Below are 224,105 nucleotides of genomic sequence, written 5' to 3'. Positions count from 1 at the left end.
GCCCCGTGCGCCCGCCTCTGACGGATCTTTCCCAGGATGAGCTCGCGCTGCTGGAAAAGATCGTCCAGGCCAACGGCGTCACACGGATCGCGGCGGAATAATATATCGCGGCAGTAGGCCGCCGGGGTGGCCCGGCGGCTGTCCGGTTCGCACCAGCAACGGACATCGGCTCGGTTTGGATAGACGACCGCTACGGGGCCGGAAGCGACGTGTCTGTTATCAGGGCGAGTTCATGCATTGCGCCGGATCTACACCATCATCGATCCTGAATAGTTGTCGATTTGGCATTCATGGGCGCAAAACCAAACTGTGCCTTGAAGGCTCGGCTGAAGGCTGCTTCGGAATCATAGCCGACTTGCCTGGCGACCGACCCAACCTTGGCATCAGGCTGGCGCATCAAGCCCAAGGCGAGCGTCAGCCGCCAGCGACTGTGGTAGGAAAGTGGCGCTTCTTTCACCAATGCTGTAAATCGCGCCGCGAAGCCGGACCGAGACAGGCCCGCCACCCGAGCCAGATCGAGCACGGTCCAGCGCCGATAAGGTTCGTCGTGGATGGCCTTGAGCGCGCGGCTGATGCGCGCATCCCCGAGCGCTCCAAGCCAGCCGACATTGCCGCCCCGCTCGATCCGCACCCAGCTCCGCAGGATACTGATCACCAGCACGTCGATCAGCCGTGAAATCATGATGGACGCGCCGGGATACACCTCCTGGGCTTCCTTCATCATGAAGTAGCCAAGGCCCTCGGCCCATCCGGCGGTCTCGCCGCTAGCTTTTGGAATGTGTATGACCGACGGCAGTGCCGATACGAGCCAGGGCACGGAAGCGCTTTCGAACCGAAAGGCTCCGGCGATAAGCTTGGTCTGCTGGCCGCCTCCGCCGTGGGAGACATTGAGTTTTTCGGCGGTAACCTGCGCCGCCATCAGGGCTGCCAAGTCAGCCTCAGTTGCACACTCGCCATCGCTCAAGCCGTGTCCAAGGCCTCTCGGCAGCATGATCAGATCGCCAGTTGCCACCTGCAAGGCATGGCCCTGATCGTTCACAACGCTCAGGCCCCCTTCGAGCACGATGAAGAAATAAGCCGCTCCTGGATGAAAGCGTAACGCCCATGGTTGGCTGAGCTCAACTGTAAAGACGATTTCGCCATGCAGGCTGACCATGGCCAAAATCTGGGAGAGCAGATCCACCCGAGAGGCGAGCATAATCGCATTTTTGGACGACGGAGCATGCATTGCGGGGCTCTGGTCATGGTGATCCATCTCGGTGAGCCCTAGTTTGGTTTTGTCTTCAACGAGGAATTATCTGGCAGTTCAAGTGTTTGCGCGAAGGCAAGGCCATCCTGGTCTTCCTGCCGTCGCGTAGGCGATAGCATTGCAGATTATCCGAATTAAGCAATTGCGCTGATGCGCCCTGTAGGAGCTCCAAATGAAATCTCTTCTTATGTCCGCCCTGATGCTGACGACCGGCATGCTTGGTGCTGCACCCGCGTGGGCCCAGCCGGCTCTCCCGGATCAAACAATCAAGAATATCGTTCTTGTCCACGGCGCCTTCGTCGACGAAACCAGTTGGGACGGCGTCGCTGCAATCCTGACCGTCAAGGGCTACAAGGTGACTGCGGTAAAGAACCCATTGACCTCGCTTGCTGACGACGTCGCTGCCACCAATGCGGTGCTGGATGCGCAAAATGGCCCGGTTGTCCTGGTGGGGCATTCCTGGGGTGGCGTGGTGATCGGCGAGGCGGGCGACAACGCCAAGGTGGCGTCACTCGTCTATGTCTCGGCCTTTGCGCCCGAGAAAGGTGAAACCATCACAGCATTGGCAGCCAGCGGTCCGGCAACTCCCGGAGCGGCGGCCATTCGGCCCGACGCAAAGGGTTACTTGACCATCGATCCTGCAGTATTCCCCAGTGCAGTGGCGGGCGACCTGCCCAAGAAGATCGGTGAACATCTGGCAGCGCACCAGATGCCGATCAACCACACTGCCTTCGATGCACCTGCTGAGGTCGCGGCATGGCACGACAAGCCAAGCTGGTACGTCCTGAGCTCCAAGGACCTCGTCCTTGATCCCCACGCACAGGCTTTCTTTGCCGAACGGATGAAGGCCAAGGTGACGACGGTCGAGGGTGGCCACGCCTCGCTGGCCTCGCACGCCAAGGAAGTGGCTGCGGTCATAGAAGCGGCCGCAGGAGCACAGTAGCCCTCGTCAACCGATGCTATCGCCCGCCTAGCGGTGGTCGGTAGCATCGATGTGCAACGATCCCGGTCGCAGAGCAAAGCCCCCGCCACTGCCCACACGCCATGGCCTCGGACAGCGCAGCACCGGATAGGACTCAGCCATCACGCCCCCTCACCGCCCATGAGGCGGTATCGTGATCGGGGTGCTGGTTGTTGCTCTCCTTGATCGCCGCCGCCCAGTCGGCGCCGTTGTCTTCGGTCGCACCGGTATTTTCTATGCCCGTGATCGTATCGAACCATGCCACCATGTTCTCGGTGCAGGTATTGGCAAGCGGCGAGAAGGCGTGCGGATCGTCAAGCGAACCGATCATCAGGTTGGTGCGACCGTTTTCGAGGTGGTGGAAGAACAATGGCGTGCCGCAATTGGCGCAGAAGCCGCGCTCGACAAGCTCCGAACTCTTCCAGACGCTCGGCTTGCCGCGTGTCCAGCTGAGCGCATCATCGGGCGCGGCGACGAGCGCGGCAAAGACGTTGCCCGAGGCTTTTTGGCACATGCGGCAATGGCAGAGATGCGAATTGTCAAACATAGCGGTTGCGTGGTAGCGCACGGCACCGCACTGGCAGCCGCCGCTCACCTCCATCTCGATGCGTTTCATTTTTCTCCTCCTTCAAGAGGCGGGTTTGGGCTTGATCTCTTTTGGGTTTTCGCCACTTTCCCGCTGCCCGAAGCTGGCATGCTGCCTTAGTGGTAGGTCACGACGGGATTGAACACCCTTTGCAGGAAGGGCCTGAGAGCTCCCTGCATGTGGTTCCTTGGAATTTGATGTCCACACTCAAAGACGTGAAGCGTCGCCAGGACTCCGGCATTGGACAGAGCTTTTGAGAAGAGTTCGGCTTGGGCAACAGGAGCACGGTCGTCATGCTTTCCATGCAGCACAGCGTCTCAGACCGAACTTCGGGCGCATAATGAATTGCAGAGCGAGCCAGAAAGGCCTCTCTCGATAGGCCCGCCTCTTTCTCGATAGCCCACCGCAAACCGTCTGAACTCTCGTGATAAGCGACTTCAAGGTCATAGACGCCGCTGGATAGGATGACTGCTCGCAGATCAGAAACCTGGGTGGCGACCATTGCCGATGCAACGGCACCACGACTGTTTCCGTAGAGAACAATTCGGTTAGGATCGACGGAAGGCTGGCCCCGCAGGAAAGCGAGAGCAGCTATGATCGCTTGCTGGGTTTTGGGACCGCAAAAATCTGGAGGGCCGTCTGACGCCCCGAAACAGGGCTGCGAGACTGCCGCAGCAGTGATATTCAAACCAGAACAGAACCGATGCAACGCGCCGCTATCGACCGCCTCTATCCCTCCAAGCAGACGGCCACCCTGATTGCCGTGGACAAATAGGATTGCTCCTGTGGGCGTTTCGCTTGCGGCTTGAGCTTGAAAAAGCTCGACCGTGGCTCCGTCACCCCGGTCAATGAGATGTCGAGTTACTACCGGCATAACCACCATCAGGTTTTTGCGTGCCGGACAGACAATAGTGCAACTTGTGGCATTGGCAACGTCCGGTGGCGGCGGATATGGTTGAGAAACCAAGTGGCTTAGCCGCTCATCCGTCCGTTTCGGTCTTTTGATCGAAATTCCGGAAGCGACAGCACAATAAAGGCCGCAGATGAATAGTGATCATTTTGATGAACGATCAACTTCCGCACTTATGAATATCATCCAAGACAAGGATGTCGGTAACGAAAACAGGTATGCCGCAACACAATCCGTTTTAAGAAGATGGCGACAAGGAGTTGATCTAGAATTCCTCATCGATCTCCTTCTTTCGGAGAGTTCGCGGGACCGCCTCCGTGGTGCACACTATCTTGCGGAGTTGGGGCAGGAGGTAGAAGGTTTGAATGTCGCTGCGACACAACTCGCCGATGACGCCCTGTCAGATTGTCGTAGGGCGTTTGTCGAATACACAGTGAATTCCGGACGCTATGATCAAACGATTTCCAACGCCTTGGCTAAATGCCTATTGGACTTGAACCTACATGTGAGGGTGGAAGTAATTAATTGGGCGGTCCCTATATCCGATGAGAGATTTGAAAACTTTTCCCAATTGGTTGAAGCTGGAGCTGGTTGGCCTGAGTTTCGGTTCCCTAACCCTCTGAGTAATGATTTCTGGAATGCCTCCATTCTCAAACGCGCAGTTCGAGGGCTAGATATCATTCGTTGCATCCGCGACGGCAAGGAAATCGAACAGATCAAGAAAGACTTTCCGGAAGAAGACAGTTTTATATTCGATGTTATTCAATTTTCGAGAACGCGCCGAGAACGGCTCGCGAAATGGCAAGACAAATCACAGTATTGATTAGCTGGAGCCATGTGTCTCGCCCCTCCTCCTTCTAACTCGGCTTGCGCGCAAAGGGGCATCGCGCGATCTCTCGACTCCCTCTTCTCTCCTCGGGGAGAAGAGGGTATGCCGCACCCCTCCCGGTCCCCGCTCGTCGCCGCAAATCGGACAGCCGTGGGACAAACTGCCCCGCCTACAGCGCCACACCAGTACCGCGGTCGAAGACGTGGACCTGATCGCTGGTGATGCTTGCCTCGAAGACGGCGCCGTAACGGGCGGGGTATTCGCCGTCGACGATGGCGGTCACCTGCTGGCCGGCAAGATCGAAGACCACATGGGTCTGGGCGCCGGTGGGTTCCACCAGCATCGTCCGACCGGCGAGCGGCGTGCCGGCGGCGACACCGGGAACGAGATGTTCGGGACGCAGGCCGATGGTGATGGCCTGGCCGGCCTTGACCTTGCGGTCCGGCGCGATGCGGATCGCCGTGCCGTCGCTGAGACGAGCAGCAGGCCCACCATTTTCTCCGTCGACCGTGCCTTCGAGCATGTTCATTGCCGGCGATCCTATGAAGGCGGCGACGAAGAGATTGGCGGGCGTCCTGTAGAGTTCGAGCGGCGTGCCCTGCTGTTCCACCCTGCCCTGATTGAGAACGACGATGCGGTCGGCAAGCGTCATCGCTTCGATCTGGTCATGGGTGACATAGATCGAGGTCGTCCTGACCTTCTGGTGCAGCGTCTTGATTTCCGAGCGCATCTGCACGCGCAACTTGGCATCGAGGTTGGACAGCGGTTCGTCGAACAGGAAGACGGCCGGATTGCGCACGACGGCGCGTCCCATGGCGACGCGCTGGCGCTGGCCGCCGGAAAGCTGGGCCGGCTTGCGGTCGAGGAGTTCGGCGAGATCCAGCATGCGGGCGGCCTCGGCCACCCGGGCCTCGATCTGGGGTTTAGCAACGCCGGCGAGCTTCAGATTGAAGCCCATGTTTTCGGCAACGGTCATGTGCGGGTAAAGCGCGTAGGATTGGAAGACCATGGCGATGTTGCGCTCGCGCGGCGTCATGGCGTTGACGACTTTGCCGCCGATGGCGATCTCGCCATCGGTGATCTCCTCGAGACCGGCGATCATCCGCAGCAGCGTTGATTTTCCGCAACCGGACGGCCCGACGAGGGCGACGAATTCCCCATCCTCAATATGAAGTGAAATGCCGTGGATGACGTCGACGGCGCCATAGGTCTTGCTGATATCGGTGAGTTCAACAGATGCCATGATTGCACCTCCAATGGTTCGGCTCAGGACTTCACGGCACCGGCGGTCAGACCGGCGATGATGTGTCTCTGGGCGACGAAAAAGACGATGATGGTGGGAAGGATGGTGAGCGTAATGAAGGCCAGCACCAGCTGCCACTCCGTGCCGTATTCGCCGCGATAGACCATGATGCCGAGCGGCCAGGGATATTTCGATTCCGAGTTCAGCATGATCAGCGGCAGGATGTAGCTGTTCCAGCTGCCGACGAAGGAGATGATGCTGACGGTGGCGACGATCGGCCGGGAAAGCGGCAGCGAGATATGCCAGAAAAAGCGGAGATAACCGCAGCCGTCGACAAAGGCCGCCTGAAACAATTCCTCCGGAAGGTTGCGGAAATAGTTTCGAAACAGCAGGATGCTCATGCCAAGGCCGAAGGCCACCTGCGGCAGCACCACGCCCCAATAGGTATCGAGCAGGCCGAGATCGCGGATGCGGATGAAGAGCGGCAGGATCGCCGTCGCCGCCGGAAACATCAGGCCGAGCAGGAAATAATTGAGCAGGAACGACGATCCGAAAAAGCGGACATGGGCAAAGGCGAAAGCCGCCATCGACGATACGATCAGCGTCAGGAGGACGGTGAGCGACGCGATCACCAGCGAATTTCCGATCTGCAGCCAGTAGCGCTCGCCGAAGAGAATATCGGTATAGTTCGCCCATTGCCACTCCGTCGGCAGGCCGAAGGGATTGGTGCGCAGGTCGCCCAGCGTCTTGAAGCCGCCGAGCGCCGTCGTCAGCAGCGGCACGAGCACGATCGCGGCAATCAGGCTCAGCGACACATAGAGATAGACGCGTGTGGACGTGCTCATGCGGATGGAAGAGCTCATATCAGTCATGGCGCATGAATATCCTTTTGTAACCGAAGGCGAGCGTCACGCAGATGACGAAGAGCACGACGCCGACGGCGCTGCCGAGGCCGACCTGCATGCGCATGACGCCATAGGTGTAGAGGAAGGTGACCATCGTCTGGGTGGAGTTGGACGGCCCGCCGCCGGTCAGCGGCATGATCATGTCGAAGAGCTGCAGCGAGCCGACGACGGCAAAGAAGATGGAAAGACGCAAGGTCGAGCCGAGCAGCGGCAGCGTGACATAACGGAACTTCTGCCAACCTGTAGCGCCGTCGATTTCGGCTGCCTCCAGCACGCTCTTGTCGACGGATTGCAGGCCGGCGATGAACAGCATCATGTGGAAGCCGAAATATTTCCAGACGATGACCCCAAGCACGGCGTAGATCGCCACGTCCTTGTCGGCGAGCACGTAAGGGTTGGCGAAGCCGAAGAAGTTGGAAACGGCGGCAAACAGGCCATAATCGCCATCATAGACGAAGCGCCAGATAAGGCCCGCGGCAACGTCCGCCAGCACATAGGGCAGGAAGAAGATGAGGCGGTAGCCGACGACACCCGGAATGCGGTGCGCCAGCATGGTCGCCAGCCAGATGGCAAGCGGCACCTGGATGCAGATCGAGATCACGATGATCAGGCCGTTATTGACCAGCGCCTGGGTGAAGGCCGCATTTCGAAACAGGACCTGGAAATTGCGCAGCGCGATGAACTCGGTCGGCGTGCCGTAGCCGTTCCACTTGTAGAGGCTGTACCAGGCCGCCTCGCCCATCGGCATGATGACGAAGAGGGTGAAAAGCAGCAGCGCCGGCGGCAGGAAGATCAACAGCACCGCCAGCCGGTCATGGGCGACCGAGCTCTTGCTGTTTGCGGCTCTTTTTGCCGGCCTTGCGGCCGTGGTTATCGATGGGACTGAAATGTTGGCCATGGGTCCTGCTTTCGCTTCTCGTCGGCAGCAATGCTGGCGCTCCGGATTAGCGGAGCGCCAGGAAGGGTCTGCAGGCGCTGGTTATTGTTCCAGTTCGAAAGCGTCCTGGATCATCTGGGCGCCGTCCTTGGAATTCATCTGCCCGGAGACGATTTCCACCGACACGTCGTTGACGACACGGCCGACCGCAGCGCCAAGATCCTGGTCGAAATAGTTCTGATGCCAGGTCGAACCGGCCAGCTGTTTTGCCGATTCGGCAAGCAGCGGATTGGTGACGCCATCGCCGGCGCCGACGGCAACGGGCAGAAGCATGCCGGCCTTGGCCATCGCCCGCTCATTGTCCGCATTGGTCAGGAAGGCGAGGAAATCGAGCGCTTCCTTGGATGCCTTCTTGGTGACAGCCCAGCCGTTCAGACCGCCAAGCGTATCGGTCGGCTTGCCGGCGCCGCCATCGACGGCCGGGAAGGCGAAGCGGCCGATATTTTCGGGCGCGAGACCCTTGCCGTCGCCGGCATTCTTGCGCTGGTTGGCCTCGGTATTTTCAAAGCCGAGGATGATCGCCGCCTTGCCGTCGCCGAAAACGCCGAGCGCCTGCGGCCAGGTGGAGCCGAGATAGCCGGGCTGGAACGGTTCGAGCTTTCCGAGTTCAGCGAGATCGTCGCCGGCCTTGATGATCGAAGGATCGAGGAAACCTTCGCCCTGGCCAGTCTTTGCCGCTTCGAAGACCTTCTGTCCGCCTTCGCGCATGACGAGATAGCTCCAGTAGAAGTGGATCGGCCATTTCTCACCGCCGCCGCCGGCGATCGGCACGATGCCTGCCTCTTTGATCTTCTTCACGGTACCCAGAAAATCAGCCCAGTTCTTGATGTCCTCGGCCTTGACGCCGGCCTTGGCAAACAGGTCCTTGTTGTAGAAAAAGCTGACCAGACCGACCTTATAGGGAATAGCCCAGGTCTTGCCTTCAAATGTCAGGCCGCTGACCGAAGCCGGGCTATAGGCGCCGCGCAGTTTGCCGCCATCGGCATCCAGCGCCGGCGTCACATCCTGGAGCGCGCCGGTCTCGGACTGCTGCTTCAAGACGCCGCCGCCCCAGCTGAAAAAGAAATCCGGCACGTCGTCAGATTGCAGCAATGTCGGAAGCTTGGCCTTGAAGGCCTCGTTTTCAAGAAACTGCATCTGGATATCGACGTCTGGATGCTGGGCTTCGTATTTCTTGACGATATCTTCCCAGGCCGCGACGTATTTCGGGTCGAGCTCGAGATGCAGCCACTTGACCACCGTCGTTGCCGAGGCAGCTCCTGCTCCGGCCAGCAACATGCCGGCAGCTGCGGCCATCGATGCGATACGCCTGCCGCCAAAAGCGGTGCTCTTGAACCTAAAAGTCATGATTTTTCCTCCCAGGGGCTATCCTCACAATTTTTCCCCTATGCGGATTAATTCAACGGAGCTTTGGCATATTGTCAACCCAATGCCTCTATTTTTATCAAATGCGCTTGACAGGACCACTGAATTCCCTGCTATTTATTTCGTAACCCGTTAAAAATATTTGGGTTCCGCCCCAACGAAACGCTCGCCTGGCTAGTTCCCATGAAGACCGCAGATCCCGAATTAATGCGCGCGATCAATCGCTTGAACGTGCTCGATACCATCAGGCGCCATGGTCCGATCTCGCGGATAGAGATCAGCGAGCGTACCGAACTCTCCACCACCACCGTTTCGGCCATCACCGCCTCATTGCTCGACGACGGACTGATCCTGCCGCGTCACGAAGGCGATATCCGCAATGAGGCGGTGCGCGGACGGCCGCGGGTGATGCTGGAGCTCAATCCCGATGCGGCCCGCGTGGTCGGCGCCAAGATCGCCGCCAACAGGATGGTTTTCGTCGTCACCAATTTCCGCGGCGACGTGCTGTCGAAGCTCGCCTTGCCGATCCGCATCGACCGGCAGCCGATCGGCGTCATCGCCGATCTGGTCGAGGACGGGGTCAGGCGTTGCGTCGTCGATGCCGGGCTGTCGCTGGAGGATGTCGACAGCGTCTGCCTCGGCTTTCCCGGCGTCATCGAGCACCGCACTGGCTACATCAGAAGCAGCCCGATCTTTCGCGACACCAATGTCGATTTCGCCGCCGAGATGTCGACGCGGCTGGCGACGCCGACCATTGTCGAAAGCGACGCCCACGCCATCACGCTTGGCCATCACTGGTTTGGAAAGGCCCGCGATCTCGAAGATATGGTGCTGATTTCGCTGGAGCAAACGCTGGGGCTCGGCGTCCTGCACGGCAACAGCCTGTTTCGCGGCGCCGGCGGCCTCAGTCACAATCTCGGCGACCTCGTGCTCGGCATGGGACCGAATGGGGTCGTCCGGCTCTTCAGCCAGGCCGGCGAAAGCGCGATCCTCGGAGAACAACAGGCTGATGGGCGTTTTGCCGAGGCAATCCGCCTCGGGCGCGGCATGAACCATGCCCAGGCGCTGATCAAGGCCGATGACGACCGGCTGATCAGCGCCGCCATCCGCGCCGGCGAAGCGGTGGGATTGACCATTGCCAATATCGTCACGTTGTTTGCGCCGCCGCGGGTCATTCTTGTGGGGTCGAGCCTGGCGCTCGGCGAACCCTTTCTCAACAGCCTGCGCGATGCTTATGCGCTCGCCATTCCGCCATCGCTGCGCGGGGTGAGCGAACTCGTCTTCGACGATTCGACCGATGATTTCTGGGCGCAGGGTGCCGCGGCGGTGGCGCTCTACGAGCTTTATGAATCGCCCTGGAGCACGACGGGGCCGGCGCTCTGACGAGCGACACAATCAAGATCAATGGCAAGACCAATGGAGGAATTCATGGACAAGGTCGGTATCGGCATCATCGGATGCGGCAATATTTCGGGCGCCTATCTCACGGCGATGGCATCCTTTCCCATCCTCGACATCCGCGGCGTCGCCGATCTCAACCGGGAGCTGGCGGAAGCAAAGGCTGCGGAATTCAGCGTTCCCGTCAAGACCGTCGAAGAGCTTTTCGCCGACCCCAAGGTTGAGATCATCGTCAATCTGACGATCCCGAAGGCCCATGTTGCCGTGGCGCTGCAGGCGCTCGATGCCGGCAAGCACACCTATTCGGAAAAGCCGCTCGGGATTAATTTCGCGGAAGGGAAAAAATTGGCGGAAGCCGCCAAGGCGAGGAATCTGCGCATCGGCGCTGCCCCCGACACTTTCCTCGGCGGCGGCCACCAGACGGCGCGTGGCTTGATCGACCAAGGCGTCATCGGCCAGCCGGTCGGCGGCTCGGCAACCTTCATGTGCCCGGGCCATGAGCGCTGGCATCCGAACCCGGCCTTCTATTACGAGGTCGGCGGCGGGCCGATGCTCGATATGGGTCCTTACTACATCACCGATCTCGTCAATCTTCTCGGGCCGGTTTCTCAAGTTGCGGGTTTTGCGACGACGCCGCGATCGGAACGGCTGATCACCAGCGAACCGCGAAACGGCGAGCGCATTCCCGTGCATGTGCCGACCCATGTCACCGGCATGATGGCCTTTGCCAACGGCGCCGTCGTGCAGATCGCTATGAGCTTCGATGTCGCCGGCCACAAACATGTGCCGCTGGAAGTCTACGGGACCGAGGGCACGCTGATCGTTCCCGATCCGAACAAGTTCGGCGGCCCTGTGGAATATCTGAAGAAGGGCGGTCCGTTCGAGGACCAGCCGGTCACATCGCCTTATGCCGACGGCAATTATCGCTCGCTCGGCGTTGCCGACATGGCGCATGCGATCCGCTCCAACCGGCCGCACCGCGCCAATGGCGATCTGGCGCTGCATGTGCTCGAAGTCATGGAAGCATTCCACACCGCCGCCTCGACCGGCCGCACGGTCGCGATCACCACGGCAACGGAGCGCCCTGCGCCGCTGTCCGATTCCATCGTCGACGGACGACTGGCGAAATAAGTTTCAGGAGGAAAGACTATGCGTGAAGCACTGATCGTCTGGGGCGGCTGGAGCGGGCATGAGCCGCAGGAGTGCGCCGAAATCATCAAGACCATGCTCGAGGAAGACGGCTTCAAGGTCTATCTCGAACACGGCACCGAGGCGCTTGCCGACCCCTCCGTCCATGATCTCAGCCTCGTCGTGCCGATCATGACGATGTCGAAGATCGAGAAGGAGGAGGTGAAGAACCTCGCCACGGCGATCGAGAGCGGCGTCGGTATCGCCGGCTATCACGGCGGCGCGGGCGATGCCTTCCGGGACTCCGTCGACTACCAGTTCATCATCGGCGGCCAGTGGGTGGCTCACCCCGGCAACATCATCGACTATACCGTCAACATTACCCGGCCCGACGATCCGCTCATGGAGGGCATTGCCGATTTTCCCTATACGTCAGAGCAATATTACATGCATGTCGACCCCTCGAACGAGGTTCTGGCGACGACCAAGTTCACCGGCGAACACGCCTACTGGATCGACGGCGTCGTCATGCCCGTCGTCTGGAAGCGGAAATACGGCAAGGGCCGGGTCTTCTATTCCTCGCTCGGCCATCAGGCCAAGGAATTCGACGTTCCCCAGATGAAGACCATCTTCCGCCGCGGCGCCAACTGGGCTGCGCGGTAAGGTGAGGCTCGATTGAGGCTGCCGCTATGAGGGGCACATGGAGCCCTCTGGCAAGGGTTGCCCCTCATCCGCCTGCCGGCACCTTCTCCCCGCTTGCGGGGCGAAGGGGGATTGCCGCTCACCTCTCCGTTCCTCGACAACCTCTCGCAGGGCACGTCCCCTCGCCCCGTTTACGCGGAGAGGGTTAGTGTGAGGGGCAGGCGGCGATCCTCATTGGGCGAGGCGAGCAGACCCCGAGCTCACCCAATGATCAATGCCGTGCCATAAAGCCCCAGCGCAAAAACCGTATGGGCGAGAAGGTTGAAGCACCGAACCTTGTTTGGGGTCGGATGTTTGGAAGCGGCCCAGCCGATGCCGAGGCCCGGCTGCAGCAGGAACCACCCTGCCCCGACGGTGACGATGCCGAAGATCCAGGCGGGAAGAAATGTCGGGGCCGCCAACCAGCCTGAGCCCATGATGATGGCGAGGATCACCCCATAGAGAATGCCGACGGCGTAATGGCTGATCCAGCCGAGCGCCAGCTCATTGGCATAGGGCTCGGCGTCGGCAATGCTCTCGTGAAAGACCTTGCCGCGGCGGAGGTGCCAGAACCAGCGTCCAACCGGTGCCCAATTGGGGGCCGCCTGGCCGAACTGGGTGAGCAGGATCGCCCAGAGGTCCATGAGGATGGTTGCGCCGGCGCCGATCACCAGGCCGCGCCACAGAATATCGAACATTGGGAATCACCGGAAAACGTTGCGATTGCAGGTCGCTACAAGATCATCGCAGACGCGCCGGCGCAATGGCTCCGGTGAATTCACCCGACATATCAAGGAGGAATTTAGAGGCTAATCCGCTTGCCGTCCGCCCTCGCCCGCAGCTTCTCCCGCGCCATTGCCGATATCGCCGCTGATATCCTCGGCAAACTTCCGCATGAGCCGCACCAGTTCATTGAAGTCATGTTCGTCCCAGCTCTCGAAAATGGCGCGGCCCATCCGCTCGCGGGCGATATCGATGCGATCGGTCATTGCCTTGCCCTTCGGGCTGATGACCGCCTCGCGCACGCGGCGGTCGGTAGCATTGCCGCGGCGCTCCACCAGATCGAGACTTTCGAGCTTGGCGACCTGACGGCTGACGGTGGTGTAGTCGCGCCCGGCGCGGTCGGCGAGTTCGACCACCCCGATGGGACCGAGCCGTTCGATCGTGACCAGCAGCGGAAACAGGGCGCGATCGAGCGAAATGCCTGCCTCGCGGACCATCTGCTCGTCGCGCTGCGGGCGGTTCATGACGCTGACGATCTCGATCAAAGCCCCATGCAGCTCGCGCAGCTTTCCGCTTATATGTGTATTTTGCACATTCTTTGTTGACGCCATGCCGATTCTCCTATTATGTGCATAATACACACATGGAGAGATCAATGACAGAGAATTCCACAGTCGACGTGCTGATATCAGGCGCCGGGGCTGCCGGCCTGACGCTGGCGATCGAGCTGGCGCGGCGGGGCGTCTCCTTCCGCCTGATCGAAAAATTGAACGACCCGTTCCGCGGTTCCCGCGGCAAGGGCATTCAGCCGCGGAGCCAGGAAGTGTTCGAGGATCTCGGCATTCTCGACCGGATCGTCGCCCAAGGCGGCACCTATCCCAGGCAGCGGGAATATCGTGACGATGGCAGCGTCTGCGAATCCGACGCTGTGGTGGGTGGCGAGCCGACGCCGGCCGAGCCCTATCATCTTCCGCTGATGGTGCCGCAGTTCCTGACCGAAGGCGTGATGCGCGAGCGCCTGCTCGAACTTGGGCATCGCCCCGAATTCGGATGCGAACTCATCGGCTTCGAACAGGATGAGGCGGGCGTGACTGCTCGACTTAAGGGCACATCCGGTGAAGAGACCATCCGCGTGCGTTGGCTCGTCGGCGCCGATGGCGGCCGCAGCTTTGTGCGCCATGCGCTGGATATCGGTTTTCCCGGCAAGACGCTCGGCGTGCGCGCCATGGTCGCCGATGTCATTCTGACAGGGTTGGACCGAGAGGTATGGCATCGCTTCGGCGATGGCGACATGCAGCGGCAGATCGCCATTTGCCCGCTGGCGGGGACGGACCTGTTCCAGATCCAGGGACCCATCCCGCTCGAAGGCGAGGTCGACCTCTCCGCGGCGGGCTTGACCGCCCTGGTGAAGGAACGCACCGGCCGCGACGACATCGAGGTCCGATCGGTCTCCTGGGCGTCAGCCTTCCATATGAACGCCCGGCTTGCCGATCACTACCGGCTCGGCCGCGTGTTCCTGGTCGGCGATGCCGCCCATACGCATCCGCCGACCGGCGGACAGGGGCTGAATACCAGCGTTCAGGACGCCTATAATCTCGGATGGAAACTGGCTGCGCTCACTGCCGGCGCGCCCGACGCGCTGCTCGACAGCTATGAGGAAGAGCGCCGTCCGGTCGCCGCCGCCGTGCTCGGTCTGGCGACCAATCTTCTCGACGCCATGAAGCGAGGCGATATGCGGCGTGGCCGCGATGTGCATCAACTCGATATCGGCTATCCCTCCTCCTCCTTCGCGCTGGAAAAGCCGGAGCGGAACGCCGGCCTGCTTGCGGGCGACCGTGCGCCCGATGCGCCGCTCAAAGGTGTCGCCGGCCAGCCAACGCGCCTGTTCGAACTGTTCAGGGGGCCGCACTGGACGCTGCTCGGCTACGAGGTCGAGCAAGCCGCCGTGCCGCCGCGCCCGGGCCTGCATATCCACAGGATCGGCGAGCGCGGAGATGTCATCGATGAAGGCGGGCATTTCCATGATGCCTACGGTCTGACATCGGGCGACTGGGTGCTCGTGCGTCCGGATGGCTATGTCGGCGCTATCATTGCGTCCGCTCACGCCTGGGCTCTGGAAGCCTATCTCGCAAATGTCGGCCTTGCTGCGTAAGCGGCAACTCAAAGCGTCACGGCCTCGGCGCGTCTGAAGACAGGCGCGCTGCTGGGAACCCGGCTGCGGGAATACCCGCCGCGGCCGCGTAACGCCGGAGAAGCGAGTTTCTCAGGGCGGCCGGCCGCGTGCACCGTCCTAGCCTCAGTCAGAGAGAGAAATGTGATGAGCGACGAACTGCGTCCGATCGATGCTGCCGCAAGCGCCGTGTCGCAGAAACTTGACTGGCGGCTGATGCTGCCGGTTTTCATCATCGTCAGCCTCGATGCCGCCAGCAGCGGCGCCATCCTGCCGTTCCTGCCATTCTACCTCCGGAATCTCGGGGCGTCGCCGCTCGTTCTCGGGCTTGTTCTCGGTGCGGAAGCGCTCAGCCAGTTCGTTGCCGCGCCCTGGCTAGGTCAACTTTCCGACCGTTGCGGACGCAAGAGGGTTTTGCTCGCCAGCCAGGCCGGAGCGTTGATCAGCCTTTTGCTGCTGGCGCTTGCCAACAGCGTCGTCTTCGTGCTGCTGGCGCGGATCCTGCTCGGCCTGACCGCAGCCAATTTCTCGGCCGCGGCAGCCTATGCTGCCGACAACAGCAGCGCCACCACCCGGCGCCAGGCCATCGGCATTCTGAGTGCGGGCCTCGGCCTTGGCGGAATGATCGGACCGAGCCTCTCCGGATACCTTGCCGACACGTCTCTGACGGCGCCGATCTGGGTCGCGCTTGCCCTGTCGGCGACCAGCATGCTGGTGACCGGGCTTTGGCTGAAAGGCGCCGATGCGCCCGGCCGGTTCGGCAACGACAGCGAAGCGGACGAGACGGTCGGCGAGAAGGTTTCCTTCCGAACCCTGCTCGCCTCGCCGGTCATCCGCGTCCTCGTCGCCGTTCTTCTCTGCCACTATTTCTCATACGGGATGTTCAGTTCGCAGCTCGCCGTTTTTCTGGCGGATACATTCACCTGGAATGAACATGCGTTCGGTCCGAAGGAGCTGGGTTACCTCCTGAGCGCCGACGGTGCGATCAACGTCCTGGTCCAGCTTTTCCTGCTGAGATGGCTCGGCGGCACCTTCTCTGAGCGAGGCCTGATCGTCCTGGTCTTCACCATTCTCTCAATTGGTTATGTCACGGCTGGCCTCGCCACCGACATCGTTACCCTCGCCTTCGCCGTCCTTTGCATCAGCACGGGCGTGGCATTGGCGCGGCCGACATTCGTTGCAGCACTCTCCGTGCATGTGCCGCAGCAACGCCAGGGCATCGTCATGGGAGCAACGCAGTCGCTCGTCGCCGTCACCGACATCGTCACGCCGGTCCTTGCCGGCGTCATTCTCGGGCAGAGCTTGTATGGCGCATGGATCGGCGCCGTGGTGGCGATCGCACTGGTCGGAGCCGTCATCGCCCGCAGCCGGCTGCCCGCAATCGATCCGGAGACGAGTGCTACCGGCGGCTGAAGCCTCTTGCCGGTTCGGATCGCCTCAATTTCAGAGAGCGTCGCGCTCGTATCGCGGCGCCCATCCGCGGGCCATCCCGCGGCTCATCACGCTTTCCGCCAGCGCTAGTTGCTGGCGGAGATGTTTGCAGTCGTCGAGCAGGGAACGTATCGCCGCTTTGGCATTGTCGTCATGCCAGGCAAGCACGGCTTCGATTTCCCAGGCCTGATCGGGCCAAGCCTGATCGGACCCAACTTGTTCGGAGCGCACCTGACCGGGTTCCAAGATCCTTGCCGGCCGCATCAGTTCAGCGCCAACGGCAATTGAACCGGACGCGGCAATGGCGGCAGCGGCCGACTGAGTTCGACCTTTCTCTGCCAGGCGGCGCGCCGCTGTTGATCCCGCTCCCGGGCTGCGCGGGACGCTTCGACAAGCGCGAGGGCGTTGGCGATCACCTGTTCCGTATGCGTCATGATCATCTCCAATGTTCCTGTTTTGTTCTAAGTTAGAACTTCAGCAGGAAAAGTCAAGCGTCGGGACGATCTGGCGTTGAGGATAGGTGGGGAAGCGCGGAGAGTATTCAGTCCGCCGCTTCTATGACGGCAATGCCGGCCTCCTGCGCAGCCCTGATGAAGGCTGCCCGAACGTGTTCCGGTGGGAGGTCGCCGATAATCGCATCCAGGCACGACTTGACGGCCTCGAAATACTCTTCGCCGTCGTCTACCGGCCAGTCGCGCAGGAGCGTGCGCGCGGCGTCCCACACAGAGTTAATAACGGCATAATGGCCGAGCCCCATTGAGGCCAAGCCAACCGGTCGAAAATGTGCCGTCTGTCTCACTTTGCTACAGCTTTTCCCAATTTCGGTGGAGCTATGGAATACGATGCAATTTGCGTGCCGTTGGCAGGTCGCCTACCGGGACGAAAGCTTGGCTTTTGATCCTAGAACAGGATGATTTAGGCCCGGGTCGGCCTGAAATCTGAATCCTGTTCCACACTATAGAGTTAGAGCATGATGTCTTCCGAAAACCGCTCACACTTTTCGGCATTATGCTCAGGTCAATCATGGCCGTAACAGACGTGTTTCTCCATCCCTCCCGGGTCCGGCAGCCGCCGCGTTTGAGAACATGGAACGCCTGAAGACCCCGACAGCTCCCCCGACCAGTCATTAAGCGACTGATTATGGTAAATATCGGGCTTTCCATCCCACTCCCGCTGATTAAAACTCAGTCTTTCCTTTTATACTCTATAAGGATTACAGCAACTCATATGCATTGCTGGAAGCAAGAACCTCTCTAATCATTCATTGATTGTGCCAGAGGTGGACGGAGTTTCGTCCCGGTCGTACAATGCCATCTCCTGCACGCGGCGGATCTGGGAGGAGCGCGCGATGCCTATTTTCATGGACCGGCACTTTCTTGAAGGAACGTCAGCGGCTGACGTTGCCCGGGCGCATCGCATGGATCTCGATATCCAGGACAAGTACGGCGTCAAGTTCCTGACCTACTGGTTCGATCAGCGGCGCGGGACCGCCTTTTGCCTCGTGGATGCGCCGGATGCGGAGACTGCGCAATGCGTGCATCGCGAGGCCCATGGCTTCGTCGCCGGCGAGATCGTCGAGGTCGCCCTGTCGGCGGTCGAGGCTTTTCTCGGCCGAATTCACGATCCTGAGCCGACGCCTGGCCAGTCGTCCAGCGACGTCGATCCCGGCCACCGGGCAATCCTGTTTACCGACATCGTCGGATCGACGGCGATGACATCGCGCCTCGGCGACCGCATTGCGACCGAAATGGTCAGGGCCCATGACTCTATCGTGCGCCGATGCCTGAGCCAGAATTCAGGTCGCGAAGTGAAACACACCGGCGACGGCATCATGGCGGCCTTCGCCGCGACAACGGCAGCCGTCGCATGCGCCATGGCGATCCAGCAGGAATTCGAGCGTTACAACGGCGGAAACACCGAGCCTATCCATATCCGCATCGGAGTGGATTGCGGCGAACCGGTCGAGGACAGCAACGATCTGTTCGGCTCGACCGTGCAACTTGCCGCGCGACTCTGCGCGGCAGCCTCCAGCGACCAGATCCTGGTCTCGGAGAATATTTTTCGGGAATATGGCGCCGCCGATCTCTTCACTCACGCAACGCGCCGACGGTTCAAAGGATTTTCGAAGCCCATGCTGGTCTTCCGATGCGACTGGGCGAGTGCGGGCGTAAACTAAGATCTACTGGATCCGACACCCGAATAGCCGGCTGCCTCTTGGCAAGGCTTGCCGCGTCGCTCTGCGGCCAAGAAATAGGCGATCATCCGATCTGTTGATATCGAAACCAGAACGCGCCGCAACTGATGTGACGGCGCGCCATCCGTGCCATGCAAACGGCCCCCAACAGGCCTATAATCTGACTAAGCATTACCAATTTGGTGGTTCATCGGTCCGTCGAATTTGGGGCCACCCTCGACCTTCGCAAGGACGCCAGCCATGTTCAGGAACCGCCGGAAATTCTCGCGCGCAGCGCTCAGCGGGAAACGCCCATTGGCCGCATCTCTGCACGCCTTCAACAGCGTGTCATATGCCAAGCCCCGTTTGTCCTCCGGCCACCCGTCCAGAACATCGAAGATTTCATCGAGGCACGTGACCTCATCGATGATATGTTGACGATGAAGCAGAATCGGATCAAACCGAGTTGACGACATAGTATCCTCCCATTTATATTACTTTTTATGGTGTAATTTTACTCAAAAACCGCAATCTATTCAAGTCGAAATCGCGTCCACTTGACTATTAACGTCGCGAAACTACTTCCATAACGACAGAATAGCCCGACCAGGTTAGACTTACGTGAATTTAATCATCAACTGAGGCGCGACGCATCACGATTATAGATTGATTGATCAATCGTGCGAATGTTTCGGCTCAGGTGAGCGTGATCTAGCGGGCCACAAGTTTTCGTATAGGCTCGCGTTGGCATGGTAGATTGCGACCATGACAAGCTTATGAGGAGACGTTCAGATGAACCGATTTTTTCCATTGGTAGTGGGAGTGCTGATCAGTGTGTCCGCGTTCACGTCTTCCTGCACATCGCCTGCAAGGCAGGATCACCAGGACTTTCAATATCAGCGGAATACATCGGTAAACCCGGCATGTGCGGATGGGTTCAGACCCAGCAATGCTCGCTCGTGCAGCTATTGAAAGGCATAGAGCCGGAAATTGGTCCTGCGCCGAAGGTGGCACGCTACAGCAATTGGACCGGTTGGGAACTCCAAGCCCTGCCTCACCGTTAAGTGATCGGGTCACAATGGCCCGACACTAAACAGGAGAACGCTTTCCCATGAACAATTTGATCTGGCTTGTCGGCGCTGTCGTTATCGTGCTCGCGATTTTGAGTTTCTTCGGCTTCCGCTGATTGCAGACACGTGCTGATGGAAATGTCGTGGCTCAACCGCGTCTTCCCTTCCGGCGATCGGACGGACGATGAATCCTCCGCGCCGATGGATCGCTGAACAGCGACTTAACAGTACCTTTCCGGTCATAAGACAGTAGGCAAAGGGTTGGGTTGGATGGTACGATGCGACATGGCAAAAGAAACGAAATTAGGTCGATCTGCTGAATCCGGCCGGTTTGTCACACGTCCGATCGGTGAAAAGAAGGCGGAGAAATTCGCCGCGGTCGAAGGTTTGAAGATGAGTGCCGGTTCCAAGGCGCTGTCGCAGAAACTAACGTCCGGCGACCTCAAGGGGGACGCTTACCGCCGAGAGATACTTAAAGCCTTCAAGAAAGTCTGACGGGTGGTCCGTTACAATGCCGTCGAGGATCCGCTCTGTTATCCAGGCACTCACCTCCTACGCAACAAGGCAGATATCGAAGATCAAGACCAGCTTGATCAATTCGAACAGCTGATGTTCGATTCCCGCGGCAACGGAAGCTCTGCCAGAGGGCAATTGGGATTTCGCGCACTATCGGGCGCTGCACCATCATTTTTTCCAGGATGTATACGAGTGGGCCGGGAATATCCGAACGATCCGCACCGGCAAGGGTGACAGTTGGTTCGGTTATCCTGAATATCGAGCCGGAGGCCAAGCGGCTGTTTGCTCAATTGGCAAGCCGCGAATATCTCGCCCAAGCCGGAAAAAAGGACGCCTTCGCTGAAGACTCCGCATGGTTTCTGGCGGAAATCAACGCGATCCATCCATTCCGCGAAGGTAATGGACGGATTCAGCTGGTCTTTCTGACGATTCTGGCGCGCAATGCAGGATATGAGATCGATGAAGACCAACTGCGCCCTGGGCCGTTTCTACAAGCGATCATCAAAAGCTTCCACCGCGAGTTGGCGGCTCTCGTCAACGAAATCCGGCGAATGATTTAGGCCGCAACAGGCAATCTCCCCCACCGCCGCTTCTTCGCAGAATGACGTGTGATCAGCGCAAAAAGTGGATGATCACCCCCTCGGCCTTCCTTTACAATCAGTCGTTTCGGCCTCCCAAGGCAGACGGCAAAGGAAAATCGATGGCTCGTCTTATGGGTCCGGATGAAGCGGCTCAATCGGAAAAGCGAACTGCAAAAGCCGATCGGCCGGATGGCCTGTCGCGGAACGTTACGGCCATCAAGGTCGGCGACTGTCTGCTGGGTTACAAGGCCGTCCAGCGCCGTACGCGGGCCAGCCGTTGGAACCATTTCCGCGGCCGGATGCGCGAGATCGAAAAATTGATCAGGCATCGCCACGGAGACATCGTGCCGGAGGCCGATGACGCATTGATTTACGTCGAGGTGATCGCCGGCCTCGCCTTGGTCGAATTCAAGGAAGAGTTTGTCGAGGTGGTCCTCGGCTGGGCGGCGCGATGGCTTCCCTGGGCTGGCAAAGCCGAGATAGAGGACGTCATCTACGAGCGGACAAAGGTGCGCTTTTCCGACTTGTCCGCCGACGCCCTCGGCCATGCTTTGCACTTAAGCTACGCAGAACGGAGCGCCCTCGATATCCGCACCATCGGTGCCTTCGATGTGCCGAAACGGAAGAGAGCAAAACTTCAAAAGGAAAAGCGGCGGCAGCGGGACCGAAGCCGAAAAGAGGAGCAGCGCCGTGCCGCCGGCGCGCTTTCCAGAGCCGATTACCTCGCCAATTCTTTCAGCCAAGTGCGCCCCTGGGAGGCTTTCGGCATCAGCCGCCGGACATGGGAACGCCGGGGTAAGCCGATGCCGGATGCCACAACGATATCGGATTGCGATCCGATCTCGCTCGCCGCTTAGGTCAGCGCTTTTTCGGCGTTTAGCCGTGTGATCCGAACCAGCTATTCATCGCCTCTTGCAGACCATCCTGCGTCCTGTCGCCTACCCACGCCACATATCCATCCGGCCGGATCAACACTGCCATTGGCGCGGAGACCAAGCCCAGCGCAGGCAGCTCCCATGCGCCGTCATATCCGGCGTCAACCAATTTGATGCGGTCCGAGCACGGCGCGATGTCGAAGCTGCCGGCCGCGCCGAGGTTCAAGAACACCGGCCGCGCATCCTGGAGCAGCTTATAGACGCGCGTGGGACCATCAGGCGTGGTGAGGTCGAGGTCAGGCATGCGGCGGCCGAGCAGCGGATGCCCCTCGCCGAACTCGTAGTGGATCGCCAATCCGGACATTTCGGCAGCGATCCGTTTGCGCGGCTCCTCCATGCCGAGCAGCTCCGTTACCACGTCACGCAAGGCTTCGGTGCGATCGTCGGTGCGCTGCAATGCCACCTGCGCCATCGTCATGCGCAACACGCGGGCAGCAACCGGATGCCGCTCGGCGTGATAGGTGTCGAGCAAGGCGTCAGGCGACGTGCCTTTCACCACCTGGGCCAACTTCCAACCGAGATTGACGGCATCCTGCACACCGGTATTCAGGCCCTGCCCGCCGACCGGAGAATGCACATGGGCGGCATCGCCAGCGAGGAGTACCCGGCCCTTGCGGTAGGCCGTTGCCTGCCTGGACATGTCGGTGAACCTGGAAATCCAGTTGACGCGATGGAGTCCGTAATCCGTTCCGAATGCAGCAATGAGCGCTTCTTTGAGATCACTGAGCGTCGGTTCAGTCGTCGCGCCGGCATTCGTCTCCGGCACCATCACGCCGATCGGACCCTCTTTGGCAAAGACGATCTTGCCGTCGTGAATTTCATACTCCTCCCTGCCGAAGGCATAGATGCCAAGGGCCGTGCGATGGATGCCCAATGGCGGCTCCTCGTCCATCTCTACTTCGGCGAGAATGTTGCCGGTCGTCGGATCCCATCCTTCAAACGCGATGCCGGCAGCCTTGCGAACCAGACTGCGGCCTCCATCGCAGCCGACGAGATAGCCTGCCCTGAGCAACGCGGCATCGGAGAGATCAAGGGTGACGCCGGTATCGTCCTGCGCGAAACCCGTTACCTCAAGGCCGCGATAGATCGGCACCGCCAACTCGCCGACCCAGCCGGCCAGAATGCGCTCGATATGCTTCTGTCGCAGCGCCAGCCCGTAATTGTGCCGGGTCGGAAAATCGCTGATATCAAGCCGCGTGACCGCAAACCCCGTGACCTGGGCTATCTGCCCTTCCGCGAGGAACCGGTCGACGATGCCGCGCTGATCGAGAACCTCGAGCGTGCGCGCACTCAGACCGCCGGCCCGCGTACCTGCAAGCTCCTGATTGGGTCGGCGCTCGACGATGGCGACGTCGACGCCCGCCAAGGCCAGTTCGCCTGCCAGCATCAGGCCCGTCGGCCCTGCCCCTGATATCACGACTGCATGTTCCCTCATCCGTAAACTCCTCTGTTCCGGCGCACTCTCTCAGGGTTCCAGACAGAGCTGGCCCCCACTGCTTCTCCCCAATCTCATCGCTTCTGCGCAGATGCCGATTTTCTCTGTCGCAGGTTGTTCTCCCTATAATAAGAGTTCCATACTGGTTGGAAGGACTTGCGACAGGATGTCGGGCTTGCTTTCCGAAGCCATATTCTTTGCCACTTGCTGATCTGGTGCCATGGAGCACAGGCGTTTCAGTACGACCTGACTGGGTGGGCGCCGGATTTTGACAGGCATCTTCCCCGGTCATCGTCTGTTCTCGAACGGCGATCAATCAATGACTTGGAAAGAGGTATCTTACTGCGGAGCCGGAGCTTTTTGCGGAATCGTCTCGGCCGCCGGTCGCTCGGACGGATCGGCGGGATGGCCATAGATCGTGTACGCAGCCCCCGCCAGCACCCCCAGGACGAGAAGAGCGAGTACGTACAGCATCATGCCGCGGATGGCCGTCTTCGGTGTCTTGTCCATCAGGGATCTCCAGGATTGCTCAGCGGTCAAATTCAATGCGAGCGCTTTTGGTTCTGACGCGGCGGTTGTTCAAGTGAGTAGCCGCTCACGGAACGATCAGGTTCGGATTTGGTTAATCCACATCCTCATCGCTAGCGGAGGCCACCATGTGGGCAATCCTCACCGGAGCCGCTCTCATCATCGGCGGAGTTCTTTTTCTCTTTACGTCGGCGCTTGGTCGAAGACCGAGTGATCCGCATCGAATGCCGCAAGGCGGCACCACGCTGGAACCCCGGCGCCAAGGCCTCAGGTTCCTCGGCCTATCGCAAAACTGGCCGGCGCTCGCCGTGATCGCGCTCGGCGTCCTTCTCCTGGCTTTTGGCGGATATTCATGACGTCCGACGGACATCAGCCGCCTTAACTCCACTCCTTCGGCAGCAAAAACCCGGCTTTCACCGGGTTTTTGTTCTGTGACTACCAAGTTTGGCGACCAGACCAGTCATCGATGTCGCGTTTAATACGATCCTTTTCGATGCCATACCGCTCCTGGATCTTGCCCTCCAGCTGGTCGCGCTTGCCGGCGATCTGGTCGAGATCGTCGTCAGTGAGTTTGCCCCACTGCTCCTTGACCTTGCCCTTCGCCTGCTTCCAGTTTCCTTCGATACGATTCCAATCCATGGTGGATTTCTCCTGTTGTTGATGAGGAGAAAACGGACCGCAGCGGAATTTGGTTCCTGTGTCTGAGCCAATTTCTTAAACCGTCGCGTGACCTGTATCGACGCACATAAACGACAGGTTAGGCCATTCGCGCAGGCGCTCGCCAGCAGCGGATCGCCATCGGCTCATTTCAGTGTTTGAGCAAATGCGCACCTATTGTACCGACCATAGTGCGGAGATCATCTTTTGATCGTACCCCATGCTCGAACATGGAGATCAACTCTTGAGCTGCTTTGATTGCACTTGGGCTATCCTTGGCGCAGCAGCGCGCGGCGCACCATTCGTCATAGATGTCTTTGATCATTGTGAGGTCTTCTGGACCCAGTGCCGACTTGGAGCCGTGCATACCTTGAAACATCGCAATCCTCCCAGATGCTGACGTGACACGTAACCACAACGAACTGATTTTATAACAACTTCCAGAAATTTCAATGGGTGGCATGGCACCGAGTGAAGCTCAATTCCTGCGGGAAAGACGCAAGGCGCTACCCATCTCAAATCAAACCCACACTCCAAACAAGGAAATCTGAATAAATTTTTGGAGCTATACTAGATGTTGAAAATATTTATCTAGGACTAAGCAAATATTTCTTTGCGTGTTATACTGTACCAGCGGGAGAGGAACAATGTCACTCAATGTATTCGTTAGCCTCTACAATTTAGGCGGCCTGGACGCACTTAACGTTTCCCTGCGAAGCCTTTCAGATGACGAAAGGCTTGGCGCTTTACTCTCGCTTGAGAAGATAGGGTACGAAGTGATCTGGAATGCCCAGCGAAAGCCGGCTTCTGCATATGTGTGGAGCGGGCCGAACGAGAATTAGTTGCCAGATGGGACAAAGACCTATCACGACAATGAGGGTGAGACCTCACGACCTTGTGTCTCCCTTCACCCGCTTAAAAAGCAGATGTTCCACCCTCCTATCGATCCGAAGGAAGCGAGGGCGATCATGATCCGATCCCAGATAGCCGACGCACAAACCGTGTTGAGCGACGAAGAAGTTGCCCTCTGCCAGAGAGTATTCGACCACATCAGCTCGATGCGACAAATCACAACAGACACCGAGCGCGAAGATCTTGCTCGGCGGGTTATCCATTCGTACCAGCATGGGGTGAAGGATGAGGGCGCGTTACTGCGTCTGCTGATCTAAGATTGCGGCGGCGGCCTGCGGGCAATGGAGAAATCACTCACTCGGAAGTAATTAGGACGCCAGAATGCTTAGTGATGCAATAATCGCCAAAGCAATTGACCCAGATTGATTATTGGCTAACTCCAGAACGGCGCGGCGTGTCTCCTGCCGCCAATTCATGCAGCCACCCCTTGCATAGGTTGCTCAGCACTATCTATGCTCTCGGGAAACTTGAGGGAGTTGCGATGAAGTTCTGGTACGAGCGCTATGGAGTATGGGTTGCGCTCACAGTTTTTATTCTGGTCAGCATCCTATCATTGGTTGGATTCAGCCCAACACACCAGCTTCTGCAAATGATGTGCTCGCCAGCCGATAAAGGAGATTGCTTTCGCCAATGGGCGTCCGCTACCAGCGGCTGGTTCGGAGGCGCAGTTACGCTCGCCACGCTGATTGTTCTTTCGCGACAGATCAGTGACATACGAAATCATCATCGGGAGACGATGCTGCACGCGACGCGCCCCACCTATTTGAGAGCGATGCGATTGAACGATGCTGTTAGGTTCGCTCGCATAACCCTGAAACTGCTCGCGGACGCGATTACGAAAGTTGATCAAAACGGCGAGACCATGGAGGGATTTTTCTCGATAATGGCCTGCATTAGGTCATTGAATGAGGAACTTTCTCGTCCAGAATTCGATAACTTTGAAAATGACATAGGCTATGTCGGTATCGGCTCCGCATTCGCGATCAGATCCGGCCTGCGGACTATCCTTGAGTTTGGGGAGTTTACTGTGGAAGCGGCAAAGCGTGATCTGAATCGAAAGATCGACAGTGCCGCGTTCGAAGACTTCAAAGCGAAAGCTTCCTACCAAAAGTATACGGAACTCTATTTTGAAGGCATCTCGGCAGAAGCGGATAAGTACATCCGACATTGGGAAGCAACATCTGGCGGCGCGGTCATGCGATGACTTCCTGACTCCTCGAAAAGTCGTTCCTGCAGCGCCGTCACGCCTCGCGGACGGCTGCTGTGGTGATGAGATCGCCGGTCGATCCATCGAAAATTTGATCAACTTGATGCCGGCCTACAGATGAATCCTGACCAGGCGGGGCCAATTTTCTGCAACACTGCTGACGGCCGCAAGCAGCCCGCTTATGCGAGATGGGGAGTGCCTTCGCCGCCTCACATACCTGCCGCGCGAGCGCTCTCATCTAAATCGATCGACGACGCGTATGCACGGTCCTGCTTGAGCTTTCGGATGCGCTTCAACCTCTGTTGAGCATGCATAACGACTTATAGATCAATAACCGGGCACCGTAACAGCGCCGGAGTGCCGCGACACCATCGGGCGGGGGAGCAAGCTTGGTTCGGCGTTCTGCGGGCTCCACTTCGATGGCAACTGTCATCGGGGTACCCTCTTAGCTTAATCGGAGCTACCGTGCGCAGCTGTATCCTCGACTAGCGACGAAATTGCAATGAAAATGGCCCATAAGGCGAATTGAAACAGGTCCTCCCTAACCGTCATTGTGGTATTCAACCAGCCCATTGAGTCAACAAAATCGTCAATTCGATCGTTCAAACCGGTGGGCGGAACTACATTGTGCGCGATATCATTCCGGATTTTGTTCAGCTTCTTGGCTGATTGCCAAAGGTCATGGTCCTCGGGACAAAATGCCTCAGCTAGGCAGATAGCCTGATACGTCGCAATCCGACCATCTTTCAGAGCACTGGGCTTTCGGAGCCGTGAAGATATAACTTTCCACACTTGCTCTTCTACTAGGAGGTGGCCCTTCAATATGATCAATGTAAGGTCTTGGCTGCGAGGGAGCAATTTTAAGAATCTTCTAAAATCTGCCACCTGCTCGTCCGTGATCGGCTGGCTTGACATTTAGACCTCTTCTAAACCAGGCGTGCGCGGCTATGGCTCCTATGAATGAGCCGTCGAATCGTTGGCGACGGGGTTAGCCGACGGCCAACACAGCTTTAATATGTCATTCAGAATATTGATTTCAAAGGAATTTTGGTGAGAGCGTCGGGGTTCGAACCCGAGACCTACTGATTAAAAGTCAGTTGCTCTACCAGCTGAGCTACGCTCTCCCTCTCCGCGGGTGTGACCACCCCGGCTGGAAGTGGGCGGAACATAGGCAGGCGACCCATTGCGGTCAACCGAAAAATTTGCCTTTTTCCGGTGGTCGGCACATTTCTTGCTGGCGCGAAGGCATCTCGCGCGCGCAAAGCAAATGTCTGGCGTGCAAAGACAGATTTCCTGCGCGCGCAAAAAGGTGATTGGCAATCGCTTGCCTGCAAAGCTAGGAACATCACGCAGATTGCAGCCGGAGAGAATGCGTGTCGATTGCCGATATTTCCCTGTGGAGCGCGTTGATTGCCGGGGCGCTTTCCTTTCTGTCGCCCTGCGTGCTTCCCCTCGTCCCGCCCTATCTCTGCTATATGGCCGGCATCTCCGTCGAGCAGTTTCGCGGCGGCGGTGCAGTGGCGGTGGCGCCCGACGTCAGGCGCGGCGTATTCTTTTCCGCACTGCTCTTCACGCTCGGCTTTGCCACCGTCTTCGTAGCGCTCGGCGCCGGTGCTTCCAGCATCGGCATGGTGCTTCGCCAGCATCTCGACCTCCTGTCGAAGATCGGCGGGCTGATCATCATCGTCATGGGGTTGAACTTCCTTGGCCTCTTTCGAATCGGGGTGCTGGCGCGTGAGGCGCGCTTCCAGGGCAGCGGCAAGCCGGCGACGCTGACGGGCGCCTATATCATGGGCCTTGCCTTCGCCTTCGGCTGGACGCCCTGCATCGGCCCCGTGCTTGGCGCAATCCTCGGCGTTGCCGCCTCGCGCGAGACGGTCGGCTCCGGCGCCGGGCTGCTCGCCATCTATTCGCTCGGCCTTGCCATCCCCTTCTGGATCGCCGCCGGCTTTTCCGGCTCCTTCATGCGCTTCCTGTCGCGCTTCCGCCGCCATCTCGGCACGGTGGAAAAGGTGATGGGTCTGTTCCTCGTGCTTACCGGCCTCGCCTTCCTGTTCGGATGGGTCAGCAATGTGGCGATCTGGTTCCAGCAGACCTTTCCGATCCTGATGCAGATCGGCTAGGCCACCGGCTGCCGATTTTCCAGGCCATGGTGCAGGTGCGCGGGCTCCTCCGCTTCCTTCCGCGCCGTCTGTCGTCGTGTGCAGGTATCGGAAAAAGCGTCCCACGTTGCCGGATCGCCCATTGGTCAAAGAGACACTCCTCAGCATGCTGAGAATATCTGGCATCCGCACGCCGACACTGCCATAAATGGAGCTTCATCGAGGGAGGCATCGTGATGCAGAAGAATGCGCCGGACTTCAGCCTTGAGGGCAAGGTGACTTTGGTGACAGGAGCGAGCCGCGGCATCGGTCGAGCTTGCGCACTTGCCTGCGCCGCAGCAGGTTCCAATATTGTTTTAGGGGTCCGCGATGTCGCGGCGTCGGCGGACCTGGTTGCCGAACTCGAGGGCGCGGGCCGAAAAGTTCTCCCTGTTGAACTGGACATCCCCAACAAGGCCCATATCGCACAAGCCGTCGACGCGGCGCTTGCGACATTCGGCCGGATCGACGTCCTCGTCAACAACGTCGGCGTGGCTCCAGGCAATCTCGCGGAACTCGTCGAAGAGAAGGATCTTGACGAGATACTCGACGTCAACATCAAGGGTACCTTTCTGATGACGCAGGCTGTGGGCCGGCACATGATCAAGCGCAACGGCGGCCGGATCATCAACATCAGCTCACAGGCCGGCACCGTGGCACTGCGCGGCGAGGCAATCTATTGCATGAGCAAGGCGGCCATCAATCACCTCACGCGCTGCCTTGCAGCCGAATGGGCACGCTATGACGTCACCGTAAATACCGTATCGCCGACATTCATTCACACCGATGGCACAGCGCCTTTTCTATCCGACGCCGACAATCGGGAAGCGACGCTCGGTCACATTCCGCTCGGCCGGATCGGTGAGACCGATGATGTGGTGGGTGCCGTCGTCTTCCTTGCATCACCGGCTGCGAGCCTGATTACCGGCGCTAATCTGCTGGTAGACGGTGGATGGTCCGTCGCCTGAGATCGAGGCGGCCCCTGCAGGGCAAGTCCTGTCCAGACGAGAACAACGATTTGCCGGACAAGGATCTCTTCGGCGACTTGCGGACGCCGATGAGGGATCTACATTCCCTGGATGAAAACTTTCGAATCCGACGACGGCTCTCTGCAGAATTCGCTTCGTCAGGTGCTGCGAGGGCTCGATAGGGCCGACGGCAGGCAGGCGATTGCCTTTCGGCTGGTATTTGCTGCCATTGACGTCGCCATTCTCGCCTTCTTCCTGCTCGGTCCGTACCTGCGATCCGGTCCGTCCTATCTGATCATCGACTATGCGATAGCAGTGTGGATCGCCGCCGAGATGGTCGGCCGGGCGGTCGCCGCATTCTCTTTGCGCGAGTGGATTCGGCGACCGATGACCTGGATCGACTTCGTGGTGCTGGCCACGCTGTTGCTGCCGGACCTGCTCTTCAATTTCGCTTTCCTGCGGATCATGCGGTTCTGGGCGATCGGCACCAGTCCGCTGCTCAAGGACTTGCTGCGCAAGGCCGGCTATTTGTACCTTCTCGACGTCGTCCGGGCGGTGATCAATCTCCTTGTGTTCCTCTTCATGGCAACCGGGTTCGTCTATACGTCCTTCTTCTACAACAGGGAGGGAAGCGAAGGATTCGTCGATGCGCTATACTTCACGGTCGCGACGGTGACGACGACGGGATTCGGAGACATCACGCTTCCGGGAACGCTGGGCAAGCTCACTTCCGTTGTGACGATGATCGTCGGCATCTCCCTATTCGTCAGGCTTGCTCAGGCAGTGGTCCGCCCTCACAAAGTGACCTATTCCTGTCACCGATGCGGCCTCCAGCGCCATGACGCCGACGCCGTTCATTGCAAGGCGTGCGGAGAGGTCTTGAACATACCGGACGAGGGATCGTGACCGTCGACCCTGGCTAGCCGATACGCCAGGAATTCGCACGCAGTCGTTGTCTGAGAGAGCGCCTCAAGATCGTATTGAACGTGGAATCTTGCGAGCGAGTTAATCGTCGCGGCAAAACGCCGACGGCCGCCTTGGCGTGCCTGGCCCTGAAGGGCCCGCATTCTCGTCGATTGAATGCCGAATGATTGATGTGCTTGCCTTTCAAAAGAAAATGCCTAGGATATCTTCAGTTTTATAAGAAATATCTTCAGATTTTTTCTATTTATGAAAGCCATGACCATTGCGAGAACATCTCGATCAGACCGACCGGCGACTGGTTAAACTGCTGTCGGAGGATGCGCAGCTTGGCGTCAATCGCCTCGCCGAGAAGATGGCGATCTCTGTTCCGACAGTGCGTATGCGCTTGCGAAACCTCCTGGGCCGCAACCTGCTCAAGATCGTCGGATTGCTGAACCTGACCGAGCGTCCGGAATTGATCTCGGCCATTGTCGGCATCAATGCCCAGGGGCGCGGGCAGGCCCGGAAACTGGCGGAACGCATCTCCGAGCTGCCTTTCGTGAACTCCGCCTGCGTGGTCACCGGGCGCTTCGACATTATCGTCGACGTGACAGTGGTCGGCGATGTCGCCGATCTCTACCGCGTCACCAGCGAGTTGATCCCGGGCGCGGGCGAGCCGGGCGAAGTCGTGCGCAGCGAGACCTTCGTCGTCATGGCATCATGCAACAAGTGGGTCAGCCTGCCGGAAGGTTGCTGGTCGGACGAGAATCCTCGAAAGGAAAGCGCGTGAAGATCGCGGTACTTGGCGGCCTCGGGTTGCAAGGGCGCGCCGCGATCACCGATCTCGTCGCCAGCGACGGTGTCGAGCGAGTGGTCTGTTTCGATACCGCGCCGGATGGCGCGGCCCTGCTTGCCGGACTGACAGACATTGGCCGCATTCGTTTCGTGGTGCCGGAAGGCCCGATCGGTCCAACGCTGGCGGATGTGATGGAGGACGCCGACGCGGTCATCGACCTCTTGCCGCAGCCGCTGATGCGCGAGGCGGTTCTCGCGGCGATCGCCACAGGCACGCCGCTCGTCACCACCAATTACGGCAAGGCCATCGCCGATCTCGATCCCGCGGCCACGACGGCGGGCGTTTCGATCATGACCGAATGCGGGCTCGACCCCGGCATCGATCTGGTGCTTTACGCGCGTGCCGCCAGTCAGTTCGACACCATCACCTCCATCGACTCCTATTGCGGCGGCATCCCCGAGCCGAAAGCGACGACCGAGCCGCTACGCTATAAGGTGAGCTGGAACTTCGACATGGTCTTGACGAGCCAGAATCGCGACAGCGTGCTGGTCGAAAACGGCGAACGGGTCGACGTGCCCGCCGCCCGGCAACACGACAACCGTTTCATCCATCAGATCGAGTTCGCGGGCCTCGGCAGGCTGGAGGCCTTTCCGAACGGCGATGCGCCGCACTATTCCGACATGCTCGGCCATGCCAAAGGGCTGCGGCGCGGTGGCCGCTATTCACTGCGTTGGCCGGGCTGGTCGGCTTTTTGGGCTCCGCTGAAGGAACTCGGCTTCCTCTCCGAAGACAAGGTGCCGGGCATTGGCACCAGCCCGCGCGAATTTCTCGGCCGGATGCTCGGTCCGAAATTACAGTATGGTGTCGATGAGAAGGATCTTTGCGTGATGCGCAACGTGTTCTCCGGCAGCGAAGGCGGCCGCCGCAAGACAGTGACATCGGACCTGATCATAGAGCGCGACCTGACGTCCGGGCTGTTCGGCATGAGCCGCGGCGTCGGCTATCCCGCCAGCATCGTGGCGCAGATGTTGGCCCGCGGCGAGATCGCTAAGCCTGGCCTGCTCAACCCGCTGATGCATGTGCCGGACGGTCGCTTCCTCGACGAGTTGGCCAGGCGCGGCATCCGGGTTTCCGAGACGGTCAGCTGGGATTGAGAGTTTCGAACGCGGTCGCCGCCGGGAACGGCGCCGAGGTTCAAAAGGCACCCACGGGTGGGTAGGACAACGACAACCGGGAGAAATATGAAATGAACATTACCAAGTTTTTCGCCGCAGCGGTCGCGCTTGCCAGTATCGCCGCCGCCGCCAATGCCGGAACGCTCGACGACATCGCCAAGCGCGGCGAGCTGCGCGTCGCGGTGCAGACACAAGGCCCTCCCTTCTCGTTGGTCGACGCGGCCGGCGAACGGACCGGCAGCTCGGTCGAGCTCGCCGAATTGATGGCCAAGGAAATGGGCGTGAAGATCACCTTCCTTGATTTCGACTGGGATGGCCTGATCCCGGCGCTGTTGTCCGGAAAGGCCGATCTCCTGGTCGCCGACATGACGCCGACGCTGGCGCGGGGAATGAAGGTCGCCTTCACCAAGCCCTACATGTATACCGGCAGCACCGTCTTCACCAAGGCCGGCGGCAAGTTCAACACGACCGGAGACTGCAAGGCCAAGGGCACCAAGATCGCGGTACTGCTCGGTGCCACCGGCGAGAAAGAGGCCAAGGCCGCCTTTCCCGATGCCGAGATCAAGAGCTACAAGGGTGGCGGCCCGCTGCTGCTCGATGCCGTCAATAACGGCCAGGCCGATTGCGGCGTCAACGACGTCTCGGCGGTCAAGGGTCAGTCAACGGCTTATCCGGCCGGCAGCTTCACCATTATGCCCGACATGCTGTCGAAGGAGCCGTTGGCATTCGCCACGCGCTATGACGAACCGGACCTGTTGATCTGGATGAACCAGTTTCTCGACCAGGTCACCCTCGACGGCCGTCTGCAGAAAAACCTCGATTATTGGGTCAACTCCGACAACTGGAAGAAGGATCACTAAGCCCGACCCATGGTTCAAGCATCCATCTGATCCGGCCGGTTTCGCGCGCGCTTCGGCGTCGCGAGACCGTCCGGGACATTTCGTCTTCCGCCGTCTGGGATAGGCCATTCGCCATGCTCGAGAACTTCAGCTTCCGCGCCATCGTTGAATATCTGCCCTTGTTCGGGCAGGGTCTCTTCACGACGGTGTGGCTGTCGCTCCTCTCCTTCGCCGGTGCGCTCGCCGTTGGCATCGTGCTCGTCGCCATGAACCTGCAGCCCGCCCGGCTGTTTCGCCTTCCCGCCAGGGCCTTCATCGACGCGGTGCGGGCCACACCCTTGCTGGCGCAGCTCTATTTCCTCTATTTCGGTCTGCCTCGCCTCGGCTTCATCCTGCCGGAACTCGTTGTCGGCATTCTCGCCTTGTCGCTGAACAGCGGTGCCTATATTGCCGAGATCATCCGTGCCGGCATCCTGTCGATCCACCGCGGCCAGGTGGAGGCAGGCATCGCTTCGGGCATGACCTTCATCCAACGCATGCGCTTCGTCATCCTGCCGCAAGCCTTCAAGGTGACGATTCCACCATTGCTCGGCCAAGCGATCGTGCTGGTCAAGGATTCGGCCTTGCTATCGTTGATTTCGGTCGCCGAACTGACCCGTGCCGGGCAACTGCTCGCCTCCGACCGCTTCATGCCCGCCGAAGGGTTCATGACCATCGCGGCCTTCTACCTCCTGCTCTATTACGGCCTGAAGGGGCTAGCGGCGCTATCCGCGTACTGGCTCGGATTGGCGCCGACAGGAGCGCGGACATGATCTGGCAGCAGTTGCAGAGCCTCGCCGGCAGCTATCCCCTCGCCTTGCGTGGCCTCGGCATGACCGTCGCGTTGTCGCTGATTAGCCTGGTGCTCGGTACGCTGATCGGCTTTTGCCTCGGCATCCTTCGGACTGGTGGAAGCCGGCTTTTAAGCGCAGCGATCGGCTCCTGGGTCGACCTGATCCGCGGCACGCCGTTCCTGGTGCAGATCTTTCTGATATTCTTCATTCTGCCGGAATTCGGCATCGAGCTCGACGCCTTCAGTGCCGGCATCATTGCTCTGACAAACCTCGCGGCTTGTTTTATCTGCGAGATCGTCGCCGCCGGCATCCGCGCCGTTCCAACCGGCCAGATCGAGGCGGCGCTGGCGTCCGGGCTGTCACGGTGGCAGAGGATGCGCCAGGTCGTGCTGCCGCAGGCGATGCGGATCGTGTTGCCGCCACTGGTTGGCCAGTACGTGCTGCTGATCAAGGATTCCTCCGTCGTCTCGGCCATCGGGCTCACCGACCTCACGCGGGTCGGCTGGCTGGTGGTGCAGCGGGTGCCGAATGGGCTCCTGGTCTTCTTCCTGGTCGGCGTGGGTTATTTCATTGTCTGCTATCCGCTCATCATGCTCGCCCGCCGTCTGGAGCTTCGAATGGGCGCGGCCCATGGCGAGGTGCGATTGTGACGCCGCCGCAGAATCCGAAAGGTTGAACCAGCATGATCGAGTTTCGCGCCGTCAATAAATGGTTTGGCCCACTTCATGTGCTCAAGGATATCACGCTCGACGTCGCGCCGCGCGAGGTCGTCGTCGTCTGCGGTCCATCCGGCTCGGGCAAGAGCACCTTGATCCGTTGCGTGAACGGTTTGGAGACGATCCGTGACGGTGACTTGGTTGTCGACGGTCAGCGTCTCGGCGATCGCACCACCAACATGACACTATTGCGCGCGGAGATCGGCTTTGTCTTCCAGTCGTTCAATCTCTATCCGCACAAGACAGCGCTGGAGAACGTCACGCTGGCGCCAATGCACGTGCGCAAGATCCCGCGCGCCGAAGCCGAGAAGGCCGGCCGCGAGCTGCTGGCCAAGGTCGGGCTCGCGGACAAGGTCGATGCTTACCCCGCGCAACTGTCGGGCGGCCAGCAGCAGCGCGTGGCCATCGCGCGCTGCCTCGGCATGCGCCCCAAGATCATGCTGTTCGACGAACCAACCTCGGCGCTCGATCCCGAGATGATATCGGAAGTGCTCGATGTCATGGTCGCCGTCGCGGAGGAAGGCATGACGATGATGGTGGTGACCCACGAAATGGGCTTCGCCCGCAAGGTCGCGCAACGCGTGGTGTTCATGGACGCCGGCGCCATCGTCGAAAGCGGCACGCCGGATGAATTCTTCGCCCACCCGAAGACCGACCGCAGCCGCGCCTTCCTCGGCAAGATTCTGCGCCACTAGAGCCCGTTGATCGGTTCCTTCCCCTACGCGAAAGGATTATCCGCATCGTTGGCTGTTGCTAGACCGGCCGCCAGTTCATACGTTCTGTCATCCAACCTCAAAGGAGCAGAAGATGCAGATCGACCTTACAGGCAAGACCGCTCTGGTTACCGGATCCACCGAAGGCATTGGATACGCAATCGTCCGCCAGCTCGCGAGGGCGGGGGCGAACGTGGTGGTCAACGGCCGGTCCGAGGAAAAGACCGCGAAGGCCGCCGACCGCCTGAAAGGCGACGGCGCCAAGGGAAGCGTGACCGCGGCGGCAGCGGATCTCGCAACCGCTGGCGGATGTAACGCTCTTGTCGCCCAGGTTCCTCACGTGGACATCCTCATCAACAACGCGGGCATCTTCCAGCCGCTGGACTTCTTCGATGCGGACGACGAGGTATGGGACCGCCACTGGCAGGTGAACGTCATGTCCGCCGTCAGGCTTTCGCGCGCATATCTTCCGGGCATGCAAAAGCTCGATTGGGGCCGCGTCATCTTCATCGCGTCCGAATCCGGCTTTAACATACCGGTCGAGATGATCCACTACGGTGTCAGCAAGACCGCGGACATCGCGGTTGCCCGCGGCCTTGCCAAACGCATGGCCGGCACCGGCGTCACCGTGAACTCCGTCCTTCCCGGCCCCACGCTGTCGGAAGGCGTCGAGGCGATGCTCGCCGAGGAACGTGCGAGGACAGGGAAACCGATCGAGGAGGTGGCGGCGGACTTCGTCAAGAAGCACCGCGCCGGTTCGATCATCCAACGCGCCGCGAGCGTCGAGGAAATCGCCAATCTCGTCACCTATCTGGCCTCCCCTTTGGCGTCCGCAACGACTGGAGCTTCGATGCGCGTGGACGGAGGCCTGATCGACACGCTCTGACGGACTCCACCGACCGGCCACTGCACCGTCTTCGTCGGAAGTTGTCTCCGCGATGCGCTGCCGTGGCGGGCTATTTGCAGCTTTTCGAAGCGGCTTTCGCGCGCCCGCCATGGTCCGCTGGCCCGGCAAGATGCCTCCCGGCAGCGTAGAAAACGGCATCATGTCCGGCCTCGACTGTCAAAAATGACATTTGTGGCGAGCCCAGTCACAGGCATGCCGCGTTCGCTGATCTGATCGAGTCCGCCCATCAGCACGCCGCCGACAGCAAAAAGCGAGGCCTGGACCTATGCCGTGGTATGGCTTGCCCTGTCCCTCGGCCCCACCCGCCCTTATCCCTCGACCCAATCGATCGAAAACACGGCTCCATGTAGCGTCGTCGATGCCGTGTTTAAGGCGGCGGTCAGAAGGAGACGAACATGAACCTTGAGACAAAGATGAGCCTGGAAAACACCGCACACACCGGCAGACCTCGGCTCGACGAATTGGTTCCGTCGCGCTACGCGGTGCAGGTCGGCGAGATTGAGGTGCTGGTGGTCAGCGACGGGGTGCTACCGCTCCCAACCGCGATGCTGGGACACAACATCGATCCCGCCGTCCGAGCGGCCTGGCTGAAAGACATGTTCCTGCCAGCGGACGCTTTCGACTGGGCGCTGAACGTGGTCGTGGTACGCAGCGGCGACCAGACCATACTTCTCGACGCCGGGTTGGGGCTCGACCCGGACCTGCACCTGCCGCGGGCCGGGCAGCTGATCAAGCGACTGGAGGCCGCCGGCATCGATCTTGCGTCGGTGACCGACGTGGTCCTGACCCACATGCACATGGACCACATTGGCGGGCTGCTCGTCGACGGAGTGAAGGACCAGCTGCGTCCGGACCTGCGGATCCACGTGGCGGCGGCAGAGGTCAAATTCTGGGAGGCGCCCGATTTCTCTCGGGTCTCCATGCCGCCGGGCTTCCCGGACGCGCTTCGGGCGACCGCCAAGCGATTCGCCAAAGAGTATCGCAGCCATCTCAGGCTGTTCGATGATGAGTACGAGGTGGCGCCGGGCGTGGTCGTCCATCGCACCGGCGGCCACACCCCCGGCCACAGCGTGATCCGCGTGGCCTCCGGCGGCGACAGGCTAATGTTTGCCGGCGACGCCGTGTTCGCGGTCGGGTTTGAACATCCGGACTGGTACAACGGCTTCGAACACGACCCCGAGGAGGCGGCGCGCGTTCGGGTCCGTCTGTTGCGGGAACTGGCGGAGACCGGCGAGCAGCTGGTGGCCACTCACCTGCCGTTTCCCTCCGTCGGCCGGGTGGCGGTGGACGGCGACGCCTTTCGTTGGGTGGCGGCCTTCTGGGACTATTGATCGCTTGTTGGCGGTCGCAGAGCGTGTACTCATCGCGTGAATGAGTCCACGCTCTACTGGTTTGTTTTTTTGAGCAATTCCTGACGAAAAACCGCTACACACTTTTGCTGGAATTGCTCTTGTTTCTGCGCAATTCCTGACGAAAAACCGCTACACACTTTTGCTGGAATTGCTTAAGTCAGATCCTGACCCGCCGATCATCCCCGCGCCCTGGAAGACCTCTTGGCCGATATTGTCAGCCTGCTATTGCCGTTCTTCGGCCTGATCCTGATCGGTTACATCGCCGCCAAGGCGACCAAGCAGCCGGCCGAAGCGCTCGGCTGGCTGAACACTTTCATCATCTATGCCGCCCTGCCCGCGCTGTTCTTCAAGCTCGTCTCGCGCACGCCGATCGAAGAGCTGACGCGCGTCGATTTCATTGTCACCGATATCGCGGCGACCTATGCGGTCTTCATCCTGCTTTTCGTCATCGGCCGCGTCGTGCGCGGCAATTCGCTGGCCGATTGCACCATCCAGTCCTTTGCCGGCGCCTATGGCAATATCGGCTATATGGGACCGGGCCTGGCACTCTTGGCGCTCGGCGAAGGCGCAGCCGTGCCGGTGGCGCTGATCATCTGCTTCGAAAACGCGCTGCATTTCATCGTGGCGCCGGCGCTGATGGCGGCGGCCGGCGACGACAAGGGTTCAACAGGCCAACTCGCCGCCGATATCGTCCAGAAGGTGGCGCTGCATCCCTTCATCCTGTCGACCGCGCTGGGCTTTGCGGTGGCCGCCTTGCACATCGACCAGCCGCCGGCGTTTCAGCGCCTCGTCGACTATCTCGCCCAGGCGGCGGCGCCCTGCGCGCTCTTTGCCATGGGCGTGACGCTGGCGCTCCGACCGTTGAAGCGGATCCCGGCAGAAATCTCCTATATCGTGCCGGCGAAGCTGATCCTTCATCCGATCGCGGTCTTCGTTGCGCTGACGGCGGTTGGCGGTTTCGAACCGGTCTGGATCCAGGCGGCCGTGCTGCTCGCCTCACTGCCGACGGCGACCAACGTCTTCGTCATCGGTCAGCAGTATGGCGTCTGGCAGGAGCGCGCCTCGGCGACGATCCTGATCACGACGGTGTTTTCGGTGGTGACTGTTTCGCTCTGGCTAATCGTGATCCGCTCAGGCCTTCTTCCGCTTCAGCTTTTCCCGTAGCGCCTCCGGAATATCGCGGAAGCCGCGGCCCGGCTCGATGCCCTCACGCATGACGATATTGCGCAGCGGCGGTATGGCCGAGAGGATGTGCAGGCCGGCAGCGCGCAGCATCTGGACGGGCAGGAAATCCGAAAGCAGCGAGCGGTTGAGAATATCGACACTTGCCGTGCGCGTCATGATGTCGGCGCGGCGTTTGCGGTCGAAGCTTTCGCCGGCGTCGGCCGGCACCGGCAATTCCGCCCTGTCGCAGAGGATATCGGCAAGCGCCATGATATCGCGCAGGCTGAGGTTCAGCCCCTGAGCCCCGATCGGCGGGAAGACATGGGCGGCCTCCCCGATCAGCGCGATGCGTCCCTTGCCGAAACGATGCGCCATCATGCCGGAGAGCGGCCAGACCTGGACGCCCTCTTCGACATCGACCTTGCCGAGCATGGACTGCATGCGCGCTTCGACAAGGGCGCCGAGCTCGGCAAGCGGCAACTCCGCGCGGCTCGCCGCCTCAGCGGGATCCTGCACCCAGACGAGGCTGGAGCGGCTTCCCGGCAGCGGCACCTGGGTGAAGGGGCCGTGTTTGGTGTGGAATTCGGTCGAGATGTTCTGGTGCGGCAGCGAATGGGCGAAATTCAGCACCATGGCCGATTGCGGATAGGACCAGTTGCGCACGGCAATGCCGGAGGTCTCGCGCAGCTTCGAGCCGCGGCCATCGGCGCCGACGGCAAAATCGGCCGACAGTGTCTCGCCGCCAGTAATGCGGATCGAGACAGCCTCGGCTGATATGTCGATCGATTCGGCCATATCGGTGAAACGGGTGATATTGCCCTCGCCGGCGGCAGCCTCTTCGAGAATGCCGTTCAGCGCCTTGTTGGGGAAATTGTAGCCGAAGGCATCGAGGCCGACCTCGGCCGCGCGGAAAGTGGTGGTCGGCGCGCGCAGCAGTCGATCGGTACCGTCGACGATGCGCATGCTGGTCAGAGGAGCGGCTGCGGGACGGAGCTTTTCCCAGAGCGCCAGCCGGTCGAGGAAGCGGATCGATTGATCCATCAGCGCCGTGGTGCGCCGATCCTCCTTCGGAGCGAGGGGTGCCACCAGCGCGACATTGCGACCGCCACGCGCCAGCGCGATTGCGGCGATCATGCCGGCGAGACCGCCACCGATCACCGCTACTTCGAATCTCTTCATGCTACCGTTCCGTCAAGGTAAAACGGCTGACCAGCCGCTTATGCGGCCGGCTTCGCCTGACGGCGCCAACTATAGCCCTTGCCGGCTTCGGCGTCACGCACCGCCGGCTGATAATGATGGGGAATGGCGGGAAGACGGTTTTCGGAAAGCCGCTTCAGCGCCGTGGCGTTGGTGACGGAAAAGCTGTCGATGCCGACGCGCAGCATCAGCGGCACCTGATCGATCAGCACGTCGCCGACGGCACGCAGCTCATTGGTGTAGCCGAGGCGCTGGCGCAGCAGCGAGGCATGGCTGAAGGCGCGGCCGTCGTTGAAAGCCGGAAAGGCGACGGCGACGATTTCGAGGCGATCGAGATAGGGCTCCAGCCGGCGCACGTCGTCGGCCGGCTTGATCAGCACGCCGAGGCCCACATCGTTGCTTTCGTCGGCCTTGGCAATCAGTTCGTCGAGACCGAGCAGCGGCTTCTGCTCCTCGGTCGCCTTCACCTCGTCGGTTTCGATCACCCAGGGATCGTTTTCGACAAAACCGGTTTCTCTCCAGATCTTCGTCATCATCCCCTCCTTATGCCGCTTCGGCGGCCGAGCCGTAGAGCGCAGTCTTGAAAGGCTGCGGTCCGACGCGGCGATAAGCGGCGAGGAAGTTCTCGGATTGATCGAGGCGCAGGCCGAGATAGGTGTCGACGATCGTCTCGATCGCGTCCGTCACCCGGTCCGGCTCGAAGCCGCGGCCGATGATTTCACCGATCGAGGTATGTTCGTCGCCGGAGCCGCCGAGCGTGATCTGGTAGAGTTCAGCGCCCTTCTTCTCGACACCGAGCAGGCCGATATGGCCGACATGGTGATGGCCGCAGGCATTGATGCAGCCGGAGATCTTGATCTTCAGCTCGCCGATCTCGGCCTGGCGTTCCGCATCGCCGAAGCGGCGGGAGATTTCCTGCGCCAGCGGAATGGAGCGCGCATTGGCGAGCGCGCAGTAGTCCAGCCCGGGACAGGCAATGATATCAGTGATCAAGCCGGCATTGGCTTCGGCGAGATTGATGGCGACGAGGCCGCGATAGACGGCTTCGAGATCGGCAAGCGCCACATGCGGCAGAATCAGGTTCTGCTCATGGCTGACGCGGATTTCGTCGAAGGCATATTCCTCGGCGAGGTCGGCGATCGCATCCATCTGCGCATCCGAGGCGTCGCCCGGAATGCCGCCGATCGGCTTCAGCGAGATCGTCACCATGCCGTAATCGGGGTTCTTGTGCGGCTGCACGTTCTGCTGGACCCAGCGGGCGAAGCCGGAATCGGCCTTCTTCCAGCGGGCAAGGTTTTCCCAGCCTTCGGCGCGTTCGGGCAGGGCCGGCGGCGCGAAATAGGCAGATATCGACTGGACGTCCTTTTCCGGCAGCTTGAGCTCGGTATCCTTCAGCGCGGCGAATTCAGCCTCCACCTGGCGCGTCAGTTCCTCGGTGCCGGTTTCGTGCACGAGGATCTTGATGCGGGCCTTGTATTTGTTGTCGCGGCGGCCGTGCAGATTGTACACGCGCACGATGGCCGTGGTGTAGGAAAGCAGGTCTTCCTCGGGCAGGAAGTCGCGGATCAGCTTGGCGATCATCGGTGTACGGCCCTGGCCGCCGCCGACATAGACGGCAAAGCCGATCTCGCCCTTGTCGTTCGTCTTCACGTGCAGGCCGATATCATGGACCTGGATTGCGGCGCGGTCGCGCTCGGCACCGGTGACGGCGATCTTGAACTTGCGCGGCAGGAAGGAGAATTCCGGGTGGACCGACGACCACTGGCGCAGGATTTCGGCGTAAGGACGCGGATCGGCGATCTCATCGGCGGCGGCACCGGCGAAGTGATCGGCCGTGACGTTTCTGATGCAATTGCCCGAGGTCTGCAGCGCATGCATCTCTACGCTGGCAAGGTCGGCAAGCGCATCGGGAATGTCGGACAGTTTCGGCCAGTTGAACTGCAGGTTCTGGCGCGTGGTGAAGTGGCCATAGCCGCGGTCATAGGTGCGGGCGATATGGGCGAGCATGCGCAGCTGGCGGGAGCTCAGCGTGCCATAGGGAATGGCAATGCGCAGCATGTAGGCGTGAAGCTGCAGGTAGACGCCGTTCATCAGGCGCAGCGGCTTGAACGCGTCCTCGGCGAGCTCGCCGGAAAGGCGGCGCTCGACCTGATCGCGAAACTGCTCGACGCGCTCGGTAACAAAGGCATGGTCAAATTCGTCGTAACGGTACATCGTCTTCCTCAGACTGCAATGAATTCGGGATCGGCAGGAGCGTAGCCCGGGGCATATTCCATGGTCGGGCCCTGCGCGCGGATGCGCTCGCGAAGGCGAAGAGGCCAGAGAATGCCGTTGGTTTCCTGAACGTCGACAACGGCGACGTCAACCACCTCGTTGTCGGCATAGGATTTCTTGCCGATCGCCTCCAGCGCCTCAACGGCCTCGGCATGACGGGCAACAAGCGCCTCCTGCAGCGAGGTGGACCACTTCCCGTTCGCATCCAGCCAGACGGCAATGCCGTCCGTCAGCCGGTTGGCGGTCAGAACCTTGTCACCCATATTCAGCTCCTTGCAAGTTCCTCGAGCCGGGCGTTTGCGCGCACCAAGGGCTCGGACAGTTCGAAATTGGCACCGGCGACCGCATCGCCGATGATGACCATGACGGGCCCTGTTAATTCGTCGCGGTGCTGCAGATCGGGCAGATCGGCGAGCGTGCCATGCAGCAGGCGGCGATCGGCGCGGCTGGCATTTTCGATGACGGCAACGGTAGTCTCAGACGGAATGCCCGCCTGCATCAGCCGCTCGGCGACGGAGGCGGCAACCGTGCGACCCATATAGACGGCGATCGTCGCGCCGGAAACGGCAAGGCTTGCCCAATCGGGCAGCACGTCGCCGGTGAGATCATGGCCGGTCGTGAAGACCAGCGAGGAGGCGACGCCGCGCAGCGTCAGCGGCAGCTCGAAATCGGCAGCGGCGGCGAAAGCCGAGGTGATGCCGGGCACGATCTCATAGGTGACGCCGGCGGCGCGCAGTGCCGCCATCTCTTCGCCAGCCCGGCCATAGACCAGGGGATCGCCGGATTTCAGACGGACGACACGCTTGCCCTGGCGGCCGAGATCGACCAGCAGGTCGTTGATCTCTTCCTGGGACTTCGAATGGCAGCCCTTGCGCTTGCCGACGGAAAGCCGCTCGGCATCGCGGCGGCCCATATCGACGATCGCCTGCGGCACCAGCGCGTCATAGACGATGACGTCGGCTTCCATCATCACGCGCTGGGCGCGCAGCGTCAGCAGATCCTCGGCACCCGGACCGGCGCCGACCAGCCAGACGTGGCCGGCGACCTTGTCCATCGCGTGCAGCAGCCGGTCGGCGGCATGGCGGGCCTGCGGCAGGTTGCCGTTGGCGACCGCATCGGCAACGGCGCCGGAGAAGAAACGGCGCCAGAAGACCCGGCGGGAGACGCCTCTGGGAATCAGTTGTTCGACGGACTTGCGGTAGCTCGTCGCCAGCCCGGCAAGACGGCCGAGCGAGGGCGAAAGAAGCTGGTCGATCTGCGCGCGGATCATCTGCGCCAAAACCGGCCCTGCCCCTTCCGTGCCGATCGCCACGGCGACGGGGGCGCGGTTGACCAGCGCCGGCGTGAAGAAATCGCAGTAATCGGGTTGATCGACGGCATTGGCCGGAATTCTGGCGGCACGTGCAGCTTCGACGATGCTGCGGTCGTCAGCTTCATCGCCGGTTGCGGCGAAGACGAGCGCCGAACCCTCGACCTGTTCGGCTGCGAAGGCAGCGCGTACGGTCTCGATCCGGTTGGCGATCAGGAAAGCGTGGTAATCGGCTTCCGGCCGGTCGGCATAGGCGATAATCCGCGCCCGCGTGTTGAGCAGCAGCCGCACCTTGGCGAACGCTTCGTCGCCATTGCCGAAGACAGCCGTCTTCTGGCCTTCCACGCGAAAGAAGGCGGGAAATACCGAAAGCTGTTCAGTCTTGGAAGGCATCATCAATCCACTTCGAGGTTGCCGGAATATGCCCTTGATCGACAAGGGATTGAAGGAACAGAAATTCGAAAGCCCAAGCAAGCAGGTATTCTTTTGCTCGTGCCGTCAGTGATTTGAGAAAAGTCACCCGTGCGTCCCAAAAGCCGCATGTTCCCAACCCGCTTGCTGCGGTGCAGTATAAAGCCTGTGACAAAAGACGTCCACCGGTGCTTGACGCATTTCACTCGCGCCGCCAAGGCGATAGACTGAGGAAAACTGGAGTGTCCTCATGCCTGATAAGACCATTGCCTCCCGCCTGCTTTCGGTCATGGAAGACGATATCCTGCCACTGACGGAGCGTGGGGTTTCGCTTGGCAACAAGGTATTCGGTGCGGCGATCCTGCGGAAATCCGATCTTTCGCTCGTCGTCGCCGAGACCAATAACGAGCTGGAAAATCCGCTCTGGCACGGCGAAGTCCATACGCTGAAGCGCTTCTACGAGCTTGGCGACAAGCCGCCGACCAAGGATCTGATCTTCCTGTCGACGCACGAACCCTGCACCATGTGCATGTCGGCGATCACCTGGGCCGGCTTCGACAATTTCTACTATTTCTTCAGCCATGAGGATTCGCGCGACGCCTTCGCCATTCCGCACGATTTGAAGATCCTGAAGGACGTCTTCGGGCTTGAACCCGGCGGCTACCGCAGGCAAAACGCCTTCTGGAACAGCTTTGCCATCGCCGATCTCGTCGAGACCGAAGAGGCTCAGCTGAAAAACGCGCTGAAGACGCAGACCGCCCGCATCAAGGCGCGCTACGACGCGCTGTCGACCAGCTATCAGTCGTCGAAGAGCGCCAACGACATCCCCTTGAACTGAAGGCCCCTGAACTGAGGGCCACCCAACTGAAGCCTGCTGAACCGAGGCAACATGGAACCTTCCAAAGACATTTCGCGGCTGATCGAGATCATGGCGGCGCTGCGCCATCCCGAAACCGGCTGCCCCTGGGACATCGTGCAGAACTTCGAGACGATCAAGCCCTATACGATCGAGGAGGCCTATGAGGTCTCCGACGCGATCGAGCGCGGCGATATGGACGATCTCTGCGACGAGTTGGGCGATCTGCTGCTGCAGGTGGTCTTTCACGCCCGCATGGCCGAGGAGGCCGGCGAATTTTCCTTCGGCGACGTGGTCAACGCCATCACTGCCAAGATGATCCGCCGCCACCCGCACGTCTTTGCACGCTCGGCGGCGGATACGCCAGACGCGGTGAAGAGACAATGGGACGAGATCAAGCAGGCGGAGAAACGCGAGCGCGCCGAGCGACGGTCACGGCGCGGCATCACCGAGGACTTCAACAGCGGCTTCCTCGGCTCCGTACAGCGCAGCTTCCCGGCCTTGACGGAAGCACTGAAACTGCAGGAACGCGCCGCCAAGGTCGGCTTCGATTGGTCAGCGCCCGAGCCGATCCTCGACAAGATCGAGGAGGAGATCGGCGAATTGCGGGTGGCCCTTCGCGAAGGCGATCAGGCAAAGGTCAACGACGAGCTCGGCGATCTGATCTTCGCGGTCGTCAATATCGGCCGGCATGTGAAGGCCGATCCGGAACAGGCAGTGCGCGGAACTAATACGAAATTCCGTCGTCGGTTCAGCCATATAGAACAGGTTCTTGAAGCAGAAGGTGAGACTCTGCAAGACGCGACGCTGGAGCGGATGGAGGAAATCTGGCAGGCGGCGAAGGCGATTGAAAGGGCGATCGTGGTTGGAGCGGAGTGAGGTATCGGCTGTCCGGTTTGTGCAGATGGCTGCCCCTCACCCTAACCCTCTCCCCGTGAACGGGTAGAGGGGACGTGCCATACCAGAGGTGCGCGAGAGCCGAGACATTGCGGCTTGTCCCTTCGCCCCGTTTACGGGGAGAAGGTGGCGGCAGCCGGATGAGGGGCTGGTCTCGCCGACCTTACCGCTCCCAATCTTCCTTTGAAGACTTCTGGCCGTTGCCGATGCGGCGCTCGAGTTCGGTGGCTTCGGTTTCGGACAAGCGCAGGTCGAGGGTGATCGTTCCGTCTTCATTATCCTCGCGGCCGTCGACGATCGCGTGATCGTAAAGCCAGGGCAGCAGCGCCAGCTTGTCGACCGGAAGGCGGATCGTTGCCACGGTCATCACGCCGGATAGTCTGCGGCTGATCTCTTCCATCAGCGTATCGACGCCCTCGCCGCTGACGGCCGAAACGGCGACCACGTTGCTGGCGCCGGCCGATTTCTGCACCATGGTGTCGTGCACCTCGGGCTCCAGCCGGTCGATCTTGTTCCAGACCTCAATCAGCCGCTTCTCGGCTTCGGCCTCGTCGATGCCAAGATCGTTCAGGATGCGCATCACGTCGGAGCTCTGCGCCTGGTTGTCGGCATCGGACATGTCGCGGACATGCAGGATGAGATCGGCTTCCAGCACTTCTTCCAGCGTCGCCCGGAAGGCGGCGACCAGATGGGTCGGCAGGTCGGAGATGAAGCCGACGGTGTCGGACAGGATGACGGTGCGGCCGTGCGGCAGTTTCATGCGCCGAAGCGTCGGGTCGAGCGTGGCAAAGAGCATGTCTTCAGCCAGCACGCCGGCGCCGGTGATACGGTTGAACAGCGTCGACTTGCCGGCATTGGTATAGCCGACCAGCGCCACGATCGGGTGCGGCACCTTGCGGCGCTTGGCGCGGTGGAGCTGGCGGGTGCGCACGACCTGCTCCAGCTCGCGTTCGAGCTTGATGATGCGGTCCTGCAGCATCCGTCGGTCGGCTTCGATCTGGGTTTCGCCGGGACCGCCCATGAAGCCGCCGCCGCCGCGCTGGCGTTCAAGGTGGGTCCAGCTTCGGACGAGGCGGCCCTTCTGATAATTCAGATGGGCGAGGTCGACCTGCAGCGTGCCTTCCTTGGTGGAGGCGCGGCGGCCGAAGATTTCGAGGATGAGGCCCGTCCGGTCGATGACCTTGGCGTTCCATACCTTTTCGAGGTTGCGCTGCTGTACCGGAGTCAACGGATGATCGACGATGACGAGACCGGAATCGCGCTCATCGAGCAGTGCCTTGATCTCCTCGATCTTGCCGGTGCCGAGCAGTGTGGCCGGTCGCGGATCGTTGACCGGGACAATGGAGCCGTTGACGACATCGAGGTCGATCGCCTGGGCAAGGCCCGTCGCCTCTTCGAGCCGGCTTTCCGGTGTGCGGGTCGAGGCCGATTCGCCCTGGCCGCCGCGACTGCGCGATTTCAGAACCGGCACGACGACAGTCGCGCGCATGTCGTCCCTGTGCTTGGCGGCCTCAGGGATGATCGAATCGTTCTTGGTATCGCGTGTCGAAATGACGGCTGATCCTGTTAGGACGCTGCTTCTTCGCTCTCGAACATCTGCATGGGCTGGCCCGGCATGATCGTCGAGATCGCATGCTTATACACGAGCTGCGAATGGCCGTCACGGCGAAGAAGAACACAGAAATTGTCAAAAGACGTAACAACGCCCGTGAGTTTCACGCCGTTGATCAGAAAGATTGTCAGGGAAATCTTTTGCTTGCGAACAGTATTGAGAAATAAGTCCTGAAGATTCTGAGAACGTTCCGCCATCGCGCCGCTTCTTTCTTTATTGCCGACCTGATCCGGCCAGTAGAATATCAATCAACCTCACCATGCGAAGACCGGTGGCATCCTCATTCCACCTGTCCAGCAAATCTTGGTATCAAATCGCAATCTTTTCCGCAACGTCGAAAAAGGCCTCGCGGACTTTCTGCGAAACGCTGCCCGGATGACCGTTGGCAATGGGCTGGCCGTCGACGGAAACGACCGGAAAACAAATGCTTGTGGCTGCAGTGAGGAAGACCTCGCGGGCTGCGAGCATCTCCGAAACGGAGAAGTTCCGCTCAGTGATCGTCAACCCCAGCTTGGCTCCGACATCCATCAGAGTGGTGCGGGTAATGCCGCGCAGAATGCCGTGTTCGGCCGGGCGCGTCACCAGCGTTCCATCAGGATCGACGATCCAGACATTGGTCGCCGCCCCTTCCTTCACCATGCCGTCGCCGTCGGTATAGATCGCTTCCTGGGCGCCGGCTTCCTTGGCCTGCTGGCGGGCCATGGCATTCGGCAGCAAGCCGACGGACTTGATGTCGACGCGGTCCCAGCGATTATCGACAAGGGTGATCGCCTTGATGCCATTGGCGTTCTTGGCGGCGATGATCCTGGCATCGGTGCTCTTGGCGGTGATCACGAGTGAGGGCGGCGTTCCCTCGGCCGGAAAGACGTGATCGCGGCGGGCGACGCCGCGTGTCACCTGCATGTAGAAAAGCCCGTTGCGGACATGGTTGCGGCGCAGCGTCTCGCGAATGACCTGCGTCAGCGCCGCCCGGCCCATCGGCCAGGCGATGCGCAACTCTCCAAGCGATCGGTCGAGACGGTTCAGGTGGCGCGTGAGATCGACGATATAGCCGTGGCGCACCTCGCAGACCTCATAGACGCCATCGGCGAACTGGTAGCCGCGATCCTCGATATGCACGCTGGCATTGGAATGCTTGACGTAACGGCCATTCACATAGGCAATTCTCGGCATGGGAAACCTGGTCTTCCGGGAAGCAATATGGGACGCGGCGCGGGGTCGGCCGCGCCGGATACACTTAGACGCCGAGCGACTTCAGCTTGCGGTGGAGCGCCGAACGCTCCATGCCGACAAATTCCGCGGTGCGCGAGATGTTGCCGCCGAAGCGGTTGATCTGGGCGATCAGGTAATCCTTCTCGAACATCTCGCGGGCTTCGCGCAGCGGCAGCGTCATGATGTGATAGTCGTTCTTGGCGGACACCTTCGGCAGCATGTCGCCGAGATCGGTCGGCAGCATGTCGGCGGTGATCGGCGCATCCGGGCCGTCGGTGCGGGCAAGGATCATCAGCCGCTCGATATTGTTGCGCAGCTGGCGGATGTTGCCGGGCCAGTCATGCGCCTGCAGCACCGCCATGGCGTCGTCGCCGATACGGCGCGGACGGATGCCGGCCTGCTCCGATATCTGGCGCATCAGTTGATCGACGAGGAAGGGAATGTCCTCGCGCCGTTCGGCAAGCGCGGGCACACGCACCGGCACGACGGCAAGGCGATGATAGAGATCCTCGCGGAACCATCCCTCGGCGATGCGGCTCTCGAGATTGTATGCGGTCGAGGAGATGATGCGGACATCGACCTTGACGCGCTTGGAGCCGCCGACCCGCTCGAACTGCTGATCGACCAGGACGCGGAGAATCTTGTTCTGCGTCTCGCGCGGCATCTCGCCGACCTCGTCGAGATAGAGGATGCCGCGATGGGCTTCTTCGAGCGCGCCGATCTTGCGCGCCTGGCCGGGCGTGCCCTCGGTGCCGAACAGCGCCACTTCCATGCGCTCGGGCGTGATGTTGGCGGCGTTGATCGCAACGAAGGGGCCGTTGGCGCGGGCCGACTTCTTGTGGATCATCCGCGCCACCAGCTCCTTGCCGGAGCCCGACGCGCCGAGGATCATGATGCGGCTGTTGGTCGGCGCAACCTTCTCGATCGTCTGGCGCAACTGCGAGACGGCAACCGAGGTGCCGATCAGCTCCAGCGCATCGCCGGTGCGGCGCTTCAGATCCGACACCTCGCGCTTCAGCTTGGAATTCTCCAGCGCGCGTTCGGCGATCAGGATCAGCCGGTCGGCCTTGAAGGGCTTTTCGATGAAATCGAAGGCGCCGCGCTTGATCGCCGAGACGGCGGTCTCGATGTTGCCATGGCCTGATATCATCACGACGGGCAGTTCCGGATGGCGAGTCCTGATCTCGTCGAGCAGTGAGAGACCATCGAGCTTGCTGCCCTGCATCCAGATATCGAGGAAGATCAGCCGCGGCACGCGATCGGAAATCGCCGCCAGTGCGCTGTCGCTGTCATGGGCCGTGCGCGTCTCGTGCCCTTCGTCGGAGAGAATGCCGGAAACGATCTCGCGAATATCGTGCTCATCGTCGACGACGAGAATATCAGAGGCCATAAACGCTTTCCTTGTCATTGGCTGCGGGGGCAGCAGGCGTCGGATCCAGGCGTGGCAGATGCACGCGGATCATGGCCCCTCTTCCCCGGTCAAAATCGGCGGGCGCATCATGCAGCTCGAGCTGCCCGCCATGTTCCTCGATGATCTTCTTGACGATGGCGAGGCCGAGGCCGGTGCCCTTCTCGCGCATCGTCATATAGGGTTCCAGAATGCTGTGGCGGTTCTCCACCGGCAGGCCGCGGCCATTGTCGATCACGTCGACGGTGAAGCGGTCGCGGCCGGTATCGAGGGCGGCGCGGACGAGAACCTTGCGTTCGTCCCGTTCGTCGCCAGGAACGGCCTCGATCGATTCAACGGCATTCTTGATGAGATTTCCGAAGGCCTGGCCGAGCATGCGGCTGTCGAACAGGCCTTCCAGCGGCTGGTCGCCGAAATCCTGCCCGAAGGTGACGTGATGGTTGCCCATCTCGCGCAGGAAGATCGCGTCGCGCAGGATATTGCGCAGATCGCTCGGCTCCTTGGTGGGTTTCGGCATGCGAGCAAAGGCGGAGAATTCGTCGACCATGCGGCCGATGTCGCCGACCTGGCGGATGATCGTATCCGTGCACTGGTCGAAGACGGTCCGGTCATCCGGGTCGATCTGCTTGCCGTAACGGCGCTGGATGCGCTCGGCGGACAGCTGGATCGGCGTCAGCGGGTTCTTGATCTCATGAGCGATGCGCCTGGCCACGTCGCCCCAGGCGGTCGAGCGCTGGGCGATGACGAGATCGGTGATGTCGTCGAGCGTGATCACGTAGGATTCGCTCATGTCGCGCACTTCCTCGCGGGTGACCTGCACGCTCAGCGTCCTCACCGTGCCGCCGCGCACCAGCGCGATCTGCTTGCGGAAATCGCCGCGATAACGCACCGCAGCCTCCGTCAGCACGTGATCGACCTCCGGCGCGATGTCGACCAGCTGCTTTCCGAGCATTTCGTCGGCCGACAACGACATCAGCGTCTCGGCCGAACTGTTGACGATGGCGATGCGGCGATCCTGCTCGACGCCGATGACGGCGGCGGTGACGCCCGACAGCACCGCTTCGATGAAGCGGCGGCGGTCGTCGACCTCGTCCTTGGCCTCAAGGATCTCGTCGCGCTGGGTGCGAATTTCGGAGATCATCTTGTTGAAGGTGCGAGAGAGATTGGCGACGTCGCCGTCGACGGCATGCACCGGCACGACGATATCCATATTGCCCGATGCAACGCTGTCGGCCGCCGTGATCAGCAGGCGGATCGGCCGGACGATGCGGTCGGCGACGGCGATCGCGGTCCAGATCGCCGCCAGCAGCACGATGAGCGCGAAGCCGATATAGAGCACGGCGAAGGCGACCTGCAGCGAGAAGCGGTTGGCCTCCATCGAGCGGTATTCGGTGGCGTTCTCCTCCATCATGCGCATGGCGCCCATGACCTTGGGATCGACGGCGCGCACCGTATAGAGGAAGGTGCCCTGGATGGCGTCGAGCTTGATGATGGCGCCGACGAGATTGGTAACGCCGGGCGGGATCAGCGTCGGCTGGCCGGCAGCCGCCTTTTCCAATGCGTCCTGCGGAATGGCCGGCAGCGGCTTTTCGGTGGCGATATCGGCTTGGACGATCACCGAGCCGTCGCGCTCGACGAGGAAGGCGCCGAGCAGGCCGCGGCCCCTCGCCTGGCGGGTCATCAGGTCGGCAAAGCCGGTCCTGTCGAGGGTGTAGAGCGCGCGGTTGCGCTCCAAATCGTTGGCCATGGAGACCGTCTGCCCCTGCAGGTAGCTGGCATTCTCCATCATGTAGGCTTGGCCGATGTTGCGCGACGAGCTGACGATCGACTGGGTGCGCAGGGCAAACCAGCGGTCGAGGCCGGCATTCAGCGTGATACTGGCGAAGATGGCGACGAGGATCGCCGGCGTAATCGCGACGATCGAAAAGAGCACGACGATGCGGATGTGCAGGCGGGCTGCCGCACGGCCGCGGGTGCGGGCTTTCAGCAGCCTTGCCACCTCGCGGCCGATCAAGGCGAGCAGCGTCAGGACAAAGAAGGAATTGACGATCACCGAGGTGATGACGACATGCGACGTCGGGGCGATCGGCGTCAGGCCGAGCAGCACGAAAAGCGTCGCTGTGGCGCAGAGAAGCGCGCCGCCGGCGAGCACCAGGCCGGGCACGGCAAAAAGGGCGCGGCGGTCGGTCACTGTCGTCACCGTCTCGCCCGCCGCCGCCGGCGATACCCCATCCTGCGTCATTCGGCCTCTCTTCAGACGACACCTGCCGCCCTCGCCATCCGATCGAAAACCAAGCAACGCCGGCTTTAGAAAGCCAGCGCTGCAACGACTCGATCGGGAGCGAATGTCCAAAACCCTTGCGTGACCTTTAAGCAACGCATTGTGGCGAAAATGCAACGCGTCTCGTCACATTGTCAAGCCGTGTTAACCTTGTCTCGTCGGCCATGCTTTCGCAGTCGCGGCGTCGCGGTTGCCGGATGATACACTGACGAGCAGACGCTGTAGGCTGGGCAAATCGCCTGCCGTTTGCCATGCTGTGTGCCGTCAGCCTTTCCGTCGTGTTGAAAACTAGACTGCAGGCTCATTTACTATGATCCCTGTATTGGATCAGAAAATCTAAGACCCGTTTGAGCGTCTTCTCGTCGTCATCGCGTATTACACCCATACCGACCAGGTCAGAGAACTCGTTGATGAGTCGTAGAGACCTTCTGCAACTGGCATCACCGATCGCACTTGCAAGGTCCATGGCGATCCGGCAGCGAGTGAAGGATTCATCGAAAGCGTTTATTCTCAGATACATACTGGCAAAGCTATCAGGTCTTGCGAAAAGACTGATCCCTGTCAAATTCGCCTCGATTTTCCCCTGACTGATGGCGCAGAAAAATAACAGCCACGCAAGGATACGAAACTTAGAGCGTTTCATTTTGCCTTACTGATCAAGTAAACCGCCACAGGCATCATAAACACGACCATGAAAACGATCCAACACTGCCTGTAAAGCACGAATTGACTCTTCAATTCCCGTGGAATCACTTGGCTGTTCTGATCAATTTCGGGGAGCGCCCTTCCCCTTTTCGTTACCAAGTTCGGCCCATATTTGTTGATCTTACTGGTCAGGTGCTCGAAGGCGAAGAGCATGCAGACGTGAAAAATTCCAGCGGCTATAAGACTTCCGATCGCGAAAACTTCAAGAAAATGCATCCCGCCTCCCTAGCATGTCACTGTTGCAAAAAGCTCGTTACAGCCGATCCAACCTAGTCACGGATACGCAGGCCCTCTCACGCGCCATCGTGCTGGAACGATTGGCCAGCGACGTCTCTCGACGGGCGTTGATCTGGCCCGTCGAGAGGTTTGTTTTCTCTAGAAGCGACGTGGTCCTTCGGGCTTGTTTCCGACGATCGTGTCGATCCGCTCCAGCACGTCAGACGTCATCTTGTGTCTGTGTGAGAGGGCCGCGAGATTGTCCTGCAGCTGGCCGGCGCGCGAGGCTCCAAGAATGACGGTCGAGACGTTGCGGTTGGCGAGGCACCACAAAAGGGCGAGATGGGTGATCGATATGCCGATCTCGTCCGCGAGCTTTGCGAGCTCGCCAACTTGTTTGAGCTGGGCAAGGCCGGCATCACTGGACCACTTTTCCTTCAGCCATTCGTAGCCCGGCAGGTTCATACGGCTGTCGGCAGGGACACCGTTGTTGTACTTGCCGGTCAGGACGCCTGAGGCGAGCGGCGACCAGATCGTGGTGCCAAGGCCGATCAGATCGTAGAGCGGCAGGTAGTCGGATTCGACCTTCTGGCGTTCGAAGATGTTGTACTGCGGCTGTTCCATGGTCGGCGGCGTGATGCGCAAGTCCCGGGCGACGGCATAGGCTTCCGTCAATTGCTGCGCGGACCATTCCGACGTGCCCCAATAGAGCACCTTGCCCTGGGCGACGAGGTCGTGCATCGCCCGGACCGTTTCCTCGATCGGCGTGTCGATATCCGGGCGGTGGCAGAAGTAGAGGTCGAGGTAATCGACCTGAAGCCGCTTAAGCGCTGCGTGGCAGGCGTCGGTCACATGCTTGCGCGACAGGCCGCGCTGCGTCGGCTTCTGGCCTCCCCAGAAGACCTTGCTGGAGACGACGAAGCTGTCGCGGCTCCAGCCGAGCCTGCTGAGCGCCTCGCCCATCACGATCTCGGACTTGCCGCTCTCGTATCCTTCGGCATTGTCGAAGAAGTTCACCCCGTTGTCATAGGCAAGCTTCATGAGGTCGACGGCGTCGCCTCCATTGACCTGCTTACCGAACGTCACCCATGAGCCGAAGGCGAACTCGCTCACCTGCAGGCCCGACTTTCCCAAACGTCGATATTCCATCATGCAACTCCCGCAAATTATGAATACGTGCCGGCCTGTCACCGGGGTCGGCGTCGCCCGATTGATCGACGACCGATTGGCGTAATCTATGGCATCCGCAACGATATGCGAGGCTCAGTGCGCCAAGTTGACCAAACACGATGTCGCAGTTCCCGTCAGCCCCTGACCGTAAAGAAAAAGGGCGCTCAACGACATCAGTCGGAGCGCCCCGTGGCATGCGATCGACGACGTTTGCGGCGGAGGTCGACGGCAGCAACGGCAGAATGACGAGATTCGGAACGGATAGGCAACATGCGATTGGCATCTGCGACATTATCGACCGCTGATTGCTCATGTCGTCCACCGGATATCCACAGCTTATCCACAGGCACGGCGACGATGATCGCAGCAACTTCAATGACATTTGCCTGTCGGCAAAACAATCTTCACTAATGCTTATGTGACTGTCGAATGACACCGCATCTTTGTTTGTCGGCTTGGATATAAACCGTGGCCTCGCTCAGATAGGCTCACCTCTCCTCCCGACCGTGGCGGCGGACGCCGGGAGGGGTGGGCGGTGGGCAACATGAGGGCCCGCCGCCTTCTTTTCATCGCCCCGAGCGAGCTCAGGCGGTGCGGGAACTCCTGTAGACCGAGACGCCAAGTTCCCTGATCTTCTTGCGCAAGGTGTTGCGGTTGAGACCGAGAAGATCGGCCGCCTTGATCTGGTTGCCGCGCGTCGCCGTCAGGGCGGCGAGGATCAGCGGGTATTCCATTTCGGTCAGCACACGGTCATAGAGGCCGGGCGGCGGCAGATTGTCCCCGAAGCCTGCGAAATAGCTGCGCATGTTCTCTTCCACGGCTTGCGCGATCGTCATCGAGCCGCTGCGCATCGGCCCCTTGTCGATCGGGCTGTCGGGCACGTCGGAGCGAAGTTCCGCGTCGATGATCTCGCGGGTGATCACATCCTGCGGGTAAAGCGCCATCAGACGGCGGATGAGGTTTTCCAGCTCGCGAACGTTGCCCGGCCAGGCATAAGCCTTCATCAGTTCGAGCGCTTCCTGATCGAAGCGCTTTGAGCCGAGACCTTCCTTTTCCGCCTGCTGGATGAAATGGCGCACCAGATCGGGAATGTCCTCGGCGCGGTCGCGCAGCGGCGGCAGGCGCAGCGGCACGACATTGAGGCGGTAGTACAGATCCTCGCGGAAGAGGCCCTGGTTGATCGCCTGCTTCAGGTCCTTGTTGGTGGCGGCAACGATGCGCACATCGGTGCGGATCGGCGTGCGGCCGCCGACGGTGGTGTATTCACCCTGCTGCAGGACGCGTAAGAGCCGCGTCTGGGCGTCCATCGGCATATCGCCGATCTCGTCGAGGAAGAGCGTGCCGCCTTCGGCCTGCTCGAAGCGGCCGGTCGAGCGCGTCTGGGCGCCGGTGAAGGCGCCCTTCTCATGGCCGAAGAGTTCGGATTCGATCAGGTCACGCGGGATCGCCGCCATGTTGATTGCGACGAACGGGCCGTTGCGGCGCTTGCCGTAATCATGCAGCGCGCGGGCGACGAGCTCCTTGCCGGTGCCGGATTCGCCGGTGATCATCAGCGTCAGGTCCGTCTGCATCAGTCGGGCGAGCACGCGATAGATTTCCTGCATCGCCGCCGAGCGGCCGACGAGCGGCATGCCGTCCTGCATGTCGTCCTCGAGTTTGGCGGGCTTGCGCTTCGGCTCGGAGAGCGCCCGGCCGATGATGCCGATCAGCTCGGTGAGATCGAAGGGCTTCGGCAGATAGTCGTAGGCGCCCTTCTCCGAGGCCTTGATGGCAGTCATGAAGGTGTTCTGGGCGCTCATGACGAGGACCGGCAGGTCGGGCCGCGCCTTCTTGATGCGCGGCAGCAGATCGAAGGCGTTTTCGTCGGGCATCACCACATCGGTGACGACCAGATCGCCCTCGCCTGCCGAAATCCAGCGCCAGAGGGTAGCGGCGTTGGAGGTGATGCGAACGTCATAACCGGCGCGGCTCAAAGCCTGGTTGAGCACGGTCCGGATGGCCGCATCATCATCTGCAACGAGGATCGTGGCTGTCATCGAGAAGGTCCTGTCGAGCTTGCTATAGAGGCGTCTTCAAGCGAGGCGTCCTTCGACGCCGGCATGAGAACGCGGAATGTCGTGCGGCTGTTCTGGCTGTCGCATTCGATGATGCCGCCGTGATCGCCGATGATCTTGGCGACCAGCGCCAGGCCGAGGCCGCTGCCGTTCGGCTTGGTGGTGATGAAGGGATCGAAGAGATGCGGCAACAGATCGAGGGGAACGCCCGGGCCGTTATCGTGGACGCAGAATTCCAGCGGCAGCGAGATCTTTTCGCGCGTGCCGGCGACCGAAAGACGGATGCCGGGGCGATAGGCCGTCGTCAGCATGATTTCGCCGTCCGGCCGATCGCCGACCGCTTCGGCGGCGTTTTTCACCAGATTGAGGAAGACCTGGACGAGCTGGTCGCGATTGGCATAGACGGCCGGCAGCGACGGATCGTAACTCTCGGTGACCCGAATGTTGCGGGCAAAACCCGCCTTGGCGACCGCCTTCACATGATCGAGCACCGAATGGATATTGACCGGCATGCGGTCGACAGGGCGTTCGTCGGAAAAGACTTCCATCCGGTCGACCAGCGAAACGATGCGATCGGTCTCGTCGCAGATCAGCCGGGTCAGCGCCCGATCGTCGTCGTCCGCAGATTGTTCGAGCAGCTGGGCGGCGCCGCGGATGCCGGAGAGCGGGTTTTTGATCTCGTGCGCCAGCATCGAGGCAAGACCGGTCACCGAGCGGGCGGCGGCGCGATGCGTCAGCTGCCGGTCGATCTTGTCGGCCATCGAGCGTTCCTGAAAGACGATGACGACGGCGCCGGGCTCGCTGAGCACCGGGGCGACGTAGAGATCGACGAGCTTGTCCTGGCCGAGGCGGGGCGAACTCAGGTCGACGCGATATTCGTTGACCGGCGCCTTGCGCTCGCGCACCTGGTCGATCAGGGCAAGCAGCGGGCTGCCGAAAGGAATGAAAGTCGAAATCCGGTAACGCGCCAGATGCGAGGCGCTGGCGCCGAAGAAGGCCTCCGCCTCCCAATTGGCGAAAACGACGAAGCCGGATTCGTCGACCATGATGACGGGGTTCTGGATGGCGTTCAGCACGGCCATGGCGACGGTCCCGCCGGCGTGATCGGACGGAGATGTCATATCCTTCGTCATGCCGCCTCCCGGCTGTCGACAACACTGGCCGCCAATGCATCGTAAAGGCGCGCGGCCACCTCGCGCGGGTCGCGCGAGGTCATGATCTCAGCCTTTTCAGGGCCTGACAGATCAGGCGCGAAACGCTGGAGATACCAGCCAAGGTGCTTGCGGGCATGGCGGATCGCCACCGCCTCGCCGTAGAAATCCAGCATCATCCGGTAATGCTCGACGGCGATATCGGCGATCTTCAGGGATTGCGGTGCGGGCGCCCCCGATATGACGCCGGCATGCCATGGCCTGCCCTGGCAGCCCCTGCCGATCATCACGGCATCGGCGCCGGAGCGGCGCAATATTTCCTGCGCATCGCTTGCCGTTTCGACATCACCGTTGGCGATCAGCGGAATGGAGATCACCTCGCGGACGGCGCGGATCGCATCCCAATCGGCGCGGCCTTCATAGAATTGCATGCGGGTGCGCCCATGAATGGTCACAAGCTGGATGCCGGCCGCCTCGGCGCGGCGGGCGATATCAGGCGCGTTGATCGAATTCTCATCCCAGCCAAGGCGCATCTTCAGCGTCACCGGAATGTCGACGGCCTTGACCGTCGCCTCGATGAGGCCGAGCGCGTGATCGGGATCGCGCATCAGCGCCGAGCCGGAATAACCGCCGATCACTTTCTTTGCCGGGCAACCCATGTTGATGTCGATGATATCGGCGCCGTGATCGGCGGCGATCTTGGCCGCCTCCGCCATCCAGTGCGCCTCGCGCCCGGCAAGCTGCACCATATGCGGCCGGAAGCCCGCAGCGCTAAGCCGCGACCAGGATTCGGCCGTGTCGTTGACCAGTTCACGGCTCGCCACCATCTCGGTGACGACGAGGCCAGCGCCGAAGCGCCAGGCAAGCTCGCGGAAGGGCATATCCGTGACGCCGGACATCGGCGCCAGTACAACGCGGTTCCGCACGGACACGGGTCCGATTTGGAAAGGCGCTGCGAGGTCCTTGGAAATCAAATGATTATCTTTCGGGCACACAATAGAACTGCATTATTTTTAGCCACTATTCCCTGGCTTGCCAAGGGGGCTGGGACGGGAATTGATATTTTTCGGGCAGATGCTGGAAAAGGCCAAAGCAAGACGTTAGAGCACTCGGGTCAATTCCGCATAATTTAGGGGATTTATGCTGCAAATGCCTTCTAAGCAACCGATATCGGCTGGAATTGTCATCGTGGCCGCCGGCCGCGGCGAGCGCGCAGGATCATCCAAGGAAGGCCCCAAGCAGTATCGCATGATCGGCGGCAAGCCGGTTATCGTGCATACGCTTGAAAACTTCATGACATGGGAAGCGGCAACTGAGATCGTCGTCGTCATCCATCCCGATGACGAGGCGCTGTTTGCGAGAGCCTTCCGCCACATCATCTCGGCAACACCGATCGAAACGGTGCATGGGGGTGCGACTAGGCAGCAATCCGTGCTTGCCGGCCTCAGATACCTCAAGGACAAGCAAATCAGCCATGTGCTGATCCACGATGCCGTTCGGCCGTTCTTCGACCATGATCTCCTGGACCGCATTGCCGAGAGCCTTAATGCCGGCGCGCAGGCGGTCCTGCCGGCGATCCCGGTCACCGATACGCTGAAACGCGCCGACAACACAGGCACGGTGCTGACGACGGTTTCACGCGAGCATCTTTACGCTGCGCAGACGCCGCAATCCTTCGCCTTCGAAACGATCCTCGAGGCTCATGAGAAGGCGGCTTCAAGCGGGCGAAGCGATTTCACCGACGATGCCTCGATCGCCGAATGGCTGGGCATTCCGGTGACGATCGTCGAGGGCACGGCCGACAACGTCAAGCTGACGGTCAAGAACGATATCGCCATGGCCGACGACAAGCTGTCGGCTCCGCTGCTTCCGGACGTGCGCACCGGCAACGGCTACGACGTGCACCAGCTCGTAGTCGGCGATGGCGTGACACTCTGCGGCGTGTTCATTCCGCATGACCAGAAGCTCAAAGGACACTCCGATGCCGACGTCGCGCTGCATGCGCTGACGGACGCGCTGCTTGCCACGTGCGGCGCCGGCGATATCGGCGATCATTTCCCACCGTCCGATCCGCAATGGAAGGGGGCAGCTTCGCGGATCTTCATCGAGCATGCTGCCCGGATCGTGCGCGAGCGCGGCGGCACGATCATGAATGCCGACGTCTCGCTGATCGCCGAGGCGCCGAAGGTCGGCCCGCATCGCGACGCCATGCGGGCGAAACTATCGGACTATCTCGGCATTGACATCGAGCGTTGCTCGGTCAAGGCGACGACCAACGAGACGATCGGCTTCGTCGGCCGGCGCGAAGGCATCGCGGCGATTGCGACGGCGACCGTCGTCTATCGCGGGAGGAAATGATGAGTGTTTTTCCCGACGATATCCTTTCAGCGGCGGAGACGATCATCCATGACTTTACGGCCGCAGGATTGATGGTCTCGACCGCCGAATCATGCACCGGCGGGCTGATCGCCGGAGCGCTGACGGAGATTTCGGGTTCGTCAGCCGTCGTCGACCGCGGCTTCGTCACCTATACGAATACCGCGAAGATCGAGATGCTCGGCGTGCAGGCGGAAACCCTGCTGCGCTTCGGGGCGGTCTCCGAGGAAACGGCGCGGCAGATGGTGCATGGCGCCCTCTTCCGCTCACGCGCCGAGATCGCCGTTGCCGTCACAGGCATTGCCGGCCCCGGCGGCGGATCGGCGGAAAAGCCGGTCGGCCTCGTGCATCTCGCCGCCAAATCGCGCGACGGCACGCTCATCCATCGCAAAATGCTCTATGGCGATATCGGCCGCAGCGAGGTTCGGCTGGCGACGATCAGGACGGCGCTGGAAATGGTGCGCTCGCTCCTTGCTGCCTGACGCGGGTTCGCTCATCAAACCGGCGTGTAGATCCTGTTTGCGCGCGTCTCGAAGGCTTCGGTGAACATGCGGAAGGCGCGGTCGAACATCGAGCCCATCAGCGCGCCCAGGATGCGGCTCTTGAACTCGTAATCGATGAAGAAATCGACGGTGCAGCCGCCATATGGCGTCTCGGCAAAGTGCCAGCGATTGTCGAGATATTTGAACGGGCCATCGATATATTTGACCTCGATGACGTGTTCGGCCCGGTTGAGCAGCACCTGTGTCGTGAAGGTCTCGCGGATCGCCTTGTAGCCGACCGTCATGTCGGCGACGAGCAGGATCTTGCCGTCGCGCTCCTTGCGGCTCCTGATGGCGAGCGCTTCGCAGAGCGGCAGGAATTCCGGATAGCGCTCGACATCGGCGACGAGATCGAACATCTGCTCGGGCGTGTGCGGGACGGGACGGTGCGTTTCGAATTGCGGCATAAGCGGCAATTAATCGGGCCGGCCGAGAAGATCAAGAAGCTCGCGCATCTGGCGGCGGGATTTTAGCTGAAGAACCGGCACTTCGGGGCCGTGCTCGGCGATGCCCGCGACGAGACGCGGCGCGAATTTTTCCTCGAAAGTCCAGATGAAGCGGAGGAATTCCAAATCGATCTTCTCGATACAGCCCGGCGCCATTTCGGGGCGAGTGCGGCCGATCCATTTCGCCCACCGGCTGATTGCACCCCAGATACAGAGAAGCCGCGGCATGCGGACCCAGACGACGAGATCGGTGCGCGGCAACCGAATGTCCAAGGAAGACGGATTCGTGCCGTCCATGATCCAACGTTCTTCGAGGATCCGACTGGTGATGATATTTCTCTGCTCGACCCTGTCGCGCACCACCCAGCCGGGAAGCCAAAATACGTCGCGATCGAGCGAAATGTAGGAAAGCCCGAAGCGCTTGGCAATCTTCAGCGATAGCGTGGATTTGCCGCCGCCCGAGCAACCCATGACGAGGATGCGGCGGGCTGTGCGAATATGCTCCGAAGCCTGTTCGAGATCGGTGATCTGCTGACGCGGCGGCAAGTCTACTCTCTGATCCATCATGCAACTCCCTCGAGCCAGACGTGCGTTTCGCCGGCGCGACTCAAGCGCTAAGAGCGGCGAACCGGTTAGCTGCTTTGCGCGATTTTATGATGACGGTGGAATTTGCAAGCCCGTGATCCTGAAGTGCTACCTCGATCAGAGGTGCGGCATCGCGCTCGAAATTCCAGATATAGGCGAGCGCGTCCAACGAGAGGCGTTGCAGTTCGGGACGGTTGCGCCCAAAATAACGGTATGTTCTCGAGACCGCGCCGTACAGGCATGCATATCTGGGCAGCCGAAGCCAAATGACGGCGTCTGCGCGCGGCAGGCGAAGATGGAAGGAGCTGAGGCCGGTTCCATCCATGATCCAGCGTTCTTCCGCCACCGCCTTGGCGATCAGGCTGTCGATCTCGTTGCGCGGCCTCTTTCTCCAGCCTGGTAGCCAGTAGAAGTCGCGGTCCATGGAGATGTAGTCAAGGTCGAGCGCGCGCGACAGCCGCTTTGCCAGCGTGCTTTTGCCGCTGCCGGGGCAACCGATCACCAGGATACGGTCGGCTTCGGCCAACGCCGATTTCAATCCGAAGGTGATGTTCATCGTCGGCCGCCCAAAGAAAAACCGCGGCGAAAATCGCCGCGGTTCAATCAAAAAGCAAGTGCCGGCGCTTACTCGGCGGCGATCAGCAGCTTCTTTTCGCGCGCCGCTCTCAGCCGGGCAAAATCGTCGCCGGCATGGTGGGAAGAGCGGGTCAGCGGGCTGGAGGCGACCATCAGGAAGCCCTTGCTGTAGGCGACGGTCTCATAAGACTTGAACTCGTCGGGCGTGACGAAGCTTTCGACCTTGTGGTGCTTGCGTGTCGGCTGCAGGTACTGGCCGATCGTCAGGAAGTCGACATCGGCTGTGCGCAGATCGTCCATCAGCTGGAGGACTTCGTTTCGCTCTTCGCCAAGACCGACCATGATGCCCGATTTGGTGAACATGGTGGGGTCGAGTTCCTTCACCCGCTGCAGCAGGCGGACGGAATGGAAGTAGCGGGCGCCAGGGCGAACCGTCAGATAGTTGCCAGGCACCGTTTCCATATTGTGGTTGAAGACGTCGGGCTTGGCGGCGACGACGCGTTCCAGCGCACCCGGCTTCTTCAGGAAGTCGGGCGTCAGGATCTCGATCGTCGTCATCGGCGAGGCCGCACGGATTGCCCAGATCACCTTTTCGAAGTGTTCGGCGCCGCCGTCCTCCAGGTCGTCACGGTCGACCGAGGTGATAACGACGTGGGATAGGCCCATCTCCTTGACCGCCTTGGCGACATTCTCCGGCTCGGCCATGTCGAGCGCATTCGGCTTGCCGGTGGCGACGTTGCAGAAGGCGCAGGCGCGGGTACAGATCTCGCCCATGATCATGAACGTCGCGTGCTTCTTGTCCCAGCACTCGCCGATATTCGGGCAGCCGGCCTCCTCGCAGACGGTGACGAGCTTGTGCTCCTTCACGATCGCGCGCGTCTCGGCATAACCCTTGGAGGTCGGCGCCTTGACGCGAATCCAGTCCGGCTTGCGCATGACTTCCGTATCAGGCCGATGCGCCTTCTCCGGATGCCGCACGCGCTTGGCGTCGGGATTGATCGTATCGAGGATCGTCACCATTGCAGTTTCAGCTTTCTATCGCCCCTATGCGGCAAATCTCATTCGGATCTAGCGCCGCACCAGCCGCGCAAGGAATATCAACAGGCAGGCGCCAAGGAAACCCGTCACGAAGTAACCGAGCCGTCCGCCGACCACCTCGACATGGAACTGCGCAAGGACGGCGCTTGCGACGACCGAACCGACGATGCCGAGCACAATGTTCAGAAAAATCCCGTATCGCGCTTCCATCAGCTTGCCGGCGAGCCAGCCCGCAAGTCCACCGATGATGATTGCCGAAATCCAACCGACGCTTTCCATGCCTGCCCCTACCCTCAAGTTGGCCCTCAGTTACGCCTCAAGCCACCGCCCTGGCGATCAGAACCACGATGATGGCGCCGACGGTGGCGTGGATGATCTGCACCACCAGCGCGTTTTCAATGCCCAGCGAAATGCCGAGCGCGCTGAACAGATAACCGCCGACGAAGGCGCCGATAATGCCGCTCAGCAGGCATCTTATCAACCCGCCGCCACCGACGACCAGGCTTGCGAGGAAGCCTGCGACCAGGCCGATCAGCAAAAATACCAGCAACGCCTGCGTCTCCATAGACATGATGATTTCCTTTCGTTTTTTCCACCCCGGTGGGATGGCTTTGCCACCCCTTGGGGATGGCGTTGCCACCCCGACATAAAGGGCAGCCTTGGAAATTATCAAGCGTTCAGGACACGGCCGTAGGCATCGAGCACCGCTTCCTTCATCGATTCCGACACGGTCGGATGCGGGAAGATCGTGTGCATCAGCTCTTCCTCGGTCGTTTCGAGGTTCATCGCGACGACGAAGCCCTGAATGAGCTCGGTGACTTCGGCGCCGACCATGTGGGCGCCGAGCAGCTCACCGGTCTTCTTGTCGAAGATCACCTTCACCATGCCCTGGTCTTCGCCAAGCGCGATCGCCTTGCCGTTCGCTGCGAACGAGAAGCGGCCGACGCGGATGTCGCGGCCCTGTTCTTTGGCTTTGGGCTCGGTGATGCCAACGGAGGCGACCTGCGGATTGCAATAGGTGCAGCCCGGGACCTTGCCCTTGTCGGTCGGATGAACGTTCGGCAGGCCGGCGATCTTTTCGACGCAGACGACGCCTTCATGCTCTGCCTTGTGCGCCAGCATCGGCGGGCCGGCGACATCGCCGATCGCATAGATGCCGGCGATATTGGTCTTGCCGTAACCGTCGATGACGACGCAGCCGCGGTCGGTCTTGACGCCGAGCGCCTCGAGACCGAGGTTTTCGATATTGCCCTGAACACCGACGGCCGAAATCAGTCGGTCGGCGGTGATCTGCTGCACCTTGCCATCGGCCGTCTCGACATGGGCGGTAACGCTGTTGGCGGCCTTGTCGACCTTCGAGACCTTGGCGCTGGTGAAGATCTTGAGGCCGCGCTTTTCAAGCTGCTTGCGGGCGATCGCCGTGATCTCGGCATCCTCGACAGGCATGATGGTCGGCATGACTTCGACGACGGTGACGTCGACGCCCATCGAGCGGTAGAAGCTGGCGAATTCGATGCCGATAGCTCCCGAGCCCATGACGATCAGCGACTTCGGCAGAACATCCGGCTTCAGCGCCTCAAAATAGGTCCAGATCAGCTTGCCATCCGGCTCGATGCCGGGCAGCGCGCGCGGACGGGCACCGGTGGCGATGATGATGTGCTTGGCGGTATAGGTGCCCTCGCCGCTCTTGACGTTCTTCGGCAGCGGATGCTGCGGCTCGACGACGGCCTTCGACGACTTGCCGACGACGACCTCTCCCGGCTTCGTGATCTTTGCCTCGCCCCAGATGATGTCGATCTTGTTCTTCTTCATCAGGAAGCCGACGCCAGCATTCAGGCGGGCGGAGACGGCCCGCGAGCGGCCGACGACGGCCTTGGCATCCGGCTTGACCGTGCCTTCGAGAACGAGGCCGAAATCCTTGAAGTGATTGGCGTGATCGAGCACCTCGGCCGAGCGCAACAGCGCCTTGGTCGGAATGCAGCCCCAGTTCAGGCAGATGCCGCCCATATGCTCGCGCTCGACGATCGCGGTCTTCAGGCCGAGCTGGCTGGCGCGGATGGCGGCGACATAGCCGCCGGGACCCGAGCCGATGATGATGACGTCGTAGGATTCAGCCATGTGTTTCCTGCCTTTGTTACGCTGCGCTGCGGGTCATGAGCACCCACGCATGTCTTTTGCTGTTTTCGAAGAGCGGCACGGCATCGGCGCGCGCAGCCTCCAGGAATCCGTTTCTTCCATAAAGCGACAAAGCCGCTTCGTTATCACTTGCGGTAATGAGACTGACGGGCCGCCGATCGGCCCTTTCGATCTGATCGTCCAGCAGCCTGCGTCCGATGCCGATGCCGCGCAGGTGGCGATAGACGCCGAGACTGCCGATGAACCAGCTTCCGACCACCGTTTTCTGCAAGGCGAGCATCGGTGCGGTCGCCGGAATCGTCGCCTCGATATCGCCTATCCCCTCACCCAGCGCATGGCCGATCGCCACACCAGCGACCTCGCCATAGGCCTCTGCAATGACGGCATCCCGCCAGCTGCCGACAGCTTCCTCCTCGCTCATCTTCAGCCGGCCCCGCTCCAGCGGCGTGTCGCTCACGCCGTTTTCCACACCGGCAACCCAGAGCCAGGAGGCAAAACCGCGCGATGCGATATCCGCCAGAATCGCCAGCTCCGAGGCATCCCGCCGTGAGGCCTGCCGGAGGGCGATGAAGGAGGTCATGGTCAGATCCCCAGCATCATCCGCACGATCGATTCCAGCCCGCGACCGAGCGCACGCGTATTCTCCGCATCGAGGTGAATGCCATCGATCGGTGTGGTCTTGGCGACAGAATTGCCGTCGAAGAAGCCACAACCGAGTTCGTCGGCAAGATCACGATAAAGCGTTGCAAGTTTTGCCGATTCCTCGATGCCGCCGGGAAACGACGCGGCGAAGGGCACATTGCCCGTCGCGCGGATCGCCGGTGGCGCCACGATCAGGATCTCCGGCCCATCGAATTCGAAGGGCCAGGCATGATTGCGGATCAGCCGCACGAGCCGGCTGATGCCCTGGCATGCGGCAAAGGCCGAGCCTGCCACGACCGGCTTCATGTCATTGGTGCCGAGCAGAAGGACGACGAGGTCGAGCGGCGCATGCGTCTGCAGGATCGTCGGCAAGATGCGCGCACCGTTGCGGTCACAATCGGCGAGGTGGTCGTCGAAAGCGGTGGTGCGACCGTTCAGGCCTTCGGCAATGACGCGGGCCTCACTGCCGAGCGCTGCCTGAAGCACGCTCGGCCAGCGATTCTTGTAATCATGACGGCCGATCGTCTCGGCGTCATAACCCCAGGTCAGCGAGTCACCATAGCAAAGAACGGTCTTGGTCATTTCCGCCTCCGCGACGCTATCAGACAAGCATGCCCATCGGGTTTTCGATGTAGCCCTTGAAGGCCTGGAGCAGCTCGGCGCCGAGCGCGCCATCGACGCAGCGATGGTCCGTCGAGAGCGTGACGGACATCACGGTCGCAATCGCCATCTCGCCCTTCTTGACGACGACCCGCTGTTCGCCGGCGCCGACCGCGAGGATCGTCGCATGCGGCGGGTTGACCACGGCTGCGAAGTTCTTCACGCCCATCATGCCCATGTTCGAGACCGAACTGGTGCCGCCCTGATATTCCTCAGGCTTCAGCTTGCGGTCCTTGGCCCGCTTGCCGAGATCGCGCATCTCGTTGGAGATCGTCGACAGGGTCTTTTCCTCGGCCTTGCGGATGATCGGCGTGATCAGGCCGCCGGGGATCGAGACAGCAACGCCGACATCGGCATGCTTGTGCTTGATCATGTTGTTGTCGGTCCAGGAGACGTTCGCATCCGGAACGTCGCGCAGCGACAGCGCCATGGCCTTGATGACCATGTCGTTGACCGAGAGCTTGTAGGCCGGAGCGTTATCCTTGCGCGGAGCCGCATCGTTCAGCTGGGCACGCAGCGCCAGAAGCGCATCGAGTTCGCAATCGACGCTGACGTAGAAATGCGGGATCGTCTGCTTGGATTCGACCAGGCGCCTGGCGATCGTCTTGCGCATGCCGTCATGCGGCACGAGCTCGTAGGAGCCCGGTTCGAAGAGCTTGAGCACGGCTTCTTCGGAAGCGCCCTTCGGGGCAGCGGCGGCCGGAGCCGGAGCTGCGGAGGCTTGCGGAGCGGAAGCAGCAGCGGCGGGGGCTGCGGCCTTGGCGCCGCCGCCGGCAAGGGCGGCTTCGATGTCGCTCTTGACGACGCGGCCGTGCGGGCCGGAGCCTGCGACTGCCGAAAGGTCGATACCGGCTTCCTTGGCCAGCCTGCGGGCAAGCGGCGAAGAGAAGGCGCGGCTGCCATCAGATGACACCGATGCGGGTGCAGCGGCGGCTACAGGTGCCGCAGCCGGAGTAGACTGGGCCGGAGCCGGTGCAGCTTCGGCCTTCGGCGCGGCTGCACCGTCAGCTTTCGGTGCCGGAGCAGCGGAACCCGCACTGCTTGCGGCAGCGGAGACATCCTCGCCATCGGCGGCGAGAACCGCAATCAGCGCATTGACCTTGACGCCTTCGGTGCCGGCGGCAACGACGAGCTTGGCGACCGTGCCTTCATCGACGGCTTCGACTTCCATCGTCGCCTTGTCGGTCTCGATCTCGGCGATCACATCGCCAGACTTGACCTTGTCGCCTTCCTTGACCAGCCATTTGGAAAGGTTGCCTTCCTCCATGGTCGGAGAGAGGGCGGGCATCGTGATATTGATCGGCATCGAAACACCCTCCCCTTATTTGTAGCAAACAGCCTTCACCGCATCGACCACTTCGCCGACGTTCGGAAGGGCGAGCTTTTCGAGATTGGCGGCGTAAGGCATCGGAACGTCCTTGCCTGCGATCGTCAGGATCGGCGCATCGAGATAGTCGAAGGCCTGCTGCATGACGCGGGTGGCGATTTCGGTGCCGACGGAGGACTGCGGATAGCCTTCCTCGACGGTGACGAGACGTCCGGTTTTCTTCACCGATTCGATAACAGCCGGCAGGTCCATCGGGCGGATAGTGCGAAGGTCGATCAGTTCGACATCGATGCCGAGCTTTTCGAGTTCGGCGACAGCCTTGATCGCATAGGTCATGCCGATGCCGAAGGAGACCACGGTGACGTCCTTGCCGGGACGATGGATGCGGGCCTTGCCGATCGGCAGAACGAAATTATCGAGCTTCGGCACATCGAAGTGCTGGCCGTAGAGAATTTCGTTTTCGAGGAAGATGACCGGGTTCGGATCGCGGATCGCAGCCTTCAGCAGGCCCTTGGCATCAGATGCCGTGTAGGGCATGACGACCTTCAGGCCGGGAATGGCGCTGTACCAGGCTGCATAATCCTGGCTGTGCTGGGCGCCGACACGGGCCGCTGCACCATTCGGGCCGCGGAAGACGATCGGAGCGCCCATCTGGCCGCCGGACATATAAAGCGTCTTGGCAGCGGAGTTGATGATCTGGTCGATCGCCTGCATGGCGAAGTTGAAGGTCATGAACTCGACGATCGGGCGAAGGCCGGCCATGGCTGCACCGACGCCGACGCCGGCAAAGCCATGCTCGGTGATCGGCGTATCGACGACGCGGCGGGGGCCGAATTCCTGCAGCAGGCCCTGCGTGACCTTGTAGGCGCCCTGATATTCGGCGACTTCCTCGCCCATGACGAAGACGTTTTCGTCGGTGCGCATTTCCTCGGCCATGGCGTCACGAAGCGCTTCGCGCACGGTCGTCGACACCATTTCGGTGCCGGCCGGGATTTCCGGATCGTTCTGCACCTGGGCTTTCGGCTCGGCGGGAACGGGTGCGGATGCCGGAGTTGCGGCAGCCGGCTTTTCCTCCTGCGCGGCCTGCGGTGCAGCAGCCGGCGCTGCTGCCGGAGCGGACGCAGACATGTCGGATGCGGATTCACCGTCCTGCAGGAGAACGGCGATCTTGGCGTTCACCTTGACGCCTTCGGTTCCGGCAGGAACCAGAAGCTTGCCGATGACGCCTTCGTCAACGGCTTCGACTTCCATCGTCGCCTTGTCGGTTTCGATTTCGGCAATCACGTCGCCGGAGGTGACCTTGTCACCTTCCTGCTTCAGCCATTTGGACAGTGTGCCTTCTTCCATGGTCGGAGAGAGGGCGGGCATGAGGATATCGATAGGCATGGGTTCCCTCCCCGATTAGAGCAGAATGTCGGTATAGAGCTCGGATGCATCCGGCTCCGGATCGGCCTGGGCGAAATCGGCGCTATCGGCGACGATGTCGCGAACATCCTTGTCGATCGCCTTCAGATCGTCTTCGGAAGCCCAGCCCTTTTCGACGAGGCGTGCCTTGACCTGTTCGATCGGGTCATGCTCGGAGCGCATCTTCTGCACTTCGTCCTTGGAGCGATACTTCGCCGGGTCGGACATCGAGTGACCGCGATAACGATAGGTCAGCATTTCGAGAATGATCGGACCCTTGCCGGAACGGCAATGCTCGAGCGCCTCGTCGGCGGCCGCCTTGACGGCGCGGACGTCCATGCCATCGACCTGAATGCCGGGGATGCCGAAACCGGATCCGCGAAGCGAGTAATTCGACTGCGCGGTGGCGCGGGCAGTCGAGGTGCCCATGGCGTAACGGTTGTTCTCGACGATGTAGACGATCGGCAGCTTCCAGAGAGCAGCCATGTTGAAGCTCTCGTAGACCTGGCCCTGGTTGGCAGCGCCGTCGCCGAAATAGGCGATGGAGACATTGTCATTGCCGCGGTAGCGGTTTGCGAAGGCAAGACCCGTTCCGAGCGAGACCTGGGCACCGACGATGCCGTGACCGCCGTAGAAATGCTTCTCTTTCGAGAACATGTGCATCGAGCCGCCCTTGCCGTGGGAATAGCCGCTGCGGCGCCCGGTCAGTTCCGCCATGACGCCACGCGCTTCCATGCCGGTTGCCAGCATATGACCGTGGTCGCGATAGGCGGTGATGACCTGGTCGCCATCCTTCTGCGCCATCTGCATGCCGACGACGACAGCTTCCTGACCGATGTAGAGGTGACAAAAGCCGCCGATGAACCCCATGCCGTAAAGCTGGCCGGCCTTCTCCTCGAAGCGGCGGATCAGCAGCATCTCGCGATAGGCCTTCAGCTCTTCATTGCGATCGAAGTCGGCTACCGGGCCTCCATTCGATGCTTTGGCTGCCGGTTTTGCTGCAGTTTTGCGGCTGGAAACGGTCGCGGTCTTTCGCGGCGCCATTCAACCCTCCCTATGGGTTTGTCGTTTCTTGGTGGCGCGTACCATAGGGAAGAAATATGAGCACAGCAATGCCATAATTGCATGGCTCGTATTCGGTGCTAAATTATTGGAAAAACATTGAAAATTCCAATTAACCTGTTTCCGGTTAATTGGAATAATGATTGAATACGACGATCTCGTCGGCGCGCGACATGTTGAGCTGATAACGCGCTTTTTCGTCCAACATATCCTTATCGAGCGACCCGTCACTCAAGAGCGCGACCTGATTTTCCAGATGTTCGCGCTTCGCCTTCAAGATCGCAAGCTCTTTTTCACGCGCGACACGCTGATGCTCGAACGTCTCCGTTGCGCGCAGGCCGTAATCGCCATGGATGCAATGATAACCGAAATAGGAGAGGAAGGCGACCGTCATGGCCGGAATGACGAAGCGACCGATCTTTCTCTTCTTATGATGCTTTGTCCACATACACGCATGCTCTTGAACGCATTACCAATTCGTTCAATCTAACGTGCAGAGATTAACCGTTCGTTGACTCTAAAAAACGGGCAACAAAAAACCCGCGCCGGGAAGGCGCGGGTCAAGCCGTTGAAAATCAGATCCGATCAGCCGCGAACGATCGAGCGGCCGGCATACTGGGCCTGCGGGCCGAGGCCCTCTTCGATACGGATCAGCTGATTGTACTTGGCAAGACGGTCGGAGCGCGACAGCGAGCCGGTCTTGATCTGACCGCAGTTGGTGGCGACCGCGAGATCGGCGATGGTCGAATCTTCGGTCTCGCCGGAGCGGTGGGACATGACGGCGGTATAGGCCGCCTTGTGCGCCGTGTTGACGGCATCAAGCGTCTCCGTCAGCGTGCCGATCTGGTTGACCTTGACGAGGATCGAGTTGGCGACGCCCATGCGGATACCGTCGCGAAGACGGGCGGAGTTGGTGACGAAGAGATCATCGCCGACGAGCTGGGTCTTCTTGCCGGCTAGGTCGGTCAGCGTCTTCCAGCCATCCCAGTCGTCTTCGGCCATGCCGTCCTCGATCGAGATGATCGGATACTTGGCGGCGAGTTCGGCCAGATATTCGGCCATGGCGCCCGATTCCAGCGTGCGGCCTTCCCCTTCGAGAACGTATTTGCCGTCCTTGAAGAATTCCGTCGAGGCGCAGTCGAGGCCGAGGCACATGTCGTCGCCCGGCTTGTAGCCGGCTTTCTCGATCGACTTCATGATGAAGTCGAGAGCTTCCGGCGCGCTCTTCAGGCCCGGTGCGAAACCGCCTTCATCGCCGACATTGGTGTTATGGCCCTGTGCGGCAAGTTCCTTGCGCAGCGTATGGAAGACTTCCGAACCCATGCGCACGGCTTCGGCGATCGAATCGGCGCCGACCGGCAGGATCATGAATTCCTGGAAATCGATCGGGTTGTCGGCATGGGCACCACCATTGATGATGTTCATCATCGGCACTGGCAGCAGGCTGGCGGAAGCACCGCCGACATAGCGGTAGAGCGGCAGGCCGGACGCCTGGGCGGCAGCCTTGGCGACGGCGAGCGACACGCCAAGGATGGCGTTGGCGCCGAGACGCGACTTGTTCGGCGTGCCGTCCAGCTCGATCATGATGTTGTCGATCTGGATCTGGTTTTCGGCGTCGATGCCGCCGATCGCGTCGAAGATCTCGGTGTTGGCGGCTTCGACCGCCTTTTCGACGCCCTTGCCCAGGTAGCGCTTGCCGCCGTCACGCAGTTCGACCGCCTCATGCGCGCCCGTCGAGGCGCCCGAGGGAACGGCCGCGCGGCCCATGCTGCCATCTTCGAGATAGACATCGACTTCGACGGTGGGGTTGCCACGGCTATCGAGAATCTCGCGGGCGATGATATCGGTGATTGCAGTCATGGGTTCTTCCTGCTCGGTGGGTGATAAATGGTTCGAAACCTGTCTTAGTCGAAGGCGTGCAAATTACAATGCTGCAATAGCCTTCGGACCAGCGTTCGGATGTGGCCTATAGCACGATCATGTCAGACTGTTGAACGTCAAGCCTTGGCGACCGCATCGAAGGCGAGCAGCTTTTCGAGAAGCCGCGGCATGTCCTTGAGATAGACCATGTTCGGGCCGTCGGAAGGGGCATTGTCGGGGTCCTGATGGGTTTCGACGAAGACGCCGGCAATACCGGCAGCCACTGCTGCCCGCGCCAGGGTTTCTACGAATTCCCGCTGACCGCCGGAGGAATCGCCCTGCCCGCCCGGCTGCGCTACGGAATGGGTCGCATCGAAGACAACGGGCGCACCCATCGCCGCCATGATCGGCAGCGAGCGCATGTCGGAAACCAGCGTATTGTAACCAAAGGAGGCGCCGCGCTCGCAAAGCAGCACGTTCGGATTGCCGCTGGCGTTGAGCTTCTTCAGAACATTCTTCATATCCCAGGGAGCGAGGAACTGGCCCTTCTTGACATTGACGACGCGGCCGGTCTTGGCGGCGGCGATGAGAAGGTCGGTCTGGCGGCAGAGGAAGGCCGGGATCTGCAGGACGTCGACGACCTTTGCCACCTCCGCGCATTGCTCGGCGGTATGAACGTCGGTCAGGACGGGAAAGCCGAACTCCTTTTTGAGGTCGGCAAAGACCTCCATGCCTTTTTCAATCCCGATACCGCGTTCGGCCGACAGCGAGGTGCGGTTCGCCTTGTCGAAGGAGCTCTTGTAAACGAGGCCGATGCCGAGCTTGCCGCAAAGCTCCTTCAGCGTGCCGGCGACCATGAAGGCGTGGTCGCGGCTCTCCATCTGGCAGGGACCGGCAATCAGCGACAGGCGGCCGGTATTGGAAAAGCTGACCTGGCCTTGGCCTTCGCCGATCCTGACTTCGGAATTCGTATCAGTGCTCATCGTGTTTCCTCGAAGGCGAAGAGCGTGCCCTGCCCGGGCGCGGGCTTCACCAGAATGCGATTGTTCTTGCGCGCGTATGTCACCCCGTTAGCAGCCAAATGCGCTTCTGTCACGGCAAGATCGGCGACAGCGAAGAGGATTGCCCGGCCGCGCAGGCCACGATCTGCGGATGAGCCGACGATGTCGAAATAGGCCTCCAACCCTTCCGCCGTCATCAGGCTGATTTTGGCATTCGACGCCGGGATATTGACGCCGAAACCGGTTTTCTCGACTGCCGATTGCACCACGGCGAGGCTGACGAAGGCAGCGAAGGCGGCAGCATCAGGCGCGCAAAGCGCTATCTCGACTATGCCGGTGACGCCATTGGCATGCGTCTCCAGCACGGCGCGGTCGGCCGGCAGCGGATTGACGCGCTCGACGGTAAATAGCAGGAGATCAGGCGCGCGCAGATCGCCGGCAAAAGCCAGCTTGAAGCCGGCAATCGTCTCAGAACCGTCCGGCATCGTCATCGGCCGGGTGAACTGCAGCATCTCGCCGGCGCTCGATCCGTTACCGACGAAATTCTGATGATCGATGCCGGCATCCTTGCTGCCAAAAGCCAGCCCCGAAAGCCCCTCCGCGCCGCAGCGGAAGCGGAAAGCCTGATTGCGGGCGGTGAAGACATTGCCTTGGCGCGCCGACGCCTCGCTCTCCTCGACGCTCGCAATCCCGAGCGGCTCCAGATAGGTCTTGTCAGCAAAGAAGACGCAGGCATTCTCCGTTCCGAAGGGATGGCGCGCATCGGGGGCAACGGTGAAGCCGAGCTTGCCGAGCCTCTCGCGCGCCAGATCGATATTGACGACCGGCAGCACGACATGATCCAGCGGGTGCGGTTTGGCGGAGTGCTCGTTCATGATATCCCTCCCTGACACGGCAAGAGATGTGCGACAGCGCTTCCCTCAACGCAAGACTTCTGTGCCAATCCGGCGAATGAAAATAAAAATCTCAACGAGTTGGCGCCAAGTTTTACGGAAATTTAGCTACTTGCGGAACACATATGGAACATATAGTGTCTGTTCTGGATTTGTTTCAATCACGAGGTCACAACGTCGATGCTCACGCGCAAACAACAGGAGCTTCTCCTTTTCATTCATGAGCGCATGAAGGAATCCGGCGTTCCGCCATCTTTCGACGAAATGAAGGATGCTCTGGACCTCGCCTCGAAGTCCGGGATTCATCGCCTGATTACGGCGCTCGAGGAGAGAGGCTTCATTCGCCGCCTACCGAACCGCGCCCGTGCGCTCGAGGTCATCAAGCTTCCGGAGGCCTACAGCCCCAGCATCCAGCCGCGGCGCGGCTTTTCGCCGAGCGTCATCGAAGGCAGCCTGGGCAAACCTCAGCCGGTCGCCGCCCCTGCTCCCGCAAAACCCGTCGCCGACAACGGCAACTCGGTTTCCGTGCCGGTCATGGGCAGAATCGCCGCCGGTGTGCCGATCTCGGCGATCCAGAACAACACCCACGACATCGCCGTTCCGGCCGACATGCTCGGTTCCGGTGAACATTATGCCCTGGAGGTCAAGGGCGATTCGATGATCGACGCCGGCATCTTCGACGGCGACACCGTGATCATCCGCAATGGCAGCACCGCAAGTCCTGGCGACATTGTTGTTGCACTCGTCGATGACGAAGAAGCGACACTCAAGCGCTTCCGCCGCAAGGGCGCCTCGATCGCACTGGAAGCGGCCAACCCGGCTTACGAGACCCGGATTTTCGGACCAGACCGTGTTAAGGTGCAGGGCAAACTCGTCGGCCTCATTCGCCGCTATCACTGACATCGGTTAGGCCGGATTCGGTAAAGCTGTTGCTGCGCCAGTCAAAGGCGCGATGGCGCATCCATGGTCGCGACAATGCGTCAAATGCGGTTGCCACCTCCAGGCCGGCGTCCGCGAAGCGCAACTCGATGGATCCGGTCCTGCGCAGCGTCTCGCCGGTGAAGAGCGTCGCACCTGAGCGGCAGCTGTTGAAACGCAGGCGGACCGACGTCACGATGATATCGGCCGCGTCGCATGCCGGGCCGAGATAGGCGGCATTGTCGATGACAGCAACCACACGACCATTGCCAAGCCTTGATGCGCACCAGGCCCTCTTGACGCAGGAAAAGCGGTTTGCTTCACCGGCCGCTGCGGCCGCCCGCATCGCTGTCCTCGCTTCGTTCTGCTGATCGCGGGAAAGCTTGACGCGGCGGTCTTCTCCTACCTGCGGGATAGCAGGACCATCCAGCATCTTCGGCGGATCATGTCTCGGCAGGACCAGGGCTCTCTGCCACTGGTCGAAGATGAAATCCGGTGGTCTTTCACGGTTGGAAGCCATTGCTGCCGCTTCGACCACCGCGACGAGACTGCCATCCTCCGAAATCACCAGATCCGGCGGCCGGGGAACCGGTAGAAGCAACAGGATGAGCGTTGCGACCGCGATGATTGATGTGCCGATATGGCGCAGCCGGGTGCGGAGCAGCGTCAGCAGCAGAAAGCCTGCCACGGCGACCGCGAAATACCAGGCGGGCAAGCGGCCGACGTCGATATTGCCATCCCAGCCGGACACCGTCTTTGCGACCGCGATCACCAGATCGAGGCCGAATCCGACGACCTTCCAGGGCAAAACATCCAGACCGAAAGGCATGAGCAGCATCGCCAGCAAGCCGGCCGGCATGACGATGAAGGAGATGATCGGCATCGTCGCGAGGTTTGCCGGCAGGCCGTAGGCGGTCAGGCGATGAAAATGCTCGATCGAAAACAGCGCGGTGGAAAAACCGCCGATCAGCGAAGTCAGGAAGACGCCGCCGAAGAAACCGGCAACCGTAACGACGGGCCTGATGATAGGTAGCTTCAGAAAGGCGTTTTCGCGGACGCGCCGGTCCTTCCACAACTGATAACCCGAGACCAGCGCCAATGTCGCGGCAAAGGACATCTGGAAGCTCGGACCTAAGACCTCGGACGGTGAAATGAGGATGATGACGAGGGCGGAAAGCGCGACATTGCGCAGGCTGATCGACGGCCGGTCGAAGAAGACGGCAATCAACATGATGGCCATCATGATGAAAGCGCGCTCGGCAGAGACCGCAAAGCCCGAAATCAGGAAATAGGCAGTAACGGCGATGAGCGCGCCGGCGGCAGCGATCTTCTTCGTCGGGTAGGCCTCAGCGATACCGGCAAAGATGCTGAGCAGCATCCGAAAGCCGACGAAGAAGATGCCGGCCGACAGCGCCATGTTGAGACCGGAGATGGCGATGATATGAGCCAGACCGGACTGGCGTAGTGCCTCCGTCGTCGCATCCGAGATGGCGCGCCGCTCGTCCGTCACCAGTGCGGCGGCAAAAGCGCCGGTATCGCCGGGCAGGATCGACCTTATCCGGTCGCCAATGCCGCTGCGCAGCCGGTAGAGCCCTTCGAGCAGCGCTTCCACCGCCGATCTTGCAGCCTGCGGACCTGCCTGCGCATCGACCTTCGTCGGTGCACCGTAGAAGAAGCCGTTGGCGCCGATGCCGTCGAAATAGGCACTGAAGGAGAAGTCGTTGAGCTCGGGAAGTGCTGGGCCCGCCGGCGGCGTCAGCCGCGCCCTGCCGGTGATGATATCGCCGATCTCGAAGGCTGCGTCCGCACCGCGGGCGATGGCGGTGATGCGTTCCGGCGGCCGCTTGACCTGAGGCGCTTCAGTGCCGGTGACGGCAAGAATGTAGCGCCACCGGCCGCGACCATCGCCTTCGCGCCGCTCGACGCGGCCGGTCACCGTCGTCGTCACTGATGAATCGAGGATCACGGTCGAAGCCCGCCAGCTCTCGAACTGCGCCGAGACTATGCCGCAAGCCACGAGCGAAAGCGCCAGCAGCGCTGCCCGCAATGCCGCCCGGTTGCGGCTGGCGATGAGAACTGCGACGGTCAGCACCAACAGGCAGAGCAGCGATGCAGTGAGCGGAAAATCCGATGCCGCGAGAAACCAGATGGCTGACCCGGCGCCGAGGAAGACCGGCGAGAACAGCAGCAGGCGGCCATGGTCCGTCTCCTCGCCCAGCATGCGCATGCCGGCACGCAGCAAGTGCGAGGCTGCGGCCGGCAGCCGGTGGCGCAATGGTATTGCCGACTGCGTCCTTGCCGGTCGCGTCACCACGACTGGTGGTGAAAAATTGGAGGAGCGGCAAGGCCTTCGCCTGTTTCCGGCCGCAATTCGACTGACGTCAACTCCTGCATGAACCGCCCAAGCCCGGCTGCGAAGGCAGTCAGAATGCAACCTCCAATCAAATCCGGCAAGCATAATCGATTGAAATATGAGGCAAAATCGCGAGCCCCAAAAGACCAGTCGAATCATCGGCTTCCGATATGCGTGTGGCTCATCGCTGCAGTGCCTAAAAGGTGATACCGCATTGCACAAAATGCCATCACAGTAACTTGGCATTAGCTTCGCGATCATATAGCTATCGGTGAGGACGCTTAACCCCTATGGCGCTTTTATGGCGCCACCGCCATTTCGGAGGATCAGCATGACGGATCAAAGCGCTACAATAAAAATCGGTGACAAGTCTGTCGACCTTGCTGTCAAAAGCGGCACGATCGGCCCGAGCGTCATCGATATCGGTGCCCTCTACAAGAACACCGCTTCCTTCACCTACGATCCGGGTTTTACCTCGACCGCATCCTGTGAATCGAAAATCACCTACATCGACGGCGACGAAGGTGTCCTGCTGCATCGTGGCTATCCGATCGAGCAGCTCGCCGAGCATGGCGACTTCCTCGAAGTCTGCTATCTCCTGCTTTACGGCGAACTGCCGACCACCGTGCAGAAGAAGGATTTCGATTACCGCGTTACGCACCACACCATGGTACACGAGCAGATGAGCCGCTTCTTCACCGGCTTCCGCCGCGATGCGCATCCGATGGCCGTCATGTGCGGCTGCGTCGGCGCACTGTCGGCCTTCTATCACGACTCCACCGACATCACCGATCCGCACCAGCGCATGGTCGCCAGCCTGCGCATGATCGCCAAGATGCCGACGCTTGCCGCGATGGCCTACAAATACCATATCGGCCAACCCTTCGTTTATCCGAAGAACGACCTCGACTATGCCTCGAACTTCCTGCGCATGTGCTTTGCTGTGCCCTGCGAGGAATATGTGGTCAATCCGGTGCTTTCCCGCGCCATGGACCGCATCTTCATCCTGCATGCCGATCATGAGCAGAACGCCTCGACCTCGACCGTCCGTCTCGCCGGTTCATCGGGTGCCAACCCGTTCGCCTGCATCGCCGCCGGCATTGCTTGCCTCTGGGGGCCCGCTCACGGCGGTGCTAACGAAGCAGCCCTCAACATGCTGACGGAAATCGGCACGGTCGACCGCATTCCGGAATATGTCGCCCGCGCCAAGGACAAGAATGATCCGTTCCGCCTGATGGGCTTCGGTCACCGGGTCTACAAGAACTACGATCCGCGCGCCAAGATCATGCAGAAGACGACGCATGAAGTGCTCGGCGAACTCGGCATCAAGGACGATCCGTTGCTCGAAGTGGCGATGGAGCTGGAGCGCATCGCGCTCACCGACGAATATTTCATCGAGAAGAAGCTCTATCCGAACATCGACTTCTATTCCGGCATCACGCTGAAGGCGCTGGGCTTCCCCACGACCATGTTCACCGTGCTCTTCGCGCTCGCCCGCACCGTCGGCTGGATCGCGCAGTGGAACGAGATGATCGAGGATCCGGAACAGCGCATCGGCCGTCCGCGCCAGCTTTATGTCGGCGAACCGAAGCGCGACTACATTCCGGTTTCGAAGCGCTGATCGCTTCAGAAAGAACCCAAAAGAAAACCCGGTCAGAAACGACCGGGTTTTTTCTTTTTCAGCACGTCGAGAAGGATCTCGGCAGCGTGTTCGCCGGGCGGCTTTTCGGTCTGCATGCGTTGCCAGACGAGATCATAACCCTCGTTCATCGCCTTCAATTGGAACGTGTCGGCCGACAGCCGCTCCATCCAGCGCGCCAGGCTGGCGCCGCGGACGATCTCGTTCAGATATTCCGGCACGACGGCATAATCGGCGATGATATTGGGCAATGCGCCCGTCCATACCTTGATGCGCCGGGCGAGCAGGCGGATAATCCAATCCGTCTTGTAAACGGACACCGTCGGCACGCCGGCAAGGGCGAGTTCGAGGATCACCGTGCCGGAAGCTGCCATCGCCGCATCCGCCTCGGCAAGGGCCTTCCACTTCTGCGCCGGCCCGACCGCCACCTCCGGCGGCGTGGCCCAGCCGGCGACGAGCCCTTTCACCAGCGCTTCGTTGTGCGGCACGGTCGGCAGCAGGAATCGCATCGGGCCGTTGCGGGCGACAAGTTCTTTGGCCGCATCCTCGAAGAACGGAAGCAGTTTGGCGATTTCGGAGGATCTTGATCCAGGAAGCATCAGGATCGCCTTGCCGGCTCCCTCGACGGGTGCGCGCATGGCGCGCTGCTGCCGCACTTCGAGCAGCGCCGGATCGGCGGTCAGGCGATGGCCGACATAGGTGGTCTCAGGCCCGCCGAGCGCACGCATTGTTGCCGGCTCGAAGGGCAGGACGGCGAGCACATGATCGACATAGGCGAGCATGCGCGTGGCGCGATATTCCTTCCAGGCCCAGACGCTTGGACAAACATAATTGACAACCGGCAGATCCGGCAGAGCGATGCGGACACGCTTTGCGACGCGATGGGTGAAATCCGGGCTGTCGATGATCAGAAGAATATCCGGCCTTGCGGCGATGATGGCAGCCGTCGTCTGGCGGATCAGCGTATAGAGCTTTGGCAGCCGGCTCAGCACCTGGGTGATACCCATGATCGACAGCTCGGAGAAATCGAACAGGGATCGCAAGCCTTCCGCCTGCAGCCCCTCGCCGCCGACACCGACGAGCTCCACCGGTCCGCTATGAACCCGCTTCAGGGCGGCGATGAGATCGGCACCGAGCAGATCCCCCGACACCTCGCCGGCAATGACGGCGATCTTCAGCGACGCCCCGTTCATTCAAGCCCCCATGCCGGCAGGCCGCGATCGATGCCACAGACGAAGAGCCCAGCCTCATCGGCGGCTTTGATGACGGCGGCGCGATCGAGCACCAGCGAGCGGCCGGCCTCGACGGCGACGCCGGCAAGGCCGGCTTTCCTCGCGTTCAGAACCGTGGAAACGCCGATCGCCGGCAAGTCGGCGCGGATATCCTGTTGCGGCTTGCAGAGTTTGACGAGTGCGCCACGGCGGCGCGGCGAGATGCGCCCGGCGGCTCTGAGACCCGCGACACGCTCCAGCATCTCGTCCGTGCCCTCAAGACCCTCCAGCGCGACGATACGCCCGCCGATGGCGACGGCGCCCTGACCGACATCGAGCCGGCCCAGCATCTCAGCGGCATCGGCTGCGCGCCTGATATCGCGCCGGTCTTCCTCGCCAGGCGCTGCAGCGCCAAGCGGACCGACGTAGGCAAGAAGGTCGGGAGCGATCTCATGAGCGCCGACGACCCGGCGGCCGTTTCCCTCGATCAGCCGGATCACCATCTGCAGCACCGTATCGTCGCCACCGGACAGCAAGGTGCGGATCACGGCCGGCATCTTCATCAGAGTGCGCAGCGTCGGGCGCACCTCGCGCCATTCCGGCCGGCGCCGCACGCTGCCGGACATGACGACACGGCCGATGCCGTAGCGGTTCAAGAGGCCCTCGAGAGCTGCAAAATCGCCGACGCCGATGACGGCATGGTCATACCCTTCCCAGCGCCGGTCGCTTTCGTCCTTCAGCGCGACGATGACGGGATTTTCGCCCGCCGCGCGCGCAGCTTCGGCTACATAGGAAGGCAGAAGGCCGCCGCCGGCGATGATCGCCAGCCGGCCCGCAGCGGTATCGCCGGAAAGAGTCACGGACTAGCCCTTCTGCCCCCGAGTTGGCGAGGACAAGGCGCGGTCGCTGTCGGCGGCGATGAAGTCGAGGATGTGGACCGCCTGCTCGCAATCAGCATATTCTTCGCGGATGGCGGCGGCGTTTTCGCGGACGGAGCCCGGTCCTTCGAAGATCGACTTGTAGGCGCGCCGCACCCTGTGAATGACGGCGCGGTCCACGCCGGCGCGCGTCATGCCGACGACGTTGAGGCCGCTCAGCAGCCCGGGATTGCCGTTCAGCATGCCGTACGGAATGACGTCGTAACTCACTGCCGAGAGCCCCCCGACGAAGGCCTGACGGCCGACGCGGGTAAACTGGTGAACGGCCGAGCCGCCGCCCAGGATGACGCGATCTTCGATGACGACATGGCCGGCGAGCATGACGTTGTTCGACATGATCACATGGTTGCCCACCCGGCAGTCATGCGCGACATGCGAATTGGCAAGGAAGAGGTTATTGTCGCCGACGATCGTCTGGCCGCCGAAATCGGCCGTGCCCGTATTCATCGTCACGCCCTCGCGGATCGTGCAGTTGGCGCCGACCGTCAGCGTCGTCTCCTCGCCGCCGTGATGCACGCTCTGCGGATCGCCGCCAACGACCGCCATCGGAAAGATGCGTGTGCCCTTGCCGACCACGGTGCGGCCGGTCACGACCGCATGCGACAAAAGCTCGACATTCGCATGCAGGACGACGTGCGACCCGACATGGCAGAAGGGACCGATCTTGACGCCCTCACCGATGGTCGCGCCGTCTTCGACGACAGCCATCGGATGAATGCGAGCGCTTTCGGCGATAGTGCTCATGCCTGATCCTTACGAACGATCATCGCGCCGATATCGGCCTCGGCGACAAGTGCGCCGTCGACCTTGGCGTCGCAATGGAATTTCCAGATATTGCCGCGCTGCTTGTGCTTCCTGACATGGAATTCAACACGATCGCCGGGTACAACGGGCTTGCGGAAGCGCGCATTCTCGATGGTCATGAAATAGACGAGGTTGCCTGGCTGGCCATCCTTCTTGGCACAGATCGCACCCGCGGTCTGGGCCATGCCCTCGATCAGGAGAACGCCGGGCATGATCGGAGATTCCGGAAAATGACCGGTGAAATGCGGTTCGTTCACCGTGACGTTCTTGATGCCGATCGCCGTGTTGTCGCCGTCAATCTCGATGATCTTGTCGACCATGAGAAACGGGTAGCGATGCGGCAGCAGTTTCATGATCTCGATGATGTCAGCCGAAGAAAGCGTTGTCGTGGCTTCCTCAGTCATTTTGCTTGCCTCCAGGTTTCGTCCCGCGCAGCTTCGTCCTTGACATCTGTTGCGCGACATCTCTCAGATAGTCATTCAGCGGGCGCCCAGGTGTACCACCATATTGTCCGCCGGCGGCAAGATCGGTCATGATACCGCTTTGGGCGGCGATCTGCACGCCGTCACCGATCGTCACATGCCCCTTGATACCGACCTGGCCGCCGATCTGAACGCCATTGCCGATCTTCGCGCTGCCGGCGATGCCGACATGCGCAACGATCGCGCAATGGCGGCCGATCTGAACGTTGTGGCCGATCTGTACCTGGTTGTCGATCTTGGTGCCTTCGCCGATGACCGTATCGTCCATGGTGCCACGGTCGATCGAGGTGTTGGCGCCGATCTCGACATTATCCTGGATGATCACTCGGCCGATCTGGACGATCTTGATCATGCCGCGCGGGCCCGGCGCATAACCGAAACCATCCTGGCCGATGCGGGCGCCGTTGTGGATGATGACGCCATTGCCGAGCAGCGCGCAGAGAATGCTGGCGCCGGCCGCAATCGAACAATCCCGGCCAATCTTGACATTCGGACCGATGATGCTTTGGGCGCCGATGCGCGTCCCTTCGCCGATCTCGGCATGCGCTCCGATGACGGCCATCGGCTCGACGATCACGCCCTTTTCAAGCTTGGCGCTCGGATCGATCACCGCGCTTGGCGCGATCTCGCTTTCACCGGAAAAGACGACCGGGCGCAATGCCGCGGGATAAAACAGGCCGCCCGCCATCGCGAAAGCCGCATGTGGATTGGACGACAGGATGACCGGGATATGGGGGGGTACGAGATCGGCGAGCGCCTTATCGCAGATCACTGCCGAGGCCTCGCATGTCGCCAGTTCATCGCGGTTACGACGCGACAGGATATAGCAGACGTCTCCCGCCCGAGCCCGGCTGATGGGGGCAACGGACCTGACGACAACATCGGCATGGTCGGAATTGGCGAGTTCTGCCCCAAGAAACTCTGCCAGCTCAGCGAGCTTCAGACCTTCATGGGGCAGAAAAAAAACGTTTTGCTCCATCGGCAATGCTCCAGAACGGAATTGAGTCTTACAGTTCCGGACTGCCGATATCAGAATTGGTTGTTGATGCCAAACTTGAAGTTCTGCGTCTTGTCGAAGTCTTCCTTGAGAACCGGGATCGCGTAATCCAGACGCAATGCACCGAAGGGAGACTGCCAGACGACGCCGACACCGACGGAGGCGCGCAGCGAAGCGCTGGTACCGTCGGCCTGGTCTGACCCAAGAAGCTCGACGTCATTGCCGAACAGCGTACCGGCATCGGCAAAGACTGCGCCGCGCAGGTTGAAGTCACGCGGGAAGCCCGGCATCGGGAAGGTGGCTTCTGCAGACGCCGTGAAATAGGTCGTGCCACCGAGCGGGTCATCGTGATCCCCGCGGATGCGCGGGCCGATACCCTTGTTCTCGAAGCCGCGAATATCGCCGTTGGTCAGCGTGAACTGGTCGAAGACGTTCAGATGGTCGCCCAAGGGAACGACATAACCAGCCGAAGCGGAGACCGAGCCGATGATATCGGCATCGTCAGCGAGCAGGTGGTAATAACGGGCCTTGCCGTAGATCTTGTAGAACTGCGAGTCGCCGCCGAGGCCGGCAAGTTCGTGCGTCGCCGTCGCATAGATGCCTTCACGCGGCAGGACGGTGTCGTCAAGCGTGTTGTAGGTCAGCGTCTGCGAGACGGAAGAGCGTGTCCACGGGCTCTCGTCGACCAGATTGGCGTAGGTCGCCGAAAGATCAGAGGTATCGCCGTCATACTTCATCTGCTTGTAGTTATAACGGAAGGTCGTCGCCAGATCTTCGGTGATCGGCGCAGTCACACGCAGGACGACGCTGGTTTCTTCGTAATCGTAGTCGTCGTTGCTCGACGTTTCGCTGCGGTTGACGTCGAAGCCTGCCGCCAGACGGTAGCCGAGGAAATAGGGTTCAGTGAAGCTGACGCCGTAGGCGCGTGAGCCTTCCTGGCCGCCACCGGCCGAGATGCGGATGTACTGACCACGACCGAGGAAGTTCTTTTCCTCGATCGATGCTTCGAGCAGCAGGCCGTCGCCGCCGGCGGCATAACCCGCGCCGACACCGAACGAACCGGTCGACTGATCCTGCACGTCGACGACCACCACGACACGGTCAGGCGAACTGCCCGGCTGGGTGGAGATATTGACGGAAGAGAAGTAACCGAGCGCTTCGAGGCGACGCTTGGCCTTGGTGATCATCTGCTGGTTGAAGGCATCGCCTTCGCTCATGTCGAATTCGCGGCGAATGACGTAGTCGCGCGTGCGGCTGTTGCCGCGGATCTCGATGCGCTCGACATAGGCGCGCTCGCCCTGGTCGACCAGATATTCGACACCGATCGTGTTGTTGTTGAGGTCGCGGTTACCGCGCGGCGTGACGCGCGCAAAGGGATAACCGGCTGACGCCACCTGATCGGAGATCGCCTCGATCGACTTCTGGACTTCCTTGGCGTTGTAGACCTGGCCTTCGCGGGTGCGCACCAGCGGCTGCAGCTGCTCTGAGCCGACGCCTTCGACGGTCGATTGGACGGTCACCGGTCCGAAGTCGTAACGCTGGCCTTCCTCGATGTTGAAGGTCAGCGTGTATTTGTTGGTCGCGTCGTCGAAGGTGGCATCGGAAGAGACGATGCGCATGTCGGCGTAGCCGCGATTGTAATAGAACTGGCGCAGCGCTTCTTCGTCGGCGTGGAGCTTGTCTTCGTTGTAGACATCCTTGCGAGTCAGGAACGACAGGAAGTTCGAACGCTTGGTGGCGATGACGGCAGCCAGGCGGCCGGCGCTGTAGGCATTGTTACCGACGAAGTTGATCGAATCGATCTTGGTGCGGTCGCCCTCGTTGATGACGAAGGCGAGGTTGACACGGCCTTCGCCGAGCGGCACCACCTGCGTCGTGACTTCGACCTCGCTGCGGCCGGTGGCAGCGTAAGCTTCCTTGATCGACTGAATGTCGGCCTGGATCTGGGTGTCGCTGTAGGGACCGGCAGCGTGGGTCTGGACGATCGTCGCGAGCTTGTCGTCCTTGATCTTGCGGTTGCCGTTGAAGACGACCTGATTGACCAGCTGGGCTTCCTGAACGTTGACAACCAGCGTGCTTCCGGAAACCGAGATCTTGACGTCGGAGAAGTAACCCGTGCCGTAGAGCTGCTTGACCGAGGCATCGATATCGCTGTTCGAAAAACTCTTTCCGGGAGCGATGGTGAGGTTCGACCGAACGGCTTCCGCGCCGACACGGCTTGCGCCGCGCACATCGATGCGCTGGATAACCGCGGCCTCAGCGGCCGTAGCGGAAACGAACGTCAAAGCACCTGCGCCCGAAGCAACAACACTAGCAGACAGCGCAACCGCCGATACTGCGTTCAAAAACTTTGAACCAGCCTTCATTTCACCCATTACCTTTTGTTTCCCTCGTCCCCGGCTTCAGGAAACCCCGATTCCGGTCACGTGTGTCGTTTTACCCGCTTTTGACATACAAGCAAGGCAGGTCGTTAATTTCTGTTTACTTCATTTGCAAGCGTGACCCATTCGCCACTACAGCCTTGAAACATCGTAAATAAATAGTAATTAGCCTCGCCTTGCTCGTTTACCCTCTTAACGAGCCAATGTCGTTCCAGGTCGTGAAAACCATCAATGTCAGTATCATCGCCAGGCCGATGCGAAATGCAATTTCCTGGGCCGAAGAGCCGAGCGGTTTCCCCCTCACCGCTTCCACCGCATAGAACATCAGGTGGCCGCCATCAAGTACCGGAACCGGCATCAGGTTAAGCAAGCCTATCGAAATAGAAAGCACCGCCGCAAGCTGCAACACTGCGCCTATTCCAAGCGACGCCATCTGGCCCGAAGCTTGCGCCACGCGGATCGGCCCGCCCAATTGATCGGCGCGCATCGTTCCGCTGAAGATGTTGCCGATATATTTGAAGGTGCCGGTGACAATGTCACGGGTCTCAATCACAGCCTCGCGCAACGACTCCAGCGGCGTGTAGGTCTTCAGACGGAAGTTGCCGGCCTCCCGGCTGGTGACGATGCCGATCTGGCCGAGCTCGACCTTGTTGCCGAACTGGTCGGTCTGGTCTACGCGCTGCGGCACCATCGGCACATCGAGCTTCTGGCCGGCGCGCTCGATCGTCACGACGATCTTCTGGCTCGGGCGGATGCCGACATAGCGGCGCACGTCGTCGAAGGTCTCGACCTTGCCGCCGTCGATGGCGACCAGCAGATCGCCTGGAAGGATGCCGGCGGCAGCGGCTGCGCCGTCTGGCTTGACCTCGGCAACGACGGGATCGGCGATCGTGCGGCCATAGACCGAGAAAAGAATGGTGAAGATGGCGATCGCCAGCAGAAAATTGGCGATCGGGCCAGCCGCGACGGTTGCAGCGCGTTTCCACAGCTTGGCGCCGGCAAAGGAGCGCGCCCTGTCCTCCTCGGACATGGCGGCGATCTTGTCGGTGTCGGGCTTGCTCGAGGCATCCTCATCGCCGAAGAACCGGACGTAGCCGCCAAGCGGGATTACCGCAATCTTCCAGCGTGTCCCGTGGCGGTCGGTGAAGCCGAAGATCTCCGGACCGAAGCCGACGGAAAAGGCAAGGATGCGAATGCCGCTCCAGCGCCCGACGAGGTAATGGCCCATCTCATGCACAAAGACGAGCAGTGACAGCACGAGGATGAAGGTAACGATGTTCCCCATCAGAAATGCGTATATGCCGCTCATCGTTTCCATGAGTCCCTTCCGTCAGACTGCCGCGTTGTCAGAGTCCGAACAATGCCGCACCAAGCGACGTCATTCCGGCCCCCTTTATCAGGGAAAAAAGCCCAGCAAGCAAGAACGCCGAAAAACAGGCGAAAATCAGTCCGTCGACACGGTCCATGACGCCGCCATGACCCGGAATGAGACGGCTCGAATCCTTGACGCCGAATTTTCGCTTGATGAACGATTCGAAAAGATCGCCCGACTGGCTGCAAACCGAGAGAACCAATGCCACGCCGGCGGCGATGATTTCAGCGCCCGGAAGGAGAAAATGGACGAGAACGACGCCGGCTACGACCGCCGAAACGGCGCCGCCGATTGCGCCCGACCAGGTCTTTCCGGGCGAGATCGAAGGGGCAAGCTTTGGCCCGCCGAGCGCCCTGCCGACGAAATAGGCAAGGATATCGGTTGCCCAGACGACAGCAAAGACGAAGAGCATGGCGTAAAGGCCAAGCCCGTCATCGCTTCTGATCGCGGCAAGCGACAGGCCGGTGGCGCCGGCATAAAACAGGCCCACTGGCAACCAGCGGCTCGTGCCCTGCAGGATGATCAGGGCGATGCCGACGGCGGTGACGCCGGCCAGCATGCCGGCGGCGAATTCGAAATTGCCGACAAGCACGAGAAAGGCAATCGCCGCCTCGCCGATCCAGCCGACGGCATTGGCGACCCAATCCCGCGCGATGCCTGTCATTTTCGACCATTCATAATAGATCAGCAGGCCGATCACGACCGCCAGGATACGGAAGGCAAGGCCACCATACCAGGTGGCGGCAAGAACGATGGCCGCAAGAATCAGTCCTGAAACGATGCGGAGCTTCAATTCCCTCTGCATCAGGTGCCGACCGCGGCCGCCTGCGACGACAGGCCGCCGAAGCGCCGGTCACGAGAGGCGAATGTATCGAGCGCCGAGCGGAAGATCTCGGGGCTGAAATCCGGCCAATATTCCGGAAGGAAGATGAATTCCGAATAGGCGGCCTGCCAGAGGAGGAAGTTGGAAAGCCGCTCCTCGCCGCTGGTGCGGATGATGAGATCCGGATCGGGGATGCCGGCCGTATCGAGACGGGCGTTGATCAGGGCGGGCGTAATATCCTGCGCTCTCAGGCGGCCGGCTTCGACATCCCGGGCGAGGCTGACGACGGCGCGGGCGATCTCGTCGCGCGAACCATAGTTGAAGGCGATGACGAGCGTCAGCGACGTGTTGTCCTTGGTCGTCTCCTCCGCCTCCAGCAGCAGGCCGAGAATGTCGCTGCGCAGGCTGTCGCGGTCGCCGATCACCTTGATCCGCACGTTCTGGCGATGAAGCTCGGCGAGGTCGCGCCGGATAAAAGCCTTGAGCAGGCCGAGCAGATCGGAGACCTCTGCTTCGGGCCGGCGCCAGTTCTCCGAGGAGAAGGCAAAGAGGGTCAGATATTTTATGCCGGCCGCACCAGCGGCGCGGACTGTCTCACGCACCGCCTCGACGCCCTTGCGATGGCCCATCGTGCGCGGCAGGCCACGTTGCTTGGCCCAACGGCCATTGCCGTCCATGATGATGGCAACATGCTCTGGCACAGTCACAAATACAGATTCCGACATTTCCCGTCCGGTCTTTCCAGGCAAAGGCACAGATCCACTAGACCTGCATGATTTCCTTTTCCTTCTCGCCAAGCAAGCGGTCGATTTCGGAAATCGTCTCGTCCGTCATCTTCTGTACACGTTCCGACTGCGCCCGGCTCTCGTCCTGGCCGATTACGCCGTCCTTTTCGGCTTTCTTAAGGCCGTCCATGCCGTCGCGGCGGACATGGCGAATCGCCACTTTGCTCTTTTCGGCATAGTCGTGCGCCACCTTGACGAGCGACTTGCGGCGCTCCTCGTTCAGCTCCGGCAGCGGAATGCGCAGGTTCTGGCCGTCGATGATCGGGTTGAGGCCGAGATTGGATTCTCGGATGCCGCGCTCGACGGCGCTGACCATCGACTTGTCCCAGACGGAAACCGACAGCATGCGCGGCTCAGGCACGGTGATGTTGGCGACCTGGTTCAGCGGCATGCGCGAACCATAGGCCTCGACCGTGACCGGGTCGAGAATGTTGGCCGAAGCACGGCCGGTGCGCAGCGATGCGATGTCGCCCTTGAATACGGAAATCGCGCCGTCCATGCGGCGCTTCAGTTCCTTGATGTCGATACCTTCACTCATGTCGATGCTCCCGTCCAGAGCATGATGCCGAAAAGTGTCAGCGGTTTTCGGGCGACATCATGCTCTTACTATTTAATGTAGAACATGATTCAGCTTTCAGGCCAAACGGGCCTAAAATCATCATGTTCTAGCGAGGGCTGCGCCGAAACCGCGGCGCAGCTTTATCAGTTGTCGGAGACGATGGTCTTGAGGCCACCGCCCGTCAAGATTTCAGCAAAACCACCCTTCTCGTGGATCGAGAAGACGATGATCGGAATGGAATTTTCTCTGGCCAGCGCCACGGCGGCAACGTCCATCACCGCCAGCCCCCTGTCCAGCACTTCCTGGTGCGTCAGCCGGTCGAGGCGGGTCGCATCAGGATATTTCTTCGGGTCGGCGGTGTAGATGCCGTCGACCTGCGTGCCCTTGAAGATCGCTTCCGCACCCATTTCGGCGGCGCGAAGTGCTGCGGCGGAATCGGTGGTGAAGAAGGGGTTGCCGGTGCCGCCGGCAAAAATCACCACGCGTCCCATCGACAGATGATAAAGGGTCGCGCGCTGCGAAAAGCTCTCGCAGATCTCGGGCATGGAGATGGCCGAAAGCACCACCGTATCGATATTCAACTTGCGCAGCGAGGTCGCCAGCGCCAGCGCATTGATGATGGTGCCGAGCATGCCCATATGGTCGCCGGTGACCCGGTCGCCGCCCTTGGACGCTACCGCGACACCGCGGAAGATATTGCCGCCACCGACGACGACGCCGACTTCCACGCCCATATGCCGTGCCTCGGCGATGTCGGATGCGATGCGGTCCGCCACAGTCACATCGATCCCGAAACCCTGGCCACCCATGAGCGCTTCGCCGGAGGCCTTGAGTAGAACGCGTTTATAGACAGGCTCTAAAGACATCTTGGCTCCTCGTAAATTGCCGTGAATGCCCGATACACGAAGGGCACCGCGTTGTCACGCGATGCCCTTCGTGTTTTCCCAATTATGGCTGGAAGATCAACCCTTGACGGCAGCCGCGACTTCGGCCGCGAAGTCGGTCTCTTCCTTCTCGACGCCTTCGCCGAGCAGAAGACGGGCCATGCCTGCGACTTCGATCGGCGCGCCGACGGCCTTTTCAGCTTCCTTGATGGCGGCAGCGACCGTCAGATCCGGATTGATGACGAAAGCCTGCGAGAGAAGGGCGACTTCCTCGAAGAACTTTCGCATGCGGCCGTCGACCATCTTCTCGATGATATTGTCCGGCTTGCCGGAAGCGCGCGACTGCTCGATGAAGACGTTGCGCTCGCGCTCGGCGACAGCGGCATCGACTTCTTCCGGGCGGATTGCCAGCGGCGCGGTGGCGGCGATGTGCATGGCGACCTGACGGCCGATGGCGTTCAGGGCATCCTTGTCACCGGTCGACTTCAGCGCGACGAGAACGCCGAGCTTGCCGAGGCCGTCGGAAACAGCATTGTGGATATAGGTGGCGACGACGCCGTCTTCGACCGAGAGAGCGACCGAACGGCGCAGGTTCATGTTCTCGCCGATCGTTGCGATCGCATCCTTGATCGTGTCGGACACGGACTTGCCGGATGCCGGGTAGGTCGCAGCGGCAACGGCATCGACGGTTCCGTCGGTCGAGGCGGCGACCTTGGCGATGCCGCGGACGAGTTCCTGGAAGGCATCGTTACGGGCGACGAAGTCGGTCTCGGAATTGACTTCGACGACGACGGCCTTGGTGCCCTGGCTCGCAACGCCGATGAGGCCTTCGGCAGCGGTGCGGCCGGACTTCTTGTCGGCCTTGGCGATGCCCTTGGCGCGCAGCCAGTCGATCGCCGCTTCCATGTCGCCACCGGTTTCAGCAAGAGCCTTCTTGCAGTCCATCATGCCTGCGCCGGTCTTTTCGCGCAGTTCCTTCACCATTGCAGCCGTAATCTCGCTCATTAGCTTCCTCTTATCGGTTCATACGGTGGGCCGCAAAGCGCGGCTCGGCACCGGATTGAGGCACGAAATGTACCTGTATGTATGACAGCGTGATGAAGACGCGTCATAACGAAACTTATCGGACGGAGAGCCTGACGCCCTCCCCTTGAAACAGGCAAGGCCGCCGAACTTCGATGAGTCGCGAGCGGCCTTTCCCAGTCTCTGTAAGCATTGGCGGACCTTTTCGATCCGCCCGCTTTCATCAGCCTTCGGCTGCTTCCTCGAGAGCCGGCTCGACCGGAACTTCGGAGGATGCGCCGAGATCGCGGCCGGAAGAGCCCTGCTGACGCGCGATGCCGTCGATGGCGGCGCGGGAGATAAGCTCGCAGTAAAGAGCGATGGCGCGCGATGCGTCGTCGTTACCCGGGATCGGATAGTCGATCAGGTCCGGATCGCAGTTCGAATCGATGATGGCGACAACCGGGATGCCGAGGCGCTTGGCTTCGTCGATCGCGATCTTTTCCTTGTTGGTGTCGATGATGAACATCAGGTCGGGCGTGCCGCCCATATCGCGGATACCGCCAAGAGCCTTGTCCAGCTTCTCACGTTCGCGCTCGAGGTTCAGGCGTTCCTTCTTGGTGAAGCCCTGGGCTTCGCCGTTCAGGATCTCGTCGAGCTTGCGCAGACGCTGGATCGAGTTGGAGATGGTCTTCCAGTTCGTCATCATGCCGCCGAGCCAGCGCGAGTTGACGTAGTACTGGGCCGAGCGCTTGGCGCTGTCGGCAATGATCTCAGACGCCTGGCGCTTGGTGCCGACGAAGAGAACACGGCCGCCGCGGGCAACGGTGTCGCTGACGACCTGAAGGGCGCGCGACAGCATCGGAACGGTCTGGGCCAGATCGATGATGTGAATGTTGTTGCGATCGCCGAAGATGTACGGCTTCATCTTCGGGTTCCAGCGATGCGTCTGGTGGCCGAAGTGGACGCCTGCTTCAAGAAGCTGACGCATAGAAAAATCAGGCAATGCCATGCCTTGTTACTCCTTTTCCGGTTGAACCTCCGCAAGGCGAACAGCATCCTCTTCGAGAATGCCACCGGGCGGAACAGTCCGGATTTCTCCCGGACGATCCCATGCCTTACGTGTGGAATGCGGGTGCCCATACATTCGATTTGGCGCAAAAGCAAGGCTTATGCCGAAAAAACCTGGCTCACGCACCGGCCACGGCGCGTGGATCTCAATAAAAGAGACAAAGGCGACTGCCTGCCCTTGGAATGCCGCACTCAGCCTGCCAGCGTCGGCAGCAACATCGACAGGATGAATATCAGTCTCAGGGGCTGCGGAAGGCAACGAGGCCTACTTGCAAACCTCGGCCTTGCGGTCGAGCAACTCCAGCTTGGCGAGCTTGCCGGTCAGGACGAAATCGCCGTAATCCATCGTCAGGTCGCGGGTGATGCCGTTCTCATAGAGCTTGAAGGACATGCGGTAGACCGGCAAAGCATCCGATTTCGCACTCTCGTTGAAATAGGCGATCGTCACCGGCCAGAAGGCCGTCTTGGAGAAGGCGCCGGCATTGCCGGCATCGGCTTCCTCGGCGATCGGTGTCTCCTGCTTGCCGACGATCGTAGTCGTCGCCAGCGATTTGTCACCGTCATCGGAACCGTCGAAGACGCGCGCCTCGAAGAAGCGCTTGCCGTCCTTGGCGTGCTGGATCACATCGAGCATATGTTCCGTGGGAAAGCGGCTTTCTAAAAGCTGCAGCTCGCGGCTCGCCGGCTGCTTGAGATCTACCTTGACACCATCAGGCTGGTCCTGAGCCGCACCGTTGACCTCTTTATCGAGCTGCTCGTCGGTGAAGGATTTGGTGTCGAAGGTGAACTTGCCGTCCTTCAGGTTCTCGAAGGTCTTCGTCTGCTGGTCGCTGACACGCACGCTGTCGCCGGTGTCGATCTGCGTCACGAAGCGGAAGTTGGTGGTGAAGCCCTGGCAATAGCTGCCGTCGAATTCATAGACCATGCGACCGTACATGGCGGCGATGCCGGAGCGGTCCGAAGCGTCCTTCAGTTCCAGATCGTAGACCGCGCGATGGGCGACGAGGCCGGTCGCGATCGCAGCGCTAACCGCGGGCGCAGCCGCCCATGCATTGGCGGAAACGCTGGCGAAAAGCAGAGCGACAAGACTCGATCGGAACATTCATTAACTCCTGTTGGACTCGGTCGCGATGTTATAAGAACGCTTTCGGCCAAATCGAGGCTCGAAACTGTCATATTAAAGATTCTAGTCTTGATGCATAATTTTTGAAGAATTGACAACAAAAGCGGAGACGAAAATGTCCGATGAAATTGCAGCGCGCCTGATTGAGATGGGGATAACCCTGCCCGAAGCTGCAGCACCTGCTGCAAATTACGTTCCCTATGTCATCAGCGGCAATCTTCTCTACATCTCCGGTCAGCTGCCGCTCGAAGGCGGCAAGGTCACTGTCTCGGGCCATCTCGGCAAGACCGTCGACGTAGCAACGGGCCAGCGCGGCGCCGAACTCTGCGCCATCAACATCCTTGCCCAGGCGAAGGCGGCACTTGGCGGCGAACTCGGCCGTATCCGGCGCGTCATCAAGCTGAACGGCTTCGTCGCCTCGGCGCCCGACTTCGTCGAGCAGCATCTCGTCATCAACGGCGCTTCGAACCTGATTGCCGGCGTGCTTGGCGAAGCCGGCAAACATGCGCGTGCCGCCGTTGGCATGGCGGCCCTGCCGCTGAATGCCGCCGTCGAGATAGACGCTATCATGGAAATCGCAGAATGACCAATGTTGGCTGGATCAGGGACCTGCCGGTTGCCCATCGCGGCTATCACGACCTCAACACGCAGGTCTGGGAAAACACGCTTTCGGCTTTCTCGCGCGCCGTCGAAGCGGGCTTTGCGATCGAATGCGACCTGCATTACGCCTCCGACGGCGTGCCGGTCATATTTCACGACGAGGATCTGCAGCGCCTGTGCAACCTCCACGGCGACATCCGCGAGCGCACCTCTCGGGAACTCGGACTGATCGCCGTTGGCGGCACCAGCGACAAGGTGCCGACGTTGCGCCAACTCCTCGACCTCGTCGAGGGCAAGGTGCCGCTGGTGCTGGAGCTCAAGGGGCGCGAGGCCGACGACGAAGGTTTCGCCGAAGCTGTTCTCGAGGTGCTCGAAGGCTATGAGGGCAAGGTGGCGCTGATGAGTTTTGACCACTGGCTGCTGCGCGATCTGAGGGCGCTTGGCTCACCCTACCCGCTCGGGCTGACGGCCGACGGCAACACGCCGGAGGCGTTCAAGACACATGCGAAGGCGATGGAGATCGGTCTCGATTTCATCTCTTATCACTATGGCGACCTGCCGAACCCCTTTATCACCAGCGAACGCGAAAAGGGCATTCCTATCATCACCTGGACGGTGCGTGACGAAGAGGCGCGCCGGCTTACATTCGCAAACGCAGACCAGATGACCTTCGAAGGCTTCGATCCGCGTGTGGCTGCTTGACGCTCGCTTTTTGGCCAAGATCATGCACAGACTGCTGCATAATTCCTTAATCGGATCGACTTCAGGAAAAAATTATGCAGGAACTCAAAGTGTTACAGCATCCTTTGCGCGTCTGAAGACGCGCGGCGCTGTAAGGCAGAGCCGAGACTATCCTCCCACAGGTTTCGCATTTGTCCCATGACTGATGAATTATCCATTCGCGTAGAACGCTCCTTCACCGCGATTTCCCCGGAGAGTTGGTCCAGGCTTTCCGGGGCATCGAAGACTTGTGCTACGATTGCCTACAACCCTTTCGTTTCGCACGCCTTTTTATCGTCTCTGGAGGAATCTGGCTCGGCCGACGCCGAGACCGGATGGCTCGGCCACCATCTGCTGCTCGAGACCGGGCGCGGCGAGTTGATCGGCGCCCTGCCCGGCTATCTCAAGAATCACAGCCAGGGCGAATATGTCTTCGACCATGGCTGGGCCGACGCCTTCGAGCGGGCCGGCGGGCATTATTACCCCAAACTTCAGTGCTCGATCCCGTTCACGCCGGCGACAGGCCCGCGGCTTCTTGTCGCCGAGGGGCTGCAGCGGCTGCCGATCCAGAGCGCGATCGCCGAAGGCCTGAAGGAGGTGGTGCGCCGGCTCGGCATCTCTTCGGCCCATATCACCTTCGTGCCGGACGAAGAGATCGGCGTCTTCGAGATGGACGGCTATCTGCACCGCACCGACCAGCAGTTCCATTTCATCAACTACGGCTATGCCAATCACGAGGAATTTCTCGAAACGCTTGCCTCGCGCAAACGCAAGGCGTTGCGCAAAGAGCGCCGCGCCGCACTCGAAAACGGTATCAGCATCGACTGGCTGACCGGCCGCGACCTGACGGAACGCATCTGGGACCAGTTCTTCAAGTTTTACATGGATACCGGCGGGCGCAAGTGGGGCCGGCCCTACCTCACCCGTAAGTTCTATTCGTTGATCGGCGAACGCATGGCCGACGACATCCTGCTCGTCATGGCCAAGCGCGACGGGCGCTATGTCGCCGGCGCGATCAACTTCATCGGTGGCGACACGCTCTACGGCCGTCACTGGGGCTGCATCGAGGATCATCCCTTCCTGCATTTCGAGGTCTGCTATCACCAGGCGATCGACTTCGCCCTTTCGAAAGGGTTGAAACGGGTCGAGGCTGGCGCGCAGGGCGAACACAAGCTTGCCCGCGGTTACCTGCCGGTGACGACGCATTCCGCCCATTATGTCGCGCATGCCGGCCTTCGCCGGGCGATCGGCGACTATCTCGCGCGCGAGCGCGCCGATGTCGAACAGATGAGCGAACTGCTGACGGAACACAGTCCTTTCCGCAAGGGTGAGCGCCTGCAGGAGGATTGACGCCGCCGCACCGGCCGCGTTACCCGATCAACCATGAACTGAGGAGATTTCGTGATGACCAGCCCGGCCGCCTATGACGACAACAACATATTCGCCAAGATCCTCCGCGGCGAAATCCCCTCGCACCGGGTTTACGAGGACGAGCATACCGTCGCCTTCATGGATGTGATGCCGCAGGCGCCGGGCCATGTGCTCGTCCTTCCCAAGGCGCCGTCCCGCAATCTCCTCGATGCCGATCCAGCCACCCTCACCCACGCAATTACTGTCGTCCAGAAGATCGCCAATGCGGTGAAGGACGTCTTCGAAGCCGATGGCGTGTTCATCGCCCAGTTCAACGAGCCGGCCGCCGGGCAAACGGTGTTCCATCTGCATTTCCACGTCATCCCGCGGCATGAGGGCGCGGCGCTGAAGCCGCATTCCGGCAAGATGGAGGACGGTGCCGTGCTTGCCGCCAATGCCGAAAAGATCAGGGCCGCACTGGCGTAGGGTCAACACCCGTCGATTTCAGAGAATTCAATCCGGACAATCATTTGGAACAAAATCATGATCCGCCATACTGTCGCATTCCGCCTGAAGCACGAAGCCGGCTCGGCTGAAGAAACGTCGTTCCTCGCCGACGCGCTGGTGCTTGCCAATATCCCGAGCGTGCGGAATTTCGAGCAGCTTCGGCAGACGAGTCCAAAGAATGCTTTTGCCTTCGGCTTTTCGATGGAATTCGACGATCAGGCTGGCTACGACACGTACAACCTCCATCCCCTGCATGTCGCCTTCGTGCGCGACCGCTGGGTGCCCGAGGTCGCCGATTTTCTCGAGATCGACTACACCAGGCTCTGAAAAGGGCGCATGCAGATCCGAAAACGAAAAAGGCCGCAGTGACGCGGCCTTTTCCAATTCGGTGACGGTATCTTACTTCTTGCGTGGAACCTTCGGAACCGCGCTTCCCTTCTTCGGGGCGTCGCGAACCTCAGGCTCGGCCTGCGGCACTGCTTTGGCGCGGGTCTTGCGGGCCGCCTTCGTCTTCAGCTCGCCGTCATCCCCATCATCGCCTTCGGGATGCACGACCTCGGCTTCGGGCTTCGGCTTGATCGGCGCCGTTTCCGAAATGGCTTCGAGCACGATGCCGGGCTTGCCGTCTTCCTTCGGGCCGACAGTGACGTTGACGACGCCGCCCTTCTTCAGCTTGCCGAAGAGGATTTCGTTGGCGAGCGGCTTCTTGATCGTATCCTGAATGACGCGAGCAAGCGGGCGGGCGCCCATCTTCTCGTCGTAACCCTTTTCCGCCAGCCAGGCGATTGCATCCTCGTGCAGGTCGAAGGTGACGTTCCTTTCGGAAAGCTGGGCCTCCAGCTGCATGATGAACTTCTGCACGACCTTGTGGATGACGGCCGTCGGCAACGCCGCGAAAGGAATGATCGCGTCGAGACGGTTGCGGAATTCCGGCGTGAACAGGCGGGTCAGCGCCTCCTCGTCCTCGCCGGTGCGTTTGGACGAGCCGAAGCCGATCGCCGCCTTGGCCATTTCCGACGCACCCGCATTGGTCGTCATGATCAGGATGACGTTGCGGAAGTCGATCTTCTTGCCGTTGTGGTCGGTCAGCGTGCCGTGGTCCATGACCTGCAGCAGGATATTGTAGATGTCGGGATGCGCCTTCTCGATTTCGTCGAGCAGGACCACGCAATGCGGGTGCTGGTCGACGCCATCAGTCAGAAGACCGCCCTGGTCGAAGCCGACATAGCCGGGAGGTGCGCCGAGCAGACGCGAAACCGTGTGCCGCTCCATATACTCCGACATGTCGAAGCGCAGCAGTTCGACGCCGAGCGACGATGCCAGCTGCTTTGCCACCTCGGTCTTGCCGACGCCGGTCGGACCGGAGAAGACATAGGCGCCGATCGGCTTGTTCGGCTCGCGAAGACCCGCACGCGCCAGCTTGATCGAGGTCGAAAGGGCTTCGATGGCTATGTCCTGGCCGTAGACCACCGAACGCAGTTCCTGCTCGAGATTGGCGAGCACGGCTTCGTCGTCCTTGGAGACGGTCTTCGGCGGAATGCGCGCCATCGTGGCGACCGTTGCCTCGATCTCCTTTTCGGTGATCAGCTTGCGGCGCTTGGACGGCGGCAGCAGCATCTGGGCCGCACCGGTTTCGTCGATCACGTCGATCGCCTTGTCGGGCAGCTTGCGGTCGGAGATGTAGCGGGCCGACAATTCGACGGCCGACTTGATGGCGTCGTTCGAATAACGCAGGTGGTGATACTCTTCGAAATAGGGCTTCAGGCCCTTCATGATCTCGATCGCATCCTCGATCGACGGCTCGCTGACGTCGATCTTCTGGAAGCGACGGACCAGCGCCCGGTCCTTCTCGAAGAACTGGCGGTATTCCTTGTAGGTGGTCGAACCGATGCAGCGAATCGCGCCCGATGACAGGGCCGGCTTCAGGAGGTTCGATGCATCCATCGCGCCGCCCGAGGTGGCGCCGGCGCCGATCACCGTGTGGATCTCGTCGATGAAGAGCACGGCGCCCGGATATTCTTCCAGTTCCTTGACGACCTGCTTCAGGCGCTCCTCGAAGTCGCCGCGATAGCGCGTGCCGGCGAGCAGCGTGCCCATGTCGAGCGAGAAGATCGTCGCATCGGCGAGCGCTTCGGGAACCTTGCCTTCGACGATGCGCTTGGCAAGGCCTTCGGCGATCGCCGTCTTGCCGACGCCGGGATCACCGACATAGAGCGGATTGTTCTTCGAACGGCGGCACAGGATCTGGATCGTGCGGCTGACCTCGGCGTGACGGCCGATCAGCGGATCGATCTTGCCGCCCTTGGCCTTCTCGTTGAGATTGACGCAATAGGCCTTGAGCGCATCCTGCTGCTTCTTGGGGCCGCCTTCTTCCTCGCCGCCGCGCGCCGTCGGCTTGCTGCTTTCGGCTTCGTCCTCAGCACCGCGCGGGGGACGCACATCCGAAGCGCCCGGCCGCTTGCCGATGCCGTGGGAGATATAGTTGACGGCGTCGTAGCGGGTCATTTCCTGCTCCTGCAGGAAATAGGCGGCATGGCTCTCGCGCTCGGCGAAGATCGCGACGAGCACGTTGGCGCCGGTCACCTCTTCGCGGCCGGACGATTGCACGTGGATGACGGCACGCTGGATGACGCGCTGGAAGCCGGAGGTCGGCTTCGAATCCTCGTCATAACCGGTGATCAGGTTGGAAAGTTCGTTGTCGACATATTCGACGAGCGTCTTGCGCAGCGCGTCGAGATCGACATTGCAGGCACCCATGACCGCGGCCGCATCGGCATCGTCGATCAGGGCGAGCAGCAGATGCTCGAGCGTCGCATATTCGTGGTGCCGCTCGTTGGCAAAGGTCAGTGCCTGATGGAGCGCCTTCTCTAAACTAGGCGAAAATGTTGGCACGTTCAGATCCTCACTTCTTTTCCATGACGCATTGCAGCGGATGCTGGTGCTGCCGGGCGAAGTCCATCACCTGGCTGACCTTCGTTTCCGCTACCTCGTATGTGAATATTCCGCATTCGCCGACGCCGTGGTTATGGACATGGAGCATGATGCGGGTGGCACTTTCACGATCCTTCTGAAAAAAACGCTCCAGAATATGAATGACGAATTCCATGGGAGTGTAGTCGTCATTCAAAAGCAGCACACGATAAAGATTGGGCTTCTTGGTCTTCGGCTTGGTGCGCGTGATGACCGAGGTTCGATTTGCGTTGTCCCCGTTCCTTTCGCTGTCGTTCTGCATCCGGATCGGCTTTGCGATCATTGTCATTCATTCCTCAAGCAATCCAGCGGAGCATGGGAGGGTGCTTTTCCCGCCGAATATCTGAAACACTAACTTAGTTCATAATAGGCTGATTTTAAGCCCCCTGTCAGACACTGCAATCAAGAAATGGCCGGCATGCACGGGAAAGACCAAAAAAGTCCCCGGTCGATCCCATGCGGGCGCTGCAGCGAAAGTGGAAACAAAAAGACCGGCTACAGATGCGTAGCCGGTCTTCATTTTTCAATATGTAGCGCAGGTTGCGCCTTTGAAATCAGTTCAAGCAGCAGCAGGCGTCGCCGCCGACACCGACTTTGCGGTCTTGACGACCGCAGCGGCGATCGGTGCCTCATAGGGCTTGTAGGCTGATTTGGCGAGATCGGCATACATCTCACTGAGCTTCGTCGTCTCGGAGACAAAGCCTTCAAAATACGCCTTGACGTAGCTCGTCTGCAGCTCGAAGGCGGCCTCGAAGCTCTTGACGCCGGCCAGCGTTTCGAAATGCGTCACCGCGTCCTGAAAAGATTTCTTCGAATATTCAGTGGCTTCGGTGGCGATTGCCTGAAAGCCCTTGGACGTGTCGGTATAGGTCTTCAGGGCCGTGTCGACGGCTTCCTTGCTCTTCTTGTTGGCGTCTTCAAAGTTGAACATGAGCCATCCTCCGTTGGGCTGTTGGTGGCCGCAGGGTAGCTGCAATGCACAAATAGTCAAGTAGTCTTGTGCGCTGCAAAACATCCAACGGTTGCATTACAAAAAGATAACAAAGGCAGCGCGCCGGGGCACGTACGTCTTTAATTGATTTTGCTAAAATATATCAGAATGCCGCAACCGGAAGTTTTGAATAAATTCTCGTTGCGAATCGAAAAAACGAAAAAAGGACCGAACGGATCGCGCCGTTCGGTCCTTTTGAAGCTTTCGAACGCGATCAGAGATCGACGTCGAGGATCGCCATCGAAAAGTTGTAGGAGCGGTCGCCGTCCTCGTCATCGATATAGACGACACCCAGAAATTCTTCGCCGAGATAGACTTCCGCAGAATCATCCTTGCGCGGACGCGCCTTGACGATCATCTGCGGATTGAACATGCGCTTGAAATAGGCGTCGAGCTTCTTGATTTCTTCTGGCTTCACTCTGTCATCTCCGTAAGCGGTCTTGATTGGCCGCTTCTTGCACAGGAAATGCAGCGGTGTAAAGGCAAGGTTGCCGTTTGCTCATGGCTCTCCCCGCTCGGATCCCGCCGACTTTTCCTATCCTTGTTTCCAACGGGCGCTCAGATGTCGGCGCCGATCACCTGGTCCATGTTGCGCGACGGCTCGGAACAACCGGCCTCGCCGACGACCTTGGCCGGCACACCCGCGACTGTCTTTTTGGGCGGCACCGCCTTCAGGACGACGGAGCCGGCGGCGACGCGTGAGCAGTAGCCGATCTCGATATTGCCGAGGATCTTCGCACCGGCGCCGATCATGACGCCGGAGCCGATCTTCGGATGGCGGTCGGCACCCTCCTTGCCGGTGCCGCCGAGTGTGACACCGTGCAGAATCGAGACGTTGTCGCCGATGACGGCCGTCTCGCCGACGACGAGGCCGGTGGCGTGATCGAGGAAGATGCCCTTGCCGATACGGGCGGCCGGATTGATGTCGGTCTGGAAGACGCTGGAGGAGCGGCTCTGCAAATAGAGCGCAAAATCGCGCCGGCCGCGGTTCAGCAGCCAATGGGCCAGACGATGTGTCTGCAGCGCATGGAAGCCCTTGAAATAAAGCACCGCTTCCATGAAGCGCAGGCATGCGGGATCGCGGTCATAGATCGCCTGGATATCGACGCGCAGGATGGAGCTCCAGTCAGGCCAGTCGAGGAGCATTTCCTCGAAAGTCTGGCGAAGCAGGTTCGCCTGCATGTCGGGGTGATCGAGACGTTCGCAGATGCGGTGGATGACGCATTCCTCGAGCGAATGGTAGTTGATCACGGTCGAATAGAGGAAGGCGGCGAGAACCGGGTCCCGTTCGGCGGCGAGCCGGGCTTCCTCGCGCAGGCTGTCCCAGATGGGATCCATCACCTTCAGCGGATGGCCTGTGTCAAAAGCACGAATGTCAGTCTTTGCGACCATCGCCGCTCTCCTCGCTGCCAGCCGGAATGCCGTTTTCGGAATGCCAATATATAGAGGAAAACGGCAATAACATAAATGGGTGCCGTCGCCATGGTTTTTTAGCATGGTTTTTCGGCATCACGATGTTGTCAGCAATGGGCGACCCTTGCATAGAAGGCCAGCACCGCCTGCTTGAAAACCCTGTCGCCGACGGCGAGCATATGATCGCGGCCCGGAATATCGAGCGCTTCGGCATTTTGCATCAGCGCCGCCAATTCCTGCGGCGAGCCGGCGATATCATCCTTGGTGCCGACGCCGATCAGCGTCGGCATGTCGAGCTTGGCCATATCGGAGCGGGCGACGAGATCGCGCGAGCCGCGGATGCAATCGGCAAGAGCGACCCGGTCGCTCTTCGTCTGCTCGGCGAAGGCGCGGAACATGCGGCCGCGGGCATGTGTCACCGCTTCCAGCGAGGGCGCCAGCAGCGCATCGGCAATAGGGTCCCAGTCGCCGACGCCGTCGGTCATGCCGATGCCGAGGCCGCCGAGCACCAGCGAACGGACGCGATGCGGATTGGCAAGCGCGGCAAAGACGGAGATGCGCGCGCCCATCGAATAGCCCATGACATTGGCCTCGGGGATGCCGAGATGGTCGAGCAGCGCGATTGCATCGCCGGCCATGATCCATGGGCGATAGGCTTCGGCATCGTGCGGCTTGTCGCTTGCCCCGTGGCCGCGATTGTCCATGGCAATCACCCGGAAGCCGGCATCACCGAGCGTCTTCAACCAACCCGGATGCACCCAGTTGACGTTTGCAGTCGAGGCAAAGCCGTGGATCAACATCACGGGCACACCGGCCGGATCGCCCTCATCGAAGAAGGCGAGCTGCAATCCGTCATGGGTGAAGCTTGAAAATGTGGGTGTATTCAGGTTCATCTGGCCTTCCTTTTTGGCGCGACCATAATCGAGCGGCCTTTCATCGTGAAGCCAAAAACTGTGCCTGGCGCAGTGCTTTGGCTCTACACATTTGCGGCGAAGGCTTATAAGGTTCGCGCACATTTCAAAGCATTCGGAGAGCGACATGGCCGGCCACAACATTCCCCACTTCCAGAACGACGGCGGTCACCGCGTTATCGAAGTCGGCGTCAAGGAATTCATGTGCACCGGCGCTTCGGCTCCCTTCGATCATCCGCATATCTTCATCGACATGGGCGACGACAACGAGAAGGTCTGTTCCTACTGCTCGACGCTCTATCGGTTCAATTCCGCGCTCAAGCCCAGCCAAACCAATCCGGCCGGTTGCGTTTTTCACGTGAAGGCGGCGTAGTCAGTCCAGATTCGGATCGGACGGACAATGCCGGTCGAACATGCCGCCATCATCGGCGCCGGGATATCAGGGCTGACCGCTGCCCTTGCGCTTTCGCGCCGGGGCATCAGTTCGGAGATCTTCGAGCAGGCGGGCGAACTCACCGAAATCGGCGCTGGATTGCAGGTTTCGCCGAACGCTTCGCACATCCTTGCCGAACTCGGCATCCTTGAAGGACTGTCAAAGGTCTGGCTCGAGCCGGACGCGATCCGGCTGATATCGGGCGGGTCGCTCCGCCAGCTCGCGGCGGTGCCGGCCGGCATATTCGCGCGGGAACGCTGGGGCGCTCCCTATGGCGTTCTGCACCGCACTACGTTGCAGAAAGCCCTTTTGGCAGCGGTTACGGCCGATCCGCGCTGCCGGCTTCACCTCGGCGTGCGGATCGATGCGACCCTACCGCCTTTCGAGCGGGCGGCCGACGTCGTGATCGGCGCCGACGGCGTCTGGTCGAAGCTCCGGCAATCCATTTCGGGCAGCCCCTCGCCGCGCTTTTCCGGCAATATCGCCTACCGCTTCACCATTGCCGAAAATGAGGCGCCCGGTTTCCTCGATAGGGCAAGCGTTTCGGCTTTTCTCGGCGGCTCGGCGCACCTCGTCTGCTATCCGCTGAGAGAAAGCGGCAGCTTCAACATGGTGGCGATCACCGCCGGCAATACCGCGCCGCAGGCCTGGCAAAGCGAGCCGACGGCCGAACAGCGCGCCGAGCTGCGGGCACGCCTTTCCGGCTGGAATGCCGCAATCGTCTCGCTGCTCGACAGACAGAATAAGCTAACGTTCTGGCCGCTGTTCGAAACCACATCAGGCACATGGCAGGACGGCCGAAAGACGGTGCTGATCGGCGACGCCGCCCACGCGATGATGCCTTTTGCCGGACAGGGAGCGGCGATGGCGATCGAAGACGCCTACGAACTGGCGGCGTTTCTTTCGAATAGCCCCATGGCGGAAGCGCTGGCGCGCTTCGAAAGACATCGGGCGCCACGCATTGCGAGACTTCGCCAGCGCGGCGCCTTCAACCGGTTCGCCTATCATGCGAAAGGGCCGATCCGGATCGGCCGCGATCTCGTGCTCGGCCTCAAGCCGCCGCTAAGCCTGGCGGCCGATCTCGACTGGATCTACGGCTATCGGGCTGCAGATCTGCCTTGAGGTTTCACAAGCGACGACAAAGCTTGTCTGATCAGACCGCGCTTGCCGCCGCAAAACCCCGTTCGATATCGGCCTTCAGATCGACCACGTCCTCGATGCCGATCTGCAGGCGGATGACCGGACCATCCGTGGGCGCCTTGGCGACCTTGCGATCGTTGAGATAGGCATGCAGAGCGAGGCTTTCAAAGCCACCCCAGGAATAGCCGAGACCGAAAATCCTGAGGGCGTCGAGGAAGGCATGCGCCTTTGCTCTTGATTTCTCGGGGCCGTCGGCGGCCAGCACGAAGGAAAAGATGCCGCTGGCGCCTTTGAAATCGCGCTTCCAGAGATGATGAGAGGGAAAACTCGGCAGAGCCGGATGCAGCACGCGGGCGACATCCTCCCTGCCCTCCAGCCATTCCGCAATATCAAGCGCGCTTTCATAATGCCGCTCGAGGCGCAGGCCCATGGTGCGCAATCCGCGCAGAATCTGATAGGCATCATCGGGTGCGCCGCAGATGCCGAGCACGCCGTTTGCCTCCTTCAGCCGCTCCCAGTGCTCGGCATTGGCCGAAACCGTTCCGAGCAGGATGTCGGAATGGCCGGACGGATATTTCGTCGATGCATGGATCGAGATGTCGACGCCGTGATCGAGCGGCCTGAAATAGAGCGGCGTCGCCCAGGTATTATCCATCATGACGACGGCGCCGTGGCGGTGCGCGACCGCCGAGATCGCCGGAATATCCTGCATCTCGAAGGTGTTGGAGCCGGGAGCCTCGGTGTGAACGAGCTTCGTGTTCGGCCGGAACAGCGTCTCGATGCCGGCGCCGATCGCCGGATCGTAATATTCCACCTCGACGCCGAGGCGCTTCAGCATCGTGTCGCAGAAATGGCGCGTCGGGCCATAGACCGAATCGACCACCAGCGCATGATCGCCGGCCGCGACGAAACCTAGGAACGGAATGGTGACGGCCGCAAGGCCCGAGGGCACAAGGATCGTTCCGGCCGAGCCTTCGAGTGCGTCGATCGCCTCGCAGAGCGCATCCGTCGTCGGGGTGCCGCGCGTTCCGTAGGTGTATTTCTGCGTGCGCGTCTCCATCGCCCGGGCGTTCGGAAACAACACCGTCGAGGCATGCACGACCGGCGGATTGATGAAGCCGTGATAGTCGAAAGGATCGTTGCCAATATGGGTCAGGCGGGTGTTGATGCCGGCATTCTGCAGCAAGCTGTCTTTGTCTTTCATGTCGGGAATAGCCTTTGCGAGGGGTCGCGAAACCTGACTTTTGGACGCCCGGCCGTTTCGGGTCAACCCCTTGAAGATCGGTTGCAGGCGACGGTCTGAAATGATGGAAATTTCGTTTTTCGCGTTATTTTTCCGCAACTGGACGCCTATTTCCTAGCCAACCGCCCATGAATGCAGCGCTATCTGCCAAAATGTTGCATTTCGCCGCAATTATTAGGCGCGACACTTGACCATAGTGACATTTGCGACTGTGATAGGGTCACTCGCGCCGGGAGGGTGTCGAGACAAATGGGGAGGCGGCACGGATTGTCGGCACGCACTCTCCACAAGAAAAGATAAGACAACGGAAAAGGTTGGGAAAATGAAAAATAAGCTCCTGTCCGCCGCCATCGGCGCAGCAGTTTTGGCAGTTGGCGCCTCGGCTGCCTCCGCCACCACTCTCTCAGACGTCAAGGCAAAGGGTTTCGTTCAGTGCGGCGTCAATACCGGCCTTACCGGCTTTGCCGCACCTGACGCTTCCGGCAATTGGGCCGGCTTCGACGTCGACTTCTGCAAGGCCGTCGCTTCGGCCGTGTTCGGCGACCCCACCAAGGTCAAGTACACGCCGACAAATGCGAAGGAACGCTTCACCGCTCTGCAGTCCGGCGAAATCGACGTCCTCTCGCGCAATACGACCTGGACGATCAATCGCGACACCGCACTCGGCTTCAACTTCCGTCCTGTCACCTATTATGACGGCCAGGGGTTCATGGTTCGCAAGGGCCTGAATGTGAAGTCGGCTCTCGAACTCTCCGGCGCCGCAATCTGCGTGCAGTCGGGCACGACCACGGAGCTGAACCTCGCCGATTACTTCAAGACGAACAATCTGCAGTACAATCCGGTCGTCTTCGAAAATCTTCCTGAGGTCAACGCGGCCTACGACGCCGGTCGTTGCGACGTTTACACGACCGACCAATCCGGTCTCTATTCGTTGCGTCTGACGCTGAAAAATCCCGACGAACACGTCATCCTTCCCGAGATCATCTCCAAGGAGCCGCTTGGCCCGGCCGTCCGTCAGGGTGATGATCAGTGGTTCGATATCGTTTCCTGGACAGCTTATGCGCTGATCAATGCCGAAGAGTTCGGCATCACCCAGGCAAATGTCGACGAGATGAAAAACTCGCCGAACCCGGATATCAAGCGCTTCCTCGGCAGCGAGACCGACACCAAGATTGGTACTGATCTCGGCCTGACCAATGATTGGGCCGCCAACGTCATCAAGGGCGTCGGCAATTATGGCGAAATCTTCGAGCGCAACATCGGCCAGGGTAGCCCGCTCAAGATCGCACGCGGCTTGAATGCTCTCTGGAACAAGGGCGGCATCCAGTACGCACCGCCGGTTCGTTAATCGAGCTTTGACATGAAATCCCGGGAAGGCGGCCAAGCCGCCCTCCCATCTTCCAAAAAGCAAAAAGAAAGCCCGAAAACGGGCACAAGGGGATTGGCGCGGCATGACGCATGAGGCTGTGGATACGACACCTTTGCATGGCACCGGCTGGAGTTTCCGGTCGGCAATGTACGACCCGAAATACCGGAGCATATTTTTCCAGGTTCTAACAATTGTTATTCTCGTGGGCTTTGTGTGGTGGGTGGCCCACAACACGGCCGTGAACCTTGCCCGCAGCAATACGGCATCGGGTTTCGGCTTTCTTCGCGGTCGCGCCGGTTTCGAAATCGGCCAGTCGCTGATCGGCTTTTCAAGTGACTCGACTTATGCGCGCGCACTTGTCGTCGGCATTCTGAATACCTTGCTGGTGGCGGTGACCGGTATTTTCACGGCGACCATCATCGGCTTCCTGATCGGGATCGGCCGGCTGTCGCGCAATTGGCTGATTGCCAAGCTCTGCACGGTCTATGTCGAGGTTTTCCGCAACATTCCGCCGCTGCTCGTCATCTTTTTCTGGTATCTCGGCGTTCTCTCCGTCTTGCCGCAGCCGCGCGAGTCGGTGGCGCTGCCGTTCAGCATGTACCTCAACAATAGAGGACTAGCCTTCCCGAAGCCAATCTTCGAGACAGGCATGATAGCGGTCGGCATCGCCCTGCTGATTGCGATTGTCGCGACCATCATCATCGCGCGCTGGGCCCACAAACGCCAAGCCGCAACCGGCCAGCCGTTCCACACCGTATGGACGGCGATCGCGCTGATCGTCGGCTTGCCATTGCTGGTCTTCGTCGTCTCTGGCTTTCCGCTCACCTTCGACGTTCCGGTTGCCGGAAAATTCAACCTCACGGGCGGCTCCGTCGTCGGCCCCGAATTCATGTCGCTGTTTCTCGCTCTGTCCTTCTATACCGCCTCGTTCATCGCCGAGATCGTTCGTGGCGGCATTCGCGGCGTTGCAAAGGGACAATCCGAGGCCGCCGGCGCGCTGGGGCTGCATCCGTCGAGCGTGACGAGACTTGTCGTGGTGCCGCAGGCGCTGCGCATCATTATCCCGCCGCTGACGAGCCAGTACCTGAACCTGACCAAGAACTCCTCACTCGCCATCGCGATCGGTTTCTCGGATCTCGTTGCCGTCGGTGGCACGATCCTCAATCAGAGCGGTCAAGCGATCGAGATCGTGTGCATCTGGGGTATCGTCTATCTCAGCTTGAGTATTCTCACGTCGCTGTTCATGAATTGGTTCAATGCCAAGATGGCACTGGTGGAGAGATAAGATGTCGGTCGCCGATAAACCCTTTGTCAGAACGTCCATCCTTGCCGCCGAACCGCCGCCCCCCGGCGAGAGGGGAGCCGTCGCCTGGATACGTCGCAATCTCCTGGCAACTCCGAAGGACGTGATCCTGACGATTCTGGCTCTTGCGCTGATCGCATGGGCCGTGCCGCATCTCGTCAACTGGCTGTTCATCCAGGCCGTATGGTCCGGGCCGGACCGCACATTCTGCGCGACAACGATCCAGGGCGGCATCCAGCCTGACGGCTGGAGTGGCGCATGCTGGGCTTTCATCAGCGCCAAGTACGATCAGTTTATCTTCGGCCGCTATCCGCTCGGTGAGCGTTGGAGGCCGGCGATCGTCGGGATCCTGTTCATTCTGCTGCTGGTTCCGATGTTGATCCCGTCGGCGCCGCGCAAGGGGCTGAACGCCATTCTTCTGTTCGCCGTCCTGCCGGTTATCGCCTTCTGGCTTCTTCACGGCGGCTTAGGCCTCGAAGTGGTGGAGACTCCGCTCTGGGGCGGGTTGATGGTGACGCTCGTGCTGTCCTTTGTCGGTATTGCCGTCTCCCTACCCGTCGGCATTCTGCTTGCGCTGGGACGCCGCTCGAAGATGCCGGTCATCCGGATGCTCTGCGTTACCTTCATCGAGGTCATTCGAGGCGTTCCGCTGATCACCGTTCTGTTCATGGCAAGTGTCATGCTGCCGCTCTTCCTTCCGACAGGCTGGAACGTGGACAAATTGCTTCGGGCGCTGATCGGTGTGTCGATCTTCACGTCGGCCTATATGGCTGAAGTGATCCGCGGCGGCCTTCAGGCGATCCCGAAGGGACAGTTCGAAGGCGCCGATTCACTCGGCCTCGGCTATTGGCAGAAGACCCGGCTGATCATCATGCCGCAGGCCATCAAGCTGGTCATCCCGAGCATCGTGAACACCTTCATCGGAACGTTCAAGGACACGTCGCTGGTCACCATTATCGGCATGTTCGATCTGCTTGGCATCGTCAAGCTGAACTTCTCCGATGCCAATTGGGCAAGCGCCGTCACGCCGATCACGGGCCTGATCTTCGCGGGCTTCATCTTCTGGCTGTTCTGCTTCGGCATGTCGCGCTATTCAGGTTTCATGGAACGCCATCTCGATACCGGCCACAAACGATAAGAACGCTACAACGATAAGAATGAGGGAAAATAGTCATGGCTGAAGCTCCAGCGAAAAAGCTTACCGTTTCCGCAACGGAAGTGGCGGTCGAGATCGTCAACATGAACAAGTGGTACGGCGATTTCCACGTGCTGCGCGACATCAACCTGAAGGTCATGCGCGGCGAGCGCATCGTCATTGCCGGCCCGTCGGGTTCGGGCAAGTCAACGATGATCCGCTGCATCAACCGCCTTGAAGAGCATCAGAAAGGCAAGATCGTCGTCGACGGCACCGAACTCACCAACGATCTGAAAAAGATCGACGAGGTGCGGCGCGAAGTCGGCATGGTGTTCCAGCACTTCAACCTCTTCCCGCATCTGACGATCCTCGAAAACTGCACGCTGGCGCCGATCTGGGTGCGCAAGATGCCGAAGAAGCAGGCCGAAGAAGTGGCCATGCATTTTCTGAAGCGCGTCAAGATCCCGGAGCAGGCCAACAAATATCCGGGCCAGCTCTCTGGCGGCCAGCAGCAGCGCGTGGCGATCGCCCGGTCGCTGTGCATGAACCCGAAGATCATGCTGTTCGACGAGCCGACCTCGGCACTCGATCCCGAAATGATCAAGGAAGTGCTCGACACCATGGTGGGTCTTGCCGAGGAAGGCATGACCATGCTCTGCGTCACGCACGAAATGGGCTTTGCCCGCCAGGTCGCCAACCGCGTTATCTTCATGGACCAGGGCCAGATCGTCGAGCAGAATTCGCCGGCCGAGTTCTTCGACAATCCGCAGCACGAACGCACAAAGCTGTTCCTCAGCCAGATCCTGCATTGAATCGAAGCGTTCCTTTGAAAAGACCCGCCTCGCCTTCCGGTTCGGCGGGTCTTTCACGTTCAGCGGGAAGCTGTTGCCTGCAGCAGACTGCAGAGACCGGCAAGACCGGAGTCGGAGCTGCCTGAACCGGAGATATCGGCGCAACGGACGAGCATCTTGCGCTGCTCATTGACGGGCCTCGCCCGGAAGGCCTCCAGGGTGCGGATCTGCGACGCGCTGAGGCTGCGCTCAGCCGCGGGTCTGCCGTTGCTGCCTGCCCCATCTACCCTGCCGATGGCGAGATCGGCGTCGACGCCATTACCGCTGCCGACCGAGGCCGTGGCGTTGGCATCGAGCCCATCAGAACCGCCGGCGCGTGCATTGAGATCGGCATTGACGCCGCGCCCACCACCGATCCTGGCGTTGGCGTCTGCGTCGAGACCATTGCTGCCGCCGGCGCTGGCATTGACAGCGGCATCGATGCCTCGGCCACTACCGGCATTGGCGGTCGCATCGGCATTGACGCCATTCGAGCCGCCAGCGGAAACATTGGCATCGGCGCTGATGCCGCTCCCGCCGCCAATCGAAGCCCCGACATCGGCGCTGACGGCATTGCCTGCATTTACCGACACACCGACATCGAGCGCACGCGCATCGCCTGCCGGCATGGCAAGGAGGGCGCAGGCGGATGCGAGCACTGCAAAGGAGAGTCTATTGTGGTTATGGGTCATATTTTCCTCCGTTTCCATTCCGCCGAGCGATCTGCCCGGCAGTCGAAAATCGAGGAACGCGCGTACCTTCGATCGATCGGACGCCTGCAACTAAAGGACGTCCATGGCAAGGCAACGTGAAGAGATGACGAAGGTTTCACGAGACGGCTCGGCAAGTCGGTTCGGGGGCGTGCGATGATGTTTTACGGTTATTGGAATACGAATTATCTGACAGACTGTGCCAAAAGCAAACATATCTCGCAGCGCCTGGAGAGCCGACGGAGTATTTCCACCCCCATTGGACCAGGAAACTTAGAGCCAGCAAGCAAATCTCAGTTCGCGATACGATTGGCCGTGATTGATCCATTTGCAGCGTTTTCGTGCAGATCGACTACACCCTTCCCCCGAATTGACTTTTCCACCTCCGATTTAGATTGCTAAAAATAACTCCCCTTCCGTCTGGATATATCAGGCGGGAAGTCCATGTTTCAGCTTGTTCTCATCTGATGGAACTGGAGGTTTAGAATGGGCATTTTCGACAAGATCAAACATGCAATCTTCGGAGAGGCGAAAGCAGCCGAACCCGTTGCTGCCGGCGCGCCGAAGACAGAGCCGGCGCAAGCGCCTGCCTCACCGTCGGCTGCCCCCAGTCCGGCGCCTGCGGCCTCTGCTCCGCAGAGCAAGCCGGTCCCCACGGCCACCGCGCCAGGCAAAGCCACAGTCGATATCGTCCCGATCCTTGACGCTGCCGTGAAGAAGAGCGGCCAGAAACTCGACTGGCGCCGCTCGATCGTAGACCTGATGAAAGCCGTCGGGATGGATGCCAGCCTCACCGAGCGCAAGGAACTTGCCGCCGAACTCGGCTATACCGGCGACACCAACGATTCCGCAAAAATGAACATGTGGCTGCACAAGGCGCTGATGAAGCGGCTTTCGGAAAACGGCGGCAAGGTACCGGCCGACCTCCTGGATTGATCGATGACGGATAGCTGCCGCCATTTCTGTGGCGGCAGCTGTGCGGGTAACGTCTCGGGCAGATGCGGACGCCGGAACAGGGCGTCCACTTGCCCGCAGGCACTGGAACCAATAACGTTCGGCTCGATACTTCGATAATCGATCAGGGGAGAATTAAATCCGATGAGATTGATGGCAGTCGTTGGTGTTGCACTTAGCCTTGCCTGTATTTCGGCCGCAGAATCTCCTTCAAACTATCAATCCTATAGCGGCATTCGGGTCGACACCGACCCGGTCCTCCTGGCTCGATACGACAAGGCACTGCAACGCTGCGTGCCGGAGGCAAGCTCATGGCGACGAGGCTCGCCGGACCCGCGAAGCCTGCATTACAATGCGGCTCTCAGAAATTGCCTCTATAGGCGCAGCTTCGTCGACAGAGGCGTCTACGCCTATCCCATCCCCCAGATCTACTTCGAACATTTCCTGGATCGCTGAGAAGAGCCGTGCCCTTCAGAAGCCTATCAAACAAAAACCCCGCCATTTTGGCGGGGCTGTCTTCAATCGCGACCTCTGCATAGTTCCTTAAATCGGAAAGACGCGCGGCGCTATAGTCAGCGTTTGCCGCCAGCTGGCGGCCGACCCTTGCCCGCCGGGCGATTGCCGCTTCCGGACGAGGTCTTGGCGTCATTGCCCTGACCGAAGTTGGTGCCGCCGAGATGGCCGCCGCCGCTGGTATTGGCAACCTGGCGCTGCGCTTTGCGCAACAGTGCCTCTGCATTGGTCTTGCTCATGAAATTCTCCTCAATGGCTGGAAAACCCAGCCGGAATGCCGCCACTGACATCCGCGGTCAAAGACCGAAGGCATATCAGGCAGCGGCGATGGTGTTGGCGGAGGCTTGCGTCAATCAAAGAATTGACTGCATTCATGACGATTCCCCCTCAACCGGCATGACAATCACCCTCCGGCTGCTGCCGGACGGCGCAGAAATCGATTTTGAAAGGAAAGATCAGCTGGGACGCCGGGGCGCAAACCAAGCTCGACAAGCAATTTCGATAGATGAATCAATATGACGGCAATGTGTTTAAAACAAGTTCCCGGCTTCCTGCCTGGAGAAGCGTTGCCGACTGCTTTGCCGATTCATAGAAGATAATCATCCTGGGGCGTCAGTTGGAACGCTTCTTGCAGAGTTACTAATATGTTTATGATGCAAGGACCAAATGTAATGAATCGGTACACATCGCATCAGTTTCCCGCGCTGAGGATCCTCATGAGCGGCCAGGAAAAATACAGCATCGTCAGAACCCTCGGAGATGCAGCCACCATGCTCATTTCCGAATGGCCGGGCGATGATGGCGAGGAGTACGTCGTGGCGGTCAGGACATGCCTCGACGCCATCCGCGGCACGACGCCGCCAAACGCCGCACGGGAAGCGCTGATGAGAGCGGCGGATGAAGCCGGCATCCGTTACCTCTCAGTCGTTCACTGAGATCGCTCAAGCAGATTCCAGAGAAGAATTTGCGGAAACGCTCGAGCAGTGCAAATCCGCCGCTCGAACAGATAGGGGCACCGCGTTCCTGAGCTTTAACGAATAATGGAACGACTGCCGAATTCGAGCCGCGCACATCTTCCTGGCTTCGCCATTTCAAGCGCGTTTGATGCAAGGCATTTCTGCCTTCTGATCGGCCTTCGCAATTTCGCAGATGGTCTATCCCGCGTCACACGAATCGAAATAAACATCAAACGTCGATCAATGGGTCATCAAAGGAATAATATAATAATGCGCGCTGGTATCGTGACAGTATTGATTGCCATGGGATTGCTGACTGCCTGCACGCCAACGCGTCAGGAGTATGATTCTTTCGTCACACTAACGCAGGGCAGTGCAAGAGCGAGAAATGAAGCAGTCAATATTTGCGTGAAGAGCTTCGATGCAAACGCCCGTCACAATGCTGGTCTTGTGACAAACGCTTCGGACAAAGATGCTCCGCGGGTTGCCTGCAGCCGGCTTCTCGCAGCGATGATTTCTGGTCGCGCCACCTATGACGATTTCGTTGACATCAAAAGCCACAGGTTCACACCGAAGCTGATCAAAATTTTTCAAGGTCGCTAAACAGGCTTGCGGTGTCAGGCTCGCAGGCCGGCGACAGATGGCTATCTGTATGCCATCACCAATCTGCCGTGTGAGATGAGATGACCTACGAGAAGATAGCCGGAGGTCCGGAACTGCTGGCGTGGTTCGGCCAGAAGCCGACCCTTCATGACGCGGAAATTTTGAGCCTCACACTCAATCGCACCGGCATCTGCGAGCTGAAGATACACGGCTGGATTTGCACCGATGCCGTTGATCAAGATGGATACCGCATCCTTGACAAGCACGCAGTCGTCACCTTCGCCTTCGAAGATATCATGGACCTGCAGCTGGACGGCTTCAGCCACCAGAACGTGATCAATGGTCTCATCCTCCGCTACGCAACAGATCGTGGCCGAGCCGGCTACTATGCCCTGCCAAAAGGACCGGAAGACATCGAAATCGAACTCCAGCCCTGTTACGGGTTGGATGGTTTCATCCGCGCGAAAAAAGTCGTCGTGACGTTCCGTCCGGGACGGCCTGCTGCAGACAGACCAACTGCCGCAGCGGTCCCTTGAGGAAACCTTTGCTTCTCGGCCCAACTCATAGCCTGTCCCGCCGCTTCTCCCGTGACATCAGTTGGCTGGCGAATGCAGCGGAGAGCGCGTCGTCGGCATATTCAAACGTACCGGCTGTTTTGACCTCCATAGCGGCGCGCATCAACGCACCCAGCGCTGCCCGCGCGAAAGAGCCGCCGACGCTCACGCGCCGTACTCCGGCGCTCGACAGTTCGGCAACCGAGTATTTTCGCCCTTTCAAACCCATGACCACGTTGACTGGCTTGTCCACGGCCCCACAAACGGTTCTGATTGCCTCGATATCAGGCAAGCCGGGGGCGTAAAGCACATCTGCCCCGGCGGCCGAAAATGCTTGCAGCCGTTCGATGGTGTCCTCCAGATCGGGTCTCTCCCAAAGATAATTCTCCGCCCGCGCAGTGAGAAGGAAAGGTAGACCGCGTGCAGCCTCCGCGGCAGCATGGATGCGCTCAACGGCCTGCGATAGGTCGTAGATCGGGGCAGCAGGATTGCCTGTTGCGTCTTCGATTGATCCGCCGACAAGTCCGGTTTCGCAGGCCAGGCGGACGGTTTCCGCACAGATTTCTGGCGACGCACCGAAGCCATCTTCAAGGTCGGCAGACACAGGAAGATCAACAGCGCCAACGATCTCGGCGGCGTTCTCAAGGACCTCATCCCGTCCAAGGCTCGCAAATGAATCCAATTTGCCTTTGGAAAAGGCGTAACCCTGGTAGTCGCAAGCGCCTCGAAGCCAAGGCTCGCGAGCAGGCGAGCCGAACCGGCGTCCCATGGGTTCGGGATGACAAAAGCCCTGTCGCCCTGGTGAAGCGCCTTCAGTCGCTCAAACTTGCCCCTTTGATCCATAAGGCCTCCCCTCGCCCGTCGCGGAAGGTGAGCCTAGCACCACAGGAACGAAATGTGAACACGCTCCGCGAACTTGCTTTGGAGAGAATAGCGACGATGGCTCTTGAGGCGCCTTTCAGTCAGTCTCACGCTCCTGGACCAGGCATCAGTCCGCAGCCAAAGTATAGTCACACCGCATGCCCGATGGTCTCGGCGGGAACGCGGTGGCGCTTGAAATGCTGGGCAATGGGTTGGTCGAATCGATACTGTCGACCTCCCATTACCACCTCGACCAGCACCAATCGTAAGGCGATGCTGCCCAAAATTGCCGAATTCAGAAAAAAATGTCGATTCCGCATTTGGCGGGAGCAATCCAACCACGCGCATCAGGTTTTTCTAAAGTTTTCAATGGATGCATGTCGCTCTGGTTGCAGAAAGAATAACTCGCGGCAGGCGAGATATTAATACCGCCACATTTTGGGCGACTCGAAATTCACCAAATATTTCAAAACGTAACTTTGGATCGATTCGGATATTGTGGCAGCAATAAGGCTATGCTTCTCAAGCACTTACTGTTGCGTTGCTGTTGCGCCCTCCAAAATGTCGCCCTATAACCTGCCGCCGTAAAGCAGGATTAACCACAAATATTAACGGGCGGGGGTTGAGGAACAAGACCATGACAACATACTACGTAGCGACAACTGGCAGCAACGGCGGCAACGGCAGCACCTCCTCTCCCTTTCGCACGATCAGCGAGGCGATGTCGGCGAACCTTAAGCCCGGCGACGAGGTCGTGGTGAAGGCGGGGACCTACAACGAAGCTATTAACTTCGACAAAGACGGCTCGGCGGCAGCCGACATCACGCTGCGCTCGGAAGTGCCCGGCGGGGCGCTGATCCGGCCGCCCGCGGGCTCGTGGAACGCGATCAGCGTCAACGCCAACTACGTGACAATCGACGGCTTTGACATCGGCGGCGCCAAAGGCGACGGCATCGAAGCGAACAACGTCCACCACATCTCAGTTCTCAACAACAAGGTCCACGGCAGCGGCGAGTCCGGCATCCAGTTCAACCAGTCGGACTTCATCAAAATCGAAGGGAACGAGACCTACAATAACGCATCGACGGGCTGGTTCTCGGGCATCTCGATCTACGAGAACCGGAACATCACCGGCGATACTTCGACGGAGGGCTACCGGACGATCGTGCGGAACAACATCTCGCACGACAACGTCACGAAGTCGGGTGCGCACACCGATGGCAACGGCATCATCATCGACGATTTCCAGAGCACGCAGGCGAGCGGTCATCCGAACTACACGTTCAAGACCCTGGTCGAGAACAACCTCGTCTACCAGAACGGCGGCAAAGGCATCCAGGTTACCTGGAGCGACTCCGTCACGGTGAAAAACAACACCGCATACCACAACAATCAGGACCCGGCGAATAGTGGTACCTGGCGCGGCGAGCTCAGCAATTCGGCGTCGAGCAACAACACCTGGGTCAACAACATCGCCGTGGCGGACCCATCGCTGAACAAGAACAACACCGCGATCGATAACACGTCGACCGACAGCTACAAGAACACTAACGTCGTCTGGGCCAACAACATCACCTACAACGGCACGGCCGGCCAGGCCTCGGTCAAGACCGACGGCGGCAACGCGATGCCGAGCGCGGCGAACGGCAACCAGCTCGGCGTCGACCCGAAATTCTCGGGGGCAGCGAGCGATAACTTCCACCTCGGCTCCGGCTCGCTGGCGATCGACCACGGAACCAACAAGTACGGCGTCGCCTCGGACGATCTGGACGGCCACGCTCGCGTCGTTGGAACTGTCGATGTCGGTGCCTACGAATCGAGCTCCAGCGCAGCACCGGGAACGCCAACTACGCCGACGCAACCGGGAACGCCAACCACGCCGACGCAACCGGGAACGCCAACCACACCGACACAACCGGGAACGCCAACCACGCCGACGAAGGAATTCGTCGGGACCAACGGCAACGACATCATGCCACACACCGGCCAGTCCAACGGCGGCAACGAAACCTTCAAGGGTCTCGGCGGTAGTGACGTGTTGAAGGGCGGCGCCGGCGCGGACGTGCTCGACGGCGGCACTGGCAACGACACGGCCAGCTATGCGGGCTCCATCGCGGTCAACGTCAACTTGGCGACTAAGGCCGCATCGGGCGGGCAAGCCACCGGTGACAAGATCGCCGGCATCGAAAACTTGACGGGCTCCAGCTACAACGACGTGCTGACCGGCGGCAATGGCGGCAGCAACGTTCTCAATGGCGGGGCTGGCGCGGACAAGCTCAGCGGCGGCGCCGGCGGGGACGTCATCAATGGTGGTACCGGACAGGACACGGCGGGCTATGCGGGCTCCGGCGGGGTCAACGTCAACTTGGCGACTGGGGCCGCATCGGGCGGGCATGCTACCGGCGACAAGTTCGTCAGCATCGAAAACTTGACTGGCTCCAGCTACAACGACGTGCTGACCGGCAATAGCGGCAGCAACGTTCTCGATGGCGGGGCCGGCGCGGACAAGCTGAACGGCGGCGCCGGCACGGACGTCATCATCGGTGGTGCCGGCAAGGACATCATGACCGGTGGCGTCAGCGCGGATACGTTTGTCTTCAAAGCACCGACGGAAATCGGGTCCGGCTCGAACCGCGACGTCATCACCGACTTCCAGCACGGCGTCGATAAGATGGACTTCTCGGCGATAGATGCGAATGGCTCTGCGCAGGGCAATGGAACCTTCCATTTCCTGGCGCAGGAGGATGCCTCTTTCGACCACAAGGCTGGCGCGCTCGCTTGGCACTATGAAGACAAGGCTGGATCCGCGAACGACGCTACCGTTATCCAGGGCGACCTGAACGGCGACGGCGTTCGTGATTTCGAGGTTCAGATGAAGGGCCTCGTCCACCTGGGGACAGGCGATTTTCTTCTGTAGCCGTACCCGTTGTGGCGGTCGTCCGATCGCCACAACAATCGTGCCAACAATCCGGAGATATGTCGACGCCGGAGGAGTAAAAACCAGCCACGCGGCGCGCAATCTGCGCGCCGCGATTTTTCGACAGGTGTCAGCCGGCCTTTCGGGCGCGGCTTTGCGCGAGGCGATAGCTGTCGCCGTTCATCTCGAGGATGTTGCGTGGTGGGTGATGCGGTCCAGCAAAGCGCCGGTCAGGCGCTCGAATCCCAAGGTCTCCGTCCATTTCGTCGAACGGAAGGTTGCCGGTGATCAAAGTGGCGCCGCGTTTCTAGCGTTGCGAGATAAGTTCGAACAATAATTCCGCACCGGTATAGAGCGCCGTGCGTCCTTTCGGACGCACGGCGCTCTAACTCTTTGAATCTACGCATCGTGCTTTAGCGGCGAGTCCTCCGTTTCCAGAAGCAGTTGTGCGGCTGCACGCTGCTGATCGTCGACGAACTTGGAGAGCGGTACGAAGCCCACTAATCAGCGAGATGATGGAGGCCCGTGACGGTTCGGTCGCGCAAAGGACCGGCCGCTGCGCGACCGGACTCAATCCTTCTAGCTAAAGCATGTCGCGCAAAAGTGCGCAGCGGTTTTGCGACAACGACATGCGCGAAAACAGAGACCTAAAGCGCGAGGAGCGAAAGATCGCGACGCGCTTTAGGGACGCCCGTCCGGCCGCCGTACGCGGGATTGGCCGGACGGCGGTCAATGTGAGCGCCGAGTGACCGGGCCCCTTCGGGCTGGTCACGCGGCGGCTTCAAGTCATTGGATTTGTGGCGACCCCTGCAGGAATCGAACCTGCGACAACCTGCTTAGAAGGCAGGTGCTCTATCCAGCTGAGCTAAGGGGCCGTCTGTTGGCCGCGTCTCACGAGCGCGACCGGATGCGGCATATCTGGACGAGAAATCTCAGTGCGTCCAGGGCTGCGTGCGGGTATAGCGGAAATTGTCGGGATAGGCGACAACCTGGCGGACCGGATCCTTCGGTGCGATGACGCGGTATTCGATGCCGTTGCGCTGGGCATAGGCTTCGGCGAGTTCCTGCGTTTCGAAGGTGAGCTTCACCTGCTGGCGCATATCGCCCGACGAGGTATAGCCCATGATCGGATCGATCTTGCGCGCCGACTCCTGATCGTATTCAAGCACCCAAAGATGGGTCTTGGCCTTGCCGGACTGCATGGCGGTCTTGGCTGGACGATAGATCTTGGCAGACATGACTGCAGCGTCTCCGACTATGCGGGCAGCGCCCGCCTTTCATGATCTCAATCCCGTTGCCGGCCCGTACCGGACCTTTTGCATCATCGCTGAGGATAACGCAAAGAGATGAATTTTGCTTAGCCGCGAATCCCCGCTTTTTCAAGAAAAAAGGCGGTGAACGACGCCGCTGCCGACTCCGTTTGCATGTCGAGGGGATGCCGGCCCCGCCTCCCCTTCAAATCCGGGGATTGCCGGCCGGATTTCGCAATATTACCGCTTGTCTCACCTTGTGATCACAACCTGATTGCCGCTGCCTTCCCTCGGCACTAGTTTACGGCTCAATCGATTTCAGTGGATTTGCACGCATGATGAGACGTTCGGCGGAGTTCAATGCCATTGTGATAGGTGCTGGCATCACAGCTTTCTTCTACCTTGCCATCAGCTACGCCCAATATATCGGCCTGCTCGCCCGCGGCTAAGGCCGATCCGTCCCGACGCCCATTGCGCCTCGCCGGCAAATTGACGGCACATCCGAGATTATTCTAACTGCATCCACAGGCTGGCGAGAAAATCTCCAGCCTGTGCTGGATTTATGGGTTGCGACGGGGAGGTGAACCGTGTATCTCCCCTGCCATTCACGGCACGGAGTGTAGCGCAGCCTGGTAGCGCATCTGGTTTGGGACCAGAGGGTCGGGAGTTCGAATCTCTCCACTCCGACCATTCAAATATCCCGATATTGTTGAATTCCTTGACAGCCGCATCGCGGCTCGCATGCGCCGTCACTTCGCCTTCTTGGTCGTCGTAGCGCTGACGATCCTGTCGCCAGGCTTGATTCCCAGTTTGGCGACGATGCCGGCATTGAGTTCAACGACGTATTTCACCGCAACCATCGAATCGATGATGTCGCGCGAATAGGGCACTGCCTTTTCCTTGATGTGGCGAATCGTGCCGGTGTCGTCGGCAAAAAGCATGTCGAGCGGCAGGATGGTGTTTTCCATCCACATGGTGACGCGCCGCGGCTCGTCGAAATCGAAGATCATGCCGGCATCGTCGGCCATCACCTTGCGAAACATCAGTCCGCGGGCGCGTTGGTCCGGGGTCGAGGCGATCTCGACGGTAAAATGCAGCACCTTGCCCGCAGCGGTCTGGATCAGCAGCGGCTCCTTGTCGAACCGCATCTGCTCGTCAGCGAACGCCGGCAGCGCGACCATGAAAAAAAGCGCCAGGATGGCGCTTCTGATGGCATCAAATAGGATTAGGCCGCGCATGTTCAGTGCGACCGGCTTGCCGGGCTCGGAACGTCGGGATGGATCTCTGCGGCCATCAGGCCCTTTTCGCCGTCGCCGAAGCGGACGAGCACCACCTGACCGGGGCGCAGTTCCGTCAGGCCGAAGCGGCGGAGCGTTTCCATGTGCACGAAGATATCTTCGGTGCCCTCGCCACGCGTCAGGAAGCCGAAGCCCTTGGTGCGGTTGAACCACTTGACCAGCGCACGCTCGAGCCCGCTCGTCGCGGTGACCTGCACATGGGTGCGCACCGGCGGCAGCTGCGAGGGATGAACCGCGGTCGACTGGTCCATCGAGAGGATCTTGAAAGCCTGATAGCCGCGCTCGCGGCGCTGGATGAGGGCGACGATGCGCGTTCCCTCGAGGATCGTCTGGTAACCGTCGCGGCGCAGGCAGGTCACGTGCAGGAGAACATCCTGCATGCCGTTGTCGGGCACGATGAAGCCGAAACCCTTGGCGACGTCGAACCACTTGACGACGCCGGTGATTTCAACAAGATCGACCGCCTCTCCTGATAGCTCGTCGAGGTCGGAGTATTCGTTCGATGAAATCCTGTCAGCCATTGTCGCCAGCCCCTCGAATACGCGTCACACTGTTACGGTTAACTGATTCTTGAAATCAAGATTAACATCTTGGTAACGGATAAGCGCAAGTCCTAGTTTTCGGTTATTCCCAGGTGCACATTTTATAAAGATGACTTGCCCGAAGCTGACCTCGGCTCGCCGAAAAAAGCTAGCCCCAATAAAGGAGTAAATAGAATGCGTTATCTTCATACAATGGTTCGCGTCAAAGACCTCGACGCCTCCCTCACCTTTTACACCACGCTGTTCGGGCTGGAGGAGATTCGCCGCCACGAAAACGAGAAGGGCCGCTTCACCCTGGTTTTCCTGGCTGCTCGCGACGATCTCGACCGTGCGCGCAGCGAAAAAGCCCCCTGCCTCGAGCTTACCTACAATTGGGACACGGAAGATTATAGCGGAGGTCGCAATTTCGGCCACCTCGCTTATGAGGTCGACGATATTTACGCCACCTGCCAGAATCTGATGGACAACGGCATCACCATCAACCGGCCGCCGCGCGACGGCAACATGGCCTTCGTGCGCTCGCCCGATGGCATCTCGATCGAAATCCTGCAGAAAGGCAGCCCGCTTCCGGCCGCTGAGCCCTGGGCCTCGATGGGCAATACCGGCGCCTGGTAAGGGTTTTCGTCGCAAGGCTTTTGCGAGGCTTGCGGCTTTTTCGATTTCGGGTCCGGCCGGCGCCTCGGCGCTTGCCGCGATCCGACGCCGCAGGCAATCTCCTGGCGACTCGAAGCGGAAGAGAAGCGTTTTTCGCCGATTTTCCGCATCAACTGGAGACTGTCGCTTGCTTAACATGCAGATGCGGATGCCCGTGACGGGCGCTTTGCTGATCGCCACCTCGGTGCTGGCGCTGTCCGGCTGCGCGTCGGACAAGAAGGCGCTCGATTCGGCGGCGGCGGTTCCGGCGGTGCAAGCCGCAGCAGCACCGCAGCTCGCCACGGCAGCGCCTGCAAGCCCTGCCCCACGTTCGGTCTATAGCGATCCCCGGCTGGTCAACGTCTCCGGCGCCCAAGGCGCGCCTCAGGTCGTAGCACCAGATCCGAATGCAGCCGTCCCGCCCGCCGGTTCGGCAACGGCGGCGCCCGCCAATATCGGCGGGCTCGTCCTGCAGTCGACCCGGATCAACGCGCAGGCGATGAGCATCTTTTCCGATCACCAGCCGGCGCCGCAGAACAACAGCACGTCCACGATCATTCAGCCGCAGGCCTATGTGCCGGTGGAAGGTGCAGCACCGTCGCGAAGCAGCGTCTACAGCCAGCCGCCCGTGCCCCAGCAGCCGGCGGAGCCGGTGCTGCCGCAGCAATCCTCACAGAATAGCAGCACGCAGCTTGCGCCCGTGCAGACAGCGTCGTTGGCGACGGGCAGCATTCCCACCTCGACGATGAACGCGCTCTACAGTGCGCCGAAGCAGAACCTGCTTGGCAGCCTTTCCGGCCTGCTGCACAAGGCGGCCCTGCCCGGCATGACGCGCATCGCGCCGAACAGGCTGCATCTCCAGAACGACAAGGTCGAGGTCGGCTGCTTCAAGCCCGACCTGCTGAAAGTGATCAAGACGGTCGAAAGCCATTTCGGCCGGCCTGTCATCGTCACTTCCGGCTATCGCGACGAAGAGCACAACCGCCTCGCCGGCGGCGCCGACGAATCGATGCACAAGAGCTGCGAGGCCGCCGACATCCAGATCGACGGCGTGACGAAATGGGACATCGCCGCCTATATCCGCTCGTTGCCGGACCGCGGCGGCGTCGGCACCTACTGCCACACGGATTCGGTTCACCTCGATACCGGCAAAACCCGTGACTGGAACTGGGGCTGCGGCGGCAAACGGGCGCCGATCACGACGGCAAGAGCGATCTGACGGCCGCCTGACGGCCGCGCGATTTTCGCATCACGTTACGGCAGCGCCGCCTCGTCGCGTTAAAGAAACAACCGGCAGCCTATTGATTCAGCTTCAATAATCGGCTTCTCGAATGCACTCGGATTTCCTGTCATTTTTTTGAAGGAAAACCGCAATTCCGCTTGCGGGATTCAAAACGCCTGACTATAAGGGCGCCACCACGAAGGAAGCGCCCTTCGTCTATCGGTTAGGACACCAGATTTTCATTCTGGGAAGAGGGGTTCGACTCCCCTAGGGCGTACCACTTTCTCTCCATATAGAAGCCATCACTTCCGCTTGCAGAAGCCGGCGCGCGCTCCTATTTTAACGAAGCTACCTGCGCCCTTCGTCTATCGGTTAGGACGACAGATTCTCATTCTGTAAAGAGGGGTTCGACTCCCCTAGGGCGTACCATCCTGTTGATAGGCCGTCGTCATTCGATCGACGTCGGCCGGCCCTGTCAGTCCCCTCGAGGAGAACCCTTCGGTTCGCGCGACGCTGCCCATCCTAGCCCGCCGGTTTGATTTGTCTCCGCTCCGCCGCAGCTTGCGCCTCATTTTTCCACAGCCAAAATAAATCGGCGAAAACGATGATTTTTTCGCGCCTTGGCGCTTGCGGCCTTCGAAGGCGCTGACTATAAGGGCGCCACCACGAAGGAAGCGCCCTTCGTCTATCGGTTAGGACACCAGATTTTCATTCTGGGAAGAGGGGTTCGACTCCCCTAGGGCGTACCACTTTCTCTCCCTTGACACTCCACATCGTCAGCGCTCTTGCGCGACTGCTCTATTTCGCCGGCGCTGCATCGCAGACGCGCAGCTGGATGCGGCGTGCGCCCTGGTAATGATCGGCACCGAGCGAACCGGCGACATGCAGGTTGGCGCCGCGTGAATTGATGAGAAGATTGCCAAGCGGCGTATCGGCGGCGCGGAAGGCGATGCCGTCGAGTCGCGATCCGTCCATGGCCTCCAGCGTCACCTTCACATGTTTCTCGCCGACCAGGCGGGCGTCGCGCAGGCGATGCGCCGGTATGGCAAAGAGCGGCTGTGCGTGACCGGAGCCATAGGGGCCGGCGGCCTCCAGGCGGTCGATGAGTTCGAGGGTGGCGCCGCTTGCGCCGATCGCGCCGTCGATCTTCAGCGTTTCGTTGGCGACGAGGCTGGCCACCGTCCTCTCGGCCTTCTCGGTGAAGAAGGTCCTCAGCCTGCCGAGATCGGTGCGCTCAACCGTCAGGCCCGCGGCCATGGCGTGGCCGCCGCCTTTGACGAGCAGACCCTCGTCAACCGCAGCCCGGACCATCCTGCCCATGTCGAAGCCGTTGATCGAGCGGCCCGAGCCGGTGCCGCGGCCGGAGGGATCGAAGGCGATCGCGAAAGCGGGCCGTTTGAATTTTTCCTTCAGCCGCGCCGCGATCAGCCCGACGATGCCGGGATGCCATTTCTCATGGGCGGTGACGATGACGGAGGCACCCTCGCCGTCGCCATATTCGGCAAGCGCCTCGGCTTCGGCCTCCTGCAGCATGATCGCCTCCATCGCCTGGCGTTCTCGATTGAGCTCGTCGAGGCGCTGCGCGATCACATCAGCCTCTCCGGCGTCGTCGAGCGTCAGCAGGCGGCTTCCGAGTGCCGCGTCGCCGATCCGCCCGCCGGCATTGATGCGCGGGCCGATCAGGAAGCCGAAATGATAGGGTGTCACCGGGCCGGCGAGCCCCGCCTTGCGGAAGAGTGCAGCCAGCCCGGCATTGCTCTGGTGGCGGGCAGCGACCAGCCCCTTCACCACATAGGCGCGGTTAAGGCCCTTCAGCGGCACGACATCGCAGACCGTCGCAAGTGCTACGATATCCAGCCACTGCAGCAGGTCGATCGCCAGGATGCGCTTATTGCCGGCCGCGCGCAGCAGCCGGAGCGTCGCGACCAGCACCATGAAGACGACGCCGGCGGCGCAAAGATGCCCCTGCCCCGAGAGGTCGTCCTCGCGGTTCGGGTTGACCAGCGCATGGCAGGGCGGCAGCTCATGTGTCACCTGGTGGTGATCGATGACGACGACATCGATGTTGCGCGCGGCAGCGGCGGCCAGCGCCTCGTGGCTGGTGGAGCCACAATCGACGGTGACGATCAGCTCAGCACCGTTATCGATCAACTGGTTGATCGCCGCCGGATTAGGGCCGTAACCTTCGAAGACGCGGTCGGGGATATAGATGGTCGCCCTGACGCCGAAATGGCTGAGAAAGCGAAACATCAGCGCCGAGGAGGCTGCACCGTCGACGTCGTAGTCGCCGAAGATCGCGACGCTCTCGCCGCGCTCGATGGCACGCAGGAGGCGATTTGCGGCCTTTTCGCAATCGGTCAGCTTATGGGGATCGGGCATCAGGCTGCGGATCGTCGGGTCGAGGAATTCGATCGCCTCGTCTACCGTCACGCCGCGCCCGGCCAGCACCCGGGCGATCAGATCTGGCAGTCCGTGGATCTGCGACATGGCCAGCGCGCGGTTCTGCCCTGCCTGGTCGAGCCGCGCGACCCAGCGATTGTCGAGCGCGGATTTCTCCACGCCGAGAAACGCGCGCTGTACCGGATCGACGAGATCTGCCATGCCATACTCCGCTGACTTCATCTGCTCTTTCTACAGGAGCAGCGGAGATAACATAGCGATGGATTTGCAGACACGGGTTTTTACCAGAATACCGCCCAGACGATCAGGGCGATGCCGGCGAACTGCACCAGCAGGAACGAAAACAGCGTCAGCAGAATGGCCCAGTTACGGCCTTCCGTGTTTTCCTCGTCTTCAGCCTCATCAGAGACCTCTTCAGGAATTTCACGGTAGGCCGGCTTGAGGATTTCCTCAGGCATATCAGGAGGGTTCGGCGGCACATCGCTCGGGTAGCCATACCCCTTCCCGGCGTGGCTGTCCTTACTCATGAAATTCTCCACCCAGACGACTCACCATCTTAGGTTTAGTTATATCAATATTTCGGTATCTGTTAATATAGGCTTCCGTAAGGGAAGGTTGAATAGATAACAGAAAAAACTGCCCTGCAGGAACAGGGCGGCTCAACGGTCCTCCGGGACGGGAAAAAGCTCAGCCTTCCTCTTTGGGCCGCTCGATGCGAATCACCTGCGGCTCGCCGAAGAGGTAACCTTCCGACTTGATCGAAGCGACTGCCTTGCGCACCGAGTCTTCCGTCGTCGCGTGGGTGACGAGAATGATCGTCTGGTGATGCGATGGCGCCAGGTGCTGCTTGGAGCGCTGGACGATCGATTCCAGCGAGATGTTGTTTTCGGCCATGCGGGTTGCGACGCTGGCAAAGACGCCGGTGCGGTCGAGCACGGTCAGGCGGATGAAATAGCCGCCCTCGTGGCTCTGCATCTGCGCCTTGCGATAGGGTTCCAGTGTGGTTGCGGGATGGCCGAGCACCGGCACCCGCTGGGCGCCCGGCTGGCTCTTGGCGATATCGGCGATATCACCAAGCACCGACGAGGCTGTGGCGTTGCCGCCGGCGCCAGGGCCGACCATCAGCAGTTCGCCGAGCACGTCGGATTCGATCGCCACTGCATTGGTAACGCCGTCGACCTGGGCGATGACCGAATCGACCGGCACCATTGTGGGATGGACGCGCTGTTCGATGCCGGTATCGGTGCGCTGGGCAACGCCCAAGAGCTTGATGCGATAACCGAGTTCGGCAGCGGCGTGGATATCCTCGATCGAGATGTTGGTGATGCCTTCGAGATAGATGTCGTCGGCGGCGATCTGATTGCCGAAGGCGAGCGTCGTCAAGATGGAAAGCTTATGGGCCGTGTCGTTGCCCTCGATATCGAAGGCCGGATCGGCCTCGGCATAACCCAGCCGCTGCGCTTCCTTGAGGCATTCGGCGAAGGAAAGCCCCTCCTTCTCCATCTTGGTCAGGATATAATTGCAGGTGCCATTCATGATGCCATAGATGCGCGAGACGGAATTGCCCGTCAGCGATTCACGCAGGGCCTTGATGACCGGGATGCCGCCGGCGACCGCCGCCTCGAAGTTCAGCAGCGACCCCTTCTCCTCGGCGATCGTCGCAAGCTCGACGCCGTGATAGGCAAGCAGCGCCTTGTTGGCTGTCACCACATGGAGACCACGCTGGAGTGCCGTACGCACCGAGATGTTGGCAGCCCCTTCGGCGCCGCCCATCAGCTCGACGAAGACGTCGATATCGCCCTTTTCGGCAAGCTCTTCCGGCCGGTCGAACCAGGTAACAGCGGAAAGATCGATGCCGCGGTCCCTCGCCTTGTCACGTGCCGAAACGGCGGTGATGGTGATCGGACGCCCGCAGGTGACGGCAAGCTCGTTGCTTTTCTGCTGAATGATGCGGACAAGCGAGGCGCCAACGGTGCCCAAGCCCGCAATGCCGATTTTGAGGGCATCTGCCATGGATCGATCCTGAAATGTCTGTGTGGCGGCAGCCGCATGACGCGGCTGCCCAACGGTTGGATTAGCGGTGTGCGTTCAGCGAGATGACGTTGTGCATCGTCTCGTCTGCCGTCGACATGAACTTCTTGATGTTGCGCGCAGCCTGGCGGATGCGGTGTTCATTCTCGACAAGTGCCAGACGGACGTAGTCGTCGCCCATTTCGCCGAAGCCGATGCCCGGGGCAACGGCGACGTCGGCCTTCTCGACCAGCAGCTTGGAGAATTCCAGCGAACCGAGATGACGGAACTTTTCCGGGATCTTCGCCCAGGCGAACATCGTCGCAGCCGGCGGCGGCACGTCGAACCCGGCCTTGCCGAAGCTTTCGACCATGACGTCGCGGCGACGTTTATAGACGTTGCGGACTTCCGCAATGTCGGAACCATCGCCGTTCAGCGCGTGCGTTGCCGCCACCTGGATCGGCGTGAAGGCGCCGTAGTCGAGATAGGACTTGACGCGGGTGAGCGCTGCGATCAGTCGCTCGTTGCCGACGGCAAAGCCCATGCGCCAGCCGGGCATGGAGAAGGTTTTCGACATCGAGGTGAACTCGACGGTCACGTCCATAGCGCCCGGCACTTCGAGAACCGACGGCGGCGGGGCGCCGTCGAAGTAGATTTCCGAATAGGCAAGATCGGAAAGCACGATGATGTCATGCTTTTTCGCAAAGGCGATGACGTCCTTGTAGAAATCGAGCGTCGCGACAAAAGCCGTCGGGTTCGAGGGATAGTTGAGGATCAGCGCCAAGGGCTTCGGGATCGAATGCTTGACGGCGCGTTCCAGCGGTTCGAAGAAGCTCGCATCCGGCTCCACCGACATGGAACGGATCACGCCACCCGCCATCAGGAAGCCGAAGGCGTGGATCGGATAGGTGGGATTCGGGCAGAGGATCACGTCGCCAGGCGCCGTGATTGCCTGCGCCATGTTGGCGAAGCCTTCCTTGGAGCCCAAGGTGGCAACCACCTGGGTATCCGGGTTGAGCTTGACGCCGAAACGGCGGGCATAATAGGCGGCCTGGGCGCGGCGCAGCCCCGGAATGCCCTTGGAAGAGGAGTAACGGTGCGTGCGCGGATCCTGCACGACCTCGCACAGCTTGTCGACGATCGACTGGGGAGTGGGAAGGTCGGGGTTTCCCATGCCGAGATCGATGATATCGGCGCCGCCCGCTCGCGCGCTTGCCTTCAAACGGTTGACCTGTTCGAAAACATAAGGCGGCAAACGCCGGACTTTGTGAAACTCTTCCATCTCATTCCCCATGGAAAGGCGGCATTTCGGGCCGCAATCGAAGTTCGTTCCGTCTCCCGGCGGCTGCGACACGAACTTCAGAATCGCAACGCCGTATTCATCAGACCCAAGCGACGCGGCGAATCTTTGACGGAAAGGCTGCGTAACGCGCTTTATCGGGAAAATTATGTCTTCCGATCCTTGCCGAAGGCTTTGCGTCCAAATTGCCTGAAAGGCAAGGTCTATTTGGAGATTTCAGACAGCGTATCAGTGCCGTGCTCGGCGGCGAGACGCCGCATTTCAGCGACCTTGGCCTGATAATCTGCTTCCGAGATCGTGCCGGCCTTGCGCCGGGCGGCAAGTGCCGTCAGCTGATGCTGCAGTTCGGCCGCCTGCTCGTCGCTCATCTGGACATTGGCGGCGGTCAGCGGCGCGCCGAAATTCGGATAGCCGTCCGGGTATTTAGCAAGGCCGCCCTCGGCCGCCTCGCCCTTAGTGGCCGGCATGACGACGGCGGTCGGCGCCGCTCGCTTGGCGGCGGCTGCGGCCTTTTGTTCCGCCGTCAGATTGCATCCGGCAAGAGCCATCGCCGCCGCGACGCAGATCAGTGCGGTGCGGTTGAAGGTTGCGATGCGCCGAATGCCGTTCTTCGTCATGCCTCAAAAATCCAGTTTTGACTGCTTCGACTGTTAAATTTGTCGCAGCCACAAAGCAATAGCATGAGCCGATGCGGGTGGAACTTGTTTTCTCGTTCGATCACGATGTACAACGAATGGATAAAAAGAGTGGTGCTGCCGCCGGAGGAAATGGTGACCGACAGCAAGCAGGAGAATGGCGGCAAGACCGGCTTCGACGCGAACGATCTCGATCCCTATCTGTTGAAGGATCCTGAGGCCATGGCGATGAATTTCGCTCGGGCGCTCGAAAATCTAGGACAAGCAGCGTCTGCCTGGCTTGCGCCGCGCGAACGCGGCGAGATCACCGAAAGCGCCGCCGATCCGATGACCGACATGGTCAAGACGCTTTCCAAGGTCACCGAATACTGGATTTCCGATCCGCGCCGCACCTTCGAGGCACAGACGCAGCTGATGTCCTCGTTCTTCGGCCTCTGGATGCGCTCGATGCAGCGAATGCAGGGCGATCCCACGCCTGCCGAGCCGGACACCCGCAAGGACAAGCGCTTCTCGGACGAGGACTGGCAGAAGAATCCGTTCTTCGATTTTCTCCGCCAGGTCTATTTCCTCACCACCGACTGGGTGGAAAAGATGGTGTCGGAAACCGATGGCCTCGATGAACACACCAAGCACAAGGCCGGCTTCTACGTGAAGCAGATCACGGCAGCGCTTTCGCCGACCAACTTCATCGCCACCAATCCGCAACTCTACCGCGAGACAATCGCGACCAGCGGCGCCAATCTGGTGCGCGGCATGAAGATGCTGGCCGAGGATATCGCTGCCGGAAACGGCGATCTTCGTCTTCGCCAGACCGACATGACGAAATTCGCCGTCGGCCGCGATATGGCGCTGACACCAGGCAAGGTGATCGCCCAGAACGACATCTGCCAGATCATCCAGTACGAGGCTTCGACTGAAACGGTGCTGAAGCGGCCGCTGCTGATCTGCCCGCCCTGGATCAACAAGTTCTATATTCTCGACCTCAACCCGCAAAAATCCTTCATCAAATGGTGCGTCGACCAGGGTCAGACGGTGTTCGTCATTTCCTGGGTCAACCCGGATGCGCGCCACGCCGAAAAGGACTGGACGGCCTATGCCCGCGAAGGCATCGATTTCGCGCTTGATACAATCGAGAAAGCGACCGGCGAGAAGGATGTCAACGCCGTCGGCTACTGCGTCGGCGGTACGCTGCTGGCCGCGACACTGGCGCTGCATGCCAAGGAGAAGAACAAGCGCATCAAGACTGCGACACTCTTCACCACCCAGGTCGATTTCACCCATGCCGGCGACCTCAAGGTCTTTGTCGACGAGGAGCAGCTTGAATCGCTCGAAGAGCATATGCGGGCGGCCGGCTATCTCGACGGCACGAAGATGTCGATGGCCTTCAACATGCTGCGCGCCTCCGAGCTGATCTGGCCTTATTTCGTCAACAACTACCTCAAGGGCCAGGATCCCCTGCCCTTCGACCTGTTGTTCTGGAACGCCGATTCGACCCGCATGGCAGCGGCAAACCATGCCTTCTACCTGCGCAATTGCTATCTCAACAATGCGCTGACGCAGAACGAGATGATCCTCGACGGCAAGTCCGTGTCACTGAAGGACGTCAAAATCCCGATCTATAATCTCGCCACCCGCGAGGATCACATCGCACCTGCCAAGTCCGTCTTCCTCGGCAGCCGATTCTTCGGCGGCAAGGTGGAATTCGTCGTGACCGGCTCGGGACATATCGCCGGCGTCGTCAACCCGCCCGACAGGAAGAAGTATCAATTCTGGACCGGCGGCCCCGCCAAGGGGGACTACGAGACCTGGCTCGAGCAGGCGACGGAGACCCCGGGATCATGGTGGCCGCATTGGCAGGCCTGGATCGAGACGCATGACGGCAGACGCGTGCCGGCCCGCAAACCCGGCGGCGACGCGCTGAACGCGATCGAGGAAGCGCCGGGAAGTTATGTGATGGAGCGCGCCTGAGACGCCTCAACGCATCTTTTTGAGACGTCGTGAAAAACTGCAACGCCGCGTAAACAAATTAGAAACCATAATTCGTCATCCTTGCGAGACAGTCGGACGTCGTGGGTGGTCTAAATTCGGCCCATTTGCGCCTGTACCGGCCCCCGGCGAAGTTTAGTCAGTCAGTGCCGCCGGCCTGCGTAGCGAGTTTGAAAGACGAGTGTAGTATGGCGTTTGCGGTCGGGACGTTCGATGACGTCACCCTTCTTGGCGGATCTGCTTTCCGTTGGCGCAGATCTCGCGGTTTCCTTTACGGTGTTGTCGGCGCCGGATTTCTGACCTCTACATGGCTGATCGCGACCTTCGCGACGATGCACTCGTTAGCCGCTCCCTATTCTCCGCCGGATCGCCTGGCACAGGTGGCGACTGCGCCGAAGCTGGCGCCTTCACCGCGTCACGAGAGGCTGATCCATGTCGGCAAGGCCGACCGGCTGGCCGCCTTCGATGCGAAGCCGAAGGTACCGCTGACGGCGAGCCTCATTCAATCCCATGCCGAAAAGACCGCTGCCGCCGCGACAGCGCTCGCGGTTCTCGCCAAAAACAATCGGCTCGCCATGGCTGCCGAACAGCCGGTCGTGGCGGCGATCTCCGACAGCGCCAAATTCCGCAAGGACGATGTCATCGTGACGGCGCCGGTCGAGCTCGCCTCGGCAGAGACGGACGAAGACGACGGCGACCGGATCATCGTTCCCTCGAAGGAGGCGGTCGCCGCAGCCGAACTCCCGACCCTGCTTGCGCTTGCCGATGCCGGATCCCGGCAAATCGCGCCGGCCCCGGTCGAACCAACCACACCTCCTCTCAGAACCGCCTCCATTCCCGCTTCGGCACCCGCACCTGACGTCGTCGCCGCCGCGGACGACGCGCCCCCCTTCGATCTCGTGCTGGCGCCGGATGAAGGTTCGGTGCCGCTGCCGATGGCACGTCCCGATGGCCTCATCGGCAAACCGACACCGGCCTCCAAGGGTTCGCAGCGCTCTGACGAGCCTGTACTTGCCTACGCCCAGCCGAACTCGCCGATCGAAGATGACGAGGACGATGCAGTGCCGCGCTACGATAAGCCGGTCTTCTCGCCGAAGCTGCGCGCAGGCGTGGCGATCTACGATATCGAAAACAGCACCGTCTATCTGCCGAACGGCGAGCGCCTCGAGGCCCATTCCGGGCTCGGCAAGATGCGCGACAACCCGCGTTTCGCCAACAAGAAGATGCGTGGACCGACGCCGCCGCACACCTATGCCCTCACCATGCGCGAGAGCCTTTTCCATGGCGTCGAAGCATTGCGGCTAACGCCGGTCGAAGGTTCCGACGCCATCTATGACCGTGTCGGCCTACTCGCCCATACCTACATGCTCGGCAAGAACGGCGATTCCAACGGCTGTGTCTCCTTCAAGGATTACCGCCGCTTCCTCGCCGCCTACAAGCGCGGCGACATCAAGCAGCTCGTGGTGGTGCCGCGGCTGAACAACAAACCGTCTTCGACGCTTGCCTCACTGTTTTCGTCGCGTAGCTGAGCGATAAGAGAGTAAGCAGCCGCGAGCGCTATTTCAGCCAGGCCGCGATTCGCTCCACCGCCTCGGCGATCTCCGCTTGCGAGCCCGCATAGGACAGACGCAAGGTTCGATTTCCCTCCAGCGGATCGAAATCGAGACCCGGCGTGGCGGCGACGTCGATTTCCGCGAGCATGCGTTTGGCGAAGCCCATGCTGTCATTGGTGAAGCGGGTGACGTCGAGATAGGCGTAGAAGGCGCCGTCCATCGGCGAGGCGATCGAAAACCCGATCTGCGGCAGGCGCCGCATCAGCAAATCGCGGTTGGCGGCGTAACTGGTCTTGTAACGATCGAGCTCGGCACCGGCGCTCAGAGCGGCCGTGGCGGCAATCTGGGAGAGCTCGGGCGGGGAGATATAGAGGCTCTGCGCCACCCGCTCGATCGGCCGCACCAAGCGCTCGGGAAGCACCATCCAGCCGATTCGCCAGCCGGTCATGCAATAATATTTGGAGAAGGAGTTGATGACGATCGCCTCGTCGGTCAGCTCCAGCGCGCTCGCCTCCTCGCCGGCGAAGGTCAGCCCGTGATAGATTTCATCGGAGATGAAGGCGATGGAATGGGCCGCGCAGTAATCCGAAAGCGCCTTCAGACCCTCGCGGCCGGTCAACGTGCCGGTCGGGTTGGCCGGGCTTGCGAGCAGCACGCCTTTCAGCGTCATGCCGCTTTCCTTCTGCGCCGCTTCGAGGCTTTGCGGCGTCAGGGTGAAGTGGGTCTCGGCCGTTACAGGCACTTCCAGAACCTTCAAGCCCAGCGCGCCGAGGATATTGCGATAGGCGGGATAACCCGGTCTTGCGATCGCCACCGCATCGCCGGCATCGAAAAGCGACAGGAAGGCGAGATTAAAGCCGGCCGAGGAACCGGTGGTGATGGCGATGCGCTTGGGATCGATCTCCAGGCCGTGGCGATCCTTGTAGTGCCAGGCGAGCGCCGATTTCAGCCGCGCCGTTCCCAACGCATCGGTATAGCCGATCCTGCCTTCGGCGAGGGCTGCGCGCGCCGCTTCGAGGGCCGCCTCAGGTGCCGGATGCGAGGGCTGACCGACCGCCATCGAGATCACGGGATGGCCGCTCGCGCGCCGCTTCGTCGCCTCCGCCAGGACGTCCATGGCGTGAAAAGGCTCAACTTCGCTGCGTTTCGATATGGAAAACAAGATCGTTTCTCGCTCAGCTTCTTCAGTGACGGCCCGACAATTGCCGCATTAATCGGCTCATCACAATCCCGCGAGGGCCGGACGGGGATGAAAAATTCCTGTTTGAGCAGAACCGAACGCACCGTACCTTGACGCGACGCATTCAAGTCCATTAACCCGGCGACGGTCTTCTCGACGAAGAGACGACCATCCCGCCGATGACGAGGATAACATGGCATTCTTCCCGAAGACCTTCACCGCAGTGGCGCTTGCCGCATCGATCGCCCTTCCGCTTCCCGCGGCAGCGCTCGACGACCAGCAGAAGAAGGAGTTCGGCGAATTCATCAAGCAATACCTGATCGAGAACCCCGAGATCATGCTCGAAGTCCAGGATGCGCTGCAAAAGAAGCAGGAGGCCCAGCGGTCGGTGAAAGCCAATATGGCGATCGAAGAGAACACCACCGACATTTTCGATTCAAAGAACGACGTCACGCTCGGCAATCCCAAGGGCGATGTCACTGTCGTCGAATTCTTCGATTATAATTGCAGCTACTGCCGCCATGCGCTTCCCGACATGCAGGCGATGCTGAAGAAGGACAAGAACGTCCGTTTCGTCCTCAAGGAATTCCCGATCCTCGGGCCGGATTCGGTCGCCGCCCACAAGGTGGCCGACGCCTTCCGCAAGCTCGCACCGGAGAAATATGCCGATTTCCACGTTGCCCTTCTCGGCACCGAAGGCCGTGCCTCCGACGAAACAGCGATCGCGGTTGCCGCTTCGCTCGGCGTCAGCGCGGACAAGATCCGCGCCGAGATGGCAAAGAGCCCGAATGACGGTATAGTCCAGGCGACCTACCAGCTCGCCTCCAGTCTCGGCATTAGCGGTACGCCCTCCTATGTGATCGGCAACGAACTGGTGCCCGGCGCCGTCGGGCTCGACGATCTCGAAGCCAAGGTCAAGAACATGCGCAGCTGCGGCAAGACCGCCTGCTGAGCAAAGCAGCCCCCAGCCGCCAGCTCATCAAATCGCCAAAATCGAAGTGTTTCAACCATGTGGACAAATGTGGCACGATTGCCGCTGGCCATTCCGTAAGGGCTTTCATTCAGCCTTCGCGGAGTCTATAGGTTGCCGTCGTACCTTTTACGGAACATTCGATGACGCAAACGATTTTTGTCCTGAACGGCCCCAACCTGAACATGCTGGGTAAACGAGAGCCCGGCATTTATGGCGGCAAGACGCTCAAGGACATCGAGGCGGACTGCAAGGCTGCAGGGCGCGAGCTCGGCCTCGATATCGACTTCCGCCAGAGCAATCACGAAGGCACGCTCGTCGATTGGTTCCATGAGGCCGACGAAAAGGCCGTCGGCGTTGCCATCAATGCAGGCGCCTATACGCATACATCGGTCGCGCTGCATGATGCGATCCGCGCTATTTCCATTCCCGTCGTCGAGCTCCACATATCCAACGTGCATGCACGGGAAGAATTCCGCCACAAGTCGATGATCGCGCCGGCATGCAAAGGCGTGATCTGTGGCTTCGGGCCTCACAGCTACATCCTGGCGCTCCACGCGCTGAAGAACATCACGGCATAAGAATAAGACAGGGCAACACCATGGCTGAAAAGAAATCGGGTATCGACCAGGCACTGATCCGCGATCTCGCCAATATTCTCAACGAAACGGATCTGACGGAGATCGAGGTCGAGCAGGACGACCTGCGCATCCGCGTTTCGCGCGCCGGCACGCCGCAATATGTTCAGGCGCCGATCGCCGCACCGGCCTTTGCCGCGCCCGCTGCGGCAGCCGCTGCCGCGCCAGCCGCAGCTCCCAGCCGCAACCCGGCCAATGTCGTCAATGCACCGATGGTAGGCACAGTCTATATGGCGTCGGCTCCGGGCGCGCGCCCCTTCATCGAAGTCGGCGCAACCGTCAAGGAAGGCCAGACGTTGATCATCATCGAAGCGATGAAGACGATGAACCAGATCCCTTCGCCGAAGTCAGGCAAGGTGACCGAGATCCTCGTCGATGACGGACATCCCGTCGAATACGGCCAAGCCCTCGTCGTCATCGAATAGGCCCATGCCCATGATTTCGAAAATCCTCATCGCCAATCGCGGAGAAATCGCCCTTCGCGTGCTCCGGGCCTGCAAGGAGCTCGGCATTGCCTGCGTCGTGGTTCATTCCACCGCCGACGCCGATGCCATGCATGTGCGCCTTGCCGACGAAAGTGTCTGCATCGGCCCACCCTCCTCGCGCGAGAGCTATCTCAACATCCACCAGATCGTCGCCGCCTGCGAGATCACCGGTGCCGACGCCGTGCATCCGGGCTACGGCTTTCTGTCGGAGAATGCCAAGTTCGCCGATATCCTCGAAGCCCACGGCATCACTTTCATTGGGCCGACGGCGGACCATATCCGCATCATGGGCGACAAGATCACCGCCAAGACGACGGCGCTGGAACTCGGCATTCCCGTCGTTCCAGGCTCGGACGGCGAAGTGAAGACCGAAGAGGATGCGCTGAAGACGGCCGCCGAAATCGGCTATCCGGTGCTGATCAAGGCCACGGCCGGCGGCGGCGGACGCGGCATGAAGGTCGCCAAGAGCGAGGCCGACGTGATCGAGGCCTGGTCGACGGCCCGCACGGAAGCAGCAGCCGCCTTCGGCAACGATGCCGTCTACATGGAAAAATATCTCGGTAAGCCGCGCCACATCGAAATCCAGGTGTTCGGCGACGGCGAAGGCAATGCCATCCATCTCGGCGAGCGCGACTGCTCGCTGCAGCGGCGCCATCAGAAGGTCTGGGAAGAGGCGAATTCGCCGGCCCTCAACGTCGAGCAGCGCATGAAGATCGGCCAGATCTGCGCCGACGCCATGAAGAAGCTGAAATATCGCGGCGCCGGCACGATCGAATTCCTCTACGAGAACGGCGAGTTCTATTTCATCGAAATGAACACCCGCCTGCAGGTGGAACATCCGATCACCGAAGCGATCACCGGCATCGACCTCGTGCACGAGCAGATCCGCGTCGCTTCCGGCGGCGGTCTGTCGGTGACGCAGGACGAAGTGCATTTTTCCGGTCACGCCATCGAGTGCCGTATCAATGCCGAGCACCCGCGCACCTTCGTGCCCTCACCCGGTACGATCACGCACTTCCACGCGCCGGGTGGTCTCGGCGTGCGCATCGATTCCGGTGCCTATCAGGGCTACAAGATCCCGCCTTATTACGACAGCCTCATCGGCAAGCTGATCGTGCACGGCCGTACCCGCGTCGAATGCATGATGCGCCTGCGCCGGGCGCTCGACGAATTCGTCGTCGACGGCATCAATACAACGCTGCCGCTATTCCAGGATCTCGTCTCCAACCAGGATATCGCCAACGGCGACTACGACATCCACTGGCTGGAAGACTACCTCGCCAACACACCGGCGGCATAGGACAGGAATGGCAGGATCGCGCAGGAAGTCACCAGGCATAACCCCTGACATTCTCCTGCGCGCCTATTCCATCGGCCTCTTCCCGATGGCCGAATCCGCCGACGACCCGGAGATCTTCTGGGTCGAACCGGAACTGCGCGGCGTGCTGCCGTTCGACCATTTCCATGTGTCGAAAAGCCTTGCCAAGACGGTGCGCAAGAAACCCTTCGAGATCCGTTTCGATCACGCTTTCGATCAGGTCATTGCTGCCTGTGCGGAGGAGACATCCGGGCGCCCGAGCACCTGGATCAACAGGACGATCAGATCGCTCTACTCGACGCTCTACGACATGGGCCATGCCCATACCGTCGAAGCCTGGGAGGACGATGAGCTGGTCGGCGGCCTCTACGGCGTCTCGCTCGGCTCGGCCTTCTTCGGCGAAAGCATGTTTTCGCGCCGGACGGATGCCTCGAAGATCTGCCTCGTTCATCTGGTCGACCGGCTGCGGGAAAGGGGCTTCACCCTGCTCGACACCCAGTTCACCACCGAGCACCTGAAGACGTTCGGAGCGATCGACGTTCCGAAGGCCGATTATGCCGCGATGCTGACAGCAGCGATGGAGTCGCCGCACCTTACGTTTTAAGCTCGATCGTTTCATCCGCACGTTGATTTTCCAGCCGATTTGGCTAGGTTCAAAAATGCAACGGGGGATAGAATTTTGAAACGATATTTTGCTGCCGCAGTCCTTTTGACCTTATTTGCAGGTCAAGCCGGTGCACGTCCCTACCAGGATATGTTCCCGAGCAGGACCGATTTTTCCGACGCGGAAAAGCCGGTGCTGGAGAAGCTCGATTTTCAGCAGGGTGTGATCAAGCTGCCTGAAGCGAAGGCAACGCTGAACGTGCCCGCCGACTTCTACTATCTCAGCCCTGCCGACGCGATGACGGTACTCGTCGATATCTGGGGAAATCCTCCGGCGGCGGCGGAGGGAACGATGGGGATGATCTTCCCGGCGAAATACGCGCCGACCGATATAGAGGCCTGGGGTTCCACCGTGGAACACAGCGCCGACGGCTATGTCTCGGACGTCGATGTCGCCACGACCAATTACGACGAATTGCTGCAGAACATCAAGGATTCCATCAGGGAAAACAACGTCGAGCGCGAAAAGCAGGGTTTTCCGAAGATCACGCTTGTCGGCTGGGCATCCACGCCGCACTACGACAAATCCGCGCATGCGCTGCACTGGGCGCGTGATCTAATGTTCGGCGACGATAAGCAGCACACGCTGAACTATTCCGTGCGTGTGTTCGGCCGCGAGGGCGTATTTCAATTCAACTTCGTCGCCGGCCTCGACCAGCTGAAAGAGATCGAGGGTGTCATCCCGACCGTCACCAAGCTCGTGCAGTTCGACAAGGGAATGGCCTATACCGACTACGTCGAGGGCGACAAGATCGCGGCCTATGGGATGGCGGGAATGATCGCTGCGGGCGCGGGCGCCAAGATTGCTGCCAAGGTGGGATTGCTGGCACTCGCCCTCGCCTTCCTCAAAAAGGGCGGCGTCCTCGTTTTCATTGTGTTCGCCGGTGCGCTTCGCTTTGCCAAGGGCCTTTTCAAGAGGAACAAGACACCCACCGCATAGGCTCATCCAGGTTGCTGCGTCACTCAAAGTGTTACAGCGTCGTTGTTTGTGTGTCTGAAAAGGCGCGCGGCGCTGTAAAGCGTGATGAGAGGCGCTAGCGAGCTGTCGCCTTGGCACCGTCAGGAGCCGGAACATCCGAGTTTGCCTTGCAGTCCTTCAGCCAGACGTCGTAGATCGGGTGCTCGACGGCGTTGAGGCCGGGGCTGGCGGCGAACATCCAGCCGGTGAAGATGCGGCGGATCTTGCGGTCGAGGGTGATCTCATCGACCTCGACGAAACCGTCGATCTTCTGTGCTTCCGACTGGTCGCGCGAATAACAGGCCTTCGGTGTCACCTGCAGCGCACCGAACTGTACCGTCTCATTGACATAGACGTCGAAGGTCGTGATGCGGCCGGTGATCTTGTCGAGGCCGGAGAAGACGGCAACCGGATTTTCGATGCGTGCGGCATTTGCCGCAGCCGGCGGAAGCAGGGCCGAGAGCGCCAGCAGCGATCCGGCGGCACGCAGGACCTTGTTCCGCGTGAAGAGCTTCATGTGTACCCGTCTCCAGACATTTTCAGTTCACGGCCGCGGTCAAGCGCGGCCAACCTGCGGGTAAAGGTCAATTGTGGCCAAAGCCGGGTCTTGGGATTGCCCGGTCGGGCCGTCTCAGTTGCCCGGCGTCCAAGCGTCATAATCGCCGGTGACGCGCGGACGTTCGCCCGGAACGGCGATAGAGCCCGGCGGGCGATAGGCCTGCGGCGAACCGGTATGGTTGGGCCGGTGCGGCTTCTGCCAATCCTTGGCGACGTAGCTTTCCTTGGACGGGGGGACATCGGTGCGATGATGCATCCAGCCATGCCAGCCCGGCGGAATGGCGGAGGCTTCGGCATAACCCTTGTAGATCACCCAACGCTTCGGCAGACCGTAGGAGGACATGCCGCCTTCGTAGTAGACGTTGCCGAATTCATCCTCGCCGACGCGCTTGCCAAAACGCCAGGTCGCAAAACGCGTGCCCATCGTCTGACCGTTCCACCAGGTAAAGGTCTGAACCAGAAGATTCCACATGTCTTTTCCTTGTGCCCGCCAGATGCGAGCCAAACCAGAATTCGTTTCCTCGCTTATGCCGTCGCCAAGCCGAATTGTCCAGCGATTCCACGATGGCCAAGGGTCATTTCAAAGCCATCTTGAAGCCCAGATGCGAGGGCTTGAAGCCCAGCCTTTCATAGAAACGGTGAGCATCCTTGCGCACTGCATTCGAGGTCAACGCTACTCGCCCGATACCGCGGCCTTTTGCCTCGGCAATGGCGAATTCGATCATCAGTCCGCCGACCCCCTGCCCGCGCATATCGGCGCGCGTCTGCACCGCCTCGATGATCATCGCCGAGGAGCCGCGGCCGGTGAGCGAGGTCGTCACCATCGTCTGGAACGTGCCGACGACCTCGCCGCCGCGCTCTGCGACGTAAAGCGTCTGATCGGGCGAAGCCTCGATGACGGCGAAGGCCCTGACATAATCGGAAAAGGCTTCAGGTTCCGTGGTATCGCCGTGACCGCCGCGTGCGTCGGCCGAAAACATAGCCACCAGCGCAGGGAGGTCGTCCTTGCGAGCTTCACGGATATTCAAATCTTGTGGCATCACACTTTTCTACCTATGTAAAAACCGGACGATGATTGTTGCGGAAGGAAAAAGACGGATGTTCTTGAACGATATCCGTGAGGTCGGATACTCCGCTAGGGATATTCGGCTTAGAATTGCACTATCAACACTGGTGATAATTGTCTTCGGCTTCTGGATTTTCGATGGGACTTTGAATTCGCTTTTCCTGTCCCTGCTCTGTGGGCCGCCAATTGCGTACTACCTATTTTGCAATCTTTATGTCCTGATCTTTTCATCCAATAAGACGATCATTGCGATAGGCCCAAATGGCTTCAAAGATCTTCGGCTAATGCAAGAATTAATTCCGTGGCCGGCAGTCGCACGCATCGAGGCTGCGGCACCCACGCTGGCGCAAAGGATTTTGCGAACAATTTTTCTGGTTCTGGGCAACCTGTTGTCCGCATCGCCGGGAACGGACGCAGAAGGCACCGGAGATACAATCGCTGTCTGGTGCCGACCAGACGGCATTCAGGGTCGCAAACCGATGTTCTCACTATTCCATACCGCACGTGCGACGAATGAACTTCGGCAACTGCGCATCGAAACGAGTGGTCTTACCGTCAGCAAGGAGCGACTGATGCAACTGCTCCAGACCTACCACACCCACCACAAGGCACTCAGCGATTCGGGCGTTTAACCCGCCAAGCGCTTCTCCAACACCAATGCCGGAATGCCGGACTGTCCGGCTCCGCTATTCTCATTGCGGCCGACCTCGGTGAAGCCGTGCATCTGATAGAAGGCGATCGCCGCAGCGTTTTGCGGCTCGACTTCGAGGCGCATGATTTCCGCATCCGGAAAGCAGGTTTCGAGTTCGGCGAAGATATCGCGGCCGATGCCCTGGCGCTGCAGCGCCGGCCTGACATAGAGGAGATGCAGCATGACCGTCTTCGTCAATTGCTGCGACATTGCCGCATAACCCATGCCGCCGATATTGCGGCCGTCATCGGCAACGAGGAATTCGGCATCCTTCCGCACGAGGCGCGTCTTCAGCGCCGCCGGTGAAAAGAGATGGGCGATCAGATCCTCCACCTTGGCCCTGCCATGCAGGCTGTCATAGGTGGCATGAAAGCTCTCCACCAAGAGGGCGCGCACCTTCTCCAAGTCGCGCTCGCCGGCGGTGCGGACGAAATACACCCGCTTATTCCTCGATGCCGAGCTTTGCCTTGACAAGGGCTTGGACAGCCTGTGGATTGGCCTTGCCGCCGGTCGCCTTCATCACCTGGCCGACGAACCAGGCCGCCATGGTCGGCTTCGTCTTGACCTTTTCGACCTGGTCAGGATTGGCGGCGATGATCTCGTCAACGGCCTTTTCAATCGCGCCGGTATCCGTCACCTGCTTCATGCCTCGCGCTTCGACGATCTCGGCCGGATCGCCGCCTTCAGTCAGAACGATCTCGAAGAGATCCTTGGCGATCTTGCCGGAGATGGTTTCGGCCTTGATGAGGTCGATGATGGCGCCGAGCTGGGCCGGCGAAACCGGGGTCTGCTCGATGTCCTTGCCGGTGCGGTTCAGCGCGCCGAGCAGATCGTTGATCACCCAGTTGGCGGCCATCTTGCCATCACGGCCTGCGGCGACGGCTTCGTAATAATCGGCGATCGCCTTTTCGGAAACGAGCACCGAGGCGTCGTAGATCGACAGGCCGAGTTCGCGCACGAAGCGCTCTTTCTTGTCGTCGGGCAGCTCCGGCAGATGCACTTCGAGCGCCTTGATGAAGGCATCGTCGAATTCGAGCGGCAGCAGATCCGGATCGGGGAAATAACGATAGTCGTGCGCATCCTCCTTGGAGCGCATCGAACGCGTCTCGCCCTTGCCCGGGTCGAAGAGGCGGGTCTCCTGATCGATCTTGCCGCCTTCTTCCAGAATGCCGATCTGGCGACGGGCTTCATATTCGATCGCCTGACCGATGAAGCGGATGGAGTTGACGTTCTTGATCTCGCAACGCGTGCCGAAATCCTCGCCCGGCCGGCGGACGGAGACGTTGACGTCGGCGCGCATCGAGCCTTCGTCCATGTTGCCGTCGCAGGTACCGAGGTAACGCACGATCGAACGCAGCTTGGTCATATAGGCCTTGGCCTCGTCGGACGAGCGCATGTCGGGCTTCGAGACGATCTCCATCAGCGCGACGCCGGAACGGTTCAGATCGACATAGGACATGGTCGCGTGCTGGTCGTGCATCGACTTGCCGGCATCCTGCTCCAGATGCAGGCGTTCGATGCCGATCTCGATATCTTCGAACTGGCCCTGGCGGTCAGGTCCGAGTGAAATGACGATCTTGCCCTCGCCGACGATCGGATCCTTGAACTGCGAGATCTGATAGCCCTGCGGCAGGTCGGGATAGAAATAGTTCTTGCGATCAAAGAGCGAGCGCTTGTTGATTTGGGCTTTCAGGCCGAGGCCGGTGCGCACGGCCTGCCTGACGCACTCCTCGTTGATGACGGGCAGCATGCCGGGCATGGCGGCGTCGACCAGCGAGACGTTCGAATTCTGCGGCTTGCCGAATTCCGTCGAGGCGCCGGAGAAGAGCTTCGAATTGGACAGCACCTGGGCATGGACTTCCATGCCAACGATGACCTCCCAGTCGCCGGTGGCGCCGGGGATGAAGCGTTTCGGATCAGGCGTGCGGACGTCGACAAGGGTCATCTGATGCTCTTTGCAGGCTGTTCTTTTCCACTGGTGAGGTAAAGGAAATGGCGTGCCGGTGCAAGGCTTTCGCCATCGGCTGCATCGCGGTTTTGCCGTCCGTTAACGCAGCCGCGGTAGGGTTCCCCGATGACGATGACCGATATTATCAAATGGGCCTTGCTGTTTCTGGCGCTGAACCTCTTGGTGTTCTCGATCTATTTCTTCGACAAGCAGGCGGCGCGCCACGGCGGGCAACGTATCAGCGAACGCACGCTTCTCATCCTTGCGCTGATCGGCGGTAGCCTGGGCGCGCTGGCTGCACAGCAGTTGCTGCGGCACAAGACGAGAAAGGAGCCGTTCCGGTCAATCCTGGCGGCGATCCTGATCCTACACGGCGCACTGATTGCTGTGCTGGCCTTCTTGCCGCAATGGAGCCCTCTCCTGCCTCAGCATTTTTGAATCATCAGAATTCCAGCCCATACCCGCCTTGGCCATCCGAAACGAGCTGTTTCGTCAGTCCAACGGAGGGCACGTCTCGGTCGAGCTTCGGATTGTAGGCAACAGAGAGCCAATGGATGTTGTAGCCGTGCTTCCGGAAGAAGCCGATCGCCTCGCTATTGCCGGAATGGGTCTGCATCGCCGCCTTCTCGAGGCCCTGATCAGCGATCTCCTTTTCGATGCGGACGAGAAGGGCCGAACCGAGGCCCTGGCGGGTGAAGGCGGGATCGATCCAGAAATCCGAGATGGTTTCGTCCAATCCCTCGCGCGCCGCCCAGCCTGCGACCTGGCCGTTCTGCTCGACGACGGTGATGGTCAACCAGTCGTTTTCCACGAAGTTCCGGAAGGCGTTGCGCGCTGCATCGATCATCGCGTCCGATTCGCCGATCGACGCCATCGCATTTTGCCAGGCCCTGAGCCCGATCTCGCTCAATAGCTCCGCTTCACCGTCGCGGGCATTGCGAATGTGGATCAACGACACCTCCGCGTTACCCGTCAACTAGACCACTGAGTCGCGGATTTTACCAGTAGCTCCAACGGGATGATCGACCGAAACCGCGGTTTTCGACTGGTTTTGAGAGGCAAGTACGCTCTTGACCGAATTTTCCAGGCTGAATAATAGGTCTTATCGAGGTGTTTTATGTTGAGCCTGCCTGAGACCCGGTAAAGGCCCTGCCCGCAAGTCCGCTTGCGCGCATGGGCCCGAAAAAAACGAAGCCCTGACGTTCGAATGAGCGCCAGATCGTTTTTGTGCGCCCTGCCGGGCGCGATACCGGATCTCAACACATGGACATTTCTCGCACGGAGCAGCGCATCCTGCATCTCATGGCCCAAGGCGGCCGCATCGAAATTACCCGCGACGACGACAGGAAGATCGAGGCGGTCAGTTGCTTCACCCGCGACGGCTGGCTCTATCCCGGCGTCGACCTCGATCTCTTCCGCAGGCTGAAGCGGCTGAGGGCAATCAAGTCCTCAGGCGGCCACCCCTACCGGATCACCGAAAGAGGGCTGAGCTTGGTGAGGTCGCAGTTGAACAACAGGTAATAGCGGCACTCCCGATCGCGTCTCGAACGGGCGCGATCGGGGGTATCAAGCCTTTGCAGAGAGTTCCGTCCGCATCGCCGACCACTCGTCGGCCATCGTGCCCGTGCCGCGCACCTTGCCGGCGCGGCGATACCAATAATCGGCGTTCCAGTCATCGCCCTCGATGCGATGGCAAAGCGCGTGGCCCCAGTCGAACGGTTGTTCGCCTTCGTGGCGCTGGCAGATGTCGTGGACCGCCTGCCAATCCGCGCCCATGGTGAAACCGCCGGCAGCAAGGCGATCAACGGCCTCGATTAATTGCGCAAGATCATTGCTGGCCATAAAACCTTCTCCTGGTTCCGGCTATCAATCAGTCAACCACGCGGCAAAGCCGACGGCGCCGACGTTTCGTGGTCGGCAGCCGCTATTCCTGGGATCGTTAGATCCGTTACCACCACTTGGCCGGCGTAAACCGGCCGGCCGCCTGCTCGATGACATGAGCGGTCTTGAAGAGGGTTTCCTCGTCAAAGGGTTTGCCGATCAGCTGCAGGCCGAGCGGCAGGCCTTTGTGATCGAGGCCGGCCGGCACGGCAATGCCGGGCAGGCCCGCCATGTTGACCGTCACCGTGAAGATGTCGTTCAGATACATCTTCACCGGATCGGCGGCGAGGTTCTCATCGGCAACGCCAAAGGCAGACGACGGCGTTGCCGGTGTCAGGATGGCATCGACGCCGGCGTCGAAGGCGAGTTCGAAATCGCGCTTGATCAGCGTGCGCACCTTCTGGGCGCGGATGTAATAGGCATCGTAATAACCAGCCGACAGCACATAGGTGCCGATCATGATGCGGCGCTTGACCTCCTTGCCGAAGCCCGCGGCACGCGTCTTCTCGTACATGTCGACGATATCCTTGCCGTCGACGCGCAGGCCATAGCGCACGCCGTCGTAGCGCGCGAGGTTCGAGGATGCCTCGGCGGGAGCAACGATATAATAGGCCGGAAGGGCGTATTTGGTGTGCGGCAGCGAGATGTCGACGATCTCGGCGCCGGCATCCTTCAGCCAGGCGATGCCCTGGCGCCAAAGGGTTTCGATCTCATCCGGCATGCCGTCGACGCGGTATTCGTTCGGAATGCCGATCTTCATGCCCTTCAGCGACTGGCCGAGGGCTGCTTCGTAGTCCGGCACCGGCAAATCGACCGATGTCGTGTCCTTTGCGTCGACGCTTGCCATCGACTTCAAAAGGATCGCGGCATCGCGCACGTCGCGGGCGATCGGGCCTGCCTGGTCGAGCGAAGAAGCGAAGGCGACGGTGCCCCAGCGCGAGCAGCGGCCATAGGTCGGCTTGATGCCGACGGTGCCGGTGAAGGCGGCCGGCTGGCGGATCGAGCCGCCGGTATCCGTCGCCGTGGCGCCGGCGCAAAGATGCGCTGCGACGGCTGCGGCCGAACCGCCCGACGAGCCGCCCGGAACGAGCTGCTGGTTGGAGCCTGCGGCACGCCAGGGATTGATCACCGCGCCGTAATGCGAGGTCTCGTTGGAGGAGCCCATGGCGAACTCATCCATGTTCAGCTTGCCGAGCATGACGGCGCCGTCATCCCAGAGGTTTTGCGTTACGGTCGATTCATAACGCGGCTCGAAACCATTGAGAATGTGGCTGCAGGCCTGGGTGTGAACGCCGACGGTGGCAAAGAGATCCTTGATGCCGAGCGGAATGCCTTCGAGTTCGCCTGCCTTGCCGGCGGCGATGCGCTCGTCGGAGTTCTTCGCCATGACGCGGGCGAGATCCGGCGTGACCTTGATATAGGCGTTAAGCCGGCCATTGGCCGCATCGATCGCCGAGATATAGGCTTCGGTCAGTTCGATCGCGGTGATTTCCTTGGCGCGCAGCTTCTGGCGGGCTTCGGCAATGGTCAGGCTGGTGAGTTCGCTCATCGTGTTTTCGCTTCAGATCTGGAAATGGCAACGGGGTCGGAAAGAGGCTTCGAAGCCTTATTCGACGACTTTCGGCACCAGGAAAAAATTATGGTCGGTGACGGGCGCATTGGCGACGATATCGGCTGCCTTGCTGCCGTCGGTCACCTCATCGGTCCGCTTCTTCATCGCCATCGGGGTAACCGACGTCATCGCCTCGACCCCGTCGACATTCACTTCGGAGAGTTGCTCGACGAAGCCAAGGATGCCGTTCAGCTCGCCGACCATGCGATTTGCCTCGTCCTCGGAGACGGCAATACGGGCAAGGCGGGCGACACGCTTCACGGTGGCAAGATCGACGGACATGACATTCTCCGGATAGGATTTTTCCTACCCGCTATAAAGGCCATGTCCGCCTGACGCAACGGGGTTTCGTCAGATCGACAGGCTCTCGGAAGGCCTGATCGCCTTCACATCCGTCTTCGATCCGTCCATGCCGGCAGCGAATTTTTCGGCCGTCTGGTCGATGATCGGAAAGGTGCCGTAGTGGCAGGGGATTGCGGTCTTGAAGTTGAAATAGCGCCGGCAGGCAAGGGCTGCTACCGCGCCGCCCATGGTGAAGCGGTCGCCGATCGGCACGAATCCGATATCAGGCTGGTGCAATTCATTGATCAGCGCCATGTCCGAGAAGATGTCGGTATCGCCCATGGCAAGGATCGAAGCTTCGTCGTCGAAATGCAGCATCAGGCCGTTGGCGTTGCCGAGCGCGTGCGAGACACCGTCCTCGGTGATCTGGGCGGAGGAATGCAGCGCATTGGTGAAGGTCGCCGAGAAGCTGCCGAGCGCGATCGTGCCGCCGGTATTGCCCATCTCGATCTTGTCGACGCCCTTGGAGCCGAGCCAGGCGGCGAGATCAGCATTGGCAAGAACGACGGCGCCGGTTTCCTTGGCGAGTGCCACGGTATCGCCGACATGATCGCCATGGCCATGCGTCAACAGGATGTGGGTAATGCCTGCGGAAACATCCTTAATATCCTGGCCGGAGAAAGAGGCGTTATAGCTGAGGAATGGGTCGAGCAGGATCTTCGCCTTTGCTGTCTCGATGCGGAAGGCGGAATGGCCGAGCCAGGTGATCTTCATGAAATGTCTCCTTTATTATGGGATGCAAAGCCGATTTCGATGCCACATCAAAGAATGAGAGCATGATGTCGTCCGAAAACCGCTCACACTTTTCGGCGTCATGCCCTAAAACGCGTCGCAATCTTTCAGATTCGCTCCAGCATTTTAGATCTTTGTTTTTACGCATGTCGTTATCGCAAAACCGCGGCACACCCTTTTGCGCGACATGCTTTAAGGACATATCTTATGCGGCCGCAAAGAAAAGCGGCGGCGACTTCAATTTGTTTTGACGGGATGAAATGGCGATGACGGTGTTGACGATCGAGGAAATGGCCGAGACGCTTGTCCCGCGACAGGCGATTGCCGGCCTCGATCTCGGCACCAAGACGATCGGGCTTTCGATGTCCGATCTCGGGCGGCGTTTCGCCACGCCACGCACAGTGATCCGCCGCGTCAAGTTCACCATCGATGCTCAGGCGCTCTTGGACTTCGCACAATCGGAAAAGGTTGCAGGCTTCGTCATCGGCCTGCCGATGAACATGGACGGATCGGCGGGTCCGCGCGTGCAAGCAACGCGCGCCTTCGTGCGCAACATGGAGCAGAAGACGGCGCTGCCCTTCGTCTATTGGGATGAGCGGCTTTCGACGGTTGCGGCTGAACGGACGCTGCTCGAAATGGACGTCTCGCGCGCCAAGCGGGCCGAACGGATCGATTCGGCCGCGGCAAGCTTCATCCTTCAGGGCGCGCTCGACAGGCTTTCCTTGCTGGCAAGGTCAGATGGAGACGAATTCAACGCCTGACGCGCCTTCCACCAGGCGATGATCGACTTGCGCTTCCGCAGACCGATAATGGCGAAGACGACGAGGCTGTCCACCGCAATCGCGCGGGCAACGAGCGGCGGGATGGTCTCCGGCGGAATGCCAAGCGCCTTGCCGTAAAGCTCGAAGGTCAGGTCATGGACCTGCCGGCTCAGCATGAAGATGCCGAAACTCATGTCGTAATAGGAGAGCCAGTACCATCCGCCCAGAAAGACGATGGGGCCGGCCCAGAAGATCAGAAACCACTTCATGCGGCCTCTCCTCCATGCTTGCGCGCCACGGGCAGATCGAGGGAGACCAACCAGACCGACAATGCCATGATGCAAAGCACCAGCGCGGGAATTGCGATATCCAGCGCCAGAACTGCGAAAAACATCATTGCCGTCACCAGAAACGCGACTTTAGCGATTTTGGTTCCCATGGGCGTCACTCGGGGCTTCTACTCATACCATCTCTGCTCACCGCCACACTGTCGGCTTAACCACCCCCACGCAACGTAAACCATTTGTTAAGGTTAACGCGGCGCCCGCCCCCTGTGGATGAGCCAGGTATCAGCCGTAGACGCCGCGGACGATGCGCTTCAGCGCTAGTGCCGCCTTCTCCCAGTCCTTGGGCGTTTTCAGCGACAGGCCGGCGCACTGCCCACCGGCTGCGGCGGCGAGCACGAGATGCTGGATCGCGGCGATGACGATGGCGTTGACGGCTGCTGCATCCACGCCCTTCGGCGGCGCCAGCGAGCCGCGCATGCGCTCTAGCCAGAGAGCAAGCGCCTTCGAACGCGCCTCGGACAACCGCCTCACCTGCTCGGTGTTTTCCGATATCTCCCAGGCGAGGATGCGGCGCATCAGCGGATCGTTTCTCAAGGCATCGAGGAGGAGGAGCGACAGCCGTTCCATCAGGTCCCCATAGGTGAGCAGGAACATGCCGCCGGCGTCTTCCGGAATGCGGTCCTTCACCCATGTGCCGAGATCGGCGCCAATCGCCTCGACCAAGCCGTCGAGGCCGCCATAGTAACGATAGATCAGCTGCTTGTCGCAACCGGCGCGGCGGGCGACCGCGTTGATGCCGAAATTCTGGAAGCCTTCTTCGGCGAGCAGCCCCTTGGCGGCGGCAAGAATTGCGCGCTCGGTGGCGCCGCGATCACGCACGCGCCGTTCCGGCTCGCCGCCGGCCCCGGGTGAATTTTCAAGATTTGCGGCTTCATTCAGCATGATCGACCCTTCCCCGCTGTCACCAATCGGTGAGTAGCGGGGAGGCTTCACGCAATCAATCCTATCCCATTGGGAAGATTGTGGATATTCCAGCCGGACCGTTGATTGTCCGTCGAACGGATGTGGAAAGCTGCAGACTGGACTGATCGGATCTGTCCAGAAATCTCGTCCTGGCAGTTGATCGTGATGGACGAACCCGGCATAGCTGCATTATGAACAAATCTAACAATCTCCGCTAAGGCCCTGCAATGGTGAACTATATCGAAGCCTCTACCGCGCCCCCGAAGAATACGGGCGCCATCCGGCTTTATGACGCTGAAGCATTCGAGGGTATGCGCAGGGCATGTCAGCTGACCGCGCGCTGCCTCGATGCGCTTGCCGACATCGTCAAGCCCGGCCTGTTGACCGATGAGATCGACCGGTTCGTCTTCGATTTCGGCATGGATCACGGCGCCTATCCGGCGACGCTGAACTATCGCGGTTATACCAAATCGACCTGTACCTCGATCAACCACGTCGTCTGCCATGGCATTCCGAACGACAAGCCGCTGCGTGACGGCGATATCGTCAATATCGACGTCACCTTTGTGCTCGACGGCTGGCACGGCGATTCCAGCCGGATGTATCCCGTCGGCGTCGTCAAGCGTGCTGCCGAGCGACTGCTCGAGGTCACCTATGAATCGCTGATGCGCGGCATTGCCGCCGTCAGGCCCGGTGCTCGTACCGGCGCGATCGGCGAGGCGATCCAGACCTATGCCGAAGCCGAGCGCTGTTCGGTGGTGCGCGATTTCTGCGGCCATGGCGTTGGCCGGCTGTTCCACGATTCGCCGAATATCCTGCATTACGGCCGTGCCAATGAAGGGCCGGAGCTGCGCGAAGGCATGATCTTCACCATCGAGCCGATGATCAACCTCGGCCGGCCGCATGTGAAGGTGCTGGCTGACGGCTGGACGGCGGTGACCCGCGACCGCTCGCTGTCGGCGCAGTACGAACATACAGTCGGCGTCACCTCCGATGGCTGCGAGATCTTCACGCTGTCGCCGGGTGGCCTCGACCGCCCCGGTCTGCCTTCCCACAACGGGTGACAATCCGATGGCGAAGGGGCCCGTTTCGATATCCTCCGACGACGAGCTGCCTTTCAAGACGCAAGAGCCGATTGCCGCCGACGAACGTTCGTTCTTTGCAGGTCAGCCGCAAAAGCCGTCCGCGCCGAATTCCAGGACGGCCCTGCCCGCCTCGCTTGCCGGCCAAGAGCATTATCACGGCCATCGCGAGCGGTTGCGTGACCGCTTCCGCGAGCTCGGCGACACTGCGCTTGCCGACTACGAAATCCTCGAGCTCTTGCTTTTCCGCCTGATCCCGCGGCGCGACACAAAGCCGATCGCCAAGGCGCTGATCGAGCGTTTCGGTTCGCTTTCGGGCGTCTTCGGCGCACCACCGACGCTGCTGACGGAAGTCAAAGGTGTCGGCGAGGCCGTGGCGCTCGACCTGAAGCTGATCTCGACTGTCGCCCACCGGACGCTGAAGAGCGAACTCAGGAGCAAACAGGTCCTGTCCTCGTGGTCTTCGGTCATCCAGTATTGCCATGCCGCCATGGCGCATGAGACCCGCGAGCAGTTCCGCATCCTCTTCCTCGACAAGCGCAATGTGCTGATCGCCGATGAGGTGCAGGGCCGCGGTACGGTCGACCATACGCCGGTCTATCCGCGCGAGGTGGTCAAACGCGCGCTCGAGCTTTCGGCGACGGCGCTGATCCTCGTGCACAACCACCCCTCCGGCGATCCCACGCCATCCCGCGCCGACATCGACATGACGAAGGTGATCATCGATGCCGCCAAGGCGCTCGATATCACCGTCCACGACCACGTCATCATCGGCAAGGACGGCCATGTCAGCCTGAAGGGGCTGAAGCTAATCTGAACAAACATTGCGGCTGCTCGCCGACGAGATGCAGAGCCCCGGCTCGTCGACCTGCCCTGGTCCATCCCCGCGAGAAGCCTGAGGCGAGAAGACTGCTGAATGCTGGAGTTGACAGCAGTCGGTGGTGCGGGATTGTATGCAGTCCTGCACCGCTACTCACTGGACAATGCCCGCCCGAAATACCCGAGAAGATGAAGCTCCATGACGATTCGCAGCGGCAACACCGACCGAACGACCCGGCTCTGCCGCGAAGTGCTCTGCCTCGATGACTTTGAAATAAAGGCGCGGCGACATCTGCCAAAGCCTCTGTTTGGTTATATCGCAGGCGCGACCGAGACCAATGCGTCGCTGCGGCATAACGCAGAAGCTTTCCAGGCCTATGCCTTCCGGCCTCGTGTCCTTCGGGACGTCTCGAAACGCAGCACCGAGACGAGCCTCTTCGGCAAGACCCATGCCGCGCCATTCGGCATCGCGCCGATGGGTATCAGCGCGCTGATGGCCTATCGAGGTGACATCGTGCTTGCGCAAGGAGCGGATCAATCGGGAATCCCGATGATCATAAGCGGTTCATCACTTATCCCCTTGGAAGAGATAGCTGCAGTTTCGCCGCAAGCATGGTTTCAGGCCTATCTCCCCGGCGAACCCGACCGTATCGATGCTTTGATCGATCGCGTCGGCGCGGCCGGCTTGCGCACGCTTCTGCTGACCGTGGACACAGCCACGCTGCCAAACCGTGAAAACAATGTAAGGGCCGGATTTTCGACACCTCTGCGTCCCGGTCTCCGCCTGGCGTGGCAGGGCATCTCGCACCCGCGCTGGACCACCGGCACATTCCTGCGCACGATCGTCCGGCACGGCATTCCGCATTTTGAAAATTCCTACGCCACAAGAGGCGCGCCGATCATCTCTTCGAATGTGACGCGCGATTTCGGCAGGCGCGACCATCTCAACTGGAACCATCTGGAGCGGATACGCAACAGGTGGTCCGGCAAACTCGTGGTCAAGGGGATCATGCATCCTGACGACGCGGCCCTGGCTGTCGACACCGGAGCGGATGGCGTGATCGTCTCCAATCATGGCGGCCGCCAGCTCGACGGCACCGCATCTCCCCTTCAGGTCCTTCCGGAGATTGCGTCCCGTGTCGGCGACAGCGTTGCCGTCATGGTCGATGGCGGTTTCAGGCGTGGAACGGACATCATGAAGGCCCTCGCACTCGGGGCCTGTTTCGTGTTCGTGGGCAGGCCGTTCCTTTATGCCGCAGCCGTCGCGGGCCTACCGGGTGTGCTCAAGGCGGCCGATATCCTGAAGACGGAACTGCATAGCAATATGGCGTTGCTCGGCGTCACCAAGGTGGGCGATATTTCCGCGGACTACATCACCCATGCATGAAAAGCCGTCGAGCCATCGAGCATGGCAAGCGCCCCTGCCGGTGTTCGTCGGCTAGGACCCATGGCGTAAGCTGTTTCTCGAAGGGCTCACTTGCCCGAAAAAGCACCCGTCAGGACCAATCAGGTGGCCGTAAAACAATCTGTAACATTGACCGGCTAACGATGGACGGGCGACATTTTGCGTCGCAATATGATTCCTTTCCAATCCGGGGCTTGATGATGCTTCAGTACGATCTCGTTGTGGTGGGCAGCGGCCCCGCAGGGCGCCGCGGCGCGATCCAGGCGTCAAAACTCGGCAAGAAAGTGCTTGTCATCGAGCAGGGCAAACGCGTCGGCGGCGTATCCGTGCATACCGGCACCATCCCTTCCAAAACGCTGCGCGAGACTGCGCTTAATCTTTCCGGCTGGCGCGAACGCGGCTTCTACGGCCGGTCTTACCGCGTCAAGGAAGAGATCAGTGCAGATGACCTGCGGCGTCGCCTGCTGATTACGCTCAACCACGAGGTCGAGGTGCTGGAACACCAGTTCGCCCGAAACCGCGTGCAGCATATTCGCGGCAAGGCAAGCTTCATCGATGCGTCGACGCTGCAGGTGATCAAGGATGACGGCGAGACCACGCAGGTCACCGCCGCCAGCGTGCTGCTTGCCGTCGGCACAAAACCGTTCCGTCCCGATTACATGCCCTTCGACGGCAAGACCGTTCTCGACAGCGACGAACTGCTCGACATCCAGGACCTGCCGCGATCGATGGTGGTTATCGGCGCCGGCGTCATCGGCATCGAATATGCGACGATCTTCAGCGCGCTCGACACCGCCGTCACCGTTATCGACCCGAAGGCGACAATGCTCGACTTCATCGACAAGGAAATCATCGAGGATTTTACCTACCAGCTGCGCGACCGCAACATGAAGCTGCTGCTCGGCCAGAAGGCCGACAAGGTGGAGAGGCTCGAAAACGGCAAGGTCGAACTGACGCTCGACAGCGGCCGACGCCTGACGACCGACATGGTGCTTTTCGCCGCCGGCCGCATGGGGGCGACTGATGCGCTGAATCTTCAGGCCATCGGCCTCGAAGCCGACAGCCGCGGCCGTCTCAAGGTCAATCCGGAAACCTTCCAGACATCGGTTGCCAACATCTATGCCGCCGGCGACGTCGTCGGCTTTCCGAGCCTTGCCTCGACCTCGATGGAACAGGGCCGCATCGCCGCCCGCGTCGCGGTCGGCGCGGTCGCCAAGGAGCCGCCGAAATATTTCCCCTATGGCATTTATGCCGTGCCGGAGATTTCGACCTGCGGCCTGACCGAAGAAGAGATGAAGGAGCGCGGTATTCCCTATGAATGCGGCATTGCCCGCTTCCGCGAAACGTCGCGCGGTCATATCATGGGCCTCGACACCGGGCTTCTGAAGCTGATCTTCTCGCTGAAGACCCGCCGCCTGCTCGGCGTGCATATCGTCGGCGAAGGCGCCACCGAGCTGGTGCATATCGGCCAGGCGGTGCTCAACCTCAAAGGCACGGTCGAATATTTCGTCGAGAACACCTTCAACTATCCGACGCTCGCCGAAGCCTACAAGATCGCCGGGCTCGATGCCTGGAACCGGATGGGCGACATCAAGTCGGAACTCTAAAGTCCGTCGCGTCGTCGAGGGATCGGCCTTCTAAGTCCTGCCGCCAAACGGAGCGGAATGACATTGCGCATCATCTCGCTGAACGCATGGGGCGGCAGGCTTCATGAGGCACTGATTGAATATGTGACGACGGCCGATCCCGACGTGCTGTGCCTACAGGAAGTTTTGCGCGCACCCGGCACCCGCTCAGGCTGGTCGGTCTATCGGGACGGCGATGTCGAATTGCCGCAGCGCTTCAATCTCTTTACCGAGATCAGCACCGCCCTGCCCGGCCACGACGGCTTTTTCTGCCCGACCTCGAGAGGCGAGCTTTTCAATGGCGATAGCGCCATTGTCGCCGAATTCGGGCTCGCGACCTTCGTGCGCAAAACGCATTCCGTCATCGCTCAAGGGCTGGACTTCGTGCATGGCCGTTTTTCGGCGGATGGCTGGGGCGAACCATCCGCGGCCGCGAAACGCCCATTGCATCCGTCTCTTCAGCCATGAGTGCGCTTCTACCGTAACCATCGCCCACATGCATGGCCTGCGCGATCCCGCAGGCAAGGGCGACACGGCGGCGCGCGACGAGCAGGCAGCAGCACTGGTGAGGCTCATCGAGGGCGTCTGGCCCGGCGACGAAGGGCTCGTCGTCTGCGGCGATTTCAACGTGCTGCCTGATAGCGCGACCTTTGCGATTCTCGCCAGACTTGGGCTTTCCGACCTTGTCACCGGAAGCGGCCTTGTAGACACGCGAACCTCCTACTATCTGAAGCAGGGCCGCTTTGCCGACTACATGCTGGCGACGCCGGGGGTGAAGGTTGCCAAATTCGAGGTGGTCGAGGCGCCCGAAGTCTCCGACCATCGCGCATTGCTGCTCGATATTGGGTAGTATATTGAGGAATGATACACTTCGCGAAGCGTTTGCACGCCGTGCCGTTTTTTTATGCCTTAGTTTGACCTCCCTAAATCGCATTGATGTGTGGTGCCTGATAGATGCCTTCAACGCCATTTTGCCTTCGGGCAAAAGCTTCTAAAGAAAGATAGATACTCTTGTCCCATATCTTGGAAGTTGCGCGCAGACGTTTTCAGCTGATCCTGATCAAGCCGTCGCATTATGACGATGACGGCTACGTCATCCGCTGGTGGCGGGCGATGATTCCGTCCAATTCACTGGCGGCTCTTTACGGCATTGCCGCCGAATGCGCCGAGCGCAAGGTGCTCGGCGACGATACGGCGATCGATATCACCGTGATCGACGAGACCAATACGCGGATCGATGTCGCCGGACTGCTGGCGCAGTTCAAGCGTCACGACAATTTCGGCATGATTTCGCTCGTCGGCGTCCAGACCAACCAATATCCGCGCGCCCTCGATATCGCCCGCCCCTTCCGCGATGCCGGCCTGCCGGTTACGATCGGCGGCTTTCATGTTTCCGGCTGCCTGTCGATGCTGGATGGCAAGGCGGTCGGGCTCGACGCCTGCCGCGATATGGGCATCTCGATGTTTGCCGGCGAGGCCGAGGGCCGGCTCGACATGGTGCTGCGCGATGCCGCCGCCGGCGAGCTGAAGCCGCTCTATAATTTCATGAACGACCTTCCCGGCATCGGCGGCACGCCGGTTCCTTTCCTGCCGAAGGACAATATCCAGCGCACGCTCGGGCTCAGCACCAGCTTCGATGCCGGACGTGGCTGTCCCTATCAGTGCTCGTTCTGCACCATCATCAACGTGCAGGGACGCAAGTCGCGCTTCCGTTCGGCCGACGACGTCGAAAAGCTGGTGCGGATGAACTGGGCGCAGGGCATCCACAAATTCTTCATCACCGACGACAATTTCGCCCGCAACAAGGATTGGGAAGCGATCTTCGACCGGTTGATCGAGCTCAAGGAGCGGGACGGCATTCCGCTCGGCCTGATGATCCAGGTCGACACGCTCTGCCACAAGATCCCTAATTTCATCGAGAAATCCCGGCGCGCCGGCGTCACCCGAGTCTTCATCGGCCTCGAAAACGTCAATCCCGACAATCTGACCGCCGCCAAGAAGAACCAGAACAAGATCACCGAATACCGCAAGATGCTGCTCGCCTGGAAGGCGCAGGGCATCATGACGCTGGCCGGTTATATCCTGGGCTTTCCCGCCGACACGCCGGAATCGATCCGCCGCGACATCGCGATCATCCAGGAAGAGCTGCCGCTCGACGTCATCGAATTCTTCATCCTGACGCCGCTGCCCGGCTCCGAGGACCATCAGGTCCTGTGGAAGAAGGGCGTCGACATGGATGCCGATCTCAACATCTACGATGTCGAGCACGTCTGCACCGCGCATCCGAAGATGAGCAAGCAGGAATGGGAAGACATCTACCACGAGGCCTGGGCGCTCTATTATTCGCCTGATCATATGAAGACGCTGCTACGCCGCGCCGTGGCAACCGGCGTGCCACTCGCAAGGCTCGTCAAGGTTCTCGTCTCCTTCGCCACCACCGTGCCGCTGGAAAACGTGCACCCGCTGCAAAGCGGCCTGCTGCGCCTGAAGACGCCGTCGGAGCGGCGCCCGGACCTGCCGCGCGAGAATCCGCTGGTCTTCTGGCCGCGCTTTGCCTGGGAAACCTTCCGCAAACATGTTTCGCTCGCCGGCACGATCATTGGCCTGACGATTTCGGCATTCCTGATTTCAAGGAATGCAAAGTCGAAGACCTACATGGATCAGGCTCTGACGCCGGTCGCCGACGACGAAGAGGAAACGCTCCACCTCTTCACACAGACCGCCGGCGGCGCCGCAGCCGTGAGCCATGTCAGGAAAGTCGCACAGCTGACAGCGCATTGAGCGGCAATTCTTGCAACGGCGGCTGACGCCCTGTCGCCCGGAAATCATGGATGACTTCAAAGTCGAAGCTTGGAGGCTCCGACTTTCGTTCTGCGCAAAACCGCTGCGCAGTTTTGCGCGACATGCTCTAAGCGATTTGGATAATCTGGCTCGTCTCGGCGACCTGCAGCGTGTCGAGGAATTCGACAATCTTGACTGGCTTCCCGTCCTTGAAATGGATCTTGTCGACGAATTCCGTATGGAAGCTCACGCCCGACGGGATATACCTGACCTCGCCTTCGCGATGCGCAAAAACCACATGGTCGTCCTCGTCCACATGGATTCCGACTGTCCTGATAGCTGACAGATCCCATTCAGTGATAAGCTGCGTTATTGCTTGACGAAAGGCATGGGGCCCGGCTGCTTCAGACGAAAAAGGCCCCAGCCGTGCATTGCCGACAATGCGAAAGGTGCAATCCTCACCAGTCAGCGCCAGCGTGCCCTCGATATCACCGCGGTCACGCACAGCATAGATTTCCTCCACGAGCTTCTTCATATCATGCTTTGCAGTCATTTTCAGGTCCCTCCCACCATCAGCGAAATCTGCATCTAATTATACGCTAATGCAACTATTTGTTGTTCAAGATGACTAAACACAATGGAGTAGGCGGCGAGAATGAAACTGCCCTGGATAAAAGAAAAAGGCCCCGCACGATGGCGAGGCCTTCCAAACTTCTGAACTAAAAAAGCGATTATTCGGCGCTTTCGTCAGCCGCCTTCTTCTTCGGAGCAGCCTTCTTCTTCGGTGCGGCTTCGTCGCCTTCAACGGCGTCAGCTGCTTCGGCCTTGGCGGCAGCCTTCTTCTTCGGTGCGGCCTTCTTGGTTTCGGCCTTGGCTTCGCCCTCTTCCTCGGCGAGCAGCTCTTCCTTGGTCACCTTCTTGTCGGTGACGTCGATTTCGGTCAGCAGGTGATCGATGACCTTCTCTTCGAAGATCGGTGCGCGGATCGAAGCGGCGGCACCCGGCTGGCTGCGGAAGAATTCGAGGATCTGCTTTTCCTGGCCCGGATACTGGCGCAGCTGATCGTAGATGGCGCGCTGCATCTCGTCTTCGCTGACCTCGACGCCGGCCTTTTCACCGATTTCGGAGAGAACGAGGCCGAGGCGAACGCGACGCTCTGCGAGCGTCTTGTATTCCTCGCGAGCCTTCTCTTCGGTCGTGTCTTCGTCCTCGAAGGTCTTGCCAGACTGGGCGAGGTCGTTGTTCACCTGGCTCCAGATGCCGTTATATTCCGCGTCGACGAGCGAGTTCGGGGTCTCGAACTTGTACATCTCGTCGAGCTGGTCGAGGATCTGACGCTTCAGCTTCTGGCGGGTCAGCGAACCGTACTGCGATTCGATCTGGCCACGGACGATTTCCTTAAGGCGGTCAGCGGATTCGATGCCGAGCTTGGAGGCGAGTTCGTCGTTGATCTCGACATCGGCAGGTGCGGCGACTTCCTTGACTGAGACGTCGAAGGTCGCTTCCTTGCCGGCGAGGTTCTTGGCCGGGTAGTCGGCCGGGAAGGTCACGGTGATGGTCTTCTCGGCGCCGGCCTTGATGCCGACGAGCTGGTCTTCGAAGCCCGGAATGAAGCGACCGGAGCCGAGCACCAGTTCGGCGCCCTGGTCGGTGCCGCCCTCGAAGGCTTCACCGTCGACCTTGCCGACGTAATCCATGGTGATGCGGTCGCCGTTCGCGGCCTTGCCGGTCTTGGTCTCGTAGGCGCGGGCGCTTTCGGCGACCTTCAGGACCTGCTCGTTGACTTCGTCGTCCGAGATGTCGATGACTTCGCGCGTGACCTTGATGCCCTTGACCGACTTCAGTTCGATCGGCGGCAGCACTTCATAGGAGAGCGTGAATTCGAAATCCTGCTCGGCGGCGAGGATCTTGTCGGCTTCGTCCTTGTCCTCAGTCATGGCGATTTCCGGCTGCGTGGCCGACTTCTCGCCGCGGCTAGACAGGATGGCGGCCGGCTGCTCGCGGACGATCTCGTTGACGAGGTCGGCCATGATCGACTTGCCGTAGACCTTCTTCAGGTGAGCGGCGGGGACCTTGCCCGGACGGAAACCGTTGATGCGAACCTTGTCCTTCACATCGGCAAGACGCTCATTCATCTTGTCTTGCATGTCCTTGGCCGGGATAACGACCTTGATTTCGCGCTTCAGCCCTTCAGCGAGCGTTTCGATAACCTGCATGTCTTCCTACCTTCATTTCGTGGCGGCCGTGCCCAGACGCCGTTCGTTTCTATGAGCACGACGCCGGCGATCCTGCCGCGCGTGGCTTTTCCCAATTCCTGTATCATTCCGCCCAAGGGGGAACGGCACTCGCGGGCTATTCGGGACAACTCTCGGCTGCCCTAAGCCAACCGATTCAGTCTCCCGCCTGCAAACAGCTTGGTGCGGGTAGAGAGACTTGAACTCCCACGCCTTGCGGCACCAGAACCTAAATCTGGCGTGTCTACCAATTTCACCATACCCGCGTTCACAAAACCGCATGCCTATGCCTGCGCATGAGGCCTTCCGGAGCGCGGCGTCTCTATATCACCCGATTTGGTCGAGGCAAAGGAAAAATGAACGGTAAATGACAGGGGATTTGCGGCCCCGGAACCGCCCTGCCCCGAAGTGTGACGCGATCAGTAAAGCGGCTCGTCGTAAACCGGCTTGCCGTCAACCAGCAGGCTGCGGATCTGCGCGCTTCCATCAGGCGAGACACGCACTGCGATGGCGACATTGCCGTCATTGCGGGCCTCCTCGATCGGCTTGCCCTGGCCTTCTGGAACGTAGTAACGCTCGATGCCGTATTCGACACGCATGCTGTCGCCGGCGGCAAGTCCGCCACTATAAAATGGCTGGCTGCGCAGGATCACGGTCTCCGGCTGCGGAGGCAGCTCGTGAAAGGACGATTCGGTCACCGTCCAGAAACCGTCCTCCTGCTTCTTCAACCGGACCCATAACACCCGCTCGCCGGCCTCGGCCGGAATGCCGCCGGAAACCGTCTGCACCGGCACCGAGGAAATGTCGTAGTTCAAGACGACATAGTCGCCGCGCAGGAAATCGCGCGGATCGACGGGCGCCGTCTTCAGCAGCACCTCGGCGCCGTCGCTGAGGATCGACGCCCGGCTCTGGATGATCGTGCCGAGGATAAGGGTCTGCAGACCGGCGACGATGATCGCCGAAAGCAGATAGCCCTTGCCGGATTGCAGCCTTGCCATGAACGAGCTCATGCGCGCTCCCCCTGTGCATTCGCCGAAAAACGCCGTTCGAGACGGATGACCATCCAAGCGACAAGCGCCACCACGAGACCGGAGAAGAGGAAGAGGCTCGACGTGCCGAGGATCGAGCCGACGGTGACGGAGGCGAGATAGAGCATCTCCGCGGCAAAGGTCGCGTAGGCGAGATATCGCACCGCGCCATTATCCCTGCCACGCAGGACGATCGCCAGCACGGAAGCGGCAAGCGTCACCACTCCGAGCACCACCAGCCGCCAGCCATCCTCGATCTCGATATGCAGCAGCAGGAAGCCGATTACGGCGACGAGGAAGCTGTAGAAGGCCGGCGCCGCACCGGCGGTTCTGACCAAGGAGGCAATAGGCCTGGGGGGCAAGGCCGTCAGCACGAATGCCGCCATGCCGCCGATTGCAAAGGCAAGCGCCACGGCGATCTCCTCATAAAGAGTATAGAGCCATGCAAGCCAGCCGATCAGCAGCAGGTAGGCCAGGTGGCGGGCCCGCTCGGCGCCGGTATACCGCACCAGCCCGATGACGATCACCGCCATGACGGGCGCCATCCAGGGGGCGAACCCTATCCAGTGCGTGTCGTTATTCTCAAGATAGACGGCGAAGGACGCCCAGGAGAGGAAGCCGGCGACTACGGTCACGGCGCCCGAACGGAACAGGATCGCCGAGATCGTCGCAATCGCGAACCACAGATACATCACCGTCTGCTCGTCGCCGGAGAGATGATACATCTGCCCGACCAGCGAGATGGCGCCGCCGAAACTCATCGCGCCGATGACGAGCAACCCGCCTGCGGCCGCTGTCGCACCGCGGGCAAGCATCCTGGCGGCGGCGATATGCACTACCCAGATCAGGGCAAGGATGCCACCCACGCGCACGAGGCGCGGAATGGCCTCCCAGTTGGAGGCGACGACAAGCAGGATGGCAGCTGCAAGCAGCACCGCTGCCAGCGCCATCAGCACCCGGCCGAGGCTGAAGCTTGCCGGGCGGCTGTCATATTCGGCGAGTAGCGCACCTGCCGTTTCCTGCCCGAGCAGGCCCTTACCCACCCAGAGTGAGAGATCCCGCTCCAATCTGCCGCGATACATGCTCAACCCCTCGATTTCCGCAACGTCGACTGCGGCGCTGCAGCTCACGCCGTTATAGACGCAGCAAGGGTGTTCGCAAACGCTCTTGCGACAAATATACAAGTTCCTCATTGGTCTAAATAGTATCGAGTGTTAACCGGCCGCTAACGTCATAAGCGCTAATATAAGCTTATGAACGGAGAGGTATGTAATTTTCGCATATCCCCCATGAATTTATTGCACTGCACAATACTCATTAGTCATACTATTGATTAACGCATCGAAGCACGGGGATGGCGCCCCGGCCCGGTATTAGCCGGACGCCCGCGGATGCTTTGTCCGTGACGAGATTCGCAGCTGCGCACTCCTCCTCCCAGCGCGCTGCGATAGACTGACAACACTCCTCCTCCCAGTTGTCAGTCACCATAACACGCCCGCCGGATCCTCCCCCGGCGGGCGTTTTTGTTTAGCCAAAGCTTCAAATCGAATTGCTTTCTCAAAAGTCATTCTGCCTATTCGTTGACCAAAAAACGGTAAGTTTGCGTCAAATACCCTTTAAGCATTGCATAGCTCGCATAGGTGATCTGAAAACTTGTGTGTTTTAGTCTTTCGCGTCGCAACATATATTCGGGTCATCAAATAGAGGTCAGCGCCGATCGGTGGCTGCTGGCAGATGAAACCCTCGGAAAGGGGCTTAACATGAACTTCTCTCGCTCTTTCAATAACTGGCGCAAGTATCGTCAGACCATCACGGAACTCGGCCGCATGACCAACCGCGAATTGCACGATCTCGGCATCGACCGTTCGGACATCCATCGCGTTGCCCGTGAGGCTTCTTCCCGCTAATTCAAGGCGATCGCTGCTCCTCCCAGGCACGATTGTTCTCGATCGAAACGCCCGCTGTACCCACAGCGGGCGTTTTCTTTTGTCTTAACGGGTTGGCCGCGGCGGTTGCATGTTTTTCCGCATGATTAGCTCGCTCAAAAAATATTCACCGCCTAATTGTCGAGCATCATAGTGCACAATTGCATGGCAGACGCCTTTTATTTGCACTGCACAATCGGACGGATCGCGCCTATATAAACATCAACCGCAGAGAGACAGGCGATCCCGCCGTCCCGCGGACATAGGAAGAAGACAATGAACCCGATCCGCATTGCAAGAAGCTGGCTCAGCTACCGTCGTACGCTCAACGAACTCGGCGGCCTTTCGAACCAGACCCTGTCCGATATCGGCGTCAGCCGTTACGACATCCGGAATATCGCATCCCGCTCGTTCCGCTAATAGCGGGCGCGATGCTTCCAAGACGGCGCCTCAGGGCGCCGTTTTTGATTCCGGGGTGTTGGATCGCACCGGCCGACATGATATCAGCCCGGAATGAACACGATCTCCTCCTATTCCCCTATCCACGTCGTCGGCGGCGGGCTTGCCGGTTCGGAAGCCGCCTGGCAGATCGCCAGTTCCGGCGTCCCGGTCATCCTGCATGAAATGCGCGGGGTGCGCGGCACAGATGCGCACAAGACCGACGGCCTGGCCGAACTCGTCTGCTCCAACTCCTTCCGTTCCGACGATGCGACCAGCAATGCCGTCGGCGTCATACATGCCGAGATGCGCATGGCGGGCTCGCTGATCATGGCCGCGGCCGATCGGTGCCAGGTACCGGCCGGCGGTGCGCTCGCCGTCGATCGCGACGGCTTCTCCGAGGCGGTGACCAAGGCGGTCCATGACCACCCGCTCATCACCGTCGTGCGTGAAGAGATCACCGGCCTGCCGCCGAGGGACTGGGATCTTGCCATCGTTGCCACCGGACCGCTGACGGCTCCGTCGCTCGCGAGCGCCATCCAGACGGAAACCGGCGAGGATTCGCTTGCTTTCTTCGACGCCATCGCGCCGATCGTCTACCGCGAGAGCATCGACATGGATATCTGCTGGTATCAGTCGCGCTACGACAAGGTCGGCCCCGGCGGCACCGGCAAGGATTACATCAACTGCCCGATGGACGAGGCGCAGTACAATGCCTTCGTCGACGCGCTGATATCAGGCGACACGGTCGGTTTCAAGGAATGGGAAGGCACGCCTTATTTCGACGGCTGCCTGCCGATCGAGGTGATGGCCGAACGCGGCCGCGAGACGCTGCGCCACGGACCGATGAAGCCGATGGGGCTGACGAATGCGCATAACCCGACAGTCAAGGCCTATGCCGTCGTGCAGCTGCGGCAGGACAATGCACTTGGCACGCTTTACAATATGGTCGGCTTCCAGACGAAATTGAAATATGGCGCGCAGGCGGACATCTTCCGAATGATCCCGGGTCTGGAAAATGCGGAATTTGCCCGTCTCGGCGGCCTGCACCGTAATACCTATATCAACTCGCCCACCCTGCTCGACCCGTCGCTGACGCTGAAATCGCGGCCCGGCCTGCGTTTTGCCGGCCAGATCACCGGTTGCGAGGGTTATGTGGAAAGCGCCAGCGTCGGTCTACTGGCCGGGCGTTTCGCTGCCGCGGAACGCAAGGGCGAGGCGATCTCGCTGCCGCCGGCAACGACGGCGCTGGGCTCCCTGCTCGGTCATATCACCGGTGGGCACCTCGTCACCGACGAGGAACCGGGCAAACGATCGTTCCAGCCGATGAACATCAATTTCGGGTTGTTTCCGGAGCTCCAGCCGGGTTCGATCGTCAAACCTGAAGGCGTCAAGCGCTTCCGCGGCAAGGACAAGACGATCATGAAGCGGCAGCTGATCGCTCGCCGCGCCCTTGCCGACTGCGCGACCTGGCTCGGTCAAGAATCGACGCTTGCCGAAAGCGCCTGAACGGCGCTTCTATGCGTGTCGCATCGAACCCGGTTCAAGCGACCCGCTTGAAGTCTTTGCTTTATGCATGTCGTCGCAAAACGCTGCACGGTTTTGGGCGGCATGAATTACTGCTTGTTCGCCGCCGAAATATTGCCGGGCGGCAGGTCTTTATCCGGCTCGGCGATATAATTGCCGAGCAGCCACAGCGAGACTTCCGAGGCTTCCTTGGCAGAAGCAAATTGGAAATCGCCGTTGTGATAGGGTGCATCGAGAAAGTCGATCACCAAGCCCCTGCCCGTTTCCGAGCCCACGACGCGCACCCGGCCCGGCTCGATCAGATGGCAGGCGAAATGGCGCGACATGTTGCGCATGAAGCCGGCCTTGTTGTCATGCAGACGCACGAAGACGGCCTGGCCATTTTCCGTCGTCTGCAGCTGACGGATCGCCTCGTTCGGAAAGGCGCGACCGAATTCGACAATGGCGAGGCCCGTGTCATGCAGGCCGTCTTCCTTGTTCTGCGCGGCCATTCGTGTTGCCACGAAAGCAATGAAAATGACGATGGCGAAAAGGACGCACCAGACGATAATGCCCACGCCGAGTCTCCGTTCAAAGGGTAGCGGTGGAAGCCTTGTAGCGCGCGAGACTTGCGCGAATTTGACCGATATCAGATTTTTCGGCGTGCAGCAGCCAGCCCCATCCGCAGCTGGCGGCGCCATTGCGGCGGCTGCAGCGGCCGGTCGAACAGCAAGGCGCCGCGTTTCTGCGCCTTGATGAGCACTGGTTCGGCAAGCGTCGCCGGCAGGAAGGCTGGAAAGACGGCCGGCGCAATCGGCCCCGCCGCCCTCGCCTTTGCCAGATGTTCGCGACCGAGGCCGGCGAAGGCCTCGATGGCGGCAGAGATGCGCGGCCTGTCTTTTCCGGCGAGGAAGGCATCGCGGTCGAGACCGGTGGCCGAAAGGATCTGCAGCGGAACATAGATCTGGCCGCGGCGGCGATGCACTGGCATCAGCAGCAACAGCCCGGCGACCGCTTGGGCGACCCCGGCATGGCCGGCGGCGTCGGCCGATCGTGCGGCTTCCTCCGGCGAAAGCACCAGGCTTGCGAGCTGGATCAGGGCCGATGCCGTTTCACCGGCATAGCCTTCAAGCGAAAGACGTGTCTCCATCGGATCGTCATAGAGATCGAAGGTGCGGGCCTCGATCATGTCGATCAGCGTCTTGCGCGGCAGGCGGTGCGTTTCGATCGCGGTCAGAAGTGCTGCGGCAACGGGATTGGCCGCTGTCGAGCCATGCGCGCTGCCCTCCAGAAGATCGTGCCAATATTGCAGCCGTACCTCGCCGGGCAACGGCTCGTGCACGAGATCACGGATGCGGGCAAGCTCGGCATTGAAGGCATAAAGAGCTGCAAGCGCGCCGCGCTTTGCCTCCGGCGACAGCAGACAGGCGAGATAGCGGTCGCGATCGCTGTCACGCAGCATCGCCAGGCAGATCTCCTGGTTCGTCGCAATATTCGCTTCAGTCATCGTCAGACCGCAATCAACGCCGCGGCGACGGCACGTTGCTCGGCGAGCATGATATTGAAGGTGCGCACCGCCGCTCCGGTACTCATCGGATCGGAGGAGATGCCGCGCGACTTCAGCGCCAGCCTCAATTCCTCGGGCAGACGGCGAAGCTCGGTTCCGGTACCAACGAGCAGAACCTCGATATCGGCGGCCTCATCCAGCACCCGGCGAAAGTTTTCAGGCGACAGCGGTTTCGACATATCCATGTCCCAGCCATGAATGCCGGAGGGCAGGCAAAGGATCGAGCCGCGATGCGACATGTCGGCAAAACGAAAGCCACCATTGCCGTAAGCATCGATCGGAGCGCGCCCGGGGAAATGCGCAGCGCGGATTTCTATGCCTTTTGCCATGTTTTCAAACCACCGTGCCGGATTTTACACCAGCATCCGTCTTGTTGCTCTCTTCCCCGTCGGGAGCCTCCGGCCGCAGCCGGAAGACGATCAAGACAGGAGCAGCGATATAGATCGAAGAAAAGGTGCCGAGAGCGACGCCGAAGAGCATCGCAAAGGTGAAGGAGCGGATGACTTCGCCGCCGAAGAGAAAGAGCGCCAGCAAGGCGATCAGCGTCGTCGCCGCGGTCAGAACGGTGCGAGACAGCGTCTGATTGATCGAGGCATCGATCAGGATCGGCAGCGGCATCTTCTTGTATCGTTTGAGATTTTCGCGCATTCGGTCGTAGACCACGACCGTATCGTTTAAGGAATAACCGACGATGGTCAGTACGGCGGCGATGCTCGTCAGGTTGAACTCGATGCCGGTGAGGACGAAGAGACCGAGCATGATGATGACGTCGTGCAGCGTTGCGACGATGGCGCCGACCGCGAATTGCCATTCGAAGCGGATCCAGATGTAGATGAGGATCGCCGCAAGAGCTGCAAGCACGCCGAGCGTCGCCATCATCGTCAATTCGCCCGAGATGGCGGGACCGACGACCTCGACGCGACGAAAATCATAATCTTCCTGGAGCTCGCCGCGCACCAGCGTCGCCGCCGACTGCTCGGCATTCTCGCCGCCACCCTGGGAAGCGATGCGGATCCGCGCATTCGCCGGCCCGCCCGTGCGCTCGACACTGACATCGCCGAGATTGAGATCATTGAGGCGCGAGTGGATATCGGCGATCTCGGCATTGGCCTGCTTTGCCGTCACCTCGATGAGCGAGCCGCCAGTGAAATCGACGCCGAGATGCAAGCCGACGGTGGCAAAGGCGGCCATGGCGATCAGCGAAATGACCGCCGAGGCCGTAAAGACATAACGGCGAATCCCCATGAAGCGGATATTGGCGTGCTCGAAAAGATGCGTCAGCACGCTCTTCGGCAGATGCCGGGGATGGCGCGCGCTCAGCCAGACGGCAACGATCGAGCGCGTCAGCGTGAAAGCCGTGAAGACGGTCGTCAGGATGCCGACCGCAAGCGTCACCGCGAAACCGCGGATGGATTCGCTGCCGAGGAAGAAGAGGATGATGGCCGCAATGAAAATCGTCACATTGGCGTCGACGATCGTTGCGAATGCGCGCGAGAAACCGCGGCCGACGGCCTCCGCAAAGGAATGAGTGGTCTTCTCCTCTTCGCGGATTCGCTCGTAGATCAAAACGTTCGAGTCGACGGCCATGCCGACAATCAGCACGATGCCGGCAATCCCGGGCAAGGTGAGCGTCGCGCCGGCAAGGCTGAGCACCGCGACGATGAGGATCAGGTTGAGGAAGAGCGAGGCGACGGCGATGATGCCGAGGATGCGATAGAGCGCGATCATCAGTGCCGCGACCAATACGACGGCGACGAGGCCGGCAACGATGCCGTTGAAGATGGAATCAGCGCCGAATCTCGGGCTGACGCTGCGTTCCTCAACGCTGGTCAGCGTCGCTGGCAAGGCGCCGGCGCGCAGCATGATCGCAAGGTCGCGGACGCCATCCTCGGAGAAGTTTGCCGAAATCCTGCCCTCGCCGCCGGTGATCGCCGCATCGATGACCGGTGACGACATCACCTGGTCGTCGAAGACGATGGCAAGATGCTTGCCGATATTCTGCCCGGTCGCCTGCGCCAACCGCTGCGTGCCTTCGGCATCGAGACGGTAGGCAATCGAGGTCTCCTGCGTCTGCGGGTCGATGACAGGCTCGATATCGACCATGTTGCCGCTGTTGGCGAAAGCGGTGCGGTCGACGAGATAGGGGATCGGCGGATCGTCAAGCGAATAGAGCACCTGCGATGTCGCCGGCCAACGGCCGTTCAGCGCCTCCTGCCCCGACATGCTTTCGTCGATCAAATGAAAGGAAAGCTTGGCCGGCTGGTTCAGGATATTCTTCAGCCGCTCCGCGTCGACCGATCCCAGCACCTGCACGACGATCCGGTCGGCGCCATCGGGGTGAACGAGGAAATTATCATAGCCGAATCCGGCGATGCGGCGGCCAACGATATCGAGCGAGCGGGTCCGGGCGGAAGCGACGTCAGCAGTAATGCCGGCGTCGGAAATCTGCAGTGAGAGCTGCCCCTCTTCGCCCTGCTGCAGCGCAACCTCAGATCCGGAATGTCCGCCGGCCGTCGTCAAAGGCTTCAGCAGATCGACCGCCGCCTGTGTCTGGGCCGGATCGGTGATCCGGACGGTGACGGTCTGGTCATTGCCGGTCAGCCCGGTATAGCGGATGCTGGCGCCACGCAGCGCGTTGCGCACATTGGCGACCAGCTCTTCCAGGCGGTCCCTGACGATGTCGGAACGCTCGACCTTTAGAACGATATGCGAGCCGCCCTGCAGGTCGAGCCCAAGCACTACGCGGTCGTGCCGCAACCAGTCCGGCAGGGAGGATCGCTGCGCCTCAGTCAGCAGATTGGGCGCAGCGATGACGATGGCCGCAAACGCGGCCAGCCAAATCAGAAGTGTTTTCCAGCGGGAAAAATGCAACATTCTCTCGACGATCTTCCGATCCGGCGGTCCTGCCGTTATCGCTTGTTACGCCGCGTCGGCCTTGACCGGTTCACCCTTGACGCGAATTTCGGAGATGCCGCTGCGGACGATGCGCACGCGCACGCCGTCAGCAATCTCGACTTCGACTTCCTTTTCGTCGACGACCTTGGTGACCTTGCCGACGAGACCGCCGCCGGTGACGACCTGATCGCCGCGACGGATCGCCTTCAGGGTCTCCTCACGCTTCTTTGCCTGTGCGCGCTGCGGACGGATCAGCAGGAAGTACCAGACGACCATCAGCGGCACAAACAGGATGATCATTTCGAAACCGGAGCCGCCGAATCCCGTTGCGGTATCGGTCGCGCTCTGGGCGAATGCCGGGGTGATGAACATGCTAAACTCCTCAGGCTTGGGCGGCGGAACTCCGCCTCTCTTTTCAGGTTGCCGGACTATAGTTACGGCTTCGATGAATGCAACAGAAACAGCCGGAAACAGTACCGATTCCGCTGCCTCATAACCTTTCCGCATTCAAAACGCCATGCTAACCGACATCGAAAGATCAAAGCGGATTGCCGCAGCGAGAAATCAGGAGGCCGTCGATGACCGAGGAAATCAACACAGCCCTGCTTGCCGAACTGAGACGGCTCGCCGACGCCGTCGAACGTCTTGCCGGACCGGCGCCCGCCCGCAACGACTGGGATGCCGCCGACTGTTTCGTCTGGGCGCCATTGCGCCAGCATCTGCAGCCGGTCAAGAGGCCGAACCGGGTGGCGTTGACGCTCATCCGCGGCGTCGATCACGTGCGCGACATTCTGCATGAGAATACGGTGCGTTTCGCCGAGGGCTATGCCGCCAACAATGTGCTGCTCTGGGGCGCGCGAGGCATGGGCAAATCCTCGCTGGTCAAGGCCGTGCACGAGGATGTCAGGCGCGAAAGCAGTGTGTTGCTGAAACTGGTAGAAGTCCATCGTGAGGATATCTCCAGCCTTCCCCATCTGCTCGACCTCCTGAAGGACACACCCTACCGCGTGATCGTCTTCTGCGACGATCTTTCCTTCGATCACGACGACACCGCCTACAAGTCGCTGAAGGCGGCACTCGACGGCGGCGTCGAAGGGCGGCCGGACAATGTGCTGTTCTACGCCACCTCCAACCGACGCCATCTGCTGCCACGCCACATGATGGAAAACGAGCAGTCGACGGCGATCAATCCCTCGGAGGCGGTCGAGGAGAAGGTTTCGCTTTCCGACCGCTTCGGCCTCTGGCTCGGCTTTCACAAATGCAGCCAGGAGGATTATCTCGGCATGATCGACGGCTATGCCGATCACTTCAAGCTCGGGCTCGAACGCGACAAGATGCATGCCGAAGCGCTGGAATGGGCAACGACGCGCGGCGCACGCTCCGGCCGCGTCGCCTGGCAATATATTCAGGATCTGGCCGGACGCATGCGGGTTCACATCGACCGGGACTAAACATCTAAAGCACGTCGCATCGAACTTGATTCATGCAAGGCACTTTCGATCTTTTTCTTCTGCACGTCGTCCTCCCAGAACCGCTGCACACTTTTGGGCGGTATCCATCAAATGACAAAAGCCCGGCTGGTGGCCGGGCTTTTGCGTTTCCTGGTACGCAATACCTATTCCAGGAAAGTCATCGGGTTGACCGGGGACGCATCCTTGCGCACCTCGAAATGGACCTGCGGCTGCTTGACGTCGCCGCTCATGCCGGAGACGGCGACGGTCTGGCCACGCTGGATCTTCTGGCCGCGGGTGACGCTCAGCGTATCGGCGTTGCCGTAGACGGTGACGGTGCCGTCGTCGTGACGGACAAGAACCGTGTTGCCGAGTTCCTTCAGGCCGTTGCCGGCATAGATGACGACGCCGTTTTCGGCAGCCTTGATCGGCGTGCCCTGCGGGACCGAGATGTCGATGCCGTCATTGCGGTTGCCGTTGACGTTGGCACCGTATGAGGCAATGACCTGGCCGCGCACCGGCCAGCGATATTTACCGATGCCGGTCGATTCCGGCGCGGCGGAGCTGACGTCCGACTTCTTCTCGACATCGTCGACGGTCTGGGTGGCGGCCGGCGCCTTGTAGGGCGCGGGCTGAACGGAAGCCGTCTGCTGGGGAGCCGCCGGCTGAGTTGGCTTCGGATCGACCTTCTCGGCCGGGATCGAGGCGGTCTTGATATTGTCGGCGGTGCCGTTCGGGATCTTCAGGGCCTGACCGATGCGGAGCGAACTGGCCGACAGATTGTTGGCGGCTTTAAGGTCGTCGACATTGCTACCGGTCGCCTTGGCAATCTTTGCCAGGGAATCGCCTTGCTTGACGACATAGGTGCCGGCAGGCGCCTTCGGATCCTTGCCGGCGCCGGCGGGAAGTTTACCGGTGACATCGGCACTCGCCAGCGTCTTGTCGCGGGCGGAATTGGCGCCCGGAATGACGGCAACGTTCTGCTCAGGCGCCTTCGGCGCATCCGGCATCTTGCCGGGCTTGGAAAGGTCAGCCGCCTGCGATGCCGCCTTGGCGGCATTGCCGCCGTTGAATGTCGGGATCAGGATCGCCTGGCCGGGCTGGGCGGCAGATGCCGTCTTCAGAGCATTGACGCGCAGAATTTCCTTTTCCGGTACGCCAAAACGCCTGGAGAGGGTGGCGATGCTTTCACCCGGACGCAGCGTCACCGACGGAGCGTTGGTGGCAGACCAGCCGGAAACCTTCGGCGTCGTGCCGGTCGTCAGCGTATCGGGCGTCATCTTCGGCGCAGCCGGCGCCACCAATCGGGGCCTTTCGGCTTGCGGCGCAGTCGGGAAAGGCTGAGCGAGCGCGACTTCCTTTTCCCGCTGCCGGGAGGGTGCCGCCGCTGTCGGCGCGGCCAATTCTGAACGCTGCACGGAGACCGGCGCGGAAGCGAGACGTGCGCTCGAGCTCGACGTGCGGGTCGGATCGTAACCCTGGCGGACGGGATAAGGCTGATTCAGCGCATCATTGCCGCCGCCGTAGCCCGACTGGCTGGCAACGGCCGAACCGCCAAGATCGGCGCGCGGCACCGGATCACCTTGAGAACCGTTCATATTCCTGCGCGGAATGGAACTTGTGGTGATCTGGTCCTGCCCGGAGGAGGAAAACAAGCCGCCAAACCGTGTCACATCGGAACTGCAGCCTGTTGCGGCACTTGCCAGCAGGCTAACAACCAGAAGATTACCGGCCGACTTCCCGAACTTTGGCGAAAGACTGAAACGCATGACTCGACCCACTGAGAACGCAACCATTTGTGAGTCTATTAAAACGCGTTAGTATTACCACGCAGTTAAGATGCTGGAATCAGTACGATATTTTTGAGAAATTGATAACCATAGCTTACGGGTGAAAAATTGCAGTGTGCCGAGCATGATGCCAAAAAGCCTGAGCGGCTTTCGCATAACCTCATGCGCTGTTGTTTTGATGGTCGGATTTCAGGCCGATGCGGCCTGAAATCATCCACATCTACAGCAGCGAGGCAAGGCGCGGAACGATCGGCAGATAGGGAGCGTCGAACAGTTCCTCGCGTTCGAAACGGCTACCGGTTTTCGTCAGCCGCACCATGCGACACTCGTTCTCGGAAATCATCAGCGGCGCGATCATCGAGCCGCCGGAAACGAGCTGGTCGGTATAAAAGCGCGGCATCGCGTTGAAAGCGGCCGTCACCAGGATGCGATCGAAGGTCCCCTCTCCCTGCATGCCGGCGCTGCCGTCGGCCTGACGGATGACGACGCTGCGCAAACCAAGCGATTCCATGCGCCGCTGCGCTGCCGTCGTCAGCGTCTTGTAGCGGTCGATGGACAGGACACGCTCGGCCAGGCGGCCCATCACGGCGGCGGTAAAGCCGCTTCCGGTGCCGATCTCCAGGACGCGCTGGCCGGGCTTGAGCTTCAGGTGATGCAGGATGCGGACGGCAAAATCGATGCCTTCGAGAAAGGAGCCGCATTCGATCGGGATCGTCCGGCTCGAATAGGCGTCGTCGGCAAATTGCGGCGGCACGAACAGCGAGCGCTGCGTCTGCTCGACTGCCGTCAGCAGATCGAGATCGGAGATGCCTTCGGCACGCAATCTGAGGACGAGCGCAGCAAAGCCCTCCTTCTCCGCCAGTCTTGCCGTCAAACTTGTGCTCCGTATCCCAAGGCCCGCGCCACGCGGTCCGTCACGGAATAATCGGTCAGATCCAGTTTCAAAGGCGTTACCGAAATCTTATTATGCTTCAGCGCGTGAATATCGGTGCCTTCGACGAAGGCGCCGGCGCGTTCGCCGAACTTCAGCCAGTAGTAAGGAAATCCCCGGCCGTCGGAGCGGGCATCGACCTGCAGATTGAAGGCGAGCTTGCCCTGCATGGTCACCTCGGCACCGTCGACTTCGTCGGGACGGCAGTTCGGGAAGTTGAGATTGAGGAACGTGCCATCCGGCAGGTCCAGGACCATCAGCTTTTCCAGAAGAGCCGGCGCATGCGTCTCGCAGACCTCCCAGGGCACGATGCGCGCGCCGTCCTCATAGAGATAGGCCTGGCTCAGCGCGAAGGAGCGCACGCCCTGCATGGTGCCCTCGATGGCGCCGGCGATCGTGCCGGAATAGGTCACGTCGTCGGCGACGTTCGAGCCTGAATTGACGCCGGACAGGACGAGATCCGGCTTGATGTCCATCACCTGCCTGATACCCATGATGACGCAATCGGTCGGCGTGCCGCGCAAGGCGAAATGCTTTTCGGAAATCTTGCGCAGCCTCAGAGGTTCGGAGAGGCTCAGCGAATGGGCAAGGCCGCTCTGGTCGGTCTCGGGCGCGACGATCCAGACATCGTCGGACAGCGTGCGCGCGATCCGCTCCAGCGCGGCAAGACCTTCGGCGTGAATGCCGTCGTCATTCGTAAGCAGGATGCGCATCGCCTCAGGCCGCCCGTTCGATTTTGGTCAATCCGCCCATATAAGGCAGCAAAACGTCCGGAATCGTGACGGAACCATCCTCATTCAGATAATTTTCAAGGACGGCGATCAGGCAGCGGCCGACGGCAGTGCCGGAACCATTCAGCGTGTGCACGAACTTGTTGTTCTTATCTTCCTTGCCGCGGTAGCGCGCATTCATCCGCCGGCCCTGAAAATCGCCGCAGACCGAGCAGGACGAGATTTCACGGAAGGCATTCTGCCCCGGCAGCCAGACTTCGAGATCGTAAGTCTTGCGCGAGCCGAAACCCATGTCGCCGGTGCAAAGCGTCATGGTGCGGAAATGCAGGCCGAGGCGCTTCAGCACTTCCTCGGCGCAGGCGGTCATGCGCTCATGCTCGGCAACGGCGCTCTCGGCATCGGTGATCGAGACGAGCTCGCATTTCCAGAACTGATGCTGGCGCAGCATGCCGCGCGTATCGCGGCCGGCCGAGCCCGCTTCCGAGCGGAAGGACGGCGTCAATGCGGTAAAGCGGAGCGGCAGCTTTTCCTGATCGAGGATCTCTTCGCGCACGAGATTGGTCAGCGTCACCTCGGCCGTCGGGATCAACCAGCGTCCATCAGTCGTCCTGAAGAGATCGTCGGCGAATTTCGGCAGTTGGGCGGTGCCATAAACGGCCTCGTCGCGCACCATCAGCGGCGAGCTGACTTCGCTATACCCGTGCTCGCTCGTGTGGAGATCGATCATGAACTGGCCGAGCGCGCGCTCGAGCCTGGCGAGCGGCCCGGTCAGAACCGTGAAGCGCGAGCCGGAGAGCTTGGCGGCGCGCTCGAAATCCATATAGCCGAGCGCCTCGCCGATTTCGAAGTGCTCCTTCGGCGCGTGGTTCCAGCGCGGCTTTTCGCCGACGGTGCGGGTGACGACATTGTCATGCTCGTCCTTGCCGACAGGGACGTCGTCGAAAGGTATATTCGGGATGCGCGAGAGCGCGTCGTTGAGTTCGGCCGTCAGCTGCCGGTCCTCTTCCTCGATCGCCGGCAGCAGGGTCTTCAGTTCAGAGACCTCCGCCTTCAGCTTCTCGGCAAGCTCGCCATTCTTCTGGGCCATCGCCGCACCGATCTCTTTGGAGGCGAGGTTGCGGCGGGACAGCAAGTCCTGTGCCTTCTGCACGGCAGAGCGGCGCTTTTCATCGAGAGCAACGAGACTTTGGGCCAGAGGCTCCGCGCCGCGCTTGGCAAGGGCGGCATCGAGCGCTTCGGGATTCTCACGGATCCATTTGATATCGAGCATCGTCGTTCCAGGTCGTTGCAACAGAGGTGACCCGGCCAAAGCCAGATCGGGCCTCGACCGGATGTTACAGCGCCGCGCGACTTTTCAGACGCACAAGGGACACTGTAACACTTTGAATTGCTGCATAATTCCTTAAACCGATTCCGATTTAAGGACTAAGCAGTCGACGGCGTTCATGAAGGGATTTCGAGATCGCAGCTCAGACGCTGTCCGTCTTGGCAACATCTGCGGATCCGGTTTCCTTTTCGACCGCCTGCCGGGCACGCTGGCGCTCCACGAGTCGCGCCGCATGGATGGAAATCTCGTAGAGAAGGATCGTCGGTATCGCAAGGCCGATCTGGGACATCGGATCCGGCGGCGTCAGCACGGCGGCCACGACAAAGGCGAGCACGATGGCAAACTTGCGCTTTTCGGCGAGCCATTGCGACGTCAGAAGACCGACACGGGCGAGCAGCGTAGTGACGACGGGAAGCTGGAAGACGAGGCCGAAGGAGAAGACCAGCGTCATGATCAGGCTCAGATATTCCGAGACCTTCGGCATCAGCGAGATGGCCACCTCGTCATGACCCGGCGCCTGCTGCATCGACAGGAAGAACCACATGACCATCGGCGTGAAGAAGAAATAGACGAGCGCGCCGCCCATCAGGAACAGCACCGGCGAGGCGATCAGGAACGGCAGGAAAGCCTGGCGCTCGTTCTTGTAGAGACCCGGCGCCACGAACTTGTAGACCTGGGCGGCAATGATCGGGAAAGCGACCACAAGGCCGCCGAACATCGCCACCTTGACCTGGGTGAAGAAGAATTCCTGCGGCGCGGTATAGATGAGCTGGGCTTTCTCGACGTCAAGATGCGCCCAAATTACGGCTGTCTTGTAGGGAATGACCAGATAGTTGAAGAGATGCTTGGCAAAAAAGAAGCATGCGATGAAGGCGACGAAAAACGCGCCGATCGACCACATCAGCCGCCTGCGCAGCTCCATCAGGTGCTCGATCAACGGCTGCGGCTTGTCTTCGGTATCACCGCTCATGCCTCGTCCTTCTTTGTCTGCGCCGGCGTCTTCGGCGTTGCAGGCTTCCTGGCTGCCGTCGTGCGCTTCGGTTTTTCCACAGGCATGGCAATAGCGGCCGCAGCATCTACCTTGTCGGCAGCCTTGACGAGCGGCTTGCGCACGGCCTTCGGCTTGCCGGCAACCGTATCGGCCTGCACGATCGCTGCTGCAACCGGTTCCGACGGCGCAGGTGTCGCGACCAATGGCGGCGTTTCCGGCAGGCTCATCGACGGCGTCGGGGCTGCGACAGCATCGGGCGGCACCTCGGTCTTGTTTTCCGTGACGGTGGTCGACTTCTGCAGGTCGGCCTTGATCTCGTTGCCCATCTGGCGAAGCGGGTTCATCGCCTCGCGCAGACTGTTGACCGGGTTCAGTTTCTGGGCGTCGCTGATCGTCTGGCGGACATCGTCAAGCTCGGCTTCGCGCAACGCTTCATCAAACTGCGCGCGGAAATCGCCCGCCACCTTGCGGGCGCGCTGCGTCATCTTGCCGAAAGCGCGCAGCATCGGCGGCAAATCCTTGGGACCGACGACCACGATCAGTACGACCGCGATGACCAAAAGCTCGGTCCAACCAATATCGAACATGCAAGGCTCCTGGACGGGAAGCGCGGGGGCTGCGCTTTTTCCCGGACTTGGTTACTTCGTTTCGTCGGCCTTGTGATCGACGGTCTTTGCCGTGTCGGGCGCGTCGTCGTCCGTCATGCCCTTCTTGAAGCTCTTGATGCCCTTGGCAACGTCGCCCATCAGCTCCGGGATCTTGCCGCGACCGAACAACAACAGCACGATGACCAGAACGATCAACCAGTGCCACATGCTAAAAGAACCCATCATTACGCTAACTCCCTGTTTCTATGTTCCCACGATGTGGGGATTTCCCACATCATTTCCAACATCAAGCTCTTTGAACTGAGCTTAATGTCACGGTATCGCCCTTTGTGACAAGCCATTGACCCATCGAAAAGTGCTGGCTCCATTGTTTTCGCCATGCATGGCAAAAGCAAGACGCAAGCCCCTCAATCTTCGGAGGTGCCGCGTGGCGCCAGCAACCCCAGTTCCTCGAGGTCCATCTGGGTGATCGGGTCTTCGTCCTCGGTCAGTTCGTCGTTCATCAACGGCGAGGGAATATTGAAGTTTGCCGGAATGCGGCCCGACAGCAAGCCCGCTCCCTTCAACTCTTCGAGACCAGGCAGGTCACGCAGCTCTTCGAGACCGAAATGGTCGAGGAAATCGCGTGTCGTGCCCAATGTCACCGGCCGGCCCGGTGTGCGGCGGCGGCCACGGAACCGCACCCAGCCGGCTTCCATCAGCACGTCGAGCGTGCCGCGCGAGGTCTGGACACCGCGGATATCCTCGATTTCAGCACGTGTCACGGGCTGGTGATAGGCGATGATCGCCAGCACTTCCAGTGCGGCGCGCGACAGCTTCTTCACCTCATTGTCATCACGACGGATGACGAAGGACAGGTCGGCGGCGGTACGGAAGGCCCAGGCGCCTTCGACCTGCAGGAGATTGACGCCCCGCGGCGCATATTGCTCCTTCAGGCGCAGCATGATCGCATGCACGTCGGTCTTCTCAGGCAGGCGCTCGGCGAGGAAGGCTTCGGAGACCGGCTGCGAGGAGGCGAAGACCAGCGCCTCGGCGATACGCTCGGCCTCGATCTCGGCCTGCAGGTCGCGGCCCCTGTCTTCGTAATTGTCCTCGAAATCCTCTTCGCTCTTCGGATCGATCAAGCCGGCTGCTCCTGTTCGACCACTTGCAGCGTGGCATGTTTGGGACCGCGGCGCATGTATATCGGCTGAAAGGCGCCGTCCTGGCGGATTTCGAGCTTGCCCTCGCGCACCAGCTCCAGCGAGGCGGCAAAGGCGCTGGCGATTGCCGTGACGCGTTCCTCGGGCGCTGCGAGATACCGCAGCAGATAATGCTCCATCGCCGTCCAGTCAGCGACCTCGCCGATCATCTTGGTCAGCAGTTCGCGGGCATCGGTCAGCGACCAGACGGTGCGCCGCTCGATCGTTACCTGGGTGACGGCATGGCGCTGGCGTAGTGCCGCATAGGCGGTCAAGAGATCGTAGAGGCTCGCCGCATAAGCGGATTGCTGCCGGTCGGGAATATGCTCGGGCGCACCGCGCACGAAGATATCGCGGCCGAGGCGGTTGCGGTTGATGAGGCCGTCTGCCGCTTGGCGCATGGCTTCGAGGCGTTTCAGGCGGAAGGCAAGCGTGGCCGCCAGCTCCTCGCCGGAAGGGCTGTCATCCTTGATCTGCTGGGGAATGAGCAGCTTCGACTTGAGGTAGGCAAGCCAGGCTGCCATGACGAGGTAATCGGCGGCGAGCTCGATGCGGATCCGCCGGGCGCTTTCGATGAACAGCAGATATTGCTCGGCGAGCGCCAGCACCGAAATGCGCGACAGGTCGACCTTCTGGTTGCGGGCGAGATAGAGCAACAGGTCGAGCGGACCTTCGAAGCCGGCGACGTCGATCACCAGCGCCGGCTCGTGGGTAGCGCGCTCGGCAGCGTTATCCTGCCACAACTTGTCCATCGGCGTTGCCGCCTGCGGACGTTCCGTGCCCTTGACCGTGTTCACCTAGCTGCTCCCTTACGATCAGACCGTCGCAAACATCGCTTCGAATTCCGCCCTCAATTCCGCTTCATCTGAAGTATCCGCCGCCGCGAATCCTGCTTCCACCGCTTTTGCGCGGGCAAGCGATATGCCGGCGAGCGGCGGAACATTTGCCACGACATCTAGCATCTCGTCCATATTGCCGTTGCAATGCAGCACAATATCGCATCCGCCTGCAATGATATTCGCCGCGCGTTCACCGATCGTGCCGGAAAGAGCGTTCATCGAGCTGTCGTCGGAGAGCAGCAGACCGTTAAAGCCGATGTGCTTGCGGATGATGCCGTCGATCACCTTGCGCGAGCACGTCGCCGGATTGTCCGGGTCGATGGCGGTGAAGACGAGATGGCAGGTCATTGCCATCAACTCGTCCTTCATCGCGACAAAAGGCGGAAAATCATGGAGCTCCAGCTCGTCGCGCGAGACGGTGACAACAGGCAGTTCCAGATGTGAATCGGCAAAGCCGCGACCATGGCCGGGCATATGTTTCATGACAGGTAACAGGCCGCCGGCCTTCAGCCCCTCGGCAGCCGCCCTTCCCATCGCGATGACGGTTTCGGGATCGGCGCCATAGGCGCGGTCGCCGATGACGTTGCTGCTGCCCTCGACCGGCACATCCAGCACCGGCAGGCAATCGACATCGATGCCGAGGCTCGAAAGGTCGAAGGCGTGCAGCCGTGACATCAGCCAGGCGGCGCGCAGGCCGAGTGCCCGATCGCGGCGATAGAGCTCGCCGAGCGCCTGGCCGGAAGGATAACGCGCCAGAACGGGTGGACGGATGCGCTGGACGCGGCCGCCCTCCTGGTCGATCAGCACCGGCGCATGCCAGCCGACGCTGTCGCGCAGTTCGGCGACGAGGTCGGCGATCTGCCGCGCTTCGGAGATGTTGCGCCCGAAGAGGATGAAGCCCCAGGGTCGTTCGCCCCGGTAAAAGGCCTTCTCTTCGGAAGTGAGGGCAAGGCCGTTGCAGCCAAGGATCATCGCTTTTGATTCGGTCATATCCGAATCTTAGAGCCTTTCCTGGTCAGATTGAAGCATTCTACAGGAGCAGGTTTTCGGCCCGATGCACAAAAAAGAGCGGCGGACCGATCCAGCCCGCCGCTCTCATATTCAGGACCTGATCCTTACTTGGAGATCAAGCAGCTTCCGCCCGCCGCGCGATACTGTTCGCAGAGTGCTGCGGCCTCGTCCTTGGAACCGGCCGGAATGCGGACACGGTAGAAAGTGCCCTTGCCGGCGATATCGGCCCTGCGGATCTCGTGGCTGCGGCCGCCAAGCACGCTGGCGAATTTCTTCGACAGGTTGGCATAGGATTTGGTCGCCTCGTCTTCCGAAGGCAGCGAGGCGATCTGGATGCCGTAGCCGCCGGCGGATGCGGCCTGCTGCGGCTTTGCGGCGACAGGTGCTGCGGCCGCGACTTCAGTCGTCTTCGGCTGCTGTGTGGGCTTCGGCTGCTGGGCAGGCGGGCGGACATTGCCCTTCTCGGTCACTGTGCCTACGACGTTGACGGGCTGGTCAACCGGACGGGCGGTCGGGATTGGAGCGGTATCGGCAGTGGCCGAGGTCTTGACCGGACGCACCGGCGGAGCGACCTGAGCGGGATTTGCGGCCTGTGCGTCAGCACTGCCGGCGAGCGGCGGCTGTACCGGCGCGGTTTCGACGGGGGCTGCGGAACGCGCATCGGCGGAAGCAACCTCGGCTCTTGCTGGGAAGCTTGCGGCCGTTCCACCGACGGGCGGCACGGGCGGGGTCGACGGAGCCGTGAACGGCGGCTGAGCCGGCGGCGTCGCCTGGGCAGACTGGGTCGCCTGGGCAGACTGCGTCGCCTGGGCAGACGGTGTCGGCTGGTCGACGGGCGCTGGTTCCTCGCGGGCAACCAACGTACCGTCAGGCTTGACGATCATTGTGCGAACCTTGCGCGGAGAAACGGACGGCGTCTTGTCGGCGTCGGTTGCCGGAGCGTTGTCGGCGTTGTCCTGGGTTGGCAGCAGACGCGGATCCTCCGTCTCACCGACCGCAGTCGGCGTGACCTGATCGTCAGCGTTGGCGTTCTCGTCGTCCTCGGGCAGCGCTTCCGGTGTCAGCGTGCGCTGGACGACATCGACGGGCGCCTCATCGGAAGAAACGAGCGCCTTCTGCTTCGGCTCTTCGGCAGAACCCGCAACGCGGTCGTAGACCGCCTTGTCCTGGTTGGGCACGGTCTTGCCGCCGGGATTTTCCGGAACGACCTTGACCGGCTCTTTGTCGGCGGTGATCACGCGCGGCTCGCCGGACGCGACAATGCCGAGGCCCTCGCCGTTCCAGACGGAGGAATAGACGCCATAACCGACGCCGGCGAAGACCACGAGCACGACGGCCCCGGCAAGCAGCTGGCGCATCGACCGGGCGCGGCTGAAATCAGCGGCCTGGCTTGCCGATTCGATACGGACCTCGGAGGTCTCGCGGCGCTCGACCGGCTCGCGCACGCTGCGGCGGAAATCCTCCTCCAGCGCCCGTTCGAAATCATCGAGGCCATCGGCGATGGTGGGCTTGACCGGCTTTGCGGCAGCGGCGGCGGTATCCCTGACCGGCGCCGGCGTTTGCCGCGGTTTGGCCGGTTCAAAGAAGCTGGCGATCTCGGCGTCGAGATCGAAATCGAAATCCGCAGATTTCGCGACCGGCGCGGGCTGCTCGACCGGCGGCAGCGCCGGCACGTGCATGTCGTCGACGGCCTCGGGACGATCCTCCGGATCCGAGATCATCGCCGGATCGAATGGCAGGTCTTCGGTCGAGTCCGAGACAGGCGCCCAGTTGAAAGCCGGAGCTGGAGCCTGCGGTTCGGGAACGAAGGCCGGAGCGGACCGTGCAGGAGCGGCAGCGGCCTGCTCAAAAGCAGGAGCCGGTGGCTCGGGAGCAAACACTGGAGCGGCGGACCGAGGAGCGACGGCCGCGGCCTGCTGGGGAGCCGGGGCTGGCGGCTCAGGCTGCGGTGCCGGCTCGGACGGCTCGGAGAAATCGAGATCGGTGAGTTCCAGCTCGATGCCGGCAAGATCCAGTTCGAAATCATGGCCGGCGAAGGGGTCGTCGGCTTCCGGTACCGGCTGCGGCGCCGGCGAATATGCCGTTGCGGCAGGCTGGGGCGTAACGACCTCGGCAAGCTGCGGCGCGACCGGTCTTGCGGCTTCGGCATAGACCGTTGCCGGCTCGACCGGAGCAGGCCGGACGGGTGCCGCGGCGAGCGGCGGGGGCGCGATCACCTCGGACTGAACAGGTTCGGCGGCCACAGGGGCGGCCGGAACGGGCGCTGCCTCGATCGATGCGGGCTGCGGCGAGACGGGCGCCGGATTGGCACGTTGCGGTACCGGATAACGCGAGACGTCGGCGAGCAGATCGTCGAGATCGAACGTGCCGGCGGTGTGCGGAACATCAGGCACGACCTCGGTCAGCGCGGCATCGGCCTGGATCTCGCCTTCGACGGCGGCGGCGATGAGATCGAAACCGGCGTCGGACCCGAAATCCTCCAGCTCTTCCTCGACTTCGACGAATTCTTCGGCCTCGGCGGTCTCTTCCGGCGCGATCACCTCATCATGGCGATCGAGCTCGGCGGGAAAGCCAAGTGACGGCGAAGCGGATTCGAATTCCTCGGAAGGCTCGACAGCGGCGACAAGCGCCGGCGGCTCGATGACAGATTGGGGCTCGACTACAGGAAGATCGGCGGACGGTGCTTCAGCAACCGGTGCCGCGACCGTTTCGGCCACAGGTTCCGGCAAAACAACCGGTTCCTCGCGCTTCGGAGCATGGAAATTGGCAAGCGGCAGCCTGATGCTGGCAGCCGACCATTGCGGCGCCTTGGTGGGCTGCGCCAGCGAAGAGACGGGTGCTGCGCCGATCGACAGCTCAAGCTCCTCGATCAGGTCGCGCGCACCGCCGAAGGCCGATTGCACCGACGCATCGGGCTCGGGAGAAAGCTGCTCCGCCCAGTCGGCGACAGATGCGTCGCCATTGCCTGCGGCGGGCAAAGCTGCTTCTTCAGCCTCAAAGGCGGCGACGGAAGCCGAAACCGGCTCAGGAGCCTCCGCATGTTCGGCAGTGGGAGAAGCATCGAGAACGGGCTCGACGTAATCTTCAGGCGTGAGATCATCAGAGATCGGCTCGGCCGGCCGATCGAGCTCTGCGAGCGGACGTGGCGAATCGTAGCGGTCGAACTCGCGCCCAAGCTCGTCTTCGAGATCGAGGGCGGGCTCGCGGCGTGCGGTCTCAGTCACCGTATTCGCCGCAACACGCGGCTCGAAGCCGACGATCCGGGCAAGTTCAGCCAACGGATCATCGTCGGAAAACAGGTCGTTTTTTCCGCGCGTATCATACGCAAGTTGTTTATCAGCCATGCTTATTCCCACTCGCAAACGCCAACGCTCAAATGCCAGCGCATTGTGGGGAAATGGTGACGTTATCGCATTTCGTCCGGTGCGGCAGTGCCTGTAATGGCGAGTCCCGACTTCAAAACCGACGCGACGGCGTACACCAGCCCAAGTCTGGCAATACTTGATTCTCGGTTTTTATCATTAACAAATCGTAATTCCGGCTGATCTTTACCTTTGTTCCAGTGCGCGTGGAAGGAACTGGCGACGTCGTAGAGGTAAAAAGCGACGCGATGCGGCTCCTGCGACTGGGCCGCCGCCTCAACGATACGCGGGAATTCAGCAAGCTTGGCGACGAGCTGCAATTCGGCCGGATCGCCAATGCCTGCAACGGTTTTCGCGAGATTTTCCGGCGAAACATCAAGGTCGGCAAAGGCCTCCCTCGCCTGCCGGAAGACCGACATACAGCGAGCATGCGCATACTGCACGTAAAAAACAGGATTATCTTTCGACTGTTCGGTCACCTTGGCGAAATCGAAGTCGAGCGGCTCGGAATTCTTGCGGTAAAGCATCATGAACCGGACCGAATCACGGCCGACTTCTTCGACGACGTCCCGAAGCGTAACGAAATCGCCCGAGCGTTTCGACATCTTCACCGGCTCGCCGTTGCGGTAGAGCTTGACGAGCTGGCAGAGCAGGACCGTCAGCTTCGCCTGACCATCCGAAACGCCACGTGCAACCGCTTCCAGGCGCTTGACGTAGCCGCCATGGTCGGCGCCAAGCACATAGATCATCTCGTCGAAACCACGGTCGAACTTGTTCTTGAAGTAGGCGACGTCGGCGGCGAAATAGGTGTAGGAGCCGTCCGACTTGATCAGCGGCCGGTCGATATCGTCGCCCACCTCGGTCGAACGGAACAGTGTCTGTTCGCGATCTTCCCAGTCCTCGGGAAGCTGGCCCTTCGGCGGCGGCAGCGTGCCCTTGTAGACATACCCCTTGAAGGTCAGGTCGTTGATCGCCGTGCGGATCGCGGCCGCACCATTGGCATGCAGGGTGCGTTCGGAGAAGAACACGTCGTGATGGACGTTCAGCGCCGCCAGATCGTCGCGGATCATCACCATCATCGCGTCGATCGTGCGGTCCTTGACGATCGGCATCCATTGGTCTTCCGGCATGTTGTGCAGCCGCACGCCGTAATCGGCGGCAAGCGACTGGCCGACGGGCACCAAATAGTCGCCGGGATAGAGACCCGAGGGGATTTCGCCGATCTTTTCGCCGAGCGCTTCGCGGTAGCGCAGGAAGACGGAACGGGCGAGCACGTCGATCTGCGAGCCGGCATCGTTGATGTAATATTCCTTCTCGACACCGTAACCGGCAAAAGCGAGCAGGTTGGCAAGCGCGTCACCGACGACGGCGCCACGGCAATGGCCGACATGCATGGGTCCGGTCGGATTGGCCGAGACATATTCGACATTGACCTTCTTGCCCTTGCCGAGCGACGAGCGGCCGTAATCGGTGCCGGCGCCGATCATCGAGGCGAGGAGCCGCTGCCAGTAGCCGACGGCGAGACGGATGTTGATGAAGCCGGGCCCCGCGACCGAGACATCGGCGACGTCAGCATCTTCCTTGAGCTTGGTGATGATGACGTCGGCCAGCGCGCGCGGGTTGGTTCCGAGCACTTTTGCCAGCACCATTGCGGCATTGGTCGCCACATCGCCATGGCTCGCGTCACGCGGCGGCTCGACGGTGATGCGGCCGAAATCGAGCTCAGATCGCTTTTCCCTGACCAGATCGATCTGTTCAAGGGCGGTTTTGATCCGGGTTTCGAAGTCGGTAAAAAGGTTCATCGCACTCTTCCATGCATAGGCTGTGCCAAAGGCTCAAATCGGCCCTCGGCGTGGGCGACCGCTGCCTATCGCAAATCCGGAGTGTGGTCAAACAACCGCCTATGGGCGCTGATCGCATAGGTATCGGTCATGCCGGCGAGATAATCGCCGACATGGCGGGCCTTCGGCGCATCGGCCAGGCCGGCGATATGATCTACCCAGTAATGGCTCTGCATCTCCTTGGGATTGGCCATGTAGGCGGCAAAGAGATCGGTGACGATCTGGGCGGCACCGGCGCGGATGCGCATGATATCGGGATTGCGGTAGATGCGTTTGAAGAGCATCGCCTTGATCTGCCTGTCGGTCTCGGCCATCCCCTCGGAAAAGGTGGCGATAACCTGGCCGGCAGCGCGGATGTCGGCAGCGCTCTCAGGGCGCAGCAGCGACAGGCGCTGCTGCGCGACGCCGATCACGTCTTCAACCATGCGGGTAATCTGGCGGCGCATGATCTCATGGGTGAAGCGGCTCGGCTCCAGATGCGGATATCGCGCCCTCACCTCGGCCATCAGCCCGGCAAGAAACGGGATTTCCTCCAGCATATCGAAAGTCAAGTAGCCGGAGCGCAGGCCGTCGTCGATATCGTGGGTATTGTAGGCGATGTCGTCGGCGATCGCCGCGACCTGGGCCTCAAGGCTGGCATAGGTTGCAAGCTCGAGATCGTGCAGCTCGCAATAATCGAGGATCGGCTGCGGCACGGGACCGCGCGTGCCTACTCCATCCGGCGTCAGAAGCGGGCCATTGTGCTTGACGAGACCTTCGAGGCTTTCCCATGTCAGGTTGATGCCGTCGAATTCGGCATAACGCCTCTCCAGTTTGGTCACGATGCGCAGCGATTGGGCATTGTGGTCGAAGCCGCCATAGGGCAGCAGCACTTCGTGCAGCGCGTCCTCGCCAGTATGACCGAACGGCGTATGGCCGAAATCGTGCACGAGCGCCACGCCTTCGGCCAGATCCTCGTCGAGCTTCAGGGCGCGGGCAAGCGCGCGAGCGATCTGCGCCACCTCGATCGTGTGCGTTAGCCGGGTTCGGTAATGATCGCCGTCCTGGGCGATGAAGACCTGGGTCTTGTGCTTCAGCCGGCGGAAGGCGGTGGTGTGGACGATGCGGTCGCGGTCGCGCTGGAAATCGGAGCGCGTCGGGCTACCGTCCTCCTGATAGAGCCGCCCGCGCGTCGTCCAGGGGTCGGCCGCAAAGACCGCCCTCTCACTGCTGCCGAAACCCAAAGCACGCGTATCGATCGTCATTCTTCACCGTCATCCTGCATGTTGCCGCATCTACCCATTGACGCCGCTTATCGCCCTTCATACCTATAGGTCGATGAAACGGCAAAGAGGCGCTTTCTTAACCGCTTCGGCGCATCATCGCCTTTTCGCGAATATCATGGTAAGTTTCTTTGATATCAGGCATTTGAACATTCAAGTGCCAAAACCCATTCTCTCCGGATCTTGACCCCGGCAGGAGGAAACATGACGGATACCAGTGTAACCCTTTCAGATGCCGCGGCAAAGCGTATCGCTGCGATCGTCGGCGCTGAAACCGGCAAGAGCGCCTTGCGCGTTTCCGTCGAAGGCGGCGGCTGTTCGGGCTTTTCCTACAAGTTCGATCTTGCCGACGGTGCCGGCGACGACGACATCATCGTCGAAAAGAACGATGCAAAGGTGCTGATCGACAGCCTTTCGCTCGTCTACATGGCGGGCTCGGAGATCGACTTCGTCGACAATCTGCTTGGCCAGTCCTTCCAGATCAAGAACCCGAATGCGGTGGCAAGCTGCGGCTGCGGCACCAGTTTCTCGATCTGAATATCTGAACGCACGGCATTGTCCCCATCGAACCGGCCGAAGTTTTGCTTCCGGCCGGTTTATCGTCTTGTCCGCCGGCGAAAGACCGCGATAAAAGAAGCGCACGCAGCGAACAGGGCGAAGAGATGAAGATCGCGACTTGGAACATCAACGGCGTCAAGGCGCGCATCGACAATCTCACGCAATGGCTGAAGGATTCCGATCCGGATATCGTCTGCTTGCAGGAGATCAAGACGGTCGACGAAGGTTTCCCGCGGCTGGAGATCGAGGCGCTTGGGTATCACGTCGAGACGCACGGCCAGAAGGGCTTCAATGGCGTCGCGATTCTCTCCAAAAATTCACCTTTCGAAGTGAACCGCGGCCTTCCCGGCGATCCGCTGGACGAACAGGCGCGTTTCCTCGAAGCGGCGTTCACCCTGTCCGACACGCGAATCCTGCGCGTCTGCTGCCTCTACCTGCCGAACGGCAATCCTGTCGAAACGGAGAAATATCCTTACAAGCTCGCCTGGATGGAGCGCCTGCGGACGTTCGCCGCCGAACGGCTGGCCTATGAAGAGATGCTGGTTCTTGCCGGCGATTACAATGTCATCCCGGAACCGCACGACTGCTTCGATCCCAAGGTCTGGGAAAACGATGCACTGTTTCTGCCGCAGACACGGGAGGCGTTCCGCAGGCTCGAAAATCTCGGCCTGACGGATGCGCTGCGCGCCACGACGGATGCGACGCAGCTCTATTCCTTCTGGGATTATCAGGCCGGCGCCTGGCCGAAGAATAATGGCATCCGCATCGACCATCTGCTGCTGTCGCCAGAAGCTGCCGACAGGATGACGTCAGCTGCGATCGAAAAACATGTGCGGGCCTGGGAAAAGCCGTCCGACCACGTGCCTGTCATCGCCTATTTCGATTTCGCGGGCTGAAGCCTTCCGCCTCACCTCAGTCGTCGGTACCGCTCGCGATGGTGTGCGACAGCGATACCGCCGTGCGGCGGTCGGCCTCGTTGGCAACCGAGAAGGCCTGTTCCTGCAGCGCTTCCATCCAGCCGCAGTCCTTGGGCTTGCAACGGTCGAGTGCTGCCGTCATCAGCGCCAGACCGCGGGCCGTCTGGCCTTCGTCGAAAAGAATATTGCCGAAGACCGCCATGGCGCCGGGATGGCCGCTCTTGCGGGCCTGGTTCAGCCATTTCTTCGCCTGCTGCGGGCTGGCATTGCCGCCCTCGCCGGCCAGCATCATCTGCGCCAGCTGAAACTGCGCCTCGGGGACACCAAAGGTGGAAGCCACCTGAAAATAAAGCTGGCGCGCCTGGCTGAGGTCGATCCTGACCGGACTGTCGGCAATGCCGTGCTTGTAATAGCTGGCGAGCGAGAGCAGCGCGTTGACGAAGAAGCCCGTGTCTTCCGAACCGGGTTCGACGCCCTGCTGGGCGATCTCGCTGTAGATCTTGAAGGCTTCGAAATCATCCTGCGTGACACCGTCGCCATCGGCATACATGTTGGCGAGCGCCCAGCGCGAGCCGGTGTGGCCCTTTTCGGCGGCGTATTTATAGGCTTCGACCGCCTCTTCCTTCTGTCCGTTCTTATAGGCCTTGAAGCCGAACTTGAAGAGGTCGAAGGGTCCGGATTCCTTGCTGACGCCACCTTTAATGTCGAATGCGCGGCATGGACCGGACAGCGCCAGCGCTACGGCTATCGACATGCCCATCAGCATGAATTTGAAAAGTTTGAACTCGGACGTCACCATTTCAACCGATTTCTTTCGTTCATCCCAGGCAGGCGGCAACGGCGCTCATGCCGTGCATCCCGCGGATGTATTCCTTCGAGGCGAGCGATCCCGCGGCGAGCTCCATGGCTCCTTTGCCCGCGTCGCATCCAGCCCACTGGCCTTTTCTCAAAGGCGGTATTCTCAGCACATCCTTCCGAACCACCCGGCTCCCGGCATGGCTCGACTGCAATCTCCGTGGCATTCGTTCGGCAGGCGCGGCATCCGCCTTCCCGCCTTTGTCGTATTCGTAAACAGAAAATGTGACGAAACCGGTATCGACATGTCCGGCGCAGCCGGGCTGCTCATCCGAGCGGGTCAAAAATAACGACAATGCATGGATCGACGACTTCATCGCGAGGCTGGATCGGCAGCCCGAACAGCCTTGTTCGGAAAGCGAAACGACCGCAATCAAACGACTGTCGCCAATCGCGCCGTACGACCTGGTGTTACCGGAAAAAAATCGACCCATACTACTATTTACACGCACCGCATGCCTGCCATCACCTCGCCCGCAAATAGCGCTGCGCCCTCTTTGTGGCGGGAAATGGACAAATTCGCCCCACCACCACCATACGCCAAACGTCGTAAAAATGTGTTGCTGAATCGTCACAAATCAGGACGCCGTTTGACTTGCGAACTGCCCAAAGAAAAGCCCGGCAATTGCCGGGCTCTCAGACTTCTACTTGGGTCGCAGGATCAGAACTTGACCTTTACGCTGGTGGAAAGGGCTGCAAGCAGATCGTCGCCAAAGGAATAGGAGACGTCGTTGCCGTAGGTCCGGCCATTATAGACGTAGGTGCCGGATTCTCCGCCGGTCATGATGCCGAGCGCGCCGGCCAGACGCCATTCGACATTCTCCACCGGGGTATAAGAAACACCTGCACCGAGCGTCCATGTGTCGGTCTGGGCGCCGTAGCCCTGGCTCGTGCCGCGATCCCAAGTCAGGCTGAGGGCGCCGGCCCATTGCTCGTTGAATTTGTGGCCGACGCCGCCGCTGACCGTCCAACCGTCGCGATAGAAGAGATCGAGCGAGGTGAGCTGGCTGCTGGCGGAGCAGGCGACGACGCCCTTAGTGGCCTTCGGGCAGAAGGCGATCGACTGCAGCACGCTCCAGTTCGTCCACTTGACCGAACCGAAGGCGAGCCAATCGGGCGCAATGCCGCTCTGCAACTTGAGCTCGACGGAATCCGGCGCCTCGGCCGAGCCGTAGACCGGCGTCACGACGCCGAGGTAGGGATTGGTGGGACTGACGGCCTTCGGCACCTCTGTCAGGTCGACCGTGCCGGTGAGATCGTCATACTTGACCTTGCTGTTATAGACCAGGCTGGCGCGGAAGGCATATTCCTCGATTTCGTAGGCGATGCCCGCCCGCCATCCCATGGCCTGGTCGGCAAGGTCGAGACGACCGGTGCCGTCATAGACCAGCGCGGCCGCCCCTGTGATCGGCGCGACGAGGCGTGTCTTGAAACCATCGACCGTCTGATAGAAGCCGCCGCCGATCAGGCGGAGCTGGCCGGGGCCCATATCGAAACGATAGGAGCAGGTGGCGCCGTAGTTGCGGGTGCTGATCTTGGTTTCGATGTTGTCGTTGACGCCCAGCCAGTCAGCGCCGGGATTGGTATGTGCACCGAAGGGTGTCGAAAAATCGCCCATGCAGTCGATGGAGTCGCCGAGACCAACCTTCACCCCGAGATAGGGGACCCAGTAATCCTCGGTATCATCCGCCGTGGTCGAGCCGCCGCCAATGCCGTTGGTGCCGAGGCCATCGGTGGCATCGGTGTCCTTGACGTTTTTCAGCTTGCGCTGTGGCATGACATAGGTCGCGCCGGACTGGACGGCGAACCTCGAATTGTCGAAGAGAAGGTCGATATTATATCCGCCGCGCTCCAGACCACCGGCGAAGGACGGCGATGCAAGCGACGAAAGAAGAACGAGCGATGTTATGCCCTTGGAAAACCTACGAGATGCCATTGTGTCTCCCCCACTCCAGCAATTGATGTGACCCCACTCTAGTAAGTGTTCGCGTGATATGGCAACGCGCCCTACGGCAGCGCTCCCAGGCATTGCAGTGGCTAACTTACGTAAAGAAATTGACGGACACGTCAAAAAACCTGGTTAATAAAATTTTATTCCAGACCTGTCGAATTTCAGGTGGGCTTTTGGGTTTTCATTCCAAACATTGCAGAGGATGTATCAATCCGACAACAGTGGCAGTTTTCGCCCTCTGGAGGTTCGCATGAGAGCAATCCACAGGATGAATGCTGAAAAAGCGCCGTTTCATGCGCGAACCGCACGAATCACAACAAAAAAAGACGCGCCGGCAGAGGGCGCGTCTTTGAAATAACTTACCAAAAAGGATCGGCGAAACTTACCCGGCTTCGCTTACCCTGGAAAGAGCGATCCCCAGGCTTGCGATCTGCCCCTTCAGTTCCTCGAGACGATCGCGCTCGGCCTCGACCACTTCAGGATTGGCGTTGGCGACGAACTTCTCGTTGGAGAGTTTGCCGTCTATGCGGGAGATCTCGCCCTCCATCTTGGCAATCGCCTTTTCCAAACGAGCCTTTTCGGCGGAAAGGTCGATCAGATTGCCGAGCGGCAGGCAGATGGTGGCCTCGGCGATGACGATCTGAGCGGCACCCTTCGGCGCATCGTCAGCCAGCGATATCGCCTCGACGCGCGCAAGGCGCTTGATGGCGGCGTCGTGGCGGAACAGCCTTTCACGCGTCAGGTTGTTGGCCTTGACGACGACGAGCGGGGCTGTCGCCGATGGCGGCACGTTCATCTCAGCACGCACCGAGCGGATGCCGGAAACGAGGTCGATCAGCCAGTTGATCTCGTCGGCGGCCCCGTCATCGGCGTAGGACGGCGCCGGCCATTCGGCGTGGCAGACCAATGTGTCGCGCTCTTTGCCTTCGCCTGCCGTATGGGCCCAAAGCTCTTCGGTCATGAAGGGCATGAAGGGATGCAGCAGCTTGTAGATCTCTTCGAGAATATAAGCGCTGCAGGCCTGGGCTTCGGCCTTGGCGCCCTCGTCCTCACCATTGAAGACCGGCTTCAACAGTTCGAGATACCAGTCGCAGACCTCGTTCCAAACGAAGCGGTAGAGCGCGCCGGCAGCATCATTGAAGCGGAAGGCTTCGAGCGCTTCCGTAACGTCACGTTCCGTACGGGCAAGTTCCGTCAGGATCCAGCGGTTGATGGTGAGCTCGGCGGCTTCGGGCACGAAATGCGGATCGCTCTTCGCGCCGTTCATCTCGGCGAAGCGTGTGGCGTTCCAGAGCTTGGTGCCGAAATTGCGGTAGCCGGCGATGCGGGCCGGATCGAGCTTCACGTCGCGGCCCTGCGCCGCCATGATCGCCAGGGTGAACCGCAGCGCGTCGGCGCCGTATTCGTCGATCAGTTCCAAGGGATCGATGACGTTGCCCTTCGATTTCGACATCTTCTGCCCATTCTTGTCGCGCACCAGCGCGTGGACATAGACGGTCTCGAAGGGCTCGACGGGTTCGCCATCCTCATCCTTCATAAGGTGCAGGCCCATCATCATCATGCGCGCGACCCAGAAGAAGATGATGTCGAAGCCGGTGACGAGAACGTTGGTCGGGTAATAACGCGCCAGCTCCGGCGTCTCGTCCGGCCAGCCGAGCGTCGAGAAAGGCCAGAGTGCTGAGGAGAACCAGGTGTCGAGCACGTCCTCGTCACGCGTCAGGATTTCGCCCGGCTTGAAGTTTTCGAGCAGGTCATCGACATAGGCCTTCATCGGCCCCTCATGCGAGAGGTAGTGCTGGATCGCCGCCTGCAGCGCCTCTTCCTCGGTCTTTTCGACGAAGACCTGGCCGTCCGGGCCGTACCAGGCGGGAATCTGATGCCCCCACCAGAGCTGGCGGGAGACGCACCAGGGCTGGATATTTTCCATCCATTCGTAATAGGTCTTGTCCCAGCTCTTCGGCACCATCTTGGTGCGGCCCTCGCGGACCGAGGCGATCGCCGGCTCGGCGAGCGTCTTGGCATCGACATACCATTGTTCGGTCAGCCGCGGCTCGATCGGCACGCCACCGCGATCGCCGTGCGGGACCATATGCTTGTGCGGCTCGATCTTGTCGACGAGGCCCGCCTCTTCGAAAATCTCGACGATCACCTTGCGCGCATAGAAGCGGTCCTGCCCTTCCAGGCGGTCCCAGGCGCCGTGCAGCGCCGCCGGATTGTCGAGACCTTCGAGAAAGTCCTCATTGTCCTTGATGGTGATCGTGCCGTCGCCGGTCATGATATTGATGACGCGAAGACCTGCACGCTTGCCGACGTCGAAGTCGTTGAAATCGTGCGCGGGCGTTATCTTCACCGCGCCGGTGCCGGCAGCCGGATCGGCATAATCGTCGGCAACGATCGGAATTCTGCGACCGACGATCGGCAGAATGACATGCTTGCCGACAATGCCCTGATAGCGTTCGTCCTTCGGATTGACGGCAACACCGGTATCGCCCAGCATGGTCTCAGGTCGTGTCGTTGCGACGACCACATAATCGCGCGTCTCGAATTCGGTCGGCTTGCCTTCCTCATCAAATGCAATCGGATATTGGTAGGTTACGCCCTTTTCCAATGGATAGCGCAGGTGCCAGAGATTGCCCTTGACCTCGTGCTGCTCGACTTCGATATCGGAAATCGCCGTCAGCAGCTTCGGATCCCAATTGACCAGGCGATTGTCCTTGTAGATCAGACCTTCCTTGTAGAGCGTGACGAAAACTTCGATAACCGCCTTCGACAGGCCCTCGTCCATGGTGAAACGTTCGCGCGACCAATCGCATGACGCACCAAGACGCTTCAGCTGGTTGAAGATCAGGCCGCCCGATTCCGCCTTCCACTCCCAAATCTTGTCGATGAAGGCTTCGCGGCCCATGTCGCGGCGGCCCGGCAGTTGCTGTTCCATCAGCTTGCGCTCGACGACCATCTGCGTGGCGATGCCGGCGTGGTCCATGCCCGGCTGCCAGAGCACGTCCTTGCCGCGCATGCGCTCGAAGCGCACCAGGATGTCCTGCAGCGTGTTGTTCAGTGCGTGCCCCATGTGCAGCGAACCGGTGACATTCGGCGGCGGGATCACGATGGCGAAGGTCTCGGCCCCCGGTCTGGCGTTCGCGCCGGCGCGGAAAGCGTCCGCCTCATCCCATTTCGCGGCGATTTTCGGTTCGACGGCGGCGGAATCATAGGTCTTGTCGAGCATTTTCTGACCAATTTCGAAGTTCGAGGATGGCCGTTTGTAAATAGGATGGTCACGACCAAGTCAATAAAAAAGCCGCCCCGGAGACCGGAGCGGCTTTTCAAGAAAAAGCAATCCGATCAGCGGCGCGGGCCGCGCGCCACGCGCTCAATTTCTTCGCGCACCAACCGCTCGACCAGTGTCGGCAGATTATCATCAAGCCATTCGCGCAGCATCGGGCGCAGCATGTCCTCTGCGATCTCGTCCAGCGAGCGGCGCTCGGCACCGTCGATCGCGGCGGCGAGCTCTTCGAAGGAGCGGCTGATCTGCAGGCCGGCATCCTCCGAAAGCAGCGTCGGCTGGGCCTCGTCCATGACGCTTGGCAGGAAACGGTCGGTCGAAGACTGAGCGGGTTCCATGGCCGGCAGCGTTGTTTCGACGGCAGGCGCAGGCTCGGCGACGGCGACCCTTTGCGTTTCCGTAAACACCGGCTCGGCCGGCTGCTGGATCGCGACATGCTGAACGGGCGCTGCGGCATTCGGGAAAACAGGCTGTGCCGGCTGCGGTTGCGGTGCCGCGGTGCGCGGCGGTTCCGGCATCACGGAAGGCTGCGGTTCGGGCTGACGGAAGCCGCTCGGAATTTCGCGCAAAGCTTGACCGGCCTGCACGGCGCTGCGCTCGGAGGCGGCGCGCACGCGGGCGGCGACATCGGCCAGCGACATAGCACGGGCCGGCACTTCTGCTTCGGGGGCGGTGCCGGCCGAATTGGCGGCGACGAAACGCGGATCGGAGGAGCGCATGACCGGTTCGGGGAATTCCACGCCGGCATAGGTATCGTCGACCGTCAGATGAATTTCGGAGCCGTTGTCATCCTCGTCGGCGCCGTAGACCGGCGGCAGGGACGCGGAAATCGCCTTGCCGGCGCCGGGCTCATTGCTTTCGATGATCTGGCGGATGGAGGCCAGAATTTCTTCCATGGACGGTTCACGCGCTACGCTTGGCTGAGCCATTTCTATCCCCGTTATCCCAAAACAACGACCGGATGGTGTGGAGCATTCATCCGAATCACCACGACCTTAGAATACCCCAGGCGTGAAAAAAATCATCGCGAATCAAATGAATGCGGCCATGCACAGTTTTGTTACCTGATGTTTGCCACCCGCAAAGCCTATCGCGATTTTGCGGCGGCGACATTTCATGAAACAGTATTTGAAGCGCATAACATCCGTCCGATCCGCCGTGGCGGCGTCAGGATAGGCGGTGTTTGTGAAGGCTTTCCAGCGGCGCTGAAAAAAACGGGCGCCCATGGCGCCCGTCGCTGAACGTCATAGACAAGAACGATGTCAGAAAACGAATTCGCGCGCCTTGGCGAAGCCCGGCAGCGGCTTGACCGAGGCGTTGAAGAAGACGTTTTCCGAAATGGCGCCGCGCTCGGCGACGAAGACCTTGGCGCGAGCGGCATTGCCGTAACCTTCGACGGTGATCAGACGGCCACCATCGCGCAATTGACCGAGAAGGGCGGCCGGAACCTCTTCGACCGCGCCGTTGATGAAGATCAGATCATAGGGAGCGCCGGCAGCGTAGCCGTTTTCGAGCGGGCCGGCCACGACCTCGACCTTGGCGTAGCCGGCAAGTTGCGCCTTCGCTTCAGTGGCCAGCGTCTCGTCGCATTCGAGCGCGATGACGGAGCCGGCAACGATCGACAACAGCGCCGAAGTGTAACCCGTGCCGCATCCAACCTCGAGCACGAAGTCGTCCTTGGTGATCGCGGCCAGCTGCAACAGCTTGGCGAGGGGCGACGCTTCCATCAGGAAGCGGGCCGGCTTTCCCGATGCGGCTGCGGAGATCTCGACATCGTTGTCGATGTAAGCCAGCAGCTTCGCCTTCTCCGGAACGAAAGCCTCACGCGGCACCGTGAGAAACGCCGTCAGCACGGAATGCGAGGTAACGTCCGTCGTGCGAACCTGGGTATCGACCATCTTTACGCGAGCTGCTTCGAAATCCATCATGTCCTCTCGCTCTTGAAAAGCGGTTCCTGTCCCTCGTCTCTTAATCCCCGCCACGGATGCTTTCAAGGCTTGGCAGGCGCCGGCGAAAAGAATCCGGTAGGCGCCTCCTCCGCGCCACAGGGGCGGGATGGACGCTGCAACTCCAGCGTGGAATCTTTTAGCCCTTCATGTTATGATCTGCAGCGGAGGAAATAGGAGGAGCAGGCCATGTCTGCGATTTTCGAGTATTTCACGCTGTTCGATTTCTTCATCGTCGCAGCGCTCATCGGCATATTCTGCTGCGGGCTGTTGGACGGCGAAACGACTTGGAAGCGATAGGGCGACGAAACTCGCTCGGAGATACCCCTGCATGGCGTCTGCGGCAATGATGCCCGGCGCAGGCCTGACATACGTTCGTTTCCGTTGAAATCCAGCCCCGACAGCCGCACGCGCATTAACGTTACGTCAACCATTTTGTTGCGGCGCCCTCGCCTTGCGCTATGGGTGTGCGCATGCAAACCTTCATGATCCAATCGCGCGGCATAGAAGCGCTTCACTACAATGCCGATGCCCGCCTGCTGCTGATCAAATACAGCAGCGGTGACATTCGCAGCTTCACCCGCATTTCGCCGCAAGGCATGCGGCGGCTTCTCGGCGCCGGCCCCGAAATCGATAACGGCCCCGAATTGAGCGATCTGCAATATCAGGCGCAAATCCGGAAAGGCGGCCTGAAGGCGCTCTACCGCCTCACGGGAATCAATCCGTTACAGTTCGATTTTTCGCCCGGCCAGCGGGTCTGGTAGCATCGCAAACGCCAATGCCGCACCGCTGAGCCAGCAGCGTTTCACATAGATTATGTCATGCGGAAGATGTTCGAGGCCTCGCCCGGGAAGGACGCAAGCGGGCGGAGTCAAATGGTCACCGAGATTATCGCCACACCTCCGCCAAAATATTTCTCATTGGAAATCAACGGCGGCTGCCACACCCTACCACACCTCAAGTGAATGCAAAGCTCGCAGAGATGCCGGTTCCGAAGGCAGCATCGTCCCCACCGATGCACATCATCTCTGAAACTCAAACACCTGTTGAACAACCGCGCACTTGGTAACCAATGTCACAAAAGTCCAGAAATAGTGCTTGCGCAAATTACTCGCGTGGGCTGTAGCTAATTACTTGGGTGGGGGAGAATTGATGAACATAATTAATCACGCAGGCATGTCCTCTGCGGCTGCCATAGCGTCACTGGACGAGGATGTTATTCAGCTTCTGTATATGACTGCGAAGGAAGTCGATCTCTGCTGTCTCATGACTGACGGGGAATGGGAAGACTACGACAAAACTGTTGTAAATCGCGCATGCGATCTTGGCCTCGTCACCATTCATAGTCCTGGTGGCGGGTGGAGTTACGTCACGGGTTGGCGGCTCACAAAGCTCGGCAAAGAAACAATAGGAATCCCGTACAAGCTTAGCATCCTATCGCGTCTTCTGGCATTCGTCACCCGCGTTGAACGCTAGTCGATCTCATAAATCGCCGCATTGTCCTGCAGCTCGCGAAGCCCCCTGAACTGGCGGAGCTTGCCGTCATCCGTCCATGCCCTGTATTCGATCTCGGCGATCAGCGTCAGCTGTAATCAGACGACGTCCCTCCGCCTGCCGTCATAGGGAACCGCCGTCGTCTTTCGCTTGACCCTGTCCATCATGCCGCGCAGCCCGCCTCGTCGAACCTTTCGCCGTCCTTACAGACGGCCACGCGACGGCGACGCCCAAGGAGCTGGCTCTCAGATCATCGAACACCATGATCGCGCTCTAAGGCCACTCTGTGTGTCGCTATTTTGATATTCACCGGCTTCCGAGTGCCTGATGTCTCGCAGCTCGGCCCGCAGCACCGTCGCAGGGACATGTTCAAGCTTCGCTTGCCGGCCTCGACCATCTCACCGCCAATTCTGTTCGGCAGAGCCTCGCGACCGACGTCGCTTGTAACGAAGCGACCTCGAGCATGCTGTTGGTCGCTTGTAACGAAGCGACCGGCAGCATGCTCGAGGCGATGCTCGGCTGGGGCGATGGAAAGACCTCAAGAATTTATACGAAAATGCCGATCGCGCGCGCCTGGCACGACAGACTTGTCGCGGGAATCAACTGGGATGGCGTCGGTACCAAACTGCTTGCGCTGACCGACGAAAGCGCCGTGGCGAACGGATAAACCGGGAACACATTGCCACACCCTGCCTTTGGCGTGGCGGAACGATTCAAGTCCAAGCGGCCACACCTCGAAAATTATCGAGGCTTTTGCAATAGTTTATCGCTGTGGTGAAAAGATGTTGGAGGCCTCGCCCGGAATTGAACCGGGGTACAAGGATTTGCAGTCCTCTGCGTCACCACTCCGCCACGAGGCCTCACGCGCTCGTTATCTGAGCCGTGGCGAGCGTTTAGAATGATCGTAAGGAAATCGCAAGAGGGCATTTCGGAAAAACGCTATTCGGCAGCTGCCGAAACGACCATTTTTCCATCCCGAAACGGAGCGGGCGCGGGCTGGAATTTCCGCGGCCGTGACGATGCCCCATTTCCTGCCAATGATGGCATTTGAAACAAATTCTTGACTTGACTTCGATCACCGTCCGGGACTCAATTACCCGCGGGAGGGTATAGGAGCTTGAGATGGATTGGGCTGCCCTCAAATCGAAGCGCGTGCGTGCAGCATACGACGCCGAAACCCGGGATCTGCATGTAAAATTCCCTGGTTCTCCGCCGGTGAAACATGCGGATATTCCGCCGCACGTCCACCAGAACCTGCTGGAAACGGACGATCCTTACTTCTATTACCAGTACTATATAGCGCCGTCTCGCGTATCACCGGGCCCTCGACAACCGGCCTCCGTGGCGTCCTACGCAGTGAAGCTCGTCCTTCTCCTTGCCGCCTGCAGCCTGCTGATGACGACCGGCCTCGATCCGGACCACGGCGGAACTTTCGAGGAAAGCGAACTCAGATCCAACTAGACGCGAATTTGCAGCCCAATCTCAAGGCCTGCGACAAGGCGGCTGGTTCCGGCGTCGAAATTCTCGCTCCTGTTCTGAGAACGGTAGCGCCGATTATCCCGCTCGCGGTCGTTCCTCCCATCGCGCTCATTCCGGCCGTTGAAATTGCGATAGTTACGTGGCCCGTTGTAGCTGCCGCCTTGACCGTGGTCGACCACGCAGCCTTCAGGACGGCGACAGATGCCGCGAGCGTCAAAACCGCCGCTGTCTACTTGGGCCTCGGCGGAAACGCCTGAGAGAAGCGCCGCTGCCGACAGGACGACAACAAAAGATACCTTCATTTCCTCACCTGGACCATTGTGACGCGATTTTGCGTTTTACATTGCATAAACCACGAATGCGAAAAGCCACCCACAGTTCCACGCCCTCCTTGCCGATCAGCCACCCGGTTTTCGCCGCCTGTGCCACCAGACCGCCAGCCGTCGCCGAAGCCGGCGCGCGAACGGCAGATCGTGCGAGAGCACGAGGAAGCCGAGCGGCAGCATCCAGAAGCCGAGGATGGGCAGGAAACCCAACACGCCGCAGAAAATGAGGGCCATGCCAAGCGCCATCCGCGCGATGCGCGAGCGTGGCATGCCGATGCTGAAAGAGCCGAGCATAAGCCTGCCGCTTGCATGATCGATGCCGAAGCGCACCGCCCGAGCCTTGCGCTTCTCGCCGCCTCTCGTCTCCTGACGATCGTTCACATTTGTCATTCCCCAGAGATGGGCGCAGGCATCCCAAATACAAGTTCATTTCATTTTTTTGAAAAAACCGCTTGGCAAATCGGGAAAGCGTTTGTATTAGCCCACTCACACCGCGCCAAGCAGTGATCCCTGGTAGCTCAGCGGTAGAGCATTCGACTGTTAATCGACAGGTCGCCGGTTCGAATCCGGCCCGGGGAGCCATTTTTCAAGTTAAGCGCCTGTTTCGTTGATAACTCCGACTGCAGGGGCTTACTTCCCCACTTTCCCTCCCGCTTTTGAAAGCGATTTAGTCGAATTTGGGGGTCAATAAATTTTCTTGTTAATTTCTTCTGAATCTTGAATCCGCTGTGATACTCAGGTTTTGCGGGCGCCCCGATGATCGACTGGACGGATCAGCCACGCAACTAGCGCCCTCAGAGCGCGTGTCGTACTTCTCGTCGTACCGTGGCTATTGCGCCTCCCTCACCTAGCCCTAATTCAGCACCCCGCTAATCCTTGCGAAAATTCACGAGGCGCATAAATTCAATCTATCAGATGGCTTTTGCTGGTGACCACGGATGTACTGGCACCGTGCTGATGCAATCAAAGACGGGTCGGCGCGAGCATTCGCCCGACCCTTTCTTTTTAGCCAAGACCGTTCTGTGGTAATCTCTTGGCAGCGCAGCTGGTCAGACCCGGACAGGTAGCGACGTAGATTGCCAAGCCGCATGTCCTTGTGCCGTGGGCAGTTGCCCTCGGTCTTATGAGGCTTGCACAGCCCGCACGACGCCTTGCGAGGACGCTTTCTTTTGTGATGCATGTCCATCTCCGAACGAAATCGGTGCGCCCTGATGGCGCACGCGTATGTGTCGGAGATGAGAAAGCGCTCGCTTTGTCATGGTGCCGTTATATCACGGGTTGGGAGCGAGAGAAGACCGTCGGCGCTGCCCTTGGCCCACCGCGTTTTGAACGCAGACTGTAAATAGAAAACGGGATCAGCCCGGCGCCTATCATTCCAATCTTCATCAACGGCCTCCTAAGCTATGGAATATACCGCCATCCGCGCGCACATCGCCGTCAAGCCGGCAGCCTCATCATGCGCTGTTACGATGGATAGGCAACCGCTGGCCAAAAAACTGCCGGCGGTGTACAGCAAACGCCATGGCGCTAGATCCTGAAAAAGCATTTTTAGATTACAGTGCGGCGGACTGCAGCGTGCAGTTTTGGACCGCCAACGCACCGGCCGTGCAATTCACGTCTTTGGAAGCCGCCGTCAGGTTCGCAAAAGACCATGGCGGCAGGTGGGAAGAGATTGAGATAACAGTCCATCTGCCGCGCGAGGACATCGTATTCGCCACCGGAAAAGTGCATCAACTCATTGATGCTTTACCAGGTGACCTCCGGAAAAAACCGTAATGAAGTGGATCGGCAGTCAATAGGACCGCCGACGCTCCGCCGGGCGCAGCGAAACACATACTATCGCCACAGCACCGGGATAAATCACGGCCATGGCTTTGGGTATGGCGATAGGAATCGGAATAGGCGCCGCAGTCGGGCCGACGCTGTTCGATGACGCCGCGATCGGCGCCGCCGTCGGGGCTGTCATCAAACGGAAATGACCGCCCGCCTGACGCTCCGGACGATCCCGTTCATTGTACGGGCAAGGCGACCACCTCTAATAGCTGCACGAACGGCCGTCACCGGGTCGGAAGCCATCGGCGCAGGCCGGGTTCATCGAATCTCCCGGCTGATATCCCGATGCCGAGCCATATGAATTCGGCGGCGTCGAGCATGCCGAGGTCATGGCGGCAAGACTGATTACTCCGGCTGCTACAAATGCCCGAAATCTCTTCATCGATTCCTCTCCAGTTTAGGCTATGACCGAGTGATGAGAGCTTCTGCTCTCTCCTGCCAAGATCACCTTGTTCCTCAAGATATGGCGCTCTCTTCGCCGGACGTCAGCTCCGAACGCGCAAGATTCTTATCGATCTCGATCAGCTCCGCATGAAGATCGTCGATGACCAAGCCGGCCGGGAACAAAGACCGTGGTTCAAAGTTGAGTGGCATCAACCACGTAACGTCAGTCTCTGACAGGAGGTCTTTCATGGGTCGCGGTATTCTGCTTTGGCTGCTTGGTGTTCCACTGCCGATCATCATCCTTCTTGCTCTGTTTGTGCGATAGGGACAGATCATGTCGGTTTCAATGACAGGTTCCGGAGAGATTGCTACTCCGGTCGAATCCTCCAAATCCGCCATGACATGGGGGCCTATCTTCGGAGGCGCCGCTGCTGCCATCGGAGTGACCCTCATTCTTTTGCTGCTTGGATCCGGGGTTGGGTTGACGATGGTGTCGCCTTGGTCGGGGCAAAGCAGTTCGCTCGGCACGGTCGGGGTCACGGCGGCGATCTGGCTCGTTGTCGTCCAATGGCTCTCCTCAGGGCTCGGTGGCTATATCACCGGCCGGCTGCGCACGAAGTGGGCAGCTGTCCATACGGACGAAGTGTTCTTCCGTGACACCGCGCATGGCTTCATCAGCTGGGCGCTGGCGACGATCTTCGTTGCCGGCTTTCTAGCCTCGTCGCTGACCTCGCTTGCCGGTGCAGGCGCACAAGCCGTGGGTTCGGCGGCCACCGCCGCAGGTACGGCGGCGTCCTCGGCGGCATCGACCGCGGATCTGCCCACCGCCTATTTTACCGACGCTTTGCTGCGTCCTGAACAGGCCCGTGCTGGAGCAACATCCGATGATACCGCAGCAACAGCAGAAGTCTCCCGCATCCTCCTCAACGGTGCGGCCGCGGGCCAGATCCCGGATGACGACAAGGCCTATCTTGCCACCATCGTCTCTGCTCGCACCGGTCTTTCCGAGGCCGATGCGCGCACCCGCGTCGACACTGTGCTGAAGCGCATCGACGACGCCAAGGTCGCCGCCCAGAAAGCCGCCGATGAGGCACGCAAGGCTGCCTCCACCACGGCATTGCTCGGCGCGTTGTCACTTCTGATCGGGGCTTTCATCGCTGCCGCCGCAGCAGCGTTTGGCGGGTCGCAACGCGACGAAGAGGAAGACCTCCTCGTCACGCCCCGGATCTAAGGCCCGAGGCTCAGGATCAACGGAAACCGGGGCGCGGGGTCGAAAGGCCCCGCGCCCCATTTATGTGGAGCCATCCCCGGCTCTGCTGTGGTTGGATCATCGTCCGCCCCCAGGCCTTTTTCTCAGTGGCGGTTTATTTCGCATCGGGCGGAACATGTGGCCGTTGGCGAGCTTCGGTTAGGTAAATCCCTTTCCGGAGAATGTAGATGGCCAAAAAGACCTCCCAAACCTCGCCCTCGGACAACGCAACGATCCACGATCAGAAACTGCACCGGGGTGCAGGCGGCGAGCTTCATCAGTTTGCCGAAGACGGGATGCCGGTTCTGACCACAGCGCAAGGCGGTCCGGTTTCCGACGATCAGAATACGCTTCGCGTTGGCGCCCGCGGCCCCGCGCTCATCGATGACTTCCATTTCCGCGAGAAGATCTTTCATTTCGACCACGAGCGCATTCCCGAGCGGGTCGTGCATGCGCGCGGTTACGGCGCCCATGGCTACTTCGAAACATATGAATCCCTGGCCGCCTATAGCCGGGCCGATCTTTTCCAGCGGCCCGGCGAAAAGACGCCGGCTTTCGTCCGGTTTTCGACCGTTGCCGGCAGCAAGGGTTCCTTCGATCTGGCGCGCGACGTGCGCGGTTTCGCCGTGAAGATTTACACCCAGCAGGGGAATTGGGACCTGGTCGGCAATAATATCCCGGTTTTCTTCATTCAGGACGCGATCAAATTTCCCGACGTCATCCATTCCGTAAAGCCGGAGCCCGACAAGGGATTCCCGCAGGCGCAGTCGGCGCATGACAATTTCTGGGACTTCATTACGCTGACGCCCGAAAGCATGCACATGATCATGTGGGTGATGTCGGACCGCGCCATTCCGCGCTCGTTCCGTTTCATGGAGGGTTTTGGCGTTCACACCTTCCGCTTCGTCAACGCGGCTGACGAATCGACCTTCGTCAAATTTCACTGGAAACCGAAACTCGGCCTGCAGTCCGTCGCCTGGAACGAGGCAGTCAAGATCAATGGGGCCGATCCGGATTTCCATCGACGCGACCTCTGGCAGTCGATCCAGTCGGGAGCCTTCCCGGAATGGGAGCTCTGTGTACAGCTTTTCGATCAGGACTTCGCCGACACGTTCGACTTCGACATCCTCGATCCGACGAAGCTCATTCCCGAGGAGATCCTTCCGGTCAAACCGATCGGCCGTCTCGTGCTCGACCGAATGCCCGAGAATTTCTTTGCGGAGACCGAGCAGGTCGCGTTCATGACGCAGAACGTTCCCCCCGGCATCGACTTCAGCAATGATCCGCTGCTGCAGGGACGAAACTTCTCCTATCTCGATACGCAGTTGAAACGTCTGGGCGGTCCGAATTTCACCCATCTGCCGATCAACGCGCCGAAGTGTCCCTTCCATAATTTTCAGCAGGATGGCCATATGGCGATGCGCAATCCTGTTGGGCGCGTCAATTACCAGCCGAATTCCTGGAATCAGGGGCCGCGGGAATCGCCGGTTCAGGGCTATCGCCACTTCCAGGCCGAAGAACAGGGTCCCAAGGTTCGGCTGCGGCCGGAAAGCTTTGCCGATCATTACAGCCAGGCCCGGCAGTTCTACATTAGCCAGACTCCGCCGGAACAACGCCATATCGCCGCGGCGCTGATCTTCGAACTGAGCAAGGTCGAAACGCCGGTCGTTCGTGAGCGTATGGTCTCGCATCTCTTGAACATCGACGAGACGCTGGCCAGCAAGGTCGGCCACGCCCTCGGCTTCAAATCGATGCCGAAGCCTGCCGATGCAGCCATGCCGACGAGGCAGGATCTCGAGCCGTCGCCGGCGCTCAGCATCATAGAGCGCGGTCCGAAGCGGTTCGAAGGACGCAAGCTCGGCATTCTTGTCAGCGATGGCACCGATGCCGCTATCTTCAAGGCGCTGCTTGCCGAGATCACCGAGCAGAAGGCAACATTCAAAGTGATCGCGCCAAAGATCGGCGGCGTGACGCTCTCGGACGACAACTGGATCGAGGCGCATCAGATGATCGACGGCGGACCTTCGGTGCTTTACGACGCCGTCGCCCTCCTCCCCTCAGCCGAGGGAACCGGCGATCTGCTGAAGGAGGCTACGGCCCGCGATTTCGTGGCAGATGCCTTCGTGCACTGCAAGTTCATCGGCTATGTGGAAACAGCGCTACCGCTCATGCAGAAGGCCGGAATTGCCGATTCACTGGATGAGGGCGTGATTGCGCTCGGAGCGGCGAAGGATGTCACGGCTTTTATCAAGGCGCTTGGCAAACTGCGTGTCTGGGGCCGGGAGCCATCGGTCAAATTGAATTGACTGACTCGTCGCCGCCGTCCGCGCCCGGGAATGCCCGTTGTAATCATAAAACCCGCGGAAACGCGGGTTTTATCTCACGCTGATTGTGTTGCAGCCGTGTGGGCTCCGGTCCTAGGAAACCTTGCAGCAGGCCAGGAGGCTTAACGGCGGAATCGCCGACAACGCACCCTGTTCTCACCTTTTCCAGCCGCCTAGAGCTTATACCTGTCCCATTCCACCATCGACGGGAAGGTCGATGCCGGTCACGAACGAACTGTCTGCGCTTGCCAGGAACAGCGCGACGGTGGCCGCCTCTTCCGGCCTGCCGACCCGGCCCATCGGCATCTGGGCAAGCATCGCGGGTAGCCCTTCCTTGATGGCCTCGGCCGGGACGCCCAGCTTGCCGAAGATCGGAGTCTCGACCAGCCCGGGGCTGAGCGAGTTGACGCGAATCTTCCGATGTTTGAGGTCGGTCGTCCAACTGCGTGCAAAGGACCGTACGGCCGCCTTGGTCGCCGCATAGACCGAGTGCATCGGGGTACCCTTGCCATGCGCCACAGAGGCGTTGAGAATCACCGATGCCCCATCGCTGAGCAGCGGCAGCGCCTTCTGCACGGTGAAGAAGAGACCGCGAACATTGGCGTTGAACTGGGTGTCGAAATCCTCAACCGTTACCGCCTCGAACGGCGCGAGATTGTTGACGCCCGCGTTGGCAAAGATCACGTCGATCCTGCCGAAACGCTTGCCGACCTCCGCATAGAGCGCGTCCAGCGCGTCCAGGTCCGCGACATCCGCGACGATCGCCGCCGCGCTGCCGCCGATTTCGGCGGCGGCTTTGTCGAGCGCATCCTTATTGCGCCCGACGATGACGACCGTTGCGCCTTCCTGGGCGAAGAGCTTGGCTGACGCCAGGCCGATGCCGCTCCCGCCGCCGGTGATCACGGCGACCTTGTCAGTCAGTTTTGCCATTTCGTATGCTCCATGTAATGAGAAGGTGGGATAAAGCGCGTCGGAACTGCGCGGTTAGATTGCTTTCTGGGCGATATATACCGCCCTGGGATGCAGATCTCTCAGCCCTCATTGGTGATGACGACCTTGCCGAACACGTTGCGTTTGCCGAAATGCTCGAATGCGGCTTTGCCGTCGGCGAGCGTGAAGCGGCTGTCGATCACCGGGCGGATGCCATTCTGCGCGACGGCGGCGATCACGTCTTCCAGATCCAGACGATTGCCGGTGGCGATCGTCTGGAACCGCGCGAAGGTGAGGAACATGTCGAGGTAGCCGGGCATCTCCCCCTGCGACAGCACTCCCACCATCGACACCTGGCCGCTAAGTGCCACCGCTTTCAACGACTGGGCGAATGTGCCGGGGCCGCCAACCTCGACCACGCGGTCGACGCCACGCCCGCCGGTGAGCGCCTTGGCTAGCTCGCCCCAATCGGGATTCTCGGCGTAGTTGATCACATGGTCGGCGCCGAGTGCGCGCAGACGCTCCGCCTTCTCGTTCGACGAGGTCGTCGCGATCACTTCCGCGCCGCGCGCCTTGGCGAACTGCAGCGCGAACAACGACACACCTCCGGTTCCCTGCGTCAGCACGCGGTGCTGCGGACCGACGCCGGCGACCGCATTCCACCCGGTGACGGCGGCGCATGGCAGAGTCGCGGCATCGTCGAAGCTGATCGAATCGGGAATGGCGACCAGCTCGTTCTGGTCGACGGTGCGATATTCGGCCATCCAGCCATCAATCTGGGTGCCATATTGGGGCACAAATTCACGAAATGGTCCCGCATGCCAGCCCGGCATGAAATTGTTCGCCACCCGGTCGCCGACCGCGAAACGGACGACCCCCGAGCCGACCGCCTCGACGATCCCGGCGGCGTCGGACAGCTGCACCCGCCCTTCTTCGAGCGGAAAGGGCGACCAGCCGTTGATGATCGTGAGGTCGCGGAAATTGAGCGAGGTCGCCTTGATGTTAACGAGGACTTCGCCCGGACCGGGACTTGGCGTGGGCTCTTCGCGTAACTCCAGGCCGTTGACGGAGCCGATTTTCTGCAAACGATAGATCTTCATGCGCAACCTCCAGATTGTGTAAGTGATATGGTGGAGATTGACGGGATCATCTATTACGTGGAGTATGCATTTTATAACCTATCGTCCGAGATTCCCATGGACCCCTTCGATTCCGTCCTCAGCGCCATGCAGCTCCAAAGCTCGCTCTTCGTCCGCATGCGTGCTCATGCACCATGGGCGATGTCGTTCGATAGCGGCGGTCAGGCGCGGCTGATCGTCATCGCTAAGGGCCGGGGCTGGTTCACCCAAGTCGGCCACCCCCCGGTCGTTGTCGAGGAAGGCGACTGCCTCATCATCAAGCAGGGGGTCATGGGCATATTGGGCGACGCTCCGGACCGGGTCGCAGTGCCCTGCTGGCAGATTGCCGACCATGTGACGGGCGAGACGGTGTCCTTCGGTGGAGACGGCGAAGCGTGCGAGTTCTTCTCGACCCTGTTTACGTTCGACCACGCTGCGGGCGAGCCCTTATCGGCGCTGTTGCCCGATGTTGTTCATGTCGCCATGGCGAAGTCCGACGCAGGGCGGATGGTCTCGATCCTCGAACAGATCGGAAAAGAGGAGGCGCAGGCGTCGCTTGGCGGCTCCTATGTCGTCGGCAGGCTGCTCGACGTGCTGTTCATCCAAGCGATCCGAAGCTGGGCCAGTTCGGAGGGGAATATGCCCGAGGGCTGGCTCGCCGGACTGACCCATCGCCAGTTGGCGCAAACGCTGCACCGGATTCATGCCGATCTGGCGCACCCGTGGACGCTGGAGCAGCTCGCCCGCGATGTGGGGATGTCGCGCTCCACCTTTGCAGTGCTGTTCAAGTCGGTCGTCGGAGTGCCGCCGCTGACCTACATCACGACTTGGCGCATTTATCGTGCGAAACTCATTCTCGCCGCCGGCCACTCAATCTCAGCGGCGGCCGCGCAGACCGGCTATGGCACCGACATCGCCCTCAGCCGCGCTTTTAAAGCTGCGACCGGCGTGGCGCCGGGGCAGTGGCGGCGCGAGCGACGTGGCGTCGACCGTCCCGTTCCCAGTGGAGATCGATCAAGGGCGCCGGTCAGGCACCCTGTTCCGGCTGATTTGTAATCAGAAGTCATGGCGAAGACGTTCGCAGCTTTTCCGCAGGTCTTGGGATCTTTCGCCTACATTCAGGATCAAAATGTTCATGGCCCGCTGACTGCTGAAATGAGCACACGGGCAGAGTGTATTGAGAAGCTCGATGGTACGAAAAACATTGTGCACCGCAGCAACCTTTTCGTAGATTGACGCGTTTAGTTCAGCATCACCGCCATCCCGGCTGCTGATTGGCGGAGACTTTCATGAGATCTATGTCGGACACGCTCGCACGCCTTGCTGCGCTGCGAGGAACCCTTCGCGCCCAACCCACGCAGAACAACCCCGACCTGGTCGCCTTGGATGCGTTTGGCTCAAACCCCGGCGCCTTGGGGGGCTACACCTATTTGCCGTCGAAGCGGGGGAAAAACCTAGCCCTGGTCGTCGTCCTGCACGGCTGCACCCAGACTGCCGCCGGGTATGATAGCGGGTCCGGGTGGTCGCGATTGGCCGAGGACTACGGCTTCGCGCTGCTGTTTCCCGAGCAACGGCGGGCAAACAATCCAAACCTCTGCTTCAATTGGTTTAACCCGGAGGACATAAGCCGCGATCACGGCGAGGTATTTTCCATTCGCCAGATGATCGCAAAGGTCGTTGCGGAACACGGTATCGACGGCAGGCGCGTGTTCGTGACCGGGCTTTCGGCCGGCGGCGCCATGGCCGCAGCCATGCTCGCCACCTATCCCGAGATTTTTGCGGGCGGCGCGATCATCGCGGGCCTGCCATATGCAAGTGCCGGGACCATTCCCGAGGCATTCGACCGAATGCGCGGTCACGGCAGCCCAACTGCCAAGGAGCTTGAACTGCGATTGAGAAACGCTTCAGGGCACAAAGGCCCATGGCCGACATTATCGCTCTGGCAGGGGAGCGCAGACAGAACCGTCGTGCCATCCAATGCAAATGCGATCGTGGAGCAATGGAGAAATATCCACGGCGTCGACGCATCGCCGGGGCGCGTCGCAGATATCGGACGACACCAGCGAAAGGTCTGGACCGATGCTCACGGTGTCGATGTAATCGAGCTGTATACGATTGCCGGGATGGATCACGGCACGCCGCTCGATGTCGACACCGGCTACGGCGCAAGCGGCCCCTTCATGCTTGACGTCGGAATTTCATCGACCGTCGAAACTGCCAGGTCCTGGGGTCTGGTCCCCTCATTTGAAAAACGGCGCGACGCAAAACCCTCGGCTGCGCAACCGGAAAACGCCGCAGGCCCATTCGGCGCGGGCAGCGACCGGGGCGGCATCCAGAAGGTCATTGAAGATGCCCTCCGGTCCGCTGGGCTGATGCGGTAGTCATATCGCTAATTAAAGTGGAGATTTGTAGACAAGAATAAATACGCGGAATAGGAATGGCGCTCATCGTCATACGGGGAGACACCATGGTTCCGCTTTCGCTTTTCATCACAACTGCTTCGCGCCGCCGCATGGCGGCTGCACTTGCCGCCGTGCTGTTTGCACCGACAGCTTTTGCCGAAGAGATCGTCTTCAAGGATCAAGGGAACCGCGAGGTGCGGCTGGCAAAGGCTGCCGAACGTGTCGTCTCGATCGTCATCCCAATGGCTTCCACCGTCATCGCGCTGGATGGCAGCACCCGGAAGCTCATTGGGATGAACCCGACGGCAAAGAGCGCCGTGGTCGAAGGGATTCTCGGAAAGATCTTCCCCGAGGCGAAGGATATTCCGTCTGATGTGACGGCGCCGAATTTCGTGCCTAATGTCGAGGCGCTCACCGCCGCCAATCCCGATCTCGTCATCCAATGGGGCGATCGCGGCGCCGATATCGTCGCACCCATCACCAATGCCGGGCTCACCACGATGCTGATCCTCTATGGCACGGAAGAGCTGACCCGCGATTATATGACCATGGCCGCAAAGGCGATCGGCAAGCCGGAGCGGATCGACGAACTGGTGGAATGGCGTGATCGCGTCCAGAAGGATATCGAGGCCAAGACGACTGCTATCCCCGATGACAAGAAGCCGAATGTTCTCTACCTCGGCCGTGCGCTCTCCGATATCAGCGCCTCCGGCACCAAGGGCAATTACAATGCCTGGTCCATCGAGCTTGCGGGCGGGAGAAACGCCTCGGACGAAATCAACGGCACGGTCTCGGTGAACAAGGAACAGATCGCAGCGTGGAACCCCGACGTCATCTTCCTCAATGCTTTCGAGGCGAAGCTGAATGTCGACTGGGTCTATAACGATCCGATCCTGTCTCTGACCAATGCCGCCAAATCCAAGCGGGTCTACAAGATGCCGCTCGGCGGCTATCGCTGGGATCCGCCGAGCCAGGAATCGCCGTTGTCCTGGATGTGGACGGCCAACCTGCTCCATCCCGAGATCTTCAAATACGATCTGCGGACGGAAATGAAGACGGCCTACAAGACCCTTTACAACTACGACCTGGCCGATAGCGATATCGACAATATCCTTTGGCTGAAGGAACAGGGCGCCGCCGCCGACTACGCGCAGTTCGAGGCAAAGTGACGTCATGGCGACGATAATGCAGGAGGAGACGGCGCCCGCTGCCCGCCGGATTCACCTCGCCAGGCAGACACTGGTCTTCACCTTGCTGCTGGCGCTGCTGGTGATCGCCTTCACCGTCAGCCTCTGCGTCGGACGGTTCTCCGTGCCGGCTGGACGCGCACTGGAGCTGATCTGGCAGGGGATCAGCGACCCCTCGCGGGAGCTTGCCGGGATCGACGAACGCATCGTACTGCTGGTGCGCGCGCCGCGCGTCGTGCTTGCAGCACTTGCAGGCGCCGGGCTTGCGATCTCGGGCGCGGGCCTTCAGGGCGTGTTTCGAAATCCACTGGTTTCGCCAGACATACTGGGCATTTCGCAGGGTGCCGCCTTCGGCGGCGCGCTGGCGATCATGCTCGGCATCTGGGGATTTCCGCTGATCGCCATGGTGTTCCTCTGCGGCATGGCGGCCGTCATCCTGGTGGGGCTGCTGTCGCGCCTCAACGGCCGGTCGGAAACGGTCACCGTGATCCTGTCGGGGCTGGTCATCAGCTCGATGTTCTCGGCGGTCGTCTCGCTGCTGCAATTCATCGCCGATCCCAACACGTCCCTTCCCGCCATCGTCTACTGGCTGATGGGGTCCTTTGCGACGGCCACCTGGGAACGCACGCTGGTGGCGGCACCCGGCCTCATCCTCGGAAGCTGCTTCCTGTGGATGCTCCGCTTCCGGCTCAACATCCTGTCGCTCGACGAAGCCGAAGCCCGCAGCCTCGGCGCCAATACGATACGCGAGAGATGGCTGGTCTTCGGCCTCATCGCCGTCATCGTCGGCAGCCAGGTCGCAGTCTCAGGCATCATCGGCTGGATCGGCATCGTCATTCCCCACGCCGCCCGCCTGCTGGTCGGCCATGATCACCGTGCGCTGCTGCCGGCAGCCGCCGTGCTCGGCGCAGGATTCATGGTCTGCATCGACACGCTCGCCCGCACGGCGACGGCCGCGGAAATCCCGCTCGGCGTCATCACCGCCCTTGTCGGCGCGCCGATCTTTGCGGCTCTCCTGCGCCATCACTATCGCGAAAGGACCGGATCATGATCGGATTGACGGATGCGGTCGTCAGGTTCGGGGCACGCACCATCCTCGACCGCCTGAGTTTCTCGGTTCCCGTCGGGCGGTCGCTCGCCATTCTCGGCCCCAACGGACGGGGCAAGACGACGACGCTGAAAGCCATGCTCGGCTTTCAGCGGCTGGACGCGGGCAGCCGGGTGGCGCCCGCCATCGTCGGCTACGTCCCGCAGACCGGAAGCAGCAACCAGCGCTACCGCGCCATCGACGTCGCCGTCATGGGGCGGGCAGCGCATCTCGGCCTGTTCGGGCAACCGGGACCTTCCGATTTCGAAATTGCCCATGCCGCGCTTGAGCGGGCGGGGGCTGCCCGCTTTGCCGATCATTTCTTCGACCGGCTGTCCGGCGGCGAACGGCAACTCGTGCTTCTGGCGCGAGCGCTCGCCACCGGGTCGGAGGCGATCGTCCTCGACGAGCCGGCGGCGGCACTCGACCTTCGCAACCAGGAGCGGCTGCTGAACCTGCTCAAAAGCCTGCGTGAACCGCGCGACAAGGCAATCGCCTTCACGACGCATGATCCGAACCATGCGCTTGCCGCAGCCGACGATGCGCTGCTGATGATGCCGGATGGTCAATCGCTGTTCGGTCCGGTCGCGGAGACGATCACGCCGGAACATCTCGAACGGCTTTACGGTGTCCCGATGCGGGTGGTCGAGCTTATCGGCCCGACAGGCGACGGGCATCAGGCGGTTCTGCCCGCCTTTGCAGGAATTCGCGCCGCATGAGCATCCTTCTGATCCAGTCGCATTATCAAGACCCTTTCAGCATGAGCCCGCCGGCTTTCGCCGAGGCGACCGCGCAGGGCAAGCTGATCACCGTGCGCGAGATGGAGTTGACCGAGGCGCATTTCGCTGCCGCAAGCGGCCTCATCACCACCACCCATCTCGATCAGGTCGGCTTCCTCAGATACGCGCCGGCGGTGGCGTCCTTCCTCGACCGAGGCGGCCGGTGGATCTTCAGCGGCCACATGCTTCGGCCGATCCTGCCGGAACTCGGCGCCTATATCCCGATGCGGCAGCCGAAGAGAGCCAACTTCGTGCAGGTCAGGCAATTCGACCATCCTGTTTTTACCGGCATCGACCAGAGCATGCTGGAAACGAACCGCGGCGTCGCCGGTTTCTACGGCCGCGGACACAATCCGATGCCATCAGGCGCCGTTGCGATCAATACGTTGGGACCAGCTGCCATTCCCGTCGACTGGATCTGGGCGCGGCCGGCGGGCGGAGAACTATTGTCGCATGCCGGAAACGAGTTCTGGGGCTGCGGAGACGATCCCGACATCAAAAAGCAACTGGCCGGCCGTGTTATCGCCTGGCTGGCGGGGGAGCTGACCCGATGAGCGTGCTCGCGATCCATCCCGGCGCCTACTACCACATCGAGACGCTGGAAGCGCCGCGTTACCGGCATCATTTCGACAGGCTGTTGCGCCCGGAGGAGCTGCTCTCGGTCGACCTCAGCGAACACCAGGTGCTGTTCATTCCCTGCCGGACGCCGGCGGACCGGATGGCGCCGCATGCAGCACAGCTGCGCGCCTATCTCGACCAGGGCGGCACGATCGTTGCGACCGGCGAGACGGCATGGGAAGCGTTTCTGCCAGCGATCCATTTCACGCCGCAACCGACAAACTGGTGGTGGTGGCTGACTGAGGGCGCCGATCTCGGCGTCAGGATCGCAGCACCCGGCCATTCGCTGTTCGAACATCTCGGGCAGGACGATCTGACCTGGCACCTTCACGGCTGGTTCGCTCCACCAGAGGGCGTCGAGGTTCTGGCGGTGAACGAGGAAGGCAAGCCGATCCTCTATGTAGACGAGGTCACGACGGCGGGACGCATGGTGATCACCAGCCTCGACCCCTGCTTCCACCACGGATCGCATTTCATGCCGGCGACGACGCGCTTCCTGGATGGTTTCCTTCCCTGGATGCGCAAGGAACTGGACAAGGAAAAATCGGAATGAACGAAACGAAGATCGAAGTGCTCGAAGACGGCAAGCCGCTTGCCTATGGCTTCGCCGACATCATGCATTATCACGGCTATGGTTTTCCCGGTGGTGTCGCCCATGCCTTCAAGGTGATGGAGCGCGCCTTTCCGATGCTCAGCGCCGACGGACCACCGGAGCGCCGCGAAATCTCGATCCGCACGGCCTTTCGCGGCCCGGGCGGGCGTGACGCCTTCGAAATGGTGACACGCGCATTTTCGGAAGGACGCTACAGCGTCGACCCCTTGCTCGATCGGCCGGAGCGCGGCGATATCCTCGCCCGCTACGTCTTCGAGCTCAGCTATCGCGGCCGCACCGTCACCCTGCAACTACGCGACGGCCATGTCCGCGAGGAATTCATCATGCTCGGCCGCAAGCCCGACCGGACACCCCAGGAAGAGGAGCGTCTCGCCTGGCTAAAGCAGGAGATGGCGGACCGCCTGCTGGCGTTGCCGCCGGAGGCGGTTTACGAAGAGGGATAGGACGACCACTCAGATCCGGCAGACCTCCCCGAAGATCGCCGCTATCGGTTTTGAGACTTGGGCAGTGGTCCGTTTTGGTGGCTGAAGACCAGTTCGCTCTGGACATCTTGCTGAAACTGCAGCACCCGCTGACCGACATCGCTCTCCGGCATACCGGCCGCCAGAAGCTGATCGGCAAGCCTGCGGCATTCGGCCTTCCAAAATTCTATCGCATCTGCGCCGTGCCGCCGGCCGAGTTCGCGAGCGCAGCGCTCGACATTGGCAGTTCCGGTTCCAGCGGGAAAGGCAATAATCTTGCCTTCATTGGCGCCGGCAGGCCGGCGGGTCATTTCAGTAGCCATCGAACACAGGTTCCTTTGATCCTGTTCGTTGTCTACTGGACTATGGTTAATGCTTTCTATTTGCTGCAGTAAGAAGATCAATCAGGTGGAAATTTAGCGGGCCGCGATGTCACCAGACAATCGGATGGGTTTTGCCGGTGAGCACGTTCACGAACCCCTCCGGCGCCAGCTCCGACGGCGCGACCAGCACCCAGCGCCAGGGCGAGCAGGTCAGTGTCGCAAACGACAGGCGTTCGGGAAATCCCGGCCACCATCGAGGCGAAAAAGTCGGCTCGTACATCCAGTCGATCCCGGCGCCGGCGGCATAAAGAGCCTGCATCTCCGCATCGAGTGCTTCGGCCGAACGCGCCGTCATCAGGCCGCCGACCTCGTAGTGGACGCGGGCGAGAATCTTGCCACGGGATACCAGCGCCCAGCCGCCCTGCTGCTCGTTCAGGGCATTGACTGATATCGCCATCGCCTCGTCGGAGGAGCCGACCGTCCAGATATTGTGCTTGTCGTGCCCGAGCGTGGAGGCGAGCGCCGTCTCCGGCGTGCGCGGTCCAGTGCCGAGCCAGAACATCCTGGAGACCTTGGCCTCTCCGGAAAACCGGTCGACAATCGAGAACTTGGTGACATTGCGCGCGGGATCCCGCTGCACGGCCCCCTCTTCCACCGGCAATTCCATGGTGATGAAATCGTCGTGCCAGTGAAACGGCCGCAAAAGTGCTGCGTTGACCGTGGTCCGGTTCGGCGGCGCCTCGATGCGGAAATCGTCAGCCGTGACCGTCCGGTCTATTTTCACGGTGCGCGTCGCCCATTGCGGCCAGTCGATTTCAGGACGCGCGCCTATGAATGTCGGTCCCTCGGATACCGGGCGCCCGTCCGCCCATACCTTTGCGATCGACAGGCTGGCGACATCGTCCAAAAGAACGATATCGGCGAAACGGCCCGGCGCGATCGACCCGACCCACGGCGTCAGCCGCATATGGCGTGCCGGATTGAGGGTGACGCACTGGATGGCGATCTCCGGCGCAAGGCCGTTTTCAATGGCGAGGCGGACATTGTGGTCGGTCGCACCGATTTTCAGCGTGTCCGAGGCGCTGCGGTCGTCGGTCACCAGGGCGATCTGCGACCAGTCCGTCAGCCCCTTGTCGATCAGCCCGCGGATGACCTCCGGCAGGGAATGCGGCCTGAGCTCGATGAAAAGACCGTGGAGGAGCTTCTGCCAGATTTCATCGAGAAACCAGCCTTCGTGATCGGAGGCGAGACCTGCCGCGGCAAAGGCATTGATCGAGGCCATGTCGCGCAGTCCGGCGCCGTGGCCTTCGACCACGCCGCGCTGCTCGAAGGTCGCGCCGATCATGCCCCACAGCCGATCGTAGGAGGGATTGCCAGGATCGGATATGGACGGCCAGTCCATGACCTCGTCGAGCCCGGCGACCATCAGGCTTTCGGAAAGGAAGGCCTTCTGTTCGTCGTAGCCGAACCAGCCGCCACCCCACTCATAGGCGGTCGGAGGGACGGCGGAGCCAGGCAGGGGAAAGATTTTCATCGGCGATCCGCGCCGGCGCGCTTCCAGCCAGAATTCCAGATTGCGGGCGCCGTTGACGTTGGAAAATTCGTGGCTCGCCTCGCATGTCCAGGTCACCCCATGCGGCATCACCAAAGCCGCCTCCCATTCCGGCGTCAGATGGGAGCTTTCGATATGTTTGTGTGCCTCGCCGAAGCCCGGCACGGCCGCAAGATCGGGCTCCGAGAACCGCTCGCTCACTTCGCCTTCGTAACTGCCGGCGGGGCCGACATAGGCGATACGGCGGCCCTTGATGACGATCTCCTGATCGTCAAGCCATGTCCTCGAATGGACATCGAGCAACCTTCCCACGCGCAACAGCCTGTCGGCGGGCCGGCGTCCGAGCGCCGTCAGCACGAGATCCTGGCGCGTCAGAACCTCGTCGGACGCGTTGATCAGCAGATCATCAGGAAGAACAGTGTGCGAAGTGGCCATGAATGGAATGCCCGTGAGAAGCTGGAACCGCCGGACCGTAGAGACCATGCCCGGATGTGTAAAGCGCTGATGGACCACACGTTTTGTGAGCGATGACCAAACGCCATCAACCGGGAGTTAGCTGATGGTCCGGTCCCAGAAAATTCTCCGCACAAGATCGTATTTGCCCAATTATTGAGCTTGCGGCCCGATCGATCAAAAAATAGTATCCCTCAAATCGTGGGGGTATGATCCCGATTGCCAACGCCGCTTTTCACAGAAGGACATTGCTCATGAAGGCCAGACGTTTTGCCCAAATCCTGTCTCTTGCGCTGCTTGCCGCCGTCGGCAACACCGCCGCGGCCCATGCGCAATCGAAGACGCTGACCATCTCCTGGTGGGGCTATAACGGCGAGAAGATGAATGCGAACATCATCACGCCCTTCAAGAAGATCTGCGGCTGCGAGATCGTGTTCGAAACCGGCAACAATGCCGACCGGCTCAACAAGCTGAAATTGCGCGATGGCAAGGGCGTCGATGTCATCTATCTCACCGACAGTTTCTCGCAGCTCGGCATCGAACAGGGACTGTTCCAGGAGATCGATGCGTCGAAGATCCCGAACCTTGCGGATATCTACGAACTGGGCAAGGCGCCTCAGGGCAAATACGGCCCGGCCTATACGATCGGACGCGTCGGCATCGTCTATGACTCCGCCAAGGTCAACCCACCGATCACCGCCTGGGGCGACCTGTGGCGCGACGATCTGAAGAGCTCCGTCTCCCTGCCCGGCATCACCACCACGGCCGGCCCACTGGTCGTTCTGGAAGCCGGCAAGCATGGTGGCGCCGATGCCTATGAAGACACCGACAAGGCCTTCTCGGAAATCGAGGCGCTGAAGCCCAATGTCGTCAAGAACTACAACACCGGCTCGGAGCTGGTGAACCTGATATCAACAGGCGAAGTGCGCGTTGCGCTGGCCCAGGACTTTACCCTGGCATCGATGCAGGCGGCCGTTCCGACGATGACGTGGGCCAAGCTCAAGGACGGCGATATCGCCACGCTGAACACCGTGAACATCCCGAAGGGTTCGGAAAATGTCGAACTCGCCCATCAGTTCATCAACTTCATCCTGTCAAAGGACGTCCAGCAGGCCGAAGCCGAACAAGGCGTCGATGCGCCGATCTCGACAAAGGTCAGCCTGACGCCGGACCAGGCGAAGATCTGGACCTATGGCCCGGATATGGTCGCGAGCCTTACCCGAATCGACTATGCCAAGATGAACGCTGCCAAGGCCGACTGGATCGATCGCTGGAACGAAGTCTTCGGTCAGTAAGCTGCGCGATATCCGACCTGAGGCCGGTTTATTGCCAGTCCTGGGCCAGACCTGGGCCAGACATGGAAGCGCCGCGCATCCGCATCCGAGATGCGGCGCTTCCGATATCAGGACATGCCACGAGTTTTAAGATGAAGCATTTTGCCAGGTGGGGATTGACGATGCCGGCGACGATTGCGGTCGTTGTGCTTCTCATCGTTCCCGTGGCCATCACCATCGCGGCGACGTTTGCGGAGCCGAAGGGCGTGTTTGCGCCCTATGTGACATTCTTCAGCAGCGGCTTTCGGCGGGCGGTTCTTTATCGGACGCTGGAGGTCGCCCTGGTCACGACGGCGATCTCCCTCACCGTGGGTTTCCTCACCGCCTATGTGATCGCGCAGATGCCCGGTCGCGCAAAGAGCATCATGATCATCGCGGCGGTTTTTCCGCTGCTGACCGGTGTTGTCGTCCGCTCCTTCGCATGGCTGATCATTCTCGGGAAAAACGGCATCCTGAACGCCATGCTGATCTCGACCGGCATTATCGGGGAGCCGCTTTCGATGCTCTACACCGAAGGCTCGGTGATCGTCGCCATGGTCTATCTCTTCGTTCCCCTGATGATCCTGACGCTGGTCGGGGTGCTTGAAGGCATCCCGCGCGATCTGATCGATGCCGCCGCCTCGCTCGGCGCGAGACCGCTGATGACATTCTTTCAGGTGATCCTGCCGCTCGCGACACCCGGCCTCATCGTCGGCGCGGTCCTGGTCTTCACCGGCAGCTTCACCTCCTATGCGACACCGCAACTGCTTGGCGGAGAAAAACAGATGATGATGGGGACCTTTCTCTACCAGCGCGCCATGGTGACTTTCGACTGGGTCGGTGCATCGACGATCGCCGCCATCATGGTGGTGCTGACGCTCGGCGTCGTCCTCATCATGAGCCGCATCGCGCGCCGGCTCAATCCGATGGCGGTGTGATGGACAGGCGCATTCACCCGACCCTCGCCGCCTTCGCGGCCTGCGTTTTCTTCTTCCTGCTCGCACCGCTGGTCATCATCATCGGTGCGGCCGTCAGCGACACGACCTATCTGACTTTCCCGCCGCAGGGCCTGACGTTGCGGTGGTTCGTCAATATCTTCGAAATCGAGGCCTTCCGCACCACCGCGATCACCAGCCTGCAGGTCGCTTTTCTCGGCACGGCGCTCTCCCTGCTGATCGGTGTCCCGGCCGCCTATGCGATCAACCGCTATCGGGTGGAATTGCCGCGCTGGCTGTCCACCATTTTCGTGCTGCCGATCCTGGTGCCGGAAATCGTCTTCGGATTCTCGCTAATGAAATCGGTGACGATCGGCCTCGGGCTGCCGATCTTCATCAGCCTGCTGGTCGGCCATGCCCTGCTGATCCTGCCCTATTCGGTGCGTGTCGTCGGCGCCAGCCTGGCGGCCTTCGATTTTTCCGTCGAGGAGGCGGCGATCAGCCTCGGTTGCCCGCCGCTGAAAACCTTCCTGACCGTGGTCCTGCCGAACATCCGCGCCGGCGTCATTGCCGCCTTCATCCTCGCCTTCATCACCTCGATCAACGACGTGTCGGTTTCGGTCTTCCTGACGGGGCCGGGCATCTCGACGCTGCCGATCCAGATCCTTGCGCATATGGAACAATTCTTCGATCCGACAATCGCGTCGGTATCGGTACTGCTGATGTTCGTCACAGTCGGCGTCATGGCCGTCGTCGAGGCCACGCTCGGCCTCACCTTCCTGACAAAGTAGAACGCTCTTGACCGTATCCCTCACCATCGATTCCATCTCCGCCCATTACGGCAGCACGCAGGTGCTCAAAGACCTGTCGATCTCAATCATGGCCGGGGAACTGGTCTCCCTGCTCGGCTCCAGCGGCTGCGGCAAGACGACGACATTGCGCCTCGTGGCCGGCTTTCTGCAGCCGAGCAGCGGCAGCATCAAGCTCGGCGAGCGCGACCTGACCGGCCTCCCCGCACATGCGCGCGACATCGGCCTGGTCTTTCAGAACTACGCGCTTTTTCCTCACCTGAGCGTGCAGGACAATGTCGCCTTCGGCCTGAGGCAGCGTCGTATTCCCCTGCCGGAACGGACGAAAAGAACGATGGCCATGCTGGAGCGTGTCGGACTTGCCGCCCTCGCCGACCGCCTGCCGTCGGCTCTGTCAGGCGGCCAGAAACAGCGTGTGGCTCTCGCCCGGGCCCTGGTCATCGAGCCGCCGCTTCTGATGTTCGACGAGCCGCTTTCCAATCTGGATGCAAAGCTCAGGATCGACATGCGCGTCGAGATCAGGCAGCTCCAGCGCGCCAACGGCACGACCTCGCTTTACGTCACCCATGACCAGGAGGAGGCATTCTCGATCTCCGACAGGGTTGCGATCATGAATGCGGGGCGCATCATGCAGCTTGACGCACCGGAGGTGCTGTATCGCCAGCCGGCCAACGCTTTCGTCGCCCGCTTCGTCGGCTTCGAGAACCTGATCGGCATGAAGGTGACCGCGCGCAACGGCGCGCTTGTGACCGCCGAAACAACCGGCGGCGCGCGGCTGCAGCTGTCTCAGGAAACATTCGGGCCAATCAAGGACGACTTCATACTGGCCTGCCGTGCAGACGGTCTTGCCGTCAGCCGTGACGGTGATGGCATCGCGGCCGTGCTCGGCACGCGCACCTATCTCGGCCGGGCCTATCAGTACAAATGCATGACATCAGCAGGAGAGATCACCGCCAATGGCGCGCTGTCCGACCCGCTGGAAACGGGCGCGTCCGCCGTGTTGACACCCGTGGCCGAGCAATGCTGCATTCTCGACCCGGAAGATTGAGCCGCTGAGGAGTAACGATGACCAGTGCCAACAATCAGCATATCGATGCCGTTCTTGCCCATGTGGACCGGAGCCTCGATGACAGCCTGGCGCGGCTTTTCGACCTGATCCGCATTCCGAGCATCTCGACCGATCCGGCCTATCGCGAACAATGCCGCACTGCCGCCGAATGGCTGAGCCGAGACCTAACGGACATCGGCTTCGAAGCATCGGTGCGCAAAACGACCGGCCATCCGATGGTCGTCGCCCATGAAAAGGCGGCGTCCGGACCGCATCTGCTGTTCTACGGCCATTACGATGTCCAGCCGGTCGATCCGCTGGCGCTGTGGAAGAGCGATCCGTTCGAGCCGCGCATGGAAGCCTTGCCAAACGGCGACACCGCGATCGTGGCGCGCGGTGCGTCCGACGACAAGGGGCAGTTGATGACCTTCGTCGAAGCCTGCCGCGCCTGGAAAAGTGTCACCGGGAAACTGCCAGTGCAGGTGAGCGTGCTGTTCGAAGGTGAGGAAGAGGCCGGCAGTCCGAGCCTCGCACCCTTTCTGGATACCACGGCAGAAGAATTGAAGGCCGATGCGGTTTTCGTCTGCGACACGGATATGTGGGATCGCGAAACGCCAGCCGTCACGACGATGCTGCGCGGTATCTTTAGTACGGAAATCGAAGTCACCTGCGCCGATCAAGACCTGCATTCCGGCATGTTCGGCAATGCCGCGCGCAATCCGCTGCAGGTGCTGTCAGACGTGGTTTCGAACCTGCGGCGCGCCGACGGTAGCGTCGCGGTCGAGGGTTTCTATGATGACGTGAAAGAACTCCCCGACTCCATCAAGGCGCTGTGGAAGAGACTGCCCTTCGACGAGAAGGCCTTTCTTCGCGATATCGGCCTGAGAGATCCGGCCGGCGAGGCAGGCCGTTCCGTCCTCGAACAGATCTGGGCGCGCCCGAGCTGCGAAATCAACGGCATGAGCGGCGGCTATACCGGCGAAGGCTTTAAGACGGTCATTCCGGCAAAGGCGAGCGCCAAGATTTCGTTTCGCCTGGTGGAGGGACAGGATCCTTACGCGATCCGCGATGCATTCCAGCGGTACGTGCGCGAGCGAATCCCAAGAGATTGTTCGGTCAGCTTCAGGGATTACGGGCTTTCGCCGGCAACCGTCATGCCGATAGACAGTCCGTTTCTCACCAGGACGCTTCAGGCGCTTTCGACGGAATGGCAATGCGAAGCAGCCCTTGCCGGCACCGGAGGCTCGATCCCCATCATCGGCGAATTCAAACGGCGGCTCGGATGCGATGCCCTGCTGGTCGGCTTCGCCCGCTTCGACAACCGCGTCCACAGCCCGAACGAAAAATACGATCTCTCCAGCTTCCATAAAGGCATACGATCCTGGGTTCGCATCCTGGCCGCCCTCGCCGACTGACGCGGGTGTATCGCGCCGCGCGGCTTTTCGAGAGCGGCAAAGGACGCTGTAACACTTTGAATTGCTGCATTATGCAGTAGGCTATGGTGCAGCAAGCGCCCCACATCACCATCGACACCGAGGCAGCAGAGACCACCGATGACGATAACCGCTCCCCGCGATTTCCTGAAAGGCCTGTTTGACGCGGCGGTTCGCGCCGCCGATCCGCTGACCGGCATCAAGGCGCATCTGCCTGAAACGCCGAAGGGAAGGACCGTGGTGATCGGTGCCGGCAAGGGCGCGGCGCAGATGGCGCGGGCGCTCGAAAGCGTCTGGGACGGGCCGCTCGAAGGTGTGGTGGTCACCCGTTACGGCTATGGCTGCGAGACACGCGGCATCGAGATTATCGAGGCCGCCCATCCGGTGCCGGATGCGGCTGGCCTTGCCGCCGCAAAGCGGCTGACCGAGACGGTGAACGGGCTGACGGAAGACGATCTGGTGATCGCGCTGATCTGCGGCGGCGGCTCGGCGCTGCTGCCCGCCCCACCGGACGGGCTGACCCTTGAAGACGAGATCGCGCTCAACGAAATGCTGCTTGCCTCGGGCGCGCCGATTTCGGCGATGAATGTCGTGCGCAAGCATCTCTCCACCATCAAAGGCGGAAGACTTGCGGCAGCGACCAAAGCGAGGGTCGTCAGTCTGATCGTCTCCGACATTCCCGGCGACAACCCGGCTCATGTCGCCTCCGGGCCGACGGTGCCTGATGGTTCGACACGGCACGATGCGCTCGAGATCATCAGACAATACGGATTGCAGCTGCCGCAGGCAGCACTCGACCATCTGAACTCGCCGAAAGCCGATGCACCGCGGCCGGACGATCCGATATTCTTGCGGCACGCGCATCACATCATCGCCTCCGCCGGCGTTTCGCTGGAGGCGGCTGCCGCCCTGGCGAAGTCGCAGGGGATCGAGCCGGCCATTCTTTCGGATGCGATCGAGGGGGAATCGCGCGACGTGGCGCTGGTGCATGCGGCCATCGCCCGCGAAGTGTCGGGCCGGAACCGGCCGTTTCCGAAGCCGGTCGTCATCCTTTCCGGCGGCGAGACGACGGTGACGCTGAGAACCAAGGGTGGCAAGGGCGGACGCAACGGCGAATTCGCGCTCGCCATGGCGCTTGCGATCGACGGACAGGAGGGCATTCATGTCCTCGCCGCCGACACGGACGGGATCGACGGCTCGGAGGATAATGCCGGCGCCTTTGTCGATGGCGGCACGGTGAGGCGCCTGCGCGCCGCCGGGCTCGATCCGC

At 60.7% G+C, this 224,105-nt stretch carries 227 protein-coding genes, 9 tRNA genes and 6 pseudogenes (2 of these 242 cut by a window edge); 105 read left to right on the top strand and 137 right to left on the bottom strand.

What is annotated here, in order from left to right:
* Window positions 1-101 carry the 3' portion of a 5-dehydro-4-deoxyglucarate dehydratase gene (kdgD, locus tag AC2444_RS09550; RefSeq protein ID WP_041935523.1) on the top strand. 826 nt of this gene lie to the left of the window's left edge, so the window shows 101 of its 927 coding nt (coding positions 827-927); its start codon lies beyond the left edge, outside the window; its stop codon occupies window positions 99-101.
* A gap of 155 nt (window positions 102-256) precedes the next feature.
* On the opposite strand, the gene AC2444_RS09545 is transcribed toward kdgD, so the two are convergent.
* Window positions 257-1,255: an AraC family transcriptional regulator gene (locus tag AC2444_RS09545; protein WP_245460538.1), complete on the bottom strand. Its 999-nt coding sequence runs from the start codon at window positions 1,253-1,255 to the stop codon at window positions 257-259.
* 166 nt (window positions 1,256-1,421) lie between these two features.
* On the opposite strand from AC2444_RS09545, the gene AC2444_RS09540 reads away from it, so the two are divergent.
* Window positions 1,422-2,192 (top strand): alpha/beta hydrolase, encoded by a 771-nt coding sequence (locus AC2444_RS09540; RefSeq protein ID WP_012757394.1) that lies wholly within the window; start codon window positions 1,422-1,424, stop codon window positions 2,190-2,192.
* A gap of 133 nt (window positions 2,193-2,325) precedes the next feature.
* Here the strand turns inward: AC2444_RS09540 and AC2444_RS09535 are convergent, their stop codons facing one another.
* Together AC2444_RS09535 and AC2444_RS09530 are read right to left on the bottom strand one after the other, a co-directional pair.
* Window positions 2,326-2,826: a GFA family protein gene (locus AC2444_RS09535; protein ID WP_012757393.1), complete on the bottom strand. Its 501-nt coding sequence runs from the start codon at window positions 2,824-2,826 to the stop codon at window positions 2,326-2,328.
* An 86-nt stretch (window positions 2,827-2,912) separates the two neighbouring features.
* Window positions 2,913-3,679 (bottom strand): annotated as a pseudogene (locus tag AC2444_RS09530) (alpha/beta hydrolase family protein).
* A gap of 160 nt (window positions 3,680-3,839) precedes the next feature.
* On the opposite strand from AC2444_RS09530, the gene AC2444_RS09525 reads away from it, so the two are divergent.
* On the top strand, window positions 3,840-4,529 hold the full coding sequence (locus AC2444_RS09525; protein WP_012757391.1) for a hypothetical protein: 690 nt from the start codon (window positions 3,840-3,842) through the stop codon (window positions 4,527-4,529).
* A 175-nt stretch (window positions 4,530-4,704) separates the two neighbouring features.
* Here AC2444_RS09525 and AC2444_RS09520 read toward each other — a convergent pair whose 3' ends face one another.
* The 4 genes from AC2444_RS09520 to AC2444_RS09505 form a co-directional block, all read right to left on the bottom strand.
* Complete coding sequence (locus tag AC2444_RS09520) at window positions 4,705-5,778, bottom strand: ABC transporter ATP-binding protein (RefSeq protein ID WP_128449076.1); 1,074 nt, start codon at window positions 5,776-5,778, stop codon at window positions 4,705-4,707.
* A 23-nt stretch (window positions 5,779-5,801) separates the two neighbouring features.
* The gene (locus tag AC2444_RS09515) at window positions 5,802-6,650 is read right to left on the bottom strand and encodes a carbohydrate ABC transporter permease (RefSeq protein ID WP_003539503.1); all 849 of its coding nucleotides are present in this window, start codon (window positions 6,648-6,650) and stop codon (window positions 5,802-5,804) included.
* Window positions 6,643-7,581, bottom strand: a complete 939-nt coding sequence (locus AC2444_RS09510; RefSeq protein WP_012757389.1) for a carbohydrate ABC transporter permease — start codon at window positions 7,579-7,581, stop codon at window positions 6,643-6,645. The genes AC2444_RS09515 and AC2444_RS09510 overlap by 8 nt, the downstream gene beginning before the upstream one ends.
* Before the next feature lie 81 nt (window positions 7,582-7,662).
* The gene (locus AC2444_RS09505) at window positions 7,663-8,967 is read right to left on the bottom strand and encodes an ABC transporter substrate-binding protein (RefSeq protein WP_012757388.1); all 1,305 of its coding nucleotides are present in this window, start codon (window positions 8,965-8,967) and stop codon (window positions 7,663-7,665) included.
* Window positions 8,968-9,168: 201 nt separating this feature from the next.
* On the opposite strand from AC2444_RS09505, the gene AC2444_RS09500 reads away from it, so the two are divergent.
* The 3 genes from AC2444_RS09500 to AC2444_RS09490 are packed head-to-tail and all read left to right on the top strand — an operon-like array spanning window position 9,169 to window position 12,174.
* Window positions 9,169-10,368: an ROK family transcriptional regulator gene (locus AC2444_RS09500; protein WP_003539497.1), complete on the top strand. Its 1,200-nt coding sequence runs from the start codon at window positions 9,169-9,171 to the stop codon at window positions 10,366-10,368.
* A gap of 45 nt (window positions 10,369-10,413) precedes the next feature.
* Window positions 10,414-11,514, top strand: coding sequence for a Gfo/Idh/MocA family protein (locus tag AC2444_RS09495; protein WP_012757387.1), 1,101 nt, complete (start codon window positions 10,414-10,416; stop codon window positions 11,512-11,514).
* An 18-nt stretch (window positions 11,515-11,532) separates the two neighbouring features.
* A complete protein-coding gene (locus tag AC2444_RS09490; protein WP_003539493.1) occupies window positions 11,533-12,174 on the top strand; it encodes a ThuA domain-containing protein in 642 nt (213 codons plus the stop codon).
* Between the two features lie 239 nt (window positions 12,175-12,413).
* Here AC2444_RS09490 and AC2444_RS09485 read toward each other — a convergent pair whose 3' ends face one another.
* Window positions 12,414-12,890 (bottom strand): DUF2938 domain-containing protein, encoded by a 477-nt coding sequence (locus AC2444_RS09485; RefSeq protein ID WP_012757386.1) that lies wholly within the window; start codon window positions 12,888-12,890, stop codon window positions 12,414-12,416.
* A gap of 111 nt (window positions 12,891-13,001) precedes the next feature.
* A complete protein-coding gene (locus AC2444_RS09480; RefSeq protein WP_012757385.1) occupies window positions 13,002-13,526 on the bottom strand; it encodes a MarR family winged helix-turn-helix transcriptional regulator in 525 nt (174 codons plus the stop codon).
* Window positions 13,527-13,570: 44 nt separating this feature from the next.
* Between AC2444_RS09480 and AC2444_RS09475 the strand changes: the two genes are divergently transcribed.
* Window positions 13,571-15,067, top strand: coding sequence for an FAD-dependent oxidoreductase (locus AC2444_RS09475; RefSeq protein WP_012757384.1), 1,497 nt, complete (start codon window positions 13,571-13,573; stop codon window positions 15,065-15,067).
* 165 nt (window positions 15,068-15,232) lie between these two features.
* Window positions 15,233-16,498 (top strand): MFS transporter, encoded by a 1,266-nt coding sequence (locus AC2444_RS09470; protein ID WP_012757383.1) that lies wholly within the window; start codon window positions 15,233-15,235, stop codon window positions 16,496-16,498.
* Window positions 16,499-16,528: 30 nt separating this feature from the next.
* Here AC2444_RS09470 and AC2444_RS09465 read toward each other — a convergent pair whose 3' ends face one another.
* From AC2444_RS09465 to AC2444_RS09455, 3 genes are all read right to left on the bottom strand, one after another.
* Window positions 16,529-16,780, bottom strand: a complete 252-nt coding sequence (locus tag AC2444_RS09465; RefSeq protein WP_012757382.1) for a hypothetical protein — start codon at window positions 16,778-16,780, stop codon at window positions 16,529-16,531.
* Complete coding sequence (locus tag AC2444_RS09460) at window positions 16,780-16,950, bottom strand: hypothetical protein (RefSeq protein WP_162039352.1); 171 nt, start codon at window positions 16,948-16,950, stop codon at window positions 16,780-16,782. The genes AC2444_RS09465 and AC2444_RS09460 overlap by 1 nt, the downstream gene beginning before the upstream one ends.
* Before the next feature lie 107 nt (window positions 16,951-17,057).
* On the bottom strand, window positions 17,058-17,315 hold the full coding sequence (locus AC2444_RS09455; protein WP_011651896.1) for a DUF982 domain-containing protein: 258 nt from the start codon (window positions 17,313-17,315) through the stop codon (window positions 17,058-17,060).
* Window positions 17,316-17,864: 549 nt separating this feature from the next.
* Here AC2444_RS09455 and AC2444_RS09450 point away from each other — a divergent pair.
* Window positions 17,865-18,692 (top strand): nickel-binding protein, encoded by an 828-nt coding sequence (locus AC2444_RS09450; RefSeq protein WP_012757380.1) that lies wholly within the window; start codon window positions 17,865-17,867, stop codon window positions 18,690-18,692.
* A gap of 182 nt (window positions 18,693-18,874) precedes the next feature.
* On the opposite strand, the gene AC2444_RS09445 is transcribed toward AC2444_RS09450, so the two are convergent.
* Entirely contained in the window at window positions 18,875-19,165 is a 291-nt protein-coding gene (locus tag AC2444_RS09445) for a DUF982 domain-containing protein (protein WP_012757379.1), read from the bottom strand.
* Between the two features lie 879 nt (window positions 19,166-20,044).
* Here AC2444_RS09445 and AC2444_RS09440 point away from each other — a divergent pair.
* The 3 genes from AC2444_RS09440 (at window position 20,045) to AC2444_RS09430 (ending at window position 21,713) form a co-directional block, all read left to right on the top strand.
* Entirely contained in the window at window positions 20,045-20,254 is a 210-nt protein-coding gene (locus AC2444_RS09440) for a hypothetical protein (RefSeq protein WP_017994017.1), read from the top strand.
* Between the two features lie 251 nt (window positions 20,255-20,505).
* Window positions 20,506-20,835 (top strand): Fic family protein, encoded by a 330-nt coding sequence (locus AC2444_RS09435; RefSeq protein WP_244432253.1) that lies wholly within the window; start codon window positions 20,506-20,508, stop codon window positions 20,833-20,835.
* 140 nt (window positions 20,836-20,975) lie between these two features.
* On the top strand, window positions 20,976-21,713 hold the full coding sequence (locus AC2444_RS09430; protein ID WP_012757377.1) for a hypothetical protein: 738 nt from the start codon (window positions 20,976-20,978) through the stop codon (window positions 21,711-21,713).
* A gap of 19 nt (window positions 21,714-21,732) precedes the next feature.
* On the opposite strand, the gene AC2444_RS09425 is transcribed toward AC2444_RS09430, so the two are convergent.
* Both AC2444_RS09425 and AC2444_RS09420 read right to left on the bottom strand, forming a co-directional pair.
* Window positions 21,733-23,226 (bottom strand): FAD-dependent monooxygenase, encoded by a 1,494-nt coding sequence (locus AC2444_RS09425; protein ID WP_012757376.1) that lies wholly within the window; start codon window positions 23,224-23,226, stop codon window positions 21,733-21,735.
* Window positions 23,227-23,565: 339 nt separating this feature from the next.
* Window positions 23,566-23,736, bottom strand: coding sequence for a hypothetical protein (locus AC2444_RS09420; protein ID WP_012757375.1), 171 nt, complete (start codon window positions 23,734-23,736; stop codon window positions 23,566-23,568).
* 146 nt (window positions 23,737-23,882) lie between these two features.
* On the opposite strand from AC2444_RS09420, the gene AC2444_RS09415 reads away from it, so the two are divergent.
* On the top strand, window positions 23,883-24,110 hold the full coding sequence (locus AC2444_RS09415; protein WP_012757374.1) for a hypothetical protein: 228 nt from the start codon (window positions 23,883-23,885) through the stop codon (window positions 24,108-24,110).
* Window positions 24,111-24,189: 79 nt separating this feature from the next.
* On the opposite strand, the gene AC2444_RS09410 is transcribed toward AC2444_RS09415, so the two are convergent.
* Window positions 24,190-24,393, bottom strand: a complete 204-nt coding sequence (locus tag AC2444_RS09410; protein WP_012757373.1) for a CsbD family protein — start codon at window positions 24,391-24,393, stop codon at window positions 24,190-24,192.
* Window positions 24,394-24,562: 169 nt separating this feature from the next.
* Window positions 24,563-24,790, bottom strand: coding sequence for a hypothetical protein (locus AC2444_RS09405; protein ID WP_012757372.1), 228 nt, complete (start codon window positions 24,788-24,790; stop codon window positions 24,563-24,565).
* Between the two features lie 268 nt (window positions 24,791-25,058).
* On the opposite strand from AC2444_RS09405, the gene AC2444_RS09400 reads away from it, so the two are divergent.
* The 3 genes from AC2444_RS09400 to AC2444_RS09390 all read left to right on the top strand — a co-directional run bounded on the left by AC2444_RS09400 (window position 25,059) and on the right by AC2444_RS09390 (window position 26,527).
* Window positions 25,059-25,253: a hypothetical protein gene (locus AC2444_RS09400; protein ID WP_012757371.1), complete on the top strand. Its 195-nt coding sequence runs from the start codon at window positions 25,059-25,061 to the stop codon at window positions 25,251-25,253.
* Window positions 25,254-25,379: 126 nt separating this feature from the next.
* Entirely contained in the window at window positions 25,380-25,580 is a 201-nt protein-coding gene (locus AC2444_RS09395; protein WP_012757370.1) for a hypothetical protein, read from the top strand.
* A gap of 224 nt (window positions 25,581-25,804) precedes the next feature.
* Window positions 25,805-26,527, top strand: a complete 723-nt coding sequence (locus AC2444_RS09390; RefSeq protein WP_012757369.1) for a hypothetical protein — start codon at window positions 25,805-25,807, stop codon at window positions 26,525-26,527.
* 1,051 nt (window positions 26,528-27,578) lie between these two features.
* On the opposite strand, the gene AC2444_RS09385 is transcribed toward AC2444_RS09390, so the two are convergent.
* Window positions 27,579-27,654, bottom strand: a tRNA-Lys gene (locus AC2444_RS09385).
* A gap of 249 nt (window positions 27,655-27,903) precedes the next feature.
* Between AC2444_RS09385 and AC2444_RS09380 the strand changes: the two genes are divergently transcribed.
* The 12 genes from AC2444_RS09380 to AC2444_RS09325 all read left to right on the top strand — a co-directional run bounded on the left by AC2444_RS09380 (window position 27,904) and on the right by AC2444_RS09325 (window position 39,037).
* The gene (locus AC2444_RS09380; protein WP_012757366.1) at window positions 27,904-28,653 is read left to right on the top strand and encodes a cytochrome c biogenesis CcdA family protein; all 750 of its coding nucleotides are present in this window, start codon (window positions 27,904-27,906) and stop codon (window positions 28,651-28,653) included.
* A gap of 215 nt (window positions 28,654-28,868) precedes the next feature.
* Window positions 28,869-29,639: an SDR family NAD(P)-dependent oxidoreductase gene (locus AC2444_RS09375; protein ID WP_012757365.1), complete on the top strand. Its 771-nt coding sequence runs from the start codon at window positions 28,869-28,871 to the stop codon at window positions 29,637-29,639.
* 111 nt (window positions 29,640-29,750) lie between these two features.
* Entirely contained in the window at window positions 29,751-30,545 is a 795-nt protein-coding gene (locus AC2444_RS09370; RefSeq protein ID WP_012757364.1) for a potassium channel family protein, read from the top strand.
* Window positions 30,546-30,825: 280 nt separating this feature from the next.
* Window positions 30,826-31,332 carry an Lrp/AsnC family transcriptional regulator gene (locus AC2444_RS09365; RefSeq protein ID WP_012757363.1) on the top strand — a complete coding sequence of 169 codons (507 nt, stop codon included), beginning with the start codon at window positions 30,826-30,828 and terminating at the stop codon, window positions 31,330-31,332.
* A complete protein-coding gene (locus AC2444_RS09360; protein ID WP_012757362.1) occupies window positions 31,329-32,492 on the top strand; it encodes a saccharopine dehydrogenase family protein in 1,164 nt (387 codons plus the stop codon). The genes AC2444_RS09365 and AC2444_RS09360 overlap by 4 nt, the downstream gene beginning before the upstream one ends.
* Before the next feature lie 92 nt (window positions 32,493-32,584).
* Window positions 32,585-33,373 (top strand): ABC transporter substrate-binding protein, encoded by a 789-nt coding sequence (locus AC2444_RS09355; RefSeq protein WP_012757361.1) that lies wholly within the window; start codon window positions 32,585-32,587, stop codon window positions 33,371-33,373.
* Between the two features lie 113 nt (window positions 33,374-33,486).
* Window positions 33,487-34,164, top strand: a complete 678-nt coding sequence (locus tag AC2444_RS09350) for an amino acid ABC transporter permease (RefSeq protein ID WP_012757360.1) — start codon at window positions 33,487-33,489, stop codon at window positions 34,162-34,164.
* Window positions 34,161-34,835 carry an amino acid ABC transporter permease gene (locus AC2444_RS09345; protein WP_012757359.1) on the top strand — a complete coding sequence of 225 codons (675 nt, stop codon included), beginning with the start codon at window positions 34,161-34,163 and terminating at the stop codon, window positions 34,833-34,835. The genes AC2444_RS09350 and AC2444_RS09345 overlap by 4 nt, the downstream gene beginning before the upstream one ends.
* A gap of 32 nt (window positions 34,836-34,867) precedes the next feature.
* The gene (locus AC2444_RS09340) at window positions 34,868-35,596 is read left to right on the top strand and encodes an amino acid ABC transporter ATP-binding protein (RefSeq protein ID WP_012757358.1); all 729 of its coding nucleotides are present in this window, start codon (window positions 34,868-34,870) and stop codon (window positions 35,594-35,596) included.
* 112 nt (window positions 35,597-35,708) lie between these two features.
* The gene (locus tag AC2444_RS09335; protein WP_012757357.1) at window positions 35,709-36,500 is read left to right on the top strand and encodes an SDR family NAD(P)-dependent oxidoreductase; all 792 of its coding nucleotides are present in this window, start codon (window positions 35,709-35,711) and stop codon (window positions 36,498-36,500) included.
* Window positions 36,501-36,916: 416 nt separating this feature from the next.
* Window positions 36,917-37,852, top strand: a complete 936-nt coding sequence (locus AC2444_RS09330; protein ID WP_012757356.1) for an MBL fold metallo-hydrolase — start codon at window positions 36,917-36,919, stop codon at window positions 37,850-37,852.
* A gap of 222 nt (window positions 37,853-38,074) precedes the next feature.
* Entirely contained in the window at window positions 38,075-39,037 is a 963-nt protein-coding gene (locus AC2444_RS09325) for an AEC family transporter (RefSeq protein WP_012757355.1), read from the top strand.
* On the opposite strand, the gene AC2444_RS09320 is transcribed toward AC2444_RS09325, so the two are convergent.
* The 5 genes from AC2444_RS09320 to cysG are packed head-to-tail and all read right to left on the bottom strand — an operon-like array spanning window position 39,005 to window position 44,210.
* A complete protein-coding gene (locus AC2444_RS09320; protein ID WP_012757354.1) occupies window positions 39,005-40,216 on the bottom strand; it encodes a UbiH/UbiF family hydroxylase in 1,212 nt (403 codons plus the stop codon). The genes AC2444_RS09325 and AC2444_RS09320 overlap by 33 nt on opposite strands.
* 38 nt (window positions 40,217-40,254) lie before the next feature.
* Window positions 40,255-40,767 carry a DUF934 domain-containing protein gene (locus tag AC2444_RS09315; RefSeq protein WP_003539420.1) on the bottom strand — a complete coding sequence of 171 codons (513 nt, stop codon included), beginning with the start codon at window positions 40,765-40,767 and terminating at the stop codon, window positions 40,255-40,257.
* A gap of 10 nt (window positions 40,768-40,777) precedes the next feature.
* Complete coding sequence (locus AC2444_RS09310) at window positions 40,778-42,448, bottom strand: nitrite/sulfite reductase (RefSeq protein WP_012757353.1); 1,671 nt, start codon at window positions 42,446-42,448, stop codon at window positions 40,778-40,780.
* A gap of 8 nt (window positions 42,449-42,456) precedes the next feature.
* The gene (locus AC2444_RS09305) at window positions 42,457-42,771 is read right to left on the bottom strand and encodes a DUF2849 domain-containing protein (RefSeq protein WP_012757352.1); all 315 of its coding nucleotides are present in this window, start codon (window positions 42,769-42,771) and stop codon (window positions 42,457-42,459) included.
* A 2-nt stretch (window positions 42,772-42,773) separates the two neighbouring features.
* On the bottom strand, window positions 42,774-44,210 hold the full coding sequence (gene cysG / locus AC2444_RS09300; protein ID WP_128449097.1) for a siroheme synthase CysG: 1,437 nt from the start codon (window positions 44,208-44,210) through the stop codon (window positions 42,774-42,776).
* Window positions 44,211-44,478: 268 nt separating this feature from the next.
* Here cysG and AC2444_RS09295 point away from each other — a divergent pair, with 268 nt between their 5' ends.
* Both AC2444_RS09295 and mazG read left to right on the top strand, forming a co-directional pair.
* Window positions 44,479-45,066 (top strand): deaminase, encoded by a 588-nt coding sequence (locus AC2444_RS09295; RefSeq protein WP_012757350.1) that lies wholly within the window; start codon window positions 44,479-44,481, stop codon window positions 45,064-45,066.
* A 51-nt stretch (window positions 45,067-45,117) separates the two neighbouring features.
* Window positions 45,118-45,963, top strand: a complete 846-nt coding sequence (gene mazG, locus AC2444_RS09290) for a nucleoside triphosphate pyrophosphohydrolase (protein ID WP_012757349.1) — start codon at window positions 45,118-45,120, stop codon at window positions 45,961-45,963.
* 181 nt (window positions 45,964-46,144) lie between these two features.
* On the opposite strand, the gene hflX is transcribed toward mazG, so the two are convergent.
* From hflX to dusB, 10 genes are all read right to left on the bottom strand, one after another.
* Window positions 46,145-47,470: a GTPase HflX gene (gene hflX, locus AC2444_RS09285; RefSeq protein ID WP_012757348.1), complete on the bottom strand. Its 1,326-nt coding sequence runs from the start codon at window positions 47,468-47,470 to the stop codon at window positions 46,145-46,147.
* Window positions 47,471-47,547: 77 nt separating this feature from the next.
* A complete protein-coding gene (gene hfq / locus AC2444_RS09280; RefSeq protein ID WP_003539403.1) occupies window positions 47,548-47,790 on the bottom strand; it encodes an RNA chaperone Hfq in 243 nt (80 codons plus the stop codon).
* A gap of 112 nt (window positions 47,791-47,902) precedes the next feature.
* Window positions 47,903-48,766 (bottom strand): D-amino-acid transaminase, encoded by an 864-nt coding sequence (locus tag AC2444_RS09275; RefSeq protein WP_012757347.1) that lies wholly within the window; start codon window positions 48,764-48,766, stop codon window positions 47,903-47,905.
* 64 nt (window positions 48,767-48,830) lie between these two features.
* Window positions 48,831-50,195, bottom strand: coding sequence for a nitrogen assimilation response regulator NtrX (gene ntrX, locus AC2444_RS09270; protein ID WP_003559163.1), 1,365 nt, complete (start codon window positions 50,193-50,195; stop codon window positions 48,831-48,833).
* Window positions 50,185-52,455 carry a sensor histidine kinase NtrY-like gene (locus AC2444_RS09265; protein WP_012757346.1) on the bottom strand — a complete coding sequence of 757 codons (2,271 nt, stop codon included), beginning with the start codon at window positions 52,453-52,455 and terminating at the stop codon, window positions 50,185-50,187. The genes ntrX and AC2444_RS09265 overlap by 11 nt, the downstream gene beginning before the upstream one ends.
* Window positions 52,456-52,795: 340 nt before the next feature.
* A complete protein-coding gene (locus AC2444_RS09260; protein WP_012757345.1) occupies window positions 52,796-53,137 on the bottom strand; it encodes a hypothetical protein in 342 nt (113 codons plus the stop codon).
* 437 nt (window positions 53,138-53,574) lie between these two features.
* Window positions 53,575-54,564 (bottom strand): potassium channel beta subunit family protein, encoded by a 990-nt coding sequence (locus AC2444_RS09255; protein ID WP_012757343.1) that lies wholly within the window; start codon window positions 54,562-54,564, stop codon window positions 53,575-53,577.
* 605 nt (window positions 54,565-55,169) lie between these two features.
* Entirely contained in the window at window positions 55,170-56,621 is a 1,452-nt protein-coding gene (ntrC, locus tag AC2444_RS09250) for a nitrogen regulation protein NR(I) (protein WP_012757342.1), read from the bottom strand.
* Window positions 56,618-57,772, bottom strand: coding sequence for a two-component system sensor histidine kinase NtrB (locus tag AC2444_RS09245; RefSeq protein WP_012757341.1), 1,155 nt, complete (start codon window positions 57,770-57,772; stop codon window positions 56,618-56,620). Before AC2444_RS09245 ends, ntrC begins: the two co-directional genes overlap by 4 nt.
* Window positions 57,769-58,785, bottom strand: coding sequence for a tRNA dihydrouridine synthase DusB (gene dusB, locus AC2444_RS09240; RefSeq protein WP_012757340.1), 1,017 nt, complete (start codon window positions 58,783-58,785; stop codon window positions 57,769-57,771). The genes AC2444_RS09245 and dusB overlap by 4 nt, the downstream gene beginning before the upstream one ends.
* A gap of 145 nt (window positions 58,786-58,930) precedes the next feature.
* On the opposite strand from dusB, the gene AC2444_RS09235 reads away from it, so the two are divergent.
* Window positions 58,931-60,148, top strand: coding sequence for a bifunctional 2-C-methyl-D-erythritol 4-phosphate cytidylyltransferase/2-C-methyl-D-erythritol 2,4-cyclodiphosphate synthase (locus AC2444_RS09235; RefSeq protein WP_012757339.1), 1,218 nt, complete (start codon window positions 58,931-58,933; stop codon window positions 60,146-60,148).
* Window positions 60,145-60,648 (top strand): CinA family protein, encoded by a 504-nt coding sequence (locus AC2444_RS09230; RefSeq protein ID WP_029873171.1) that lies wholly within the window; start codon window positions 60,145-60,147, stop codon window positions 60,646-60,648. Before AC2444_RS09235 ends, AC2444_RS09230 begins: the two co-directional genes overlap by 4 nt.
* A gap of 14 nt (window positions 60,649-60,662) precedes the next feature.
* On the opposite strand, the gene AC2444_RS09225 is transcribed toward AC2444_RS09230, so the two are convergent.
* The 16 genes from AC2444_RS09225 to AC2444_RS09150 form a co-directional block, all read right to left on the bottom strand.
* The gene (locus AC2444_RS09225) at window positions 60,663-61,115 is read right to left on the bottom strand and encodes a type II toxin-antitoxin system RatA family toxin (RefSeq protein WP_012757337.1); all 453 of its coding nucleotides are present in this window, start codon (window positions 61,113-61,115) and stop codon (window positions 60,663-60,665) included.
* A gap of 9 nt (window positions 61,116-61,124) precedes the next feature.
* Window positions 61,125-61,721 carry a P-loop NTPase family protein gene (locus AC2444_RS09220; RefSeq protein ID WP_012757336.1) on the bottom strand — a complete coding sequence of 199 codons (597 nt, stop codon included), beginning with the start codon at window positions 61,719-61,721 and terminating at the stop codon, window positions 61,125-61,127.
* A 40-nt stretch (window positions 61,722-61,761) separates the two neighbouring features.
* Window positions 61,762-62,295, bottom strand: a complete 534-nt coding sequence (locus AC2444_RS09215; protein ID WP_012757335.1) for an AAA family ATPase — start codon at window positions 62,293-62,295, stop codon at window positions 61,762-61,764.
* Between the two features lie 68 nt (window positions 62,296-62,363).
* Window positions 62,364-63,335 carry a lipoyl synthase gene (gene lipA / locus AC2444_RS09210; protein WP_012757334.1) on the bottom strand — a complete coding sequence of 324 codons (972 nt, stop codon included), beginning with the start codon at window positions 63,333-63,335 and terminating at the stop codon, window positions 62,364-62,366.
* A gap of 48 nt (window positions 63,336-63,383) precedes the next feature.
* Entirely contained in the window at window positions 63,384-63,632 is a 249-nt protein-coding gene (locus tag AC2444_RS09205; protein ID WP_012757333.1) for a GlsB/YeaQ/YmgE family stress response membrane protein, read from the bottom strand.
* A gap of 37 nt (window positions 63,633-63,669) precedes the next feature.
* Complete coding sequence (locus AC2444_RS09200; protein ID WP_003539329.1) at window positions 63,670-63,924, bottom strand: GlsB/YeaQ/YmgE family stress response membrane protein; 255 nt, start codon at window positions 63,922-63,924, stop codon at window positions 63,670-63,672.
* A 98-nt stretch (window positions 63,925-64,022) separates the two neighbouring features.
* A complete protein-coding gene (gene lpdA, locus AC2444_RS09195; protein ID WP_012757332.1) occupies window positions 64,023-65,471 on the bottom strand; it encodes a dihydrolipoyl dehydrogenase in 1,449 nt (482 codons plus the stop codon).
* A gap of 16 nt (window positions 65,472-65,487) precedes the next feature.
* Window positions 65,488-66,069: a GNAT family N-acetyltransferase gene (locus AC2444_RS09190; RefSeq protein WP_012757331.1), complete on the bottom strand. Its 582-nt coding sequence runs from the start codon at window positions 66,067-66,069 to the stop codon at window positions 65,488-65,490.
* A gap of 2 nt (window positions 66,070-66,071) precedes the next feature.
* A complete protein-coding gene (locus AC2444_RS09185; RefSeq protein WP_012757330.1) occupies window positions 66,072-66,713 on the bottom strand; it encodes an SGNH/GDSL hydrolase family protein in 642 nt (213 codons plus the stop codon).
* A 19-nt stretch (window positions 66,714-66,732) separates the two neighbouring features.
* On the bottom strand, window positions 66,733-68,097 hold the full coding sequence (locus AC2444_RS09180) for a pyruvate dehydrogenase complex dihydrolipoamide acetyltransferase (protein ID WP_012757329.1): 1,365 nt from the start codon (window positions 68,095-68,097) through the stop codon (window positions 66,733-66,735).
* A 15-nt stretch (window positions 68,098-68,112) separates the two neighbouring features.
* Window positions 68,113-69,504: a pyruvate dehydrogenase complex E1 component subunit beta gene (locus AC2444_RS09175; RefSeq protein ID WP_012757328.1), complete on the bottom strand. Its 1,392-nt coding sequence runs from the start codon at window positions 69,502-69,504 to the stop codon at window positions 68,113-68,115.
* A gap of 15 nt (window positions 69,505-69,519) precedes the next feature.
* Complete coding sequence (gene pdhA, locus AC2444_RS09170; protein WP_012757327.1) at window positions 69,520-70,566, bottom strand: pyruvate dehydrogenase (acetyl-transferring) E1 component subunit alpha; 1,047 nt, start codon at window positions 70,564-70,566, stop codon at window positions 69,520-69,522.
* A 145-nt stretch (window positions 70,567-70,711) separates the two neighbouring features.
* Window positions 70,712-71,032, bottom strand: coding sequence for an FtsB family cell division protein (locus AC2444_RS09165; protein ID WP_012757326.1), 321 nt, complete (start codon window positions 71,030-71,032; stop codon window positions 70,712-70,714).
* Window positions 71,033-71,169: 137 nt separating this feature from the next.
* Window positions 71,170-72,444, bottom strand: a complete 1,275-nt coding sequence (gene eno, locus AC2444_RS09160) for a phosphopyruvate hydratase (RefSeq protein WP_012757325.1) — start codon at window positions 72,442-72,444, stop codon at window positions 71,170-71,172.
* A gap of 137 nt (window positions 72,445-72,581) precedes the next feature.
* The gene (gene kdsA, locus AC2444_RS09155; RefSeq protein ID WP_012757324.1) at window positions 72,582-73,427 is read right to left on the bottom strand and encodes a 3-deoxy-8-phosphooctulonate synthase; all 846 of its coding nucleotides are present in this window, start codon (window positions 73,425-73,427) and stop codon (window positions 72,582-72,584) included.
* Complete coding sequence (locus AC2444_RS09150; protein WP_012757323.1) at window positions 73,424-74,320, bottom strand: VOC family protein; 897 nt, start codon at window positions 74,318-74,320, stop codon at window positions 73,424-73,426. The genes kdsA and AC2444_RS09150 overlap by 4 nt, the downstream gene beginning before the upstream one ends.
* A 198-nt stretch (window positions 74,321-74,518) precedes the next feature.
* Here AC2444_RS09150 and lexA point away from each other — a divergent pair, with 198 nt between their 5' ends.
* Window positions 74,519-75,238, top strand: coding sequence for a transcriptional repressor LexA (gene lexA, locus AC2444_RS09145; RefSeq protein ID WP_012757322.1), 720 nt, complete (start codon window positions 74,519-74,521; stop codon window positions 75,236-75,238).
* Here lexA and AC2444_RS09140 read toward each other — a convergent pair.
* A pseudogene (locus AC2444_RS09140) lies at window positions 75,219-77,650 on the bottom strand (ComEC/Rec2 family competence protein). The gene lexA and the pseudogene AC2444_RS09140 overlap by 20 nt on opposite strands.
* A gap of 290 nt (window positions 77,651-77,940) precedes the next feature.
* Between AC2444_RS09140 and gltA the strand changes: the two are divergent.
* Complete coding sequence (gene gltA, locus AC2444_RS09135; RefSeq protein ID WP_012757320.1) at window positions 77,941-79,230, top strand: citrate synthase; 1,290 nt, start codon at window positions 77,941-77,943, stop codon at window positions 79,228-79,230.
* Window positions 79,231-79,262: 32 nt separating this feature from the next.
* Here the strand turns inward: gltA and lpxB are convergent, their stop codons facing one another.
* From lpxB to AC2444_RS09065, 14 genes are all read right to left on the bottom strand, one after another.
* Window positions 79,263-80,441 carry a lipid-A-disaccharide synthase gene (lpxB, locus tag AC2444_RS09130; RefSeq protein WP_012757319.1) on the bottom strand — a complete coding sequence of 393 codons (1,179 nt, stop codon included), beginning with the start codon at window positions 80,439-80,441 and terminating at the stop codon, window positions 79,263-79,265.
* Window positions 80,438-81,319 carry an LpxI family protein gene (locus AC2444_RS09125; RefSeq protein ID WP_003559080.1) on the bottom strand — a complete coding sequence of 294 codons (882 nt, stop codon included), beginning with the start codon at window positions 81,317-81,319 and terminating at the stop codon, window positions 80,438-80,440. The genes lpxB and AC2444_RS09125 overlap by 4 nt, the downstream gene beginning before the upstream one ends.
* 3 nt (window positions 81,320-81,322) lie before the next feature.
* Complete coding sequence (gene lpxA, locus AC2444_RS09120) at window positions 81,323-82,141, bottom strand: acyl-ACP--UDP-N-acetylglucosamine O-acyltransferase (RefSeq protein ID WP_003559078.1); 819 nt, start codon at window positions 82,139-82,141, stop codon at window positions 81,323-81,325.
* Entirely contained in the window at window positions 82,138-82,605 is a 468-nt protein-coding gene (gene fabZ, locus AC2444_RS09115; protein ID WP_003539296.1) for a 3-hydroxyacyl-ACP dehydratase FabZ, read from the bottom strand. The genes lpxA and fabZ overlap by 4 nt, the downstream gene beginning before the upstream one ends.
* Entirely contained in the window at window positions 82,598-83,662 is a 1,065-nt protein-coding gene (gene lpxD / locus AC2444_RS09110) for a UDP-3-O-(3-hydroxymyristoyl)glucosamine N-acyltransferase (RefSeq protein WP_012757318.1), read from the bottom strand. The genes fabZ and lpxD overlap by 8 nt, the downstream gene beginning before the upstream one ends.
* A 50-nt stretch (window positions 83,663-83,712) precedes the next feature.
* The gene (gene bamA, locus AC2444_RS09105) at window positions 83,713-86,046 is read right to left on the bottom strand and encodes an outer membrane protein assembly factor BamA (RefSeq protein ID WP_032996633.1); all 2,334 of its coding nucleotides are present in this window, start codon (window positions 86,044-86,046) and stop codon (window positions 83,713-83,715) included.
* 199 nt (window positions 86,047-86,245) lie between these two features.
* Window positions 86,246-87,379 (bottom strand): RIP metalloprotease RseP, encoded by a 1,134-nt coding sequence (gene rseP / locus AC2444_RS09100; RefSeq protein ID WP_012757316.1) that lies wholly within the window; start codon window positions 87,377-87,379, stop codon window positions 86,246-86,248.
* 28 nt (window positions 87,380-87,407) lie between these two features.
* Window positions 87,408-88,238: a phosphatidate cytidylyltransferase gene (locus AC2444_RS09095; protein WP_012757315.1), complete on the bottom strand. Its 831-nt coding sequence runs from the start codon at window positions 88,236-88,238 to the stop codon at window positions 87,408-87,410.
* On the bottom strand, window positions 88,238-88,981 hold the full coding sequence (locus AC2444_RS09090) for an isoprenyl transferase (protein WP_012757314.1): 744 nt from the start codon (window positions 88,979-88,981) through the stop codon (window positions 88,238-88,240). Before AC2444_RS09090 ends, AC2444_RS09095 begins: the two co-directional genes overlap by 1 nt.
* A 37-nt stretch (window positions 88,982-89,018) precedes the next feature.
* A complete protein-coding gene (frr, locus tag AC2444_RS09085; protein ID WP_011651816.1) occupies window positions 89,019-89,579 on the bottom strand; it encodes a ribosome recycling factor in 561 nt (186 codons plus the stop codon).
* 164 nt (window positions 89,580-89,743) lie between these two features.
* Window positions 89,744-90,466 (bottom strand): UMP kinase, encoded by a 723-nt coding sequence (gene pyrH, locus AC2444_RS09080; RefSeq protein WP_003539289.1) that lies wholly within the window; start codon window positions 90,464-90,466, stop codon window positions 89,744-89,746.
* A 96-nt stretch (window positions 90,467-90,562) separates the two neighbouring features.
* Entirely contained in the window at window positions 90,563-91,489 is a 927-nt protein-coding gene (gene tsf, locus AC2444_RS09075; protein WP_012757313.1) for a translation elongation factor Ts, read from the bottom strand.
* Between the two features lie 241 nt (window positions 91,490-91,730).
* The gene (gene rpsB / locus AC2444_RS09070) at window positions 91,731-92,498 is read right to left on the bottom strand and encodes a 30S ribosomal protein S2 (RefSeq protein WP_003539287.1); all 768 of its coding nucleotides are present in this window, start codon (window positions 92,496-92,498) and stop codon (window positions 91,731-91,733) included.
* A 324-nt stretch (window positions 92,499-92,822) separates the two neighbouring features.
* The gene (locus AC2444_RS09065; protein WP_012757312.1) at window positions 92,823-93,659 is read right to left on the bottom strand and encodes a cell envelope integrity EipB family protein; all 837 of its coding nucleotides are present in this window, start codon (window positions 93,657-93,659) and stop codon (window positions 92,823-92,825) included.
* Between the two features lie 136 nt (window positions 93,660-93,795).
* On the opposite strand from AC2444_RS09065, the gene AC2444_RS09060 reads away from it, so the two are divergent.
* The 5 genes from AC2444_RS09060 to AC2444_RS09040 all read left to right on the top strand — a co-directional run bounded on the left by AC2444_RS09060 (window position 93,796) and on the right by AC2444_RS09040 (window position 97,184).
* On the top strand, window positions 93,796-94,266 hold the full coding sequence (locus AC2444_RS09060; protein WP_012757311.1) for a RidA family protein: 471 nt from the start codon (window positions 93,796-93,798) through the stop codon (window positions 94,264-94,266).
* Window positions 94,263-94,982: a glycerophosphodiester phosphodiesterase gene (locus tag AC2444_RS09055; RefSeq protein ID WP_012757310.1), complete on the top strand. Its 720-nt coding sequence runs from the start codon at window positions 94,263-94,265 to the stop codon at window positions 94,980-94,982. Before AC2444_RS09060 ends, AC2444_RS09055 begins: the two co-directional genes overlap by 4 nt.
* A gap of 177 nt (window positions 94,983-95,159) precedes the next feature.
* Window positions 95,160-96,350, top strand: coding sequence for a GNAT family N-acetyltransferase (locus AC2444_RS09050; RefSeq protein ID WP_012757309.1), 1,191 nt, complete (start codon window positions 95,160-95,162; stop codon window positions 96,348-96,350).
* A gap of 54 nt (window positions 96,351-96,404) precedes the next feature.
* Window positions 96,405-96,836 (top strand): HIT family protein, encoded by a 432-nt coding sequence (locus AC2444_RS09045; RefSeq protein ID WP_012757308.1) that lies wholly within the window; start codon window positions 96,405-96,407, stop codon window positions 96,834-96,836.
* Between the two features lie 57 nt (window positions 96,837-96,893).
* A complete protein-coding gene (locus AC2444_RS09040) occupies window positions 96,894-97,184 on the top strand; it encodes a Dabb family protein (RefSeq protein ID WP_012757307.1) in 291 nt (96 codons plus the stop codon).
* Window positions 97,185-97,256: 72 nt separating this feature from the next.
* Here the strand turns inward: AC2444_RS09040 and clpA are convergent, their stop codons facing one another.
* From clpA to AC2444_RS09010, 6 genes are all read right to left on the bottom strand, one after another.
* Window positions 97,257-99,749 carry an ATP-dependent Clp protease ATP-binding subunit ClpA gene (clpA, locus tag AC2444_RS09035; RefSeq protein ID WP_012757306.1) on the bottom strand — a complete coding sequence of 831 codons (2,493 nt, stop codon included), beginning with the start codon at window positions 99,747-99,749 and terminating at the stop codon, window positions 97,257-97,259.
* Window positions 99,750-99,759: 10 nt separating this feature from the next.
* Window positions 99,760-100,110 carry an ATP-dependent Clp protease adapter ClpS gene (gene clpS, locus AC2444_RS09030; RefSeq protein WP_017988219.1) on the bottom strand — a complete coding sequence of 117 codons (351 nt, stop codon included), beginning with the start codon at window positions 100,108-100,110 and terminating at the stop codon, window positions 99,760-99,762.
* A 276-nt stretch (window positions 100,111-100,386) separates the two neighbouring features.
* Window positions 100,387-100,758 (bottom strand): phasin family protein, encoded by a 372-nt coding sequence (locus tag AC2444_RS09025; RefSeq protein WP_012757305.1) that lies wholly within the window; start codon window positions 100,756-100,758, stop codon window positions 100,387-100,389.
* 274 nt (window positions 100,759-101,032) lie between these two features.
* Window positions 101,033-101,236: a DUF3126 family protein gene (locus AC2444_RS09020; RefSeq protein ID WP_003539277.1), complete on the bottom strand. Its 204-nt coding sequence runs from the start codon at window positions 101,234-101,236 to the stop codon at window positions 101,033-101,035.
* 140 nt (window positions 101,237-101,376) lie between these two features.
* Window positions 101,377-102,210, bottom strand: coding sequence for a serine O-acetyltransferase (gene cysE / locus AC2444_RS09015; protein ID WP_003539276.1), 834 nt, complete (start codon window positions 102,208-102,210; stop codon window positions 101,377-101,379).
* A 128-nt stretch (window positions 102,211-102,338) separates the two neighbouring features.
* On the bottom strand, window positions 102,339-103,124 hold the full coding sequence (locus AC2444_RS09010; RefSeq protein ID WP_017993974.1) for an alpha/beta fold hydrolase: 786 nt from the start codon (window positions 103,122-103,124) through the stop codon (window positions 102,339-102,341).
* Between the two features lie 145 nt (window positions 103,125-103,269).
* On the opposite strand from AC2444_RS09010, the gene AC2444_RS09005 reads away from it, so the two are divergent.
* Window positions 103,270-103,515 (top strand): zinc-finger domain-containing protein, encoded by a 246-nt coding sequence (locus tag AC2444_RS09005; RefSeq protein WP_003539274.1) that lies wholly within the window; start codon window positions 103,270-103,272, stop codon window positions 103,513-103,515.
* A gap of 27 nt (window positions 103,516-103,542) precedes the next feature.
* Window positions 103,543-104,697, top strand: coding sequence for an FAD-dependent monooxygenase (locus tag AC2444_RS09000; protein WP_012757303.1), 1,155 nt, complete (start codon window positions 103,543-103,545; stop codon window positions 104,695-104,697).
* A gap of 31 nt (window positions 104,698-104,728) precedes the next feature.
* Here AC2444_RS09000 and AC2444_RS08995 read toward each other — a convergent pair whose 3' ends face one another.
* The gene (locus AC2444_RS08995) at window positions 104,729-105,919 is read right to left on the bottom strand and encodes a cystathionine beta-lyase (protein WP_012757302.1); all 1,191 of its coding nucleotides are present in this window, start codon (window positions 105,917-105,919) and stop codon (window positions 104,729-104,731) included.
* Between the two features lie 361 nt (window positions 105,920-106,280).
* Here AC2444_RS08995 and AC2444_RS08990 point away from each other — a divergent pair, with 361 nt between their 5' ends.
* The 4 genes from AC2444_RS08990 (at window position 106,281) to AC2444_RS08975 (ending at window position 110,577) form a co-directional block, all read left to right on the top strand.
* Window positions 106,281-107,306: an amino acid ABC transporter substrate-binding protein gene (locus AC2444_RS08990; RefSeq protein ID WP_003559026.1), complete on the top strand. Its 1,026-nt coding sequence runs from the start codon at window positions 106,281-106,283 to the stop codon at window positions 107,304-107,306.
* Window positions 107,307-107,409: 103 nt separating this feature from the next.
* Window positions 107,410-108,612, top strand: a complete 1,203-nt coding sequence (locus tag AC2444_RS08985; protein WP_012757301.1) for an amino acid ABC transporter permease — start codon at window positions 107,410-107,412, stop codon at window positions 108,610-108,612.
* A gap of 1 nt (window position 108,613) precedes the next feature.
* Window positions 108,614-109,768 carry an amino acid ABC transporter permease gene (locus AC2444_RS08980; protein ID WP_012757300.1) on the top strand — a complete coding sequence of 385 codons (1,155 nt, stop codon included), beginning with the start codon at window positions 108,614-108,616 and terminating at the stop codon, window positions 109,766-109,768.
* A 35-nt stretch (window positions 109,769-109,803) separates the two neighbouring features.
* On the top strand, window positions 109,804-110,577 hold the full coding sequence (locus AC2444_RS08975) for an amino acid ABC transporter ATP-binding protein (RefSeq protein WP_012757299.1): 774 nt from the start codon (window positions 109,804-109,806) through the stop codon (window positions 110,575-110,577).
* A 59-nt stretch (window positions 110,578-110,636) separates the two neighbouring features.
* Here AC2444_RS08975 and AC2444_RS08970 read toward each other — a convergent pair whose 3' ends face one another.
* Window positions 110,637-111,287, bottom strand: a complete 651-nt coding sequence (locus tag AC2444_RS08970) for a hypothetical protein (RefSeq protein WP_012757298.1) — start codon at window positions 111,285-111,287, stop codon at window positions 110,637-110,639.
* Window positions 111,288-111,791: 504 nt separating this feature from the next.
* On the opposite strand from AC2444_RS08970, the gene AC2444_RS08965 reads away from it, so the two are divergent.
* Together AC2444_RS08965 and AC2444_RS08960 are read left to right on the top strand one after the other, a co-directional pair.
* Complete coding sequence (locus AC2444_RS08965) at window positions 111,792-112,241, top strand: DUF3597 domain-containing protein (RefSeq protein WP_012757297.1); 450 nt, start codon at window positions 111,792-111,794, stop codon at window positions 112,239-112,241.
* Window positions 112,242-112,403: 162 nt separating this feature from the next.
* Window positions 112,404-112,715 carry a hypothetical protein gene (locus tag AC2444_RS08960; RefSeq protein WP_012757296.1) on the top strand — a complete coding sequence of 104 codons (312 nt, stop codon included), beginning with the start codon at window positions 112,404-112,406 and terminating at the stop codon, window positions 112,713-112,715.
* 116 nt (window positions 112,716-112,831) lie between these two features.
* Here the strand turns inward: AC2444_RS08960 and AC2444_RS08955 are convergent, their stop codons facing one another.
* Window positions 112,832-113,011, bottom strand: a complete 180-nt coding sequence (locus tag AC2444_RS08955) for a hypothetical protein (protein ID WP_003559012.1) — start codon at window positions 113,009-113,011, stop codon at window positions 112,832-112,834.
* 13 nt (window positions 113,012-113,024) lie between these two features.
* Here AC2444_RS08955 and AC2444_RS08950 point away from each other — a divergent pair, with 13 nt between their 5' ends.
* The 4 genes from AC2444_RS08950 to AC2444_RS08935 all read left to right on the top strand — a co-directional run bounded on the left by AC2444_RS08950 (window position 113,025) and on the right by AC2444_RS08935 (window position 114,867).
* A complete protein-coding gene (locus AC2444_RS08950; protein WP_017993968.1) occupies window positions 113,025-113,291 on the top strand; it encodes a hypothetical protein in 267 nt (88 codons plus the stop codon).
* Window positions 113,292-113,416: 125 nt separating this feature from the next.
* Entirely contained in the window at window positions 113,417-113,707 is a 291-nt protein-coding gene (locus tag AC2444_RS08945) for a DUF982 domain-containing protein (RefSeq protein ID WP_017993967.1), read from the top strand.
* Between the two features lie 291 nt (window positions 113,708-113,998).
* Window positions 113,999-114,331, top strand: coding sequence for a hypothetical protein (locus AC2444_RS08940; RefSeq protein WP_012757294.1), 333 nt, complete (start codon window positions 113,999-114,001; stop codon window positions 114,329-114,331).
* 80 nt (window positions 114,332-114,411) lie between these two features.
* Window positions 114,412-114,867, top strand: a complete 456-nt coding sequence (locus tag AC2444_RS08935) for an Imm50 family immunity protein (RefSeq protein WP_012757293.1) — start codon at window positions 114,412-114,414, stop codon at window positions 114,865-114,867.
* Window positions 114,868-114,892: 25 nt separating this feature from the next.
* On the opposite strand, the pseudogene AC2444_RS08930 reads toward AC2444_RS08935, so the two are convergent.
* Window positions 114,893-115,728, bottom strand: a pseudogene (locus tag AC2444_RS08930) (isocitrate lyase/PEP mutase family protein).
* A 655-nt stretch (window positions 115,729-116,383) separates the two neighbouring features.
* Between AC2444_RS08930 and AC2444_RS08925 the strand changes: the two are divergent.
* Entirely contained in the window at window positions 116,384-118,663 is a 2,280-nt protein-coding gene (locus tag AC2444_RS08925) for a right-handed parallel beta-helix repeat-containing protein (RefSeq protein WP_012757292.1), read from the top strand.
* 130 nt (window positions 118,664-118,793) lie between these two features.
* Here the strand turns inward: AC2444_RS08925 and AC2444_RS08920 are convergent.
* The 3 genes and pseudogenes from AC2444_RS08920 to AC2444_RS08910 form a co-directional block, all read right to left on the bottom strand.
* Window positions 118,794-119,012, bottom strand: a pseudogene (locus tag AC2444_RS08920) (ATP-binding protein); the annotation flags it as partial.
* Between the two features lie 449 nt (window positions 119,013-119,461).
* Window positions 119,462-119,538: transfer RNA gene (locus AC2444_RS08915), tRNA-Arg, on the bottom strand.
* Between the two features lie 57 nt (window positions 119,539-119,595).
* Window positions 119,596-119,901, bottom strand: a complete 306-nt coding sequence (locus tag AC2444_RS08910; protein WP_003539138.1) for an ETC complex I subunit — start codon at window positions 119,899-119,901, stop codon at window positions 119,596-119,598.
* Window positions 119,902-120,526: 625 nt separating this feature from the next.
* Here AC2444_RS08910 and AC2444_RS08905 point away from each other — a divergent pair.
* Window positions 120,527-120,603: transfer RNA gene (locus AC2444_RS08905), tRNA-Pro, on the top strand.
* A gap of 59 nt (window positions 120,604-120,662) precedes the next feature.
* On the opposite strand, the gene AC2444_RS08900 is transcribed toward AC2444_RS08905, so the two are convergent.
* Window positions 120,663-121,151, bottom strand: coding sequence for a DUF192 domain-containing protein (locus AC2444_RS08900; protein ID WP_012757290.1), 489 nt, complete (start codon window positions 121,149-121,151; stop codon window positions 120,663-120,665).
* Window positions 121,152-121,153: 2 nt separating this feature from the next.
* Complete coding sequence (locus AC2444_RS08895) at window positions 121,154-121,732, bottom strand: cold-shock protein (RefSeq protein WP_012757289.1); 579 nt, start codon at window positions 121,730-121,732, stop codon at window positions 121,154-121,156.
* Between the two features lie 195 nt (window positions 121,733-121,927).
* Between AC2444_RS08895 and gloA the strand changes: the two genes are divergently transcribed.
* From gloA to AC2444_RS08870, 5 genes are all read left to right on the top strand, one after another.
* Window positions 121,928-122,368 (top strand): lactoylglutathione lyase, encoded by a 441-nt coding sequence (gloA, locus tag AC2444_RS08890; protein ID WP_012757288.1) that lies wholly within the window; start codon window positions 121,928-121,930, stop codon window positions 122,366-122,368.
* A 166-nt stretch (window positions 122,369-122,534) separates the two neighbouring features.
* A complete protein-coding gene (locus AC2444_RS08885; RefSeq protein ID WP_012757287.1) occupies window positions 122,535-123,605 on the top strand; it encodes a YcbK family protein in 1,071 nt (356 codons plus the stop codon).
* 208 nt (window positions 123,606-123,813) lie between these two features.
* A tRNA-Glu gene (locus tag AC2444_RS08880) sits at window positions 123,814-123,888 on the top strand.
* 74 nt (window positions 123,889-123,962) lie between these two features.
* Window positions 123,963-124,037, top strand: a tRNA-Glu gene (locus AC2444_RS08875).
* 245 nt (window positions 124,038-124,282) lie between these two features.
* Window positions 124,283-124,357 (top strand) — tRNA-Glu (locus AC2444_RS08870).
* Between the two features lie 49 nt (window positions 124,358-124,406).
* Here AC2444_RS08870 and recJ read toward each other — a convergent pair.
* The 5 genes from recJ to AC2444_RS08845 all read right to left on the bottom strand — a co-directional run bounded on the left by recJ (window position 124,407) and on the right by AC2444_RS08845 (window position 129,935).
* The gene (recJ, locus tag AC2444_RS08865) at window positions 124,407-126,209 is read right to left on the bottom strand and encodes a single-stranded-DNA-specific exonuclease RecJ (RefSeq protein WP_012757286.1); all 1,803 of its coding nucleotides are present in this window, start codon (window positions 126,207-126,209) and stop codon (window positions 124,407-124,409) included.
* A gap of 80 nt (window positions 126,210-126,289) precedes the next feature.
* Window positions 126,290-126,535: a hypothetical protein gene (locus tag AC2444_RS08860; protein ID WP_012757285.1), complete on the bottom strand. Its 246-nt coding sequence runs from the start codon at window positions 126,533-126,535 to the stop codon at window positions 126,290-126,292.
* Window positions 126,536-126,695: 160 nt separating this feature from the next.
* Window positions 126,696-128,021, bottom strand: coding sequence for a homoserine dehydrogenase (locus AC2444_RS08855; protein ID WP_012757284.1), 1,326 nt, complete (start codon window positions 128,019-128,021; stop codon window positions 126,696-126,698).
* A gap of 61 nt (window positions 128,022-128,082) precedes the next feature.
* Window positions 128,083-129,300, bottom strand: coding sequence for an LL-diaminopimelate aminotransferase (locus AC2444_RS08850; protein WP_003558982.1), 1,218 nt, complete (start codon window positions 129,298-129,300; stop codon window positions 128,083-128,085).
* A gap of 221 nt (window positions 129,301-129,521) precedes the next feature.
* The gene (locus tag AC2444_RS08845) at window positions 129,522-129,935 is read right to left on the bottom strand and encodes a hypothetical protein (RefSeq protein ID WP_012757283.1); all 414 of its coding nucleotides are present in this window, start codon (window positions 129,933-129,935) and stop codon (window positions 129,522-129,524) included.
* Between the two features lie 150 nt (window positions 129,936-130,085).
* On the opposite strand from AC2444_RS08845, the gene AC2444_RS08840 reads away from it, so the two are divergent.
* A complete protein-coding gene (locus tag AC2444_RS08840) occupies window positions 130,086-131,921 on the top strand; it encodes a PHA/PHB synthase family protein (RefSeq protein WP_221963039.1) in 1,836 nt (611 codons plus the stop codon).
* Window positions 131,922-132,127: 206 nt separating this feature from the next.
* On the top strand, window positions 132,128-133,468 hold the full coding sequence (locus AC2444_RS08835) for a DUF2778 domain-containing protein (protein ID WP_012757281.1): 1,341 nt from the start codon (window positions 132,128-132,130) through the stop codon (window positions 133,466-133,468).
* A gap of 28 nt (window positions 133,469-133,496) precedes the next feature.
* Here the strand turns inward: AC2444_RS08835 and AC2444_RS08830 are convergent, their stop codons facing one another.
* A complete protein-coding gene (locus AC2444_RS08830) occupies window positions 133,497-134,654 on the bottom strand; it encodes a pyridoxal phosphate-dependent aminotransferase (protein ID WP_012757280.1) in 1,158 nt (385 codons plus the stop codon).
* Between the two features lie 211 nt (window positions 134,655-134,865).
* On the opposite strand from AC2444_RS08830, the gene AC2444_RS08825 reads away from it, so the two are divergent.
* The 6 genes from AC2444_RS08825 to AC2444_RS08800 all read left to right on the top strand — a co-directional run bounded on the left by AC2444_RS08825 (window position 134,866) and on the right by AC2444_RS08800 (window position 139,686).
* Window positions 134,866-135,624, top strand: a complete 759-nt coding sequence (locus AC2444_RS08825; RefSeq protein WP_012757279.1) for a DsbA family protein — start codon at window positions 134,866-134,868, stop codon at window positions 135,622-135,624.
* 161 nt (window positions 135,625-135,785) lie between these two features.
* Window positions 135,786-136,223, top strand: a complete 438-nt coding sequence (gene aroQ, locus AC2444_RS08820; RefSeq protein WP_011651695.1) for a type II 3-dehydroquinate dehydratase — start codon at window positions 135,786-135,788, stop codon at window positions 136,221-136,223.
* A 20-nt stretch (window positions 136,224-136,243) separates the two neighbouring features.
* The gene (gene accB, locus AC2444_RS08815) at window positions 136,244-136,705 is read left to right on the top strand and encodes an acetyl-CoA carboxylase biotin carboxyl carrier protein (protein WP_012757278.1); all 462 of its coding nucleotides are present in this window, start codon (window positions 136,244-136,246) and stop codon (window positions 136,703-136,705) included.
* Window positions 136,706-136,709: 4 nt separating this feature from the next.
* Window positions 136,710-138,065, top strand: a complete 1,356-nt coding sequence (gene accC / locus AC2444_RS08810) for an acetyl-CoA carboxylase biotin carboxylase subunit (RefSeq protein WP_017993867.1) — start codon at window positions 136,710-136,712, stop codon at window positions 138,063-138,065.
* A 7-nt stretch (window positions 138,066-138,072) separates the two neighbouring features.
* On the top strand, window positions 138,073-138,687 hold the full coding sequence (aat, locus tag AC2444_RS08805; RefSeq protein WP_012757276.1) for a leucyl/phenylalanyl-tRNA--protein transferase: 615 nt from the start codon (window positions 138,073-138,075) through the stop codon (window positions 138,685-138,687).
* Between the two features lie 75 nt (window positions 138,688-138,762).
* A complete protein-coding gene (locus AC2444_RS08800; protein WP_012757275.1) occupies window positions 138,763-139,686 on the top strand; it encodes a DUF2167 domain-containing protein in 924 nt (307 codons plus the stop codon).
* 94 nt (window positions 139,687-139,780) lie between these two features.
* Here the strand turns inward: AC2444_RS08800 and AC2444_RS08795 are convergent, their stop codons facing one another.
* The 3 genes from AC2444_RS08795 to AC2444_RS08785 all read right to left on the bottom strand — a co-directional run bounded on the left by AC2444_RS08795 (window position 139,781) and on the right by AC2444_RS08785 (window position 141,302).
* The gene (locus AC2444_RS08795; RefSeq protein WP_012757274.1) at window positions 139,781-140,221 is read right to left on the bottom strand and encodes a DUF2155 domain-containing protein; all 441 of its coding nucleotides are present in this window, start codon (window positions 140,219-140,221) and stop codon (window positions 139,781-139,783) included.
* 114 nt (window positions 140,222-140,335) lie between these two features.
* Window positions 140,336-140,734, bottom strand: a complete 399-nt coding sequence (locus AC2444_RS08790; RefSeq protein ID WP_003558960.1) for an NADH:ubiquinone oxidoreductase subunit NDUFA12 — start codon at window positions 140,732-140,734, stop codon at window positions 140,336-140,338.
* Between the two features lie 103 nt (window positions 140,735-140,837).
* A complete protein-coding gene (locus tag AC2444_RS08785; protein WP_012757273.1) occupies window positions 140,838-141,302 on the bottom strand; it encodes a GNAT family N-acetyltransferase in 465 nt (154 codons plus the stop codon).
* Between the two features lie 58 nt (window positions 141,303-141,360).
* Between AC2444_RS08785 and AC2444_RS08780 the strand changes: the two genes are divergently transcribed.
* On the top strand, window positions 141,361-141,960 hold the full coding sequence (locus AC2444_RS08780) for a hypothetical protein (RefSeq protein ID WP_012757272.1): 600 nt from the start codon (window positions 141,361-141,363) through the stop codon (window positions 141,958-141,960).
* Here the strand turns inward: AC2444_RS08780 and AC2444_RS08775 are convergent.
* Both AC2444_RS08775 and gatB read right to left on the bottom strand, forming a co-directional pair.
* The gene (locus AC2444_RS08775) at window positions 141,957-142,457 is read right to left on the bottom strand and encodes a GNAT family N-acetyltransferase (RefSeq protein ID WP_012757271.1); all 501 of its coding nucleotides are present in this window, start codon (window positions 142,455-142,457) and stop codon (window positions 141,957-141,959) included. The two genes, AC2444_RS08780 and AC2444_RS08775, sit on opposite strands and share 4 nt — an antisense overlap.
* Before the next feature lie 4 nt (window positions 142,458-142,461).
* Window positions 142,462-143,964 carry an Asp-tRNA(Asn)/Glu-tRNA(Gln) amidotransferase subunit GatB gene (gene gatB, locus AC2444_RS08770; RefSeq protein ID WP_012757270.1) on the bottom strand — a complete coding sequence of 501 codons (1,503 nt, stop codon included), beginning with the start codon at window positions 143,962-143,964 and terminating at the stop codon, window positions 142,462-142,464.
* Between the two features lie 129 nt (window positions 143,965-144,093).
* Between gatB and AC2444_RS08765 the strand changes: the two genes are divergently transcribed.
* Window positions 144,094-144,405, top strand: a complete 312-nt coding sequence (locus AC2444_RS08765) for a DUF1294 domain-containing protein (protein ID WP_012757269.1) — start codon at window positions 144,094-144,096, stop codon at window positions 144,403-144,405.
* A gap of 4 nt (window positions 144,406-144,409) precedes the next feature.
* Here the strand turns inward: AC2444_RS08765 and AC2444_RS08760 are convergent, their stop codons facing one another.
* Window positions 144,410-144,919 (bottom strand): GNAT family N-acetyltransferase, encoded by a 510-nt coding sequence (locus tag AC2444_RS08760; RefSeq protein ID WP_012757268.1) that lies wholly within the window; start codon window positions 144,917-144,919, stop codon window positions 144,410-144,412.
* A gap of 311 nt (window positions 144,920-145,230) precedes the next feature.
* Here AC2444_RS08760 and AC2444_RS08755 point away from each other — a divergent pair, with 311 nt between their 5' ends.
* Window positions 145,231-145,488, top strand: coding sequence for a YjhX family toxin (locus AC2444_RS08755; RefSeq protein ID WP_012757267.1), 258 nt, complete (start codon window positions 145,231-145,233; stop codon window positions 145,486-145,488).
* Window positions 145,489-145,533: 45 nt separating this feature from the next.
* Here the strand turns inward: AC2444_RS08755 and AC2444_RS08750 are convergent, their stop codons facing one another.
* The 4 genes from AC2444_RS08750 to AC2444_RS08735 all read right to left on the bottom strand — a co-directional run bounded on the left by AC2444_RS08750 (window position 145,534) and on the right by AC2444_RS08735 (window position 148,516).
* The gene (locus AC2444_RS08750; RefSeq protein WP_012757266.1) at window positions 145,534-145,809 is read right to left on the bottom strand and encodes a hypothetical protein; all 276 of its coding nucleotides are present in this window, start codon (window positions 145,807-145,809) and stop codon (window positions 145,534-145,536) included.
* 106 nt (window positions 145,810-145,915) lie between these two features.
* On the bottom strand, window positions 145,916-147,397 hold the full coding sequence (gene gatA / locus AC2444_RS08745; RefSeq protein ID WP_012757265.1) for an Asp-tRNA(Asn)/Glu-tRNA(Gln) amidotransferase subunit GatA: 1,482 nt from the start codon (window positions 147,395-147,397) through the stop codon (window positions 145,916-145,918).
* A gap of 57 nt (window positions 147,398-147,454) precedes the next feature.
* Entirely contained in the window at window positions 147,455-147,742 is a 288-nt protein-coding gene (gene gatC / locus AC2444_RS08740) for an Asp-tRNA(Asn)/Glu-tRNA(Gln) amidotransferase subunit GatC (RefSeq protein ID WP_003558942.1), read from the bottom strand.
* 69 nt (window positions 147,743-147,811) lie between these two features.
* Window positions 147,812-148,516 carry a metal-dependent hydrolase gene (locus tag AC2444_RS08735; protein ID WP_012757264.1) on the bottom strand — a complete coding sequence of 235 codons (705 nt, stop codon included), beginning with the start codon at window positions 148,514-148,516 and terminating at the stop codon, window positions 147,812-147,814.
* 284 nt (window positions 148,517-148,800) lie between these two features.
* On the opposite strand from AC2444_RS08735, the gene ruvX reads away from it, so the two are divergent.
* Window positions 148,801-149,295: a Holliday junction resolvase RuvX gene (gene ruvX / locus AC2444_RS08730; protein ID WP_012757263.1), complete on the top strand. Its 495-nt coding sequence runs from the start codon at window positions 148,801-148,803 to the stop codon at window positions 149,293-149,295.
* On the opposite strand, the gene AC2444_RS08725 is transcribed toward ruvX, so the two are convergent.
* The 3 genes from AC2444_RS08725 to AC2444_RS08715 form a co-directional block, all read right to left on the bottom strand.
* On the bottom strand, window positions 149,232-149,564 hold the full coding sequence (locus tag AC2444_RS08725) for a DUF6105 family protein (RefSeq protein ID WP_003558937.1): 333 nt from the start codon (window positions 149,562-149,564) through the stop codon (window positions 149,232-149,234). The two genes, ruvX and AC2444_RS08725, sit on opposite strands and share 64 nt — an antisense overlap.
* Window positions 149,561-149,734, bottom strand: a complete 174-nt coding sequence (locus AC2444_RS08720; RefSeq protein ID WP_012757262.1) for a hypothetical protein — start codon at window positions 149,732-149,734, stop codon at window positions 149,561-149,563. Before AC2444_RS08720 ends, AC2444_RS08725 begins: the two co-directional genes overlap by 4 nt.
* Before the next feature lie 130 nt (window positions 149,735-149,864).
* Window positions 149,865-150,524, bottom strand: coding sequence for a TetR/AcrR family transcriptional regulator (locus AC2444_RS08715; protein ID WP_012757261.1), 660 nt, complete (start codon window positions 150,522-150,524; stop codon window positions 149,865-149,867).
* A 248-nt stretch (window positions 150,525-150,772) separates the two neighbouring features.
* Between AC2444_RS08715 and map the strand changes: the two genes are divergently transcribed.
* The 6 genes and pseudogenes from map (at window position 150,773) to AC2444_RS08685 (ending at window position 158,257) form a co-directional block, all read left to right on the top strand.
* The gene (gene map / locus AC2444_RS08710) at window positions 150,773-151,609 is read left to right on the top strand and encodes a type I methionyl aminopeptidase (protein WP_012757260.1); all 837 of its coding nucleotides are present in this window, start codon (window positions 150,773-150,775) and stop codon (window positions 151,607-151,609) included.
* A 7-nt stretch (window positions 151,610-151,616) separates the two neighbouring features.
* Window positions 151,617-152,444, top strand: a complete 828-nt coding sequence (radC, locus tag AC2444_RS08705; RefSeq protein ID WP_012757259.1) for a RadC family protein — start codon at window positions 151,617-151,619, stop codon at window positions 152,442-152,444.
* Between the two features lie 201 nt (window positions 152,445-152,645).
* Entirely contained in the window at window positions 152,646-153,833 is a 1,188-nt protein-coding gene (locus tag AC2444_RS08700; protein WP_012757258.1) for an alpha-hydroxy acid oxidase, read from the top strand.
* 218 nt (window positions 153,834-154,051) lie between these two features.
* Complete coding sequence (gene sthA / locus AC2444_RS08695) at window positions 154,052-155,458, top strand: Si-specific NAD(P)(+) transhydrogenase (RefSeq protein WP_026157329.1); 1,407 nt, start codon at window positions 154,052-154,054, stop codon at window positions 155,456-155,458.
* Between the two features lie 57 nt (window positions 155,459-155,515).
* Window positions 155,516-156,326, top strand: a pseudogene (locus AC2444_RS08690) (endonuclease/exonuclease/phosphatase family protein).
* Window positions 156,327-156,487: 161 nt separating this feature from the next.
* Complete coding sequence (locus tag AC2444_RS08685; RefSeq protein WP_012757256.1) at window positions 156,488-158,257, top strand: B12-binding domain-containing radical SAM protein; 1,770 nt, start codon at window positions 156,488-156,490, stop codon at window positions 158,255-158,257.
* Window positions 158,258-158,384: 127 nt separating this feature from the next.
* Here the strand turns inward: AC2444_RS08685 and AC2444_RS08680 are convergent, their stop codons facing one another.
* From AC2444_RS08680 to AC2444_RS08660, 5 genes are all read right to left on the bottom strand, one after another.
* Window positions 158,385-158,810, bottom strand: a complete 426-nt coding sequence (locus AC2444_RS08680; protein WP_012757255.1) for a nuclear transport factor 2 family protein — start codon at window positions 158,808-158,810, stop codon at window positions 158,385-158,387.
* Between the two features lie 178 nt (window positions 158,811-158,988).
* Entirely contained in the window at window positions 158,989-160,473 is a 1,485-nt protein-coding gene (gene tig, locus AC2444_RS08675) for a trigger factor (protein WP_012757254.1), read from the bottom strand.
* Window positions 160,474-160,672: 199 nt separating this feature from the next.
* Window positions 160,673-160,757 (bottom strand) — tRNA-Leu (locus tag AC2444_RS08670).
* A gap of 153 nt (window positions 160,758-160,910) precedes the next feature.
* Complete coding sequence (locus AC2444_RS08665; RefSeq protein ID WP_012757253.1) at window positions 160,911-161,501, bottom strand: GDYXXLXY domain-containing protein; 591 nt, start codon at window positions 161,499-161,501, stop codon at window positions 160,911-160,913.
* Window positions 161,498-162,601, bottom strand: coding sequence for a DUF2157 domain-containing protein (locus AC2444_RS08660; protein ID WP_012757252.1), 1,104 nt, complete (start codon window positions 162,599-162,601; stop codon window positions 161,498-161,500). The genes AC2444_RS08665 and AC2444_RS08660 overlap by 4 nt, the downstream gene beginning before the upstream one ends.
* 678 nt (window positions 162,602-163,279) lie before the next feature.
* Here AC2444_RS08660 and AC2444_RS08655 point away from each other — a divergent pair.
* The 3 genes from AC2444_RS08655 to trmFO all read left to right on the top strand — a co-directional run bounded on the left by AC2444_RS08655 (window position 163,280) and on the right by trmFO (window position 165,391).
* Window positions 163,280-163,426, top strand: coding sequence for a DUF1127 domain-containing protein (locus tag AC2444_RS08655; RefSeq protein ID WP_012757251.1), 147 nt, complete (start codon window positions 163,280-163,282; stop codon window positions 163,424-163,426).
* 294 nt (window positions 163,427-163,720) lie between these two features.
* Window positions 163,721-163,864 carry a DUF1127 domain-containing protein gene (locus tag AC2444_RS08650; protein WP_003539017.1) on the top strand — a complete coding sequence of 48 codons (144 nt, stop codon included), beginning with the start codon at window positions 163,721-163,723 and terminating at the stop codon, window positions 163,862-163,864.
* A 93-nt stretch (window positions 163,865-163,957) separates the two neighbouring features.
* Complete coding sequence (gene trmFO / locus AC2444_RS08645) at window positions 163,958-165,391, top strand: methylenetetrahydrofolate--tRNA-(uracil(54)-C(5))-methyltransferase (FADH(2)-oxidizing) TrmFO (RefSeq protein ID WP_012757250.1); 1,434 nt, start codon at window positions 163,958-163,960, stop codon at window positions 165,389-165,391.
* A 107-nt stretch (window positions 165,392-165,498) separates the two neighbouring features.
* On the opposite strand, the gene AC2444_RS08640 is transcribed toward trmFO, so the two are convergent.
* The 5 genes from AC2444_RS08640 to yajC all read right to left on the bottom strand — a co-directional run bounded on the left by AC2444_RS08640 (window position 165,499) and on the right by yajC (window position 170,222).
* Entirely contained in the window at window positions 165,499-165,966 is a 468-nt protein-coding gene (locus tag AC2444_RS08640) for a hypothetical protein (RefSeq protein ID WP_012757249.1), read from the bottom strand.
* 71 nt (window positions 165,967-166,037) lie between these two features.
* Window positions 166,038-166,895 (bottom strand): phytoene/squalene synthase family protein, encoded by an 858-nt coding sequence (locus AC2444_RS08635; protein WP_012757248.1) that lies wholly within the window; start codon window positions 166,893-166,895, stop codon window positions 166,038-166,040.
* A gap of 2 nt (window positions 166,896-166,897) precedes the next feature.
* Window positions 166,898-167,284, bottom strand: a complete 387-nt coding sequence (locus AC2444_RS08630) for an Mth938-like domain-containing protein (RefSeq protein ID WP_003539009.1) — start codon at window positions 167,282-167,284, stop codon at window positions 166,898-166,900.
* Window positions 167,285-167,288: 4 nt separating this feature from the next.
* Window positions 167,289-169,829 (bottom strand): protein translocase subunit SecDF, encoded by a 2,541-nt coding sequence (gene secDF / locus AC2444_RS08625; protein WP_012757247.1) that lies wholly within the window; start codon window positions 169,827-169,829, stop codon window positions 167,289-167,291.
* A 45-nt stretch (window positions 169,830-169,874) separates the two neighbouring features.
* Window positions 169,875-170,222, bottom strand: coding sequence for a preprotein translocase subunit YajC (yajC, locus tag AC2444_RS08620; protein WP_003558894.1), 348 nt, complete (start codon window positions 170,220-170,222; stop codon window positions 169,875-169,877).
* 206 nt (window positions 170,223-170,428) lie between these two features.
* Here yajC and AC2444_RS08615 point away from each other — a divergent pair, with 206 nt between their 5' ends.
* Window positions 170,429-171,301, top strand: coding sequence for an ATP-binding protein (locus tag AC2444_RS08615; RefSeq protein WP_012757246.1), 873 nt, complete (start codon window positions 170,429-170,431; stop codon window positions 171,299-171,301).
* A 164-nt stretch (window positions 171,302-171,465) separates the two neighbouring features.
* Here the strand turns inward: AC2444_RS08615 and AC2444_RS08610 are convergent, their stop codons facing one another.
* The 13 genes from AC2444_RS08610 to AC2444_RS08550 form a co-directional block, all read right to left on the bottom strand.
* Window positions 171,466-173,070, bottom strand: coding sequence for a peptidoglycan DD-metalloendopeptidase family protein (locus AC2444_RS08610; protein ID WP_026157328.1), 1,605 nt, complete (start codon window positions 173,068-173,070; stop codon window positions 171,466-171,468).
* Window positions 173,071-173,311: 241 nt separating this feature from the next.
* On the bottom strand, window positions 173,312-173,965 hold the full coding sequence (locus tag AC2444_RS08605) for a protein-L-isoaspartate(D-aspartate) O-methyltransferase (protein ID WP_012757244.1): 654 nt from the start codon (window positions 173,963-173,965) through the stop codon (window positions 173,312-173,314).
* Window positions 173,962-174,735, bottom strand: a complete 774-nt coding sequence (surE, locus tag AC2444_RS08600; protein ID WP_012757243.1) for a 5'/3'-nucleotidase SurE — start codon at window positions 174,733-174,735, stop codon at window positions 173,962-173,964. The genes AC2444_RS08605 and surE overlap by 4 nt, the downstream gene beginning before the upstream one ends.
* 4 nt (window positions 174,736-174,739) lie before the next feature.
* Window positions 174,740-176,023, bottom strand: coding sequence for a serine--tRNA ligase (gene serS, locus AC2444_RS08595; RefSeq protein WP_012757242.1), 1,284 nt, complete (start codon window positions 176,021-176,023; stop codon window positions 174,740-174,742).
* 199 nt (window positions 176,024-176,222) lie between these two features.
* Window positions 176,223-177,050 (bottom strand): twin-arginine translocase subunit TatC, encoded by an 828-nt coding sequence (gene tatC, locus AC2444_RS08590; RefSeq protein ID WP_012757241.1) that lies wholly within the window; start codon window positions 177,048-177,050, stop codon window positions 176,223-176,225.
* A complete protein-coding gene (gene tatB, locus AC2444_RS08585) occupies window positions 177,047-177,658 on the bottom strand; it encodes a Sec-independent protein translocase protein TatB (RefSeq protein WP_012757240.1) in 612 nt (203 codons plus the stop codon). The genes tatC and tatB overlap by 4 nt, the downstream gene beginning before the upstream one ends.
* A 51-nt stretch (window positions 177,659-177,709) precedes the next feature.
* The gene (locus AC2444_RS08580; protein ID WP_012483600.1) at window positions 177,710-177,901 is read right to left on the bottom strand and encodes a twin-arginine translocase TatA/TatE family subunit; all 192 of its coding nucleotides are present in this window, start codon (window positions 177,899-177,901) and stop codon (window positions 177,710-177,712) included.
* Between the two features lie 185 nt (window positions 177,902-178,086).
* A complete protein-coding gene (scpB, locus tag AC2444_RS08575) occupies window positions 178,087-178,803 on the bottom strand; it encodes an SMC-Scp complex subunit ScpB (protein WP_012757238.1) in 717 nt (238 codons plus the stop codon).
* Window positions 178,800-179,657 carry a segregation and condensation protein A gene (locus tag AC2444_RS08570; protein ID WP_012757237.1) on the bottom strand — a complete coding sequence of 286 codons (858 nt, stop codon included), beginning with the start codon at window positions 179,655-179,657 and terminating at the stop codon, window positions 178,800-178,802. Before AC2444_RS08570 ends, scpB begins: the two co-directional genes overlap by 4 nt.
* 18 nt (window positions 179,658-179,675) lie before the next feature.
* Window positions 179,676-180,689: a beta-N-acetylhexosaminidase gene (nagZ, locus tag AC2444_RS08565; RefSeq protein WP_012757236.1), complete on the bottom strand. Its 1,014-nt coding sequence runs from the start codon at window positions 180,687-180,689 to the stop codon at window positions 179,676-179,678.
* 125 nt (window positions 180,690-180,814) lie between these two features.
* Entirely contained in the window at window positions 180,815-184,054 is a 3,240-nt protein-coding gene (locus AC2444_RS08560; protein ID WP_012757235.1) for an SPOR domain-containing protein, read from the bottom strand.
* A 62-nt stretch (window positions 184,055-184,116) separates the two neighbouring features.
* A complete protein-coding gene (argS, locus tag AC2444_RS08555; protein ID WP_128449071.1) occupies window positions 184,117-185,874 on the bottom strand; it encodes an arginine--tRNA ligase in 1,758 nt (585 codons plus the stop codon).
* A gap of 65 nt (window positions 185,875-185,939) precedes the next feature.
* Window positions 185,940-187,157, bottom strand: coding sequence for a deoxyguanosinetriphosphate triphosphohydrolase (locus tag AC2444_RS08550; protein ID WP_012757233.1), 1,218 nt, complete (start codon window positions 187,155-187,157; stop codon window positions 185,940-185,942).
* A 222-nt stretch (window positions 187,158-187,379) separates the two neighbouring features.
* Here AC2444_RS08550 and erpA point away from each other — a divergent pair, with 222 nt between their 5' ends.
* Together erpA and xth are read left to right on the top strand one after the other, a co-directional pair.
* The gene (gene erpA, locus AC2444_RS08545) at window positions 187,380-187,712 is read left to right on the top strand and encodes an iron-sulfur cluster insertion protein ErpA (RefSeq protein ID WP_012757232.1); all 333 of its coding nucleotides are present in this window, start codon (window positions 187,380-187,382) and stop codon (window positions 187,710-187,712) included.
* 125 nt (window positions 187,713-187,837) lie between these two features.
* Complete coding sequence (gene xth / locus AC2444_RS08540) at window positions 187,838-188,629, top strand: exodeoxyribonuclease III (protein WP_012757231.1); 792 nt, start codon at window positions 187,838-187,840, stop codon at window positions 188,627-188,629.
* A 16-nt stretch (window positions 188,630-188,645) separates the two neighbouring features.
* On the opposite strand, the gene exoR is transcribed toward xth, so the two are convergent.
* From exoR to AC2444_RS08515, 5 genes are all read right to left on the bottom strand, one after another.
* Window positions 188,646-189,449 carry an exopolysaccharide production regulator ExoR gene (gene exoR / locus AC2444_RS08535; RefSeq protein ID WP_012757230.1) on the bottom strand — a complete coding sequence of 268 codons (804 nt, stop codon included), beginning with the start codon at window positions 189,447-189,449 and terminating at the stop codon, window positions 188,646-188,648.
* 19 nt (window positions 189,450-189,468) lie between these two features.
* On the bottom strand, window positions 189,469-190,080 hold the full coding sequence (locus AC2444_RS08530) for a hypothetical protein (RefSeq protein WP_244432252.1): 612 nt from the start codon (window positions 190,078-190,080) through the stop codon (window positions 189,469-189,471).
* A gap of 86 nt (window positions 190,081-190,166) precedes the next feature.
* The gene (locus tag AC2444_RS08525) at window positions 190,167-191,441 is read right to left on the bottom strand and encodes an OmpP1/FadL family transporter (RefSeq protein WP_012757229.1); all 1,275 of its coding nucleotides are present in this window, start codon (window positions 191,439-191,441) and stop codon (window positions 190,167-190,169) included.
* A 397-nt stretch (window positions 191,442-191,838) separates the two neighbouring features.
* Window positions 191,839-194,682: a valine--tRNA ligase gene (locus tag AC2444_RS08520; protein WP_128449069.1), complete on the bottom strand. Its 2,844-nt coding sequence runs from the start codon at window positions 194,680-194,682 to the stop codon at window positions 191,839-191,841.
* A gap of 116 nt (window positions 194,683-194,798) precedes the next feature.
* The gene (locus AC2444_RS08515) at window positions 194,799-195,668 is read right to left on the bottom strand and encodes a DUF2497 domain-containing protein (protein WP_012757227.1); all 870 of its coding nucleotides are present in this window, start codon (window positions 195,666-195,668) and stop codon (window positions 194,799-194,801) included.
* A 138-nt stretch (window positions 195,669-195,806) separates the two neighbouring features.
* Between AC2444_RS08515 and AC2444_RS08510 the strand changes: the two genes are divergently transcribed.
* The gene (locus AC2444_RS08510) at window positions 195,807-195,980 is read left to right on the top strand and encodes a hypothetical protein (protein ID WP_164902756.1); all 174 of its coding nucleotides are present in this window, start codon (window positions 195,807-195,809) and stop codon (window positions 195,978-195,980) included.
* Window positions 195,981-196,001: 21 nt separating this feature from the next.
* Here AC2444_RS08510 and AC2444_RS08505 read toward each other — a convergent pair whose 3' ends face one another.
* Window positions 196,002-196,667, bottom strand: a complete 666-nt coding sequence (locus AC2444_RS08505; protein ID WP_171815684.1) for a protein-L-isoaspartate O-methyltransferase family protein — start codon at window positions 196,665-196,667, stop codon at window positions 196,002-196,004.
* 479 nt (window positions 196,668-197,146) lie between these two features.
* On the opposite strand from AC2444_RS08505, the gene AC2444_RS08500 reads away from it, so the two are divergent.
* A complete protein-coding gene (locus tag AC2444_RS08500; RefSeq protein ID WP_012757225.1) occupies window positions 197,147-197,449 on the top strand; it encodes a hypothetical protein in 303 nt (100 codons plus the stop codon).
* A 388-nt stretch (window positions 197,450-197,837) separates the two neighbouring features.
* Window positions 197,838-198,161 (top strand): hypothetical protein, encoded by a 324-nt coding sequence (locus AC2444_RS08495; RefSeq protein WP_012757224.1) that lies wholly within the window; start codon window positions 197,838-197,840, stop codon window positions 198,159-198,161.
* Here AC2444_RS08495 and AC2444_RS08490 read toward each other — a convergent pair.
* Window positions 198,158-198,355 (bottom strand): annotated as a pseudogene (locus AC2444_RS08490) (non-homologous end-joining DNA ligase); the annotation flags it as partial. The gene AC2444_RS08495 and the pseudogene AC2444_RS08490 sit on opposite strands and share 4 nt — an antisense overlap.
* A gap of 287 nt (window positions 198,356-198,642) precedes the next feature.
* On the opposite strand from AC2444_RS08490, the gene AC2444_RS08485 reads away from it, so the two are divergent.
* Window positions 198,643-198,846, top strand: a complete 204-nt coding sequence (locus AC2444_RS08485) for a hypothetical protein (RefSeq protein ID WP_012757223.1) — start codon at window positions 198,643-198,645, stop codon at window positions 198,844-198,846.
* Between the two features lie 119 nt (window positions 198,847-198,965).
* Here AC2444_RS08485 and AC2444_RS08480 read toward each other — a convergent pair.
* Window positions 198,966-199,039 (bottom strand) — tRNA-Cys (locus AC2444_RS08480).
* A gap of 262 nt (window positions 199,040-199,301) precedes the next feature.
* Here AC2444_RS08480 and AC2444_RS08475 point away from each other — a divergent pair.
* Window positions 199,302-199,640 (top strand): KTSC domain-containing protein, encoded by a 339-nt coding sequence (locus tag AC2444_RS08475; protein ID WP_003538940.1) that lies wholly within the window; start codon window positions 199,302-199,304, stop codon window positions 199,638-199,640.
* Here the strand turns inward: AC2444_RS08475 and AC2444_RS08470 are convergent.
* Window positions 199,637-199,960, bottom strand: a complete 324-nt coding sequence (locus AC2444_RS08470) for a hypothetical protein (protein ID WP_012757222.1) — start codon at window positions 199,958-199,960, stop codon at window positions 199,637-199,639. The two genes, AC2444_RS08475 and AC2444_RS08470, sit on opposite strands and share 4 nt — an antisense overlap.
* Window positions 199,961-200,056: 96 nt before the next feature.
* On the bottom strand, window positions 200,057-200,374 hold the full coding sequence (locus AC2444_RS08465; RefSeq protein ID WP_041935515.1) for a membrane protein: 318 nt from the start codon (window positions 200,372-200,374) through the stop codon (window positions 200,057-200,059).
* 117 nt (window positions 200,375-200,491) lie between these two features.
* On the opposite strand from AC2444_RS08465, the gene AC2444_RS08460 reads away from it, so the two are divergent.
* Window positions 200,492-200,566: transfer RNA gene (locus tag AC2444_RS08460), tRNA-Asn, on the top strand.
* 939 nt (window positions 200,567-201,505) lie between these two features.
* On the top strand, window positions 201,506-201,760 hold the full coding sequence (locus AC2444_RS08455; protein WP_017993759.1) for a hypothetical protein: 255 nt from the start codon (window positions 201,506-201,508) through the stop codon (window positions 201,758-201,760).
* A gap of 259 nt (window positions 201,761-202,019) precedes the next feature.
* On the opposite strand, the gene AC2444_RS08450 is transcribed toward AC2444_RS08455, so the two are convergent.
* Window positions 202,020-202,199 carry a hypothetical protein gene (locus tag AC2444_RS08450; RefSeq protein ID WP_080518543.1) on the bottom strand — a complete coding sequence of 60 codons (180 nt, stop codon included), beginning with the start codon at window positions 202,197-202,199 and terminating at the stop codon, window positions 202,020-202,022.
* Between the two features lie 74 nt (window positions 202,200-202,273).
* Window positions 202,274-202,450 carry a hypothetical protein gene (locus AC2444_RS08445; RefSeq protein WP_012757220.1) on the bottom strand — a complete coding sequence of 59 codons (177 nt, stop codon included), beginning with the start codon at window positions 202,448-202,450 and terminating at the stop codon, window positions 202,274-202,276.
* Window positions 202,451-202,535: 85 nt separating this feature from the next.
* On the opposite strand from AC2444_RS08445, the gene AC2444_RS08440 reads away from it, so the two are divergent.
* A complete protein-coding gene (locus AC2444_RS08440; protein ID WP_012757219.1) occupies window positions 202,536-203,432 on the top strand; it encodes a hypothetical protein in 897 nt (298 codons plus the stop codon).
* A 206-nt stretch (window positions 203,433-203,638) separates the two neighbouring features.
* Window positions 203,639-205,756: a catalase gene (gene katE, locus AC2444_RS08435; protein ID WP_012757218.1), complete on the top strand. Its 2,118-nt coding sequence runs from the start codon at window positions 203,639-203,641 to the stop codon at window positions 205,754-205,756.
* A gap of 198 nt (window positions 205,757-205,954) precedes the next feature.
* Here katE and AC2444_RS08430 read toward each other — a convergent pair whose 3' ends face one another.
* Together AC2444_RS08430 and AC2444_RS08425 are read right to left on the bottom strand one after the other, a co-directional pair.
* A complete protein-coding gene (locus AC2444_RS08430) occupies window positions 205,955-206,704 on the bottom strand; it encodes an SDR family oxidoreductase (RefSeq protein ID WP_012757217.1) in 750 nt (249 codons plus the stop codon).
* A gap of 101 nt (window positions 206,705-206,805) precedes the next feature.
* On the bottom strand, window positions 206,806-207,804 hold the full coding sequence (locus tag AC2444_RS08425; RefSeq protein ID WP_012757216.1) for a zinc-dependent alcohol dehydrogenase family protein: 999 nt from the start codon (window positions 207,802-207,804) through the stop codon (window positions 206,806-206,808).
* Window positions 207,805-207,831: 27 nt separating this feature from the next.
* Here AC2444_RS08425 and AC2444_RS08420 point away from each other — a divergent pair, with 27 nt between their 5' ends.
* The 8 genes from AC2444_RS08420 (at window position 207,832) to AC2444_RS08385 (ending at window position 214,951) form a co-directional block, all read left to right on the top strand.
* Window positions 207,832-208,878 (top strand): AraC family transcriptional regulator, encoded by a 1,047-nt coding sequence (locus AC2444_RS08420; RefSeq protein ID WP_012757215.1) that lies wholly within the window; start codon window positions 207,832-207,834, stop codon window positions 208,876-208,878.
* 233 nt (window positions 208,879-209,111) lie between these two features.
* Window positions 209,112-210,203 carry an extracellular catalytic domain type 1 short-chain-length polyhydroxyalkanoate depolymerase gene (locus AC2444_RS08415; protein WP_012757214.1) on the top strand — a complete coding sequence of 364 codons (1,092 nt, stop codon included), beginning with the start codon at window positions 209,112-209,114 and terminating at the stop codon, window positions 210,201-210,203.
* Window positions 210,204-210,259: 56 nt separating this feature from the next.
* A complete protein-coding gene (locus AC2444_RS08410; protein ID WP_041935514.1) occupies window positions 210,260-211,393 on the top strand; it encodes an ABC transporter substrate-binding protein in 1,134 nt (377 codons plus the stop codon).
* 4 nt (window positions 211,394-211,397) lie between these two features.
* Window positions 211,398-212,462, top strand: a complete 1,065-nt coding sequence (locus AC2444_RS08405; protein WP_012757212.1) for a FecCD family ABC transporter permease — start codon at window positions 211,398-211,400, stop codon at window positions 212,460-212,462.
* Complete coding sequence (locus AC2444_RS08400; RefSeq protein ID WP_012757211.1) at window positions 212,459-213,217, top strand: ABC transporter ATP-binding protein; 759 nt, start codon at window positions 212,459-212,461, stop codon at window positions 213,215-213,217. The genes AC2444_RS08405 and AC2444_RS08400 overlap by 4 nt, the downstream gene beginning before the upstream one ends.
* Entirely contained in the window at window positions 213,214-213,831 is a 618-nt protein-coding gene (locus tag AC2444_RS08395) for a hypothetical protein (protein ID WP_012757210.1), read from the top strand. The genes AC2444_RS08400 and AC2444_RS08395 overlap by 4 nt, the downstream gene beginning before the upstream one ends.
* Window positions 213,828-214,448, top strand: a complete 621-nt coding sequence (locus tag AC2444_RS08390) for a hypothetical protein (protein WP_128439353.1) — start codon at window positions 213,828-213,830, stop codon at window positions 214,446-214,448. The genes AC2444_RS08395 and AC2444_RS08390 overlap by 4 nt, the downstream gene beginning before the upstream one ends.
* Entirely contained in the window at window positions 214,445-214,951 is a 507-nt protein-coding gene (locus tag AC2444_RS08385) for a hypothetical protein (protein ID WP_012757208.1), read from the top strand. Before AC2444_RS08390 ends, AC2444_RS08385 begins: the two co-directional genes overlap by 4 nt.
* 41 nt (window positions 214,952-214,992) lie before the next feature.
* Here AC2444_RS08385 and AC2444_RS08380 read toward each other — a convergent pair whose 3' ends face one another.
* Window positions 214,993-215,292, bottom strand: coding sequence for a DUF6074 family protein (locus AC2444_RS08380; RefSeq protein ID WP_003538909.1), 300 nt, complete (start codon window positions 215,290-215,292; stop codon window positions 214,993-214,995).
* A 109-nt stretch (window positions 215,293-215,401) separates the two neighbouring features.
* Window positions 215,402-217,327 (bottom strand): adenine deaminase, encoded by a 1,926-nt coding sequence (locus tag AC2444_RS08375; RefSeq protein WP_012757207.1) that lies wholly within the window; start codon window positions 217,325-217,327, stop codon window positions 215,402-215,404.
* Window positions 217,328-217,551: 224 nt separating this feature from the next.
* Here AC2444_RS08375 and AC2444_RS08370 point away from each other — a divergent pair, with 224 nt between their 5' ends.
* The 6 genes from AC2444_RS08370 to AC2444_RS08345 all read left to right on the top strand — a co-directional run.
* A complete protein-coding gene (locus tag AC2444_RS08370) occupies window positions 217,552-218,592 on the top strand; it encodes an ABC transporter substrate-binding protein (RefSeq protein ID WP_012757206.1) in 1,041 nt (346 codons plus the stop codon).
* Window positions 218,593-218,723: 131 nt separating this feature from the next.
* Window positions 218,724-219,548, top strand: coding sequence for an ABC transporter permease (locus AC2444_RS08365; protein ID WP_012757205.1), 825 nt, complete (start codon window positions 218,724-218,726; stop codon window positions 219,546-219,548).
* Window positions 219,545-220,336, top strand: a complete 792-nt coding sequence (locus AC2444_RS08360) for an ABC transporter permease (protein ID WP_041935511.1) — start codon at window positions 219,545-219,547, stop codon at window positions 220,334-220,336. Before AC2444_RS08365 ends, AC2444_RS08360 begins: the two co-directional genes overlap by 4 nt.
* Before the next feature lie 7 nt (window positions 220,337-220,343).
* Complete coding sequence (locus tag AC2444_RS08355; RefSeq protein WP_012757203.1) at window positions 220,344-221,402, top strand: ABC transporter ATP-binding protein; 1,059 nt, start codon at window positions 220,344-220,346, stop codon at window positions 221,400-221,402.
* A gap of 17 nt (window positions 221,403-221,419) precedes the next feature.
* On the top strand, window positions 221,420-222,817 hold the full coding sequence (locus AC2444_RS08350; RefSeq protein ID WP_012757202.1) for a M20/M25/M40 family metallo-hydrolase: 1,398 nt from the start codon (window positions 221,420-221,422) through the stop codon (window positions 222,815-222,817).
* A 138-nt stretch (window positions 222,818-222,955) separates the two neighbouring features.
* Window positions 222,956-224,105, top strand: partial view of a glycerate kinase type-2 family protein gene (locus AC2444_RS08345; protein WP_012757201.1) — the 5' portion only. The gene runs 116 nt beyond the window's last position; 1,150 of the gene's 1,266 nt are visible here — the first part of the coding sequence; its start codon is at window positions 222,956-222,958; its stop codon lies beyond the right edge, outside the window.

The organism is Rhizobium sp. WSM1328, from assembly GCF_057653715.1.
The sequence above is the reverse complement of the archived record's forward strand: the minus strand, read 5'-3'. Positions and strand labels throughout refer to the sequence as shown.

Bases quoted from the DNA above. Each gene is read 5' to 3' on its own strand.
- erpA (WP_012757232.1), top strand. From the start codon at position 187,380: ATGACGGATACCAGTGTAACCCTTTCAGATGCCGCGGCAAAGCGTATC.
- AC2444_RS09215 (WP_012757335.1), bottom strand. From the start codon at position 62,295: ATGAACATCACCTTCGGATTGAAATCGGCGTTGGCCGAAGCCGACCGT.
- argS (WP_128449071.1), bottom strand. From the start codon at position 185,874: ATGAACCTTTTTACCGACTTCGAAACCCGGATCAAAACCGCCCTTGAA.
- AC2444_RS08720 (WP_012757262.1), bottom strand. From the start codon at position 149,734: ATGGGAACCAAAATCGCTAAAGTCGCGTTTCTGGTGACGGCAATGATG.
- AC2444_RS08510 (WP_164902756.1), top strand. From the start codon at position 195,807: ATGTTTGCCACCCGCAAAGCCTATCGCGATTTTGCGGCGGCGACATTT.
- accC (WP_017993867.1), top strand. From the start codon at position 136,710: ATGCCCATGATTTCGAAAATCCTCATCGCCAATCGCGGAGAAATCGCC.
- AC2444_RS08700 (WP_012757258.1), top strand. From the start codon at position 152,646: ATGACGATTCGCAGCGGCAACACCGACCGAACGACCCGGCTCTGCCGC.
- map (WP_012757260.1), top strand. From the start codon at position 150,773: ATGGTGAACTATATCGAAGCCTCTACCGCGCCCCCGAAGAATACGGGC.
- lipA (WP_012757334.1), bottom strand. From the start codon at position 63,335: ATGGTGACGATCCTCGATACGATCAATCCCGACGCCAAGCGCGTGCGG.
- AC2444_RS08795 (WP_012757274.1), bottom strand. From the start codon at position 140,221: ATGAAGCTCTTCACGCGGAACAAGGTCCTGCGTGCCGCCGGATCGCTG.
- AC2444_RS08970 (WP_012757298.1), bottom strand. From the start codon at position 111,287: ATGACCCATAACCACAATAGACTCTCCTTTGCAGTGCTCGCATCCGCC.
- AC2444_RS08380 (WP_003538909.1), bottom strand. From the start codon at position 215,292: ATGGCTACTGAAATGACCCGCCGGCCTGCCGGCGCCAATGAAGGCAAG.
- AC2444_RS08850 (WP_003558982.1), bottom strand. From the start codon at position 129,300: ATGGAAGAGTTTCACAAAGTCCGGCGTTTGCCGCCTTATGTTTTCGAA.
- AC2444_RS09505 (WP_012757388.1), bottom strand. From the start codon at position 8,967: ATGACTTTTAGGTTCAAGAGCACCGCTTTTGGCGGCAGGCGTATCGCA.
- AC2444_RS09345 (WP_012757359.1), top strand. From the start codon at position 34,161: ATGATCTGGCAGCAGTTGCAGAGCCTCGCCGGCAGCTATCCCCTCGCC.
- AC2444_RS08835 (WP_012757281.1), top strand. From the start codon at position 132,128: ATGGCGTTTGCGGTCGGGACGTTCGATGACGTCACCCTTCTTGGCGGA.
- AC2444_RS08860 (WP_012757285.1), bottom strand. From the start codon at position 126,535: ATGAGTAAGGACAGCCACGCCGGGAAGGGGTATGGCTACCCGAGCGAT.
- AC2444_RS09470 (WP_012757383.1), top strand. From the start codon at position 15,233: ATGAGCGACGAACTGCGTCCGATCGATGCTGCCGCAAGCGCCGTGTCG.
- AC2444_RS08785 (WP_012757273.1), bottom strand. From the start codon at position 141,302: ATGCCACAAGATTTGAATATCCGTGAAGCTCGCAAGGACGACCTCCCT.
- AC2444_RS09315 (WP_003539420.1), bottom strand. From the start codon at position 40,767: ATGACGAAGATCTGGAGAGAAACCGGTTTTGTCGAAAACGATCCCTGG.
- AC2444_RS08955 (WP_003559012.1), bottom strand. From the start codon at position 113,011: ATGAGCAAGACCAATGCAGAGGCACTGTTGCGCAAAGCGCAGCGCCAG.
- recJ (WP_012757286.1), bottom strand. From the start codon at position 126,209: ATGGCAGATCTCGTCGATCCGGTACAGCGCGCGTTTCTCGGCGTGGAG.
- AC2444_RS08450 (WP_080518543.1), bottom strand. From the start codon at position 202,199: ATGAAGAGATTTCGGGCATTTGTAGCAGCCGGAGTAATCAGTCTTGCC.
- AC2444_RS09430 (WP_012757377.1), top strand. From the start codon at position 20,976: ATGGCTCGTCTTATGGGTCCGGATGAAGCGGCTCAATCGGAAAAGCGA.
- AC2444_RS09185 (WP_012757330.1), bottom strand. From the start codon at position 66,713: ATGACCAAGACCGTTCTTTGCTATGGTGACTCGCTGACCTGGGGTTAT.
- AC2444_RS09055 (WP_012757310.1), top strand. From the start codon at position 94,263: ATGACCAATGTTGGCTGGATCAGGGACCTGCCGGTTGCCCATCGCGGC.
- AC2444_RS08525 (WP_012757229.1), bottom strand. From the start codon at position 191,441: ATGGCATCTCGTAGGTTTTCCAAGGGCATAACATCGCTCGTTCTTCTT.
- AC2444_RS08975 (WP_012757299.1), top strand. From the start codon at position 109,804: ATGGCTGAAGCTCCAGCGAAAAAGCTTACCGTTTCCGCAACGGAAGTG.
- AC2444_RS09305 (WP_012757352.1), bottom strand. From the start codon at position 42,771: ATGGGTGACAAGGTTCTGACCGCCAACCGGCTGACGGACGGCATTGCC.
- AC2444_RS09535 (WP_012757393.1), bottom strand. From the start codon at position 2,826: ATGAAACGCATCGAGATGGAGGTGAGCGGCGGCTGCCAGTGCGGTGCC.
- AC2444_RS09450 (WP_012757380.1), top strand. From the start codon at position 17,865: ATGCCTATTTTCATGGACCGGCACTTTCTTGAAGGAACGTCAGCGGCT.
- fabZ (WP_003539296.1), bottom strand. From the start codon at position 82,605: ATGACTGAGGAAGCCACGACAACGCTTTCTTCGGCTGACATCATCGAG.
- hfq (WP_003539403.1), bottom strand. From the start codon at position 47,790: ATGGCGGAACGTTCTCAGAATCTTCAGGACTTATTTCTCAATACTGTT.
- AC2444_RS09370 (WP_012757364.1), top strand. From the start codon at position 29,751: ATGAAAACTTTCGAATCCGACGACGGCTCTCTGCAGAATTCGCTTCGT.
- AC2444_RS08495 (WP_012757224.1), top strand. From the start codon at position 197,838: ATGAACATAATTAATCACGCAGGCATGTCCTCTGCGGCTGCCATAGCG.
- trmFO (WP_012757250.1), top strand. From the start codon at position 163,958: ATGAACACGATCTCCTCCTATTCCCCTATCCACGTCGTCGGCGGCGGG.
- AC2444_RS09320 (WP_012757354.1), bottom strand. From the start codon at position 40,216: ATGAAGAGATTCGAAGTAGCGGTGATCGGTGGCGGTCTCGCCGGCATG.
- AC2444_RS09255 (WP_012757343.1), bottom strand. From the start codon at position 54,564: ATGGAATATCGACGTTTGGGAAAGTCGGGCCTGCAGGTGAGCGAGTTC.
- AC2444_RS08365 (WP_012757205.1), top strand. From the start codon at position 218,724: ATGAAGCATTTTGCCAGGTGGGGATTGACGATGCCGGCGACGATTGCG.
- AC2444_RS09230 (WP_029873171.1), top strand. From the start codon at position 60,145: ATGATGAGTGTTTTTCCCGACGATATCCTTTCAGCGGCGGAGACGATC.
- AC2444_RS09095 (WP_012757315.1), bottom strand. From the start codon at position 88,238: ATGCAGAGGGAATTGAAGCTCCGCATCGTTTCAGGACTGATTCTTGCG.
- radC (WP_012757259.1), top strand. From the start codon at position 151,617: ATGGCGAAGGGGCCCGTTTCGATATCCTCCGACGACGAGCTGCCTTTC.
- AC2444_RS08725 (WP_003558937.1), bottom strand. From the start codon at position 149,564: ATGAAGTGGTTTCTGATCTTCTGGGCCGGCCCCATCGTCTTTCTGGGC.
- cysG (WP_128449097.1), bottom strand. From the start codon at position 44,210: ATGCCTTCCAAGACTGAACAGCTTTCGGTATTTCCCGCCTTCTTTCGC.
- AC2444_RS09350 (WP_012757360.1), top strand. From the start codon at position 33,487: ATGCTCGAGAACTTCAGCTTCCGCGCCATCGTTGAATATCTGCCCTTG.
- eno (WP_012757325.1), bottom strand. From the start codon at position 72,444: ATGACTGCAATCACCGATATCATCGCCCGCGAGATTCTCGATAGCCGT.
- AC2444_RS08400 (WP_012757211.1), top strand. From the start codon at position 212,459: ATGATCGGATTGACGGATGCGGTCGTCAGGTTCGGGGCACGCACCATC.
- AC2444_RS09415 (WP_012757374.1), top strand. From the start codon at position 23,883: ATGTGGGCAATCCTCACCGGAGCCGCTCTCATCATCGGCGGAGTTCTT.
- AC2444_RS08485 (WP_012757223.1), top strand. From the start codon at position 198,643: ATGCTGTTGGTCGCTTGTAACGAAGCGACCGGCAGCATGCTCGAGGCG.
- AC2444_RS09410 (WP_012757373.1), bottom strand. From the start codon at position 24,393: ATGGATTGGAATCGTATCGAAGGAAACTGGAAGCAGGCGAAGGGCAAG.
- yajC (WP_003558894.1), bottom strand. From the start codon at position 170,222: ATGTTCATCACCCCGGCATTCGCCCAGAGCGCGACCGATACCGCAACG.
- AC2444_RS08925 (WP_012757292.1), top strand. From the start codon at position 116,384: ATGACAACATACTACGTAGCGACAACTGGCAGCAACGGCGGCAACGGC.
- AC2444_RS09235 (WP_012757339.1), top strand. From the start codon at position 58,931: ATGCTGCAAATGCCTTCTAAGCAACCGATATCGGCTGGAATTGTCATC.
- AC2444_RS09440 (WP_017994017.1), top strand. From the start codon at position 20,045: ATGGCAAAAGAAACGAAATTAGGTCGATCTGCTGAATCCGGCCGGTTT.
- AC2444_RS08935 (WP_012757293.1), top strand. From the start codon at position 114,412: ATGACCTACGAGAAGATAGCCGGAGGTCCGGAACTGCTGGCGTGGTTC.
- AC2444_RS08445 (WP_012757220.1), bottom strand. From the start codon at position 202,450: ATGAAAGACCTCCTGTCAGAGACTGACGTTACGTGGTTGATGCCACTC.
- AC2444_RS09010 (WP_017993974.1), bottom strand. From the start codon at position 103,124: ATGAACCTGAATACACCCACATTTTCAAGCTTCACCCATGACGGATTG.
- gatA (WP_012757265.1), bottom strand. From the start codon at position 147,397: ATGAGCGAACTCACCAGCCTGACCATTGCCGAAGCCCGCCAGAAGCTG.
- lpdA (WP_012757332.1), bottom strand. From the start codon at position 65,471: ATGGCTGAATCCTACGACGTCATCATCATCGGCTCGGGTCCCGGCGGC.
- AC2444_RS08395 (WP_012757210.1), top strand. From the start codon at position 213,214: ATGAGCATCCTTCTGATCCAGTCGCATTATCAAGACCCTTTCAGCATG.
- AC2444_RS08665 (WP_012757253.1), bottom strand. From the start codon at position 161,501: ATGAGCTCGTTCATGGCAAGGCTGCAATCCGGCAAGGGCTATCTGCTT.
- AC2444_RS09330 (WP_012757356.1), top strand. From the start codon at position 36,917: ATGAACCTTGAGACAAAGATGAGCCTGGAAAACACCGCACACACCGGC.
- AC2444_RS09260 (WP_012757345.1), bottom strand. From the start codon at position 53,137: ATGAAACGCTCTAAGTTTCGTATCCTTGCGTGGCTGTTATTTTTCTGC.
- AC2444_RS09040 (WP_012757307.1), top strand. From the start codon at position 96,894: ATGATCCGCCATACTGTCGCATTCCGCCTGAAGCACGAAGCCGGCTCG.
- tatB (WP_012757240.1), bottom strand. From the start codon at position 177,658: ATGTTCGATATTGGTTGGACCGAGCTTTTGGTCATCGCGGTCGTACTG.
- AC2444_RS09405 (WP_012757372.1), bottom strand. From the start codon at position 24,790: ATGTTTCAAGGTATGCACGGCTCCAAGTCGGCACTGGGTCCAGAAGAC.
- AC2444_RS08390 (WP_128439353.1), top strand. From the start codon at position 213,828: ATGAGCGTGCTCGCGATCCATCCCGGCGCCTACTACCACATCGAGACG.
- AC2444_RS08950 (WP_017993968.1), top strand. From the start codon at position 113,025: ATGGCTGGAAAACCCAGCCGGAATGCCGCCACTGACATCCGCGGTCAA.
- AC2444_RS09540 (WP_012757394.1), top strand. From the start codon at position 1,422: ATGAAATCTCTTCTTATGTCCGCCCTGATGCTGACGACCGGCATGCTT.
- AC2444_RS08980 (WP_012757300.1), top strand. From the start codon at position 108,614: ATGTCGGTCGCCGATAAACCCTTTGTCAGAACGTCCATCCTTGCCGCC.
- AC2444_RS09425 (WP_012757376.1), bottom strand. From the start codon at position 23,226: ATGAGGGAACATGCAGTCGTGATATCAGGGGCAGGGCCGACGGGCCTG.
- AC2444_RS08455 (WP_017993759.1), top strand. From the start codon at position 201,506: ATGGCGCTAGATCCTGAAAAAGCATTTTTAGATTACAGTGCGGCGGAC.
- AC2444_RS09245 (WP_012757341.1), bottom strand. From the start codon at position 57,772: ATGACGAAGGATATGACATCTCCGTCCGATCACGCCGGCGGGACCGTC.
- AC2444_RS09485 (WP_012757386.1), bottom strand. From the start codon at position 12,890: ATGTTCGATATTCTGTGGCGCGGCCTGGTGATCGGCGCCGGCGCAACC.
- AC2444_RS08465 (WP_041935515.1), bottom strand. From the start codon at position 200,374: ATGACAAATGTGAACGATCGTCAGGAGACGAGAGGCGGCGAGAAGCGC.
- AC2444_RS08755 (WP_012757267.1), top strand. From the start codon at position 145,231: ATGGACATTTCTCGCACGGAGCAGCGCATCCTGCATCTCATGGCCCAA.
- AC2444_RS09050 (WP_012757309.1), top strand. From the start codon at position 95,160: ATGACTGATGAATTATCCATTCGCGTAGAACGCTCCTTCACCGCGATT.
- AC2444_RS08615 (WP_012757246.1), top strand. From the start codon at position 170,429: ATGACCGAGGAAATCAACACAGCCCTGCTTGCCGAACTGAGACGGCTC.
- kdsA (WP_012757324.1), bottom strand. From the start codon at position 73,427: ATGAGCACTGATACGAATTCCGAAGTCAGGATCGGCGAAGGCCAAGGC.
- AC2444_RS09520 (WP_128449076.1), bottom strand. From the start codon at position 5,778: ATGGCATCTGTTGAACTCACCGATATCAGCAAGACCTATGGCGCCGTC.
- AC2444_RS09200 (WP_003539329.1), bottom strand. From the start codon at position 63,924: ATGTCTATGGAGACGCAGGCGTTGCTGGTATTTTTGCTGATCGGCCTG.
- AC2444_RS09480 (WP_012757385.1), bottom strand. From the start codon at position 13,526: ATGGCGTCAACAAAGAATGTGCAAAATACACATATAAGCGGAAAGCTG.
- AC2444_RS09175 (WP_012757328.1), bottom strand. From the start codon at position 69,504: ATGCCTATCGATATCCTCATGCCCGCCCTCTCTCCGACCATGGAAGAA.
- AC2444_RS08630 (WP_003539009.1), bottom strand. From the start codon at position 167,284: ATGGCAAAAGGCATAGAAATCCGCGCTGCGCATTTCCCCGGGCGCGCT.
- sthA (WP_026157329.1), top strand. From the start codon at position 154,052: ATGCTTCAGTACGATCTCGTTGTGGTGGGCAGCGGCCCCGCAGGGCGC.
- AC2444_RS09090 (WP_012757314.1), bottom strand. From the start codon at position 88,981: ATGTCGGAATCTGTATTTGTGACTGTGCCAGAGCATGTTGCCATCATC.
- lpxB (WP_012757319.1), bottom strand. From the start codon at position 80,441: ATGAACGGGGCGTCGCTGAAGATCGCCGTCATTGCCGGCGAGGTGTCG.
- AC2444_RS08855 (WP_012757284.1), bottom strand. From the start codon at position 128,021: ATGGCAGATGCCCTCAAAATCGGCATTGCGGGCTTGGGCACCGTTGGC.
- tatC (WP_012757241.1), bottom strand. From the start codon at position 177,050: ATGAGCGGTGATACCGAAGACAAGCCGCAGCCGTTGATCGAGCACCTG.
- AC2444_RS09180 (WP_012757329.1), bottom strand. From the start codon at position 68,097: ATGCCGATCAATATCACGATGCCCGCCCTCTCTCCGACCATGGAGGAA.
- AC2444_RS09420 (WP_012757375.1), bottom strand. From the start codon at position 23,736: ATGGACAAGACACCGAAGACGGCCATCCGCGGCATGATGCTGTACGTA.
- ruvX (WP_012757263.1), top strand. From the start codon at position 148,801: ATGACGGTGTTGACGATCGAGGAAATGGCCGAGACGCTTGTCCCGCGA.
- AC2444_RS08790 (WP_003558960.1), bottom strand. From the start codon at position 140,734: ATGTGGAATCTTCTGGTTCAGACCTTTACCTGGTGGAACGGTCAGACG.
- lexA (WP_012757322.1), top strand. From the start codon at position 74,519: ATGCTCACGCGCAAACAACAGGAGCTTCTCCTTTTCATTCATGAGCGC.
- mazG (WP_012757349.1), top strand. From the start codon at position 45,118: ATGGAACCTTCCAAAGACATTTCGCGGCTGATCGAGATCATGGCGGCG.
- AC2444_RS09295 (WP_012757350.1), top strand. From the start codon at position 44,479: ATGCCTGATAAGACCATTGCCTCCCGCCTGCTTTCGGTCATGGAAGAC.
- AC2444_RS08430 (WP_012757217.1), bottom strand. From the start codon at position 206,704: ATGGCAAAACTGACTGACAAGGTCGCCGTGATCACCGGCGGCGGGAGC.
- gatC (WP_003558942.1), bottom strand. From the start codon at position 147,742: ATGTCCGTCGATCTTGCCACCGTGAAGCGTGTCGCCCGCCTTGCCCGT.
- rseP (WP_012757316.1), bottom strand. From the start codon at position 87,379: ATGGAAACGATGAGCGGCATATACGCATTTCTGATGGGGAACATCGTT.
- AC2444_RS09460 (WP_162039352.1), bottom strand. From the start codon at position 16,950: ATGACGCATACGGAACAGGTGATCGCCAACGCCCTCGCGCTTGTCGAA.
- AC2444_RS09390 (WP_012757369.1), top strand. From the start codon at position 25,805: ATGAAGTTCTGGTACGAGCGCTATGGAGTATGGGTTGCGCTCACAGTT.
- secDF (WP_012757247.1), bottom strand. From the start codon at position 169,829: ATGTTGCATTTTTCCCGCTGGAAAACACTTCTGATTTGGCTGGCCGCG.
- AC2444_RS08735 (WP_012757264.1), bottom strand. From the start codon at position 148,516: ATGAAGATCACCTGGCTCGGCCATTCCGCCTTCCGCATCGAGACAGCA.
- AC2444_RS09400 (WP_012757371.1), top strand. From the start codon at position 25,059: ATGTCACTCAATGTATTCGTTAGCCTCTACAATTTAGGCGGCCTGGAC.
- AC2444_RS08500 (WP_012757225.1), top strand. From the start codon at position 197,147: ATGGGTGTGCGCATGCAAACCTTCATGATCCAATCGCGCGGCATAGAA.
- AC2444_RS09165 (WP_012757326.1), bottom strand. From the start codon at position 71,032: ATGTGGACAAAGCATCATAAGAAGAGAAAGATCGGTCGCTTCGTCATT.
- AC2444_RS09205 (WP_012757333.1), bottom strand. From the start codon at position 63,632: ATGGAAAGCGTCGGTTGGATTTCGGCAATCATCATCGGTGGACTTGCG.
- AC2444_RS08475 (WP_003538940.1), top strand. From the start codon at position 199,302: ATGGATTGGGCTGCCCTCAAATCGAAGCGCGTGCGTGCAGCATACGAC.
- katE (WP_012757218.1), top strand. From the start codon at position 203,639: ATGGCCAAAAAGACCTCCCAAACCTCGCCCTCGGACAACGCAACGATC.
- gltA (WP_012757320.1), top strand. From the start codon at position 77,941: ATGACGGATCAAAGCGCTACAATAAAAATCGGTGACAAGTCTGTCGAC.
- pyrH (WP_003539289.1), bottom strand. From the start codon at position 90,466: ATGTCTTTAGAGCCTGTCTATAAACGCGTTCTACTCAAGGCCTCCGGC.
- gatB (WP_012757270.1), bottom strand. From the start codon at position 143,964: ATGACCCTTGTCGACGTCCGCACGCCTGATCCGAAACGCTTCATCCCC.
- AC2444_RS08410 (WP_041935514.1), top strand. From the start codon at position 210,260: ATGGCGCTCATCGTCATACGGGGAGACACCATGGTTCCGCTTTCGCTT.
- AC2444_RS09490 (WP_003539493.1), top strand. From the start codon at position 11,533: ATGCGTGAAGCACTGATCGTCTGGGGCGGCTGGAGCGGGCATGAGCCG.
- AC2444_RS08680 (WP_012757255.1), bottom strand. From the start codon at position 158,810: ATGACTGCAAAGCATGATATGAAGAAGCTCGTGGAGGAAATCTATGCT.
- AC2444_RS08350 (WP_012757202.1), top strand. From the start codon at position 221,420: ATGACCAGTGCCAACAATCAGCATATCGATGCCGTTCTTGCCCATGTG.
- AC2444_RS08650 (WP_003539017.1), top strand. From the start codon at position 163,721: ATGAACCCGATCCGCATTGCAAGAAGCTGGCTCAGCTACCGTCGTACG.
- lpxD (WP_012757318.1), bottom strand. From the start codon at position 83,662: ATGGAGCAAAACGTTTTTTTTCTGCCCCATGAAGGTCTGAAGCTCGCT.
- AC2444_RS08420 (WP_012757215.1), top strand. From the start codon at position 207,832: ATGGTGGAGATTGACGGGATCATCTATTACGTGGAGTATGCATTTTAT.
- AC2444_RS08515 (WP_012757227.1), bottom strand. From the start codon at position 195,668: ATGGCTCAGCCAAGCGTAGCGCGTGAACCGTCCATGGAAGAAATTCTG.
- AC2444_RS09465 (WP_012757382.1), bottom strand. From the start codon at position 16,780: ATGCGGCCGGCAAGGATCTTGGAACCCGGTCAGGTGCGCTCCGAACAA.
- AC2444_RS09065 (WP_012757312.1), bottom strand. From the start codon at position 93,659: ATGTTCCGATCGAGTCTTGTCGCTCTGCTTTTCGCCAGCGTTTCCGCC.
- AC2444_RS09515 (WP_003539503.1), bottom strand. From the start codon at position 6,650: ATGACTGATATGAGCTCTTCCATCCGCATGAGCACGTCCACACGCGTC.
- AC2444_RS08505 (WP_171815684.1), bottom strand. From the start codon at position 196,667: ATGATGGATTTCGAAGCAGCTCGCGTAAAGATGGTCGATACCCAGGTT.
- AC2444_RS08550 (WP_012757233.1), bottom strand. From the start codon at position 187,157: ATGACGATCGATACGCGTGCTTTGGGTTTCGGCAGCAGTGAGAGGGCG.
- AC2444_RS09025 (WP_012757305.1), bottom strand. From the start codon at position 100,758: ATGTTCAACTTTGAAGACGCCAACAAGAAGAGCAAGGAAGCCGTCGAC.
- AC2444_RS09310 (WP_012757353.1), bottom strand. From the start codon at position 42,448: ATGTACCGTTACGACGAATTTGACCATGCCTTTGTTACCGAGCGCGTC.
- AC2444_RS09005 (WP_003539274.1), top strand. From the start codon at position 103,270: ATGGCCGGCCACAACATTCCCCACTTCCAGAACGACGGCGGTCACCGC.
- AC2444_RS08520 (WP_128449069.1), bottom strand. From the start codon at position 194,682: ATGCTCGACAAGACCTATGATTCCGCCGCCGTCGAACCGAAAATCGCC.
- AC2444_RS09225 (WP_012757337.1), bottom strand. From the start codon at position 61,115: ATGCCGCAATTCGAAACGCACCGTCCCGTCCCGCACACGCCCGAGCAG.
- aroQ (WP_011651695.1), top strand. From the start codon at position 135,786: ATGACGCAAACGATTTTTGTCCTGAACGGCCCCAACCTGAACATGCTG.
- AC2444_RS08960 (WP_012757296.1), top strand. From the start codon at position 112,404: ATGAGATTGATGGCAGTCGTTGGTGTTGCACTTAGCCTTGCCTGTATT.
- hflX (WP_012757348.1), bottom strand. From the start codon at position 47,470: ATGCGCGCGACTGTCGTCGTGCCGGTTCTGAAATCGCGCAGTCGCGGC.
- AC2444_RS09545 (WP_245460538.1), bottom strand. From the start codon at position 1,255: ATGGATCACCATGACCAGAGCCCCGCAATGCATGCTCCGTCGTCCAAA.
- AC2444_RS08660 (WP_012757252.1), bottom strand. From the start codon at position 162,601: ATGTATCGCGGCAGATTGGAGCGGGATCTCTCACTCTGGGTGGGTAAG.
- AC2444_RS08750 (WP_012757266.1), bottom strand. From the start codon at position 145,809: ATGGCCAGCAATGATCTTGCGCAATTAATCGAGGCCGTTGATCGCCTT.
- AC2444_RS09355 (WP_012757361.1), top strand. From the start codon at position 32,585: ATGAACATTACCAAGTTTTTCGCCGCAGCGGTCGCGCTTGCCAGTATC.
- AC2444_RS08375 (WP_012757207.1), bottom strand. From the start codon at position 217,327: ATGGTCTCTACGGTCCGGCGGTTCCAGCTTCTCACGGGCATTCCATTC.
- AC2444_RS08370 (WP_012757206.1), top strand. From the start codon at position 217,552: ATGAAGGCCAGACGTTTTGCCCAAATCCTGTCTCTTGCGCTGCTTGCC.
- AC2444_RS08845 (WP_012757283.1), bottom strand. From the start codon at position 129,935: ATGACGAAGAACGGCATTCGGCGCATCGCAACCTTCAACCGCACCGCA.
- ntrX (WP_003559163.1), bottom strand. From the start codon at position 50,195: ATGGCCTCTGATATTCTCGTCGTCGACGATGAGCACGATATTCGCGAG.
- AC2444_RS08900 (WP_012757290.1), bottom strand. From the start codon at position 121,151: ATGCGCGGCCTAATCCTATTTGATGCCATCAGAAGCGCCATCCTGGCG.
- AC2444_RS08635 (WP_012757248.1), bottom strand. From the start codon at position 166,895: ATGACTGAAGCGAATATTGCGACGAACCAGGAGATCTGCCTGGCGATG.
- bamA (WP_032996633.1), bottom strand. From the start codon at position 86,046: ATGAAGGCTGGTTCAAAGTTTTTGAACGCAGTATCGGCGGTTGCGCTG.
- AC2444_RS08995 (WP_012757302.1), bottom strand. From the start codon at position 105,919: ATGAAAGACAAAGACAGCTTGCTGCAGAATGCCGGCATCAACACCCGC.
- AC2444_RS08560 (WP_012757235.1), bottom strand. From the start codon at position 184,054: ATGGCTGATAAACAACTTGCGTATGATACGCGCGGAAAAAACGACCTG.
- tsf (WP_012757313.1), bottom strand. From the start codon at position 91,489: ATGAGCGAGATTACGGCTGCAATGGTGAAGGAACTGCGCGAAAAGACC.
- AC2444_RS08945 (WP_017993967.1), top strand. From the start codon at position 113,417: ATGTTTATGATGCAAGGACCAAATGTAATGAATCGGTACACATCGCAT.
- AC2444_RS09045 (WP_012757308.1), top strand. From the start codon at position 96,405: ATGACCAGCCCGGCCGCCTATGACGACAACAACATATTCGCCAAGATC.
- AC2444_RS09000 (WP_012757303.1), top strand. From the start codon at position 103,543: ATGCCGGTCGAACATGCCGCCATCATCGGCGCCGGGATATCAGGGCTG.
- AC2444_RS08415 (WP_012757214.1), top strand. From the start codon at position 209,112: ATGAGATCTATGTCGGACACGCTCGCACGCCTTGCTGCGCTGCGAGGA.
- AC2444_RS09525 (WP_012757391.1), top strand. From the start codon at position 3,840: ATGAATAGTGATCATTTTGATGAACGATCAACTTCCGCACTTATGAAT.
- aat (WP_012757276.1), top strand. From the start codon at position 138,073: ATGGCAGGATCGCGCAGGAAGTCACCAGGCATAACCCCTGACATTCTC.
- AC2444_RS09475 (WP_012757384.1), top strand. From the start codon at position 13,571: ATGACAGAGAATTCCACAGTCGACGTGCTGATATCAGGCGCCGGGGCT.
- AC2444_RS08655 (WP_012757251.1), top strand. From the start codon at position 163,280: ATGAACTTCTCTCGCTCTTTCAATAACTGGCGCAAGTATCGTCAGACC.
- AC2444_RS08985 (WP_012757301.1), top strand. From the start codon at position 107,410: ATGACGCATGAGGCTGTGGATACGACACCTTTGCATGGCACCGGCTGG.
- AC2444_RS09275 (WP_012757347.1), bottom strand. From the start codon at position 48,766: ATGCCGAGAATTGCCTATGTGAATGGCCGTTACGTCAAGCATTCCAAT.
- AC2444_RS08470 (WP_012757222.1), bottom strand. From the start codon at position 199,960: ATGAAGGTATCTTTTGTTGTCGTCCTGTCGGCAGCGGCGCTTCTCTCA.
- AC2444_RS08405 (WP_012757212.1), top strand. From the start codon at position 211,398: ATGGCGACGATAATGCAGGAGGAGACGGCGCCCGCTGCCCGCCGGATT.
- AC2444_RS09340 (WP_012757358.1), top strand. From the start codon at position 34,868: ATGATCGAGTTTCGCGCCGTCAATAAATGGTTTGGCCCACTTCATGTG.
- AC2444_RS08990 (WP_003559026.1), top strand. From the start codon at position 106,281: ATGAAAAATAAGCTCCTGTCCGCCGCCATCGGCGCAGCAGTTTTGGCA.
- lpxA (WP_003559078.1), bottom strand. From the start codon at position 82,141: ATGAGCACTATCGCCGAAAGCGCTCGCATTCATCCGATGGCTGTCGTC.
- frr (WP_011651816.1), bottom strand. From the start codon at position 89,579: ATGAGTGAAGGTATCGACATCAAGGAACTGAAGCGCCGCATGGACGGC.
- rpsB (WP_003539287.1), bottom strand. From the start codon at position 92,498: ATGGCATTGCCTGATTTTTCTATGCGTCAGCTTCTTGAAGCAGGCGTC.
- cysE (WP_003539276.1), bottom strand. From the start codon at position 102,210: ATGGTCGCAAAGACTGACATTCGTGCTTTTGACACAGGCCATCCGCTG.
- AC2444_RS08965 (WP_012757297.1), top strand. From the start codon at position 111,792: ATGGGCATTTTCGACAAGATCAAACATGCAATCTTCGGAGAGGCGAAA.
- AC2444_RS09265 (WP_012757346.1), bottom strand. From the start codon at position 52,455: ATGACGCAGGATGGGGTATCGCCGGCGGCGGCGGGCGAGACGGTGACG.
- serS (WP_012757242.1), bottom strand. From the start codon at position 176,023: ATGCTCGATATCAAATGGATCCGTGAGAATCCCGAAGCGCTCGATGCC.
- AC2444_RS08780 (WP_012757272.1), top strand. From the start codon at position 141,361: ATGTTCTTGAACGATATCCGTGAGGTCGGATACTCCGCTAGGGATATT.
- AC2444_RS09395 (WP_012757370.1), top strand. From the start codon at position 25,380: ATGATCCGATCCCAGATAGCCGACGCACAAACCGTGTTGAGCGACGAA.
- AC2444_RS09445 (WP_012757379.1), bottom strand. From the start codon at position 19,165: ATGTCGTCAACTCGGTTTGATCCGATTCTGCTTCATCGTCAACATATC.
- AC2444_RS08840 (WP_221963039.1), top strand. From the start codon at position 130,086: ATGGTGACCGACAGCAAGCAGGAGAATGGCGGCAAGACCGGCTTCGAC.
- pdhA (WP_012757327.1), bottom strand. From the start codon at position 70,566: ATGGCGCCGCGAAAGACCGCGACCGTTTCCAGCCGCAAAACTGCAGCA.
- AC2444_RS08910 (WP_003539138.1), bottom strand. From the start codon at position 119,901: ATGTCTGCCAAGATCTATCGTCCAGCCAAGACCGCCATGCAGTCCGGC.
- tig (WP_012757254.1), bottom strand. From the start codon at position 160,473: ATGCAGGTTATCGAAACGCTCGCTGAAGGGCTGAAGCGCGAAATCAAG.
- AC2444_RS09500 (WP_003539497.1), top strand. From the start codon at position 9,169: ATGAAGACCGCAGATCCCGAATTAATGCGCGCGATCAATCGCTTGAAC.
- AC2444_RS09060 (WP_012757311.1), top strand. From the start codon at position 93,796: ATGTCCGATGAAATTGCAGCGCGCCTGATTGAGATGGGGATAACCCTG.
- accB (WP_012757278.1), top strand. From the start codon at position 136,244: ATGGCTGAAAAGAAATCGGGTATCGACCAGGCACTGATCCGCGATCTC.
- AC2444_RS08825 (WP_012757279.1), top strand. From the start codon at position 134,866: ATGGCATTCTTCCCGAAGACCTTCACCGCAGTGGCGCTTGCCGCATCG.
- xth (WP_012757231.1), top strand. From the start codon at position 187,838: ATGAAGATCGCGACTTGGAACATCAACGGCGTCAAGGCGCGCATCGAC.
- clpS (WP_017988219.1), bottom strand. From the start codon at position 100,110: ATGATCGCAAAGCCGATCCGGATGCAGAACGACAGCGAAAGGAACGGG.
- surE (WP_012757243.1), bottom strand. From the start codon at position 174,735: ATGCGCATCCTGCTTACGAATGACGACGGCATTCACGCCGAAGGTCTT.
- AC2444_RS09495 (WP_012757387.1), top strand. From the start codon at position 10,414: ATGGACAAGGTCGGTATCGGCATCATCGGATGCGGCAATATTTCGGGC.
- gloA (WP_012757288.1), top strand. From the start codon at position 121,928: ATGCGTTATCTTCATACAATGGTTCGCGTCAAAGACCTCGACGCCTCC.
- AC2444_RS09375 (WP_012757365.1), top strand. From the start codon at position 28,869: ATGCAGAAGAATGCGCCGGACTTCAGCCTTGAGGGCAAGGTGACTTTG.
- AC2444_RS08765 (WP_012757269.1), top strand. From the start codon at position 144,094: ATGACGATGACCGATATTATCAAATGGGCCTTGCTGTTTCTGGCGCTG.
- AC2444_RS08895 (WP_012757289.1), bottom strand. From the start codon at position 121,732: ATGGCTGACAGGATTTCATCGAACGAATACTCCGACCTCGACGAGCTA.
- nagZ (WP_012757236.1), bottom strand. From the start codon at position 180,689: ATGACCGAATCAAAAGCGATGATCCTTGGCTGCAACGGCCTTGCCCTC.
- AC2444_RS08440 (WP_012757219.1), top strand. From the start codon at position 202,536: ATGTCGGTTTCAATGACAGGTTCCGGAGAGATTGCTACTCCGGTCGAA.
- AC2444_RS08940 (WP_012757294.1), top strand. From the start codon at position 113,999: ATGCGCGCTGGTATCGTGACAGTATTGATTGCCATGGGATTGCTGACT.
- ntrC (WP_012757342.1), bottom strand. From the start codon at position 56,621: ATGACAGCCACGATCCTCGTTGCAGATGATGATGCGGCCATCCGGACC.
- AC2444_RS08610 (WP_026157328.1), bottom strand. From the start codon at position 173,070: ATGCGTTTCAGTCTTTCGCCAAAGTTCGGGAAGTCGGCCGGTAATCTT.
- AC2444_RS09150 (WP_012757323.1), bottom strand. From the start codon at position 74,320: ATGAACGAGCACTCCGCCAAACCGCACCCGCTGGATCATGTCGTGCTG.
- AC2444_RS08385 (WP_012757208.1), top strand. From the start codon at position 214,445: ATGAACGAAACGAAGATCGAAGTGCTCGAAGACGGCAAGCCGCTTGCC.
- AC2444_RS08715 (WP_012757261.1), bottom strand. From the start codon at position 150,524: ATGCTGAATGAAGCCGCAAATCTTGAAAATTCACCCGGGGCCGGCGGC.
- AC2444_RS09220 (WP_012757336.1), bottom strand. From the start codon at position 61,721: ATGATGGATCAGAGAGTAGACTTGCCGCCGCGTCAGCAGATCACCGAT.
- exoR (WP_012757230.1), bottom strand. From the start codon at position 189,449: ATGGTGACGTCCGAGTTCAAACTTTTCAAATTCATGCTGATGGGCATG.
- AC2444_RS09335 (WP_012757357.1), top strand. From the start codon at position 35,709: ATGCAGATCGACCTTACAGGCAAGACCGCTCTGGTTACCGGATCCACC.
- AC2444_RS09190 (WP_012757331.1), bottom strand. From the start codon at position 66,069: ATGACCTCCTTCATCGCCCTCCGGCAGGCCTCACGGCGGGATGCCTCG.
- AC2444_RS08580 (WP_012483600.1), bottom strand. From the start codon at position 177,901: ATGGGTTCTTTTAGCATGTGGCACTGGTTGATCGTTCTGGTCATCGTG.
- AC2444_RS09510 (WP_012757389.1), bottom strand. From the start codon at position 7,581: ATGGCCAACATTTCAGTCCCATCGATAACCACGGCCGCAAGGCCGGCA.
- AC2444_RS08425 (WP_012757216.1), bottom strand. From the start codon at position 207,804: ATGAAGATCTATCGTTTGCAGAAAATCGGCTCCGTCAACGGCCTGGAG.